The 230,686-nt window shown below is 74.1% G+C and carries 172 protein-coding genes and 1 pseudogene (1 of these 173 cut by a window edge); 83 read left to right on the top strand and 90 right to left on the bottom strand.

The window, feature by feature from the left end; genetic code table 11:
- Together AB0H75_RS26815 and AB0H75_RS26810 are read right to left on the bottom strand one after the other, a co-directional pair.
- Nucleotides 1–2,032 carry the 5' portion of a BTAD domain-containing putative transcriptional regulator gene (locus AB0H75_RS26815; protein ID WP_367800655.1) on the bottom strand. It extends 1,076 nt beyond the left edge of the window, so 2,032 of the gene's 3,108 nt are visible here — the first part of the coding sequence; the start codon lies at nt 2,030–2,032; its stop codon lies off the left edge, out of view.
- 135 nt (nt 2,033–2,167) lie between these two features.
- On the bottom strand, nt 2,168–3,016 hold the full coding sequence (locus tag AB0H75_RS26810; protein ID WP_367800654.1) for an AraC family transcriptional regulator: 849 nt from the start codon (nt 3,014–3,016) through the stop codon (nt 2,168–2,170).
- Nucleotides 3,017–3,287: 271 nt separating this feature from the next.
- On the opposite strand from AB0H75_RS26810, the gene AB0H75_RS26805 reads away from it, so the two are divergent.
- Entirely contained in the window at nt 3,288–4,094 is an 807-nt protein-coding gene (locus AB0H75_RS26805) for a thioesterase family protein (RefSeq protein WP_367800652.1), read from the top strand.
- Between the two features lie 27 nt (nt 4,095–4,121).
- Here the strand turns inward: AB0H75_RS26805 and AB0H75_RS26800 are convergent, their stop codons facing one another.
- Nucleotides 4,122–4,694, bottom strand: coding sequence for a TetR/AcrR family transcriptional regulator (locus AB0H75_RS26800; RefSeq protein ID WP_367800650.1), 573 nt, complete (start codon nt 4,692–4,694; stop codon nt 4,122–4,124).
- A gap of 78 nt (nt 4,695–4,772) precedes the next feature.
- On the opposite strand from AB0H75_RS26800, the gene AB0H75_RS26795 reads away from it, so the two are divergent.
- The gene (locus AB0H75_RS26795) at nt 4,773–5,576 is read left to right on the top strand and encodes an alpha/beta fold hydrolase (protein WP_367800648.1); all 804 of its coding nucleotides are present in this window, start codon (nt 4,773–4,775) and stop codon (nt 5,574–5,576) included.
- A 76-nt stretch (nt 5,577–5,652) separates the two neighbouring features.
- A complete protein-coding gene (locus AB0H75_RS26790) occupies nt 5,653–6,624 on the top strand; it encodes an NAD-dependent epimerase/dehydratase family protein (protein WP_367800646.1) in 972 nt (323 codons plus the stop codon).
- 120 nt (nt 6,625–6,744) lie between these two features.
- On the opposite strand, the gene AB0H75_RS26785 is transcribed toward AB0H75_RS26790, so the two are convergent.
- On the bottom strand, nt 6,745–7,017 hold the full coding sequence (locus tag AB0H75_RS26785; RefSeq protein ID WP_367800644.1) for a hypothetical protein: 273 nt from the start codon (nt 7,015–7,017) through the stop codon (nt 6,745–6,747).
- 198 nt (nt 7,018–7,215) lie between these two features.
- The gene (locus tag AB0H75_RS26780) at nt 7,216–8,157 is read right to left on the bottom strand and encodes an acyl-CoA desaturase (protein ID WP_367800642.1); all 942 of its coding nucleotides are present in this window, start codon (nt 8,155–8,157) and stop codon (nt 7,216–7,218) included.
- Nucleotides 8,158–8,366: 209 nt separating this feature from the next.
- On the opposite strand from AB0H75_RS26780, the gene AB0H75_RS26775 reads away from it, so the two are divergent.
- The 4 genes from AB0H75_RS26775 to AB0H75_RS26760 are packed head-to-tail and all read left to right on the top strand — an operon-like array spanning nt 8,367 to nt 13,678.
- Nucleotides 8,367–9,704: a cytochrome P450 gene (locus AB0H75_RS26775; RefSeq protein ID WP_367800640.1), complete on the top strand. Its 1,338-nt coding sequence runs from the start codon at nt 8,367–8,369 to the stop codon at nt 9,702–9,704.
- Between the two features lie 2 nt (nt 9,705–9,706).
- Nucleotides 9,707–11,287: a peroxidase family protein gene (locus AB0H75_RS26770; protein WP_367800638.1), complete on the top strand. Its 1,581-nt coding sequence runs from the start codon at nt 9,707–9,709 to the stop codon at nt 11,285–11,287.
- On the top strand, nt 11,284–13,425 hold the full coding sequence (locus AB0H75_RS26765; protein WP_367800636.1) for a hypothetical protein: 2,142 nt from the start codon (nt 11,284–11,286) through the stop codon (nt 13,423–13,425). The genes AB0H75_RS26770 and AB0H75_RS26765 overlap by 4 nt, the downstream gene beginning before the upstream one ends.
- Nucleotides 13,426–13,435: 10 nt before the next feature.
- A complete protein-coding gene (locus tag AB0H75_RS26760; RefSeq protein ID WP_367800634.1) occupies nt 13,436–13,678 on the top strand; it encodes a hypothetical protein in 243 nt (80 codons plus the stop codon).
- 202 nt (nt 13,679–13,880) lie between these two features.
- Here AB0H75_RS26760 and AB0H75_RS26755 read toward each other — a convergent pair whose 3' ends face one another.
- Nucleotides 13,881–15,731, bottom strand: coding sequence for a PHB depolymerase family esterase (locus tag AB0H75_RS26755; RefSeq protein ID WP_367800632.1), 1,851 nt, complete (start codon nt 15,729–15,731; stop codon nt 13,881–13,883).
- A 299-nt stretch (nt 15,732–16,030) separates the two neighbouring features.
- On the opposite strand from AB0H75_RS26755, the gene AB0H75_RS26750 reads away from it, so the two are divergent.
- Complete coding sequence (locus tag AB0H75_RS26750; RefSeq protein ID WP_367800630.1) at nt 16,031–16,495, top strand: MarR family winged helix-turn-helix transcriptional regulator; 465 nt, start codon at nt 16,031–16,033, stop codon at nt 16,493–16,495.
- A gap of 118 nt (nt 16,496–16,613) precedes the next feature.
- On the opposite strand, the gene AB0H75_RS26745 is transcribed toward AB0H75_RS26750, so the two are convergent.
- On the bottom strand, nt 16,614–17,057 hold the full coding sequence (locus tag AB0H75_RS26745; protein WP_367800628.1) for a MarR family winged helix-turn-helix transcriptional regulator: 444 nt from the start codon (nt 17,055–17,057) through the stop codon (nt 16,614–16,616).
- An 81-nt stretch (nt 17,058–17,138) separates the two neighbouring features.
- Between AB0H75_RS26745 and AB0H75_RS26740 the strand changes: the two genes are divergently transcribed.
- On the top strand, nt 17,139–18,347 hold the full coding sequence (locus AB0H75_RS26740; RefSeq protein WP_367800626.1) for a multidrug effflux MFS transporter: 1,209 nt from the start codon (nt 17,139–17,141) through the stop codon (nt 18,345–18,347).
- 64 nt (nt 18,348–18,411) lie between these two features.
- Here the strand turns inward: AB0H75_RS26740 and AB0H75_RS26735 are convergent, their stop codons facing one another.
- The 8 genes from AB0H75_RS26735 to AB0H75_RS26700 all read right to left on the bottom strand — a co-directional run bounded on the left by AB0H75_RS26735 (nt 18,412) and on the right by AB0H75_RS26700 (nt 27,843).
- Nucleotides 18,412–19,191 carry a cyclopropane-fatty-acyl-phospholipid synthase family protein gene (locus AB0H75_RS26735; protein ID WP_367800624.1) on the bottom strand — a complete coding sequence of 260 codons (780 nt, stop codon included), beginning with the start codon at nt 19,189–19,191 and terminating at the stop codon, nt 18,412–18,414.
- Nucleotides 19,178–22,522 (bottom strand): lantibiotic dehydratase, encoded by a 3,345-nt coding sequence (locus tag AB0H75_RS26730; protein ID WP_367800622.1) that lies wholly within the window; start codon nt 22,520–22,522, stop codon nt 19,178–19,180. Before AB0H75_RS26730 ends, AB0H75_RS26735 begins: the two co-directional genes overlap by 14 nt.
- Before the next feature lie 78 nt (nt 22,523–22,600).
- A complete protein-coding gene (locus AB0H75_RS26725; protein ID WP_367800620.1) occupies nt 22,601–24,001 on the bottom strand; it encodes a lanthionine synthetase C family protein in 1,401 nt (466 codons plus the stop codon).
- A gap of 8 nt (nt 24,002–24,009) precedes the next feature.
- Nucleotides 24,010–24,972, bottom strand: a complete 963-nt coding sequence (locus AB0H75_RS26720; protein WP_367800618.1) for a hypothetical protein — start codon at nt 24,970–24,972, stop codon at nt 24,010–24,012.
- Between the two features lie 91 nt (nt 24,973–25,063).
- Complete coding sequence (locus tag AB0H75_RS26715) at nt 25,064–25,234, bottom strand: hypothetical protein (protein WP_367800616.1); 171 nt, start codon at nt 25,232–25,234, stop codon at nt 25,064–25,066.
- A gap of 5 nt (nt 25,235–25,239) precedes the next feature.
- On the bottom strand, nt 25,240–26,700 hold the full coding sequence (locus AB0H75_RS26710; RefSeq protein ID WP_367800614.1) for an HEXXH motif-containing putative peptide modification protein: 1,461 nt from the start codon (nt 26,698–26,700) through the stop codon (nt 25,240–25,242).
- A 78-nt stretch (nt 26,701–26,778) separates the two neighbouring features.
- A complete protein-coding gene (locus AB0H75_RS26705) occupies nt 26,779–26,919 on the bottom strand; it encodes a hypothetical protein (protein WP_367800612.1) in 141 nt (46 codons plus the stop codon).
- Between the two features lie 54 nt (nt 26,920–26,973).
- Entirely contained in the window at nt 26,974–27,843 is an 870-nt protein-coding gene (locus AB0H75_RS26700) for a spermidine synthase (protein WP_367800610.1), read from the bottom strand.
- 669 nt (nt 27,844–28,512) lie between these two features.
- Here AB0H75_RS26700 and AB0H75_RS26695 point away from each other — a divergent pair.
- The 8 genes and pseudogenes from AB0H75_RS26695 to AB0H75_RS26660 all read left to right on the top strand — a co-directional run bounded on the left by AB0H75_RS26695 (nt 28,513) and on the right by AB0H75_RS26660 (nt 33,816).
- Nucleotides 28,513–29,046, top strand: coding sequence for a MauE/DoxX family redox-associated membrane protein (locus tag AB0H75_RS26695; protein WP_367800608.1), 534 nt, complete (start codon nt 28,513–28,515; stop codon nt 29,044–29,046).
- Between the two features lie 38 nt (nt 29,047–29,084).
- Nucleotides 29,085–29,663, top strand: coding sequence for a TlpA family protein disulfide reductase (locus tag AB0H75_RS26690; RefSeq protein WP_367800606.1), 579 nt, complete (start codon nt 29,085–29,087; stop codon nt 29,661–29,663).
- On the top strand, nt 29,660–31,534 hold the full coding sequence (locus AB0H75_RS26685; protein WP_367800604.1) for an ABC transporter ATP-binding protein: 1,875 nt from the start codon (nt 29,660–29,662) through the stop codon (nt 31,532–31,534). Before AB0H75_RS26690 ends, AB0H75_RS26685 begins: the two co-directional genes overlap by 4 nt.
- On the top strand, nt 31,531–32,013 hold the full coding sequence (locus AB0H75_RS26680) for a S26 family signal peptidase (RefSeq protein WP_367800602.1): 483 nt from the start codon (nt 31,531–31,533) through the stop codon (nt 32,011–32,013). The genes AB0H75_RS26685 and AB0H75_RS26680 overlap by 4 nt, the downstream gene beginning before the upstream one ends.
- Nucleotides 32,014–32,128: 115 nt before the next feature.
- Nucleotides 32,129–32,521: a 2,4'-dihydroxyacetophenone dioxygenase family protein gene (locus AB0H75_RS26675; protein WP_367800600.1), complete on the top strand. Its 393-nt coding sequence runs from the start codon at nt 32,129–32,131 to the stop codon at nt 32,519–32,521.
- 36 nt (nt 32,522–32,557) lie between these two features.
- Nucleotides 32,558–32,806: pseudogene (locus AB0H75_RS26670) on the top strand (hypothetical protein); the annotation flags it as partial.
- Nucleotides 32,807–32,837: 31 nt separating this feature from the next.
- A complete protein-coding gene (locus AB0H75_RS26665) occupies nt 32,838–33,245 on the top strand; it encodes a hypothetical protein (protein WP_367800821.1) in 408 nt (135 codons plus the stop codon).
- Nucleotides 33,229–33,816, top strand: coding sequence for a hypothetical protein (locus tag AB0H75_RS26660; protein WP_367800598.1), 588 nt, complete (start codon nt 33,229–33,231; stop codon nt 33,814–33,816). The genes AB0H75_RS26665 and AB0H75_RS26660 overlap by 17 nt, the downstream gene beginning before the upstream one ends.
- A 52-nt stretch (nt 33,817–33,868) precedes the next feature.
- Here AB0H75_RS26660 and AB0H75_RS26655 read toward each other — a convergent pair whose 3' ends face one another.
- Genes AB0H75_RS26655 through AB0H75_RS26645 form a run of 3 tightly spaced genes read right to left on the bottom strand, consistent with a single transcriptional unit; the run spans nt 33,869 to nt 40,875 of the window.
- Entirely contained in the window at nt 33,869–35,620 is a 1,752-nt protein-coding gene (locus AB0H75_RS26655; RefSeq protein ID WP_367800597.1) for a ThuA domain-containing protein, read from the bottom strand.
- 11 nt (nt 35,621–35,631) lie between these two features.
- Nucleotides 35,632–38,451 carry a carbohydrate-binding protein gene (locus AB0H75_RS26650; protein WP_367800595.1) on the bottom strand — a complete coding sequence of 940 codons (2,820 nt, stop codon included), beginning with the start codon at nt 38,449–38,451 and terminating at the stop codon, nt 35,632–35,634.
- Between the two features lie 48 nt (nt 38,452–38,499).
- Nucleotides 38,500–40,875: a ricin-type beta-trefoil lectin domain protein gene (locus tag AB0H75_RS26645; protein ID WP_367800593.1), complete on the bottom strand. Its 2,376-nt coding sequence runs from the start codon at nt 40,873–40,875 to the stop codon at nt 38,500–38,502.
- A gap of 287 nt (nt 40,876–41,162) precedes the next feature.
- On the opposite strand from AB0H75_RS26645, the gene AB0H75_RS26640 reads away from it, so the two are divergent.
- Nucleotides 41,163–41,903, top strand: a complete 741-nt coding sequence (locus tag AB0H75_RS26640; RefSeq protein WP_367800591.1) for a FadR/GntR family transcriptional regulator — start codon at nt 41,163–41,165, stop codon at nt 41,901–41,903.
- A 15-nt stretch (nt 41,904–41,918) separates the two neighbouring features.
- Here the strand turns inward: AB0H75_RS26640 and AB0H75_RS26635 are convergent, their stop codons facing one another.
- The 4 genes from AB0H75_RS26635 to AB0H75_RS26620 are packed head-to-tail and all read right to left on the bottom strand — an operon-like array spanning nt 41,919 to nt 46,131.
- A complete protein-coding gene (locus tag AB0H75_RS26635) occupies nt 41,919–43,067 on the bottom strand; it encodes a mandelate racemase/muconate lactonizing enzyme family protein (RefSeq protein ID WP_367800589.1) in 1,149 nt (382 codons plus the stop codon).
- Nucleotides 43,068–43,092: 25 nt separating this feature from the next.
- The gene (locus tag AB0H75_RS26630) at nt 43,093–43,920 is read right to left on the bottom strand and encodes a carbohydrate ABC transporter permease (protein WP_367800587.1); all 828 of its coding nucleotides are present in this window, start codon (nt 43,918–43,920) and stop codon (nt 43,093–43,095) included.
- Complete coding sequence (locus AB0H75_RS26625; protein ID WP_367800585.1) at nt 43,920–44,879, bottom strand: carbohydrate ABC transporter permease; 960 nt, start codon at nt 44,877–44,879, stop codon at nt 43,920–43,922. Before AB0H75_RS26625 ends, AB0H75_RS26630 begins: the two co-directional genes overlap by 1 nt.
- Nucleotides 44,880–44,883: 4 nt before the next feature.
- Nucleotides 44,884–46,131: an ABC transporter substrate-binding protein gene (locus tag AB0H75_RS26620; protein ID WP_367800583.1), complete on the bottom strand. Its 1,248-nt coding sequence runs from the start codon at nt 46,129–46,131 to the stop codon at nt 44,884–44,886.
- A gap of 229 nt (nt 46,132–46,360) precedes the next feature.
- Here AB0H75_RS26620 and AB0H75_RS26615 point away from each other — a divergent pair, with 229 nt between their 5' ends.
- Nucleotides 46,361–47,050, top strand: coding sequence for a FadR/GntR family transcriptional regulator (locus tag AB0H75_RS26615; RefSeq protein WP_367800581.1), 690 nt, complete (start codon nt 46,361–46,363; stop codon nt 47,048–47,050).
- Between the two features lie 60 nt (nt 47,051–47,110).
- Here AB0H75_RS26615 and AB0H75_RS26610 read toward each other — a convergent pair whose 3' ends face one another.
- Genes AB0H75_RS26610 through AB0H75_RS26595 form a run of 4 tightly spaced genes read right to left on the bottom strand, consistent with a single transcriptional unit; the run spans nt 47,111 to nt 51,204 of the window.
- Nucleotides 47,111–48,406 (bottom strand): MFS transporter, encoded by a 1,296-nt coding sequence (locus AB0H75_RS26610; protein WP_367800579.1) that lies wholly within the window; start codon nt 48,404–48,406, stop codon nt 47,111–47,113.
- A 4-nt stretch (nt 48,407–48,410) separates the two neighbouring features.
- Complete coding sequence (locus AB0H75_RS26605; protein ID WP_367800577.1) at nt 48,411–49,388, bottom strand: ABC transporter substrate-binding protein; 978 nt, start codon at nt 49,386–49,388, stop codon at nt 48,411–48,413.
- Nucleotides 49,385–50,182 (bottom strand): ABC transporter ATP-binding protein, encoded by a 798-nt coding sequence (locus AB0H75_RS26600; RefSeq protein WP_367800575.1) that lies wholly within the window; start codon nt 50,180–50,182, stop codon nt 49,385–49,387. Before AB0H75_RS26600 ends, AB0H75_RS26605 begins: the two co-directional genes overlap by 4 nt.
- Entirely contained in the window at nt 50,182–51,204 is a 1,023-nt protein-coding gene (locus AB0H75_RS26595; protein ID WP_367800809.1) for a FecCD family ABC transporter permease, read from the bottom strand. Before AB0H75_RS26595 ends, AB0H75_RS26600 begins: the two co-directional genes overlap by 1 nt.
- Nucleotides 51,205–51,553: 349 nt before the next feature.
- Here AB0H75_RS26595 and AB0H75_RS26590 point away from each other — a divergent pair, with 349 nt between their 5' ends.
- Complete coding sequence (locus tag AB0H75_RS26590) at nt 51,554–52,366, top strand: class I SAM-dependent methyltransferase (RefSeq protein ID WP_367800573.1); 813 nt, start codon at nt 51,554–51,556, stop codon at nt 52,364–52,366.
- A gap of 43 nt (nt 52,367–52,409) precedes the next feature.
- Here the strand turns inward: AB0H75_RS26590 and AB0H75_RS26585 are convergent, their stop codons facing one another.
- Genes AB0H75_RS26585 through AB0H75_RS26575 form a run of 3 tightly spaced genes read right to left on the bottom strand, consistent with a single transcriptional unit; the run spans nt 52,410 to nt 57,075 of the window.
- Nucleotides 52,410–53,639, bottom strand: coding sequence for an MFS transporter (locus AB0H75_RS26585; RefSeq protein ID WP_367800571.1), 1,230 nt, complete (start codon nt 53,637–53,639; stop codon nt 52,410–52,412).
- Nucleotides 53,636–55,363, bottom strand: coding sequence for an ABC transporter ATP-binding protein (locus AB0H75_RS26580; RefSeq protein WP_367800569.1), 1,728 nt, complete (start codon nt 55,361–55,363; stop codon nt 53,636–53,638). The genes AB0H75_RS26585 and AB0H75_RS26580 overlap by 4 nt, the downstream gene beginning before the upstream one ends.
- On the bottom strand, nt 55,360–57,075 hold the full coding sequence (locus AB0H75_RS26575; protein WP_367800567.1) for an ABC transporter ATP-binding protein: 1,716 nt from the start codon (nt 57,073–57,075) through the stop codon (nt 55,360–55,362). The genes AB0H75_RS26580 and AB0H75_RS26575 overlap by 4 nt, the downstream gene beginning before the upstream one ends.
- A gap of 149 nt (nt 57,076–57,224) precedes the next feature.
- Here AB0H75_RS26575 and AB0H75_RS26570 point away from each other — a divergent pair, with 149 nt between their 5' ends.
- Nucleotides 57,225–57,770, top strand: coding sequence for a TetR/AcrR family transcriptional regulator (locus AB0H75_RS26570; protein ID WP_367800565.1), 546 nt, complete (start codon nt 57,225–57,227; stop codon nt 57,768–57,770).
- Nucleotides 57,771–57,809: 39 nt separating this feature from the next.
- Here the strand turns inward: AB0H75_RS26570 and AB0H75_RS26565 are convergent, their stop codons facing one another.
- Complete coding sequence (locus AB0H75_RS26565) at nt 57,810–60,638, bottom strand: glycoside hydrolase N-terminal domain-containing protein (protein ID WP_367800563.1); 2,829 nt, start codon at nt 60,636–60,638, stop codon at nt 57,810–57,812.
- Between the two features lie 714 nt (nt 60,639–61,352).
- On the opposite strand from AB0H75_RS26565, the gene AB0H75_RS26560 reads away from it, so the two are divergent.
- Nucleotides 61,353–62,210 carry an SAM-dependent methyltransferase gene (locus tag AB0H75_RS26560; protein WP_367800561.1) on the top strand — a complete coding sequence of 286 codons (858 nt, stop codon included), beginning with the start codon at nt 61,353–61,355 and terminating at the stop codon, nt 62,208–62,210.
- On the opposite strand, the gene AB0H75_RS26555 is transcribed toward AB0H75_RS26560, so the two are convergent.
- Nucleotides 62,200–62,907: a FadR/GntR family transcriptional regulator gene (locus AB0H75_RS26555; RefSeq protein ID WP_367800559.1), complete on the bottom strand. Its 708-nt coding sequence runs from the start codon at nt 62,905–62,907 to the stop codon at nt 62,200–62,202. The genes AB0H75_RS26560 and AB0H75_RS26555 overlap by 11 nt on opposite strands.
- A 299-nt stretch (nt 62,908–63,206) precedes the next feature.
- On the opposite strand from AB0H75_RS26555, the gene AB0H75_RS26550 reads away from it, so the two are divergent.
- From AB0H75_RS26550 to AB0H75_RS26495, 12 genes are all read left to right on the top strand, one after another.
- Nucleotides 63,207–64,532 carry an enolase C-terminal domain-like protein gene (locus AB0H75_RS26550; protein ID WP_367800522.1) on the top strand — a complete coding sequence of 442 codons (1,326 nt, stop codon included), beginning with the start codon at nt 63,207–63,209 and terminating at the stop codon, nt 64,530–64,532.
- Nucleotides 64,533–64,586: 54 nt separating this feature from the next.
- Nucleotides 64,587–65,657 (top strand): sugar ABC transporter substrate-binding protein, encoded by a 1,071-nt coding sequence (locus AB0H75_RS26545; protein WP_367800520.1) that lies wholly within the window; start codon nt 64,587–64,589, stop codon nt 65,655–65,657.
- A gap of 7 nt (nt 65,658–65,664) precedes the next feature.
- A complete protein-coding gene (locus AB0H75_RS26540) occupies nt 65,665–67,164 on the top strand; it encodes a sugar ABC transporter ATP-binding protein (protein ID WP_367800518.1) in 1,500 nt (499 codons plus the stop codon).
- Nucleotides 67,157–68,179 (top strand): ABC transporter permease, encoded by a 1,023-nt coding sequence (locus tag AB0H75_RS26535; protein WP_367800516.1) that lies wholly within the window; start codon nt 67,157–67,159, stop codon nt 68,177–68,179. The genes AB0H75_RS26540 and AB0H75_RS26535 overlap by 8 nt, the downstream gene beginning before the upstream one ends.
- 319 nt (nt 68,180–68,498) lie before the next feature.
- Nucleotides 68,499–73,484, top strand: a complete 4,986-nt coding sequence (locus tag AB0H75_RS26530) for a ThuA domain-containing protein (protein WP_367800515.1) — start codon at nt 68,499–68,501, stop codon at nt 73,482–73,484.
- A 36-nt stretch (nt 73,485–73,520) separates the two neighbouring features.
- Nucleotides 73,521–74,159, top strand: coding sequence for a hypothetical protein (locus tag AB0H75_RS26525; RefSeq protein ID WP_367800513.1), 639 nt, complete (start codon nt 73,521–73,523; stop codon nt 74,157–74,159).
- A gap of 97 nt (nt 74,160–74,256) precedes the next feature.
- Nucleotides 74,257–75,336: a hypothetical protein gene (locus tag AB0H75_RS26520; protein ID WP_367800511.1), complete on the top strand. Its 1,080-nt coding sequence runs from the start codon at nt 74,257–74,259 to the stop codon at nt 75,334–75,336.
- The gene (locus AB0H75_RS26515; protein ID WP_367800509.1) at nt 75,333–75,944 is read left to right on the top strand and encodes a hypothetical protein; all 612 of its coding nucleotides are present in this window, start codon (nt 75,333–75,335) and stop codon (nt 75,942–75,944) included. Before AB0H75_RS26520 ends, AB0H75_RS26515 begins: the two co-directional genes overlap by 4 nt.
- Before the next feature lie 72 nt (nt 75,945–76,016).
- Nucleotides 76,017–76,580 (top strand): DJ-1/PfpI family protein, encoded by a 564-nt coding sequence (locus AB0H75_RS26510; protein WP_367800507.1) that lies wholly within the window; start codon nt 76,017–76,019, stop codon nt 76,578–76,580.
- 110 nt (nt 76,581–76,690) lie between these two features.
- A complete protein-coding gene (locus AB0H75_RS26505) occupies nt 76,691–77,269 on the top strand; it encodes a PadR family transcriptional regulator (protein WP_367800505.1) in 579 nt (192 codons plus the stop codon).
- A gap of 7 nt (nt 77,270–77,276) precedes the next feature.
- Nucleotides 77,277–78,734 (top strand): MFS transporter, encoded by a 1,458-nt coding sequence (locus AB0H75_RS26500; RefSeq protein ID WP_367800503.1) that lies wholly within the window; start codon nt 77,277–77,279, stop codon nt 78,732–78,734.
- Nucleotides 78,724–79,191 (top strand): hemerythrin domain-containing protein, encoded by a 468-nt coding sequence (locus tag AB0H75_RS26495; RefSeq protein ID WP_367800501.1) that lies wholly within the window; start codon nt 78,724–78,726, stop codon nt 79,189–79,191. Before AB0H75_RS26500 ends, AB0H75_RS26495 begins: the two co-directional genes overlap by 11 nt.
- A 45-nt stretch (nt 79,192–79,236) precedes the next feature.
- On the opposite strand, the gene AB0H75_RS26490 is transcribed toward AB0H75_RS26495, so the two are convergent.
- From AB0H75_RS26490 to AB0H75_RS26480, 3 genes are read right to left on the bottom strand one after another with little or no spacing between them, the layout of a single operon-like run.
- Nucleotides 79,237–80,337, bottom strand: coding sequence for a DUF917 domain-containing protein (locus AB0H75_RS26490; RefSeq protein ID WP_367800499.1), 1,101 nt, complete (start codon nt 80,335–80,337; stop codon nt 79,237–79,239).
- Nucleotides 80,322–81,914 (bottom strand): hydantoinase/oxoprolinase N-terminal domain-containing protein, encoded by a 1,593-nt coding sequence (locus AB0H75_RS26485; RefSeq protein ID WP_367800497.1) that lies wholly within the window; start codon nt 81,912–81,914, stop codon nt 80,322–80,324. The genes AB0H75_RS26490 and AB0H75_RS26485 overlap by 16 nt, the downstream gene beginning before the upstream one ends.
- A gap of 29 nt (nt 81,915–81,943) precedes the next feature.
- Nucleotides 81,944–83,311, bottom strand: coding sequence for a cytosine permease (locus AB0H75_RS26480; RefSeq protein WP_367800495.1), 1,368 nt, complete (start codon nt 83,309–83,311; stop codon nt 81,944–81,946).
- Nucleotides 83,312–83,655: 344 nt separating this feature from the next.
- Between AB0H75_RS26480 and AB0H75_RS26475 the strand changes: the two genes are divergently transcribed.
- From AB0H75_RS26475 to AB0H75_RS26460, 4 genes are all read left to right on the top strand, one after another.
- Nucleotides 83,656–84,420, top strand: a complete 765-nt coding sequence (locus AB0H75_RS26475) for an ABC transporter ATP-binding protein (RefSeq protein WP_367800493.1) — start codon at nt 83,656–83,658, stop codon at nt 84,418–84,420.
- 11 nt (nt 84,421–84,431) lie between these two features.
- A complete protein-coding gene (locus tag AB0H75_RS26470; RefSeq protein ID WP_367800491.1) occupies nt 84,432–85,196 on the top strand; it encodes an ABC transporter permease in 765 nt (254 codons plus the stop codon).
- 12 nt (nt 85,197–85,208) lie between these two features.
- Nucleotides 85,209–86,417, top strand: coding sequence for a cytochrome P450 (locus AB0H75_RS26465; RefSeq protein WP_367800489.1), 1,209 nt, complete (start codon nt 85,209–85,211; stop codon nt 86,415–86,417).
- A gap of 185 nt (nt 86,418–86,602) precedes the next feature.
- Nucleotides 86,603–87,391 carry a hypothetical protein gene (locus AB0H75_RS26460; RefSeq protein WP_367800487.1) on the top strand — a complete coding sequence of 263 codons (789 nt, stop codon included), beginning with the start codon at nt 86,603–86,605 and terminating at the stop codon, nt 87,389–87,391.
- Nucleotides 87,392–87,464: 73 nt separating this feature from the next.
- Here the strand turns inward: AB0H75_RS26460 and AB0H75_RS26455 are convergent, their stop codons facing one another.
- Both AB0H75_RS26455 and AB0H75_RS26450 read right to left on the bottom strand, forming a co-directional pair.
- Nucleotides 87,465–87,851, bottom strand: a complete 387-nt coding sequence (locus AB0H75_RS26455) for a hypothetical protein (protein WP_367800485.1) — start codon at nt 87,849–87,851, stop codon at nt 87,465–87,467.
- A 172-nt stretch (nt 87,852–88,023) separates the two neighbouring features.
- Nucleotides 88,024–88,578, bottom strand: coding sequence for a hypothetical protein (locus tag AB0H75_RS26450; protein ID WP_367800483.1), 555 nt, complete (start codon nt 88,576–88,578; stop codon nt 88,024–88,026).
- 255 nt (nt 88,579–88,833) lie between these two features.
- Here AB0H75_RS26450 and AB0H75_RS26445 point away from each other — a divergent pair, with 255 nt between their 5' ends.
- Nucleotides 88,834–89,376, top strand: a complete 543-nt coding sequence (locus AB0H75_RS26445; protein WP_367800481.1) for a hypothetical protein — start codon at nt 88,834–88,836, stop codon at nt 89,374–89,376.
- 11 nt (nt 89,377–89,387) lie between these two features.
- Here AB0H75_RS26445 and AB0H75_RS26440 read toward each other — a convergent pair whose 3' ends face one another.
- On the bottom strand, nt 89,388–90,755 hold the full coding sequence (locus AB0H75_RS26440; RefSeq protein WP_367800479.1) for a helix-turn-helix domain-containing protein: 1,368 nt from the start codon (nt 90,753–90,755) through the stop codon (nt 89,388–89,390).
- A gap of 206 nt (nt 90,756–90,961) precedes the next feature.
- On the opposite strand from AB0H75_RS26440, the gene AB0H75_RS26435 reads away from it, so the two are divergent.
- Complete coding sequence (locus tag AB0H75_RS26435) at nt 90,962–91,240, top strand: hypothetical protein (RefSeq protein WP_367800478.1); 279 nt, start codon at nt 90,962–90,964, stop codon at nt 91,238–91,240.
- A gap of 31 nt (nt 91,241–91,271) precedes the next feature.
- Here the strand turns inward: AB0H75_RS26435 and AB0H75_RS26430 are convergent, their stop codons facing one another.
- Nucleotides 91,272–92,207 carry a glycosyltransferase gene (locus tag AB0H75_RS26430; protein ID WP_367800476.1) on the bottom strand — a complete coding sequence of 312 codons (936 nt, stop codon included), beginning with the start codon at nt 92,205–92,207 and terminating at the stop codon, nt 91,272–91,274.
- A gap of 294 nt (nt 92,208–92,501) precedes the next feature.
- Here AB0H75_RS26430 and AB0H75_RS26425 point away from each other — a divergent pair, with 294 nt between their 5' ends.
- From AB0H75_RS26425 to AB0H75_RS26415, 3 genes are all read left to right on the top strand, one after another.
- Nucleotides 92,502–93,968: an RICIN domain-containing protein gene (locus AB0H75_RS26425; protein WP_367800474.1), complete on the top strand. Its 1,467-nt coding sequence runs from the start codon at nt 92,502–92,504 to the stop codon at nt 93,966–93,968.
- Between the two features lie 133 nt (nt 93,969–94,101).
- Entirely contained in the window at nt 94,102–94,404 is a 303-nt protein-coding gene (locus AB0H75_RS26420) for a hypothetical protein (protein WP_367800472.1), read from the top strand.
- A 311-nt stretch (nt 94,405–94,715) separates the two neighbouring features.
- Complete coding sequence (locus tag AB0H75_RS26415; protein WP_367800470.1) at nt 94,716–98,051, top strand: chemotaxis protein CheB; 3,336 nt, start codon at nt 94,716–94,718, stop codon at nt 98,049–98,051.
- Between the two features lie 104 nt (nt 98,052–98,155).
- Here AB0H75_RS26415 and AB0H75_RS26410 read toward each other — a convergent pair whose 3' ends face one another.
- On the bottom strand, nt 98,156–99,637 hold the full coding sequence (locus AB0H75_RS26410; RefSeq protein ID WP_367800468.1) for an aldehyde dehydrogenase family protein: 1,482 nt from the start codon (nt 99,635–99,637) through the stop codon (nt 98,156–98,158).
- 65 nt (nt 99,638–99,702) lie between these two features.
- On the opposite strand from AB0H75_RS26410, the gene AB0H75_RS26405 reads away from it, so the two are divergent.
- The 5 genes from AB0H75_RS26405 (at nt 99,703) to AB0H75_RS26385 (ending at nt 105,134) form a co-directional block, all read left to right on the top strand.
- Nucleotides 99,703–100,545 (top strand): IclR family transcriptional regulator, encoded by an 843-nt coding sequence (locus AB0H75_RS26405; RefSeq protein WP_367800466.1) that lies wholly within the window; start codon nt 99,703–99,705, stop codon nt 100,543–100,545.
- Nucleotides 100,546–100,656: 111 nt separating this feature from the next.
- Entirely contained in the window at nt 100,657–102,117 is a 1,461-nt protein-coding gene (locus AB0H75_RS26400; RefSeq protein ID WP_367800464.1) for an aldehyde dehydrogenase family protein, read from the top strand.
- A 227-nt stretch (nt 102,118–102,344) separates the two neighbouring features.
- Complete coding sequence (locus AB0H75_RS26395; protein ID WP_367800462.1) at nt 102,345–104,057, top strand: SpoIIE family protein phosphatase; 1,713 nt, start codon at nt 102,345–102,347, stop codon at nt 104,055–104,057.
- 293 nt (nt 104,058–104,350) lie between these two features.
- Nucleotides 104,351–104,923, top strand: a complete 573-nt coding sequence (locus AB0H75_RS26390; protein WP_367800460.1) for a hypothetical protein — start codon at nt 104,351–104,353, stop codon at nt 104,921–104,923.
- Nucleotides 104,898–105,134: a hypothetical protein gene (locus AB0H75_RS26385; protein ID WP_367800458.1), complete on the top strand. Its 237-nt coding sequence runs from the start codon at nt 104,898–104,900 to the stop codon at nt 105,132–105,134. Before AB0H75_RS26390 ends, AB0H75_RS26385 begins: the two co-directional genes overlap by 26 nt.
- Here the strand turns inward: AB0H75_RS26385 and AB0H75_RS26380 are convergent.
- From AB0H75_RS26380 to AB0H75_RS26355, 6 genes are all read right to left on the bottom strand, one after another.
- Complete coding sequence (locus tag AB0H75_RS26380; protein ID WP_367800456.1) at nt 105,118–106,344, bottom strand: AI-2E family transporter; 1,227 nt, start codon at nt 106,342–106,344, stop codon at nt 105,118–105,120. The two genes, AB0H75_RS26385 and AB0H75_RS26380, sit on opposite strands and share 17 nt — an antisense overlap.
- An 82-nt stretch (nt 106,345–106,426) precedes the next feature.
- Nucleotides 106,427–110,206 (bottom strand): type I polyketide synthase, encoded by a 3,780-nt coding sequence (locus AB0H75_RS26375; RefSeq protein WP_367800454.1) that lies wholly within the window; start codon nt 110,204–110,206, stop codon nt 106,427–106,429.
- 50 nt (nt 110,207–110,256) lie between these two features.
- Nucleotides 110,257–111,297 carry a ketoacyl-ACP synthase III family protein gene (locus tag AB0H75_RS26370; RefSeq protein ID WP_367800452.1) on the bottom strand — a complete coding sequence of 347 codons (1,041 nt, stop codon included), beginning with the start codon at nt 111,295–111,297 and terminating at the stop codon, nt 110,257–110,259.
- Between the two features lie 14 nt (nt 111,298–111,311).
- Nucleotides 111,312–111,563, bottom strand: a complete 252-nt coding sequence (locus AB0H75_RS26365; protein WP_367800450.1) for an acyl carrier protein — start codon at nt 111,561–111,563, stop codon at nt 111,312–111,314.
- A complete protein-coding gene (locus AB0H75_RS26360) occupies nt 111,560–112,597 on the bottom strand; it encodes a ketoacyl-ACP synthase III family protein (RefSeq protein WP_367800448.1) in 1,038 nt (345 codons plus the stop codon). Before AB0H75_RS26360 ends, AB0H75_RS26365 begins: the two co-directional genes overlap by 4 nt.
- Nucleotides 112,598–112,906: 309 nt before the next feature.
- Complete coding sequence (locus AB0H75_RS26355; protein ID WP_367800446.1) at nt 112,907–114,226, bottom strand: cellulose binding domain-containing protein; 1,320 nt, start codon at nt 114,224–114,226, stop codon at nt 112,907–112,909.
- 398 nt (nt 114,227–114,624) lie between these two features.
- Between AB0H75_RS26355 and AB0H75_RS26350 the strand changes: the two genes are divergently transcribed.
- Complete coding sequence (locus tag AB0H75_RS26350; protein WP_367800444.1) at nt 114,625–114,861, top strand: hypothetical protein; 237 nt, start codon at nt 114,625–114,627, stop codon at nt 114,859–114,861.
- Nucleotides 114,862–114,913: 52 nt separating this feature from the next.
- Here AB0H75_RS26350 and AB0H75_RS26345 read toward each other — a convergent pair whose 3' ends face one another.
- The gene (locus tag AB0H75_RS26345) at nt 114,914–115,660 is read right to left on the bottom strand and encodes an SDR family NAD(P)-dependent oxidoreductase (RefSeq protein WP_367800807.1); all 747 of its coding nucleotides are present in this window, start codon (nt 115,658–115,660) and stop codon (nt 114,914–114,916) included.
- A gap of 73 nt (nt 115,661–115,733) precedes the next feature.
- Here AB0H75_RS26345 and AB0H75_RS26340 point away from each other — a divergent pair, with 73 nt between their 5' ends.
- Nucleotides 115,734–116,318 carry a TetR/AcrR family transcriptional regulator gene (locus AB0H75_RS26340; protein ID WP_367800442.1) on the top strand — a complete coding sequence of 195 codons (585 nt, stop codon included), beginning with the start codon at nt 115,734–115,736 and terminating at the stop codon, nt 116,316–116,318.
- A gap of 18 nt (nt 116,319–116,336) precedes the next feature.
- Here AB0H75_RS26340 and AB0H75_RS26335 read toward each other — a convergent pair whose 3' ends face one another.
- Both AB0H75_RS26335 and AB0H75_RS26330 read right to left on the bottom strand, forming a co-directional pair.
- The gene (locus AB0H75_RS26335) at nt 116,337–117,161 is read right to left on the bottom strand and encodes a GDSL-type esterase/lipase family protein (RefSeq protein WP_367800440.1); all 825 of its coding nucleotides are present in this window, start codon (nt 117,159–117,161) and stop codon (nt 116,337–116,339) included.
- 10 nt (nt 117,162–117,171) lie between these two features.
- The gene (locus tag AB0H75_RS26330; RefSeq protein ID WP_367800438.1) at nt 117,172–118,368 is read right to left on the bottom strand and encodes a hypothetical protein; all 1,197 of its coding nucleotides are present in this window, start codon (nt 118,366–118,368) and stop codon (nt 117,172–117,174) included.
- A gap of 441 nt (nt 118,369–118,809) precedes the next feature.
- Between AB0H75_RS26330 and AB0H75_RS26325 the strand changes: the two genes are divergently transcribed.
- A complete protein-coding gene (locus AB0H75_RS26325) occupies nt 118,810–119,385 on the top strand; it encodes a hypothetical protein (RefSeq protein WP_367800436.1) in 576 nt (191 codons plus the stop codon).
- Between the two features lie 55 nt (nt 119,386–119,440).
- On the opposite strand, the gene AB0H75_RS26320 is transcribed toward AB0H75_RS26325, so the two are convergent.
- On the bottom strand, nt 119,441–120,451 hold the full coding sequence (locus AB0H75_RS26320; RefSeq protein ID WP_367800434.1) for a LacI family DNA-binding transcriptional regulator: 1,011 nt from the start codon (nt 120,449–120,451) through the stop codon (nt 119,441–119,443).
- Between the two features lie 121 nt (nt 120,452–120,572).
- On the opposite strand from AB0H75_RS26320, the gene AB0H75_RS26315 reads away from it, so the two are divergent.
- Nucleotides 120,573–122,102, top strand: a complete 1,530-nt coding sequence (locus AB0H75_RS26315; RefSeq protein WP_367800432.1) for an alpha-N-arabinofuranosidase — start codon at nt 120,573–120,575, stop codon at nt 122,100–122,102.
- A 128-nt stretch (nt 122,103–122,230) separates the two neighbouring features.
- Nucleotides 122,231–123,622, top strand: coding sequence for an APC family permease (locus tag AB0H75_RS26310; RefSeq protein ID WP_367800430.1), 1,392 nt, complete (start codon nt 122,231–122,233; stop codon nt 123,620–123,622).
- Between the two features lie 28 nt (nt 123,623–123,650).
- Here the strand turns inward: AB0H75_RS26310 and AB0H75_RS26305 are convergent, their stop codons facing one another.
- Complete coding sequence (locus tag AB0H75_RS26305; protein ID WP_367800428.1) at nt 123,651–124,589, bottom strand: CAP domain-containing protein; 939 nt, start codon at nt 124,587–124,589, stop codon at nt 123,651–123,653.
- Nucleotides 124,590–124,858: 269 nt separating this feature from the next.
- Between AB0H75_RS26305 and AB0H75_RS26300 the strand changes: the two genes are divergently transcribed.
- Together AB0H75_RS26300 and AB0H75_RS26295 are read left to right on the top strand one after the other, a co-directional pair.
- Nucleotides 124,859–126,331 carry an MFS transporter gene (locus AB0H75_RS26300; RefSeq protein ID WP_367800426.1) on the top strand — a complete coding sequence of 491 codons (1,473 nt, stop codon included), beginning with the start codon at nt 124,859–124,861 and terminating at the stop codon, nt 126,329–126,331.
- 27 nt (nt 126,332–126,358) lie between these two features.
- Nucleotides 126,359–126,967 (top strand): hypothetical protein, encoded by a 609-nt coding sequence (locus AB0H75_RS26295; protein ID WP_367800424.1) that lies wholly within the window; start codon nt 126,359–126,361, stop codon nt 126,965–126,967.
- Nucleotides 126,968–126,979: 12 nt separating this feature from the next.
- On the opposite strand, the gene AB0H75_RS26290 is transcribed toward AB0H75_RS26295, so the two are convergent.
- Nucleotides 126,980–127,657: an SDR family NAD(P)-dependent oxidoreductase gene (locus tag AB0H75_RS26290; protein WP_367800422.1), complete on the bottom strand. Its 678-nt coding sequence runs from the start codon at nt 127,655–127,657 to the stop codon at nt 126,980–126,982.
- Nucleotides 127,658–127,667: 10 nt separating this feature from the next.
- Nucleotides 127,668–129,380, bottom strand: coding sequence for an IlvD/Edd family dehydratase (locus AB0H75_RS26285; protein WP_367800420.1), 1,713 nt, complete (start codon nt 129,378–129,380; stop codon nt 127,668–127,670).
- 152 nt (nt 129,381–129,532) lie between these two features.
- Between AB0H75_RS26285 and AB0H75_RS26280 the strand changes: the two genes are divergently transcribed.
- From AB0H75_RS26280 to AB0H75_RS26230, 11 genes are all read left to right on the top strand, one after another.
- Nucleotides 129,533–130,546, top strand: a complete 1,014-nt coding sequence (locus AB0H75_RS26280; RefSeq protein ID WP_367800418.1) for a zinc-binding dehydrogenase — start codon at nt 129,533–129,535, stop codon at nt 130,544–130,546.
- 94 nt (nt 130,547–130,640) lie between these two features.
- A complete protein-coding gene (locus tag AB0H75_RS26275) occupies nt 130,641–131,441 on the top strand; it encodes an SDR family NAD(P)-dependent oxidoreductase (RefSeq protein ID WP_367800416.1) in 801 nt (266 codons plus the stop codon).
- Nucleotides 131,442–131,591: 150 nt separating this feature from the next.
- Nucleotides 131,592–132,575, top strand: a complete 984-nt coding sequence (locus AB0H75_RS26270; RefSeq protein WP_367800414.1) for a linear amide C-N hydrolase — start codon at nt 131,592–131,594, stop codon at nt 132,573–132,575.
- A 938-nt stretch (nt 132,576–133,513) separates the two neighbouring features.
- A complete protein-coding gene (locus AB0H75_RS26265; RefSeq protein ID WP_367800412.1) occupies nt 133,514–134,719 on the top strand; it encodes a thioesterase domain-containing protein in 1,206 nt (401 codons plus the stop codon).
- A 12-nt stretch (nt 134,720–134,731) separates the two neighbouring features.
- Nucleotides 134,732–139,909, top strand: a complete 5,178-nt coding sequence (locus AB0H75_RS26260) for an amino acid adenylation domain-containing protein (RefSeq protein ID WP_367800408.1) — start codon at nt 134,732–134,734, stop codon at nt 139,907–139,909.
- On the top strand, nt 139,906–145,398 hold the full coding sequence (locus tag AB0H75_RS26255) for an SDR family NAD(P)-dependent oxidoreductase (protein WP_367800406.1): 5,493 nt from the start codon (nt 139,906–139,908) through the stop codon (nt 145,396–145,398). The genes AB0H75_RS26260 and AB0H75_RS26255 overlap by 4 nt, the downstream gene beginning before the upstream one ends.
- Nucleotide 145,399: 1 nt before the next feature.
- Nucleotides 145,400–145,591 (top strand): MbtH family protein, encoded by a 192-nt coding sequence (locus tag AB0H75_RS26250; protein WP_367800404.1) that lies wholly within the window; start codon nt 145,400–145,402, stop codon nt 145,589–145,591.
- Between the two features lie 12 nt (nt 145,592–145,603).
- Nucleotides 145,604–148,693 carry an amino acid adenylation domain-containing protein gene (locus AB0H75_RS26245; RefSeq protein ID WP_367800402.1) on the top strand — a complete coding sequence of 1,030 codons (3,090 nt, stop codon included), beginning with the start codon at nt 145,604–145,606 and terminating at the stop codon, nt 148,691–148,693.
- Nucleotides 148,690–155,283, top strand: coding sequence for an amino acid adenylation domain-containing protein (locus AB0H75_RS26240; RefSeq protein WP_367800400.1), 6,594 nt, complete (start codon nt 148,690–148,692; stop codon nt 155,281–155,283). The genes AB0H75_RS26245 and AB0H75_RS26240 overlap by 4 nt, the downstream gene beginning before the upstream one ends.
- A complete protein-coding gene (locus AB0H75_RS26235; RefSeq protein ID WP_367800398.1) occupies nt 155,280–159,248 on the top strand; it encodes an amino acid adenylation domain-containing protein in 3,969 nt (1,322 codons plus the stop codon). The genes AB0H75_RS26240 and AB0H75_RS26235 overlap by 4 nt, the downstream gene beginning before the upstream one ends.
- Entirely contained in the window at nt 159,226–160,494 is a 1,269-nt protein-coding gene (locus AB0H75_RS26230; protein ID WP_367800397.1) for an MFS transporter, read from the top strand. The genes AB0H75_RS26235 and AB0H75_RS26230 overlap by 23 nt, the downstream gene beginning before the upstream one ends.
- A 72-nt stretch (nt 160,495–160,566) precedes the next feature.
- Here the strand turns inward: AB0H75_RS26230 and AB0H75_RS26225 are convergent, their stop codons facing one another.
- From AB0H75_RS26225 to AB0H75_RS26190, 8 genes are all read right to left on the bottom strand, one after another.
- Nucleotides 160,567–161,604, bottom strand: coding sequence for an LLM class flavin-dependent oxidoreductase (locus tag AB0H75_RS26225; RefSeq protein ID WP_367800395.1), 1,038 nt, complete (start codon nt 161,602–161,604; stop codon nt 160,567–160,569).
- Nucleotides 161,605–161,671: 67 nt separating this feature from the next.
- Nucleotides 161,672–163,231 carry an acetyl-CoA acetyltransferase gene (locus tag AB0H75_RS26220; RefSeq protein WP_367800393.1) on the bottom strand — a complete coding sequence of 520 codons (1,560 nt, stop codon included), beginning with the start codon at nt 163,229–163,231 and terminating at the stop codon, nt 161,672–161,674.
- Between the two features lie 117 nt (nt 163,232–163,348).
- Nucleotides 163,349–164,545: a cytochrome P450 gene (locus AB0H75_RS26215; protein WP_367800391.1), complete on the bottom strand. Its 1,197-nt coding sequence runs from the start codon at nt 164,543–164,545 to the stop codon at nt 163,349–163,351.
- A 108-nt stretch (nt 164,546–164,653) separates the two neighbouring features.
- Entirely contained in the window at nt 164,654–165,559 is a 906-nt protein-coding gene (locus tag AB0H75_RS26210) for a dihydrodipicolinate synthase family protein (protein ID WP_367800389.1), read from the bottom strand.
- The gene (locus AB0H75_RS26205) at nt 165,556–166,545 is read right to left on the bottom strand and encodes an oligopeptide/dipeptide ABC transporter ATP-binding protein (RefSeq protein WP_367800387.1); all 990 of its coding nucleotides are present in this window, start codon (nt 166,543–166,545) and stop codon (nt 165,556–165,558) included. Before AB0H75_RS26205 ends, AB0H75_RS26210 begins: the two co-directional genes overlap by 4 nt.
- Nucleotides 166,538–168,511, bottom strand: coding sequence for a dipeptide/oligopeptide/nickel ABC transporter permease/ATP-binding protein (locus tag AB0H75_RS26200; protein ID WP_367800385.1), 1,974 nt, complete (start codon nt 168,509–168,511; stop codon nt 166,538–166,540). The genes AB0H75_RS26205 and AB0H75_RS26200 overlap by 8 nt, the downstream gene beginning before the upstream one ends.
- A complete protein-coding gene (locus AB0H75_RS26195) occupies nt 168,508–169,467 on the bottom strand; it encodes an ABC transporter permease (protein WP_367800383.1) in 960 nt (319 codons plus the stop codon). Before AB0H75_RS26195 ends, AB0H75_RS26200 begins: the two co-directional genes overlap by 4 nt.
- Nucleotides 169,464–171,068 (bottom strand): ABC transporter substrate-binding protein, encoded by a 1,605-nt coding sequence (locus AB0H75_RS26190; protein ID WP_367800381.1) that lies wholly within the window; start codon nt 171,066–171,068, stop codon nt 169,464–169,466. Before AB0H75_RS26190 ends, AB0H75_RS26195 begins: the two co-directional genes overlap by 4 nt.
- A gap of 133 nt (nt 171,069–171,201) precedes the next feature.
- Between AB0H75_RS26190 and AB0H75_RS26185 the strand changes: the two genes are divergently transcribed.
- Nucleotides 171,202–171,912, top strand: coding sequence for a FadR/GntR family transcriptional regulator (locus tag AB0H75_RS26185; protein ID WP_367800379.1), 711 nt, complete (start codon nt 171,202–171,204; stop codon nt 171,910–171,912).
- A gap of 34 nt (nt 171,913–171,946) precedes the next feature.
- Here the strand turns inward: AB0H75_RS26185 and AB0H75_RS26180 are convergent, their stop codons facing one another.
- The 5 genes from AB0H75_RS26180 to AB0H75_RS26160 all read right to left on the bottom strand — a co-directional run bounded on the left by AB0H75_RS26180 (nt 171,947) and on the right by AB0H75_RS26160 (nt 175,970).
- On the bottom strand, nt 171,947–173,260 hold the full coding sequence (locus AB0H75_RS26180; protein ID WP_367800377.1) for a cellulose binding domain-containing protein: 1,314 nt from the start codon (nt 173,258–173,260) through the stop codon (nt 171,947–171,949).
- Nucleotides 173,261–173,499: 239 nt separating this feature from the next.
- Nucleotides 173,500–174,870 (bottom strand): cytochrome P450, encoded by a 1,371-nt coding sequence (locus AB0H75_RS26175; protein WP_367800375.1) that lies wholly within the window; start codon nt 174,868–174,870, stop codon nt 173,500–173,502.
- 35 nt (nt 174,871–174,905) lie between these two features.
- Nucleotides 174,906–175,097: a ferredoxin gene (locus tag AB0H75_RS26170; protein WP_367800373.1), complete on the bottom strand. Its 192-nt coding sequence runs from the start codon at nt 175,095–175,097 to the stop codon at nt 174,906–174,908.
- Nucleotides 175,094–175,411, bottom strand: coding sequence for a hypothetical protein (locus tag AB0H75_RS26165; RefSeq protein WP_367800371.1), 318 nt, complete (start codon nt 175,409–175,411; stop codon nt 175,094–175,096). Before AB0H75_RS26165 ends, AB0H75_RS26170 begins: the two co-directional genes overlap by 4 nt.
- Nucleotides 175,412–175,772: 361 nt before the next feature.
- Nucleotides 175,773–175,970, bottom strand: a complete 198-nt coding sequence (locus AB0H75_RS26160) for a hypothetical protein (RefSeq protein ID WP_367800369.1) — start codon at nt 175,968–175,970, stop codon at nt 175,773–175,775.
- A 249-nt stretch (nt 175,971–176,219) separates the two neighbouring features.
- Here AB0H75_RS26160 and AB0H75_RS26155 point away from each other — a divergent pair, with 249 nt between their 5' ends.
- From AB0H75_RS26155 to AB0H75_RS26145, 3 genes are all read left to right on the top strand, one after another.
- Complete coding sequence (locus AB0H75_RS26155; protein ID WP_367800367.1) at nt 176,220–176,684, top strand: hypothetical protein; 465 nt, start codon at nt 176,220–176,222, stop codon at nt 176,682–176,684.
- A gap of 290 nt (nt 176,685–176,974) precedes the next feature.
- Nucleotides 176,975–177,265: a hypothetical protein gene (locus tag AB0H75_RS26150; RefSeq protein WP_367800365.1), complete on the top strand. Its 291-nt coding sequence runs from the start codon at nt 176,975–176,977 to the stop codon at nt 177,263–177,265.
- 113 nt (nt 177,266–177,378) lie between these two features.
- Nucleotides 177,379–178,863, top strand: coding sequence for an ATP-binding protein (locus AB0H75_RS26145; RefSeq protein WP_367800363.1), 1,485 nt, complete (start codon nt 177,379–177,381; stop codon nt 178,861–178,863).
- A 19-nt stretch (nt 178,864–178,882) separates the two neighbouring features.
- Here AB0H75_RS26145 and AB0H75_RS26140 read toward each other — a convergent pair whose 3' ends face one another.
- Nucleotides 178,883–179,533: a TetR/AcrR family transcriptional regulator gene (locus AB0H75_RS26140; RefSeq protein ID WP_367800361.1), complete on the bottom strand. Its 651-nt coding sequence runs from the start codon at nt 179,531–179,533 to the stop codon at nt 178,883–178,885.
- Between the two features lie 82 nt (nt 179,534–179,615).
- Nucleotides 179,616–180,644, bottom strand: a complete 1,029-nt coding sequence (locus AB0H75_RS26135; protein ID WP_367800359.1) for a trans-acting enoyl reductase family protein — start codon at nt 180,642–180,644, stop codon at nt 179,616–179,618.
- Between the two features lie 101 nt (nt 180,645–180,745).
- On the opposite strand from AB0H75_RS26135, the gene AB0H75_RS26130 reads away from it, so the two are divergent.
- Entirely contained in the window at nt 180,746–181,786 is a 1,041-nt protein-coding gene (locus tag AB0H75_RS26130) for a helix-turn-helix domain-containing protein (protein ID WP_367800357.1), read from the top strand.
- On the opposite strand, the gene AB0H75_RS26125 is transcribed toward AB0H75_RS26130, so the two are convergent.
- The 3 genes from AB0H75_RS26125 to AB0H75_RS26115 form a co-directional block, all read right to left on the bottom strand.
- Entirely contained in the window at nt 181,669–182,013 is a 345-nt protein-coding gene (locus AB0H75_RS26125) for a hypothetical protein (RefSeq protein ID WP_367800355.1), read from the bottom strand. The genes AB0H75_RS26130 and AB0H75_RS26125 overlap by 118 nt on opposite strands.
- A gap of 97 nt (nt 182,014–182,110) precedes the next feature.
- A complete protein-coding gene (locus AB0H75_RS26120) occupies nt 182,111–183,340 on the bottom strand; it encodes an epoxide hydrolase family protein (protein WP_367800353.1) in 1,230 nt (409 codons plus the stop codon).
- 1 nt (nt 183,341) lies between these two features.
- Complete coding sequence (locus AB0H75_RS26115; RefSeq protein WP_367800351.1) at nt 183,342–183,794, bottom strand: MarR family winged helix-turn-helix transcriptional regulator; 453 nt, start codon at nt 183,792–183,794, stop codon at nt 183,342–183,344.
- A gap of 211 nt (nt 183,795–184,005) precedes the next feature.
- On the opposite strand from AB0H75_RS26115, the gene AB0H75_RS26110 reads away from it, so the two are divergent.
- Entirely contained in the window at nt 184,006–184,725 is a 720-nt protein-coding gene (locus AB0H75_RS26110) for a histidine phosphatase family protein (protein ID WP_367800349.1), read from the top strand.
- Nucleotides 184,726–184,832: 107 nt separating this feature from the next.
- Nucleotides 184,833–185,459 (top strand): TetR/AcrR family transcriptional regulator, encoded by a 627-nt coding sequence (locus AB0H75_RS26105; RefSeq protein ID WP_367800347.1) that lies wholly within the window; start codon nt 184,833–184,835, stop codon nt 185,457–185,459.
- Nucleotides 185,460–185,713: 254 nt separating this feature from the next.
- Here AB0H75_RS26105 and AB0H75_RS26100 read toward each other — a convergent pair whose 3' ends face one another.
- A complete protein-coding gene (locus tag AB0H75_RS26100) occupies nt 185,714–186,673 on the bottom strand; it encodes a DUF5937 family protein (RefSeq protein ID WP_367800345.1) in 960 nt (319 codons plus the stop codon).
- 59 nt (nt 186,674–186,732) lie between these two features.
- On the opposite strand from AB0H75_RS26100, the gene AB0H75_RS26095 reads away from it, so the two are divergent.
- The gene (locus AB0H75_RS26095; RefSeq protein ID WP_367800343.1) at nt 186,733–187,956 is read left to right on the top strand and encodes an MFS transporter; all 1,224 of its coding nucleotides are present in this window, start codon (nt 186,733–186,735) and stop codon (nt 187,954–187,956) included.
- Here the strand turns inward: AB0H75_RS26095 and AB0H75_RS26090 are convergent.
- The gene (locus tag AB0H75_RS26090; RefSeq protein WP_367800805.1) at nt 187,892–188,434 is read right to left on the bottom strand and encodes a GNAT family N-acetyltransferase; all 543 of its coding nucleotides are present in this window, start codon (nt 188,432–188,434) and stop codon (nt 187,892–187,894) included. The two genes, AB0H75_RS26095 and AB0H75_RS26090, sit on opposite strands and share 65 nt — an antisense overlap.
- A complete protein-coding gene (locus tag AB0H75_RS26085; protein WP_367800341.1) occupies nt 188,421–189,101 on the bottom strand; it encodes an NUDIX domain-containing protein in 681 nt (226 codons plus the stop codon). Before AB0H75_RS26085 ends, AB0H75_RS26090 begins: the two co-directional genes overlap by 14 nt.
- A gap of 142 nt (nt 189,102–189,243) precedes the next feature.
- Between AB0H75_RS26085 and AB0H75_RS26080 the strand changes: the two genes are divergently transcribed.
- The 3 genes from AB0H75_RS26080 (at nt 189,244) to AB0H75_RS26070 (ending at nt 194,370) form a co-directional block, all read left to right on the top strand.
- Nucleotides 189,244–189,993 carry a DeoR/GlpR family DNA-binding transcription regulator gene (locus AB0H75_RS26080; protein ID WP_367800339.1) on the top strand — a complete coding sequence of 250 codons (750 nt, stop codon included), beginning with the start codon at nt 189,244–189,246 and terminating at the stop codon, nt 189,991–189,993.
- A gap of 149 nt (nt 189,994–190,142) precedes the next feature.
- On the top strand, nt 190,143–190,610 hold the full coding sequence (locus tag AB0H75_RS26075; protein WP_367800337.1) for a hypothetical protein: 468 nt from the start codon (nt 190,143–190,145) through the stop codon (nt 190,608–190,610).
- A 100-nt stretch (nt 190,611–190,710) separates the two neighbouring features.
- Nucleotides 190,711–194,370: a hypothetical protein gene (locus tag AB0H75_RS26070; protein ID WP_367800336.1), complete on the top strand. Its 3,660-nt coding sequence runs from the start codon at nt 190,711–190,713 to the stop codon at nt 194,368–194,370.
- Between the two features lie 99 nt (nt 194,371–194,469).
- On the opposite strand, the gene AB0H75_RS26065 is transcribed toward AB0H75_RS26070, so the two are convergent.
- The gene (locus AB0H75_RS26065; RefSeq protein WP_367800334.1) at nt 194,470–195,291 is read right to left on the bottom strand and encodes a glycerophosphodiester phosphodiesterase; all 822 of its coding nucleotides are present in this window, start codon (nt 195,289–195,291) and stop codon (nt 194,470–194,472) included.
- 184 nt (nt 195,292–195,475) lie between these two features.
- On the opposite strand from AB0H75_RS26065, the gene AB0H75_RS26060 reads away from it, so the two are divergent.
- Complete coding sequence (locus AB0H75_RS26060; RefSeq protein WP_367800332.1) at nt 195,476–197,692, top strand: MMPL family transporter; 2,217 nt, start codon at nt 195,476–195,478, stop codon at nt 197,690–197,692.
- Here the strand turns inward: AB0H75_RS26060 and AB0H75_RS26055 are convergent.
- From AB0H75_RS26055 to AB0H75_RS26045, 3 genes are read right to left on the bottom strand one after another with little or no spacing between them, the layout of a single operon-like run.
- Nucleotides 197,629–198,555 carry an alpha/beta fold hydrolase gene (locus AB0H75_RS26055; RefSeq protein ID WP_367800330.1) on the bottom strand — a complete coding sequence of 309 codons (927 nt, stop codon included), beginning with the start codon at nt 198,553–198,555 and terminating at the stop codon, nt 197,629–197,631. The genes AB0H75_RS26060 and AB0H75_RS26055 overlap by 64 nt on opposite strands.
- Nucleotides 198,556–198,562: 7 nt before the next feature.
- On the bottom strand, nt 198,563–199,561 hold the full coding sequence (locus AB0H75_RS26050) for an NAD-dependent epimerase/dehydratase family protein (RefSeq protein WP_367800328.1): 999 nt from the start codon (nt 199,559–199,561) through the stop codon (nt 198,563–198,565).
- Nucleotides 199,558–201,339 (bottom strand): fatty acid CoA ligase family protein, encoded by a 1,782-nt coding sequence (locus AB0H75_RS26045; protein ID WP_367800326.1) that lies wholly within the window; start codon nt 201,337–201,339, stop codon nt 199,558–199,560. The genes AB0H75_RS26050 and AB0H75_RS26045 overlap by 4 nt, the downstream gene beginning before the upstream one ends.
- Nucleotides 201,340–201,435: 96 nt before the next feature.
- On the opposite strand from AB0H75_RS26045, the gene AB0H75_RS26040 reads away from it, so the two are divergent.
- A complete protein-coding gene (locus tag AB0H75_RS26040) occupies nt 201,436–201,699 on the top strand; it encodes a hypothetical protein (RefSeq protein WP_367800325.1) in 264 nt (87 codons plus the stop codon).
- Nucleotides 201,700–201,737: 38 nt separating this feature from the next.
- On the opposite strand, the gene AB0H75_RS26035 is transcribed toward AB0H75_RS26040, so the two are convergent.
- The 3 genes from AB0H75_RS26035 to AB0H75_RS26025 are packed head-to-tail and all read right to left on the bottom strand — an operon-like array spanning nt 201,738 to nt 203,830.
- The gene (locus tag AB0H75_RS26035; RefSeq protein WP_367800324.1) at nt 201,738–202,322 is read right to left on the bottom strand and encodes a hypothetical protein; all 585 of its coding nucleotides are present in this window, start codon (nt 202,320–202,322) and stop codon (nt 201,738–201,740) included.
- Nucleotides 202,323–202,340: 18 nt separating this feature from the next.
- Nucleotides 202,341–203,582: a beta-ketoacyl synthase gene (locus tag AB0H75_RS26030; RefSeq protein ID WP_367800323.1), complete on the bottom strand. Its 1,242-nt coding sequence runs from the start codon at nt 203,580–203,582 to the stop codon at nt 202,341–202,343.
- Nucleotides 203,579–203,830, bottom strand: coding sequence for an acyl carrier protein (locus tag AB0H75_RS26025; RefSeq protein WP_367800322.1), 252 nt, complete (start codon nt 203,828–203,830; stop codon nt 203,579–203,581). The genes AB0H75_RS26030 and AB0H75_RS26025 overlap by 4 nt, the downstream gene beginning before the upstream one ends.
- Nucleotides 203,831–204,028: 198 nt before the next feature.
- Here AB0H75_RS26025 and AB0H75_RS26020 point away from each other — a divergent pair, with 198 nt between their 5' ends.
- Both AB0H75_RS26020 and AB0H75_RS26015 read left to right on the top strand, forming a co-directional pair.
- Nucleotides 204,029–205,030, top strand: coding sequence for a 3-oxoacyl-ACP synthase III family protein (locus tag AB0H75_RS26020; protein ID WP_367800321.1), 1,002 nt, complete (start codon nt 204,029–204,031; stop codon nt 205,028–205,030).
- A 64-nt stretch (nt 205,031–205,094) separates the two neighbouring features.
- A complete protein-coding gene (locus AB0H75_RS26015) occupies nt 205,095–205,622 on the top strand; it encodes a hypothetical protein (protein ID WP_367800320.1) in 528 nt (175 codons plus the stop codon).
- Nucleotides 205,623–205,642: 20 nt separating this feature from the next.
- Here the strand turns inward: AB0H75_RS26015 and AB0H75_RS26010 are convergent, their stop codons facing one another.
- The 6 genes from AB0H75_RS26010 to AB0H75_RS25985 all read right to left on the bottom strand — a co-directional run bounded on the left by AB0H75_RS26010 (nt 205,643) and on the right by AB0H75_RS25985 (nt 214,714).
- Nucleotides 205,643–207,595 carry an ABC transporter ATP-binding protein gene (locus tag AB0H75_RS26010; RefSeq protein WP_367800318.1) on the bottom strand — a complete coding sequence of 651 codons (1,953 nt, stop codon included), beginning with the start codon at nt 207,593–207,595 and terminating at the stop codon, nt 205,643–205,645.
- Entirely contained in the window at nt 207,592–209,328 is a 1,737-nt protein-coding gene (locus tag AB0H75_RS26005) for an ABC transporter ATP-binding protein (protein ID WP_367800316.1), read from the bottom strand. The genes AB0H75_RS26010 and AB0H75_RS26005 overlap by 4 nt, the downstream gene beginning before the upstream one ends.
- On the bottom strand, nt 209,328–209,951 hold the full coding sequence (locus AB0H75_RS26000; RefSeq protein ID WP_367800314.1) for a TetR/AcrR family transcriptional regulator: 624 nt from the start codon (nt 209,949–209,951) through the stop codon (nt 209,328–209,330). Before AB0H75_RS26000 ends, AB0H75_RS26005 begins: the two co-directional genes overlap by 1 nt.
- Before the next feature lie 96 nt (nt 209,952–210,047).
- Complete coding sequence (locus AB0H75_RS25995) at nt 210,048–211,328, bottom strand: glycoside hydrolase (RefSeq protein ID WP_367800312.1); 1,281 nt, start codon at nt 211,326–211,328, stop codon at nt 210,048–210,050.
- Nucleotides 211,329–211,427: 99 nt separating this feature from the next.
- Nucleotides 211,428–213,992, bottom strand: a complete 2,565-nt coding sequence (locus AB0H75_RS25990; protein WP_367800310.1) for an FtsX-like permease family protein — start codon at nt 213,990–213,992, stop codon at nt 211,428–211,430.
- Complete coding sequence (locus AB0H75_RS25985) at nt 213,986–214,714, bottom strand: ABC transporter ATP-binding protein (protein ID WP_367800308.1); 729 nt, start codon at nt 214,712–214,714, stop codon at nt 213,986–213,988. The genes AB0H75_RS25990 and AB0H75_RS25985 overlap by 7 nt, the downstream gene beginning before the upstream one ends.
- Nucleotides 214,715–214,777: 63 nt before the next feature.
- On the opposite strand from AB0H75_RS25985, the gene AB0H75_RS25980 reads away from it, so the two are divergent.
- On the top strand, nt 214,778–217,594 hold the full coding sequence (locus AB0H75_RS25980; RefSeq protein ID WP_367800306.1) for an AAA family ATPase: 2,817 nt from the start codon (nt 214,778–214,780) through the stop codon (nt 217,592–217,594).
- Nucleotides 217,595–217,647: 53 nt separating this feature from the next.
- Here AB0H75_RS25980 and AB0H75_RS25975 read toward each other — a convergent pair whose 3' ends face one another.
- Nucleotides 217,648–221,067, bottom strand: coding sequence for a S8 family serine peptidase (locus tag AB0H75_RS25975; protein WP_367800304.1), 3,420 nt, complete (start codon nt 221,065–221,067; stop codon nt 217,648–217,650).
- A 284-nt stretch (nt 221,068–221,351) separates the two neighbouring features.
- Here AB0H75_RS25975 and AB0H75_RS25970 point away from each other — a divergent pair, with 284 nt between their 5' ends.
- On the top strand, nt 221,352–223,421 hold the full coding sequence (locus AB0H75_RS25970) for a sensor histidine kinase (protein WP_367800302.1): 2,070 nt from the start codon (nt 221,352–221,354) through the stop codon (nt 223,419–223,421).
- 386 nt (nt 223,422–223,807) lie between these two features.
- Here the strand turns inward: AB0H75_RS25970 and AB0H75_RS25965 are convergent, their stop codons facing one another.
- The 3 genes from AB0H75_RS25965 to AB0H75_RS25955 all read right to left on the bottom strand — a co-directional run.
- A complete protein-coding gene (locus tag AB0H75_RS25965; protein WP_367800300.1) occupies nt 223,808–225,529 on the bottom strand; it encodes a protein kinase in 1,722 nt (573 codons plus the stop codon).
- Between the two features lie 86 nt (nt 225,530–225,615).
- Entirely contained in the window at nt 225,616–227,997 is a 2,382-nt protein-coding gene (locus AB0H75_RS25960) for a SpoIIE family protein phosphatase (RefSeq protein ID WP_367800298.1), read from the bottom strand.
- Nucleotides 227,998–228,079: 82 nt separating this feature from the next.
- On the bottom strand, nt 228,080–230,686 hold a 2,607-nt coding region (locus tag AB0H75_RS25955), incomplete at its 5' end, for a response regulator (RefSeq protein WP_367800297.1).

Genomic DNA, 230,686 nt, shown 5'->3' with positions numbered 1-230,686 from the left:
CGGTGCGGGCGCAGATGACGCGCACCATGTCGGCCAGGCGCCATGCCGCGGGGCCGGGGGCCCGCATCGCGCGCACGGTCGCGGCCATCACATTGGCCGTGTCGGCGGCCGCGTGCGGCGGCTGCCCGACGGCCCCCGCCGGCGGCCGCGAGCCGGCGGGCCGGAACCGGTCGGGCGCGCACCAGGCGGCGATGGCGGCGGCCACGTCCAGGTAATGGCCGAGCAGGCGTTGCCACGCCGGCTCGCGCTCGGGGTCGCGCTCGCCCTCCGCGGCGGCGTAGAGCCGGATCAGGTCGTGGAAGCGGTAGCGTCCGGTGGCGTGCTGTTCGAGCAGGTGCGCGGCCGTCAGCCCCGACAGGCAGGTACGCGCCACGTCCGCGGGGACGTCCGCCAGCGCCGCCGCGCCGGCCACGGTGATCTCCGGGCCGGGCACCAGGCCGAGCAGGCGGAAGACCCGTCGCTCCGCCGGGACGAGCGCCCGGTAGGACGCGGAGAAGGCGGCCGTGATGGCGCTGTGCCCGGCGCCGTCGACGCTCAACCCCGCCAGCCGGTCACCCGCGGCCAGTTCCGCCGCCACCGCCGCGGCGCCGTTCCCGGGCCGGGAGGCGGCGTTCGCGGCGGCGATGCGCAGCGCGAGCGGCAGTCCGCCGCACAGGCGCACCAGGTGGTCGCGCGCCCGCGCTTCCGGCGCCGCCCGCACCGGCCCGAGTACGCCGTCCAGGAGCGCCCGGCCGTCCTGGTCCGGGAGGGGGCCGAGTGAGCGCTGTCCGGCCCCCACCGACGCCACCAGCTCGCCCAGCCGCCGCCTGCTGGTCACCAACGCCGCGCCGGCCGGCGGGAGGAGCTGCTCGACCTGGGCCGCGGAGCGGGCGTTGTCCAGGAACAGCAGGAAGGAGCGCCTTGCCGTCAGCGAGCGGTAGAGGCCGAGCCGGGCCTCGAACCCGTCAGGGACGCGTGACGATTCGACGCCGAGCGAGATGAGCAGCCTGGTCAGCGCGGCGGCCGCGGTCAGCGGCTCGTGGCCCGGGTCGTGACCGCGGAGGTTCACGTAGAGCTGGCCGTCGGGGAAGCGCTCCTTGGCCTGGTGCGCCCAGTGCAGGGCGAGGGCCGTCTTGCCGATGCCGGCCATGCCGCTGAGCACGCACACCCCGTCGCCGTCGGCCAGGCACGCGTCCAGCCATGCCAGCTCCGCCTCGCGGCCGGCGAACCCGCGCACGTCCCTGGGCAACTCGGCCGGCGACGCCACAGGGGGAGACACCGCTCCCGCGGGTTGTGGCGGCGGCGGAGAGTGCCGCTCCGGGTCGTCCTGCAACAGCCGCTGGTGCAACCGGCGCAGTGCCTGGCCGGGCTCGATGCCCAGCTCGTCCACCAGCCGCCGCCTCGCGTCCCGGTACACCGTCAGTGCCTCGGCACGGCACTCGCACCGGTGCAGCGCGAGCATGAGCTGTCCCACCAGCCGCTCGCGCAGCGGGTACTCCCCCACCACCGCGTGCAGCTCGCCGACGATCTCGCCGTGCCGTCCTGACTCCAGCTCCAGGTCGTACAGCTCCTCCAGGGCGCCCACCCGCCGGTCCTCCAGCCCTGGGCGTTCCTGATCGATCAGCACGGCGCCGGCGCCCGCCAGCGCCGAGCCCCGCCACAGCCCCGCCGCGGCGCGTAACGCGGCCACGGCCTCGGTGAGGCGGCCCGCCGAGGCGTGGGCGCGCGCGTCGTTCCGGTACCGCTCGAACGTGTGCAGGTCGAGCTCGTCCTCGCCGACGCGGATCCGGTAGCCGCCGCCGATCCGGCCGATGCGCTCCTTGTCTCCCAGCGCCTCCCTCAGTTCGTGCACGTACACGTACAGACGCGCGACCGCGGTGCGCGGCGGCTCCTCGCCCCAGACCAGGGCGATGAGCCGCTCGTCCGACACCGTGCGGTCGGCGTTCAGCAGGAGGGCGGCCAGCACGGTGCGCTGTTTGGGCGAGCCCAGCGCGATCGGCCCTTCCGGCCCGCGTGCCGAGACCGGCCCGAGAAGGGCGAACTGCGTCTTCATGGGCCTCCTTCACCTCCCCGGTCCTCGCCGTGATGCTACCGACGGCCCCACGCCACCGAACGGCGGAGGAAGAGAAGGGGAAGATTCGCGGAAGGACATCGGAAGCAGCGGGCCCGAAGGCGCGGACGACCTGCCTCAGGTGACGAGACCTTCCCCAGGTGACGCTGCGCCGGCGGGGCGCACGCCTCTTTGGTAGGCCCCGGGTGTCGCCCCGACGATCCGCCGGAAGTGCCGTGACAGGTGCGACTGGTCGCAGAACCCGGTCGCGACCGCCGCCTGGGCGGGCGGTGTCCCGTCTTCGAGCAGCTTGCGGGCCTGGCGTACCCGTAACTGGACGACGTAGGCGTGCGGCGGCAGCCCGTGGACGCGGCGGAACGAGCGCAGCAGCGCGAACGGCGTGGTGCCCGTCGCCGCGGCCAGCTCCTGCAGATCCGGCGGGTCGATCCAGGACGCGTGCAGCATCTCGCGCGCCCTGGCGACGGCACCGGAGCCGGCCCCGGCCGCCCGGGCCGCGGCGCGGCGGTTGCCGTAAGCGCCGATCAGCCGGGCCAGCAGCACCCGCAGCAGGGAGTCGGCCGCCAGCCGCTGCCCCAGGTCCGCCGCGCGGTGGGCGGACAGCAGGAGCCTGGCGGCGCGCTCGTCGGGTGCCGACCTGCGGCTGAAGGACGGCGGCCCGCCCTTGATGCCGGCGTCGTCGGCGATGGCCTGGAGCTGTTCGGGCAGCGGGTAGAGGACGCGGTAGGACCAGCCGTCCGGCGTGCGCGCGTGACCGGTGTGCACCACGCCCGGGTCGATCATGACGATCTCGCCCGCTCCTGTGCACTCCGCTCCCTCCGGGAAAGCGATCTCCTCCACGCCCTCCTCGACGACGCCGATCGCGTACGTGTCGTGCGAGTGCCGGCCGAACCGGTCGCCGGTGAACCGGGCGCGCATGAGGTCTATCCCGCCCCACAGCGGCTCACGCCAGTACCGCACCGCGCTCATGACCACAGGTTACTGAGCGCGGCCTCCTGGGTGATCGGGTGCGGCACCGTGGGCCGAGACCATCGAGACGGGCCCATCGAGACGGGCCCATCGAGACGGGCCCATCGAGACGGGCCCATCGAGACGGGCCCGTCGCCCGGGCGGAGGCGCAGGGGTCTCGTCACGCAATAACGTCCAATCCGGCGGAGATCTTTCCCTCTACCGTGCTGACGTGATCACCCGGCCGAGTGCGGCAGTCCGCTGATCGCGCAGATCGACACCTGGAGTTGACATGGGCAGTTTCCGTGAAGCGACCACTTTGACCGAGCTGAACGAGGACGAGTTCGGCGCCGTGCTGGACGCGGAGTGGAGCGTGGGCGGCCGGATGCACGGCGGCTACCTCCTGGCCGTGCTCGGCCGGGCGGCCTGCCTGCGTACGGAGCCGGAGCACCCGCATGTGACGGCCGTCAGCGCGTCCTTCCTCGAACCGCCCGACGAGGGCCGGGCCGTCGTCCGGGTCCGGCTGCTGCGCCGGGGCAGGACCGTCTCCCAGGTCGGAGCCACGCTGGTGCAGGACGGCAGGCCACGGGTCGAAGCGCACCTGACGCTGGGCAGGCTGGACGACGCCGGCCCCTGGTGGGCCGGTCACGAGCCCGTCGTGCTGCCCGCGGAGCAGGACTGCGTCCTGGCCTCCGTCAACGCTCCCGGAGCCGACTTCCCCGTCCCGCTCATGAACGTGATCGAGGAGCGGATCGACCCCGCGCACCTGGCCTTCGCCTTCGGCGCGCCGTCCAGGGGCGGGGTCATCGCCAGCTGGCAGCGGCTGGCCGACGGCTCCGACTGGGATCCCCTGAGCCTCCTGGTGGCCTGCGACCCGGTTCCGCCCGTCTCGGCCGACCTGGGCCTGCCGGGATGGGTGCCGACGATCCAGTTGTCGGCCTACGTCCGCCGGCTGCCCGCCCCGGGCCCCGTCAGGGTCCGCCTGACGGCCACGGACGTGGGCGGGGACCGCATGGACGAGGTGGCCCAGGTCTGGGACGACAAGGGCCGCCTGGTCGCGCAGTCGACCCAGCTCGTCGCCGTGCGGCTGCCCGCCTGAGAGGCCCGCGCCCGGAGTCCCCGGCGGTCACGGATCGGCGCGCAGCAGGCGGCGCAGGAAGTCCTCCACCGCTTCCAGCGCGGCGCGCTGGTCCCCGCCCCTGGCCACCAGCAGAGCGCTCTCGTTGACGGCCGCGAGCAGCATGTGGGCGTGCAGGTCCACGAACCGCTCCGGCACCAGCCCCGTGCGCCCGAGCGTGGCCTTCAACATCCCGAACGAGTGCCGCTCCTCCAGGGCCCGCCACCGCTCCCATCCCAGCACCGCCGGCGCGTCGATGAGCACGATCTGCCGGATGACCGGGTCGCCGGCCAGCTCGATCCAGGTCAGGACCCCGGCCCGCAGCGCGGCGGCCGGGTCGCCGATGTGGCGCACCGCCCGCAGGAGCTTGTCGCCGATGGCCGCCTCGGTCGCCTCCAGCACGGCCTCGAACAGGGCGTCCTTGCCGGCGTAGTGGTGGTAGAGCGCCCCTCTGCTGAGCCCCGACTCCTGCAGCACCGTCTCGATCGAGGTGTCGTCGTAGCCCTGGGTGGCGAACAGCCGGGTCGCGATCGCCAGGACCCGTTCGCGGGTGGCCGCACCGCGCTCCGCCTTGAGGTTCATGGACCCACGATAGACAAACCGACCGACAGTCGGTAACTTTCTAGACCGACAGTCGGTCTGTAATCGGAAAGGGTCACCATGAGCCACCTCAACCACCTCGACATCGGCCAGGGCCCCACCGCCCTGTTCGTCCACGGCGTCGGCACCAGCTCCCACCTCTGGCGCAACGTCATCGCCGAGCTCCGCGACGAACGCCGCTGCGTCGCCATCGACCTGCCCCTGCACGGCGGCAGCGACCCCCGCGACGACCTGTCCATCCCCGCCCTGGCCCAGGCCGTCGAGGAGCTGTGCGACAAGCTCGGCCTCACCGACATCGACCTCGTCGCCAACGACACCGGCGGCGCCGTCGCCCAGGTCTTCGCCGTCCACCACCGCGAGCGCCTGCGCACCCTCACCCTCACCAACTGCGACGTCCACACCAACACCCCGCCCCCCACCTTCCAGCCCACCGTCGATCTCGCCGCCGCCGGGCAGCTCGCCGAGCTCACCCAGGCCGTGCTCGACCAGCCCGAGCTCGTCGTCCACACCGCACTCGGCCAGGGCTACGAGCACATCGATGACCCCGCCGGGCTGGTGGACGCCTTCCTGCGCCCCATCCTGGCCAAGCCCGGCGGCGGCCGTGCCTTCGAGCGCCTGCTCACCTCCATCCGCGCCGAGGACATGACCGCCATCGAAGCCCAGCTCACCGTCCTCACCGTCCCCACGCTCGTCGTCTGGGGCACCGGCGACCCCTTCTTCGACATCAGCTGGGCCCACTGGCTCCGCGACACCATCCCGGGCGTCAGGGAGATCGTCGAGATCGACGGCGGGCGGCTGTTCTTCCCCGACGAGCGCGCCGCCGAACTGGTGCCCCACCTGCGCCGCTTCTGGGCCCAGCCGTAGGCGGGCACGCGCGGCCGGGGCCGTCACGGCACGCCCCGGCCTTCTCCCCCACGATTTCGAGGTCGAAGTGAGTGTGATGAAACTCTTGGTGCTGGGCGGAACGGAGTTCGTCGGGCGCGCGGTCGTCGACGAGGCGCTCGCCCTCGGCTGGCAGGTGACGACGTTCAACCGGGGCAACCGCGAGCCGCCCGCGGGCGTGACGGCGCTCCGGGGCGACCGGTCCGCCCCCCAGGGGCTGGCGGCGCTCGGGAGCGGCGAGTGGGACGTCGTGGTCGACACCTGGTCGTGGGCGCCCTCAGCGGTCGGGGAGGCCGCTGCGCTGCTGGCGGAGCGGGCGGGTCACTACGTGTACGTGTCGAGCAGGTCCGTCTACGCCCCGCCGGTGCCCTTCGGCGCCGACGAGCACGCGCCCGTGGTTCCCGCCGGCTCCCCCGGCTATCCCGGATACAAGCGGGGCGGGGAGCTCGGGGCGGTCGCCGCCTTCGGCGACCGTGCGCTGCTGGCCAGAGCCGGCCTGATCCTGGGCCCGCACGAGAACATCGGCAGGCTGCCGTGGTGGCTGACCCGGATCGCGCGCGGCGGAGCGGTGCTCGCCCCCGGCCCCGCCGACCTGGGCCTGCAGTACGTCGACGCGCGTGACCTGGCCGTATGGTGCCTCGAGGCGGCCGGGCGCGGCATCGGCGGGGCGTTCAACGTCGTCAGCCCGCCCGGGTTCGTCACCATGCGCGAGCTGCTCGAAACCTGCGTACGGGTGACCGGGGCCGAGGCCGAGCTGCGGTGGACCGAGGCCGGCAGGATCCTGGCCGAGGGCGTGGAGCCGTGGACGGACCTGCCGATATGGCTGCTGGGCGAGACCCACGCCTTCATGCACGGGGCCGAGGTGTCCAAAGCGGTGGGGGCCGGGCTGCGCTTCCGCCCGGTCGCGGAAACCGTGGCCGACACCTGGGCCTGGCTCCGGAGCATCGGCGGCCGGATCCCGACGCGCCCCGACCGCCCGTCCGTGGGGCTCGACCCGGAGGTGGAGGCCCGCCTGCTGGCCTCCACCTGACGCCGGCCTCCACCTGACGCCGGCCTTCACCTGACGCCGGCCTCCACCTGACAGGGAAAGGCCCGCCGTGCGCGCGGCGGGCCTTTCCGGTCAGTGGGGTGCGGGGGACGGGGTGGCCCGTCAGCGGAGAACCATCAACACCCAGAACGGATTGTCGGAATCGCACCTGTAGTCGCTTGCATAGCCGCTACGGACCAGCGCGGCACCTTTGTCCAAGCAGTTCAAATAGGAGGAAAAGGTGTCGTAGTACCGCCATCTGGCCATGACGGATGTCGTGGAGGTGGTGGTCGAGGTCGCGGCCGAAGCCGCGGTGGTGCCGGCTACGCTCACGCCCGCCGCCAGCACCAGGCTTGCCCCCAGCATTGACGCGCGGATCATCGCGCTGCTTCTCATGGCCCTCTCCTAACGTCGTCCTCGTCTCGTCGCCCGGCGGAACCCGTCCGGATCCGCTGCGGGGATCCGGCCCCCGTCGTTCCGGGGTCGGCGGGCGATGCGCCCTGGTTCCGCGGAGCACCGAGCACTCGCCTACAGACGTTAGAAGGAGGTGCTTCCGGATCGCTGCTCGTCGTCTTCCGTGCTCGTCGTCTTCCGTCAGCCGGGATCGCGGTCGGCGCGGAGCGTCGTCAGGCGGTCGGGGCTCGGCCAGCGCACGCCGTGGGCCCAGCCCGCCCGCTCGAACCAGCGGATCAGCCGCGCGCTGGGATCGAGCTGGCCCTTGAGCACGCCGTGCCGGGCGCAGGCCGGCTCCACGTGGTGCCAGTTGTGCCAGCCCTCGCCGAGCGTCAGCACCGCCACCCACCACACGTTGGACGAGCGGTCCCTGGTGCGGAACGGGCGGTCACCGAAGGTGTGGGCGACCGAGTTCACCGACCAGGTGACGTGGTGCACCACCGCGTAGCGGACCAGGCCGCCCCACAGGAGCGCGCTCCACGCGCCCGGCCACGACATCGACCACAGCCCGCCGGCGGCGGCCGGAAGCACGAACGACAGGACGACGACCGCCGGGTAGGCGGCGTCGAAGCGGCGCACGTCCGGGTCGTTGAGCAGGTCCGGCACCCAGTGCCGGCGGCTGGAGCGGCGGCGGGCCGTGTAGAACCAGCCGATGTGGGCGTGCAGCATGCCGCGCAGCAGCGCGAGGCCGCTGTCGCCGTAGCGCCACGGCGAGTGCGGGTCGCCCTCGCGGTCGGCGTACTTGTGGTGACGGCGGTGCTCGGCGGCCCACAGCGTGAGGGGGCCCTCGACGGCCATGCCGCCGGCCAGCATGAGCGCGATCCGCAGCGCCCGGCGGGCCTTGAAGGCGCGGTGGGTGAAGAGGCGGTGGTAGCCGATGGCGATCCCGAAGATGCTCACCAGGTACATCGCGACCGCGATGACCAGGTCGCGGGGGCCGACGCCCCAGCCCCAGGCGGCCGGCACCGCGAGGGCCAGCAGCAGCACGGGCAGGAGCACCAGGACGATCAGGTAGGCGACGCGGCGGCCGGTGGTGACCGTCACCGTCTCCGCCGTGGCCCGCCGCGGCATGGGTGAGGTCACTTTTCCTCCCGAGTGGTTCAGGACGATCGGGCTCCTTATTCAACGGCCAGCCCCCTGGCGTGCGGCTATGCCCTGACAGTAATGGAATGATTACTCTGGGGAAGCAAAATCGTGGATTCGGCCGTCCTGAGGGAAAGGCGCGGCCTAGAGTGTGATCGCACAACGCGATCATCTCTGTACGCTCCGGCATCAGGCGGAAGGTCCACGGAATGGGTGCTGTCGACCAGGCGACCACGGGCGGCCATCTGGAGAGATACGAGGAGGCGCTGGCCAGGGATCCGATGGCCGCGTTCGGCCTCGTCCGCGAGTGGATGCGCACCGACTGGCGGAGCCTGTTCGCCGAGCTGCGCGAGCGGCGCCCCGTCTTCGTCACCCCGGCCTTCACGGTGGTGACCCGCTTCGCCGACGTCGTCGAGGTGCTCTCCCACGAGCAGGTCTTCTCGGTCCGCGCCTTCGGCCCGCGCCTCGACGCCGCCCTGGGCGCCCCGTTCATGCTGGCCAGGGACGCCACGCCGATGAACTGGCGGGAGAAGGGCCTGATGCGGCTCATGCTCGACCCGCGGGACGCGGGCGGCGTGCGCGAGCTGGCCGGCCGTCTCGCCGACGAGCTGCTCGACGCCGCCTGGCCGGACGGGCGCATCGAAGCGGTGGGCGGGCTGTTCCGCCCCGTCGCCCTCGGCGTGTGCGCGCGGTACTTCGGCGTTCCCGGCCCCGATCCGCAGACCCTGGGCCAGTGGACGCGGGCCGTCGTCATCGACGGCTTCGCCAACTTCCACGGCGATCCGCAGCTCCAGGCCGCGTCCGTCAGCGCGGGCGCCGAGCTGGTCGCGCACCTGCGCGACCGCCTCGCCGAGCAGCGGGCCGCGCTGCGGGCCGGGCACGACCTTCCCGACGACGTCTTCTCCCGCCTCGTCCGCTCCTCCCTGCCCGCCGGTGCCGGCGTGACCGACGACCGCATCGTGACCAACATGGCGGGGCTGCCGCTGGGCTTCGTGGAGAGCGCGCCCGGGGCCATGGCCGAGGCGGTCGAGCAGCTCCTGCTGCGCCCGCGGGTGCTCGCGGAGGCCACGGCCGCCGCCGGGGACCCCGAGCGGTTCGATCCGTACGTCTGGGAGGCGCTGCGGTTCAGCCCGTTCTTCAAGCTGCTCCCCCGGCTGTGCGAGCGCGATCACGTGCTGGCCGCCGGCACGCCGCGCAGCACGGTGATCCCCGCCGGCACGTTCGTGCTCGCGGCGCCGGCCTCCGCCATGTTCGACGCGGACGTGGTGCCGGAGCCCGACGAGTTCCGCCTCGACCGCCCCCGCCACCACCAGCTGTTCTTCGGCTCCGGGCATCACGCCTGCCTCGGCGTGCACGTGGCCGGCCCGGTGATCGCCGAGACCGTGCGCCGCCTGCTGCTGCGCCCGGGCGTCCGGCCGCTCCCGCCGCCGGCGGGCCGCGTCGAGCGGACCCTCGGGATCTTCCCCGACTCCTTCGAACTCGGACTCGGCGCCGAGGAGCGGCTCGGCACCGGAGATCGGCTCGGGGCCGAGGGCCGGGAAGGCTGACGATGGCGCCGAGCCGAGCACGCAGCATCGCCACGGACGGCCTCGCCAACCGGCTCAGGTTCCTGGCCCTGACCAACGGCCGGCCGTTGTGGGACCTCCTGCAGGCCAGCCGGCCGCTCCGGAGCCGGATCAACGCCTCGCTGATCGACCACGCGATCCGCGAGATGCCGCCGCGCCCCGAACCGCTGAGCACCCTGGCCGACTACACCTCGTGGGCCTCGCTGACCGATCGCACCTACAGCGGCAGGCACCTGCCCCCGGTCCCCGCCCGCGAGGGGAACCGGCCCACCCCCGAGGCCGCCGGCGACCTGTTCGCGCGCGGCGAGTCCATGATCCCCTGCCCGCGTTCCACGGTGCTCTTCGCGTACTTCGCCCAATGGTTCACCGACGGTTTCCTGCGCGGCGACACCAGCATCCCGCGCGACCCGCGTAAGAACAGCTCCAACCACCACATCGACCTCAACCAGGTGTACGGGCTCGACGAGGCGGCGACGGCCGCGCTGCGGGCGTTCGACGGCGGGCTGCTCAAGAGCCAGCTGATCAACGGCGGCGAGTTCCCGCCCTACCTGTGCGAGAACGGCACGATCAAGCCGGAGTTCGCCCCGCTGAGCGTCATCCGCTTCGACCGGCTCTCCGGCGCGCAGCGCGACACGCTGTTCGCCACCGGCAGCGACCGGGGCAACGGCCAGATCGGCTTCACCCTGCTCACGGTGCTGTTCCTGCGCGAGCACAACCGGGTGGCGCGGCTGCTGGCCGGGGAGCATCCGCGCTGGGACGACGAGCGGCTGTTCCAGACGGCCCGCAACGTCCTCATCGTGCTGCTGATCAAACTGGTCGTCGAGGAGTACATCAACCACATCACCCCCTACCACTTCCGCTTCACCCTGGACCCGGGGCTGCCGGCGCGGCTGGACCGCGCGCCCTGGCACCGCCAGAACTGGGCCTCGGTGGAGTTCAACCTCGTCTACCGCTGGCACAGCCTGATCCCCTCCCACCTGTCGGTGGGCGGGCGCGAGCTGCCGATGGCCGAGACCTTCTTCGGCAGCGCGCTGATCCCCGGCCCCGGCCTCGGGCGGTTGTTCGAGGACGCCTCCCGCCAGCGGGCCGGCCGCATCGGCCTGTTCAACACCGACCCCGTCCTGCGCGAGATCGACGTGGTCAGCATCGCCGACTCGCGGGTGCTCGGCCTGGCGCCGTACAACGACTACCGCGCGCACTGCCGCTTCCCCCGGGTGCGTACCTTCGAGCAGATCTCCGGCGACCGGCGGGTCAGCGGCGCGCTGCGCGAGCTCTACCGCGACGTGGACGACGTCGACCTGTACGTCGGGCTGTTCGCCGAGGAACCCGGGTCCCCCACCGCGATCCTGCCTCCGCTGCTGACCAAGATCATCGCTATCGACGCCTTCTCCCAGGCGCTCACCAACCCGCTGCTGGCTCCCCGGATCTTCAACGCCGCCACGTTCTCCCCGGCGGGCATGCGAGTCATCGCCGCCACCCGCGGGCTGTCGGACGTGCTGCGCCGCAACACGCCGGAGGACCCGAGCCCCCGCCTGGTCAGCATGTCCCGGCGGCCCCGGCCATGACCGGGCGGGACGCCCCGGACGCCGGGCGGCTGCGCGCGGCGGCCCGCGAACTGGTCGACGTCGCGCTCACGATCCAGGACGCGGCGGCTCACGCCACGGCCGCGCTCACCGACGTCGCGCTGCTGCGCGCCCTGCCGCAGGCCCCCTCGGCGGCCTGGCCCGCCTACCGGGCGCTGGCCCGGGCCACGACGAACGGCCGGGGCCTCGGGTGCGCGCTCACCGGCGGCGGCCGGCTGCCCACCGTGGCCGCCAAGGCCGGGGCCGTGCTGGGGGCCGAGAGCCTGGCCGTCCGGGTGCTGGCCACGTCGCTGCGGTTGCGCGTGGCGGCCGTGGCGGTCGCCCACCCCGAGCTGACCGGCGACCCCATGCTCGCCCGGCTCATCGACGCGGCCGCCGCCGACCGGGACCTGGAGGCCGTCCGTGCCCTGCGCGCCCTGCTCAAGGACCGTGGCGCGGTGCGCGCGCTCAGCCAGCTCGCCCCGGTCTTCGGCGAGGTGCTCGCGCTGCGCGCGCTGCTGGACGAGAATCCGCTCAACGACACCACCGCCTGGCTCATCGCGACCGGCAGGGGTTTCGCCACCGCCGATCCGGTCACCGGGATGAGCAACAGGGCCATCGCCGTCCTCGACACCGGCGAAGGCGCCGCGCGCCGGATCGAGCTGGCCCCGTCCGAGTCGGCCCGGCTGTGCACGCGGGGGTCGTTGCTCGGCTTCCTGGGCAACATCAGCACGCTCGGCACCACGGGGCGGGCCCTCGTCCAGAGCGTCGAGGGGCCCGACGGGGTGATCCGCCACGTCCTCCAGGCGCCCGGCATGCGCGTGGGACATCCCGACGGGGAGTCGCCCCAGGACCTGCTCGGCGCGTTCAGCAGCGCCGTCCTGGCCGGCAGCCCCTACAGCCGTGCCCTGGCCGAGGCCGTCGCCGACTACGGGCCGCCGCCGGGGGCCGAGCTGGCGCTCGTCGGGCACAGCGCGGGCGGGGCGGCGATCATGAACCTGGCGCAGGACCCCGCCTTCTGCGCCCGTCACACGGTCACCCACGCCGTCGCCGTCGGCTCGCCCGTCGACTTCAAACGCCCCGCCGACCCGCGCACCTGGGTGGCCAGCGTCACCAACCAGCACGACATCATCCCCACCCTCGACGGGCAGGGCGCCGGCACCTGCTTCGACCTGCACCCCGACTGGTACGTGGTCGACTACGGCGACTCCACCCACCTGTTCCCGCTCTGCCACGGCATCGACCACTACCGCGCCAACCTCGCCGACGACCTGCCCGAGGCCCGTGACCACATCGACGAGCGGCTCACGCCGTTCCGGGGGCGGGTGGTGCGGTCCCAGGCGTACCTGCTGTTCGACCGCGCACCCGACCCGGAGGGGTTCCCCTTCCTGAGCGTGCCCACCCGCGCCGTCGACGGCCCGGAGGGAGCCGTCGAACTGCCGATCAGGTGCCGCGACCGCGCCGCGCTCACGGCGTACTTCGCCGCGCGCCCGGCGGTGGCGGACGGCCTGCTGGAGGGCACCGGGCTCGGGCCCGCCGTGCGGGTGGCGGGCCGCGCGCTGGTCACCGTGCACGTGGCCAGGAACCGGCACACCACCGCGGGCGGCTACGCGGAGCTGCAGGTCGGCGTCGTCGTGCCCGGCCCGTTACGCCGGCGCTCCCGCTTCCCTTCCTGGCCTGACCTGCTGCGGGCGGCGGACCTGCGCCGCTCCGGCGGCTTCCTCGTCGGCTCGGCCGTCGACGCCCCGGCCGTGCGCGCCCTCGGGCCGCGGTTGTGGGGCGGTGAGACGTACCTGGTGCCCCTGGACGTCCGGCTCGGCGCCCGGTCCGCCCACGTCACCGCCGGCCTGATCCTCGCCCTGCGCGGGCGGCTCGGCCCCGGGCTGCCCCTGAACGATCCCGGCCTGGTCGGCTACGCCCGCGAGGCCGGTGCCTTGCTGCGGTCCTGCGTACGTACGCGCGGGCGAGCCCGGCTGCACGTGGCGCCGCCGCTGCGGCTGGCCGTCGGGCCGCGGTCGGCGCACCCGCTGGCCGGCCGGCTCCACGAGCTGGGGCTCGACGGCGCCCACCCGCTGCTGTGCCTGTCCGCCACCACCGGCCAGACGCTCCGGGACGCCGCGGTCCCGGTGCCGCGGGGCTGACGGAGGAGCCATGTCCGCCGGGATCGCCGCGATCATCGCCCACGCCGAAGCCCTGCGCGCGGACGCCCGCGCCCTCGCCGCCTGCGCCGAGCGCCTGCGCGCGATCGAGGCGGAGCTGACGGCCGGCGGCGGGGCGCCGGACTGGCTGCACGCCTCGGTGGCCGCCCACCTCGCGGCCTGCGCGTCGGCCGCCGCCGACCTGGAGACCGCCGCGCGGCACCTGAGCCGCTACGCGGAGGAGGCGAGCCCCTGACGCGCGTACCGCCCGGCAGGGCTCGCCCGGGGGGCCGGCTCGCAGCGGGGACGGCCGGCGCCTTCTCGCGGCGCCCAGCCGGCCGGCCGCCGGGCGGCATGGAACTACCCGGACGCGGTTGTGCCGCGACGTGGCGGAACCCCTGGTCACGGCCCGGTCCCGGCTGCCGGGGACGGGCGTGACCAGGGGGGCGCGCCGGCGGTCAGGCGCAGGTGTAGCCGGACGGCAGGGCGGTGTCGCCGCTCGGCCTGCTCGCCTGGAAGCCGAAGCTGGTGGTGGCTCCCGGCGCGAGCGTGCCGTTGTGGCCGACGCTTCTGGCCGTGACGGTCTGGCCGCTGGTGGTGACGGTGGCGTTCCACGAGCCGGTCAGGGTGTGCCCGGCCGGCAGGGTGAAGGTGACGGTCCAGCCGGTGATCGCCGAGGTGCTGGTGTTGGTGACGGTCAGCGGCTGGATCACGTACCCGTTCCCCCACTGGGACTGCACGGTCGGGGTGGCCGAGCAGGCACCGGCCGTGCCCGCCTGAGTGGTGATCTGGACGGTGTTGGAGACCGGTGAGACGTTGCCGGCGGCGTCGCGCGCCCTGACCTGGTAGCGGTAGGTGGTGTTCGCGGTCAGGCCCGTGTCGGTGAACGAGGTCGTGGCCGAGGTGCCGACCTGGGCGAACGTGCCGCCCGTCGCGCCGGGAGCGCGCAGGACGTCGTAGCCGGTCACGCCGGTGTCGTCGGTGGAGGCCGTCCAGGTCAGGCCGGTGCCGGTCGCGGTGGTGCCCGAGGCGGCGAGCCCGGCCGGGGCGGTCGGCGGCGTGGTGTCGCCGCCGGTGCCGGCCGTGGTGAAGGTGACCGGCGCGGAGTTGCCCGACAGGTTGCCCGCGCCGTCACGCGCCCGTACGTACACCTGGTACTGGGTGTCGGCGCTCAGCCCGGTCAGGGTGATCGAGGTGGTGGCGGACTGGCCGAGCTGCGGGTCGGTGGTGCCCTGCTCCCGGTAGACGTTGTAGCCGGCCAGGCCGGAGCCGCCCTGGTCGGTGGACGCGGTCCAGGTCAGCGTGGCGCTGGTGGCGGTGACGCCGGACACGACCGGGGTGCCCGGCGTGGTCGGCGGCGTGGTGTCGGTCTGGGCGGCGGTCAGGCCGAAGAACTCGATGGCGTAGCGGGCCATGCCGCTCTGCGGAAGGACGTGCCCGGCGCCCTGGATGCTGTACGCCTCCACCCGCACGGTGCCGGACGTGTCGGCGTACCGGCTGCGGCTCCAGCTCGGCTGCGGGGTGTCGGTGCTGGTCGGGGTCTGGCTCAGCCCGAACACATTGGTCCACTGCTCGATCGACTCCCGCAGCAGCGAGTAGGGCACGAGGGTGTCGCTGGTGCCGTGCCACAGCTGCACGCGCGGGCGGGGGCCGGAGTATCCCGGGTACGCCTGGCGCACCGCGTCGCCCCACTGCTGGGGCGTCCGGTCCATGCTCCCGCCGGTGCACCTGCTGCTCCCGGGCGGGTAGTCGGAGGCGCCGGCGAAGCAGGTGAAGGGCACCCCCATGAAGGAGGCCCCGGCCTTGAACACGTCCGGGTAGAGGGCGAGCATGTGCTGGGTCATCATGCCGCCGGACGAGCTCCCGGTGGCGTAGACCCGGTTCGGGTCCCCCTGGTAGGTCCGCTCGACGTAGTCGATCATCGAGATGAGCGAGACCGGATCGCTGCCGCCGCCGCGCCGCTTGGCCGCGTCCGACCAGGTGTCGAAGCAGTTGCCGAACCCCGCCGACTGGGTGGCGGTCGGGTAGATGACGACGAAGCCGTACCGATCCGCCAGGGAGGCGAACTCGCTGCTCTGGTAGAAGCCGGGACCGGAGCCGCCGCAGCCGTGCATCGCGACCACGATCGCCGGCGAGGCCGGGCGCGAGTCCGGCACGTAGACGTGCATCCGCATGTTGCCCGGGTTGGTGCCGAAGCTGGTCACCTCCACCAGGGTGGCGGCGGCGGCCGGCGATCCGAGTACCACGGTCATGACGGCAAAGAGCGCCGCGGCGCAGGCACTGGCCAGCACCGTGGTCAATCGTCTCATTCGCGCTCCTCCTCTCCCTATCCGCGGCGCGCCGCGGATCGGTCCGCCGCGTATCGACCTCGGTCGCTGGAAAATAAAAGGCCCGCGATTCGCCGTCAATGCACGCATGGTGGGCATGTCCGGCGGTTCACCTGGCCGGGAGCCGTTTTCCCTGGTTATCAAGTAACTTGCTATCAAGATCCTTGATAACGGGGTGAGAAACTTACATCGAGGCCCGTTCCCGTGAGGCGCGATATGGTCTTCTGGTGACCGATTCGGGTGTCCCCGCGGCCGCTGCGCCGGATGCACCGCCGCCTCATGTGAGCTATCTGGTGTTCCGGCTGGAACGCCGCATCCGCGCCTGCCTGGATGAGGCGCTCGCCCGGCACGGCATGACGACCACCGAATACATGGCGCTCAGCGAGCTGCGCCTGCGCGACGCCCCGTCCTCGGCCGACCTGGCCCGCATCGCCTTCGTCACCCCGCAGGCGATGAACCTGGTCATCCGCGATCTCGAACAACGCGGCCTGATCCGCCGCGACCCGCATCCCCGGGGCGGCCGCGCCCTGCGCACCCGCCTCACCCCGAAGGGTCTCAGCACCCTGGAGCGGTGCGACCGCTCCCTCGACGGCATCGAAGCCGTCATGCTCGCCGAGATCGACGTCCCCGACCGCGCGACCCTCGCGGAAACGCTCACGCTGTGCGCCCGAGCCCTCCACCAGGACACGCGAGCCCTGGCCCCAGTCCTCCACCCGCAGAAGCCGCCGCCGTCGCCCTGCCCCTGAAGCTGCCCCTGAAGCTGCCTCTGAAGCTGCCCCTGAAGCTGCCCCTGAGGCCGCCCCAGGGCTGCCGTTGACTCCGGACGCGCGGAGTCCCGCCCGTCCGGCCCTCCGGGGGCGGCGGTCAGCCGGTGCGGTCGCGGAGCGCCGCCGCCAGCGCCCGCAGCGCCGGGACGGCCCGGACGAGCGCCTCCCGGTGCTCGGCGGGCAGCGTGGCGAGCGTGTCGGTCAGGAAGCGGGACCTGCTCTCCTCGATCAGCCGGGCGTTGGCCAGAGCCCTGGCCGTGGGCCGCAGCCGGGCGGCCCGCCGGTCGTCCGGATCGCTCTCCCGGCTGACCAGGCCCCGCTCGACGAGGTGCCGCAGGGCCGCGCTCACGTTGCTGGGCTTCATCCCGGCCTCCGAGGCGAGCCGTCCGGGGCTCACGCCGGGCCGGTGGACGATGATCCGCAGCAGCTCCACCTCCGAGGCGGGCAGCGGCTCGACGCCCGGATCGCGCGCGGCGCCGCGCCGTACGGCCCGGCTGACGTCACGCAGGACCGCAGGCAGGTCCCCGAGGTTCGCTTCCACGATCCCAGTGTAATGTATTTATGTATGCATAAATAATCGTCTGGAGATCGATCAGTGTCCACGCCTCCGCGGCGGTCCGGTGTGTCCGGGCCGCTCCTGCTCGTGCTCGCCCTGCTGTCCGCCATGGCCCCGTTCGCCACGGACATGTACCTGCCCGCCTTCACCGACCTGGCCGCCGACCTCGGCACCAGTGCCTCCAGCGTGCAGCTCACGCTGACCACGTTCCTGTTCGGCCTGGCCGCGGGCCAGCTCGTGATCGGCCCGCTGTCCGACCGTTTCGGGCGCCGGGGGCCACTCCTGCTCGCCACCGCCGTGGCCACCGCCGCCGGCGTGTTGTGCGCGCTCACCCCGAACATCTGGTTCCTGGTCGGCGCCCGGTTCCTCCAGGGCTTCTCCGGAGCGGCCGGCATCGTCATCGGCCGCGCCGTGGCCGCCGACCGCGTCAGCGGGGCCGCGGTCGCCCGGATCTTCTCCCTGCTGGCCAGCATCGGCGGCATCGCGCCCGTCGTCGCGCCCCTCGCCGGAGGCGCGCTCGCGCCGCTGGGATGGCGCAGCGAGTTCTGGGCGCTGACGGGCATCTCCGCGCTGATGCTGATCGGCTCCCTGGTGGTGGTGCCCGAGTCGCTGCCGCCCGAACGCCGCCACACCGGCGGCCTGGCCGCCACCGGCCGCACCGTGCGGCGGCTGCTCGCCGACCGCGGCTACGTCGGCCACACCTGCGCCTTCGCCCTCGGGTTCGCCGGCCTCATGGCCTACATCTCCGCCTCGCCCTTCGTCATCCAGAACGTCCTCGGCCTGTCCACGACCGCCTACACCCTCACGTTCGCGGCCAACGCCCTCGGCCTGCTCGGCGCGGGACTGCTCACCGCCCGCCTGGTCACCCGGGTCAGCCCCCGCACGCTGCTGGGACGCGGGCAACTCGCCGTCCTGGTGCTGTCCGCCGTCCTCCTGGCGCTGCTCGCCGCGGGCGCGCCCGCCGTCGTGGTGCTGCCCACGCTGTTCCTGCTGGTCAGCTCGTTCACCTTCATCCTGGGTACGGCCTCCGCCCTGGCCATCGGCCGCGCCCCGGACGCCTCCGGCACCGCCTCCGCCCTGATGGGAGCGCTGCAGTTCACGCTCGGCGCGATCGTCTCGCCCCTGGTTGGCCTCGGCGGCGAGGACACCGCGCTGCCCATGTGCCTCACGCTGGTCGTCGCGACCCTGCTCGGCATCGCCGCCACCCGGCTCGCCCCGCGATCCGCCCCTTCGGCGGCACCCGCCGAAGCCGGGGCGCCGTCCACCGCGAGGTGAGCGCGCGGCCGGGACCGGTCCGGTGCGGACGGGTACGGTGCGGACGGGTACGGCGGCGTGGCCGTCAGTCCTTCCTCGCCACGATCCTCGGCCACCCGATCGTACGGCCGGCGTCCACGGCGAGCCTGCGGGCCCACTCGGCGCAGGCCGGGCGCGCCCGCGGCGGAGCAGCCAGGGCGGCCAGCTCCTGCCAGCGCAGGCAGTGCTTCCACCCGTCGGGCACCAGGTCGGCGTGCTCCACGGTCACGGGGCCCGAGCGCTCCAGGTGGTCGCGCCACCAGCCCGGGCTGTGGAACGCCTTGTGGTCCCAGGTCCACATGTCGGCCAGGTGCCCGGGCGGCCCGCCGTCCAGCTCCTCGGTCACCCCCAGCACCACGATGCCCAGCACGCCGCCGGAGGCGAGGAACTGCTGCAGGTAGCCGAGGTAGAGGTCGTCGGTGCCGAAGTACTGGTAGGCGTCCAGGCTGACGATCGCGTCGAAGTACCCGCGGGCGAACCTCAGGTCGTGCGCCTCGACCCGGACCGGCATGACCTGCGACTCCACGCCGGCCTCGACGATCAGCGGCCAGGTCTCCTGACGCAGCCACATGTCGGCGGCCACCACCTCGACCCCGAACTCCTTGGCCAGGAAGATCGAGCTGATCGCCCAGCCGCAGCCCAGGTCCAGCACGCGCATGCCCGGGGCCAGGTCCATCAGGTCGGTCAGCGACTCGGCCAGCCACAGCGGGTTGGGGCCGTCGGCGTACCGGCCCTGCCAGAGCGGGTCGTACGACGCCGAGCGCGGGAACTGGGGATGGATCAGCTTCTCGGCGGCCAGCTCCGGGTCCGCGTCATCGGCCAGCAATTCGGGTGCTCCGATCCTGTTCGGGGGATGCCGGTGCCGTGCCGGCCGGGCCGGCGGCGGGGCGGTTGCGGATCGCGCGCCGGCTGAGCGACCACAGTGCCCGGCACAGCCGCTCGCGGTCGCGGTCGATCCCGGCGAGCCGGATCGACTGGACGTGCGCCAGGCTCTCGACGACGTTCCGCTCGGTGCCGGTCAGCAGCCGGAGGGAGGCGAGCTCGCGGATGCGCCGGCCCGCGTCGGCGAGCGGCTGCCGCTGCCGGGCGAACACGGGCCGCAGCACGGCCCGGTACTCGGCCGCGCGCGGGTCGGGACGGCGCTCCCCGGGGTCGAGGACCTCGCAGAGCAGCGGCCGGAGCTCGCGGAAGCGCCCGCGGGCCGCGTCGGTCACGTACGCCGCGCCGTCGTGCGGGTGCGGGACGGCGCCCCAGGCCGCGTACAGCTCGTGCAGCGCGGCCACCCGCACCACGTCGGGGTCGAGCCGGCCGCGCCCGGCGTGCAGGAGGCGCACCAGGTCGGCCGCGACCTCGCTGCCGGCCCAGAACGCGGTCTCCACCGTGTCGATCGCGTGCCCGCCGCCGTACCGCTCCACCTCGCGGTCGTAGCTGCAGAACGCGAGATCCGTGGCCTGCCCGGCGCGGACGAGGCCGCGGGCCCAGGCCGCGCACCAGGACACGACCTCGGCGGCCAGGCCCTGGTCGGAGGCGTGGAACCGCAGGCGCAGGTGCGGCAGGGGGTCGGCGTACCGGATGAAGAACCAGCGGTCGGTCAGGCGGCCGAGGTCGGCCAGCAGCGCCCGCAGCGGCCCGGCGATGATCCCGTCGTGCTGGTCCGGCGCCGCGTACAGCTTCAGGTGGACCCATTCGTCGCCGGGCAGCCAGCGGCGCGTGACGGCGGGGGGCGTGGCCGCGCGGGGGAGGCTCGGCTCCGGCATCCGCGTACGGTCGCGCAGCACCAGCGGCACGACGAGCTCGGCGTGGTAGGGGCGCCCCGCCCGGTCGCGCAGCCACAGGTCGCCGGGCCCGGGAAGCGCCTCGAGCAGGCGGATCGGCTCGCCCGGCCGGGTCACCTGGCGGTGCAGCTCGTCCACCCACAGCGGGTGATCCAGGTCGAGCAGCAGCCGGTTGTCGCGATGGGTCAGGTAGACGTGACGGGGCACCCGCCACCGGCGCCGCCACCTCCGGCAGGCGTGGAAGAAGCCGTCCTGGTCCCCGGCGGCCGGGAAGGTGGCGGCGGTGACCGTCCACTGGGCCGGATGCACCACCACGGCGCCCCGGGTCAGCCGCGGCAGGAAGGGCGCGCCGGCCGCGACGCCCCAGTCGAACATGCACGCCGGGGTGTATCCGTCCTCGGAGAACTCCAGCAGGGCGCGGCAGACGTTCGGCGCCTGGGCGACGTTCACCGCGTGGGTCTGGCTGACCGACAGGGGGCGGCCCCGCGAGACGGACCTCAGGAAGAAGTGGTCCGCGGTGGCGCCGAGCACGATGTCGGCCAGGGGGATGCGCCGCACCGGCGGCCCGGTGGGCTCGGCGTTCACGCACACCTCGTGGTCGCGTGTGGGGTGATGGCCGGCCAGGTTGCCGCTGCGGTTGTGCCTGATCCCGTAGTTGAGCTCGGCGAACACCGTGTCCGGGCGCAGCGTTTCCTCCAGCCGCTGCTGGGCGCGGATCCGGGCCACGGCGGCCTCGTCGAGCAGGTCGGAGAACCGCCCGAACGCCTGCCAGCCCCCGTAGCTCCCGATGGTGTTGAGCACCAGCCGCCACCGGCCGTCGCGGATCGCCTCGGGCGAGCCGGCGGCCAGCTCGAAGAAGACGTCCTGAGAGGTACGCGGCCGGCTGTGCGCGTCGTCAGGACGCCAGACGGTGAGCCGGTCGAGCAGCTCGTCGTCGAGCTCCACCGCGAGCAGGCCGTCACGGGAGGCGCGGACCGCCGTCTCCACCAGGGCGCGGTCGCGCTCGGGATGCTCGGGCTCCGGCTGCCGCGGCCACGGGCGCCCGAGGGACGGCTCGCGGTACCTGGCGGGCGGCCCGAGGCCGGTCTCCGGATTGAGCACGTCGAGCAGCGGCAGCTCCGCGTCGACGCCGTAGTGCTCCAGGAAGGCGTGGTGGTAGTCGACGACGTGCGGCCGCCGCTGCCAGGCGCACCCCAGCCTGACCAGCAGCTCGGCCGCCTCGGCCGCCGCCGCGCCGATCTCCGCCGGCAGCGTCGCGGTCTCCAGCGCGAGCGCCGTGTCGAGCTGGAACGTCGGGCCGGTGAAGCCCGGCGTCATCGCGCGCTGGCACGCTTCCAGCCGGGCCACGGCCGCCGGCCCGGCCCGGCCGGCGTGCCGGTCCACCTCGTCGGCGAGCCGCCGCACGCGAGTCAGGCCGTCGAGGACGTCGCCGCGCACGCCCTGGCCGGTCAGGCGCTTGGCCAGGTGGACCTCGGGCAGCGGCTCGGTCGGCGCGGGCAGCAGGTCGGGCAGGAGGATGCCCAGGTCCCAGAGCTGGTCGAGCAGGCGGCCGATCCGCTCGGGGGGCGTGGCGGGAAAGCGGCGGGCCAGCCCGGCCGCCAGCTCGCCGAAGGTCGGCACGTGCTCCGCCAGCTCCAGCGCCGCGGCGAGCGGGCGGCCGGCCGCCAGCTCGATCCGCCGGTACGCGGCCCGGTCCGGGTCGTCGAGGCCGTACAGGACGATCCGCGTGCCGAAGCGGTGCAGCAGCGCGTTCACCCGTACGCCGAGGCTGTCGCGGACGGCCCGGTCGCTCCCGAGCCGGTCGGTCACGCGGGCCAGCCAGACGTTGTCGGCCCGGGTCCGGGTCGCCCGTACCGGGTCGGCGGCCAGCGTCGCGATCTCGCCGGCTCCGGGGGCGCCGCTGAACGTGCCGGTGGCGACCCCGGCGAACAGCCCCATGGGGGTGGGCCGGGTGGACATCCTGGTTAGGTACCGGAGCAGGGCGGCGTGCCGGCGGTTCGCGGCCCTGCCGGCGCCGTCGAGCGCGGACGGCGCGGACAGTGCGGACGGCGCGGACAGTGCGGACAGTGCGGCGGCCAGATCCGGGCTCGCGACCCGGATCGCCTGGGCGACGCGGGGCGAGGCGGCCAGCTCGCGGAGGGCCCGCCGGCCGTGGTCGCGCGCCCGCGCCAGCGCGTCCCTCCCGGCGGGCGGGTCGGCGGGCGGGTCCGTGGGCGGGTCGGTGGGCGGGTCGGCCGACGGGTCGGCCGGCGGGTCGGCCGGCGGGTCGGTGAACGTGTTGACGAGCGTGTCGGCGGGCAGCACGGGTGCGCGGAGCATGAACAGCTCCGATGCCGTGTACAGGCTCGTGCGCTGCGCCTGCCCGCTGCCGGGGTGTGCCATGCGGCTGGTTCTCCTTGCTCTCGGGTTGCCTCCGCGCTCTCGCCGGACGCCGTGCTCGCCGGCCGTTCCGGCCCGGGTTCAGGCGGCCAGCAGGGCGCGGGCCCAGCGGGGCGGCACCCGCCCGGCGACCGACAGCAGCGACAGCGCGACGCCCGCCGCGCCGTCCAGGAGTCCGGGGTGGTCGATCCAGGCGCCGCCGGGGCAGGCTGCGAGCGCCGAGCCCGGCTCGCCGGCCGCCTGCGGCTTGTGGTCCCGCACGATCAGGGGGTGGTTCGGGTCGCAGCCGCCGAGCAGCCGTTCGACCAGGCGTCCCAGCGCCGCGCCGGCCGCCGCGCTGCCGGTCCGCGTGGCGAACTTCCCGCAGATCAGCAGCACTCCCGCCGGCCCGTGGCACAGCCCCGGGCCGGTCCCGCGCGGGCGTGCCTCCATCTGGCGCAGGGCGGCCTCGAAACCCTCGATCGCGACGGCCCGTACGGATGCGTCGCCGAGCGCCTCGGCGGCGTCGAGCAGGGCCGAGGTGACGCCGGGGGCGCCGTAGCAGTACGCGGGATCGGCCGGCCGCCGCGGGTGCGGCGCGATCTCGCCCGCCGCGTCGAACGGCATGACCCGCGACCAGGCGCGGCCGTGCTCGCCCTGCCAGGAGGCCGCGACGAGCTGGCCGGCGAGGGCGCGGATCGCCTCGCGCAGGCCGGGGGCCCGGTGACCGGCGAGCCATGCCCGGCTGAGCGCCGCCAGCGGCCCCGGGACGCCGTGGGCCAGGCCGAGGTCCACGTAGCCGTGGGGGTAGAGCTCCCGCTCCCCTTCCCGTCCGTAGTTCTCCGGCGCGATCCGCCAGGGCGTCCACCGGGAGGTGCTGAGCGCCCCGCCGCCGGGGTCGCCGGTGGCGCAGCGGGCGACGAGGCGCTCGACGCCGAACGCGACGATCCGCTGCACGGTGGCACTCGCGGGCCGGCGGCAGGCGTAGCCGAGGATCCCGGACAGCCCGCTGATCACGTCGTAGTCGTGCACGGTCAGGGCGCGGCCGGCGGAGGGGCCGGACCGGTCGAGCTGTGCGGCCAGCCGGGCGTCCAGGCCGCGCAGCGTCCTGGCGTACCGGTCGTCCTCGTCGCATCCGGCCACGGCGAGCGCGATGCCGGCGGTCCCGAGCGACAGCCCGGGACGCCGCAGCGGGCGCTCGCGGGTGCTCGCGGCGGCCAGCGCGATCCACTGGTGAGCCTGCGCCCACCAGTGGCCGGCGGAGTCCGGGCAGGCGCGGGCGGCGTGCGCGAAGGCGAGCGCGCTGCCGGCGGCGCCCGCGTACAGCGCCGCGCCGGGCTCCCACACGGGGCGGCCGACCGTCGCCGAGGCCGCCCGCGCCGCCTCGACGACCAGCTCCCTGTCGCAGAGGCGGTGCAGGATCTCCACCGCGACCTCGCGGGCCCTCGACGCCGTCGCGGCGGGCAGCAGGGTCGCGGCGGGCAGCAGCTCGGTGTCAGTCATGCTCGGTGTCAGTCATAGTGGAAGATCTCCAGGAGGTGGCCGAACCGGGCGGCGAAGAGCCGATGGTGCTCCGCCGTGAACACCTCCCGCCAGGCGCCGATCCGGCCGCGGTGGAAGCTGTAGGCGTTGCGGTTGAACACCTTCTGGGCGACGACCTCGGGGTCGATGTCCGTCCCGACGTGCTCGGCGACCCGCCGCACCGCGGCGAGCTGGCGTTCCGCGCTGCCGCCGCCCTGCTCGCCGATCAGCTCCTCGAACGACACGGCGCACACGTCCGGATGGTGGAACAGGCTGACGGCGGCGTCGAAGTCGGGCAGCAGCGGGACGGCCGGGTCGCGCAGGAGGTAGGTGATCCGCTCGGACATGGTCGGCAGGCTCCGCAGGATCGGGCGGAACACGGCGGCCTCGGGCTGGCGGCCGAGCGGGTGGCCGCCCTCGCCCGACAGGAACGCCGCCATCGAGACGAGCGTGTCACGCGGGTCGCGGTGGCCCAGGACCAGGCGCGGCCCCGACGGGCCCGCCCACTCCCTGAAGAACGCGGGGTCCATCCGCCAGATGTCGAGCGCGTGGAACGTCCAGCAGATGCCGGGCGGAGTGGTGGCGAAGGGCCGCCCCCATGCCTGCGGATGCATCGGCACGGGCTGGTCCAGCTCGGGGTGGGCCAGCTTGGTGTGGCACACGTTGCCCGCGGCGAGCTTGGCCCGCCACAGCTCGGCGACCTGGAACCACAGGAGGTTGGTGGCCTGGACGAACCCCTCGCGGTCCGCGCGGTGGTCGAGCTTGGCCACCGCGTCGGGATGCATGTACTGCTCGGCCAGCTCGATCCGCTGGCGCAGGCTCAACGCCACCACGGCCTCCCGCGGCGGGACCGCCTCACCGTCGGTGTGGTAGCCGAGCAGGATCATCAGCTCCTGCAGGAGATGTGTTCCGCTCTTTCGCGGGGAGACTGCTATGACCCGCCCTGCGGGCATGGGGACACCTCTCATTCGCTGGTCGCCGGCCGGGGCCGTCCCGTCGCGACCGGCTGGGCGGTGGGGTCGCGACGGGCGGGTCACCTGGTGCTCAGCAGCACTTGTTCGCCCACGAGGTGATCGAGACGCACGGCACGCAGGAGTGCCAGTGGGTGTGCCGTCCGACGGGCTGGGTTCCCTCGGGCAGGATGGAGATCTGGAGATCCAGGTCGAACTCGTCGAGGTCGTCGATCGTGGGTTCGTCGGTCTGCGTGACGGTCACAGCGGTCACCTTTCTTCTGTGTCGTGCCCGGTAGGGCGTGATGGTGTGCGAAGGGAAGCTCGCGGCTCCTCGTGGCGAGCGACGACCATGCCGTCGTCCACGAGCGCCAGGAGGGCGGCGTCCGCCTGGCGCAGCGCCTCGGCGGGCGGGACGGCGCCGGCGACCGACTCGGCGTACTCCGTCCTGATCGCCGCGCCGTCCCGGCCGTCGCAGAGGCTGTACGCCAGCCAGGCGGAGGGGTTGAGCCAGCGCACCCGTGGAGGGTCGGCGAGCGCGACGACGAGCCGTCGCTGCTCCGGCAGCGGCACGGCGGCGACCGGGGCGACGGCCTGGAAGGTCGTGCCCGCCCGGTCGCCGGGAGCGGCCGGCGCGAGCAGGCCGAGAGCCCTGACCAGCCATGCGACGAGCTCGTTGCCGTAGGCGGTGAAGAGCTGCGACCGCCGCGCGAGCTGCTCGGCGAGGTGGCGGGCGCGCAGTTCGGGCGTCGCGTAGCGCGCGCCGCCGAAGGTCGCGCGGCTGAGCGCGGCGTCCGCCGGCGGCTCCCCGAACCGCCGCCGGATCCCGGCGCCTGCCGAGCGGGCCAGGCCGTGGTAGACGGCGAGATGGACGTACACGTGCAGGGCGAACAGCACCCGCATCAGCGACCACGCCTCCCGCCGCCACGGGATCGGCACGACGTCCGAGGTCGGGTCGACGTGGTCCGGCACCACCGCGCCGCACCGGATGATCTCGAAGAGGGTGAGGTGAAGGCCCTCGTGCAGCAGCGCCCCCGCCGCGTCCCAGACGTTCCGGAGCTTCTCCGGCGCGATGAAGACGGTGGACGGGAAGCGGTCCCCGCCGGCCACGGAGTGCAGCGGCCCGTCCGCCCCCTCGTCCCGCGCGAGCCCCACCATGCCGATGTTCGCCAGGACGCCCGGTCCGACGGCCGGCATCAGCGCCGTGAGCAGGTCCGCCGCCTCCTCGATCACGGTGAGCTCGGCGGCGGAGGGCTCGATCGGCACGGTCGCCGACCGGTCGGGGAACTGCTCGCCGAGCAGGAACCACAGGCGCTCGGCGACGGGGTCGCCCCCGCGCCGGCCCACCTCGGTCCACACCCAGGCGGAACCGGGCGAGCGCCAGGCGGGGCCGCCGGCCGCACCGGCCGCCCGGCTCACCGCGTAGCCGCCGTCCGCCGGCAGCAGGGCGGGCAGGAGCGGGTCGGCGTCCGGCTGCGCGGTCACGGCCCGCAGGTCGCTCTCGAACGCGTTCCGCAACACCGGGTCGCGGCTCATCACCCGCAGGTCCGCGTCGGACGAGGCCGCGCACCGCCGCACCGCCCCGGACGTCCGCGGCCCCAGATCGGCCAGCATGGTCAGGCCGACGCGCAGCCGCGCCAGGAGGCGCCGCTCGATCGCGGCGGGGTCGCCGTACTCCGGATCCGTGCCGAGCAGCCGCTCGACCTCCTGCCAGACGTCGCGCCGCGTCATGCGGAACCACCTTCCTTCCCGATGCTCATGGGCTCGTCCGGAAGGTGGCCGGGTGCCCGGCGGCACCCGGCCACCGGATCACGCGCTGGGCCGGTACGGGCCGCGGTCACGCGGGTCCCAGCCGCGCTCGGCCGGGTTGTCCGAGGTCACGGCCGGCGCCTCGATCGGCTCGCCGGAACGGATGAGTTCGCGGGGATCGGGCAGTGATGCCATGGTCACCAGTCTCCTTCGGGATCGTCGGTGTAGCGCAGGCTAGCCACCGGGTCGGGTACTTCAGATCGGCTTCGTGCGCCGCGGGTGCAGGTCGTGGCCGGCTCCGCCGTCGCCGCCCGCGCGGGCCCGAGGCACCGCCGGTGGCGAGTCGACCGCGTCCGCGTCGGTCACCGGCCGGGCGTCGCCGGCGAAGCGGTCCAGCTCGCCGCCGCTGAGCAGCCGTACGGGAGCGGGCGCACGCCCGGCCCACCCGCCCGGCCGCCACGCCGGCGGGCCGCGGTTCGCGCCCGCGAGCAGCACGTTTCCGATCCGCTCGCCGTTCAGCACCTCCGGCTCGCAGAGCAGGCACACCTCGCTGAACACCGCGCGCAAGGTCGCGACCTGGCGGCGCGCGAACGCGAAGGGTGCCGAGTCCAGGATGTTCAGCGCGTAGTGCCCGCCCTGGTCCAGTGCTCCTGCCACCGCGGCGGCGAACTCCAGGCTCGTGAGCCGCGCGGGCACCCCGGTCCGGATCAGCACGTCGGTGACGATGAGGTCGTAGGCTCGCGGGCGCGCGGACCGCATGGCGTCCCGCGCGTCCGCGACGCGGATCTCCACCGCGGCGTCGGACGGCAGCGGCAGCACCCTCCTGACCGTCTCCATCAGCGCGGCGTCCCGATCGACCACCAGCTGAGCCGACCCCGGCCGGGTGGCGGCCACGTACCGCGGGAGCGTGAGACCTCCGCCGCCCAGGTGCAGCGCCCTGATCGGCGCGCCGGGGGCCGCGACCCGGTCCGCGATCGACGCGAGCCACCGCACGTACCTGAACGTCAGGTGACGCGGGTCGGCGAGGTCCACATAGGACTGCGGAAAACCGTCGAGCAACAGCACCCAGAACCCCGGGCGCTCGGGTTTCGGCACCAGATCGACCGTCCCGAAGTCGGTCGGCACGCTTACCGCGTCCCTGGGTGGTTCATGAACAGTCATCAAGCGACGCACCTTCCCGGCACTCGATTTCCGGCGCCCGACGGGCCCGTGCCATGCACAGCCTGGCCGGGCGGGAGTGCTCGATCCAGGCCATCGGCAGGCCATTCACCGGACATTCCGGCCACGCGATCGGCCCCTGAACCGCTCGCCCGCCCGCGGCGCGGCACGACATGAATGCCCGGCAGATGTCCTCCTCGTGTCCTTTGTATGCGCGACCTTCACCTCGATAATTCCGAAGAAGAGCGGACGAGAACGAACACGGAGAGGTGGCACGGCATGAGAACTGCTTTCGCGTCCATCGGCGACAGGCTCCTCACGCTCCTCGCGCCCAAGGCGGTCGCCAGCGCGGGAGGGTGCGAGTACGAGAGATGGTGCAAGGTCCAGAAATGCGGCCCGCCCGGGCAGGTATTTCCCAAAACGCTGATCATCACCTACAGCAACTGCGACTCAGTGGTCTCGGGCTGTTGCGCCTGACCAGCTCGCCGGCGGGCTTTAATTCTTGAGATTCTGCTTGGTCCCGCACCGCCGTGCGCGATCAAGCAGAATTCAAGCCGCGCTCGCCCCTTATCGGGGCCGGCCGATCGCCATGAAATCGAACTCCGACCACCGCGCCCGGCGGAAGGGAACCGGAACATGATTGCCTACATCGGCTTCGCCTGCCGGATACTGCTCGCGGTGGTCTTTCTCGCCGCGGCGGTGAGCAAAGTGCGGGGGCGGCGTGCCCGGGCTGAATTCCGGGCGTCGTTGGGGGCGTTCGGCGTGAGCCCGCGCCGGCGGCCCGCCGTCGCCGCGGCGGTGATCACGGGTGAGCTGGCCACGGCGGTGCTGCTGGTGGCCGATGTCACGGCACTCGCGGGCCTGGCGGCCGGGGCGGCGCTGTTGGCCGCCTTCACGATGGCGATCGGCGCGGCGCTGCGGCGGGGCACGCCGGCGAGCTGCCGGTGTTTCGGGGCCTCGGCGCAGCCGCTGGGCAGGCGGCACCTCGTACGCAACGCGATCTTGTTGTCGGTCGTGGCGCTGGGCGTCACGGGGGCCTCGCCGGCCACCGCGCTGGGTGCCGCGGGGTGGGACCCGGCGGCCCTGCTGCTGTCCGGGTTCGTGGCGGTGCTCCTGGCCGCCTTGGTCATCTCCTATGACGATCTTGTGGCGGCGGTCCTTCCTCGCTGAAGGCGTCGGAGCCGGACCGCCCGGAGGAGGAGGGGTCGATGGACGTGGTGTTGACCGCGGCGGTCGTCGTGGCCGGCGTGCTGGGCGGGCTCAATCTGTTGCTGATGCTGGCCGTCCTGCGCCGGTTGCGGGAGTACGACGAGAAATGGGCAGGCGGGGGCATGGACAACCTCGCGGAGCGCCGGCTGCTCCCTGAGCCGGGGGCGCGGGTCGCCGACTTCACCGCGACCACGCTGGACGGCACCGAGATCGTGCTGCGCGACCCGGCCGGGGTGAGCGGGGTGGAAGGCCCGCTGCTGGTCGCGTTCTTCTCCCCCGACTGCCTGGCCTGCCACGAAGAGCTTCCCCGTTTCGTCGATCACGCCGCGGCCTCTCCGGGCGGGCGGGAACGGAACCTGGTGGTGATCTCCGGATCGGCCGACGACGCCGCGGACATCGTCGAGGCCGTCTCGCCGCTGGCCCGCGTGGTGATCGAACCGCTGGAGGGCCCGCTGGCGACCGCGTTCGGCGTGCGGCGCTGGCCCCTGTACGCCCTGCTCGGACAGGACGGCACGATCCGGGCCGGGGCCGGCGGCATCGCCACGCTGGCCCGCTCGCAGCGGGCCGTCCCGGCGTGACGCGCGCGGCAGGCCGGGCCGCGGGTGACGACGCGGCGGGCGGATCGAGCTGGCGGGAACGGTGCGGGACCGCGCTGCGGCTGGCCTGGCGGGCCGGCCCCGCGCTGCTCGCCGCGCAGCTGGTCGGGGCCCTGGTCATGGGCGCCACGCCGGTCGCGGTCGCGTGGCTGACCAAGCGGATCCTGGATGAGCTGCTCGGGCAGCAGCGGTCCGTCGGCTGGCTGGTCGGGCAGAGCGCGCTGCTGGCCGGGCTCGGGCTGGTCGCCGCGGCCCTGCCGCACCTCTTCCACTACGTCGATGCCGAGATGGGCCGCTCCGTCCGGCTGTGCAGCCGGGACCGGCTGTACGCGGCGTTGTCCCGCCTGGCCGGGCTGTCCAGGTTCGAGGACCCGGTCTTCCACGACCGGATCCGGCTGGCCCAGCAAGCCGGTGAGATGTCGCCCCAGATGATCCTGGAGGCCTCGCTGGGCGGCGTGCGTACCGTGGTCACCATGCTGGGGTTCACCGGCTCGCTGCTGGCGGTCAGCCCCGTCATGGCCGCGGTGGTGCTGGCCTCGGCCGTCCCGGTGGTCGCCGCCGAGCTGAGCCTGAGCGCCAGGCGGGGCCGGACGATGTGGGCCGTCAGCCCGCACGAGCGGCGGCAGGTGTTCTACTCCCAGCTGATGATCGACCGTACGGCCGCCAAGGAGATCCGGCTGTTCGGTCTGGCGGACTTCGTCCGCTCGCGGATGCTGGGCGAGCTGCGCCAGGTCAACGCCGCGCAGCGAGGGCTGGACCGCCGGGTGTTCCGCACCCAGTTCGCGCTGGCCGCGCTGACCGCCGCCGTCTCCGGCGCCGGCCTGGTCTGGGGCGTCCTGCGAGCGCGCGCCGGTCTCCTGACCCCCGGAGACCTGATCGTCTTCGTGGCGGCCGTCGCCGGGGTGCAGACCGGGCTGTCCGGGCTGGTCGCCCAGCTTGCCGGCGCGCATCAGGCGCTGCTGCAGTTCGGCCACTACCTCGCCGTCCTCAACGCCGAGCCGGACCTGGCCACCCCGGCCCACCCGGTGCCCGCGCCGCCGTTGCGGGGCACGGTCGAGCTGCGCGACGTGTGGTTCCGCTACGACCCGGACAAACCCTGGGTGCTGCGCGGGGTGGACCTGCGGATCCCGGCCGGTTCGCTGCTGGCCCTGGTCGGCGTGAACGGCGCCGGCAAGAGCACCCTGGTCAAGCTCCTGTGCCGGTTGTACGAGCCCACCCGGGGCTCGATCAGCTGGGACGGCGTGGACATCCGCCGCATCCCCGTCGCCGACCTGCGCGAGCGCATCGGCACCGTCTTCCAGGACCACATGAACTACGACTTCACGGCCGCGGACAACATCGGCATCGGCGACCTGCCCGCCCTGCACGACCGGGACAGGATCCGCGCCGCCGCGGCCTCCGCCGAGGTGGACGCCACCATCGCCGCCCTCCCCCACGGCTACGACACCCTGCTGAGCCGGATGTTCTTCATGAGCTCCGACTCCGACGGCGCCACCACGGGGATGACCCTGTCGGGCGGCCAGTGGCAGCGGATCGCCCTGGCCCGCGGCCTGATGCGCGGCCGCCGCGACCTGCTCGTCCTGGACGAGCCCAGCTCCGGCCTGGACGCCGAGGCCGAGCACACCATCCACCGGCGGCTGGTCGAACACCGCCACGGCACCACCAGCGTGATCATCTCCCACCGGCTCAACGGGGTGCGGATGGCCGACCGCATCGCCGTCCTCGACGGCGGCCGCATCACCGAGCAGGGCACCCACGACGAGCTGATGGCGTACGACGGCACCTACGCCCGGCTCTTCCGCATGCAGGCGTCGGGCTACGACAGCGGCCACGAGCCGCACCCGATCCCGTGATCGCCCTGGCCGCCGCGCTGGCGGTGACCGCGTCGGCCCTGGTGGCGACCGTCCTCGTACGGCGGCGCGTCGTGGTCGTCACCGTGTCCGGGACCAGCATGACGCCCACCCTCCACCCCGGCGAGAAGCTTCTCGTACGCCGGTGCGGCATCGCCGCGCTGAAGGTCGGCGACATCGTGGTCCTGGAGCCGCCGCGCGTCCCCGTCTCCCCCGAGGTCACGGTCCTCGCCCCGCTGCCGGCGCGGACGCGGTGGCAGGTCAAACGGGTCGCGGCGCTCCCCGGCGACCCGATCCCCCCGCCGGCGCGGGAGGCGGCGGGCACCCTGCGGGCCGTCCCCGACGGCACGTTGATCGTCCTCGGCGACAACGACGCGAGCAACGACTCCCGTCTCAGCGGCCCCTACCCCGCCGACCGGATCCTCGGCGTCGCCCTCAGAAGGCCGGCGGGGGCTCCCTTCCCGGGGCCCGCGATCCGATGACGGCGCGCCGCGGGATGTCCCGAATCTGCAAGCGAAGAGGTCCTCCACGGGAAAGACGGCACCGGCCCCTCCGGGATTCACTTCCGGGAAACACACCACGAAAGGGGTCGTTCACATGCCCGACATGCCCACCGGAGAGTTCTGGAAGGACAACAGCTGGGCCGGCATCCTGCGGGCCAAGGAGGCAGGGCTGGTCAACCGGCACTACCACCCGCACGAGGTGTTCGCGTACACGATCTCCGGCACGTGGGGCTACCTGGAGCGGCCCTGGACGGCGACCGCCGGCGACTTCGTCCACGAGGCGCCGGGCGAGGGCCACACGCTGGTCGCCTACGACAGCGGCGAGCCGATGAAGACGTTCTTCATCGTCAAGGGCCCGCTCATCTGGCTGGACGAGAACGGCGAGCCCGACGGCTTCTTCGACGTGCACGCCTACATCAAGATGTGCCGCGAGCACTACGAGAAGGCCGGGATCGGCGCCGACTACGTCAACTCCCTGTTCCGCTGAGCCCAGGCGCGCCCCCCTTCCCGAAGCGAGATCGTCATGACCGGCGCCCCCTCCATCGCCGCGCCGGACGCCCGCACGGCCGACCGGTACGAGATCCGGCTCCTCGTCATCCTCTTCCTGTCCTTCGGGTTCGTCTTCTTCGACCGCCAGACGCCGGCGTTCCTCGCCCCGTACATGGACGAGGACTTCGGCCTGTCCAACGCCGAGCTCGGCACGCTGTCCGGCGTGCTCGCGCTCACCTGGGCGCTGGCCGGCATGTTCGCCGGCCGCCTGTCGGACGCGCTCGGCCGGCGGCCGAGACCGGTTCGCCGGGCTGATGGGGCACGGCGGGCCGGCCGAGCGGGCCACCGTGCCCGCGTACATGCTGCACCGGCTGCCCGCCGCGGTCTCGCTGGAGCAGGCGGCGGTGTTCGAGCCGGCCGCCGTCGCGCTGCACGCGGTGCGCCGGGCCGGGATCCGTCCCGGCGAGAGCGTCGCCGTCCTCGGGCTGGGCCCGATCGGGCTGCTCGTGGTCCAGCTCGCGGCCCGCCACGGCACCGAGCACGTCGAAGCCGCCGGCCGGACTCGCGCGGTCGCCGGCGGGGTGGACGGCCCGGGGAACGAACCGCCCGGGAATGGCCCACGGGAGATCAAAGTCCGGAGCGGGTGCCGAGGGGGCGCCGATACGCTGCGGACGCGTGATGATCAGGCGCATCGGGGGGCAGGACATGCGCAAGAAGATTGAGCGGGCTCGCGGACGGGTGCCCGCGAGGGCTCTGATGCTGGCAGGGGGAGCCGCCGCCGTCGTGGCCGCCGTCGTGGCCGTGGGCGCGGGGTCGGTCACGTCCGCCGGGCAGCGGCACCCCTCGCCGCAGGTCACGGACGCCCGGCGAGAGGTCGTCCGTGACGGCGCTCCGGCGGCTCCTCAGCCGGGGAGCATGCCGGGCACCTCGATCGCCGCTCCCGGCCCGGCGCCGGCCGCCCAACCCCGGGGCAGGGCGGCCCATCGGGACGACCAGGCCGGCGACACGAAGCCCGTGGGCGCGGCCGGCGACCGGGCGCGCGCCGACGAGCCGGCTGGCCGCCGCGAACTCGTACCGCCACGGCGGCCGGCCGGCGCCGCGAGCGGTCGGCACCCGTCCCGGCCCGCTCCCCGGGCGAGGCGAGGACCGGGCAACCCGTCCCCGCACTCGCCGACGCCCCTCGGGCGCGATCAGGACTCGTCGCTCCTCGGGATGAAGTGCGATGAGCTGTTCCCCCTGCGCAGGTGGGAGTCCCGGGTGCGCAACGTGGCGTGCCACCACCTGCTGGGCTGACAGGCCCGCTGCCGCTCGGGCGCTCGTCAGCCGCCGGGGCCGGGCGGTCGCCTCAGGTGCGGGTCCATTTCTGGCCGGTCGCGCCGTTGCAGGTCCAGATGCGGGCCCTGGTGCCGTTGGCGGTGCCGCCGACGTCCAGGCACTTGTTCGCGCCCACGGCGGTGACGGTGCCGTCGGCGTTCAGGCGCCACTTCTGGTTGTTCTGGCCGTTGCAGTCCCAGATGATCACCGCGGTGCCGTCGGCGGTGCCCGCGCCGTTCACGTCCAGGCACTTGCCGCCGTAGACCCGCAGCTCGCCGGCGCCGGTGGCGGTCCACTGCTGGTTCGCCTGGCCGTGACAGTCCCACAACTGCACCGCCGCCCCGTTGGCCTGCGAGGCGCCGCTGACGTCCAGGCACCTGTTCGACGCCGCGCCGCGCAGCGCGCCCGTGCCGCCCGGGGTGCTGGTCAGCTCCTTGACGCGGATGTTGCGGAAGGACACGACGTCGCCGGTCCCGTGGTTCTGGATGCCGATGTAGCCCTGCTGGAGGGAGCGGGCCGGGTCGGTGTTGGTGAAGTCGTTGACCTTGGTGCCGTTGAGGAACACCTGCAGCCGCTCGCCCTCCACCAGCAGCTCGTAGGTGTTCCACTGGCCTGGCGGGTTGAGCGCCGCGTCGCGGGCGGCGAGGTCGGCGGACTTGAACCCGTAGACGGCGCCGGTCGTCCTGTCCGGGGTGTCGGTCGCGTCGATCTGCACCTCGTACCCGGTGTCGAGCGCCGCGGCCGGGTCGCTGGTGGCCGGGAAGCCGACGATCACACCGGAGTTGGAGTCGCCGGTCAGCCTCCAGTCGAGCTTGAGGGAGTAGGAGCGGAGCTCCTTGGCGCTGTACCACAGCATGCCCATGCCGTCCTGGGAGGTCAGGGTGGCGTCGCTGTTGGCGAACGACCCCGGCCCCGCCTGCGACCAGCCCGCCGTCGAGCCGTTGTACAGCGTCGTGTACCCGGTCTCGGGACGGCAGTCGGCGTTGACGGCCCTGGCCGCGTACCGGATGCCGCCGAGCAGCAGCGTCCGGAAGGCCGGATCGGCGTACGACTCCTGGGTGTGCCCCAGGCCGGTGTAGAACGCGCGGCCGGAGGACTGCGGGTGGCACCAGGTGATCGGGTGGTCGCCCATGCCGCCGCCGCTGTAGCTGCCCTCGTCGAGGCTCTGCAGCACCCGGACGTTCGGGCGGGGGTTGGTGCGGTAGTTGTACCACTCGTCGGTACGCGACCAGGTAGCCCCGAGGTGCGCGGTCGCGGCGTGCGCCCGGTCCTCGTTCCGCACGGTGGCCTGCTGGATCGCCGGGTGGTTGTTGAACCAGGCGCCCATCAGCTGCCCGTAGTAGGGCCAGTTGTACTCGGTGTCCGCGGCCGCGTGCACTCCCACGTAGCCGCCCCCGCCGTCCACGTACGCCTGGAAAGCGGCCTGCTGGGTGTCGTTCAGCACGTCACCGGTCGTGCTGAGGAAGACGACCGCCTTGTACTGGGCCAGGTTGGCCGCGGTGAAGGCGGCGGAGTCCTCGGTGGCGTCGACGGCGAAGTCGCCGGCGCTCCCCAGGTCGCGGATGGCCTGGATGCCGGCGGGGATCGCGTCGTGCCGGAAGCCGGCCGTCTTGGAGAACACCAGCACCTTGAAGGCGGCGGCCTGGGCGGGGACGGCATGGACCGCCGCCGCCGCCGCGAAGGTGATCGCCACCGCCGCCGCGGACAGGCGTCTCAGCACGGGGGCCCTCCGGTCGCTCCCCGCGGCGCGCCCTGGCGCGGCGGGGGTGAGCTGTCGCAGCATGGGTGGTCCTTTCAGACGCGGGTCCAGCGCTGGTTGGATCCTGCGGTGCAGGTCCAGATGCGTGCCTTGGTGCCGTTGGCGGTGCCGCCGACGTCCAGGCACTTGTTCGCGCCTGCGGCGGTGACGGTGCCGTCGGCGTTCAGGCGCCACTTCTGGTTGTTCTGGCCGTTGCAGTCCCAGATGATCACCGCCGTGCCGTCCGCCGTCCCGGCGCCGCTCACGTCCAGGCACTTGCCGCCGTAGACCCGCAGCTCGCCGGCGCTGGTGGCGGTCCACTGCTGGTTGGGCTGCCCGTTGCAGTCCCAGAGCTGCGCCTGCGCGCCGTTGGCCTGCGAGGCGCCGTTCACGTCCAGGCACCGGTTGGACGCCGCGCCGCGCAGCGCGCTCGTGCCGCCCGCGGGCGGGGTGCCGGTGTCGAGGGTGAAGGCGTCCACGTCGAACAGGTAACCCTGTCCGGTCGGTCCGCGGAAGACGAGATACAGCGTCGTCGTGCCGGCCGGCGCGCCGCCGAGGGCCGCCGAGACGTCGGTGAAGGTGTCCCAGCCGCCGGTGCTCGCCACGTTCGCCGTCCCCAGCAGGGTGCCTGTCGCCGAACCCGCCCGCACCTCGATCCGGCCGCCCGCGCCGGCCGAGGACACCCGGGCGGTGATCCTCGTCGCGTCGCCCAGGTGGTACGGGGTGAAGGAGATCCAGTCGCCGTCGTCGATGAAGCCGACCGTCCTGCCGCCTTCGGCGGTGGCGTGGTCGGCCGTCTGGACGCCCTGCTGGGCGCCGAAGTGCTCGGCCTGCCGGTGCCGCGGCTGGAGCGTGCGGACGCTGGTGGAGGTCAGGCCGCCCTGGTCGGTGTAGGAGGCCTCGAAGACGCCGTAGATGTTGGCCGCGGCGTCGTGCTCGCCGTCCACCGGCACCGCGATGGAGCCCGAGCAGCCGGTCCTGGAGGTGATCTGGTGGCGGTGGCTGTCGTGGCCGAGGAAGTAGGCGACGGTGACCTTGCCGCAGTCGATCGTGCCGTCCTCCGGGTCACTGGCGGTGACCTGGAAGGGCACGGTGTCGCCGAAGGAGAAGAGCTGCCCGTCGGCCGGGGCGGTGAGGGTGACCGTGGGCGCGGTGTTGCCGACGGTCACGATCACGCTCGCCGTGCCGGTGAGGCCCTGCGGGTCCCGGACCGTGAGCGTCGCCGTGTAGGCGCCGTTCGCTGTGTAGGTCTTGCTCGGGTTCGCCGCCGTGGAGGTGGTGCCGTCGCCGAAGTTCCACGCGTACGTCAGCGCGCCGCCCTCCGGGTCCGAGCTGCCCGCCGAGGAGAAGGCCACGGTGAGCGGCGCCGGGCCGGACGTCCTGTCGGCGGACGCCCTGGCGATCGGGTTGCGGTTGGCGCCGCCGATGTACTCGATGCGGTAGAGCGCCTGGTTGTTGCTCCCGGTGCCGTAGTCGAGGACGTACAGGGCTCCGTCGGGGCCGAAGGCCATGTCCATCACCTGCGTCCCCGACCAGGGGAACGCCGCGATCTCCCCGTACCCGCCGTCCTGCCTGACCTCGATCGCCTTGATCCAGCGGCGGCCGTACTCGCCGGCGAAGTACCGCCCGTCGAGCGACTGGGGGAACTTGACGGCCGAGTCCAGGTTCGGGTCGTAGCGGTAGACGGGGCCGCCCATCGGCGACTCCGACCCGGAGCCGAACTCCGGCGGGCTCCCGGCGTCCCCCGCGTACCGGATCCACGCCGGCTTCGCCGGGGGCAGCGTGGCCAGGCCGGTGTTGCGGAAGGAGTTGTTGGCCGGCCCGCCCGCGCAGTCGTACTTCGGGCCGGTGGTGTCGGTGGCGAAGTTCCACTCGTTGTAGGTCTCGGCGGTGGTGTTCGTGCCCGTGCAGTACGGCCATCCGTAGTTGCCCGGGCCGGTGATGCGGTCGAACTCCACCTGCCCGCTGGGCCCGCGGCTGGAGCTGGTCACGCCCGCGTCGGGGCCGTAGTCGCCGAGGTAGACGATGCCGGTCGCCCGGTCCACGCTCATCCGGAACGGGTTGCGGAAGCCCATCGCGTAGATCTCCGGCCGGGTGTTCGCCGTGCCCGGCGGGAACAGGTTGCCGCTGGGGATCGTGTAGGTGCCGTCGGGCTGCGGTTTGATCCGCAGGAGCTTGCCGCGCAGGTCGTTGGTGTTGGCGGCCGAGCGCTGGGCGTCGTACTGCGGGTTGCGGTTGGTCCGCTCGTCCAGCGGGGAGTAGCCGCTCGACTCGAACGGGTTGGTGTCGTCGCCGGTGGTCAGGTACAGGTTGCCGGCGGCGTCGAAGTCGAGGTCCCCGCCGACGTGGCAGCACATGCCGCGGTCGTTCGGCACCCGCAGGACCACCTTCTCGCTGGCCAGGTCGAGGGTGTCGTCCGGCTTGAGGGTGAAGCGGGACAGGTACAGCTCGCCCTTCCACTGGTCGAACTGCGACTGCGTGCCGGTGCTCGGCGCGTCACCGGCCGGCGTGCTCAGCCGCGGGGAGTAGTAGAGCCAGAGGTACCGGTTGGAGGCGAAGCCGGGGTCGGCCGCCACGCCCTGCAACCCCTCCTCGTCGTGGGTGTAGACGTTGAGCCGGGCGGCCACCTTCGTGTTGCCGCCGGCGTCGGTGACGCGCAGCGTGCCGTCGCGGGCGGTGTGCACCACCGACCGGTTCGGCAGCACGGCCAGCGACATGGCCTCGCCCAGCTCCGCGCCGCCCGAGGCGAGGGAGACCTGCTGGTAGTCGGACGGCGGGATGTCGAGGGCGCTCGCCGGGGCGGCGCCGAGCGCGAGCGCCCCGGGGATGATCAGCGCCAGCGCGGTCAGCGAGGTGAGCCACGGACGTCGGGTCATGAGGGTTCCCTCCTGCGACAGGAAGACCTGCCGGGCCGGCGGCGGGTGTCAGGCGCGGGTCCATTTCTGGCCGGTCGCGCCGGTGCAGGTCCAGATGCGGGCCCTGGTGCCGTTGGCGGTGCCGCCGACGTCCAGGCACTTGTTCGCGCCCACGGCGGTGACGGTGCCGTCGGCGTTCAGGCGCCACTTCTGGTTGTTCTGGCCGTTGCAGTCCCAGATGATCACCGCCGTGCCGTCCGCCGTCCCGGCGCCGCTCACGTCCAGGCACTTGCCGCCGTAGACCCGCAGCTCGCCGGCGCCGGTGGCGGTCCACTGCTGGTTCGCCTGGCCGTGACAGTCCCACAACTGCACCGCCGCGCCGTTGGCCTGCGAGGCGCCGCTCACGTCCAGGCATCGGTTCGACGCCGCGCCGCGCAGCGCGCCCGTGCCGCCCGAGGGCTGGCCCCCGGGTCCGGCGGCGGCGATCACGGCCTGGGCGCCGGCCGGCCAGGCGCCGTTGGTGACGGTGACGTTGTTGTTCACCACGTTGCCGCGGTCGCCGTTGGTCACGTTGGTGCTGCCGTTGGTGGACCAGTTGCCGGTGACGGTGAAGTTGCCCATGTTCTCGCCGTACCAGTAGTTGGCGGTGGCCCAGGTGCCGGTGTTCGACAGCACGTTGTTCCTGACGGTGTAGTACCTGGAGCCCTCGTCGAAGTAGATGCCGAACCAGCCGTTGGTCCGCAGGCAGTGGTTGTCGCTGATCACCGCGCCCGGGTTCCACGACAGCGTGTAGATGCAGCCGCCGTCGGTCATCTGCTGCATGACGTCGTGCACGTAGTTGCCGACCAGCCGGTTGCCGGAGGCGGTGGTGGCCGTGGTGTAGCGGGGCTGGAAGTCGTACAGGCCGCGGTCGGCGTAGTGGGTGCTGCCGCCCGGCTCGTTGGCGCCCCAGCCGTACCCGATCGACATGCCGGTGTAGGGCAGGTTGTAGACCTCGTTGCGGGACACGTCGGTGCCGGTGACGTAGGTGGTCAGGACCGAGACGATGCCCCGGTGGTCCAGGCCGAGGTCGTGGATGCGGTTGTGGCTGACGGTGATGTTCCGGTTGACCATCCGCTGGTCGCTCGGGTGGTGCGCGTCGGCGCGCACGCCGCCGACCACGACGCCGCCGGCCGAGCTGCGGGCGATCTCCGACCGGGTGACCGTGATGTCGGCGGCGCCCAGGCCGACCCCGCTGGCGTGCGCGTTGGCGTCGTTGCCGATGCCGATGGCGGTCTGCCCGAGGTTGAGGAAGCACGAGTCGGTGAAGGTGATGGTGTTCGCCGCGGAGACCTGCACGGCGGCGGGCATCTGGTACCAGTTCGGCCGGGTGGCCTCGAACTGGCGGCAGCCCTCGTGGCAGGAGGTGAAGGCGGGCCAGCTCCAGTTGCCGGCGATGTAGGCGCCGGTCTGCTGGTCCACGTAGCCCTGGTCGCCGCTGGGGCCGAGCCAGCTCGTGCCGGTGAAGGTGATGCCGCTGAACGTGATGTGGTGCGCGGGCGCGTCATAGGTGCCCCCGACCTGCACCAGCGACTGCTGCACCGGGAGCTCCACGCTGACGTCGCCCATGTTCTGCCCGGCGAGCGGGATGTAGGACAGGACGCCGGTCGCGGGGTCGAGGTACCACTCCCCCGGCGCGTCGAGGAACTCGTAGGCGTTGACCAGGTAGAGCGGCCCCGCCCGGTGCGGGCTGGTGAAGGTGTCGTACCCGAAGTTGTTGTTGTTCCAGGCCGGCTGGCGCATCGTGATGAGGTTCCCGCTGATGCTCTGCACGGGCGCGTACCGGTCGGTGAACGAGCCGACGCTCTCCATCTCGATCCGGCCCTGGTTGGCCAGGTTGTTCAGGTAGCTCAGCGCGCTGCTGGTGAACCTCATCCCGGTGCTGCTCGCGGTGAAGTCGGAGCGGTTGACGGCGGTGCGCGCCCGGGTGGCGAGCGCGCCGTTCACGTACAGCTGCCGGCTGTCGATCCCGGCGCCCACGTCGGCGCGCCAGATGTTCCTGCCGGAGTCGGCCAGTGACCAGCCGGTGACCGCCCTGGCCCCGCTGATGACCGGGACGGCCCCCGCGGCGGCCTGCCACGTGACGGAGTAGCCGTTGGTGCCGGAGTCGGCGGCGGTCAGCCGGAGCGGCGCGGAGAGCCGGTACACCCCGCCGGCCAGCTCCACGACGATGTCACCGGACATCCCGGCGTTCAGCGAGCGGACCGCCGCCTGCGCCGCGGCCAGCGAGCACGGCTGGCCGGCGGTGCAGGCGGTGCCGGTGCCGGCGGGTGCCGCGTAGAGGGTCGTGGTGGCCGCGAGAGCCGGTGGGCCTGGGGCAACGAGGGCGAACGCCGCGGCCAGCACGGCGGTGACGAGGCCGATCAGGACGGGTCTCGGCGTCGTGACGGGCGAGGGTGAGGGCACAGTCGTTCCTTCGGGGGTAGGGGCGCCGGCCTGCGTACCCATTACCTGCGGATCACGGGGGCCCGTCAAGTGATCAAGCTGATCCATTTCATGGAACGTGCAGAAAGAGTACGACTCATGTGAACGAGCTCCGGATTCACCAGCGGGAATGTCGAGGGCTTCACATACCCGTGCCGAGTGCCGCGAATGAACCGTTCATCTGTGTCGTACTCATCGCGAAGAGCGTGCCACGGGGAGGCCCGGCTCATCCGTCATACTCGTGCAGGGAACGGCGAGAAGGGAGCACGGTGAGCGACACCCCGCGCGAGAGCGGATACCGGCCGGGCTACGAGGTGGCGGCCGAGCAGGTGCTGGAGCTGATCGTCCGGCTCGGCCTGCGCCCGGGCGACCGCATGCCGACCGAGAACGAGCTGGCCCGGCAGCTCGGCACCAGCCGCACCATGGTGCGCGAGGCGGTGAAGATCCTCTCCGCGCTCGGCCGGGTGCGCGCCCAGAAGGGCCGCGGTCTCTACGTGGCCGACGACGAGGGGATGTTCGCCACCGGGCGCTGGGGGTCCTTCTTCCTGCCGACCGACCTCGACCACGTCTACATGCTGTTCGAGTTCCGCCGGGCGCAGGAGATGGAGACCAGCCGGCTGGCCGCCCGCCGTGCCACCCCGGCCGAGCTGCGGGCCGTCGAGGAGGCGGCCGGCCTGTGCCGCCGCGGCTTCGAGACCGGGCGCGAGGACCTGTTCAACGAGGGCGACGACGCCTTCCACACCGCCATCGCCACGGCCTCGCACAACATGTTCCTCCAGGTCGCCGTGCGGGAGGCCCGCAGGTTGCAGGCGCAGTCGAGCCTCATCGGCCTGCGCGGCTCGGTGGGAGGGCACGCCGCCAAGGCCGTCGAGGAGCACGACGCCATCCACCAGGCCATTCGCGCCGGCGATCCCGAGGCGGCCGCGCAGGCCGCGGCCACGCACATCGACAACACCCTCGACGACTACCGCAGGGAGATCCAGCAGCGCCTCTTCTTCTCCTCCCACTGACAGGCGGGACCCGGCTCACCCCGGGGACCGCGCCGGGGCGGAGTGGTCGGCGACCGCCAGCAGCCGCCGCCCCGCGTGCTCGGGCCGGACGTTGGGGCTCTCGGCCGCCCTGGCGGCCGGCCGGCGGAACGTGGTGATCGCCTGCTCGTCGAGCGTGACGCCGAGGCCCGGCGAGTCGCCGAGGACGAACGCGCCGTCCTCGACGCGCAGGTCGAGTGACAGCCCGCGGGGCGGTTGCAGGTCCTGCAACTCGCTGGCCAGGTGGTTCGGCACCGACGTGGCGGCGTGCAGCAGCGCCACGGGCGTGGCGCCGATCGGGCTGACCGGCAGGTCGTGGGCGTGCGCCAGCACGGACACCCGCAGGAAGTGGGACACCCCCCAGACGGCGGCCGTCTGGACGACGTCCACGGCCCCCGCGGCCAGCAGCGGGCGGAACTGCTCCAGCCCGGTGAGGTTCTCCCCCGTGGCGACGGAGGCGCGGATCCCGCGGCCGACGGTGGCCAGCCCCTCGGCGTCCCACCGCCGCACCGGCTCCTCGATCCAGGTGAGATCCAGCGTGCGTTCCAGCTCGCAGACGTGCCGGACGGCCTGCTTGCGGGTCCACGCCTCGTTCACGTCGAGCATCAGGCCCGGCCGCGCGCCGCGCCCGGCCTCGGCCAGGACGTCCCGGACCAGCGTCAGGCGGTGCCGGTCGCGTTCGATGTCGAGGCCGCCCTTGATCTTGGCCGCGCGGAGCCCGTGCCGGGCGTAGACCTGGTAGACCGCGACGAGCTCGTCGTCGCTCAGGCCGATGTCGAGGCCGGAGGCGTAGGCGGGCACCCGCCGGTCGCGCCCGCCGAGCAGGCGCCAGAGCGGCTCGCCGGCCGCCTTGGCCTTGATGTCCCACAGGGCGGTGTCGAGCGCGCCGATCGTGCCGAACACGGCGCCGGCGTGGCCCGCCTTGAAGGTCTGCCGCAGCATGCGGTCGTAGAGCGCCGTCACGCCGCGCGGGTCCTCGCCCTCGATCGCGGCGAAGACGGCCTCGATCTCCACGTGCGGCCCGAGGCCGACGCCGGTGATCCCCTCGTCGGTGTCCACCAGGACGAGCGGCACCGGGACGGCCCCGTCGGCGAAGACGCCGTTGACGTCCCCGACGGGACGGCCCCATTCCTGGACCGTCGTCATGGTGCGATACCCCGTGATCCGCATGTCAGCCTTTCGTGGAGCCGGCGGTGACGCCGTCGGCGATCCGCCGCTGGAGGAACAGATAGACCATCAGGACGGGCACCGCGGCGATCAGGACGCCCGAGGCGAAGGTGGGAATATCGTCGGAGTACTGCCCGCGCAGCGCGTTGACCCCGATCATGAGGGTGCGGTGCTCCGGCGACGGCATCATGAGCAGGGCGATCAGCACGTCGTTCCAGCAGAACAGGGCGTCGAGGATGCCGACCGACAGCAGCGCCGGCGCGCCCAGCGGGATCATGATCCGCCGGTACACGCCGTACACCGTGTTGCCGTCGATCCTGGCCGCGTCCACGATCTCGGCCGGGATGGTCCGGTAGTGGCCGGTCATCAGGAAGACGGTGAACGGGAGGTACTGGGCGACGTAGGCCAGGACCAGCCCCGGATAGGTGTCGACGAGCCCGCTGTCGGCCATGACCCGGGTGAGCGGGACCATGATCACCTGGAACGGGATGAACAGCCCCGCGAGACAGCCCAGGAAGATCACCGAGGAGCCGCGGAAGCGCAGCCGGGCCAGCGCGAAGCCCGCCATCGACCCCATCAGGAGCAGCAGCGCCACGGCGCAGGCGACGACGACGAGCGAGTTGGCGAAGTACCGCGCCATCCCGGCGCCGGCCCACGCCTCGGCGAGGTTGTCCCAGCGCGGCGAGCCCGCCGGGGAGAACCGGTCGAGGACGTAGTCGCGGCGGGTCTTCATCGCGACGTTGGCGGTGAACAGCAGCGGGTAGATCGTCGCCAGCGCGAGAGCGGCCATCGGGACGGCGGCCGCCCACCTGGCCAGGCGTGCCCCGGGCATCAGTCCTGCCTCCCCGCGCGGCGGAGCAGCGTGATCTGCAGGAGCCCCACCACGAGCATGACGACGAAGAGCACCGTCGAGGCGGCCGAGGCGAGCGCCGGCCGGTTCATCTGCCCCTGCTGGTGCCAGATGTAGTACTCCGGCAGGTAGGTCGCCCCCTCCGGGCCTCCGCTGGTCATGACGAAGAGCAGGCCGAACATGGACGTCAGCATGCCGATCATCGTCGTCACGAAGACGAACTGGATGGTGCGGGTCAGGCCCGGGACGATCACGTGCCGGATGGCCTGGCCGAGCGACGCGCCGTCCACGCGGGCGGCGTCCAGGAGCGAGGCGTCCAGGGTGCTGAACCCCGCGAGGAACACCACCAGGGCCATCCCGAACGTCGCCCAGACGTGCACGCCGACGACCGTGAACATGGCGAGGTCCGGATCGCCGAGCCAGTCGACGGGGCCGGCGCCGAGCGCCCCCAGGAGGGAGTTCAGCGGGCCGTCGTACCCGAGCATGAGGTTGAAGATCGCGCCGACGATCACCGGCGAGAGCACGGCCGGGAAGAAGTAGACGCCTCGGTAGACCCGGTGGCCCGGCACGCGCAGGTAGATGAAGGTCGCCAGCAGGCCCGGGATCGCCACCGCCACGGGCAGCAGCAGCACCAGCAGCCCGACGTTGCGCAGCGAGACCTGGAACAGCGGGTCGCCGGCCAGCTCCAGGTAGTTGCCCAGCCCGACGGGGGTGCCGTTGAGCTCGCCGTCGCCGGTGAAGGAGAAGTTGACCCCCAGGGCCAGCGGCCAGAGCCGCAGCGCCACGATGACCAGCACGGCCGGGGCGACCAGGACGTAGGGCGCCAGGCGCTCGGCGCGTGCCTGGCGCGAGGCCGGCCGGGCCTGGCCGGCCGGCGGCCGAGTCCGGCCGGCCGGCGTCCGGGCCTGGCGGGCGGACGGCGAGGGCCCTGCTGTCCGCACGCGGTCAGCCCTTCCGGTCGGAGGCGGCGAGCTGCTCCAGGGCCTTGTCCACGGTGACCGACCCGCTCAGGAGCTGCTGGGACAGCCTGCCCATCACGTCGAGGGTCTTGGAGGACAGGGCCACGTGCAGGGCGGGCTTGCCGGTCCTGATCTCGGCGGCGATCGCGGCGACGGCCGGGCCGGCCCGCGAGACGTCGATCGTCGTGTCGGACGCGATCGCGCCGGCCTTGCCGTAGAACGCCGTCAGGGCGCCGGTCGAGGTCAGGGAGCGCACCAGGTCGGCGGCCAGGTCGGGGGCCTTCGTCCACTTCGCGACCGCGTAGCCGATGCCGCCGTCGTACGGGAGGCTCGGGGTGGCCCCGTCGGTGACGACCGGAGCCCGCATGACGCCGATCGTGTCGGGCGGCAGGAACTCCTTGAAGTCGTTCCAGTGCCCGACGTCCGACATGAGGCCGATGATGTGCGCGGCCTTGCCGGTCTCGAAGACCCGGAAGACGTCGGTGAACATCGCGGTGGAGTTGGCGCCGTCGTTGTTGAGCCCCTTGTCGCCGGCGTCCTTCCACAGCTCGAAGATGCGCTTCACGCCGGGGGAGGTCCAGTCGCGCTTGCCGGCGATCCAGTCGTCGTACTCCTGGGGCGTGAGGACGCCGGACCCGAGGCCGGACAGGAAGAACTGGATGCCGAAGCCCTCCTTGTTGCCGAGCGCGAAGCAGGCGGCCCCGGTCGCCTTCTTGATGGCGGCGCAGCCGCTCAGGAACTCGTTCCAGGTCCTGGGCGGGGCGGCCGGGTCGAGGCCGGCCCGCTCGTAGAGTGCCTTGTTGTAGTAGATCGGGTGCCCCTGCAGGGTCACCGGCGCGGCGTAGACCTTGCCGTCCTTGCTGAAGGCGTCCCAGCCCGCCAGCCGGCTCCGGTCCTGGGCCACGTACCGGTCCAGCGGGAGCAGCGCGCCGGCCCGGTCGCGGATCTGCCCTCCCCCGTTGAAGAGCATGACGTCGGGCCCCTTGCCGGCCTGGATCGCCGTGCCGAGCAGGGTGTAGTACTGGTCGAACGGCTGGGCCACGAACTCGACGGCGACCCCCGGGTGCCGCTGGGCGAAGTCCTTCCTGGCCTGCTCGATGTAGGCCGCGGCGGCCGGCTCGCCGGACTTCCAGTCCCACACCACGAGCTTCTGCTGCTTCTGCGGCGCCGCTGCGGACGGGGACTCCGTCCGGGTGGCGCTCCCGCAGCCCGCCACGGCCAGTGCCGCCGCCATCAGAGCCGACCATAACGCTCGCTGCTTCATCGTTGCCCGCTTCCCGCGAGTGGCCGCCGGATCCGGCCGACTGCGCCCAAACGTAATTCGTATGACGTCTTACGGCAAGGGCTCTCGCGTATACTGCTGCCAGGTCACCGGAGGCGAAATGACGGCATCGCAGGAATCAGCCGGCCGTGTCCCGGCGCAACCGGCCTGGGTACGCCGCCCGGCGAGTCTCGCCCGAGCGGTGACGGCGGAGCTGGTGGAGCGCATCGTGCGCGGCGTGCACCCGCCGGGCACCTCACTGCCCCCCGAGCCCGCCCTGTGCGAGGCGTTCTCCGTGAGCCGCACCGTCGTGCGGGAGGCCGTCAAGATCCTCCAGGAGAAGGGGTTGGTGCAGGTCCGCCAGGGCTCCGGCACCATGGTGACCCCGCCGGCGACCTGGGACATGCTCGACGAGCTCGTCCTCACCGCGACCATCGCCGAGGACGAGAGCCTGGCGATCCTCGACGACCTCGTCGTCACGCGGCGCGTGCTGGAGGCCGACATGGCCAACGTCGCCGCCCGCCTGGCCGGGCCCGACACCGTCGAACGGCTGCGCGCCCTGGTGGACCAGATGGACGAGCTGGTGGACGACCCGGTCACGTACGCCGAGGGCGACCGCGCCTTCCACGACACGATCATGCGGGCCTCGGGCAACCGCATCGCGCGCGGCGTCGTGCGGTCGCTGGAGGGCCAGGTCGTCAACACCGCCCGTTACCTGGGCCGCACGGAGCGGCCCCTGTGCGTGGCGTCGAACCTGGGCCACCGCCGCATCTACGAGCGCATCGCCGCCCACGATCCCGAGGGCGCCGCCGAGGCGATGTTCCAGCACATCACCGAGGCCTGGATCGTGCGCCGCAGCGGCACGGCCGACCCCGTCCGCCTGCGGCGTTGACACGATCCCTCCCCGGCTCTCCCTCGGCCCCCGGCCCTCCCCCTGGGCCCGGTGGCGTCCTCAGCGCCGCTCGGGCCGGGTGAACCCGCGGCTGCCCGGGGCCAGGGCCGCGGCGGCGGGCGCGAGGAAGCACACCAGCGCGCAGCCGGCCAGGACCGGCCGCCAGCCGAAGGCGTCGATGGCGGGGGCCAGGAAGGCGAGACCGACGGGGGCCAGGCCGTAGGAGACGAGGAAGTCGAGCGAGGAGACGCGGGCGAGCAGGCGCGGCTCCACCTCGCGCTGGGTGGCGGTGAACCAGGGCACGTTGAACAGCTCGATGCCCAGCCCGGCCAGCGCGTAGGCGGCGAGCACCGCCGCCGGGGGCACCGGGAGCAGCAGGCTGAGCGGCGCGAACCCGTACAGCGCCAGGCCGGCCAGCGCCGCCCAGCCCTGGGCGCGCGGCTGCCACCGGGCCACCAGCAGCGCGCCGGCCAGCGCGCCGAGGGTGTAGGCGGTCAGCGCCCCCGCGAGCACCGCCTCGGTGCCGTAGCGGTCGCGGCCGGCCAGCGGGAGCGCCACGCCGGTGGCCGAGTAGCCGGTGAAGACGACCGCGGCCAGCGCGCCCAGGCCGGCCAGGAACCACGGGTGCCGGCGCGCCTCGCGCACGCCCTCGCCGAACTCCGCGAGGAGCCGCCCGCCGCCCGCCCCGCGCCCCGGGGCGGGCAGTCCCCGCGGCGGCACGGCGGGCAGTGCCCGCGGTGGCAGCACAGCGGGCAGTCCCCGCGGCGGCAGCACAGCGGCGGCCAGCCACAGCAGCCCGGTGCCGGCCAGCAGCCACCCGGTGGTCAGGACGGTGGCCAGCAACGCCGTGCCCGCGGGCGCGACGAGGGTGGTGACGCGCACGGCCAGCGTCATGGCGGCGTTGGCCCGCCGGCGCAGGCCGGCGTCCACGACCTCGGCGGTGAGCGCCTGGAACGCGGGCCGGCACGCCCCCTGCCCGGCGCCGACGACCGCCGCCGCCACGGCCATGAGCGGGACCGACCGGCCGAGCCCGAGCGCGATGAACGGGGTGGCGAGCGCGGCGGCCAGCCCGGCCCACAACACCACGGCGCGGCGCGCGTACCGGTCGGCCAGGACCCCGCTGACCGGCACCGCGAGGAGGAAACCCGCCGTGCGGGCGGCCAGCACGATCCCGAGACCGGCGGCGGAGAGCCCGCGGTCCAGCACGGCGAGCCCCAGCACGAACGGCAGCGCCCAGGTCGCCAGCCCCGAGGCGGTGGTGCCGCACCACAGCAGGAGGAAGCGCCTCTCGCGCAGGACGGCCCGCGCCCCGGGCGGTGAGGTGCCCGGCGGGGCGCCCTTGGCGGCGCCGCTCATCGGGTCACGCCCGCAGCTCGCGCAGGTACGCCGCGAACCCCTCCAGGCCGTCGATGTTGCGCGGCCCGCTGATGCCCTCGTTGTAGTCGAGGACGTAGAAGCGGTCGTTGACCACGGCGGGCAGCTTGCTGGTGGTGGGGAACTCCTTCAGGAACCTGATCTTCCCGGCGGCGGGCTCGTCGCCGTAGTCCAGGATGACGATGACCTCCGGCCTGGCCTCGACCACGGCCTCCCAGGTGACCTCGCCCCAGCGGGCGTCCAGGTCGCCGAAGACGTTGCGGCCGCCGGCGAAGCGGATGATGTCGGTGGGCGGCACCTGGCCGCCCGCGGTGAACGGCTTGTCCGTGCCCGAGTCGTAGAGGAAGACCGGGACCGGGTCGCCCTGGGGCGCCCGCGCCCGGACCGCCGCGACGCGCTCGCGGTAGCCGGCGATCAGCTCCCGGGCCCTGGCCTCGACGCCGAAGATCCTGCCGAGGCGTTCGAGGTCGGTGTAAAGGGCCTCGAACGGCGCCACCCGCTCGGGGTGGCCGGGGTAGTTGAAGCACGATTCGGTGTGCATGAAGCTCTGGATGCCCAGGCCGTCGAGGATCTCGGGGGTGATGCCGCGCTGGTCGCTGAAGCCGGAGCGCCAGCCGGCGACGACGAGGTCGGCCTCGGCGTCCACGACCAGCTCGCGGTTGAGCAGGTCGTCGCTGAGGAACCTCACCTTGGCGTACTCGGCCGCCCAGGGCGACTCGGTGACCGGAGGGTTGGCGGGCGGCATCACGTAGCCGTGCACGTGCTCGGTGAGGCCGAGGGCGAACAGCTTGTCCGCGCTGCCGCCCTCGTAGGCGACGGCCCGGCGGGGCGTGGTGTACCGGACGTCCTCGCCGCACCTCTTGACCGTCACCGTACGCGCGGCGGCGCCGCCCTCCACCTGCGCGCCGCATCCGGCCAGCAGGAGCGTGCCCGCCAGGAGCACGGCGAGGGTGGGTCTCTTCACTCGGGGATTCCTTTCGTATCGGTGGCCGCGCCCAGGTCGTAGAGCACCTGGGGGACCCCGCTGAGCGGATGGGGGACGACGCTCGCCTCGACGCCGAACGCCTCGCGGAGCAGCTCCGCGGTGAGGACCTCGGCGGGCGGGCCGCACGCGACGAGGGCGCCGTGCGACAGCACCGCCAGCCGGTCGCAGGCGGAGGCGGCCAGGTTGAGGTCGTGCAGGGTGACCAGCACGCTCAGCCCGGCGCCCCTGAGCATCGACAACAGCCGGATCTGGTGGTGCAGGTCGAGATGGTTGGTCGGCTCGTCGAGCACCAGCACCCGGGGCTCCTGCACCAGCGCCCGGGCCACCAGCACGCGCTGGCGCTCCCCGCCGGACAGCGCCAGCACGCCGCGCCCGGCCAGGTGCAGCACCTCCATCCGCGCCATCGCCCGGCGGCACAGCTCCCGCTCGCGGGCGCTGAGCGCCTGGTTGCCGCGCAGGTAGGGGGCGCGGCCGAGGGCGACGACCTCCTCGACGGTGAAGTCGAGGTCGGCCCGCCCCTCCTGGGTGAGGGCGGCGACCACGCGGGCGCTGTCGCGCAGCGGCATCCGTGACAGTTCCTCGCCGTCGATCCACACCGCGCCGCCCGCCGGCCGCAGCGCCCGGTACACGCACCGCAGGGCCGTCGTCTTGCCCGAGCCGTTGGGCCCGACCAGCCCCACCACTTCCCCGTCGCCGACGGCGAGCGCCAGCTCCTTGACGACGGTGGCGCCGTCGATGGACACCGAGAGGTCGTCCAGCAGCAGCCGGGCCATCAGCGGCCGCCGAACAGGTAGCCGCGGCGGCGCAGCAGGACGACGAAGACCGGCACGCCCGCCAGCGCGGTGATCACGCCCAGCGGCAGCTCGCGCGGCGCCACCAGGGTCCTGGCCAGCAGGTCGGCCCACACCATGAAGATCGCCCCGGCCAGCGGCGCGATCGTGAGCACGCGCGCGTGCGCCGCCCCCGCCCACAGCCGCACCAGGTGCGGCATCACCAGCCCGACGAAGCCGATCGCGCCGCTGACCGCGACCATCGCCCCGGTCGCCAGGGACGTCAGCACGAACAGGCCCTTGCGGAGCCTGGCGGTGTCCACCCCGAGGCTCGCCGACGTCTCGTCGCCCAGGGCGAGCACGTCCAGGCTCCGCCCGGAACGGCGCAGCACCACGGCGGTGACCACGGTGACGGCCGCCACCACGGGCAGCGCTCCCCAAGTCGCGGCGCCGAAGCCGCCCATCGACCAGAACAGCACCGTGCTCGTCGACTCCCCGTCCGGGACGAAGTACACGATCAGGCTCATCACCGCCTGGAACCCGAACGCCATCGCCACCCCGGTGAGCACCAGCCGCAGCGGCGACAGGCCACCGGCCCCGCGGGAGGCCAGGTAGACCAGGGCGGAGACGAGCAGCGCGCCGAGGAACGCGCCCGCCGACACCGCGTAGACCCCCAGGGCGGCGAGCGCGCCGGTGGCGCCGACCAGCACCGCCCCGGCCGACGCCCCCGACGACACGCCGAGCACGAACGGGTCGGCCAGCGCGTTGCGCACCGTCGCCTGGATCGCCACGCCGACGACGCTGAGCCCGGCCCCGACCAGCACCGCCAGCAGCACACGCGGCGTGCGCACCTGCCAGATGATCTGGTACGCGGTGACCTCCCCTGCCGTGATCGAGCCGCCGGTCACGGCCGCCCACAGGAAGCGCAGCGTCTGCCCCGGCGGCACGGCGGCGGCGCCGAGACCGATCGCCAGCAGCACCGACACCGCGAGGACACCGGCCAGCAGGACGACGGCCGGCGGCATGGCCGGGCCCGCCGCTCCGCCGGTGGGTGGGTCCTCGGCTCCCGGGAGCTCCGGCGAGGCTGCCACGCCGGAGTCCGATGGGCCTGACTCGCACAACGATCTCACGGACACTCCAGGAAATGAGAATCATTTTCAAAAGACCGTACCACCGCGCACGACTCGCGCACCAACGGGGCGGAGGCGAGGCGAGAGGTTACCGAATCTTTCGACAATGATTATCATTTGCCACACTTGCCGGGACATCGACCGCGAAGGGCGAGGCATGCGCACTTCTCCAGCTCCATCGGCGCCGGCGCCCCTCCGGAGATCCCTGAAAGCCCCCGGCCCCTTCGATGAAGAGGAGACTCCCATGACCTCCACCGGCATCGGCGCCGTCTTCGACAGCGCCGCCACCCAGTACGCCGAGGTCTCACCGCTGTTGTGGAACCGCATCGGCGAGGCCACCGCCGCGACCGCCGCGATCAGAGCCGGCGAACGGGTGCTGGACGTGTGCTGCGGCGCGGGCGCCTCCGCCGTCCCGGCCGCGCGGGCCGCCGGACCGCACGGCCACGTGGACGCCGTCGATCTCGCCGCGGGGCTCCTCGCCCACGGCCGGCACCGCGCCGCCGCCGAAGGGCTGCGGAACGTGCGCTTCGTCCAGGCCGACGCGACCACCTGGCAGGACCAGCCCTACGACGTGGTGCAATGCGTCCACGGCGTCTTCTTCCTGCCGGACATGGACGCCTCCGTCACCCGCCTGGCCGGCCTGCTCAGGCCCGGCGGCCGCCTGGTCGTCACCACCTGGGCCCGGGGCGCCCTGGTGGACTTCGGCCGGCTGTTCGTCGAAGCCGTCGAGCACGTACGGCGAGCTCGGGTGGCGCCTCCCGCTAGCGGGCAGGCGGCGTCCAGGATCGACGGCGAGGAGGAGCTGCACGCCTGGCTCGCCGCCCGCGGGCTGGCGGGGGTCACCGTGACGCGCTTCGCCCTGCGCATCCCCCTGGACGCCGCGCTCGCCTGGCGGGTGGTGCTCGGCAGCGGCTTCCGCGGCATGCTCGCCGGCCTGGAGGAGCCCGCCGTCGAGCGGGTACGCGCCGCGTTCGCCCGCCTCCTGCGCGAACGGGACGTGACCGAGCTGGACGCCACGTCCCTCATCGGAGCCGGAACGCGCCCGTGGGCGGGGTGACGACGCGAGACGCCCGGGCGGGCGAGAGCGCCGGGTGTCACGTTCACCCCTTGCGCGAGGGTACGTACGACGAGAGGTGGCCGCCGGCCCACCGCGCGGCGACGGCGGTGCCGGCCAGCGAGAGCACCAGGGAGGCGGCGATGAGCAGCGGGTACCCCGTCACCGCGGCGAGCGCGAGGCCGCCGGCGCCGGCCAGCATGCGCAGCACGCCGAGCACGGAGAGCTGCACGGTGAGATCGGTGGCCGCGGACGCGGGCCGGGCCAGGTCCATCGCGACCGTGGAGATCCACGTGGCCGTCGCCGAGTAGGCGATGGTGACCGCCACGACCGCCGCGCCGGCCGGCGCGGCGGGCCCCGCTCCGCCGGCGAGGGGCAGCAGGCCCGCCAGCGCGGCCGCGGAGCAGCCGCCGAGGGCGATCAGCGGGCGGAGCCTCCCCCACCGGGTGATCAGCGCGCCGGTCGCGAGCCCCGCGGCCGTCCCCGCGAGCGGCGCCAGCGTGTACTGGACGAGGGCGATCCGCGTCGTGTCCCATCCGGCGGCCAGGAGCATCGCCGGCTGCACCGCGGTCGCCAGGTACGGGCCGAGGACCAGGAGCGGGAGCACCAGCAGGATCCACGCGGCCGTCCCGCGCGAGCGGAACGGCCCGGTCAGCACCCGCCACGAGAGGCGCCGATCCGCCGGCGGCGAGGCCGGCTCGGCGAACCGGGCGAGCGTGGCGAGCGGGACGCCGAACACCGCCGCCAGCACGACCAGCGTCACGGCCCACCCGGCGGCCGCGTACAGCAGCAGGGCCCCGCCGGAGCCGATGAGGAGGGACAGGCCGGCGGCGCCGACCTGGATCCCGTTGGCGGAGCCGCGTTCCCCGGCCGGCAGCAGGCGGACGGACAGGCCGTTGACGGCGGTGTCGTGGAAGGCGGAGATCACCAGTGTCACGGTGGTCATGGCCAGGACGGCGGGAAGGTCCGCGACCGGGTCCAGCGTGGCCAGGGCGAGGAAGCAGGCGATCAGCACGAGCTGCGTGCCGATCAGCCAGCCCCGGTAGTGACCCCAGCGGGCCACGCCGTACCGGTCGATCACGGGCCCGACGAGGAAGCGCCCGAAGTAGATCACGCCGAGGAGCTGGATCAGCGCGACGCTCCGCAGGGGGATCCCCTCGCCGAGCAGGATCGTGCCGAGCGCGACGAGGAGGAAGGAGTAGCCGATGTCGGCCACCAGGAACAACGATCCGATCACCGTGAGCCGGTGCCGCCGGGTGCCGCCTTCCGCGGTCACGGCGTCTCCGGTTCGGCGGCGGTCAGGCGGCGGTAGGCCGCCGAGGTCATGAGCAGCTCGTCGTGCGTGCCGGTGGCCACGACGGTGCCCCCGTCGAGCAGGACGACGCGGTCGGCCCGCCGGATGGTGGAGATCCGGTGGGCGATGATGAGCGTGGTCCGGGTCCCGCGCGTGGCCGCCAGGCCGTCGTGCACGGCGCGTTCGGTCTCGGTGTCGAGGCTGGAGACCGCCTCGTCGAGGACGAGGACGGGCGCGCCGGTCAGCAGCGCCCTGGCGATGGCGATGCGCTGGCGCTGCCCGCCGGACAGCGACGCCCCCCGCTCGCCGCAGAGCGTCCGGTAGCCCTGCGGGCGGGCGGTGATGAAGTCGTGCGCGCCGGCGAGCCGGGCGGCCCGCTCGACCTCGGCGTCCGTGGCGCCGGGGCGGCCCAGCCTGATGTTGCCCGCGATCGTGTCGTGGAACAGGTAGATCTCCTGGGGGACGACGGCGACCGTGGCCCGTAACCGGCTGGTGGCGATGGCGCGCACGTCGACGCCGCCGATGGAGACGGCTCCGGCGGAGACGTCCCAGAAGCGCAGCAGCAGGTTGGCGAGGGTCGTCTTGCCGGCGCCCGAGTGCCCGACGAGCGCCACGGTCTCGCCGGGCCGCACCTGGAAGGACACCTCGCGCAGCACCTCGCGCCCGCCGCCGGGGTAACCGAAGCGGACGCGGTCGAAGGTCACGGCCGGGAGGGGGTCGTCCATCGGCTCGGGCGCCTCGGGTTCGCGCACGTGCGGCGGGTAGCCGATGACGGCCAGCACGCGGCCCGCCGCGGCGCGGACGTCGCCGAGCGTGCGGGCGGTCGCGGAGACGGCCGCGATGGGCGCCGGCGCCGACACGCCGAGCACGATCACGACGGGCACCCAGCGCGGCTCCACCGCCCCCGCGACCGCCCTGACCGTGAGGGCGAGCAGGCCGAGCCCCAGCAGCAGCTCGGTGGCGACCAGTTCGAGGCCGGCGCGCCGGGCGTACGCGCGGTGCCGCGCCCGCAGCTCCCGGGTACGGTCCAGCACGCGGGCGGCGGCGTCGTGGCCGCGGCGCGCGAGCGCGAGCTCCCGCAGCCCCTGGACGACGTCCACGGTCTCGCCGGCGACGGCCCCGGCCGCCTCCCGCAGGGCGCGCCCCTGCTCGCCGGCGCGGCGGGACAGGGCCATCGGCACCACGGCGACCAGCAGCATCATGACCGCGACCACCACGGCGCTGGGCACGTCGATCCAGGCGACGACCGCGACCGAGGCCAGCGAGACCGTGACGGCGCCGACGTAGTCGCCGGCCGTGTGGGCGAAGAACATCTCCGTGGCCGACACGTCGTTCTTGGCGATGTCGGCCAGTTCCCCGGTCCTGCGGCCGAGCAGCCGGCCGGGCGTGGCCCTTTCGAGGCCGTCGAACAGCCGCAGCCGCAGCACCTTGAGCAGCCGGTAGGCCCAGTCGTGCCCGATGTGCGTCTGCCACCATCCGGCCGCCCCCGCGACCAGCACGGCGACGGTGATCTGGGCGGCCAGGGACTCCGTGCGGCCGGTGAGCAGCCCGCCGAACTGGTAGGCGGTCAGGGCGGGCAGCAGCGCCACCATGCCGTAGTTGACCAGCCCGGAGGCGATGACCAGGGCGAGCACGAGCGGACGCGAGGCCATGTAGGGCAGCAGCCGCCACAGCGGCCGCTCGACGGTGGTGGAGGGGGAGGTCACAGCGCGGCTCCTGCCTGGACGAGACGGTGATAGGTGCCGGTACGGCCGAGCAGGTGCTCGTGCGTCCCCCGCTCGACGACGCGTCCGCGCTCCAGGACGACGATCTCGTCGGCGTCGCGCACGGTGGCCAGGCGGTGGGCCACGACCAGCACGGCGCGGTCCGCGCGCAGCCGCTCGACGGCGGCGTGCACGGCGCGCTCGGTCCGCCTGTCGAGGGCGGCGGTGGCCTCGTCGAGGACCAGGACCGGGGCGTCCTGCAGCAGGGCCCGCGCGATCGCCACGCGTTGCCGCTGGCCGCCGGAAAGGCGTCCGCCGCGCTCGGACACCCGCGTGTCGTAGCCGTCGGGCATGGCGGCGACGTCGGCCGCCAGCCCGGCGGCCTCGGCGGCGGCGGCGATCTGCTCGGGCGTGGCGTCGGGGCGGGCCAGGGCGATGTTCTCGCCGATGGTGCCGGGGAACAGGTGGGTGTCCTGGCTGACGACCGCGATGGTGCGCCACCACTGTTCGAGCGGCAGCTCCCGCAGGTCGTGCCCGTCCACGGTGATCCGGCCGGTGTCCGGGTCGGCCAGCCTGGCCAGCAGCGAGACGATCGTGCTCTTGCCCGCGCCGGACGGGCCGACGAGCGCGACCGTGCGCCCCGGCCGGAGGGTGAGCCCGACGCGGGAGACCGCGTCCTCGTCATGGCCCGGGTAGCGGAAGGAGACCTCCTCCAGCGTCACCACCGGGGCGGCGCCCAGCGGCACCGGCGGGCGGCCGTCGTCCCGGACCCGCGGCTCCTCCGCGAGGAAGGCGTCCAGCTTCGCCACCGCGGCCTTGGCGGCGAACGCCGCGTGACGGTGCTTGCCGGCCTCCTCGACCGGGAGGAAGGCGACCAGCACGACGAGCAGCACGGTCAGCGCGGCCTCCGCGGGCAGGCGCCCGTCCGCCGCCAGGTACGCGGCCCGCACCACCACGGCCGCGCCGGCTCCGGCACTGGCCCAGCGGCTGGCCAGGAACTGCGTGAACAGCACGCCGAGGGTCCGCATGGTCGCCACGCGCACCTTTTCCGCCTGGTCCGCCAGACGCCGCCGCAGCCTCGGCGTGGCGGCGAAGGACTTGGCCGTGGCCATGCCCTGCACCGCCTCGACGAAGCCGGCGTCCATGGCGTACAGGTCGCTGAACACCCTGTCGTGGCCCTTGCGGCCGATCGTGTTCCAGATCGGCCCCGCGAACTGCATGACCGCCAGCGCCGCCGCGATCAGGACCCCGCCGAGCGGGTCGATCACCGCCACGACGGCCGCGGCCAGCAGCGGGCCGATCCAGGACAGCAGGAGGGCCGGGCGGGCCCTGGCCACCAGGGTCTCGATCGCGCCGGAGCTCTCCACCAGCGTCGCCGCCACCTCGCCGGTCCGCCGGGTCGCCGTGTACGCGGGCCCGAGCGCCAGCACGTGGTCGAGCAGGCGGCGGCGTACGGTCATGGTGACCCGGTGGCCGATCGCCTCGGCGTGCGACTCGCCGGCCCACTGCAGCAGCGAGCGCGCCACCACCGTGCCCGCCGCCACGCCCAGCCCCCACAGCCCCGTCCTCCAGGGCCGGCCGTCGAGCGGCGCCGCCACCAGGACCGCGATCCCGTAAGCCTGGATCAACCGGGTGACCACGACGCCGGCGCCCAGGACGGCGGCGCCCGCCAGCCGGACCCGTACGGCCGAGACGACCTCGTCCAACACGCTCATGTTCCCTCCGAAGACCTAACTGACTGACGGTCAGTCACAATATGGGAAACGATTATCATCGGCAAGGGCGGACGGCCGCCCATCCGCTAAGGTCGTCATCGGCGAAAGCCCGAGAGGGAGGCCGAGAGCGAGGCCGGGAGGGAGGCACGGTGGCCCGGACGAGATCCAGCGAGCAGCGGCGCGGCGACCTGCTCGACGCCGCCGAGAGGCTGGTCCTGGCCAAGGGCGTCGAGCCTCTCAGGATCGACGACGTGGTGGCCGGCGCCGGGGTCGCCAAGGGCACCTTCTACCTGCACTTCGCCAGCAAGGACGACCTGATCGCGGCCCTGCGCGACCGTTACGTCGAGCGCTTCGTGACCCGCCAGCGCCAAGCCGCCGACGCCGAGACCGGCCCCGCCCGCGTGGAGGCGTGGCTGCTGGCCGGCATCGCCGAATACCTGTCCGACGCCCGGCTGCACGACGTCCTGTTCCGGCACGCCCCGGCGGCGCAGGCGGAGCCGGGCCCCAACCCGGCCGTCACCGCGTTGCGGCAGCTCCTGGAGAAGGAGACGAGCCTCCCCGACCCGGGGGCGACCGCCGTCCTGCTCTACCACGCCATGCACGGCGGCGCCGACCACATCCTGCACGCGCCGGAAGACCGCCGGCGCCTGCTGGACGAGGTCACCCGCCTCTGCCGCGCGCTGGTCCGCGCCTGACCGCGCGGGCGCGGTGCCGCGCCGGTGCCCGGCGGCCGGTCAGACCGTGGTGATCGTGTACTGGTTGTTCGTGCTGGTGTTGGGCGCCCACAGGATCGTGGTGGAGCCGGCCGTGGTGTTGCCCCCGCCGTCCAGCGCGGTGCCGGTGCCGCGGTTGATGATCTGGTACCGGCCGTTGCCGACGCTGTTGAGCCGCCACTGCTGGTTGTTACTGCCGCTCCAGGCCGCCTGCCGGGCATTGGCGCCGTTGGCGGCGTTGCCCCAGCTGTCGGCGACCATGCCGTTGGTGCGGTTGACCAGCCGGTACCATCCGCCGCCCAGGTCCACGAGCTGCCACTGCAGGTTGGTGCTGCCGTCCCAGTTCCACTGCTTCAGGTTGGCGCCGGAGGCGACGTTCCCGCCGCTGTCCAGCACCAGGCCGGTGGCCACGTTGGCGATCCGCACGTAGGACGCCGGCACCACGGGGCCGGCGGACCCGGTCATGCGGTAGGTGCGGCCGGCCTGCCCGGTCAGCCCGATGACGTCGGCCTCGGGCTTGGTGACGGCGACGGCGCCGCCGGTCGCGGCGTCGGTCACCTGGTAGGTGCCGGTGAAGATGCGGTTGCGCACGTTGACCTGGCCGTCGCGGTCGAACGTGACGAGGATCTCGACGGCCCCGTCGGCGCCCCACGTCGCGCCCACGGTGTAGCCGCCGCGCCCCCGCAGCCCCTGGACCTTCCCGCTCGGCCAGGCCCCCGGCAGCGCGGGCAGCACGTGCAGCTCGCCGTTGTGGCTCTGCAGCAACATCTCGGCGATGCCGGACGTGGCCCCGAAGTTACCGTCGATCTGGAACGGCGGGTGCAGGTCGAACATGTTGGGCGCCAGCCTGGCCGTCGTCACCAGGAGGCGGAGCAGGGTGTGCGCCCGGGCGCCCTCCTCCATGCGCGCCCAGTAGTTGATCTTCCAGGCGAGCGACCAGCCCGTGCCGTCGTCGCCGCGCAGTTCGAGGGTGCGCCGCGCCGCCGTGTAGAGGGCGGGGGTGCCGCGCTTGGTGATCTGGTTGCTGGGGTGCAGGCCGTACAGGTGCGAGATGTGCCGGTGGTTCTGCTCGGTCTCCACCCAGTCGTACAGCCACTCCTGGATGTTGCCGCGCGAGCCGACCTTCATGGGCGGCAGCCGGTCCCGGGCGGCCAGGACCTGCGTCCTGAAGTCGGCGTCGACGTCGAGCACCTGGCTCGCCCTGGCGCAGCCGTTGAACAGGTCGCGCAGGATCTGGTTGTCCATCGTGGGGCCCGCGCAGACGCTGACGCCCGAGTGGTGGTTCAGCTCCGGGGAGTTGGACGGGTTGGTGACGAGGTATCCCAGGCTCGGCTCCCGGACCAGGCTCTCCAGGAAGAACTGCGCCGCGCCCTTCATCGCCGGATAGTACTGCCGCAGGAAGTCGAGGTCGCCGGTGAAGAGGTAGTGCTCCCAGATCATGGTGGCCAGCCAGGCCCCGCCGGTCTGCCACATGCCGGCCGCGGCGAAGTCGACGACGGACGAGCCGCGCCATCCGTCGGTGTTGTGGTGGGTCACCCAGCCGCCGGCGTTGTACTGCACGCGGGCCGTGCGCGCGCCGGTGACCGTGAGGTCGCCGATCATCCGGAACACCGGCTCGTAGCACTCCGACAGGTTCGTGGTGTCGGCCGGCCAGTAGTTCATCGGCAGGTTGGCGTTGAGGGTGTACTTGGAGTCCCAGGCCGGGGTCAGCGAGTCGTTCCAGATGCCCTGGAGGTTGGCCGGCTGGGTGCCCGGCCGGGAGGAGGAGATGAGCAGGTAGCGGCCGTACTGGAACAGCAGCGCCGAGAACTGCGGGTCGTTGGTGCTCGCGTGCTGCGCGATCCGGACGTCGGTCGGCTGGTCGGCGGCGGCGGTGCGGCCGAGGTCGAGCGTCGTGCGGCCGAACAGCCGCTGGTAGTCGGTGACGTGCCGGGCGCGCAGGTCGTCGTAGGAGCGGCCGGCCGTGTTCTCCAGGTGCCGCCGCGCGATGCCCTGGTAGTCGCCGCCGGCGTCCTTGTAGTTCACGTAGCTGGAGCCGATGGAGATCAGCACCGTCACGCTGTCGGCGCCGTTCACCTGCAACGTGCCGCCGGAGCTGGTGACGCTGCCGCCTTCGGCGCGGGCCCGGGCCAGCGCCAGGAACCTCACCTTGCCCGCCAGGCCCCGCTGGTCGCCGGAGATGCCGTCGAGCGCCACCGTCGTGCCGTCCGGGCTGGAGCGCGTGGTCCGCTGCGGGCTGTCGAACGTCGCCGAGAACGTGATCGAGCCCGGCCGGTCGGCGGTCAGGCGCAGGACGATCACCTGGTCGGGCGCGCTCGCCAGGGCCTCGCGCCGGTACCGCACGCCGTTCCGCAGGTACGACACCGTCGTGGTGGCCGTGGTGAGGTCCAGGACGCGGTTGTACTCCGAGACCCCGGTGGCGCTGCCGAAGGCGAGCCGCAGGTTGCCGACGGTCTGGTAGGCGAGCTGGGCGGAGGGGTTGCCCAGCATGTTCTGGTCGATCAGGGTCTGGGCCTGGCTCCACTGGTTCTGGAAGACGAGCTGCCGGATCTGTGCCAGCGCCGCCGCGCCCTTCGGGTTGCTCTGGTCGTACGGCCCGCCGGCCCAGATGGTGTCCTCGTTGAGCTGCAGCCGCTCGGTGTCGGCGTTGCCGAACACCATCGCGCCGAGGCGGCCGTTGCCGATCGGCAGGGCGCGCAGCCACTCGGTGCCGGCGCTCTCGTCGTACCACAGCGCCAGGTCGCCGGCGGCGCTCACCTGCGCCGGGGGCGCCGACGCGGCCCGCGCGGCCGCCGTCCACGCCGCCGGCACCAGCGCGGCGCCGGCTCCCACGGCGGTGAGCTTGAGCACGTGCCTTCGCGATAAGTCAGACATTGCTGTCCTCCAAGCCCGGACGAGACGCGGAGATGCGCGGCGCGGCCAGGCTACAAACGTGTGATCAATCGAGTCAACGGAGAGCCGAAAACGCGGAAATTCCGGCAAAATCCACTGGATTGACAGCGAGACGTGGGATCTATCCGCTTCACGCCCCGGCTCGACGCCCGCACGGCAGGCTCGCTGGTCCGGGCCCCGGGGAGCCGGGCCGGGCACGGCGCCACCGGGCGTCCGGCGCGGGGCGGGGCGGGGCCGGGAGCGGCGGAACCGGCGTGAAACTTTCACCACCTCGCGCCCCCGAGACATGGGATGTGGCCGCTCCCGCTCCCCGGAGTGACCACGTCAGCCGGAGGCCGCGCGTCCCGGGCGGCTCCCCGTCGAGGGGCGGCGCGGCGGAGGTCCTGGACAACGGCTCCGGCCCGGCCGTAGAAAGACATCCCATGTCCATGCTCGGCAGGGAGCACGTCATCGGCCCCCAGCTCCCGTCCGCCCGCGAGGCGAGCCGCGGCGCGCCGTCATCGCCGAACCCGGCTCCGCCGCGGAGGTGCCCCTTGACTCGCCGGATCGGGCGGACGGGATCCTCCCTGTTCGCGAGCGCCGCCGTCCCGCGCCGTAACGCCGGGCCGGGCTGTCGAGAAGCACGGGGGAAGGCTCGTTCGGCGCTCGCCGCCGATCCGACAGGAAGAGAACATGACTGACAGCGACAGAGGGACGGACGCCCGCGACCCCGAATACGCGGGGGTCCCGGTCTCGAAGATCAACCCCTATATCCCCCACCCGGCCCGGATCTACGACTACCTGCTGGGCGGCAAGGACAACTTCGCCGCCGACCGCGAGGCGGCCGAGGCGCTGGTCAAAGTGTCGCCGGGCACGCGGGAGGGCGTGCGCGCGCACCGCGCCTTCCTGGGGCGGGCGGTGCGGTACCTGGCGGCCGAGGCGGGCGTCACGCAGTTCCTGGACATCGGCACCGGGATCCCCACGCGGGACAACACCCACACGATCGCCCAGGAGGCCGCGCCCGGGGCCCGCGTGGCCTACGTGGACAACGACCCGATCGTCCTGGTGCACGGCCGCGCCCTGCTGACCGGCGACCCCGCGGGCACGACCGACATGATCGAGGCGGACCTGCGGCAGCCGGAGAAGATCCTGTCCGACCCCACGATCCGGCGCGTGATCGACTTCACCCGCCCGGTGGCCGTCATCCTGGCCGGGATCATGCACTTCATCACCGACGAGGAGGATCCGTACGGGCTGGTCGAGCAGCTCAAGGCCGCGGTGCCCAGCGGCAGCCACCTGCTGCTGTCGCACATCACGCTCGACTTCGCCGACGACGTCCGCCGCGAGGACTTCACCAAGCCCTACGACAACAGCTCCGCCGCCATGACACCGCGTACCCGCGAGGAGGTCCTGCGCTTCTTCGCGGGCTGGGAGCTGGTGGACCCGGGCCTCGTCGAGGTGGTGACGTGGCGGCCGGACCCCGACGAGTACCAGGAGCGGATTCCCGGCGACCACGCCTGGGCCTACGGCGGTCTCGCGGTCAAGCCCTGAGGCCTCGGGCGCCCGCCACGTCGCCCAGCACCGAGCGGAGCCAGGTCTCGGTCGTGCTGATGTGCATGAGCGCCGCCGCCTGGGCGAGGGCGGCGTCGCGGGCGGCCAGGGCGTTGTAGATCGCCTCGTGCTCGGCGATGGTCTTGTGGGAGCTGCCGGCCTCGACCGTGCCGCGCCACACCCGCATCCGGAGCGTGCGGCCGGAGATCCCGTCGAGCAGGGTGGACAGCGTCTCGTTGCCGACCGCCCGGACCACGGCGTGGTGGAAGGCGGCGTCGTGGTGGTTCAGCTTCTCCACGTCGTCGCTGGCGGCGCGCATCGCCTCCAGGTGCTCGCCGATCTCCTGGAGCTGCTCGGCGGTGATCGCGGTCGCGGCCAGGCCGGTCGCGGCCGGCTCCAGCATCCGCCGCACCTGCACGGTCTCCAGCAGGGTGTCGTCGCGCAGCAGCTCGACGGCCAGCCCCAGCCCCTCCAGCAGCAGCCGCGGCCCCAGGCTGGTCACGTAGGTGCCGTCGCCGCGCCGCACGTCGAGCACCCGCGCCACGACCAGCGCCTTGACCGCCTCGCGCAACGGGTTGCGCGAGACGCCGAGCTGCGCGGCGAGCTGGGGCTCCGGCGGGAGCCGCGCCCCCGGGGACAGCTCGCCCGACTGGATGAGCGCTCGGATGCGGGAGATCGCCTCGTCGGTCAGGGACATCGGCGCGGCCTCCGGGCGCGGGGACGCTCGATCGGTACGCGGGTCACGCCGGAGAACCTAACAGACATCCTATGTTTTGGCGAGAGCAGGCCCCTGCGTGCCGGAGAGATGGGGTCTTTGCGGGGCCGCTGCCCGCGCCAATCGCCCGACTTTTCAGCGAATTTACGCTATCTCCCGCGAAAGTATGGACACGCGCCTCCAGTCGGGTTACAAAGACATCCCATGTCCAATGGTGAAGGCCCTGGAAACATCCAGCAGAGGGACACCTTCATGCGCGAGCACCCCCCAGGCCGGCCATCGTGACCGAGCTGATCACCGCGGTCGAGGCCCACGACATCCGATTCCCGACCTCCCGTCAGCTCGACGGCTCCGACGCCATGAACCCCCAGCCCGACTACTCGGCCGCGTACGTGATCGTCCGCACCGGCGGCGGGCAGGAGGGGCACGGGCTCGCCTTCACCGTCGGGCGCGGCAACGAGCTCATGGTCGCCGCCGTGGAGTCCCTGGCGCCGCTGGTCTCCGGGCGGCCGGTGGCCGAGGTGCTCGGCGACCTCGGCGGGACGTCGCGCCGGCTCACCGGCGACAGCCAGTTGCGCTGGCTCGGCCCGGAGAAGGGCGTCATCCACATGGCGGCCGGAGCCCTGCTCAACGCGCTGTGGGACCTTCGCGCGCGCCGGGCGGGCAAGCCGCTGTGGCGGCTGCTGTCGGAGCTGGCGCCGGAGGAGATCGTGGACGTCGTCGACTTCCGCTACCTGGAGGACGCGCTCACCCGCGAGGAGGCACTGGCCATCCTGCGGGCCGCCGAGCCCGGGCGCTCCCGGCGCCGCGCCCGCCTGCTCGCCGAGGGCTACCCCGCCTACACCACCACCCCCGGCTGGCTCGGCTACACCGACGACAAGCTGGTCCGGCTGGCCAGGGAGGCGGTCGCCGACGGGTTCCGCCAGATCAAGCTGAAGGTCGGCGCCGACCTCGCCGAGGACGTCCGGCGCGTACGGCTGGCCCGCGAGGCGGTCGGCCCCGGCGTGCGCATCGCCGTGGACGCCAACCAGGCATGGAACGTGGGCCAGGCGATCGAGTGGCTGGCCCCGCTGGCCCGGTTCGACCTGTACTGGATCGAGGAGCCCACCTCCCCCGACGACGTGCTCGGCCACGCCGCCATCCGGGAGCGGGTGGCGCCCATCAAGGTCGCCACCGGCGAGCACACCCACAACCGGGTCATGTTCAAGCAGCTCCTCCAGGCGGGCGCGATCGACATCCTGCAGCTCGACGCCGCCAGGGTCGCCGGGGTCAACGAGAACATCGCCATCCTGCTGCTGGCCGCCAAGTTCGGGGTGCCGGTGTGCCCGCACGCGGGCGGCGTCGGCCTGTGCGAGATGGTCCAGCACCTGTCGATGTTCGACTACGTGGCCGTCAGCGGCACGCGCGAGGACCGCGTCATCGAGTACATCGACCATCTGCACGAGCACTTCACGGACCCGGTCGTGATCCGGGACGGCCGGTACGTCGCCCCCGCCCGGCCGGGCGGAGGCGCCGAGATGCATCCCGCCTCCCGCGCCGAGTACGCCTACCCGCACGGCCCCCGGTGGGCCGCGGACCCCGTCGCCGGCGTGGCGGGTGCGATGTGACGGGTGCGGTGTGACGGGCGCGCCCGGCGGGCGAGCGAGCGGAAAGGAACAGCCATGAAACGAGGACTCGCCCTGGGGGCCGCCGCCGTCCTGTCGGCCGGCCTGGCCACCGCCTGCGGGGGCGGCGGGGGCGGCGGCGGCACGACCGCCCTGGGGGGCGGCAAGCCCGTCGTCGGGGTGGACTACCCCCGCTCCGACACCGACTTCTGGAACTCCTTCATCAAGTACGTCCCCCAGATGGGCGCCGAGAGCGGGCTCGAACTGCGGACCTCGAACTCGCAGAACGACATCGCCAAGCTCACCGCCAACGTGCAGAGCTTCATCAGCCAGGGCGTCAAGGGCGTCGTGCTGGCGCCGCAGGACACGGCCGCCGTGGCGCCCACCCTCCAGCAGCTCAACGCCAAGAAGATCCCCGTCGTCACCGTCGACACCCGTCCCGAGCAGGGCGAGGCGTACATGGTGGTGCGCGCCGACAACCGGGCGTACGGCGAGAAGGCGTGCAAGTTCCTCGGCGAGAAGCTGTCGGGCAAGGGCAAGGTCGTGATGCTCCAGGGCGACCTGGCCTCCATCAACGGGCGCGACCGCACCGAGGCGTTCAACGCCTGCATGAAGGCCGGCTACCCCGGCATCACGGTGTTCGGTGAGGCCACCAACTGGGACGGCGCGATCGCCTCGCAGAAGCTCCAGACGCAGCTCACCGCCCACCCCGACATCAAGGGCGTCTACATGCAGTCGAGCTTCGCCCTGTCGGGCACCCTTCAGGTCCTCCAGCAGCGTGGCCTCCTCGTCCCGCCCGGCGACCCCAAGCACGTCTTCGTCATCTCCAACGACGGCATCCCCCAGGAGCTGAAGGAGATCACCGCCGGCAACATCGACGCCACCGTCTCCCAGCCGGCCGACCAGTACGCCAAGTACGCCCTGCAGTACGTCAAGGCCGCCATCGACGGCAAGACGTTCGCGCCGGGCGCGACCGACCACGACAGCACCATCATCCAGGTGCGTCCCGGCCTGCTGGAGGATCAGCTCTCCGCGCCCCTGGTCACCGCCGACGGCGGCACCTACGGCGGCGTCACGAGCGTCAAGCCGGACGACTCCGCGCTCTGGGGCAACCACCTTGGCGGGTGAGCAGGCGGTGACGCCCCTCGTGGAGGCGGTGGGCGTCACCAAGAGATACGGCGAGACCGTCGCCCTGGACCGCGCCGGGATCCGGATCATGCCCGGCCGGACCCACGCCCTGGTCGGCCGCAACGGCGCGGGGAAGTCGACCCTGGTCACCATCCTGACCGGGCTCCAGCCCCCCGACGAGGGCGAGGTGCGCTTCTCCGGCGAGCCCGCCCCGCGCCTGGCCGACCGCGACGCCTGGCGGCGGCGGGTCGCCTGCGTCTACCAGAAGTCCACGATCATCCCCGAGCTGACCGTGGCGGAGAACCTCTACCTCAACCGCCACGAGCGGAACCGGCTCGGGCTGGTCCGCTGGGGCGCCCTGCGGCGCAAGGCCGCCGCGCTGCTCGCCACCTGGTCGGTGGACGTGGACGTGCGCCTCCCGGCCGGCGAGCTGGACGTCGAGCAGCGGCAGTTCGTGGAGATCGCCCGCGCCCTGTCCTTCGGCTCCCGGTTCATCATCCTCGACGAGCCGACCGCCCAGCTCGACGCCGCCGCCATCGCCCGGCTGTTCGCCCGCATCCGGGCCCTCCAGGAGCAGGGGGTGACCTTCCTGTTCATCAGCCACCACCTCCAGGAGATCTACGAGATCTGCGACACGGTGACGGTCTTCCGCGACGCCCGGCACATCCTGACCACCACCGTGGCCGACCTGCCGCACGCGGAGCTGGTGGCGGCGATGGCCGGAGAGGCCGCCGGCCTGGCCGAGGCGCCCTCCCGGGCGGCCGTGCCCGCGCAGGCCCGCACGGTGCTCCGCGTGCGCGGCCTGTCGTACGGCGACGCCTACCGGGAGATCGGCTTCGAGGTCAGGGCCGGCGAGATCGTCGGCCTGGCGGGCGCGGCGGGCAGCGGCCGGACCGAGCTGGCCGAGACCGTCGCCGGGCTGCGCGCGGCCGATTCCGGCACGGTCGAGATCGCCGGCCGCCGCCCCCGCCCCGGCAGCGTGCCCGACGCGCTCGCCGCGGGCGTCGGCTTCGTCCCCCGCGACCGGCACCAGCAGGGGTTCGTGCCGATGATGTCGATCGCCGACAACGCCACCATGACCGTCCCCGAACGGCTCGGCGGGGCCGGCCTGATCAGCGCCGCGCGGCGCGACCGGCTGGCCACGACCCTGATCGCCAACCTGGCGATCAAGACCCCCGGGCCCGGCCTGCCCGTGATGGGCCTGTCCGGCGGCAACCAGCAGAAGGTCGTCATGGCCAGGGCGCTGGCCTCCGACCCCCGGCTGCTGGTGCTGATCACCCCCACCGCCGGGGTGGACGTGAAGTCCAAGGAGTTCCTGCTCGGCAAGGTCGAGGAGACGGCCGCGCAGGGCACCGGCGTGCTGATCGCCTCCGACGAGCTCGACGACCTGCGGCTGTGCGACCGGCTGCTGGTGATGTTCCAGGGCCGCGTCGTCGCCGAGCTGCCCGCCGGATGGCACGACCACGACGTGGTGGCGGCCATGGAAGGAGTGCGGCTCGATGCCTGAGAAGACCCTCGCGCCCGCCACCGGGAGCGCCGCCCCGCAGCGGGAACGGCCGCGGCTCCGGCTGGCCCGGCTGCGCGACTTCGCGCTGATCCCCGCGATCGTCGCGATCGCCGTCGTCGGCCAGATCGTCAACCCGATCTTCCTGCAGGGCGACAACCTGATCAACATCCTGCAGACCATGTCGGAGATCTCGCTCCTGGTCCTGGCCCAGACCATCGTGCTGATCGCCGGCAAGATGGACCTCTCGCTGGAGTCGACCTTCGGCCTGGCGCCCGGCGTGGCGGCCTGGCTGACCGTCGCCGCCGGCTCCGGCGCCGGGCTCGGGCTGCTGCCGGGCGGCTGGTCGGTCCCGATCACCCTGGCCGTGGGCGTGCTGGCCGGCGCGGTCAACGCGCTGCTGATCGTGCGCTTCGGGCTCAACGGCTTCATCGTCACCCTCGGCATGCTGATCGTGCTGCGCGGCCTGCTCACCGGCATCTCCGGCGGCCAGACCTTCTTCAACCTGCCGCCGTCGATGCTCTACCTCGGCTCGGCGGTGTGGCTGGGCGTGCCCGCCTCGATCTGGCTGTGCCTGACCCTGTTCGCCGCCGGCATCGTGCTCCTGGGATTCACCAGCTACGGCCGCGCCCTGTACGCCATCGGCGGCAACGTGGACGCGGCCAGGGCGGCCGGGATCCGCACCGACCGCGTGTTGTGGACCGCCCTGGTGGGCGCCGGCCTGCTCGCCGCGCTCGGCGGCCTGCTGATGTCGGGCCACCTCGCCTCGGTGGCGGCGGCCCAGGGCGACGGCGCCATCTTCACCGTGTTCGCCGCCGCCGTGATCGGCGGCGTCGGCCTGAGCGGCGGCAAGGGCACGATGTTCGGCGCGTTCACCGGCATCCTCCTCCTCTACATGATCCAGAACGTCCTCACCCTGGCGGGCGTGCCCGCCCAGTGGATCCAGGCGCTCAACGGCGCCATCATCATCGTGGCCCTGGTGCTGTCCCGGCTGACCGGAGGCAAGGTCCAGGAGTAGCCCGCAGGGCGGCCCGGCGACCCCGCCGGTGGCAGAGGAACGGAGGGACATGCTCGTGGGACCGGACAACACCCGCCCGGCGGCGGCTCCGGCCGCCCGCGCGGGGCTCCGCCGGCGGGCCCCGCCGCGCCGCGCCGGGCGGGCCGCTCGCCCGGGTTGCCGCGATCCCGGGTCCCCTCCCGGGCCGGCGGCTCGCTGACGGCCCTCGACGCACCTGGAGACGGCACCCTCCAGCCACCGCACCACCTGCTACATCCCGTGGCAACAAGCGCGGCGGCGCGCGCCTTGCCTGACGTCCCCCCGGTCAGGAAGGGTTTCCATGTCACCACGTCACCGAACGTGGGCTCGGCTGCTCCACGCGGCCCTCGTCGCCTCCCTCGTCGTCCCCCTGGTCGTCCCCCTCGTCACGCTGGTCACGCTCCTCGCGACGCCGGCGAGCGCCGGGGCCGCCACCACGGCGGCGGATCCCGCCTTCAGGGTGCTGGTCTTCTCCAGGACGACCGGCTTCCGGCACGACTCGATCCCCGAGGGCATCGCGGCCGTGCAGAAGCTCGGCCAGGAGAACGGCTTCGCGGTCGACACGACCGAGGACGGCGCCCTGTTCACGGACCAGAACCTGGCGCGGTACCAGGCCGTGATCTTCATGTCCACGACCGGTGACCCGCTGGGCACGCAGGACCAGAAGGACGCCTTCCAGCGTTACATCGAGAAGGGCGGCGGGTTCGTGGGCATCCACGCCGCCGCCGACAGCGGGTACGCCTGGCCCTGGTACGGCAAGCTGGTCGGGGCCTACTTCAAGCAGCACCCGGCGATCCAGCAGGCCACGGTCAAGGTCGAGGACCCCGCGCACCCGTCCACCAGGGACCTGCCGACGACCTGGACCCGTACCGACGAGTGGTACGACTACCAGGCGAACCCGCGCGGCACGGTCCACGTGCTGACGTCGGTGGAGGAGAAGTCCTACACCGGCGCCACGATGGGCGCCGACCACCCCAACACCTGGTGCCAGGACTTCGACGGCGGCCGTTCCTGGTACACCGGGCTCGGTCACCTCAAGGAGAACTACAGCGAGCCGGGCTTCCTGAAGCTGCTCCTCGGCGGCATCCAGACCGCCGCCGGCGCCGTCGAGGCCGACTGCTCGGCCTCGCAGAGCAGCAGCTTCGAGAAGGTCACCCTCGACGACAGCACCTCGAACCCGATGATGGTGGACGTCGCCGGGGACGGCCGGGTCTTCTACATCGACCGGCTCGGCGAAGTGAAGATCATCAAGCCGGCGGGCGGCACGGTGACGGCGGCCGAGCTGAGCGTCTTCACCGCCAACGAGAGCGGCCTGCTCGGGCTGGCGCTCGACCCCGGCTTCGCCTCCAACCACTGGGTGTACCTCTACCACTCGCCCGCCGGGACGGCCGTGGACCGGTTGAGCAGGTTCACCGTGACCGGTGACAGCCTGGACCTGGCGAGCGAGAAGAGGCTGCTCGACGTCCCGGTGCAGCGGGCCGAGTGCTGCCACCACGGCGGCGGCATGGTGATCGATCCCAGGACCGGCGACCTGTGGCTGGGCACGGGCGACAACACCAACCCGTTCGCCTCCGACGGCTACGCGCCGCTCGACGAGCAGCCCGGCCGCGCGAGCTGGGACTCCCAGCGCACCGCGGGCAACACCAACAGCCTGAGCGGCAAGCTGCTGCGGATCCACCCCGAGCCCGACGGCACCTACACCGTCCCGTCGGGCAACCTGTTCGCGCCGGGCACGGCCAGGACCAGGCCGGAGATCTACGGCATGGGGCTGCGCAACCCGTTCCGCATGGGCCTCGACCCCAAGACGGGCGCCGTCATGCTCGGCGAGTACGGCCCCGACGCCAACGCGGCCAGCGCCGCCCGGGGCCCGCAGAACACGGTCGAGTGGAACCTCATCACCAGGCCGGGCAACTTCGGCTGGCCGTACTGCGTCGGCGACAACACCCCGTACGTCGACTACGACTTCGCCACCAGGAAGTCGGGGTCGCCGTTCAACTGCGCCGCGCCGGTCAACGACTCGCCCAACAACGACGGCCTGACCAGCCTGCCGCCGGCGACCCCGGCCACGATCTGGTACCACTACGCGGCCGACCCGCAGCACTTCCCGGAGCTGAGCGGCGGCGCGCCGATGGGCGGCCCGGTCTACCGCGCCGACCCCGGCCTGCGGTCGGAGGTGAAGTGGCCGGCGTACTGGGACGGCAAGGCCGTGTTCGGCGAGTGGAACAACGACCAGGTGTGGTCGTTCCAGCTCGACGAGAGCGGCGGCAAGGTCGTCGAGATGAACCGCATCCTCGGCTCCCTGTCGTTCAAGAAGCCGATGGACATGAAGTTCGGCCCCGACGGCGCGCTGTACATGATCGAATGGGGCTCCGGCTTCGGCGGCGACAACGCCGACTCCGGCGTCTACCGCATCGTGTACACCAAGGGCACCCGCCCGCCGATCGCCCGCGCCACGGCCGACAGGACCGACGGGCCCGTGCCGCTGACAGTCGCGTTCTCCAGCGAGGGCAGCCGGGACCCGGAGGGCAAGGCGCTCACCTACGCCTGGGACCTCGACGGCGACGGCGACACCGACTCCACCGACCCCCGTCCCACCTTCACCTACGACAAGGGGGGCGACTACAGCGTGGTCCTGACCGTCAGCACCCCCGACGGCAGGACCGCCACCGCCAGCGTGCCGATCAGCGCGGGCAACACCCGTCCCGCCGTCACGGTGGACCTCCCGCCGAACGGCGCCTTCTTCGAGTTCGGCGACCAGGTGAAGTTCAAGGTCACCGTCACCGACACCGAGGACGGCACGATCGACTGCGACAAGGTCAAGATCCAGGCGATCCTCGGCCACGACAGCCACGGCCACCCGCTCGACCAGCTCAAGGGCTGCGAGGGCACCCTGCAGACCCAGCAGGCGGGCCACGGCGAGTACGACAACCTCTTCTACGTCATCGAGGCCGCCTACACCGACGGGGGCGCCGGCGGCGCCGGGCCGCTGACCGGGCGGGGCCAGGTCATCCTGGAGCCCAAGCGCAAGCAGGCCGAGCACTTCGCGCGGACCGGCCGGGTGGCCGGCGGCAGGGGCACCGACGCCGCGGGCGTCCAGGCGGAGAGCACCGACGACCCCCAGGGCGGCAACCAGCACATCGCGTTCGTCCAGGACGGCGACTGGTGGTCGTTCGACCCGGTGAGCCTGTCGAACGTCACCGCGATCCGGCTGCGGGCCTCCTCGGGCGGCCCCGGCGCGACGGTGCAGGTCCGGGCGGGCGACCCCGAGACCGGCACACTGGTCGGCTCGGTCGAGGTGCCGCCCACCGGCGGCTGGCAGACGTTCACCGACGTCACCCTCGACCTGACCGGCCCGCCGGCGGGGAGCGGGCCGCTGTACTTCGTGGTGCGCAAGCCCGCGGGCGCGGCCGACGACGCCTACCTGCTCGACGTCAACTGGGTCGACTTCGTCGGCAAGGGCGCCACGGACAACGAGCACCCGGCCGTGACCGCGACGGCGACCCCGGCCACGGGCGTCGCCCCGCTGAAGGTCGACTTCAGGGCGACGGCCACCGACCCCGAAGGCGACCCGATCACCTACAGGTGGAACTTCGGGGTGAACGGCGCGCCGGAGCCCACCACGGCCCAGGCGAGCTACACCTACACCGCGCCCGGCACCTACACGGCCGTGGTGACCGCGACCGACGACAAGGGCGCCTCGGCCACCGCCCAGGTGCCGGTCAAGGTGGACGCAGCGGCCGCGGTGTGCTTCACCGGCCGTTCCGACGACTTCACCGGCAGCGGGCTCGACCGGGACCGCTGGTCGGTCGTCCGGGAGAACCAGGACCTCAGGGTCGCCGGCGGGAGGCTCGTGATCCCGACCTCGACCACCGACATCTACGGCACGGGCGGCAACACGCCGAACATCGTCGTGCAGCCCGCGCCGCCGGGCGCGTGGACCGCCACCGCCAAGCTCACCCTGGACGCGCGCGACGCGTACCAGCAGGCGGGCCTGATCGTCTACGGCGACGACGACAACTACGCCAAGATGGTGCTCCAGGCGCGCTCGACCTCGGGCTCCGACCACGCCAGCCGCATCTTCCAGTTCATCAGGGAGGAGAACGCCGCCCCCAACGAGGTGGCGCAGAGCAACACGGCCAACCTGGGGGACTCCTACCCCGACACGGTGTACGTGCGCTTCGTCAGCGACGGCACCGGTATCACCGCCCACTACTCCCCCGACGGCACCACGTTCACCGCGATGCCGCAGACCAAGGCGCTCGCCGGGATCAGCAACCCGAGGATCGGCCTGATCTCGCTGGCCGGGGCGAACCACCCGGTGGTGGACGCGTCCTTCGACTGGTTCCACCTCACGCCGGACGACCGGGCCACGGCGCCGGACCCGGACGACGAGTTCGACGGCACCGCGCTCGACCCCTGCCGCTGGAACGCGGTCGTGCGCCCCGACGCCACGGCGGCGCGCGTCGGCGACGGGAAGCTGGCGCTCGACACCACGACCGGCGACATCTACGGGACCGACAACAGCGGCCCGAAGAACCTCGTCCTGCAGAGGGCGCCGGCCGGCGACTGGACGCTGGAGACCAAGGTGGACGCCTCGGCGCTCGACGAGCGCTACCAGCAGGGCGGCCTGATGGTGTACGCCGGTGACGACGACTACGTGAAGCTCGACTTCCTCGCCACCAACGCCGCGGGCTCGGCGCCGGCGCGGAGCATCGAGCTGCGCAGCGAGGTCGGCGGCACCGTGCAGAGCCCGCAGCCGCAGGTGAACGACCTCACCACCGGCGTGTGGTGGCTGCGGCTGGAGAAGGAGGGCGACACCTTCACCGGCTCCTACTCCGCCGACGGCACCACCTGGACCGAGCTGCCCGCGACCGTGCGGAACAGCGCGGTGGCCACCGGCGCGAAGGCCGGCGTGTTCGCCATCGGCACCACCCAGTCGGCGGCGAGGACGGTCACGTTCGACTACTTCCACCTGACCACCTCCTCGCCGCCCTCGCGGGTCGAGCTGACGGTCACCGCCTCGTCCCGCTGCATCGGCACCTCGGCGTACGTGGCGGTCACGGCCGTCAACACCGCCGAGGTGGCGGCGGCGGTGACGCTGACCACCCCGTACGGCTCGAAGGCCGTGGCCGCTGTGGCCCCGGGCAAGCAGGCGTACCAGTCCTTCAACAGCCGGGCCGGGCAGATCGGCGCCGGCACGGCGACCGTGAAGGGGACCGCGACGATCGGCGGCGAGCAGGTCACCTCGTCCTACGACGCCGCCTACCCGGCGCTGAGCTGCCGCTGACCGGCCCCACCACCCCACGACGGAGCGGACGAACACATGAACATGAACAGGACCAGGCGGCTGCTCGCCGCGGCGGTGCTCGGTGTCACGCTCGCCGGCGCCGGCGTCGGCGCGGCCGGCCCCGCGACGGCGGACGACGACCCCGACGACGGCATCGACGTGTCGGTGACGATCGAGCCCGGCCCTCCCGGTCAGGTCTCCATGACCGTCGCGGACAACGGCGGAGTGGCCCTGCGGGAGGACGGCTCCGACGCCGCCGCCCGCCAGTTCGTCGGCACCCTGCCGACGGTCACGGTGACCGACACCCGCCGCCCCGAGGACGTCCCCGCCGGCGAGTTCTGGGCGGTCGTCGGCCAGGCCGGCCCGTTCACCGCGACCGGCGGCTCCGGCGCCACCATCGGCCCCGAGTACCTGGGCTGGAAGCCGCGCCTGCTGAGCGGCTCCGGCACCGGGGCGGTGGAGGCCGGCGAGCCCGTCTCCAGCGTGATCCCCGACGGCACCGGGGCGCCCGCCGTCGGCCTGCGGGGCCAGGAGCTGCTGGTCTCGACGGCGAACTCGGCCGACGAGACCGGCACCTGGCAGGTCGACGCCGGCCTCGCCCTGCGGACGCCCGTGGACGTCGCCGCCGGGGAGTACCACTCGACCCTGACGCTCTCGCTGTTCGACCAGTCCTGAGCCGGGAGGCGGGACGCCGCCGCCCGCCGCGGGCGTCCGGGGACGTGCCTTCGCGCCCGTCCCCGGACGCCCACGACGAGACAGGAGAAACCGCACCGTGCCGACCGCAAGCCGTTCCCAGGGCACCCTCGCCCGCCTCGCCTTCCTTCGCGCCTCCGGCCCGGCCCTGCTGATCGCCGTGGCCGTCTTCACCGCCGTGGCCGCCCTGGCCACGGCGGCCACCTTGGCCGCCCGGGCCGCCTTCGCCGCCCCTTCCGGCGCCGACACCACCTGGTCGGTCGTGCCGGCCGGCGCCGGCGGCCCCGACGGCCGCCGCGCCATCGACCTCGAACTCGCCGGCGGCGGGCAGGTGACCGAGCACGTGGCGGTCGTCAACCGCTCCCCCCGCCCGGTCGAGTTCGCGATCGACGCGGGCGACGGCTACCTGACCGCCAAGGGCTACTTCGACATGCGGCCCTCGGACGCCGAGCCGGCCGACGGCGGCGCGTGGCTGGAGGTCCCCGGCAAGGTGACCGTCGCCGCCGGAGCCACCTCCGTCGTGCCGGTCAAGGTGTCGATCCCCCGGAACGCGACGCCGGGCGATCACCCCGCGGCGGTGACCGCGTCCCTGGAGACGGTCTCCGGTCAGGTACGGGTCCAGAACCGGGTGGGCGTGCGCCTGAACATCCGCGTCACCGGCGCCTACGTGGCCAGGGTCGCCGTGACCGGCGTGCGGGCCGCGTACGCCGGATCGTGGAACCCCTTCGCCCCGGGATCCGTCGAGGTGACCTACACCGTGGCCAACACCGGCAACGTCCGGCTGGTCACGGACAACCGGATCCGGACCTCCACCGTCGCGGGCGAGAGCGACCGGAGCGACCCCTCCACCGCCAGGGCCAGGGAGATCATGCCGGGCGGCCGCCGCACGTTCGTCGCGCGGGTGCCCGGCACCTGGCCGCTGGGGCCCGTCGGCGCGACGGTCACGGCGATCCCCTCCCCCGCGGGCGGGCCGCTGCCGGGCGTCACCGCCGAGCGGGTGACGGCCGGCACCACGCTCTGGGCACTGCCGTGGCCGCAGCTCGGCCTCCTCGCCCTCCTCGCCCTCGTCCTCCCCGCCGTCCGGGCGATCGCCGCGTGGCGGCGCAGGCGTATCAAGAAACTGATCATGCTCTACAGCCGGGGGAGTCACGACTCGTGAAAAGGACACTGGCCTACCTCCTCACCGCCCTGCTGGCCGGGCTCGCGCCGGTGCTCGGCGCGCCGGCGGCCGCCGCCCACGGCGGGCCGATCGAGCTGGAGGTGACGGGGGACGGCGCCGACAACGTCAACGTGCTGGTCACGTACAAGAAGGACGGCCATCCCGTCACGGAGGTCGTCGAGGCCACGCTGAGGGCGACCTCGGCCGACGGCCGTTCCTTCGGGCCGGTGCCGCTCAGGTCGGCGCCCGAGGGCCAGAACCTCTACCACTCCGCCGAGCCGCTGCCGAACGGCGAGTGGCGGGTCACCGTGACCGCCACCGAGCCGTCCAAGGCGAGGGCGACGGTGAAGGTGCGGGCGGGCGTCGTCGCCGCCGCCTCACCCACGGCGCCGGCGCCCACCCCGGCGCCCACCCCGGCGCCAGGCCAGACGACAGGCCAGACGACGGCTTCCGCGCGGACCCGGGCCGCCGCACCGGCGACCGCGACGGACGACCGGGACCCGACGGGAACACCCCTCAGGATCGGCGTCATCGTCCTCGCGGCGCTCCTCGCCCTCGCGGCCTGGATCGCCTTGGCCCGGCGGCACCGCGGGGGCGCCCGGCGCTGAATCCGGCCCGCGGGACCTGCCGTTCCCGCCCCTCGCAGATTACGATCTACCGTGGAAGAACAGGAGCGAACCATGGCCCGAGTGCTTGTCCTGACCGGCGACGCGGCGGAGGAGCTTGACTCCATGTACCCCGTCTTCCGGCTCCGGGAAGGGGGTCACGAGGCGGTCGTGGCCGCCCCCACCACGCGTGCGGTGAAGCTGGTGGTCCACGACTTCGAGCCCGGCTGGGACGCCTACACCGAGAAGCCCGGCCACCAGCTCCCGGTGGACCTCGCCTTCGCCGACGTGCGCCCCGAGGACTACCAGGCGCTGGTGATCCCGGGCGGCCGCGCGCCGGAGTACATCCGCACCGATCCCGACGTCGCCCGCATCGTGCGTCACTTCTTCGAGCACGACCTGCCGGTGGGCACGATCTGCCACGGCCCCCAGGTGCCGGCGGCGCTCGGCCTGCTGCGCGGCCGCACCACGGCGGCCTTCCCGCCGCTGAGGGCCGACATGGAGCTGGCGGGCGCGACCTTCGTGGACGCCCCCGACGTGGTGGACGGCGCGATGGTCTCCTGCCGAGGCTGGCCGGACCTGCCCGAATGGTCACGCGCCTTCATGCGCGTGCTGGAGGGCGCGAACGTGCCGCTGTAGAGGAGGTCTCCAGCAGGGGTGGAGTCGCCCGCCGGCGGCCTCACGGGCGTGCTGACATCCGCGGCCCTCGGCCCCTTGTCACGTGAGACTACTCTCGCGAGACTAGTCATGTGTCATCAATACGTATCTTCATCCTCAGCGCGTTGTCGGAACGCGGCCCCATGCACGGGCACCACCTGCGCCTCCTGGCCGAGGAGGAGCACCTCGACCTGTGGACCGACATCACCCCCGGCGGTCTCTACGGAGCCATCAAGCGTCTCGCCGCCGAAGGGCTGATCGAGGAGATACGTACCGAGAAGGTGGGCTCCTACCCGACGCGCAAGGTCTGGCGCATCACCGATGCCGGCTCCAGCACTCTGTCATCGCTGAAGATCAGCGCCCTGCGGGAGATCGTCATCAGGCCCGACCCGTTCGACCTCGCCATCACCCGGCTCGACCCGGACCGGTTCGATGACCTGGAGCCCGTCATCGCGGCCCGCCTCGCCTCGCTGAAGGCGATGCTCACCGACTACGAGACGCACATGCGCACGGTCGCCCGCTACCTGTCCCTGGCCGAGTCCCTCGCCATGCGGCACCGCGTCGTGCGGCTGCAGGCGGAGATCGCCTGGCACGAGGAACTCGCGGCGCGGTCGCCCCAGCTGATCCTCGACGAGAAGACCCGGAGGACCTCGCGTGACCCGGCACCATGAAACACCGGTGACCACCCGTTCCGCCTGGCCGGCGCTGGCGGTCCTGCTGGTCGGCGCCTTCATGGCGTTACTCGACACCACCATCGTCAACGTGGCAGTCCCGACGATCCACACGAGCCTCAAGGCGTCGGAGTCCACACTGTCGTGGGTGCTGTCCGGCTACATGCTCGCCTACGGCCTGGCGCTGGTCCCCGCGGGCCGGCTCGGCGACCGTTACAGCCACAAACCGATCTTCGTCGTCGGCCTGATCCTGTTCACCCTCACCAGCACGGCCTGCGCGTTCGCCCAGAACGACCTGCAGCTCGACCTCGCGCGCGCCGCCCAGGGGCTCTCGGCCGGCATCTTCTCCACCTCCATCACCGCCTTCATCCACCTGATGTTCCCCGGCGACCTCCGCGGCAAGGCCCTGGCGATCATGGGATCGGTCATCGGCGTCTCCAGCGCCGTGGGCCCGCTCGCGGGCGGCCTGATCATCGAGGCGTTCGGCCAGGAGAACGGCTGGCGCTACATCTTCGGCATCAACCTGCCGGTCGGCGCCGTCGCCGTCCTGGCGGCGTTCTGGCTGCTCCCCTCCGGGGGCAGGACCGATGAGGACGACCGGGCGGACCGGACCGGCTTCGTCATCCTCACCCTCGCGCTGATCGTCCTGCTCGTCCCGCTCGTCGAGGGCCACAACCAGGGCTGGCCGCTGTGGTCCTACCTGGTCTCGGCGCTCAGCCTGCCGATGCTGAGCCTGTTCGCCTGGTGGGAGCGCCGCGTGGAGAGGCGCGGCGGCAATCCCCTGATCCCGCCGCACCTGTTCGCCGGCCGGGCCTTCACCGGCGGCGTCGTGCTGGCCCTGGTCTACTTCGCCGCCTTCACCAGCATCTTCTTCACCATCTCGCTGCTGTGGCAGGCCGGGCTCGACGCCACGGCACTCCAGTCGGGCCTGCTGCTGATGACCTTCGCGATCGGCACCGTCATCGGGGCCGCGCGGAGCGACCGGCTCGCGGCCCGCTTCGGCCGTACCGTGCTCGTCATCGGCCTCGTCCTCGTCTCGGTGAGCATGATCTCCGTCCTGGTCGTCCTCGCCGTGGTCCCGCCCAGCGGTCTCCGGGGCTGGACGCTGGTCGCGCCGCTGGTCGTGGGCGGCGTCGGCAGCGGGCTGTTCATCCCGCCCAACATGGACCTCATCGTCGCGACCGTCCCGCGCGACGACGCCGGGGCCGCGAGCGGTGTCATCGGGACCGTGCAGCGGGTCGGCAGCGCCATCGGCATCGCCGTGACCGGACGGATCCTGTTCGACACCCTGGACTTCACCGGCGGCGACTCTCCGGCCGTGGTCTTCACCCGGAGCGCCACGTACGCCACGGGGGCGAGCGTCGTGTTCGTGCTCGTCGCCCTGGCACTCGTCTTCACCCTGCCCCGGCACAGCGACGACGCGCCGGAGCCCGTCGCGCGGAAGGAGCCCCACAATGCTGCGTGACCGCGTCTTCGCCTGGCACCTTGAGCTGCAGAACGTCCACCACCGCCTGGAGAGGGCCCTGGAGGAGGTCCGCAAGGCCCTCCGCGAGGGCAACCGCGCCGCCGCGCTCAAGCCCGAGCTGCGCCAGTTCTGCTACACGTTCTGCTCCGCGCTGGGCAGCCACCACCGCAGCGAGGACGCCGCGTTCTTCCCCGCCCTGCTGGAGCAGATGCCCGAGCTGAAGCCCGTCATCACCGCGCTCACCCGCGAGCACGAGGTCCTGGCGCGGCTCCTGGACGACTTCCGGCGGGCCCTGGACTCCTCCGGCTCCTCCCCGCAGGAGCTCTTCCAGCGGATCAACGAGATCAAGGGCGCCATGAAGGCGCACTTCGGCTTCGAGGAGGGGGCGCTGAAGCGGGCGCTGCGCGGCCTCGACGCCCCCGAGAGCGACAGGCGGCGGATGTTCGGCGACGTCTGAGCCCGGCCGCCCCGCTCGATCCGATGAGCGGGACGGCCGGACGCGTCATGGCCGCAGGAGGTCCTCCAGCGGGACGTAGGGGTCGGTCAGACCGAAGCCCGCGGGGCCGAAGCAGGCCAGCGCCTCCGGGGTGCGCATGATCGGCGGCGTGGAGATGGCGTACACGGTCAGCCGCTGGCCGTAGGCCAGTGACTCGGTGGGGACGGGCGCGCCGGTCTCCGTGGCCAGGGTGCAGATCAGGTCGGGCACGATGGCCAGGACGCGGCCGTCGCGGCGGGCGACGAGATGCTCGTTCTGGAAGGTGATCTCCAGGACGTCGCCGGGGTCGTCGGCCGCCCGGATCCGGGCCCGGCCGCGGGCGAACCCGTCCACGGTGCGGCGCTCGACGTCCACGACCTTGCCGCGGAACAGCACCACGCCCAGGCTGTAGACGGTGCCGGCGAGCATGGCGGTGAGCGCGTCGAAGGGGTCGGCGTGCGCGGCGCGGGCCTCGCGCAGCGTCCGGCCGATGTCCCGGCACAACGACAGTGTCCCGTGGACGGAGGTGCGGCGGACCTCGGCGGTGTCCATCGGGTAGTCGCTGATGTAGGCGGCGCCGCCCATCTGGACGGTCAGCGCCCGGGCGAGCCGCTCCATGCGCCTGTTGTCCCCGGCGGAGATGACACAGACGTCGCCGTGGTCGGAGGCGATGGCCATCGGCGAGCCCGGCACGCCCAGCACGCCGAAGGTCTGCATCTGCAGCTCGGGAAAGGCGCGGCCCATGCCGTCGGCGTCCACCACGGGCAGGCCGAGCTGCGCGCCGAGCATGAGCGGGATCATGCTGTTGAGCCCGCCGCACTCGGTCGGCATGACGGCGTGGGCGCGGCGGCCCAGGTGCTCCTCCAGCGCGCGGAAGGCGGCCACGTTGCCGCCGCCCGACGGCAGCTTCTCCACGAACACGGTCGGGGCGCCCATCATCGACGACGGCAGCACCAGCGCGCCGTCGGGCAGCTCGTCGGCGCCGATGACGCGCACCCGGCGGCCGGCGGCCATCTCCCGCTCCACCAGGAGCCGGCCGATGTACGGGTCGCCGCCCCCTCCGGTGCCCAGCACCGCGGCGCCCTCGGCCAGGTCGTGCAGCCCCTGCGGGGTCAGGTCGTAGCCCACTGCGGAGCCTCCTCGGGGGTACGGGCACGGCCGAGGTCCAGGTCCCCGACGGCGCGCACGACGACGCGGACGGCGTTGCCCGGCAGGTAGTTGACGTGGATCTCGTCGACGTGGACGACCTCGACGCCGCCCGGCGCCGCCCCGGCGGCGACGGCCAGCTCGATCGCCTCGGCGCGGGCCTGGTCCAGCACGTCGTCGCGGGTGAGGTGGGGGCCGATGAGGAACAGCCGGTCCACCTCGCCGCCGATCTGCCCGATGGCGGCGCCGATGGCGTTGGCGACGCCGTGGTGGCCGGGGATGCGGACCTCGGGCACGCCGGGCAGCTCGGCGGGCATGAGGACGGCGCCGCCGCCGACGATGACCACGGGCAGCGGCTCGGCGCTCAGCCGCATCCGGTCGGCCAGGCCGGCCACCCGGCCGGCCATCCAGGCGGTGCCGCGGCGGACGAGGTCACGGTCGAGGTGGCGGACCAGCGAGCGGTCGCCGACGTCGGCCAGCCCGGCGGCGACGGCCAGGTCGGTGGCGGTCAGGGTGCCGCCGCCGAAGACGAGCGCCTCCTCGGTCAGCCGGTAGCCGACCGAGTCGGGGCCGACCCGTACCTCGGGCCCGCCGGTGACGCGGCTGCCGCCGCCCAGGCCGACGGAGACCACGTCCGGCATGCGGAAGTTGGTGCGCACCCCGGCGAGGTCCACGTCGGTGCCGGCCTGGCGGGGGTAGCCGCCGCTCAGCACGCCGACGTCGGTGGTGGTGCCGCCGATGTCGGCCACCACGGCGTCGGCCAGCCCGGCCAGGAACGCGGCGCCGCGCATGCTGTTGGTGGGGCCGCTGGCGAACGTCCGCACCGGGTAGCCGCGGGTGTACTCGGCGTCCATGAGGGTGCCGTCGTTCTGCGACAGGAACAGCGGGGCGCGTACCCCGACGGCGGCCAGCGCGGCGGTGAACGCGTCCACGATCTCGTCGGCCAGGTCCAGCAGGCAGGCGTTGACGATGGTGGCGTTCTCCCGCTCCAGCATGCGGATGCGGCCGATCTGGTGGGAGAGGCTGACGCGCAGGTGGGGCAGCTCGGCGCGCAGGATGCCGGCGGCGGCCAGCTCGGCCTCGGCGGTGACCGGGGAGAAGACGGAGCTGATGGCCACGGTGGTGATGTCGTGGGCGGCCAGGTCGGCGGCGACGCGCTTGAGCTCGTCGGCGTCGAGCGGGGAGATGGGCCGGCCGTCGAACTCGTGGCCGCCGTGGCACAGGTGCACGACCGGGCGGACGGCGTCGATCAGCTCGGCCGGCCAGGCGGAGGTGGGTGGCAGCGCCGCGGTGGAGGGCAGCGCGAGCCGTACCACGCCGGTGCGGGCCAGTCCGCGGCGGGTGACGAGGGCGTTGGTGAAATGAGTGGTGCCGATCATGACCGCGGAGATCCGCCCGCGGTCGAGCCGGCTGCCCTCCAGCAGCGTCGTCAGCGCGGTGACGACGCCTCCGGTGACGTCGGCCGTCGTGGCGGTCTTGACGCCGGCCACGACGTTCATGTCGTGGCCGAGCAGGACCGCGTCGGTGTGGGTGCCGCCCACGTCGATCCCGATGCGCACGGTGGGGTGCTCCTTGCCTGGGGTCCGGGTCATGAGGCCGGGGGCCGGGCGGTGCCGGTCAGGCCGAGCCTGCCCGCGGCCGCGTACAGGACGAAGGCCGCCAGCAGGGCGTTGAGCGCCGGGACTCCGGCGGTGACGAAGTGGCCGATCAGCGCGGCGGCCACCCAGACGACCAGCGCGGCCGGGACCCAGAGCGGCGCGCGGGCGGGCAGCTCGCCGCGCTCGCGCGAGCCGTCCAGCTCGGCCCGCCAGGTGCGCACCACGTAGTACTCGGCGACCATGATCCCGGCGATGGGCGGGATGGCGACCCCCAGCAGCACGAGGAAGCCCACCAGGTGGTCGGCCATGCCGAGCGCGGCCAGCGCGGTGCCGGCCACGCCGAGCGCCACGGTGACGGCGGCGCGGCCGGAGCGCGCCCCGAACGCGGTGTGCAGGGTGTTGGTGACCCCCAGGCTGGCGGCGTACAGGTTCCAGTCGTTGACCTTGGCGGTGGCGGTGACCAGCACGAGCACGCCGAGGGTGCCGGAGGTGGTGGTGACGATGGTGACCACGTCACCGGTACGCAACGCGTGCGCGAGCAGGACGCCGACCAGGGCGAGCACGTACTCGCCGAGCGAGATGCCCAGCACCGTCTGCTTGACCACGTCGGCGGCGTTGCGGTTGAAGCGGCACATGTCGGGCGAGATGACGGCACCGACGATGAACCCGCCGGCGACCAGGGTCGCGCCCTGGGCCAGGTCCATCGCGGGCCCCGCGGGCGCGGAGGCGATCAGCTCGCCGAGCGGCCGTTGCGTCAGCTCCACGCCGATGGCCCAGCCGGCCAGCGCCAGGAAGGCCGGGACGGTGATCCACGCCGTCCAGGCCATGCCGGCGAAGCCGTGCACCACGATCGCGGTGATCGCCAGGCCGCCGGCGATCGCCCAGATCCACGCGGGCAAGCCGCCGAGCAGGGAGGAGACGCCCCGGGCGAGCACGGCGGTCTGCACGCCGAACCAGCCGAGCAGGCTGACCGCGATCACCAGGCCGACCAGGCCGGAGCCGTGGCGGCCGAACCCGGCCCAGCGGGCCAGCAGGCTGGTGGACAGGCCCTCGCGCATGCCGGCGATGCCCAGCGCGATGGCGACGGCCTCAAGGATGACGGCGCCGAGGGTGACGGCCAGGACGGCCCGCCAGAAGGTCATGCCCATGCCGAGGGTGGCGCCGAGCAGGAACTGCGACAGTGCCGACAGCAGGCCGAAGCGCTGGACGGCGATGGTGGCCCAGCCGTAGCGGGCGGAGGCGGGGACGCGTTCGAGGGCGTAGTCGTCGCGGGCCAGGCCCGTGCCGGTGCCGGTGCTGTTGTCGGCGTCGGTGCCGGTGTCGGTGGGTAAGTCGGCGGGGACGGAGGGTTGCGCCATCGCGGGTCCTTCTCAGCCGTGATCCATCCGGGGACACCCGTGACGGTAAATAAAGCAGGCGCGCCTGAGAAGAGGCCCGGCCCCACGAACCACCGCCTGTCGCGTGCCGGGCACGCGAGCCGTGTCAGCGCGGTGACGGCCCCGTGTCAGCGCTTCCGGCGAGGGTCGAGGTCATGAACGGATCGGCGGTCGCCTTCTCCTGGTCGCTCGCGACCGGCGGCCTCCCCCCGTCAGCTATTCGGTGTTGCTCAGTACCAGTAGTCAGTGTTACTTTATACCGGTAGTCAGCGGCACCGAGTAGCCGGCGCCGTCGAGCGTGCCGCGCGACAAGACAGGACGAAGTGATGACGACCCAGCAATCCCCCGCCATCCAGGTGCACGGCCTGGAGAAGTCCTACAAAGACCTGCACGTGCTGCGCGGCGTGAGCTTCGAGGTGGCGCGCGGCAGCATCTTCGCCCTGCTCGGCTCCAACGGGGCCGGCAAGACCACCGCCGTGAAGATCCTGTCCACGCTGCTCAAGCCCGACGCGGGCACCGCCCGCGTCAACGGCTTCGACGTCGCCACGCAGGCCGCCGACGTGCGCGAGTCGATCAGCCTGACCGGCCAGTTCGCCGCCGTGGACGAGATCCTCAGCGGCCGGGAGAACCTGGTGCTGGTCGCCCGCCTGCGCCACCTCAAGGATCCGGGCGGGGTCGCCGACGACCTGCTGCGCCGGTTCTCGCTGACGGAGGCGGGCGGGCGGAAGGTGGCCACCTACTCCGGTGGCATGCGCCGCCGCCTCGACATCGCGATGAGCCTGATCGGCGACCCGCCGGTCATCTTCCTCGACGAGCCGACGACCGGGCTCGACCCGCAGGCCCGCATCGAGGTGTGGCAGGCCGTCAAGGAGCTGGCCGCGGGCGGCACCACGGTGCTGCTCACCACCCAGTACCTGGACGAGGCCGAGCAGCTCGCCGACCGGATCGCGATCCTGCACGAGGGCCGGATCCTGGTCAACGGCACCCTGGCCGAGCTCAAGCAGCTCCTGCCGCCCGCCAAGGTCGAGTACGTCGAGAAGCAGCCGACCCTCGAGGACGTCTTCCTCTCCCTCGTCGCCGCGAAAGCTTAAGGAACCCCGCCATGAACAAGCACTTCCTCGGTGACACCACCGTCCTGCTGGGACGGTCCCTGCGCCACATCACCCGCAGCCCCGACACCATCATCACCACCGCGATCATGCCGATCGCCATGATGCTCATGTTCGTCTACGTCTTCGGCGGCGCGATCAGGACCGGGTCCGGCACGTCGTACGTGAACTACATGCTGCCCGGCATCCTGCTCATCACGGTCGCCTCCGGCATCGCCTACACCGCCTACCGGCTGTTCATGGACATGAAGGGCGGCATCTTCGAGCGCTTCCAGTCGATGCCGACCGCCCGCTCGTCGGTGTTGTGGGCGCACGTGCTGACCTCGCTGGTCGCCAACCTGGTCTCGCTCGTGGTCGTGACGCTGGTGGCCCTGCTCATGGGCTTCCGCTCCAGCGCCGGAGTGCCGGCCTGGCTGGCGGTGGCGGGCATCCTGGTGTTGTTCACCCTGGCGCTGACCTGGATCGCCGTCATCCCCGGCCTGTCGGCCAAGACCATGGAGGGCGCGAGCGCGTTCTCCTACCCGCTCATCTTCCTGCCCTTCCTCAGCTCGGCGTTCGTGCCCACCGACACCATGCCCACCATCCTGCGCGTCTTCGCCGAGAACCAGCCGGTGACCTCCATCGTCAACGCCATCCGCGCCCTGTTCGCCGGCCGGCCGGTGGGCGACGACATCTGGATCGCCCTGGCCTGGTGCGCCGGCATCCTCGCCGTCGCCTACGCCTTCGCCATGACCACCTACCGCCGCAAGATCTCCTAGAAGGAAACCATCATGACCGACTCCCTCCACACCCTCGCGACGATGCCGGCCGAGCGCCGGCCGGGCTGCCCCTTCGACCCGCCGAAGGAGCTGGTCGAGGCCCGCGAGCACGGCCCGATCAGCCGCTTCACCTTCCCCGACGGCCACCAGGGCTGGGTGGTCACCGGCTACGACCTGGCCCGCTCGATCCTGGCCGACCCGCGCTTCAGCTCCCGCAGGGAGCTCATGAAGCACCACCCGCTCATCGACTACGGCGACATCGAGGTCCCGCCGGCGCCGCCCGGCGAGTTCCTGCTCATGGACGAGCCCCAGCACGGCCGCTACCGCAAGCCGCTGGTCGGCAAGTTCACCGTGCGCCGGATGCGGCTGCTCACCGAGCGGGTCGAGCAGGTCACCGCCGAGCACCTGGACGCGATGGAGCGGGCCGGTTCCCCGGCCGACCTGGTGACCGCCTTCGCCAAGCCCATCCCGGCCGTCGTGATCTGCGAGCTGCTCGGGGTGCCGTACGAGGACCGCGACCGCTTCCAGCACAACATCGACCTCTTCCTCGGCGGCGAGGCCAGCGACGAGGAAGTGGGCGCCGCCTACGTCGAGACCCAGCAGTACCTCGCCGAGCTGGTCGCCGCCAAGCGCGCCGACCCCACCGACGACGTGCTCAGCGACCTGCTCGACAGCGACCTGACCGACGAGGAACTGCAGGGCATGGCCCTGATCCTGCTGTCGGCCGGCTTCGACACCACCGCCAACATGCTGGCGCTGGGCACCTACGCGCTGCTGCGCAACCCCGACCAGCTCGCCGCGCTGCGCGGCGACCCGTCGCTCGCCGACCAGGCGGTGGAGGAGCTGCTGCGCTACCTGTCGGTCGCCAAGCAGTTCCAGCGGGTCGCGCTGGAGGACGTCGAGCTGGCCGGCCACACCGTCGAGGCGGGCACGACGGTCATCCTGTCCCTCAGCACCGCCAACCGCGACCCCGAGCGCTTCCCCGACCCGCACGCCCTCGACCTGCGCCGGCAGGACGGCGGCCACCTGGCCTTCAGCCACGGCATCCACCAGTGCCTGGGCCAGCAGCTCGCCCGCGTCGAGCTGCGGGTCGCCCTCCCCGCGCTGTTCGACCGCTTCCCCACGCTGCGCCTGGCCGTGCCGGACGACGAGGTGGCCCTGCGGCCGGAGACCGCCGACATCCACGGGGTCAAGAGCCTCCCGGTCGCCTGGGACGCCTGACGGGGCGGGGTCCCGGCCCGCCGCCCTTCGCCCCGCCCCGTCCCGCCTCGCCTCGGTGAAAGTTTCCCCGGTCACGTCTCCTCCACCAGCGCCGTTACCGGCGGCGGTCGTCGCGCGTGTCCCCCGGCGCGGCGAATGGCGTACCTTACTCCCGCTCACCCACATCCGCGGCAAAAGGAGTCGTCGTGCGTGCATGGTTGGCCGGTGTCGTCGCGTCCTTTCTGGTGGTGCCGCTGACGGCCGTCCCAGCGGCCCGCTCCGCGCCGGCCCGGCCGGACGCGCGGACGTGCGCGCAGGCCGGCCTGCTGTTCTGCGAGGACTTCCAGGCCATGCCCGTCGGCGGCGCGAGCAGCCTGCGCTGGGGGATCGACACCAAGCACGGCACGCTCACCGTCGAGCGCGGCGGGCGGCCGGGGCAGAAGGTGCTGCGCGTGCACACCGAGGGCAACGGCCGCGCGTTCCTGAAGGTGGACGACTTCGCCGCGCCGGGCAACAGTTTCTACGGCCGCGTGCGGCTGCGGGCCGGCGCGTTCCCGACCGCGCCGGACTGGGCGCACTACACGCTGGTCGAGGCGACCGGCGACGGACCCGAGGTCGTCCGCCCGCTCGGCGGCCAGTACGCCCCGCCGCCCCACGGCGGAGCCGCGTACTGGGGTGTCGGCGCGGACGGCGGCCCCACCGGCGACTGGACGAACTGGCGGACCAGCGCCCCCTCCGTCACCGGGAGGTGGACCTGCGTGGAGTGGCACATGGACGCCACCGACAACCGGATCTCGTTGTGGTTCGACGGGGTGGCCAAGCCGGAGCTCACCGTGTCCACCCGCGAGCACGGCGGCGACCCGGTGGACTTCGTCTTTCCGCGCTTCGACACGATCAAGCTGGGCTGGCAGCTCTACCAGGCGAATCCGACCCCGGCCGGCTACGACGTGTGGATGGACGACATCGCGTTGAGCAGCCGGCGGGTGGGCTGCTGACCGTACGGGAGTCAGGGGGCGGGAGTCAGGGCCGCGAGCCCCTGACTCCCGCCGTCTCACGCGTGCTCGCCGGTCACGGGTTGCCGGAGCGGCAGATGGGCGACGTGCTGAACTCGACGGACGCCCCGGTGGCGTCGCTGACCACGGCGCGGATGTCGTACCTGAAGGAGGGCTGGCAGCCGATCCCCACGAAGGTCCGGTTGTCGTACGAGGGCACGGGGGAGCCGTTGACGAACCAGCGGACGGCGACCGGCGCGACGCCGCCGCTGAAGGAGACCGAGCAGAGGAACCGCCGCGCGAGCGGCTCGCAGTCGCCGCCGGTCAGGGTCAGGGCCAGGCTCGACGCCGACGCCGCCGTGGCGGCCGGTGCCGCCCAGGCGGAGGACGAGAGCGTGCCCGGGGCGGCGAGCAAGCCTGCCGCGAGCACGGCAGGTAAGGCCATTCTGTACGACTTGCGCATTCCTGTCTCCTTTGAGTGACGACGGGATGGGACGTCGCGTCTCGCGGAAGCCCGGCGTGACGGACTCCCCCTCACTCTCCGCTTCGCTCCCGCCGCCGTCACGGATGATGCGCGGATCCACGGATGAGGCACCAGGGCGCGGCGCGGGTCCCGCGGCGCCCGCGCTCGCCGGTCAGCGGCAGGCCGGCCCCCGGTCCACGCCCCGGGTGATCGAGGTCGCCGGCTTGTCGGGAAGCCCGAAGGGCAGCGTCCTGGCGGAGAAGTAGCCGGGCCTGCCGTCGTTCCCGAAGCCCGCCAGGCCGTCGATGAACCGCGACTCCGGCTCGGAGAGGTAGAAGGCGTACAGGTCGAACCTGTCCGGGGCCTTCGGTTCCGCCGTGCCCAGCGTGACCGAGAGCCGCCAGGTGCGCGGGTCGGCGGCGTCGCGCACCGGCTTGGCGAAGTAGAACTCGCCGGTGTCGACGCTGCGCAGCGCGAGCCAGGGCACGTAACCGTCGATCTGCTTGGCGGAGCCGGCCAGCTGGGCGCAGTGCGGCACGGTGGCGCTCGCGAGGTGATCGACGCTGATGTTGTCCATGCGGTCAGCCAGAGGGATGGGCTCGGGAGGGGAGATGACCGCCTTGCCGAAATATCCGCTGCCGAGGCCCAGCAGGCCGGCGACCAGAGCGGCGACGATCGGTGGACCCCATGTCCGGGCGGTCGATGGCGAGAGTGCGGGCGGAGTCATGGCGTACACCTCCTTGAGGGATTCTCCTGTCGGCTCGCACCGGGCCGCGCTCGCTTGCCTGGATCGTTGTACGTGACCGCCTTTCGCGTTGGAGCCGGTCAGGGCCGGGCGCCGGCGCGGAGATCACACAGCGTGGCGACAAGGTACGAATCTGCCACCCTTAAGGGCATATCGCGGAACCGGTGATGAAGCTGTCATGTCTACGTAACTCCAGTGGTCCCGTTCGACGGACGTCGCCCGACAAGGAGCATCCCGGTGACCTCTCGTTCCTCCCGGCAGAGCAGGGGACTGCGCGCCCTCACCGCCCTCGCGACCGTGGCCCTCCTCGGTGTGCTCGTCGTGGCCACGGGTCCCACCGCCCGTGCGGCCACGCTCGTCCAGTGCCAGGGGACCGAGACCGTCACGTACGACCCGGGGGTCACCTTCACGCCGCAGGACATCGAGGTCACGGTGCGCGGCCGGTTCACCTCCTGCGTAGACGGCGCGGGCCAGGTGACGAGCGGGACGTACGGGGAGCAGTTCACGATCCTGGCCGGCTGCAACGACCTCTTCGACGACTTCCAGGGCCGGCGGACCGTCGCGTGGAACACCGGCGACAGCAGCGTCATCGAGGGCAACGGCAGCAGCACCGCCGTGGCGGGCCAGGTCGTCACCACGTTCACCGGCACCGTCGTCCAGGGCCGTTTCCAGGGCCGCTCCGCCGTGCAGACCATCACGCTCGTCCAGCCGGGGGCGCTGCAGTGCCTCACCACGGGGTTCACCAGGGCGATCGGGGTGACGACGCTCACCATCGCCTGAGCCGCCACGGCTCAGGAGGCGAGCTGCTGGTGCAGGTAAGCGCGGAACTCCCGCACCTGGACGGTCTTCTCGTACGGCCGCAGCCGCCTGTCGAAGCGCCGGATGCGCTCGACGAGCCGGGAGGAGGCCAGCGACCGCGCGGCGGGCACGGCGGCCCGCACGGTCTCCACCGCCTGCTCCACCTCCCCCATGCCCAGATAGGCGTGGCCGGCGGCGACCCGGTTGAGCTGGGCCGAGCGGGGACGGCGGACCTCGAACGCGCGAACGGCCCGCTCCGCGTAGTCGGCCGCCAGGTCGTTCCTTCCGAGCAGGCGCCAGGCCACGCTGAGCTGCGCCCCCACCTCCGGCTCGTCATAGTCCATGACCCAGGCGGGGTCGCGATCGTCGGCGCCCCGCGCGCACGCGAGCCTCGACTCCTCGATGAGCCGTTCGATCCGCTTGCCGCTGTGACGATCCCCCGTCCTGTCGGGCCGCGTCCGGAAACCGGTGGCGCGCGCCTCCTTGGCCGTCACGACCGCCATCACGCTCGCCGGCGCCTCTGATCGGCGGGCCGTCTCGGTGGCCGCGCGCGCGAGCAACAACTCGTACTCGGGCTTGTTGAGGTGAAAGGCCTGCTGCGCCATGCACACCAGGACATGGATGCCGGTCAGCGGATCATCGGCGGTCTTGGCCAGCTTGAGCGCCTGGCCGAAGTAGTGCTGGGCCTGCCCGTGCCGGGCCAGGTCGAAGGCCGTCCAGCCGGCGAGGGTGGTCATCCCCGCGGCGGCGGACATCAGCGCCGAGCCGATGTCATCGGTGTAGCTGCCACGCAGCAGCGGGGCGACCACGGTGTTCAGGCAGTCCACCACGGCCGGGCGGATCACTCCGCCGCCGTACTGGAGCTCGATGGCGTTGAAGGTGCGCAGCATCTCCTCGATGCGGGCGACGTCGGAGAGCCCCACCACGCCCCTGCCCGTCTCGCGCGCCGCCGTTCCGACGGGAACGCTGTAGCTCCAGGCGGAGAGCCAGCCGTCCAGGGCGGCGGGAACGAAGGGCAGCGTGGCCAGCAGGTGGCGTCGGTCGAGATCCAATTCGCCCCTCCACAGCTTCTCCGCAGAGCCGACGGTAGCCGTGACCGACAAATCGCTGAAGTCCGGCAGTGGCCACAGCTCCGTGGCGACCGGTTCCGTGCCGTGCAGCCACCGCTCCACCTCGGCCCCGCTCACCCCGAAGACCTGCGCGATCCGCGCCCGGTACACCGGCCGGACGTCCTGCGTCCCCCGCTCCCACCGGCTCAGCGTCCCCGGCGCGACCAGCAACGCCTCGGCCGCCTCGTCCTGGTTCATCCCCAGCCGCTTGCGGGCCCTCACCAGCTCCGGCCGTCCCCCGCACTCTCCCATGAACCCTCCCGACACGCTCTGTGACCGACAGAGCACCCATGGTCGAGAATGACGCCCGCGCAAGGGAAGGCGCCAGCGGAAACGACCAGAAAACGACCACTCGCGGCTCCGAGCTTCCCCGGCACGCGGTCAGCGGCGAACCGACCTGCCCCGCCACTCCCGGGTCACGTTTCCTTGCTGGCACCGTCACCCAGCGCGATCGGAGCGTGCCCCATGCGATCGACCGGCGACAACCCGCCGCCGGCGAGATCCCCGCCCTCCTGGCGCGGGGCGCGCCGCTCCCGCTCGCCGAGCGAGGACGCGGCCTGGCGCTGGTCCGGGAGCTGTCGCAAGGGCACTGCCGCGCCTACCCGACCGTGATCACCACCTGCGCCGCCCCCGGCAAGGCCGTCGCCTTCGCCCTGCCCACCCGGACGGGCGCCCGGCTGACCTGCCCGTCCCCGCTCGACCTCGGCCGCCGCCCGGTACGCCCGTGGTCCTGGTGAGCGGAGGCCGTACGGGCCTGCGGCGGGCGCGCTACCGCGCGGGATCGTCCAGCCGGGACAGCGCGTGGCGCAGGAGGTCCTGCTCGAACTCCTGGGGGTCGTCCTCGCCGGGGCGGTAGCGGCTCATGAAGTCGTGCACCTCGTCGAACCAGCGTCGCAGGCCGGGCACCTGGCGGACCGCCAGCCGCCCGCGCCGGACGGCGTGTGTGGTCAGCAGGGCGAACTCCCGCCGCATCAGGTCCGGCTTGGGGCGTTGCGGGTTGGTCCAGTCGTCGGCCAGGACGGGGCGCACGCGGGCGCGCAGGTCGTTCCAGTGCAGCAGGATCGCCAGGTCCGCGGTGAAGCCCTCGGGGAGCCGGTCCGGCCACAGCTCGCGCAGGGCGGCGCGCTGCCCCGACCACGGGGTGTTGCCCACCTTGGGAAGGATCTCGGGGAACAGGCGCCCGGCGAGCGGAGCGAAGAAACCGTGCAGCCACAGCTGGGGGTAGACCGGCCTCCAGTACAGGTCGGCGACGGTCGCGTCGGCGAGGTCGTCCAGGATGGGCGCGACCAGGGCGGCGGCCAGCGGCGTGTTGCCGTAGTAGCGGAGGTCGCCGTCGATGAGGGCCACGATGTCGGCCGTCGTGGCGCGGAGCCCGGCGGTGATGGCGTTGCCCTTGCCGAGCGGGGCCGTCACCACGGTGGCGCCGGCCTTGGCGGCGTACCTGGCCGTGTCGTCGTCGCAGCCGCTGGCCGCGACGACGACCTCGCCCTCGACCTGGAGGAAGCGCAGCGCCGCCAGGCATTCCCCGACCACCGCGGCGATCGTCTCCTGCTCGTTGTGGGCGGGGATGACGATCGCCACCGATCCGGTACGGGAGGCGAGCGTCCGCGACGGCGTGAGATCGAGGCCGAGCGCGGGGTCGATGGTGCGGCGACTCACGTGGGCGAGCCCGCCCGGCGGGCAGAACGGCCTCTCACGCGCCACCTACCTACCGAACAGATATGTAAACGCATAAGTCAGATTAGATCAGAGGAGCTAAAAACGCCGCAAGATCAATGACGCTCGCCGGGTGCGTGGAGGCGCCGCCGCTGGTGAAACTTTCACCGGCGGGCACCGGCTCACCAGGGGCGATCGCCCGTCGCCGCCGTGCCGCCCGGCACCGGCCTTGACGGTGCCCGACCCGCTTCCTACGGTTAAACCGTTTTAATCAGCGGGGCCGGCCCCCTCCCACCGCCTGCGGCACGTTGGCGGCACGGCATCACGAGATGGGCCTCCACCATGACAGAACGCTCCCGCTCCTTACGCCGCACCCTGCTCGGCGTCCTCGGCACGCTGGCCCTGGCACCGGTGGTCGCCCTCGCGGCCGCCCCGCCGGCCGGCGCGGACACCAACCAGTTCAGAGGGGTGAACTGGGCCGTGCCGGGCGACAACTTCGTCAGGGGCCCGCTCGTCCTGGACGGGCTGGCCGCCTCCGACAGCTACGCGACCGTCCGGACCAAGGCCGACGCCGTCTACAACGGGTTCGCCGACCGGCTCGGCGCCAACACCGTCCGGCTGCCGGTCAACACCCACACCGTCGGCTCGTCGTGGTGGAACGCCTACCGCGGCACGATCGACGCAGCGACCGACCGCGGGTTCAAGGTCGTCCTCGCCTACTGGGAGGACGCGGCGGCCTCCGGCGGCCGGATCACCGACACAGCCGCCTTCACCTCCATGTGGAACACCGTGACCGCCCAGTACGGCTCCAACGACCTGGTGTACTTCGAGCCGATGAACGAGCCGCACGGCTACAGCGCGGCCGAGTGGGCGGACCTCGCCGCCTCGTGGCTCAGCGCCCGCCCGTCGATCCCGAAGGGCCGCGTCCTCGTGGGCGGCACCGGCTACAGCCAGGACCTCCGGCCGGTCTGCGCCGACAGCCGCCTGGCCGGGACGTTGTTGTCCTACCACCACTACACCTTCTTCTACGGCGAGAAGGACTACGCCGGCTGGGTCCAGAGCTTCCGCGAGCGGCTGGGCTCCTGCGCCTCGCGCGCGGTCACCACCGAGTTCGGCGCCCAGATGGACTTCGGCCTGAACTACGACGACCCCGCGAGCACCAACAACTTCGTCCGGTACTTCCGGGCCGTCACCGACTCCCTGCGCGAGCTGCGCATGGGCTCGATCTACTGGCCCGCGCTCGGCGGGAAGATCAGCGAGTACGGCTACGACCGGTACTCCATGTTCGCGCTCCAGGGCAGCGGCACCAACCTGACCCTGAGCGTCCGTAACCCCACCGGCGCCGCCCGCCTCAGGTACGGCTGGGGCGACGGCAGCGCCCCCGCCACGGTCACCCTCACCGCCCGGCACTCGGGCAAGTGCGTGGACGTGATCAGCGCGTCCGTGGCGGACGGCGCCGAGGTCGCCCAGTACGCCTGCAACGGCGCCGGCAACCAGCGCTGGGAGTTCCGCGACCTCGGCACCGGCTACTACCAGCTCGTCGCCGCGCACTCCGGCAAGTGCCTCGACGTGAACGGCGCCTCGACCGCCGACAACGCCAGGATCATCCAGTGGACCTGCGGCGGCGGGCAGAACCAGCAGTGGCAGGTCCAGGACGCCGGCAGCGGCCGGGTGCGGCTGGCCGCGCGCCACTCGGGCAAGTGCCTCGACGTCCCGGGAGGCTCCACCGCCGACGGCACCCGCCTGATCCAGTACACCTGCGGCACCGGGCAGAACCAGCAGTTCACCAGAGGCGCGTCCCAGCCGTAGCCCGTGCCCGGCGCGATCGGCGGGCTTCGTTTTGTGGCGACGGCGCGGGCGAGAGTTTCGCCTGCGGTGCTATCCGGCGGCCGGGCCGGGGCGGAGAGTGGAGGGCCAGGATGACTCAGGCAGGCGGCCCGACATGCGTACCGATGCCCAGCACCCGCCGGCACCGCCCGCGGCGGCGGGCCCGGCGGACAGTGGTGATCGCGCGGCCCGGCTGGAGGAGCTGCGTGCCACGGCGGCCAGGCTCAAGGAACGGGCGCGGTCGATCCGATCCGACAGCCGGCGGATCGGCGACCTGAGCCAGGAGATCCACGACAGCCTGCGCGAGCAGCGCGAACGCCTGCGGGCGAGCGGGGCGGCACGGCGAGGGACCGGCGCGGGGCAGGCCCGGGACCACCCGGGCACCGGCCCTCCCCCGGCCCCGGGCGCTCCTGGGTAGCGGCTCCGGCACTGGGTGGAGCGGGCGCACCGGCGTACAGTCGTCCGTGGGCGGGCAGCGGCGGCAGGAGATGATCGCCCTGACCGCCGCCGCGCCCCTGACCTGTTCCCGGCACAACGGTGCGTCCGGAACTCGCGCGCGGCGCTCCGCTGGGGGAGACTGGCGGGTACACCCGTGCTGCGGGGTCAGCGCGCACCGGTTCGGAGGCAGGGTGATCGGGCCCGCTCCGGCCGGGGGCCGGAAGGCGGAGTCGGACTCGCTCTGAGCGGTGTGACGTCGTCGTGTGCTGCCGTCGGTCGAGGTGATCCATCATGGACGATCAGAAGCGGGCCGACCGGAAACAGGCCGACCGCAAACGGGCCGGCCAGGAGGGAGCCGGCCAGGAGCGCGCCGAACCTCAGCGGGCCGGCCGGGAAGCGGCCGTCGACGTGGTCGCGCTGGTGACCTCGGCGGGCGGGCTCGACGCGTTGACCACGGTGCTGCGCGACCTCCCGGCCGACCTGCCGTCGGCGGTGGTGGTGCAGCAGCACCTGGGCAGCGGCAGCGGCCTGGCCCTGGTCCTGCGGCGGCGGACCGGGCAACCCGCGGTGTGGGCGGCCGACGGCGCGCGCCTGGCGCCCGGCGTGGTGATGGTCTGCCCGCCGCGCATGCGACTGGAGATCTTCCCGGACGGCAGGTGCACGCTCGTCGCGTCGAGCGGAGCCCTCGACTCCCCTCATGACGCCCTGCTGCGGTCGCTGGCGGACGCGTTCGGCCCGAGGGCGCTGGCCGTGGTCCTGACCGGCATGGGCCGCGACGGCGCGGCGGGCGCCGCGGCGGTCAAGGCGGCCGGCGGGATCGTGCTCGCGCAGGACGAGGACACCGCCGAGTACCCCTCGATGCCGAAGGCCGCCACCGAGGCCGGCGCCGACCTGGTGCTGCCGTTGCACGAGATCGGCGGCGTCATCACCGCCGTGGTGCGCGGCGCTCCGCTCCCGCTCCCGCAGAGCGAGGTCGAAGCGGTCCGTAAGGTCTTCGGCGGCCCCTCGGTCATGGAGGGCATCGCCCGCGACATCGACTGGGCGCGCACGCCCCTGGGCCCGGTGACCGCCTGGGGGCCCGCGCTGCGGACGGTGGTGCGGCTGGTCATGGCCTCGCCCCTGCCGCTGGTGCTGCTGTGGGGCGAGCAGCACATCATGCTGTACAACGACGCCGGTATGGAGCAGGGCGGGACGCGGCACCCCGAGCATTTCGCGCGCCCCGACTTCGAGACGTGGCCCGAGGCCCGCCCGGAGACGGAGCCGCTGTACGACCGCGTGATGGGCGGGGAGCCGGTGCACCTGCGCGAGAGCCGCCGGCTCCTCGAACGGCTCGGCAGGCCGAGGTACGCGTGGTTCGACGACACCTTCTCGCCCGTACGGGACGAGCACGGCGACGTCGCCGGGATCCTCCGGTCGTCCCACGAGCGTACCGCCGAGGTGCTGTCGGCCCGCAGGCTGCGGACGCTCAACCGCCTCGCTGCGGCACCGGCCTCGCGCGAGCGCCGGGACGCGCTGAAGGGAGCGCTGGCGGTGCTCGGGGAGGCCGCCGACGTCCCGTTCGCCGCGGCGTACCTGCTCGACGCGTCCGGGAAGCGGGCGAGCCTGGCCGGCGCCTCCGGGACCGAGGAGGGCGGCGGGCTGGTGCCGTGGGAGCTGCGGCTGGCGCCCGGCATCGCCTGGCCGCTGCAGCAGGTCGCCGAGACGCGCCGTCCGGTGCTGGTCGAGGACGTGGGCACGCGTTTCCGCGGGCACCTCGTCGGGCCCGAGCGGCTCATGCCGGAGTGCGCGATGTTGTACCCGCTGCCCGACCAGGCCGGGGACGAGGTCGCCGGGGTGCTGGTGCTCGGCGCGCACCCGTTCCTGCCGCTGGACGAGCGCTACCGCGAGTTCCTGGCGCTGACCGGCGAGACGATCGCGGCGAAGGTCGCCGAGTCGCACGCCCGCCGGCGCGAGCGGCAGCGGCTGGACCGGCTGGCCGAGCTGGACCGGGCCAAGTCGGCGTTCTTCTCCAACGTCAGCCACGAGTTCCGCACCCCGCTGACGCTGATGCTGGCCCCGCTGGAGGAGCTGCTCCAGCAGCCCGGGGATCCCGTCCTGGCCCGCCGGTCGGACGTGGAGCTGGTGCAGCGCAACGCCCGGCGGCTGCTGCGGCTGGTCGGCGCGCTGCTGGACTTCTCGCAGGTCGAGGCCGGCCTGTTGCGGGCGCGGTTCGCCCCCGTCGATCTGGCGGCGCTGACCACGCAGGTCGCCTCGATGTTCCGCGGCGCCGCGGAGCGCGCGGGGCTGACGCTGACCGTGGAGGCGCCGCCGCTGCCCCAGCCCGTGTGGGTGGACGCGGAGATGTGGGAGAAGGTCGTCTCCAACCTGGTGTCCAACGCGCTGAAGTTCACCTGGAAGGGATCGGTCGAGATCGGGTTGCGGGCGCTGCCCAACCACGCGGAGCTGTCCGTACGCGACACCGGCGTGGGCATCCCCGCCGCCCAGCTTCCGTACGTCTTCAAGCGTTTCCACCGGGTGCCGGAGACCCACGGGCGCACGCACGAGGGAGCGGGGATCGGGCTGGCCCTCGTGGACGAGCTCGTCCGCCGCCACCACGGCCGGATCCGGGTCACCAGCGAGGAGGGCGTCGGCACCACGTTCACCGTCTGGCTGCCGCTGGGCCGCCGGCCCGGCGCGGCGGACGCGCCGGCCCCGGCCGCGCGGATCGGGCAGGTGGTGGCGGCGATGGCCGAGGAGGCCGTGCACTGGAATCCCGTCCGCGAGCGCAACCACGCCGCGATGGGGCTGGACGGCGGGACCCCGCTCCGCGGCCTGGGCGACGGGCAGGTCATCGGGGCCCGGGTGCTCGTCGCCTACGACAACGCCGACATGCGCGGCTACCTGGTCCGCCTGCTCGGCACGGCGTGGCAGGTGATCGAGGCGCGGGACGGCGCCGACGCGTTCGAGCTGGCCCGGCGCGAGCGGCCCGACCTCATCCTGGCGGACGCGATGATGCCGGGCACGAACGGCTTCGCGCTGCTGCAGCGGGTCCGCTCCCACGAGGCGCTGGCGCAGACGCCGTTCATCCTGGTCACCGCCCGCGCCGGGGAGCAGGACGCGATCGAGGGGATGCTCGCCGGCGCCGACGACTACATCATCAAGCCGTTCTCGGCCCGCGAGCTCATGGCCCGGATCGGGGCCCAGCTGGAGCTGTCCCGGATGCGCAGCACCACCGAGCGGGCCCTGCGCGTCAGCGAGGAGCGGCTGCGGCGCATCCTGGAGACCGAGAACGTCGGGGTCCTGCACTTCGACGAGACCGGCACCCTGATCGACGCCAACGACGCCTTCCTGCGGATCAGCGGCTACACCCGGGCCGACATCGAGGGCGGCGGGCTGACCTGGATGCGGATGACCCCGCCGGAGTGGGCCGAGGTCAGCGAGCAGCAGATGGAGCAGCTCGCCGCCACCGGCTACATCGGTCCCTACCAGAAGGAGTACATCTGCAAGGACGGCAGGCGGCTGTGGATGTTGTTCGCCGGCCGCGACCTCGGCGACGGGACGATCTCCGAGTTCTGCATCGACATCAGCGACCTCAAGCAGCCGCAGGGCGCGGCGGCGGCGCCCCGCGGCCCCGCCGCCTCCGGCTGACCCGGGCCCCGGCCGGACGCCCCGCCACGCCCGGCACGACGGGACGGCGAGACGGCGAGGCGGCGAGGCGGCGGGACGGCGAGGCGGCGGAACGGCGGGACGGCTCAGAAGGGGAAGCCGCGGTCCTGCTCCCGCACGGTCACCCACTGCACCTCGCTGAACTCCTCGGCGGCGAACCCGAGCCCGAACCGCCCCCAGCCGCTGTCCTTGACGCCGCCGAACGGCATCTGCGGCTCGTCGTTGACCGGCTGGTCGTTGACGTGCACGATGCCGACCTCCAGCCGGGACGCCAGCTCCAGCCCGCGCCGGGGGTCGCCGGTGATGACCGACGCGGCCAGGCCCAGGTCGGAGGCGTTGGCGCGGGCCACCGCCGCGTCGGCCGAGTCGACGGCCTCCACCACCACGACCGGCCCGAACGTCTCCCCCTGCGCGATCTCGGCCTCGTCCGGCACGTCGGTCAGCACGGTGGCCGGGTAGCACGGCGGCCGGGGCACGCCGCCGGCCAGGACGCGGGAGCCGAGCGCGACGGCCTCCTTGACCCGGCGGTCCAGCAACGCCAGCGCCCACTCGTTGATCACGGGGCCGACGACGGTGGCGGGGTCGTGCGGGTCGCCGGTGGGCAGCGCCGCCGCCCTGGCCGCGAACCGCTCGGTGAACGCGGCGGCCAGCGGGCGTTCCACGTAGATCCGCCGCGCGCACATGCACACCTGGCCCTGGTGGACGAAGGCGCCGTAGGTGGCGGCGGCGACCGCGTAGCCGAGGTCGGCGTCGCGGGTGACGATGAGCGGGTTCTGGCCGCTGAGCTGGAGCACGACCCGCTTGAGGTGGCGGCCCGCCTTCTCGGCCAGGCGGCGGCCGGTCGGCGTGGAGCCGGTGAAGCCGACGCGCTTGACCAGCGGGCCGGCCAGCATCGCGTCGGCCACCCCGCCGGCCTCGCCGGGGGCGTGGGTGACCACGTTGAGCGCGCCGGCCGGCAGCCCGGCCTCGTGCAGCACCTCCGCCCACAGGGCGCCGCCGGTGTAGGGAGCCTCCTCGGAGGGTTTCAGCACCACGGTGTTGCCGAGGGCGAGCGGCCCGACGATCCCCCGCCCGGACAGGGTGAGCGAGGCGTTCCACGGCACGATCGCGCCGACCACGCCCACCGGCCGGCGGACCGCCATCGCCCGCGTGCCCTCGACGTCGGACGGCAGCAGGCTGCCAGTGGGCTGGTAGGCGAGCTGGGCGGCCTGGCGCAGCAGCCTGAGCGCGAAGTCCGCCTGGACCTCGCCGAAGTGCCGGCCGCACCCGGTCTCGGCGGCCAGGGCGTCCAGGACCTCCTCGCGCCGGCCCTCCAGGACGTCGGCCGCGCGCAGGAAGACCTGCTGGCGCCGCCAGGGCGGCAGCGCGGACCAGCCGGGGAACGCCTCGTGCGCGGCGGCGATCGCCCGCCGCGCGTCGTCGGCGTCGCCGGCCGCCACCTCGGCCAGCACCTCGCCGGACCACGGCGCGTGGTCGGGATACGTGCGGCCGGAGCCGGCGGCCACCCACTCGCCGCCGAGGAAGTGCCCGATCCGCGGCCTGCGCCAGCCGCTCCCCGCTCGGGCCATGTGCGTCGGTCCTCTCGGCCGGTGTGTTCGGACAGCTAGAACTGTAGGACCATATGCTGACCGCTGTGACCGACACCCCGGCGCCCCACCCGGCGTCCCCTTCGGCGTCCCCTTCGGTGTCCCTGGAGCGGGGGCTGAGCATCCTGGACGCGTTCACCGGCGACCGCTCGGTGCTGGGGATCGCCGACCTGGCCAGGGCGGTGGGCCTCAACAAGAGCACCACGCACCGGTACGTCGCCACGCTGACCGCGCTGCGCTACCTGGAGCAGGACCCGGAGACCAGGAAGTACTTCCTCGGCCCGCGCGCCGTGGACCTGGGGTTCGCCGCGATCGACTCGATGGAGCTCGCCCGCGTCACCGGGCCGCCGCTCCAGGCGCTGGCCGACGAGACCGGCTGCACGGCCAGCGCCGCCGTGGGCGACGGGCCGGACGTCGTCTACGTGGACCGGCGGCGCAGCAGCAGGCGCGGCACCCTGGCCCTGGACCTCAACCTGCACGTCGGCTCCCGCCTGCCGGCCTACTGCACCTCGATGGGCAAGGTGCTGCTGGCCCACCGCGACCCGGCGGCGCTGCGGCAGATCCTGGACCGCACCGACCTGGCCCGGCGCGGGCCCAGGACGATCACCAACCGGGAGCAGCTGCTGGCCGCGCTGGCCAGGGTGCGCCAGAGCGGCGTGGCGGTCAACGACGAGGAGCTGGCGCCGGGCCTGCGGTCGTTCTCCGCGCCGGTGCGCGACCGCTCCGGCGAGGTGGTGGCCGCGATCAACGTCGCGGTGTACCTGACGCTGGTCCCGGCCACCCTCGACGCGCTGGCCGGGCGGCTGGAGCCGCCGCTGCGGCGCGCCGCCGCGGAGATCTCCCGGCGCCTCGGTCACCGGCCCTCGCCGGAGACGTGTTCGACTGAGTGAATTCGCGTTCTACTGCTCGGAACGAATTGTTGCGCGGGGTTCGGCGGGGTCATACGGTCCGGGTCACCGGAGCGAGGTGCCCGAGCCCGTCCTCCCCCTGAAGGATCGTTCATGACCATCACCCGCGAGCTGCTCATCGGCGGCAAGTCCGTGCCCGCGCGGTCCGGCCGGACCACCGACGACCTCAACCCCTACACCGGGCAGGCGTACGCCACCGTGGCCGCCGCCGGGCCCGAGGACGTGACCCTCGCGGTGGACGCCGCGCGGGCCGCCTTCGACGACTGGGCGGCGCTGAGCCCGTTCGCCCGCCGCGCCGTCTTCCTCAAGGCCGCCGACCTGCTCCAGGAGCGCGGCGAGCAGGCGGTGGCCCTCATGGCGGGCGAGGTCGGCGGCACCCGGCCGTGGGCCCTGTTCAACGTCGGCCTGGCCGCGAACATCCTGCGCGAGAGCGCCGCCGCGATCACCGCCCCGCGCGGGGACGTGCTCGCCGCGCAGGAGGAGGGCGCGCTCGGCCTGGCCGTGCGCGAGCCCGTCGGCGTCGTCGCCGCCTTCTCCCCGTGGAACGCGCCTCTCATCCTCGGCGTGCGCTCGGTGGCCGCCGCGCTGGCCGCCGGGAACACGATCGTGATGAAGCCCAGCGAGGACGCCCCGCTCGCCTGCGGCCTGTTCATCGCCGACCTCCTGGCCGAGGCCGGGCTCCCCGCCGGCGTGCTCAACGTGGTCACCAACGACCCCGCCGACGCCCCGCTGATCGCCGAGACGCTGATCGCCGACCCGCGGGTACGCGCGGTCAACTTCACCGGCTCCACCGAGGTCGGCCGCATCATCGGCACCCACGCGGCCAGGTACCTCAAGCCCGCCATGCTGGAGCTGGGCGGCAAGAACGCGATCATCGTGCTCGACGACGCCGACCTGGACCACGCGGTGGACGCGGCCACGTTCGGCGTGTTCATGAACGCCGGGCAGATCTGCATGTCCGGCGACCGCGTCCTCGTCCACGAATCGCTGGCCGAGGAGTTCACGGCCAGGTTCGCCGCCAAGGTCGCCGCCCTGCCCGCCGGCGACCCGGCCGAGCCCACCACGGTCATCGGGCCGCTGGTCTCCGCCGCCGCGGCGCGGCGGGTCGCCGCCCTGGTCAGCGACGCCGTCGCCAAGGGCGCCACGGTCGTGACCGGCGGCGGCGAACCGGAGGGCGCCGTCCACCCGGCGACCGTCCTGACCGGCGTGCCCGGCGACGCCGACCTGTACTACGGCGAGGCGTTCGGCCCGCTCTGCGTCATCGACACCTTCGCCACCGACGACGAGGCCGTCGCCCAGGCCAACGACACCGACCACGGCCTGACCGCGGGCGTCATCACCGAGAACGGCACCCACGGCCTGCGCGTGGCCCGCCGGTTGCAGACCGGCATCGTGCACGTCAACGACCAGTCGGTGGCCGACGAGCCGCAGGCCCCCTTCGGCGGCTTCAAGTCCTCCGGCTACGGCCGGTTCGGCGGCCGCTGGGGCATCGAGGCGTTCACCAACACCCGCTGGATCACGCTGGCGACCCAGCACGCCCACTACCCCTTCTGAGGCCCTGCTGAGGCCCTGCTGAGGCCCTTCTGAGGCCCTTCTGAGGCCCTTCTGAGGGACGGCCGGGTCCCGGCCGCCGCCGAGCCGGCCGGGATCACTGCCCTGGTTCCCCCGGCTGATCCCCTTTCCATCACGGATGTGCGCTTCCGCGCGGCGCGATGTGCATCCGGTGGCCGTGGATGATAAGCAGGCCACGGTTGCAGGTGGGAGAAAAGGAAGTGCCGTCCATGAACGTGCCCGGCGGCGAGCCGACGTACCCGGTGGTGGAGCGCGAGCGCCTCCGCAGGCTGGCCGACCTCAGCCAGGCGGGCACCTACGTGGTCGACGACGGCGGCCGGATCCTCGAGGTCAGCCCGCAGGCCCAGCGCCTGCTGGGGCGTACGGCCGCCGAGATGCTCGACCGCGACGCCCACGACCTGCTGCACCGGGGCAGGCACGGCGCGACCCTGCCGCGCAGCCAGTGCACGATGCGGCAGCCCCTCATCACCGGCGAGACCGGGCAGGGCGAGCTGGAGTGGTTCGAGCGCGGCGACGGCACGCTGCTGCCGGTCTCCTGGCTGGTCACCCCGTGCCGCATCGGCGCGGGACGCACCGGCGCCCTGGTGATCTTCTACGAGGCCGCGGAGGCGGGGCCCGCCCAGCCGGAGCCGACGAGCGCGTCGTCCACGATGTCGGAGCTCGACCGGCTGGCCCTGCTCGCGGAGACGACCACCACCCTCACCGCCAGCCTGGAGGTGGAGGAGACGCTGACCCAGCTCACCCGGCTCACGGTGCCGCTGCTCGCGGACTGGGCGGTGGTCGACCTGCTCACCGAGGAGCGCGGCGTGTCGCGGGCCCTGGTGGTGCACCACGAGGACGGCGCCCTGGTCCACCGGGAGGAGCTGGAGGGGCCGATGCCCGCGGTGCCCGAGGAGTCGCCGATGCCGCTGTCGCGGGCGCTGCGCGGCGTCACCTCGACGCTGGCCGGCCCCGACACCTACCGGGGCGACCCCGACTCCGGCATCGCGGTCGTCCAGCGGGAGCTGTTCGAGGCGACCGGCATGCACTCGGCGTGCATCGCGCCGATCCGCGGCGTGCGCGAGGTGCTCGGGGCGCTCACCCTGGGCAGGGCCGAGCAGCCGTGGCCGTTCACCCCGACCGACCTGCTGCTGGTCGAGGACATCGCCCGCCGCGCGGGGCTGGCCCTCGACAACGCCCGCCTGTACGAGCGGCAGCGCCGCGTGGCCGAGACCATGCAGCGCCACCTGCTGCCGCACCTGCCGGCCGTGCCGGGCGTGCAGATGACCGCCCGCTACGTGCCCGCCCCGCACGCCTCGCAGGTCGGCGGCGACTGGTACGACGCCTTCACCCTGCCCGACGACGGCGGCACCGCCCTGGTGATCGGCGACGTGGTGGGCCACGACCTCGACGCCGCGGCGGGCATGGCCCAGGTCTGCAACATGCTGCGCGCCTACGCCGCCATCCAGCAGGAGCCGCCCAGCGTGATCATCGACCGCCTGGACCGGGCGGTCAACCGCATGGCCCAGGCCACCATGGCCACCGTCGTCCTCGCCCACCTCCAGCACACCGACGACGGCCGCTGGCTGCTGCGCTGGACCAACGCCGGTCATCCCCCGCCGCTCCTGATCGAGCACAACGGGCGCACCCGCTTCCTGGAGGACGGGCACGGCCCGGTCCTGGGCACCGGGCTGCGCCCCGAGCGCACCGACGCCGTGGCCGAGCTGCCGCCCCGCTCCGTGCTGCTGTTCTACACCGACGGGCTCATCGAGTCCCGCGCCCACATCCTCGACAAGGGCATGACCCGGCTGCGCCGGCACGCCGCCTCCCTCGTGCACCGCCCGCTGGAAGTCCTCTGCGACGTGCTCCTCGACCGCGTACGCCCGGCCGACAACGACGACGACGTCGCCCTGCTGGCCCTGCGCGTCCCCGCCACCCCCTGACCCGCGGCGCGCCGGGCCCCGGCCCGCGCCGGGCACCCGCCGGCCGGCCGCGCCGGCGACCGCGGGACGACCGCCGCGTCGCGCTCGGGCTGGCCGCGCTGATGCACCGGCTGACCCGCTCGGTCGTCCTGCGCGCGACGCTGCTGGTGCCCTGGCTGGTGCCGAACGTGACGATCGGCCTGCTGTAACTGGACCTTCACCGGCTGCACCGCGCTGCTGCTCTACGCGGGGATGTCGCAGATCCCGCAGAGCCTGTACGAGGGCGCGGCGATCGACGGCGCCGGCGAGTGGCCATGTTCCGCTCGATCACGCCGCCGCTCCTGCGGCCGATCCTGGCGCTGGCGCTGGTGCTGGTGGTCGTCCTCGGCGTGCTGACGACCCTGCAGATCGGCAGGAGGGCCGCCTGGCTCGCCCTCGTCGTCGCGGTCGTGCTCGCCGGCTCCGAGCCTCCCACGCCCGTCGCCGGCGCCGTCCCCGGCGTCCGCCACTCCGGGGCGCACCGGGAGCGGGCCTACCGGGACGCGCTCGCCCTGGTCCGGCGGGTGGCGGGCCCGGAGGTCTACCTGTCCGAGCGGCCGGACATCGTCAGGACGGGCCGGTACAGTTTCGCCATCGGCGGCCGCGCCGTCGATTTCGCCGCCGCGCTGGACCCGGGGCAGCAGTATCCGATCTCGTGCCCGGCGGCCACCATTTCGCTACAACGAAGCATAACCGGGGGATTGTGGTGGCCGAGGTGGCCGGGGCCGACGTCAGCAGGCTCCGCGAGCTCAACTCGCTCAGCATCGTACGGGCGCGGTCCGCTGGTTGTCGGCCCCCTCCCCCATCGAGAGCTGCCCGGGGGTGCCCGACGACATCCACCCCAATGACAAGGCCGCCTGGGTCTTCGAGCGCGCCCGCGAGGGCGACCGCCACGCCCGCACCGCGCTGCGCCGCCTGTGCCTGCGGGTGCCCGAGATCCGGGCGTCGGTGCTCGGCGCCGGCAGCGTGGCGCTCGGCGCGCTGCGCGTCGCCCTCGACCAGGTCGACGCGCGGCTGTTCACCGACGGGATGCCCGCCCCGCTCACCCTTCGCGCCTGACCGCACGCTCCTCGCCCTTCTCCTCGCCCTTCTCCTCCTCCTTGCCGCCGCCGTCCTCGTCGTCGTCCTCGGTGAGGTACGCCTCCGGCACCTCGGGCGGGATCGGCACCAGCTCCTGGCGGGACCCGAACGTGTCCAGCAGCGACAGCAGCATGGCCAGCACCGGCACCGCCAGCAGCGCGCCCACCGCCCCGAAGAGCTGCGCCCCCAGGATCACGCCCGCGAACGCGACGCCCGGGTGCATGTCCACCGCCCGCCCGCTGATGCGCGGCTCCAGCGTCAGGTTCTCCACCTGCTGGTACAGGATCGCCCAGGCCAGCGCGGCCACCCCGATCCACGGCTTGGGCGAGACCAGGCCCACGACGGTGGGCAGCGCGATCGCGATGTACGTGCCGATCGTGGGCACGAACTGCGCGACGATGCCCGTCCACACGCCCAGCGCCAGCCACGACGGCATGCCGATCAGCAGGAACACAACGGCCGAGGTGGCGCCGTTGATCGTGGCCAGGATGAGCCGGGCCGAGACGTAACCGCCGGTCTTGACCAGCGACACGTCCCACACGGTGAGGAAGACCTGCTGGAAGCGGCCGGGCAGGAGCTGGGCCAGCCAGCGCCGCAGCCGGGGGCCGTCGGCCGAGAAGTAGAAGGTCAGCAGCAGCAGGGTGAAGGTGTTGAACACCGCCGCGGTGATCGTGCCGAGCAGCCCCAGCACGCCGCCGACCAGGTCCTGGGCGTAGGTGGCGGCCTGCTGCGGGGTCAGGTTGATGGAGCTGAGGATGGTGGAGATCTCGTACTTCGTCCCGAATCGGGCGTTGATCCAGTCGATGGCGCCGGTGACCACCTCGGGCAGCGCCTTCACCAGTAACGCGGCCTGCTCGACGAACAGGTTGCCGAACAGGTAGAGGAAGACGCCCGTGAGGACGGCGATCCCCGTCATCACCAGGACGGCCGCCGCGCCGCGGCGCATGTGCCGCGACAGCCGGCCCACCGCGGGCTCCATCGCCAGTGACAGGAACCAGGACATCACCACGAGCACGACCAGCGAGCCCGCGTCCGCGAGGACGAAGCGGGCCAGGGACACCACGACGACGACGGCGACGATGACGAACCCGATCCGCCACACGTTCGAGGCCGACAGGAGCACCTGGACCTGGGGGACGGTCCCGGGGCGGCGCTCCCGGGGCTCGATCGGCTCGATCGGCTTGATCACGGCACTCTCCTGACGGGCCACCCTGCGACATTTCTCATCGGCATCCCTTTCCCCGTCCGGAGCCGGTCGAGCATGGCGAGGGTCAACCGCCGCCCGCGAGCAGCCCGGCCAGATGCTCCGCGATGGCGGAGATCGTCGGCTGCTGCCACAGCAGGGTCGCGGGCAGCCGGCGGCCGAAGCGCTTCTCCAGGCGCCGCCGGACCATGACGGTCATCACCGAGTCCAGCCCCTGCTCGACGAGGGGGCGCCGGAGCGCCAGGTCCTCGGGGGCCAGCCGCATCACGGCCGCGATCTCCGCGCGCACCTCGGGCTGGAGGCGCCCGCGCAGCTCCTCCGGCGGCAGCCCGGCGAACGACTCCGCGGGCTCCTGGAGGTCGTCCTCGGCGGGGGCGGGCGCGTCGATCACCGGGTAGCGCAGGCCCGTCAGGTGCCCGAGCACCCGGCCGTCCACGTCGGCCAGGAGCGCCCGCACGGTGTCGGGGGCGGCCGGGTCCACGGCCGCGTCCACGATCACCGTCGCGGGCGGCGCGCCGGTCAGCACCACCTCGTCGATGCGTACCACCATGCGCAGCACCGGATCGCCGGGGAACACGCAGGGCGCCACGGACATCGCCGCGTCCAGCGCCGGCGCCCAGCCTCCCTGCTCCCCGGTGCTGTCCCCGGTGTTGTCCCCGGTGCGGACGGTGGCCCGCAGCGCGCCGTCCCCGCCGAGCAGCGTCTCGATGGTCCAGCCGAATCCCGTCGAGGGCACGCCGACGGCGGCCAGCCGCCGGTGCACGAAGCCGGGGTCGATCGGGGCGAGCGCGCCGGCGTCCGGCAGCACGTCGGGCTTCACCTGGCCGGGCGCGGCCACCTCCGCGGTGACGTGGACCAGCCAGGCGGGCTCGGGCTCGCCAGGGGCGGCCGGGGTGCGGGCGGCCAGCCGCAGCGCCGGCGGCTCGTGCACGACCTGGATCTGCCGGCGCTGCGCGGTCATCAGCGGGTGCAGCATCTCCACGCCGGTGAGCGTGACGTCCTCGTCCCCGGTCGTGTCCCTGGCGGCGTGCAGGAACGTGTTGACCAGCACGGCGGCGGGCACGATCTCGACCCCGTTGAGCGCGTGGCTGCCCGGGTAGGGCCGGTTGGCGTCCTCCAGGGCGGTCCGCCACATCCGGGTCCGGCTGCCCGCCAGGCCGGTCGCGGCGCCGAGCAGGGTGTGGGAGCCCACGTCGTGCCCCCGGTTGTCGTCCCCGGCGTACGCCTCACGCCAGTGGCGGCGGTGCTGCCAGGCGTACGGCGGCAGGTCGGCCAGGCCGCCGGACGGCTGGAGCCGGCCCCAGTCCACCTCGACGCCGTGGCAGTGCGCCGCGCCTGCCGCGAGGAGGAAGGCGAGCCGCTCCGGCTGGCCGCGGCGCAGCGTCGTGCCGACGAACACGTCCTCGTGGCCGCTCTCCGCGAGCGTCTCGGTGACGGAGTGCGCGACCACGGGGTGCGGGGAGATCTCCAGGAACACGCGGTGGCCGTCCTGCGCCGCGGCCGTCACCGCCGCGGCCAGCCGCACGGGGTCCCGGAGGTTGGCCGCCCAGTACGCGCCGTCCAGGACGGGCGTCGCGCGGGGGTCGGCCAGCGCGGTCGTGTACATCGGGACGCGGGGCGCGCCGAGCGCGAGATCGGCGGTGGCGGCGGCCAGCTCGGCGGCCAGCGGCTCCATCTGCGGGCTGTGGAAGGCGACGTCCGACGCCACCCGCCGCATCACGATGCCCTCGGCCGGCCACTCGTCCAGCACCGCCTCGACCGCGGCGACCTCGCCGGACAGCACGGTGGAGCCGGGCGCCGAGGCGATCGCCGCCACCAGGTCGGTACGTCCGGCCAGCCGCTCGGCCGCCTCCTCGAAGGGCAGGCCGGCCATCACCATCGCGCCCTTGCCCGCGGCGCGGCGCAGCAGCCGGGAGCGGCGGCAGATCAGGCGGGCGCCGTCGGCGACGCTCATCGCGCCGGCCGTCACCGCCGCCGCCAGCTCGCCGACGGAGTGGCCGATGACGGCCCTCGGCACCACCCCGTGCGCGTTCCAGAGCCTGGCCAGGCCGAGCTGCATCACGAAGATCATGGTCTGCACGCGGTCGATCGTGTCAAGGTCGCCCTCGGCCAGGACCCGCCGGGGGGAGAAGCCGATCTCCTCGGCGAAGACCGGCTCCACCTCGTCCACCAGGGACGCGAACTCCGGCACGGCGAGCAGCTCCCGCCCCATCCCGCGCCACTGGCAGCCCTGCCCGGAGAAGACCCAGACCGGCCCGGGGCCGGGGTCGGGCAGCACGTCCCCGGTGAGGACGGATTCGGCCGGCACGTCCCCGGCGAGCCTGCGCAGGCCGGCCGCCAGCTCGTCCCGGTCCGCCGCGACCACGACGGCGCGGCGGGGCAGGTGGGTGCGCCGCAGCGCCAGCGTGTGCCCCGCCGACGCCAGGTCGGCCCCGCCGGGGTGGGCGTCGAGGTGGCCGGCGAGCCTGCCCGCGTACTCCCGCAGGGCCCGTTCCGACGCGGCCGACAGGGGGAACAGCCGCTCCCCCTCGACCGGGGACGTCCCGGCCCCGGTCGCGGCGGGGGCGGGGGCCTGTTCGAGCACGATGTGCGCGACGGTGCCGCCGTACCCGAAGCTGGAGACGCCCGCCCGGCGGGGGTGGCCGCGCTCCGGCCAGGCCGTCCGCTCGGTCACCACGCGCAGGCCCGAGCCCTCCCACGGGATGGCCGGGTTGAGGGTTCTCAGCACGCTCGGCGGGATCTCGCCGCGGTGCAGGGCGAGCACCGCCTTGATGACGCCGGCGATGCCGGCCGCGCCTTCGAGGTGGCCGATGTTGGACTTGACCGAGCCGATCAGGCACGGGTCGCCGGGGGCGCGCCCGGCGCCGTACACCGACGACAGCGCGCCCGCCTCCAGCGGGTCGCCGAGCCGGGTGCCGGTGCCGTGCGCCTCGACGTAGTCCACGGTGGACGGCTCGACGCCGGCCTGCCGGCAGGCGCGGGCCATCACGTGCTCCTGGGCCTCCCCGCACGGCGCCATGATGCCGTTGGTGTGGCCGTCCTGGTTCACGGCGCTGCCGATGACCAGCGCGAGGATCCGGTCGCCGGCGCGCCGGGCGTCCGACAGCCGCTTGAGCACGACCACGCCGCAGCCCTCGCCGCGCCCGTAGCCGTCGGCCGAGGCGTCGAACGACTTGGACCGCCCGTCGGGGGCCAGGGCTCCGGCGCTGCCGAGCGTGAGGGTCTGGCCCGGGGTGACCAGCAGGTTGACGCCGCCGGCCAGGGCGACGTCGCTCTCGCCGAGCCGCAGGCTCTGCGCGGCCAGGTGCAGCGCGACCAGCGACGCCGAGCAGGCGGTGTCGATCGCCATGCTGGGGCCGCGCAGGTCCAGGGAGTAGGAGATGCGGTTGGCGACGGCGCAGGTGGCGGCACCGATCCCGGTCCACGCCTCGATCTGGGGCAGGTCCTCCAGCAGCCGGCCGCCGTAGTCGGCCGTGCAGACCCCGACGAAGACCCCGGCGTCGGTGCCGGCCAGCTCGTGCGGCGGCAGGCCGGCGTGCTCCAGGGCCTCCCACGCGGTCTCCATGAGGATGCGCTGCTGCGGGTCCATCAGCTCGGCCTCGCGGGGCGACAGGCCGAAGAACTCCGCGTCGAAGCCCTCGATGTCGTCCAGGAAGCTGCCGTGCCGGACGGCGCCGCGCAGCGCGGCGGCGTGCTCGGGGCCGCGGCTCTCGTAGCGGTGCCAGCGTTCGGCGGGCAGCGGGCCGGTGGTGTTCCGGCCGGCGCACAGCAGGTCCCAGAACTGATCGGGCGAGCCGGTGCCGCCGGGCAGGCGGCATCCGATCCCGACCACCGCCACGGGTTCCACCCGGGCTCCGCGCGGGCTGTCGACCATCAGCTTTCGTTTCCCTTCGGTTCTCAGGCCCACGGAGGAGTGTCGATGATCTCGATGACGGCGCCGGAGACGGTCACTCCCGGCCCGGTGCCGAGCATCAGCAGGTGGTCGCCGGGGCCGAGCTGCCCGGTCCCGAGCAGGTGGTCCAGGGAGAGGACCTGGTCGCTGGCCCCGCAGTGACCGATGGTGCGGCCGTAGCCCCAGGTCGAGCGGGACATGGGCAGGTCCAGCACGGCCATGCACCGCTGCTCGACGATCTCCTCGGAGTAGTTCATGAACGCCACCCTGGCCAGGTCGCCGGCCTCGATGCCGCTCTCGTCCAGGACGCCCTCGACGATCTCCATGAGCGCCCGCTGGATGTGGAACAGCGCCGCGGTGGCCTCGCCCCTGGGCATGACCTGCTGCCGGAACTGCTCGTTGCGGGCCGCGAAGCTCATCCGGCGCCCGACCGTGACGCCCGGCGGGAACAGCGGCTCGCTGCCCCGGTGCAGCTCCTCGGCCTCGGCGACCGTCGTCGTGCGGACCGACGTCAGGCGCGCGAAGCCCTCCTTGGCGAGCACGAGCGCGCTGGCGGCGTCCCCGCCGATGTAGCCGGGGCCCATCCGCCACCGGTCCATCAGCGGGGTGCCGTAGTTGTCGGCGGCGACCAGCAGGGCGGCCTGCCGGCCGGGGGCGGCGTGCAGGTAGCCGGCCGCCAGCTCCAGGGCGATGAACATCCCGTTGCAGCCCTGCCGGATCTCGGTGGCCAGGACGTCCCCGCCGACGAGGTGGCGTTGCAGGTAGGAGTGCGGGGGCCAGCCGTCCGGCCCCTGGTGCCAGGTCGAGGCGTACAGGAGGAGGTCCAGGTCGGCCGGTGCCCGCCCGCTGCGCTTGAGCGCGCTGCGCGCGGCGTGCAGGGCCATCTCCGGTGCCGGCAGGTCACCGGCCACCGCGGTGCCGGCCAGGTTGTGCAGCTCGGCCTCCTCGGCCGGGTACCAGCCCTTGGCGACGGCCTTCTCGACGCTGACGACGGTCCGCGGGAGGAACGCTCCCACTCCGCTGATGTACGTGTCCGCCAACCGCATGACTTCCGCTCCCGCTAGACGGATTCGAGCTCTTCGACCATCGCCACGATGGCCGCCACGTCCCGGAAGTTGCCGGGGTCGAGCTTGGCTGCGGGGATCGCGACGCCGAGGTCCCTGCGCAGGAAGTTCAGCAGCCGCGCCGTGCGCAGGGAGTCCAGGAGGCCCGACACCAGGAGCGGGGTGGTCTCGTCGATCTCGATGTCGTCGCCGTCCTGGACCAGGTTGTCCTGGATGAAGGCGATCAGCCGCTGGGTGGTCGCGGTCATGCGCGTGCTCCTGCCGTGACGGGAGAGGTGGACAGGATCCGGAACGCCGCCGCGGCGACGGACGTCCCCGAGCCGAACCCGACCATGAGCAGGTGGTCGCCGGCGACGAGCCCGCCGGTGGCGAGCAGGTGCTCGAAGGCGATGAACTGGTCCACCGCGCCGCAGTGGCCGACGCGCCGCCCGTAGTCCCAGGTGGTCTGGTCCTCGTCGATGCCGAGCCAGGACATCTGCCCGTCCAGGTCCTCGCGGCGGCCGTGCGGGAACGCCACCCGGGTGATGTCGGCGAGCCCGATCCCGGCCTCGTCCAGGGTCTGCTCGACCTGCTGCATCATCGTCTTCTGGATCGTCAGGTGGATGCCGGTGCCCTGCGCCTTGAGCAGCCGCTGGCGGAACTCCTCGTGCCGGTCGCCGAAGCTCAGCCCCCTGCCGACGGTGGCGTCCGGCGGGAACAGCGGGTAGGCGCCGTCGTTGACCGCGTCGGCCTCCGGGATCACCGTCGCGTTCACCGACAGCAACTCGGCCATGCCGTGGTCCTTGCCCAGGACGAGCGCGGCCGCGGCGTCGCCGATCAGCGCCCCGGGGGTCATCCGCCAGCGGTCCACCAGCGGCGTGCCGTGGTTGTCCGCGGAGACGACCATCGCCGTCCGCCGGTCCGGGTCGGCCCGCAGGTAGCTGGCCGCCAGTTCGAGCGAGCTGATCATCCCCACGCAGCCGCTGCGGATCTCGAACGCCGGCACGCCGCCGCCCAGGAGGTGCATCTGCAGGTAGTGCTGGGGCTGCCAGCCGTTCGGGCCCTGGTGCCAGACCGACGGGTAGAGCAGGAGGTCGAGCTCGCGCGGGGACGACTCGCCCCAGCGGTCGTAGGCGTCCAGGACCGCCAGGCGCGCCATCTCGGGCGCGGGCAGGTCACCGGCCACCGCCGCGCCGAGCTGCTGGAACCTCTCCGCCTCCGCCGCCGGGTACCAGCCCTCGCGGACCGCCTGCTCGACGCTCACGCTGTCGGGCACGTAGACGCCGAGGCTCCTGATGAACATGTTGGAAGTACGCACACGTCCCCTAACTCATCGACGATGCCGGGCCACGGCCCTCGACGTGGGCGGGCGGCTGACCCGAAATATTTCGGGCCCCGGGATATCACGCGACCCGGCCGCGAAAACAAAAGGAAGGATAGGGGCGGCTCATCCGGCGAGGCAATATGCGCGTCCGAAACCCGGACGGCGACTTTTCGTGACCGGAGCCGGACGGAACGTATTGCGTTCAGGGAATGGGCCTTTCCGCACCCGCCGCGTTTTCTCCGCATGCAATGACCCGGAATCCACGCGGCGGGTGACGCGGCGTCGCGGTCAGGGCACCCGCGTGCAGACGAGGTTGTTGAGTTTGAACTGAGCCGGAATCTCGTTCGTCCCGGTGGCGGTGGCGGAGAAGCCGAGGCTCTGGCTGGAGCCGGGGCCGATGTAGGAGTTGTGGCCGGCGTCGCGCGCGGTCACCTGGGCGCCGGTCTGGGTCACCGTGGCGTTCCAGGCGTTCGTGATCTGCTGGTTGCCCGACCAGGTCCACGTCACGGTCCAGCCGGAGACGGGGGTGGTGCCGGTGTTCCTGATGGTCACGCTGCCGTTGAAGGCGCCGTTCCAGGTGCCGGTGGCGTAGGTGACCTCGCAGGAGGTGCCCAGCTTGAGCCCGCCGCGCAGGAAGGTCGCGAAGTTGGCCCAGGTGGGGTCGAACGTGCCGGTGCGCACGGTCTCCCCGCAGTCGGTGGTGGTGCGGACGGTCTGCCTCCCGTACTGGGCGGGGTCCATGACCTCGGCCATCATGTGGTCCGCGGCGGGCACCGAGACGAACGTGGCGTCACCGCACTGGGCCTTGATCCGGTTGTAGAGCAGGACGCTCTGCCCGTGCGGCACCAGGAAGTCGGCCTGGCCGTGCAGGAACAGCAGCGGCGGGTCGTCGGCGTCGACGTAGGTCATCGGGTTGGCCTGGGCCACCTTGGCGGGGCAGGTCTGGATCGGGCAGCCGACCAGCAGGGACTCCGGGGAGGCGGGCGAGTCGTGGTCCAGGCCGCCGGTCGGCAGGTTCTGCGCGTTCATCTGCAGGAAGTCGGTCGGGCTGTAGAAGGCGAGCCCCGCCTGCACGGCGCTGGAGACGCCGGTCGTGCCGAGGGTCCCCTCCAGCGACGCCACGCCGCCGGACAGGGTGGCCATCTCCGTCAGCCAGCCGCCCGAGGAGTCGCCCATCATCGCGAAGCGGTTGGGGTCGAGCTGGTACGTGGCGGCGTTCGCGCGCAGCCAGCGGATGGCCGCCTTGATGTCGTGGACCTGGGCGGGGAAGACCGCCTGGGAGCTGGAGCGGACGCTGACGCCGGCCACAGCGAAGCCGAGCGGGTTGAAGATCTCCGCGATCGCCTCCGCGCCGGCCTTGCCGTCGTCGCTGGTCCAGGCCGAGCCAGTGTGCCAGATCAGCAGCGGCCTGGGCGTGATGCCGGTGGACGGCAGGTAGAGGTCCAGCAGGTGGCCCCTGCTGCCGGCCGGCTGGGCGGGTGCGTAGGCGATGTCGGTGATCACCTGGGCGGCTTGGGCGGGCGGCGCGAAGGCCGCCGGCACCCCGACGGCGGCCAGCACGGCCAGCGCCATGCCGACGATCGTGGCCGTGCGGATCCGAACGTGCATGGTACGACTCCGGTTGTTCGGATGGGCGCCGCTCCCCCGGGGCCGTCCCCCGTCCCCCTCCGCGTGGCGGCGCACATCGATATGGGCGGGGAGACGATATGACACGTAAGTGAGCGAGGTCAAAGTTTTCATCGTTCGTTCCAAAACGAACGGAAGAAGCGGCGTAAACCGTACTTTATGGTCGTAAGACGCGAAAAAGTCTCAGACCATCCACGCGGCGCCCAGGCGGCCGGAAAGGGACAGCAACGGGAACTCCGGAAAGAAATTCGGTAACGCCGGCCGCGTTAACGCCGATGAAACGTTCAGCGCCTTCCGCGACCGCACCGGGCCTGACAAACTCTCTGGCGCCCGGTAAGTGATAATGTCCACCGGCATACCCCCCAGTCGCAGGAGGACGAATGCGAAAGGCACGCGCTGTTCTCGTCTCGGCCGTCATGGTCCTCGGATTGTCGGTGACGGCGGGCGCCGCCGCTCCGGCGCAGGCCACCACGGCTCAGGCCGCCAGGCTGGCCGGCGTCTTCAAGGACTACTCCGAATGCCAGCGGATCGGCAGCCACGGCGTCGCCCAGGGATGGTGGGACAGCTACTCCTGCCAGTGGGAGGGCCGTTACCGCTACTACTTCCTCTACGCCTGACGGTGACCGGCCGCCCGCGCCCCGTTCCCGAGGGGCGCGGGCGGGCCGGCGCTCAGGCCGCGGACCAGCCGCCGTCCACCGGGATGATCGCGCCGTTGACGAACGAGGCCGCCTCGGAGGCCAGGTAGAGCGCGGCGTCGGCCATCTGCTCGGGCTGGGCCAGGCGCTCGCCGAGGGCGAGCACGGGGCCGAGCCGGGCCGCGCCCGCCGGGTCGAAGGTGGCGCCGTTGGCGATGTTGGTCATGGTGGGGCCGGGCAGGATGGCGTTGCAGCGGATGCCGTCCTTGGCGTACGCCCAGGCGACGCTCTTGGTCAGGCCGACCACGCCGTGCTTGGACGCGGTGTAGGCGGCCCCGGCCACGCCGCCCCTGATCCCCGCCTCCGAGGCGGTGTTGACGATCGCGCCGCCGCCCTGGCTCAGCATGTGCGGCAGCACCGCGTGGGTGACCAGGAACGTGCCGGTCAGGTTGACGCGCAGCACGCGCTCCCACTGGGCCAGGGGGATGTCGGCGGGCAACGCCATCGTGTCCATGATCCCGGCGTTGTTGCACAGCACGTCGATGCGCCCGTACGCGCCGATCGCGGCCTCCACCAGCGCGGCGACCGAGGATTCTTCGCCGATGTCGGCGGTCACCGCGAGGGCGGCGTCGCCGAGGTCGGCGGCCGTGCGCCCGGCGCCGCCGGCGTCGAGGTCACAGACCACCACGCGGGCGCCGGCCTTGGCGAAGGCGAGCGCCATCGCCCTGCCGATGCCGGAGCCCGCGCCGGTCACGAGGGCGACACGGTCGTCGAAGGTCATGCTCAAGGGGGCGTCCTTTCCCTGCCTACGCCAGCCAACCGGACTTATACGTCCGGTTGGTACCGTAACCGTCGTGACCGCCACCCGTCGACCCAACCGAGGCCCCAAAGCCGCGGCACGCAACCGGGCCGCGCTGATCGCCGCGGCCCGTGACGCCTTCGCCGCCTCCGGCTACGACGCCTCGCTCACCGACGTCGCGCGGGCGGCCGGGGTCGGGCAGGGCAGCCTTTACCGGCACTTCCCCGACCGCCTCAGCCTCGCCCTGGCCGTCTTCGAGGACAGCATCGCCGAGCTGGAGGCCCTGGCGGCCAGGCCCGGCACCACCCTGGAGGAGGTGCTGGCCCTCGTCACCGAGCAGACCATCGCCTCGACCACGTTCATCCGGCTGCTCAGCATGCCGCCGCAGCCCGACCCCCGCATCCTCGGCCTGCGCGAGCGGGTCGGGCGGCTGCTGGAGGCCGGGCTCGCCGAGGCGCAGCGCACCGGCCGGGTGCGCCCGGAGGTGACCACCGGCGACCTGCTGCTGGCCATCGGCATGCTGGCCCTGCTGCTCACCGAGCTGCCCACCGAGGCCGAGCGCACGCGGGCCGCCGGGCGGATCTGGCGCATGCTCCGCCAGGGCATCGAGACCCCGCCGCGCGCCGGCCCCTCGGCCTGACCGGCCCGGCGCTCCTCGTCAGAGCAGGGACCCGGCGAGCGGGATCTTCTGGGCCCGGAGCGCGCCGGTGACCAGCCGGGCGATGCGCCGGGCGCCGTACGCCTCGAAGTGGGTGTGGTCGTTGCAGAAGAACTGGCCGAGCGCCCCGGAGGTGTAGTCGCCGTTGTTGGGGCACAGGCCGAGGGAGTTGTAGTAGTCGACGCTGAGGGCCTGCAGATCGATGACCGGGGCGCCGGTGGCGGCGCCGGCGGCGGCGGTCTGGGCGACGTAACCGCGGTTCCTGACCGCGGTGCCGCCCGAGCAGGTGATGGCCGCGACGGCGGTGAGCAGCACGGGGTGGGCGCCGCGCTCCAGCGCCGCCCGCGCCATCATCGTCATCAGCTCCTGGTAGCGGGCGGTGCCGACGTGGCGCGGGCAGGTCGCCGAGCCGTCGTTGATGCCGAACTGGATGAACAGGTAGTCGCCGGCCCTCATGCCGGTGAGCGCCCGCTGCCAGCGGGAGGAGGGGGCGGTGGAGCTGAGCACGCACTCGCCGTCCGAGCCGACGGCCGAGGTCACGCCGCCCTCGTAGAGCCAGGTCTGGATGCTGCGCCCGGCGACGGCGAGGTTGTCGACCACGATGTTGCTGTGGAACAGCGCGTCGAACTCGGCGCCCCAGCCCACGGGGCAGGTGGCGCCGGGGCCGGCCACGGTCGAGTCGCCGGCCAGCCAGACGGTGGTCGTCGCGGCGGTGGCCGCCGCCGTGCCGGTGCGGGTGGCGCACGCGGCCGAGGCGGCGCCCTGGGCGACCGGCGTCAGGGACGCCACCAGGGCGGCGACGACCAGCAGGGGGAGCTTGCGCATGGTTCCTCCCTCAGCACCAGGTGAGCGTGGAGTTGATCCGGGTCACGTTGCTGATCGTGTTGTTGCTGCCGGTGCAGGGGCTCCACCGGATGCCGGTGTTGGAGACCGTCAGGTTCTGGAGCCTGATGCCCGAGGACGGGGCGAACTCCGTGCGGGCCGCGATGCGTACCTCGCCGCCGCCGCTGATCGTGCCCGAGATCCCGGCCAGGACGACGTTGTAACAGTTCTCCACCAGCACCGCGTTGTTGCCGGTGTTGGCGATGTCCACCCGGTCGATGGTGGCGCCGCCGCTCTCCGAAACGCAGAAGACGCCCCGGCCGCCGCCGCGGGCCTTGACGGTGCCCACCCGGATGTTGTTCGGGTAGGAGCTGCCGATCCGGCCGTTGCGGTTGGCCATGCGGAAGGCGGCGTACCCGGTGCCGGCGCCGGCGTTGTCGGCGTCCACGGTGCCGATCGTCGCGTTGACGGTCTGGTTGAGCAGCAGGCCGGACTCGCCGACGTCGCGCGCGGTCACGGTGCCGACGGTGAGGCCGTCCACGCCGTAGGTCTCCATCGCGTGCGAGCCGGCGCCCTGCACGTACACGTTGTCCACCCGGACGTCGCGGGTCCACTGACTGGTGTCGCCGCGGTTGTCGATGCGCACGCCGAGGCCCGAGCCGAGCCGCAGGTCGATCTGGCCGAGCCGGACGCCGGTGACGTTGCGCAGGAAGACGCCGTAGACCGGGGTGCCGGTGACGTTGAGATACAGGACCTCGATGTCCGTGGTGCCGCGCGAGTAGACCGGGGCGTAGTCGCCGGAGCCGGAGCCGGTGACGTTGATCGTCCCGCAGACCGACAGCGAGGTGTGGCTCGGCAGCGAGATGCGGCTGCCTGCGCTCATCGTGCCGTTGCCGCGCACGACGACCCGCTGGACGGAGGTGCGCCCGGCGGTGAGGCTGCCGATGCCGGCCTGGGCGGCGGCCCGGAAGTCGGTGCCGCTGTAGACGCTGCCTCCCGCGCTGTTGCGGGCGGTCCAGGTGCCGCCGCTGAGCGTGACCTGCGACTGGAAGGTGCCCTCCCCGCAGGCGGCGGCGGAGGCCGGGGGCGGGCCGAGCACGACGCCGGCCCCGGCGCCGGCGACCAGGGCGGCCAGCGCGGCGACGGCCCGGGCGGGCCGGCGGCGCCGTCCCCCGGGCGCGGGTGGGGCGGTGGCGGTGGATGTCCTCATGGGGTCCTCCGTGGGGGTGGTGGCGGAAGGAGTGCCCTCGGCCCGCTTTGAACGTTTCAGCGGAAAGCGGTGCGGGACGCGGGGCGCACCGGCGCTCTTCTGGTACGCGTGGAGCTCTCCCGGGCAGGGAGCGGGGAGTTGGGGGCCGCGCTTCGCCGTTGAGTGCGCGTACTGCCATAAAAACGTTTCAGGCCGCCTTGCCACCGAGACCTTAAGGAGCGGCGACGACCGTGTCAAGCGACCTGTCAGCGTCTGCAACGGCGGTGCACCTCGCGCCGGAGCGAGGCGGGAAACCGGGGTCATCCCTAGGGCCGTCCCTGAATCGGACCCTGAGCAGGACCTGCTGCCCCGGCGGATGGACGACGGCACCACCGTGGACGTGGTCCGCGTCGGCCATGTCGTCGCCCAGCAGCTCACGGGCGCGCCGGCACCCTGGGCAGCGTGGTCTACGACCTCCTGCCCGGCGCCACCATCGACCCGCCCGCGCCGGGGCTCGGCACCCCCTCGAAGTTCTACGTGCTCAGCAACAACCACGTCCTGGCCGACTCCAACCGCGCCCCGGTGGGCAGCCCGATCGTGCAGCCCGGCACCTTCGACGGCGGCGTGGACCCGCAGGACCGCATCTCCACGCTCTCCCGGTTCATCCCCCTCGACCTCACCCCGGCCGTGCCGCTGGCCAACCACAACAACCTGGTGGACGCGGCCATCGGCGAGGTGCAGTTCCAGGACGCCACCCGGGAGTGCTACTTCATCGACGGCCCCAGGGGCTGGCGCCGCAAGGCCAACGTGTCCGTCGGGGACCTGGTCAAGAAGGTCGGGCGGACGACGAACCTGACCACGGGCCGCATCATCGCCGTGGACGCCACCAGGAAGGGCCAGGGCGGCTGCGCCGACGCCGTCACCGTGGTGGGCGAGCAGCAGGACCCGCTGTCGTGGCGGGGGACGTACGGGTTCGACGGGACCGCCTCGTCCTTTCGGCACACCACCATCTTCCACACCTGGTCGCTCAGCCCGTGACGGCCGCGGGACCGGCGGCGGGACCGGCGGCGGGCCCCGCCCGGAGCGGGGCCCGCTAACCGCCGGTCGACTCGCGGGCGACGACGGAGAAGCGGCTGACGAACTCGCGGGGGGCCTGCCTGCCCGGCCCCTTCTCCGCGATCCGCCTGGCGAGGAAGCCGACGGCCGTGCTCGCCATGAGCGCGTGGTCGGGGTCGATCGACGACAGCGACGGCACGCTGTAGGCGCACTCGGCGATGTTGTCGAAGCCGATCACCTTGACGTCGTGGGGGACGCGGAGCCCGCGGTCGGCCAGGCCGCGCAGCACCCCCATCGCGACCGTGTCGGTCACGCAGAACACGCCGTCGAACGCGACGCCGGAGCCGGCCAGCCGGCGGGCCGCAGCGGCGCCCGTCTCCATCGTGAGCGCGTCGACGGACGCCACCAGGCCGGGGTCGAAGGGCAGGCCCGCCTCCCGCAGCGCCTCGCGGTAGCCGTCGTGGCGCAGGCTGGAGACGTCGACCTCGCCGCGCTGCGGGCCGTCCACGACGGCGACGCGGCGGCAGCCACGCTCGATGAGGTGCGCGGTCGCGGCGCGGGCGCCCTCGACGTTGGGCATCGCGACGTGGTCCACCGGCCCGTCGAAGATGCGCTCCCCCAGGATCACCACCGGGAAGTCGACCTTGAGCAGGTCGGTGTCGGCCGGGCCGAGCCCGACCGTGCTGAGGATGAGGCCGTCGTAGAGGCGGTTGCGGGACAGGGCCAGCGCGGCCAGCTCGCCCTCGCGCGAGGCGCCGGTCTGCTCGATGGCGACCCTGAGGCCGTGCCCGGCCGCCGCCTCGATGATGCGCGCGGCGAGCTGCCCGTAGTAGGGGCGGTCGATCTCGGGGACGGCGAGCCCGATCGTCCCGGTACGCCCGGTGCGCAGGTTGCGGGCCGCCACGTTGACCCGGTAGTCGAGCTCGTCGATGGCCCGCAGCACGCGCTCGCGCGTCTCGGCCCTGACGTGCGGGTGGTCGTTGATGACGTGGGAGACGGTCATCGGCGAGACCCCGGCGGCCCTCGCCACGTCCTGAATCGTCGCCACCTCGGCATCCTTTCACGACCCGCTCTCCCGGGCGGCCCGCCGGGTGGATCTGGCACCACCCGGCGCTCGGCATGTAACGTTACAAATCCCGTTTTCCGCGAAGAACGGAATGTGAGCGCACATGACCGACCTCGTCGTCCCCGCCGTCATCAACCTCGACGTGACCGGCCCGGTGATCAGCCGGCACCTGTACGGCCACTTCGCCGAGCACCTGGGCCGCTGCATCTACGGCGGCTTCTACGTGGGCGAGGACAGCGACCTGCCGAACGAGGGCGGCATCCGCCTCGACGTGGTGGCCGCGCTGCGCGCGCTGGACATCCCGAACCTGCGCTGGCCCGGCGGCTGCTTCGCCGACGAGTACCACTGGATGGACGGCATCGGCCCCAAGTCCGAGCGGCCGGTGATGGTCAACACCCACTGGGGCAACGTCGAGGAGAACAACCACTTCGGCACCCACGAGTTCATGGCGCTGTGCGAGCTGCTCGGCGCGGAGCCGTACATCAGCGGCAACGTCGGCTCGGGCACCGTGAAGGAGATGAGCGACTGGGTGGAGTACCTCACCCGCGCCGGCGACTCCCCCATGGTGCGGCTGCGCAAGGCCAACGGCCGCGAGGAGCCCTGGCGGGTGCGCTTCTGGGGGCTCGGCAACGAGGCGTGGGGCTGCGGCGGCAACATGTCCGCCCAGCAGTACGCCGCCGAGGCCCGCCGCTTCGGCACGTACTGCCGCGACCACGGCGACAACAAGCTCTACCGCATCGCCGCCGGCGCCAACGCCGCCGACTACGCCTGGACCGAGACGCTGATGAAGCAGGCCGGTGAGCTGGGCTGCGCCTACCGGCCCACCGGCTTCATGCAGGCGCTGTCGTTCCACTACTACACGATCCCCGGCACCTGGCAGGACAAGGGCGACGCCACCGCGTTCGACACCGACGACTACTACCGCACGATGGTCAAGGCGGCGTACGTGGACGAGCTGATCAGCCGTCACTCCGCCGTCATGGACTGCTACGACCCCGGCAGGACCGTCGGCCTGGCGCTGGACGAGTGGGGCACCTGGTGGAACGTCGAGCCCGGCACCGAGCCCGGCTTCCTCCACCAGCAGAACACGCTCAGGGACGCCCTGGTCGCCGGCCTGCACTTCGACGTCTTCCACCGCCACGCCGGCCGCCTGGTGATGGCCAACATCGCCCAGACCGTCAACGTGCTCCAGGCCATGATCCTGACCGACCCCGACACGCAGGCGCTCGTGCTGACCCCCACCTACCACGTGTTCGAGATGAACAAGGGCCACCACGACGCCGCCTCGCTGCGCGTGGACCCGCTCGCCGAGCTGCCCGCCCGCCGGGTCGGGACCGACACGCTGGCCACCGTCTCGCTGTCGGCCAGCCGCAAGGACGGCCGGGTGCTGGTCTCCCTGTCCAACCTGGACGCCGACCGCCCGGCCGACGTCGAGCTGGACCTGCGTGGCGGCGCGGTGGCCGACGTGCGCGCCCGCATCCTCACCGCCGCGAAGCTCCAGGACCACAACACCCCCGACCGTCCGGACGCGGTCGCGCCGCGCGCCCACGACGGGGTCACGGCCACGGCGTCCGGGCTGCGGGTCCACCTGCCCGCCCACTCCTTCGTCACCGTGGAGGGCCGCCTCGCCTGACGGGCGCCGCCCGGAGCGACGGTTCAGCGGGCGGAGGGCCGGGCAGTGATCGTGGTGCACCGCACACGGGTGCGGGGGGCCGCCCGTTCCCCCGGGTGGTCCAGGACCGACGCAGGACAAGGACCTCCATGACGCAGATCGTTCCCCCCGGCCCCGCCGAGGCCGGCGACGATGACCGGCCCAGCCTGAAGCGGGTGATGGGCCCGGGTCTGTTGCTGCTGTTCATCGTCGGCGACATCCTCGGCACCGGCATCTACGCGCTGACCGGCGAGGTCGCCGGCGAGGTGGGCGGCGCCGCGTGGCTGCCCTTCGCCGTCGCCTTCGGGGTCGCGCTGATCACGGCGTGCTCCTATCTGGAACTGGTCACGAAATATCCCGAGGCCGCCGGAGCCGCCCTCTACGTGCACAAGGCGTTCGGCAAGCACGCCCTGAGCTTCCTGGTGTGCTTCACCGTCATGTGCTCGGGCATCACCTCGGCCTCGGCGGCGGCGCGCGCCTTCGCGAGCAACCTCGCCAAGGGCTTCGGCCTGGACGCGGGCAACGGCGTCCTGCTCCTGATCGCCCTCGGCTTCATGCTGCTGATCCTGGCCGTCAACCTGCGCGGCGTGGGCGAGAGCGTCAAGGCCAACGTGGTGCTCACCCTGATCGAGCTGTCCGGCCTACTCCTCGTCATCGTGCTCAGCATGTACTTCATCCTCGGCGGGAACGCGGACTTCTCCCGCGTCGTCGCCTTCGAGACCCCCGCCGACAAGAACGTGTTCCTGGCGATCAGCGCCGCCACCTCGCTGGCCTTCTTCGCCATGGTGGGGTTCGAGGACTCCGTCAACATGGCCGAGGAGACCAGGGAGCCGGCGCGGATCTTCCCGCGCATCATGCTGACCGGGCTCGGCATCACCGGGCTGATCTACGTGCTGGTGTCGGTCTGCGCCGTCGCGGTGGTGCCGGTCGGCCGCCTCGCCGACAGCGAGACGCCCCTGGTGACCGTGGTGCAGACCGCGGCCCCCGGCTTCCCGATCGCCGACCTGCTGCCGTTCATCTCGATGTTCGCCGTCGCGAACTCCGCGCTGATCAACATGCTGATGGCCAGCCGGCTCCTGTACGGGATGGGCAAGCGGGGCGTGCTGCCGCCGTTCCTGGCCAAGGTGCACCCCACGCGGCGCACGCCGCAGGCGGCGATCCTGTTCACCACCGTGATCGCCCTGGGGCTGATCACGTTCGTGTCGCTGGTGCCCGACAGCCCCGTGGTGGCGCTGCTGGGCGGGACGACGTCGCTGCTCCTGCTCGCCGTCTTCGCGGCCGTCAACGTGTCCGTCCTCGTGCTGCGCCGGGAGGAGACGGGGGGCGAGCACTTCAACGCGGGCCGCGTCCTGCCCGTGCTGGGCACGCTGACCTGCCTCTACCTGGTGCTGCCGTGGTCCTCGGGGCGTCCGGCCGGCCAGTACGAGATCGCGGGCGTGCTGCTGCTGGTCGGCGCGGTCCTCTGGGCGGTGACCTGGTGGTCCGCCAGGCGGCGGGCCTGAGCGGCGGGGGCGCGCGGGGCCGGCGGGGTCAGCGGGCGGCGAAGTCCTGCGTCCAGTAGATCTGGCCGCGCGCGTCCTTGGCCGCGCCCACCCCGATGTGGGTGTAGGAGCAGTTCATGATGTTGCGCCGGTGGCCCGGGCTGTCCATCCAGCCCCGGACCACCTCGGCCGCCGACCGCTGCCCCTTGGCGATGTTCTCGGCCCAGGCCGAGCCGGCGAAGCCGGTCGCGCGGATGCGGTCCGCCATGTCGCGGCCGTCCTGGGAGTCGTGCTCGAAGTAGTCGTTCTTCGCCATGTCGGCCGAGTGCCCGAACGCGGCCCTGCGCAGCCTGGCGTCGTGCGTGAGCGGGTCGCAGCCGCCCTTGGCCCGCTCGGCGTTGGTCAGCCGGACGACCTCGTTCTCCACCGCCGTGCCCGCGGACGTGGCCGGCCGCTTCGCCGGGGACGGCGCCCGCGTCGCGGGGGCGGCCGCGCGGGTCGAGGCGGGAGTGGAGGTCGGGGTCGGGGTCGGGGTCGGGGCCGCGCAGGTCAGCCGGACGGCCTTGGAGGTGGCGGTCCTGCCCCGGTAGTCGGTGGCGACCGCGTAGTACGTGCCCGGCTCACAGGGCAGGCTCAGGGCGATGCGGCCCTCGCGGGTGGCGCCGCTCTTGACGACCGGGTCGGCGCCCGGGGCGGCGCGCTTGACGCGGATGCGCAGCAGCGCCGGCCGGACGCAGCTCCGGCGGGCCGCCGAGGCCCGGATCGTCAGCGCGGAGACGCCGGGGCGGGTCACGCTGACGCGGCACCCGTCGGCTTCGCGGGCCGGATCCGCGGTTCGGGACGGGGCGGGAACCCGGGTCGCGCCGTCGGCCGGCGCGGTCGTCGCCGGGCTCGCCGCGGCCGCCGCCCCGCTCGGCGGCTCGTCGGCGGACGGGGCGCAGGCGGCGAGGCAGGCGGCGGCGGCGAGCATCCCCAGGGGCTTGCGCATGGGCTTCCTCCGGTGTCGGGAGACGCGCACGGCTCCGCATTCTTTCACAAAAGGGACATTTCTCCTGCGCTTATGCGTAAACAGGTCCGTCCATCGGGGCGGCCGGGACCCGGTGGCCCCGTCCGCGCCGGCGGTGCCATCGGCACTGCGGGGCTCTGGCGCACCACAGTGTGATGTACGACACTCCCTCTAGAACTCTGTTTTAGAACCGTGTTCTGGCCGCTTCCGGCACCCCGCACGGCGAGCGGCCTCCCGCGGAGGAGAAGTCCATGGTGAAGACCGTCGCCCGCGAACGCCGCAGACTCGGATCCCCGCCGCCCGGCGGCATCAGCCCCGCCGACCCCAACCCCTACGGATGGGGACCGTTCGTCGTCCTGTTCGTCGTCGGCATGGTCGATCGCATCGAGGCCAACCTGATGTCCGGCGTGCTCCCGCTGATCCAGGCCGAATGGGGCTTCAGCGACACCGTGGCCGGGTCCATCCCCACCGCCGCCGCGCTGGCCGCCGCCGCCGTCGCGCTGCCCGCCGGCTACCTCGCCGACCGGCACAGCCGGACCAGGATCATCACGGTCGTGGTGCTCTGCTGGGCCCTGGCCACCCTCGGCTCCGGCCTGGCCACCGGGCTGGCCGCCTTCTACCTCATGCGTGTGCTGCTCGCCGTCGCCGAGAACGTCGACAACCCCGCCGTCGGCAGCCTGCTCGCCGACTTCTACCCCGCCGCGACCCGCATGCAGGTGTACGGCTGGACCCGGATGACCACCTACCTCGGCGGCGTCGGCACCCTGCTGGGCGGCGTCATCGGGCAGGCGCTCGGCTGGCGGGCCGCCTTCCTGGTGACGGCGGTCCCGGGAGCGCTGGCCGCCCTCCTCGTCTGGCGCCTGCGCGAGCCGCCGCGCGGCCAGATGGACAGGATCATGGCCAACGCCGCCACCGTACCCCGGCAGTCCCCGCCACCCGGCGCCGCGGAACCGCCGCAGGCCCCGCCACCCGGCGCCGCGGAACCGCCGCAGGCCCTGCCGCCCGGCGCCCTGGAACCGCCGCAGGCCGGGCCGCCCCAGGGCGATCCCGCGCCCCTTCCCGGCGCCACCGTGAAACCGCCCTTCCGGGCCGAGGTCCGGCAGGTCCTGGCCATCCGCACCCTGCGGCTGGTCGCCCTCGGCGTGATGATCCTGACCCTCGGCCTCGGCGGCGTCTACTACTGGCTGCCGTCGCTCATGGTCCGCGTCCTCGGCATGGGGACCGGCGTCGCCGGCGGCGTCAGCGGCGGCATCGGCGTCGTGGGCGTGCTGGCCGGCACCGTGATCGGCTCCTCCCTCGGCAAGCGGCTGCACGGCCGGGTCGAGGGCGGCCGGCTGCTCGTCGGCGGCTCCGGCATCACCGTCGGCTCGATCGTCCTCGGCGTCGCCCTGCTGACGGACTCCCCCGCCCTGCTGGTGACCCTCGTGCTGCTGGCCGTCACGATCTCCGCCACCGCCATCCCCACGTGCACGGCTTGCGTCGCCGACGTGGTGGCGGCCGGGTCGCGCGGCGTCGGTTTCGCCGTCCTGCAGGTCCTGCTGACGGTCGGCGTCGCCTTCGGCCCCCTCGTCGTCGGCGTGGCCTCCGACGCCACCGGCTCCCTCCTCGTCGCCATGTACGCGCTGATCGTGCCCATGGTCCTCGGCGGGCTGGTGGTCCTGGCCGCGCGCGGCTCGTACGAACGCGAGGCGGCCCGCGTCCTCGCCGCCGCCCGCGACTCCTGACCCCGCCCGCGCCCTACGATCGCCTCCATGCCGGAAATCGTGCGAACGGAACGCGCGGACAACGTCTTCGTCTCCCACCACCTGCTCGTGGTGAGCGACCGTGACTTCGACAAGGGCCTCCCGGCCCCCTCGCCCGCCTGCTGGGCCACCTCCCGCCCGGGGGCCACGGTGATCCGGACCGGCGTGCACACGGGCTTCCTCGACGTGACGATCCGGCTGGCGACGGCGCCCCCGCCTCCGCCGGCCCCCGGCGAGTGGGAGGAGGAAACCGAGACCGACCTCATCACGCTGACCGGCGAGACGATGCTGTACGGGTTGATGGGCGAGCCTCCCCCGCACTTCCCCACCCTCACCCCGCAGGGACCCGGCCGCTACCGGATGAGGGTGCACGTCCGCGGCAGGGGCCTCAACGACACGGCGTACGCGCAGCTCTGCCCGGAGGTGTACGTGATCACCGTCTGGCCGGTCGAGGTCGGGCCCGGCGCCGCCGCCGAGTGCCGGAGGTCGGCCGGTGAGGAGCCGCCGAGCAGATCCGATCGGCTCCGGGCGTCGGCCAGGGCGCGGGCGAGGAACGAGCCGGGCCGGCCGGCCGCCGCACCGGGGTTCCCCGGGGGCGGACGAGGGACGGGCGGGTAGCGGGGTGGGTGGTCAGTAGGTGGCGCGGCCGCCGCTGATGTCGTAGACGGCGCCGGTGGAGAAGCTGACCCTGTCGGAGGCCAGCCAGGCGATCAGCTCGGCGACCTCCTCGGGGCGGCCCAGGCGCTTCATCGGAATGAGGCCGGTGATGTGGGCCAGCGCCTCGGGGCCGGTGGCGGCGTTCATCGGGGTCTCGATGACGGCCGGGGCGACGGCGTTGACCAGCACGCCGCTGGTGGCCAGCTCCTTGCCCAGGGACTTGGTCAGGGCGATGACGGCGGCCTTGGAGGCGGAGTACGGCGACATGTTCGGGTTGCCGTCCTTGCCGGCCATGCTGGCGAGGTTGACGACACGGCCCCAGCCGCGCTCGCGCATGCCGGGCACGAAGGCGCGGCAGGTGTGGAAGGTGCCGTTGACGTTGACGTCGAAGGTGTGCCGCCAGCCGTCCGTCGGGACCTCCCACAGCGGGACGTTGGGGCCGATGACGCCGGCGGAGTTGACCAGGATGTCCACCGGCCCGAGCTCGTCGGCGGCGGCCTGGACGGCGGCGGCGTCGGTGACGTCCACCACCAGGTCCGCCCCGCCGGAGATGTCCAGGGTGACCACTTTCACGCCGTCGGCCGCCAGACGGACCGCGGCGGCCTCGCCGAGGCCGCTGACGCCGCCGGTGATCAGGGCGGTGCGGGGCATGAGAGTCCTCTCAGTGGGATTCGCGCGGCACGTGGTCGCCGCTGGAGCCGATGAGGAAGTCGAGGTCGGCGCCGGTGTCGGCCTGCCGCACGGTCTCGACGTAGAGGCGCTGCCAGCCGCGCGACGGGCGGGCGAACGCGGCGGTCATCTCCGGGGACGGCTCGCGGGCGGCCAGCTCCTCGGCCGGGACGTCGAGGTCGAGGCGGCGGTTCCCGACGTCCAGGACGATCATGTCGCCGGTGCGGACCAGGCCGAGCGGCCCGCCGGCGGCGGCCTCGGGCGCGACGTGCAGCACGACGGTGCCGTACGCGGTGCCGCTCATCCGGCCGTCGCAGACGCGGACCATGTCGCGCACGCCCTGGGCGAGCAGCTTGGGCGGTAGCGGCATGTTGGACACCTCCGGCATGCCGGGGTAGCCCTTGGGGCCGCAGCCGCGCAGGACCAGCACCGAGTCGGCGGTGACCTCCAGGTCGGGGTCGTCGATGCGGGCGTGCAGGTCCTCGATCGAGTCGAACACGACCGCCGGGCCGCGGTGGCGGAGCAGATGGGGCGAGGCGGCGGCGGGCTTGATGACGGCGCCGTCGGGGGCGAGGTTGCCGTACAGGACGGCGATCCCGGCGTCCTGCTGCAACGGCTCCCTGCGCGGGCGGATGACCGCCCGGTCGTGGACCCTCGCCTCGCCCAGGTACTCGACCAGGGGGCGGCCGGTGACGGTGAGCGCGGCCGGGTCGAGCAGGTCGCGCACCTCGGCGAGGACGGCGCGCAGCCCGCCCGCCCGGTGCAGGTCCTCCATCAGGTGGCGGCCGGCCGGTTGCAGGTCCACCAGCAGCGGGACGCCGGATCCCGTGCGGTCGAAGTCGTCCTGGGTCAGCTCGACGCCGAGCCGGCCGGCGATGGCCAGCAGGTGCACGACGGCGTTGGTGGAGCCGCCGAGCGCGGCCAGCGCGACGACGGCGTTGAGGAACGAGCCCCGCGTCATCACGTCCGAGGGGCGGCGCCCGGCGGCGACCATCTCGACGATCAGGCGGCCGGTCTCGTGCGCGCCTTCCAGCAGGCGGCTGTCGGGGGCGGGGGTGCCGGCCAGGCCGGGCAGCGTCATGCCGAGCACCTCGGCGAGCAGGCCCATGGTGGAGGCGGTGCCCATCGTGTTGCAGTGGCCCTTGCTGCGGATCATGGACGACTCCGAGCGCAGGAACTGCTCCTGGCTGAGCGTGCCGGCCCGGACCTCCTCGCTGAGCTTCCACACGTCGGTGCCGCAGCCTAGCGGCACGCCGCGGAAGGTGCCGGTGAGCATGGGCCCGCCGGGGACGACGACCGCGGGCAGATCGACGGAGGAGGCGGCCATGAGCAGCGCGGGGATGGTCTTGTCGCAGCCGCCGAGCAGCACCACGCCGTCGATCGGGTTGGCGCGCAGCATCTCCTCGGTGGCCATCGCCGCCATGTTGCGCCAGAGCATCGCGGTGGGCCGCACGTTCGTCTCGCCGAGGGAGACCACCGGCAGGTTCAGCGGGACGCCGCCGGCCTCCCAGACGCCGTGCTTGACGTGCTCGGCGACCTCGTCCAGGTGCAGGTTGCACGGGGTGAGGTCGGAGGCGCTGTTGGCGATCGCGATGTGCGGGCGGCCGTCGAAGGCGTCGGACGGCAGCCCGCGCCGCATCCAGGCGCGGTGGATGTAGGCGTTGCGGTCGGTGCCGCCGTACCACTGGCTACTACGATTCATCATATTCCGATAGTTGGAACGCATGCCGGAAAGGCGGAACTTTTGCGAGATTAACCCATCTCCCAGGGCGGGGAAAGCCCGTACCCGTCCCTCTTCTGTTTTCCGGAACGATGGTCTATTTTCCGGAACATGTGTGAGATCTTGGGCCTCCGGCCGTGCGCGCACTCGTCCTGACCGGCCCGGGGAAGGCCGAGGTCCAGGAGGTCGAGCCGCCCGCCGCCGCGCCCGGCGAGGTCGTCGTGGACGTCGAGCGGGTGGGCGTCTGCGGCACCGACGTGGAGCTGTTCACCGGCGAGATGAGCTACCTGCGCACCGGCCGCTCCTGGTATCCCCTGCGTCCCGGCCACGAGTGGTGCGGCCGGGTGAGCGCGGCCGGCGCCGGCGTCGATCCGTCGTGGCTGGGCCGCGCCGTCACCGCCGACACCATGCTCGCCTGCGGCCGCTGCGACCGCTGCCGCTCGGGCCGGCACCACGTCTGCGCCGACCTGGCCGAGATCGGCATCAGCCTCGGGCGTCCCGGCGCGCTGGCCGAGCGGCTCGCGGTGCCGGTCACCGCCCTGCACCCGCTGCCCGCCACGATGGACCCGGCCCTGGGCGCCCTCGTCGAGCCGGGCGGCAACGCCCTGCGCGCGGCCCGCGCCGCCGGACTGGCGGCCGGCGAGCGGCTGCTCGTCCTGGGCACCGGCACGATCGGGCTGCTGACCGCGCTGTTCGCGCGGGCCGCCGGGGCCGAGGTCCACCTCATGGGCCGCGACGAGGCGGGCCTGCGCCTGGCCGCCGGCCTGGGCTTCGAGCACGCCTGGACCCGGGCGACGCTGCCCGCCTCGCGCTGGGACGCCGTCGTGGACGCCTCCAACGCCGCCGAGCTGCCCGCGCTCGCGCTGGAGCTCGTCGAGCCGGCCAGGCGCGTGGTCTACATCGGCCTGGCCGGCGGCCCGTCCGCCCTGGACACCCGCGACCTGGTGCTGAAGGACGTGACCGCCGTCGGCATCCTCGGCGGCTCGGCCGGCATGGCGGAGGCCATCGCCGCCTTCGCCGACGGGTCGGTGGACGCCCGGCCGCTGGTGGCCGCCACCGTGGGCCTGGCCGACGCCGCCGCCGTCCTGGCCGGTCACCGGCCGCCCGCCGCCGGGCCGGGGCCGAAGATCCACATCGACCCGCGGAGGTGACCGCGCTCCCCAGGGTGGCGGCCGCGGCCCGGGGGACGCTTGAGCGCCCCCCTCCCGGGCAGCCGGTCGTCGAACCCTGATGAGAGGAGTCATCATGAGCAACGACGCAGGCCGGCCGCTCGCGCTGGTCACAGGGGCGTCCAGCGGGATCGGCCACGAGCTGGCGAAGCAGTTCGCCGAGCACGGCTTCGACCTGATCGTCAACGCCGAGGACCCGGGCATCGCCGAGACGGCCCGCGAGCTGGGGAGGTCCGGCGCGTCGGTCGAGGCGGTGCAGGCCGACCTGGCCACTCCCGACGGCGTCGAACGCCTCCACGCGCGGGTCGTGGCCACCGGCCGCCCCCTCCAGGCGGTGGCGATCAACGCCGGCGTCGGCGCCGGCGGCCCGTTCGCCGAGACGGACCTGGCCGACGACCTGCGGGTCGTGGACCTGAACGTACGCTCGTCGGTGCACCTGGCCAAGCTGTGCGTCCGCGACATGGTGGCGCGCCGGCAGGGGCGGGTGCTGTTCACCTCGTCGATCGCCGCCACCCAGCCGGGGCCGTTCGAGGCCACGTACGCCGCGTCGAAGGCGTTCCTGCTGTCGTTCTCCGAGGCGCTGCGCAACGAGCTCAAGGACACCGGCGTGACGGTGACCGCGCTCATGCCGGGGCCGACCGACACCGAGTTCTTCGAGCGGGCGGGGATGGAGGACACCAGGATCGGCAGCGGCAAGAAGGACGATCCGGCGCAGGTGGCCGCGCAGGCGTACGAGGCGCTCATGAGCGGGAAGGACCACGTGGTGGCCGGGTCGTTCAAGAACAAGGCGATGGCCGGCGCCGCGAAGGTCATGCCGGAGGCGGCCAAGGCGCAGATGCACCGCCGGATGGCCGAGCCGGGCTCCGGCGACGGCTGAACCGCCACCCAGGCCCGGCCCGAGCCGTCGGCCGGCCCGGCCCGCCGCCCCGGCCCGCCGCCTCCTCCGCCTCGGCCCGCCGCCTCCTCCGCCCCGGCCCGAGCCGGGTTCGCGGGTGACACGCCGGGCGGCGGGCGGCACACTACAGGCATGCGGACCCCTGCCGTGGCGGTGTTGTCGGCTCTGACCCTGGTGGCGTCCGTGGCGTGCGCGCCCTCGGCACCGTCACCGGCGCCCTCCCCCGCGGGCTCGCAGGGGGTCCTGCGGCAGACGGAGGACCAGATCGCCCGTACGGCGGCCGGCCTGCGCCTGCTGGACGACCTGCCGCTGTACGAGATGACCTACCACGGCGGCTACGACGCCGAGGCGCCGCTCACCGAGGCGGAGCTGGCCAGGAAGGGGGACGGCTGGGCGTGCTCGTTGTTCCACCGCGCCGGCGAGTTCGGCAGGAACTTCGACTGGGACCCCAACCCGGCCATGGTCGTCCACGCCCGCCCGCCGGACGGCTACGCCTCGCTGTCGCTGGCCGACGTCTCCTACCTGTTCCCGCCGGGGGCCCGCCCTGACCTGAGCGCCGCCCAGGACCGGCGGCGGCTGGCGCACGCGGTGCTGACCCCGTTCGACGGCATGAACGAGAAGGGGCTCGCCGTCGGCCTGGCCCAGGCGCCCGACGCGCGGCTGCCCGCCCCCGCCCCCGGGCGCCGCACCGTGGGCGGCGTGCGGATCATCCGGCTGATGCTCGACCGGGCCGCGACCGTGCCCGAGGCGATCGCCCTGATGCGCCGCTACGACCTCGACTTCACCGGCGGCCCGCAGCTCCACTACCTGATCGCGGACCGGTCGGGCAGGTCCGCGGTCGTCGAGTACGGCGACGGCCGCATGAACGTCATCGACGACCGTTACCTGACCAACATCACGATGAGCGGCGCCGACCGGGCCGCCAAGCTGGCCGACCGCCGCTACCGGCTGCTCGCCGAGGGCGGCGGCACGGACGCGATGGAGCTGCTGAGAAGGGTCGCCCAGCATCACACCCGGTGGTCGGTGGTCTACGACCTGGAGAGCCTGACCGCCGAGATCGTCACGGGGCAGCGGTGGAGCCGCGTTCACGAGGTGCGCCTTTCCACGGGCGGTTGATTCCGCCGATTCCGCGCGCGCGGGCGACGGCGGGCCAATGAGCCGCCCGTCCCCGGGATTTCCCTTTTCCGAACGAACGACATTGTCCGCGAAATCGCCTTACCTGATCACCGGGAAAGAGATTCGGCAATTCATTTACCGGTGAATCCCCGGGCGATCTCCGCGCGGCGATCGGGCCGTGCGCGGGCGCCGTCCTGACCTCGCACGTCCAGCCGGAGTTTCGGGGCGGTCCGAGCCGGAATGAGACGGCCCGGGAATCGGCCCGGCCCATACTTGAAAGTTTCACCGTCGCTTGACAGGTGAGGTGACATACGAGTCGGGAGGCGAGTGGTCCCGCGGGGGCGCCCTCGACACCGGAGGAGCGAGAGGCCCTTCTTACTTCGCCGCGCCGTGCTTGTCACAGGTGTTTGTCAGGGCCGGAGCCGGCCGCCGCCGCACTTCGGCCGGCCCTGCCGGCCCCTGCCGCGCTCGTGACGAACGCCGCATAGCAGGGAGAAGCCGACATGCTGTCCGGAACTCGCCGACCGGTTTTCGGCTGCCCGAATCCGATTTACGGTCCCCCGGGATTCGGTCCGCAGCTATCATCGCCTCTCCAGGGACGCAAGAGGCTTTCCCGATCGAATTTCCTTGAACTCATCGGTAGCAAGCGTGCAAGTCAACGCCGTTGACTCCGCCCGACAACATCGATATAAGAGTTGATGTCTGCAACAGCGTGAGATCACACGCTATGACGTGACTGTTCGCGCAGCTCCCTATTCGAGTTGTTTCGAGGCAATTGTCGAGGAGCGCCGTAACATGGCGGTTGACGACCTTTGTAGCCAGCGACGAATCCCCCGACCGGCACCGGTTCCCCGCAGGGGAGGTGCTGGGCGATCAGCGGCCAGCTAGCCGCGGCGGCACGGGATCCCCACCCCACGGATCCGTCCTCCGCCCGCACGATGTTCTGCCTGCCCTACGCCGGAGGAGGCGCCAGCGCCTACGCCGGGCTCCTCCGCGAACTCACCCGCCCCGCCGTCGTCCCCCTCCAGCTCCCCGGCCGGGAGAGCCGCATCGGCGAGCCGCCGGCCTTCACGGTCGCCGGGATCGCCGACGAGGTGGCGCCCGCCACGCGCGAGCCGTACGCCCTGTACGGCCACAGCATGGGCGCCCGGCTGGCCTTCGAGGTGGTACGCGAGCTGCGCAGGCGCGGCCTGCCCCAGCCGTCCGCGCTCTACGTCGGCGGCGCGCACCCGCCGGACCGCCGGGTGCCGCTGGCGGCCGCCGCCGACCTGCCCGACGACGCCTTCATCGACCAGCTCGTCCGCAGGTCGGGCGCGCTGCCCGAGCTGAAGCACGTACCGGAGCTGCGGGAGCTGATGATGCCGGTGCTGCGGTCGGACTTCGCCTGGATCAAGAGCTACGCCTTCGCCCCCGAGCCGCCGATCGGCTGCCCCGTCGTCGCCTTCACCGGGACGGACGACGAGGAGGTCGGCGCGGCCGACATGCTCGGCTGGGCCCGGCACACCACCGGCGGCTTCCACCTGCGCACGCTGCGCGGCGGCCACCTGTTCGTCAAGGACCGCCCCGCCGAGCTGGCCGCGCTCATCGCCGCCGGCCCGGCGGCCGGGCCCGCCACGCCCGAGCCGGACGAGCTGCACCTGTGGGCCGGCCCGCCCGCCGGCCACGCCGCGGTCCTGCGCCGCTACGCCGGCCGGGCCGCGACCGCCGCGAGCCACACCGGCGGCCTGTCCCTGGTGGCCGCGGGCCACCCGGACGGGCCGGGGGTCGGGGTGTGCGTGCTGCGCCCGGCGGACCTCGGCGGGCCGCACCACCGGCCGGCCGAGCTGAGCGAGGACGAGCGCGAGCAGATCGAGGACGCCGCCGAGGAGGACCGGCGGTGGCTGGCGCTGCGCGCCGTCACCGCGAAGCGGGCGCTGGTGGCCGCCGAGGGCCGGGGCGCCGACCCCGCGGCGGCCTGCTTCCCCGACCTGGCCGACTCTGGCCCGTGGCGGGCCGAGGAGGGGCCGGGACTGGACCGGCCGGCCCGGTGGCAGGTCCTGCACCTGCCCCTGCACACCTCGCGGGGGGAAGCGTTGGCAGCAGTCGCCGTGCCGCACGGCAGGGTGCGGCTCAGGTTCGACATGCCGGCCGGACAGGCCGGGTGACGGGGGCACAGGGTGACCGACAGGGCGCTTCTCCATGACCTCGTCCTGGCGCGGGCCGAGCGCGTCCCGGACGCGACGGCCGTGCGGCAGGGGGAGCACGGCCTGACCTACCGCGAGCTGGTCTCCGCCGCGGCGGCGCTGGCGCACCGGCTGCGCGGGCTCGGCGCCGGGCCGGAGGTCCGGATCGGCATCTGCCATCGCCGTACGCCCGACCTGCTGGTCTGCGTGCTCGGCGTGCTCATGTCCGGGAGCGCGTACGTGCCGCTGGACCCCTCGCACCCGCGCCGGCGGCTCGCCACGATCATCGAGGACGCCGGGATCACCGTCGCCGTCACGGACGGGACGGGCGCCGGCCTGCTGTCCGGGCTCCCCGTCCGGCCGGTGCCGGTACGCGGACCACACGGCCCCGCCCACGGCGGGCCGCCCGCGCCCGGCACGCCCCCGCAGGCGGCGGCCTACGTGCTCTACACCTCGGGCTCGACCGGGCGGCCCAAGGGCGTGGTGGTGAGCCACGCCTCGGCGGTGGCCTTCGTGCGGATGGCCGGCGAGGTGTTCGGGCTCGACGCCGGATGCCGGTCCATCGGGTTCGCCGCGCTCGGGTTCGACGTGTCGGTGCTGGACGTCTTCGCCCCGCTGGCGCGCGGCGGGTCCGTGATGCTCGTCCCCGATGAGGACCGCCTCGACGCCGCCCGCCTCCAGCGTTTCCTGGAACGGCACCAGGTGACCTGGGGCACCATCCCGCCCGCCCTGCTGCCGCTGCTGGAGCCGGGGCGGCTGCCCTGGCTGCGCGACCTGCTCACCGCGGGCGAGCCGGCCGGGCCCGAGCAGGTGGCCCGCTGGACGGCGGGCGGGCGGCGCTTCCACAACTGGTACGGGCCCACCGAGACCACCGTGTGCGTGGTCGGCACCGAGCTGGCGGGCTCCTGGGACCGGCCGCTGCCGATCGGGCACGCGCTGCCGGGCTGCCGGGCGTACATCCTCGACGACCTGCTGCGGCCCTGCCCGCCCGGCACGCCGGGAGAGCTGTGCATCGGCGGCCCGCAACTGGCGCGCGGCTACCTGGGGCGGCCGGGGTTGTCGGCCGAGCGGTTCGTGCCCGACCCGTACGGCGGGCCGGGGGCGCGCATGTACCGCACCGGGGACCAGGTCGTGCTGGAGGACGACGGCCGCATCGGCTTCATCGGGCGGCTGGACCGGCAGGTGAAGGTGCAGGGCCAGCGCGTCGAGATCGGCGAGGTCGAGGCGGTGCTGCGCGCGCATCCCGGGGTGCGGCAGGCGGTGGTGGACGTGACCGCCGGCCCGGCGGGGCTCAAGGAGCTGACCGCCTACCTGACCCCGGAGGACGCGCCCGGCCTCGACGGCGTGCGGGCCCACTGCCTGGAGAGCGTGCCCGCGTACATGGTGCCCACCAGGGTGGTGCGGCTGGCCGCGCTGCCGCTGACGGTGGCCGGCAAGATCGACCTGGCGGCCCTGCGCGCCCACCGGCCCGCACCCCCGGCGGCGGCGGGCCGGGACGGGGCGAGCGGGAGCGGGCGGGGTGACGCGGCGGGCCGGGCCGGGGCCGAGCGGGAGGTCGCGGCGGCCTGGACCGGGATCGAGCGGGAGGTCGCGGCCTGGGCCGGGATCGAGCGGGAGGTCGCGGCCTGGGCCGGGATCGAGCGGGAGGTCGCGGCGGCCTGGGCCGAGGTGTTCGGGGCCGGGGAGCCGGGGCCGGACGACGACTTCCTGGCCTGCGGCGGCCACTCCCTGCTGGCCATGCGCCTGGCCGCGCGGCTGCGCGCCGGCCTCGGCAGGGAGGTCGGGGCCGGCGACGTGCTCGCGGGCCGTACCGTGTCCGGCATCGCCCGCCTGGCCGAGCCGGCCCCGCCGGTGCGCGACGAGCCGCCGGCCGCGGCGCCCGCCGCGCTGTCGGCGGTGCAGCGGCGCATGTGGTTCGTGGAGCGGCTGGCTCCCGGCACGCCCGCGCACAACATCGCGATGGCGCAGCGCCTGTCCGGGCCGCTGGACGTGGCCGCGCTGCGCGCCGCCCTGGCGGCCGTGGCCGAGCGGCACGAGGTGCTGCGGTGGCGCGTCCCGCAGTCGGGCGGGGTGCCGGCCGTCGCCGTGTCACCGCCGGGCCCGGTCCCGCTGCCGGTGGAGGACGTGACCGAGGAGCGGGTGGGCGAGCGGCTGGAGGCCGAGGCCCGGCTCCCGTTCGACCTGGCGGCGGGGCCGCTGTGGCGGGCCCGGCTGCTGCGCCTGTCCGGCGAGGAGCACGTGCTGGCCGTCACCGCGCACCACCTGGTGTTCGACGGCTGGTCGCAGCAGGTGCTCTACGACGACCTCGGGCGCGCCTACCGCGGCGCCGCGCCGCCGCCGCTGCGCACGTCGTTCGCCGGGTACGTGGCCTACCTCGACGGGCGCGACAAGGAAGCCGACCTGGAGTGGTGGCGGGAGCACCTGGAGGGCGCGCCCGCCGTGCTCGACCTGCCCCGCGACCATCCGCGCCCGGCCGTGCAGACGTTCGAGGGGGCCGGCGCCGCCGCCGAGGCCGACGCCGACGTCAGCGCCGGGGTGCGCGCGCTGGCCGCGCGCCTGGGCGGCACGCCGTACGCGGTGATGCTGGCGGCGTTCGCGCAGGTGCTGCGGCGGCTCACCGGGCAGCGCGACCTGATCGTCGGGGCGCCGGTCGCCGACCGGCGCGATCCGGCCTTCCACCCGTTGGCCGGATGCCTGGTGCAGGTGCTGCCGGTGCGGCTGCGGGTCGAGGACGGCGACGGCTTCGAGGCGCACGTGCGGCGCTGCCAGGAGACGCTGTCCGGCGCGCTGGCACATCTCGACGTGCACCTGGAGCGGCTGGTCGACCGGCTCGGCCCCGGCCGCGACCTGTCCAGGAACCCGCTGGTCCAGGTGCTGTTCAACATGTACGACTTCACCGAGCCGCGGCTGGAGCTGCCCGGCGTCACGGCCGTCCCGCTGCCGCCCGGGCTGCCGGGGGCGCTGTTCGACCTGACCCTGTACGTCGGGGAACGGGACGGGCGGTACGTGTTGCAGGCCGCGTACAACCCGCGGCTGTTCCGGGCGGAGCGGATCGAGGAGCTGCTCGCCGGTTACCTGCGGATCCTCGGCGACCTGGTGGCGGCCCCCGGGCGGCCGGTGCGGAGCGCGTCCCTGCGCCCCGCCCGCCCGCCGGGGCACGGGGACGGGCCGCGCCGTACGCGGCTGCCCGACGGGACCGGGCCGCTGCCCGCCTGGGACGGGCCCGGCGTGGTGGAACGCGTCCTCGCCCGGGCCGAGCGGGCCGGCGGCGACCGGGTGGCGATCGCCGCCGAGGACAGCCGGCTGACCTACGCCGAGCTGGCCCGCCTCATGAGGGCGATCGGCCACACCGTGTCAGCGGCCCTGCGCCAGAACGATCCCCCCACCCCGTCCGGACCCACCGGGACCCCCACCCCCGAGGGGACGCCCACTCCCGAGGGGGCCGCCGCTCTCCACGGGGTGGTGGCGGTTCTGGGTGGGCGGGTGGGTGAGTTGCCCGCGTTGATGCTCGGGGTCCTCGGGGCCGGGGCGCGGTGGGCGGTGCTGGATCCCGCGTTGCCGCCCGCCCGCCTGGCGGCACAGGCGCGCGCCGCGGGGGCCCGCGTCCTGGTCGCCTGTCCCGGCGTCCCCGTCCCCGCCGAGCTGGCCTGGCTCCCCCGCCTGGACTGGCCGTCCGAGGGGGCGGCGGCCGGAGCGGCGGGGTTCCCGGTGCCCTGGCCGTCCGAGGGGGCGGCGGCCGGGGCGGCGGGGTTCCCGGTGCCGTCCGGGGAGCGCGGGTACCTGGCGTTCACGTCCGGCACCACCGGGGAGCCGAAGCCGGTGCGGGCCGCCGAGCGCCCGCTGGCCCGCTTCCTGTCCTGGTACGCGGCCGAGTTCAGGCTGACCGCCGATGACCGGTTCGCGCTGCTGGCCGGGCTGGCGCACGACCCGCTGCTGCGCGATGCCTTCGTCCCGCTGACCCTGGGCGCGACGCTGCACGTGCCGCGCCAGGACCGCGTCCGCGACCCGGCCCGGCTGGCGGCGTGGCTGCGCGAGCGGGCCGTCACGGTCGCGCACCTGACGCCCCAGCTCGCCTCGCTGATCGCCGCGGCCGGTACGGAGCTGCCCGACCTGCGGCTGGTGCTGTTCGGCGGGGACCGGCTCACCTACGCGGAGGCGGCCGGGTTCGCGGCGGTGGCGCCGCGGGCCCGCCTGGTCAACTCCTACGGCACCACCGAGACGCCCCAGGCGCAGGCCGTGTACGAGATCACCGCCCCGGTGCCGGTCACCGGCGACCCGGTGCCGCTCGGGCACGGCGTGGACGGGGCCGAGCTGCTGGTGCTGGACGCCGCCGGCGCCCCGGCCGCCGTCGGGGAGCTGGGCGAGGTGGTGGTCAGGAGCCGGCGGCTGGCGGAGGCGTACCTGGACGAGGAGCTGACCCGGCGGCGCTTCACCCGCGAGCCGGACGGCGAGACGGCCCGCTACCGCACCGGCGACCTCGGCCGCCACGACCCGGACGGCCGGGTGGTGCCGGCCGGGCGGGCCGACGGGCAGGTGAAGATCCGGGGGCACCGGGTGGAGCTCGGCGAGGTCGAGGCGGCGCTGGCCGCGCACCCCGGCGTCCGGGCCGCCGCCGCGAAGGTGGCCGAGCAGCCCGGCGGGCGGGTGCTGCACGCCTACGCGGTGCCGGCGAGCGCGGCCGTCCAGGCCGGGGAGCTGCGCCGTCATCTCGCGGCGACCCTGCCGGGCCACGCCGTCCCGGCCGAGCTGGTGCTCCTGCCGGCGCTGCCGCTGACGCCGAACGGCAAGGTGGACCGGGCCGCGCTGCCCGCCCCTCCCCCGCCGGTCGCGGCCGGGCCCGGCCAGGAGCCCGCCACGGCGACCGAGCGCCTGGTCGCCGGGGTCTGGCGGGAGGTCCTCGGCCTGCCGCGGGTCTCCGCGGGCGCGAACTTCTTCGAGATCGGCGGGCACTCGCTCGCCACCGCTCAGGTCCAGGCCCGCCTCGCCGCCTCACTCGGGCGCGAGGTGCCGATCGTGGACCTGTTCCGCTTCCCGACCGTACGCGCGCTCGCGGCCCACCTCGACGGCGAGCGGCGCACGGCGGGGACGGAGCGCGCCGCCCGGCGGGTCGCGGCGCGCCGGGCACGGCCCTCAACTCGGCCCCACCGGGCCAGACGGGAGAGTGACGGATGACCGCTGAGCTGAACCACGACGACGAGGGGCCGGGGGTCGAGCCGATCGCGGTCGTCGGCCTGGCCTGCCGCCTGCCCGGCGCGGCGGACGTGACCGCCTACTGGCGCAACCTGACCGGGGGCGTGGAGTCGGTGCGCTTCTACACGCGTGCCGAGCAGGAGGCGCTCGGCGTGCCCGATTACCTGCTGGACGATCCGACGTTCGTCCCGGCGTGCTCGATCGCGGACGGCTACGGCGCTCTCGACGCCGCCTTCTTCGGCATGTCGCCGCGCGAGGCGGAGCTGCGCGACCCGCAGCAGCGCATGTTCCTGGAGCTGGCCAGCACGGCCCTGGACGACGCGGGCTACGATCCGGCCCGGTATCCCGGCGAGATCGGGGTTTACGGGGCGATCGGTTCGGACGAGTACCAATGGCTGTATATCCGGCCGAACAAGAAGGTGTTCGCCTCCGTCGGGAACCTCGCGGTCTACACCGGCAACCACCCCGACTACCTGGCCACGATGGTGTCGTACAAGCTCGACCTGCGCGGCCCCAGCCTGACCCTGCACACCGCCTGCTCCTCCTCGCTGGTCGCCCTGCACGTGGCGTGCGAGGCGCTGCGCAGCGGCGAGTGCGACATGGCGCTCACCGGCGGCGCCTCCCTGGAGCTGCCCGCCGAGTGGGGGTACCAGTTCCACCAGGACGGCATCTACTCCCCCGACGGGCACTGCCGCGCGTTCGACGCCGCGGCGGCGGGCACGATCTGGGGCGGGGGCGGCGGCATGGCCGTGCTGAAGCGGCTGTCCGACGCCGTCGCCGACGGCGACCACATCCGCGCCGTGGTGATCGGCAACGCGATCAACAACGACGGCGCCACCAAGATGGGCTTCTCCGCGCCGAGCGCCGAGGGCCAGGCGGCGGCGGTCGCCCAGGCGCTGGGCGTGGCCAGGATCGACCCGCGTACCGTCACCTACGTCGAGGCGCACGGCACCGGCACCGCGCTGGGCGACCCGATCGAGGTGGCGGCCCTGTCCAGCGTGCTCGGCGCCGGCACGGACGAGGCGGGCTGGTGCGGCATCGGCTCGGTCAAGACCAACATCGGCCATCTCGGCCCCGCCGCGGGCATCGCGGGGTTCATCAAGACCGTGCTCGCGCTGGAGCACGGGCTGATCCCGCCGAGCCTCAACTTCGAGAAGCCGAACCCGCGCATCGACTTCGGCACCAACCCCTTCCACGTCGTGTCGGCGCTGACCAAGTGGGAGACGAACGGCTTCCCGCGCCGGGCGGGCGTCAGCTCCTTCGGCATCGGCGGCACCAACGCGCACGTGATCGTCGAGCAGGCGCCGCCCGCGCCGCTGCCCACCGCCCCGCCGCGCCCCGCCCACCTGCTGCTGCTGTCGGCCCGCACCCCGTCCGCGCTGGACGCCGCCGTGAGCGGGCTGGCCGACCACCTCAAGGGCCGGGAGAGCGACCTGGCCGACGTGGCCCACACGCTGCGCGCGGGCCGGCGCCGCTACGCGCACCGCGCCGCCGTGGTGGCGGCCGACGCCGCCGACGCGGTGACGGCGCTGTCCACCCCGCGCCGGGTGGTCAAGGGCAGGGCGGGCACGCCCAGGGTGGCCTGGCTGTTCTCCGGCCAGGGCGCGCAGTACGCGGGGATGGGCGCCGGGCTGTACCGCACCGAGCCGGTCTTCGCCGCCGCGGTGGACGAGTGCGCCGCGCTCCTGCGCGAGGAGCTGGGCCTGGACCTGCGTACCCTGCTGTTCCCTCCGGAGGACGGGCGGGAGGCCGCCGACGAGCGGCTGCGGCAGACGGCGCTCACCCAGCCCGCGCTGTTCACCGTGGAGTGGGCGCTGGCCCGGCTGTGGCGCTCGTGGGGCGTGGAGCCGGCCGCGATGATCGGGCACAGCATCGGCGAGTACGTGGCCGCGACCGTCGCCGGCGTCTTCGCCCTGCCCGACGCGCTGCGCCTGGTGGCCGCCCGGGGCCGGCTCATGCAGAGCATGCCGCCCGGCGCGATGCTCGCCGTGCGCCGCGACCACGAGGAGGTGCGCGGGGACCTGCCGGAGGGCCTGTCGGTCGCCACCGTCAACGGCCCCGGCACGTGCGTCGTCGCCGGCCCCGTCGAGCTGGTCGCCGCCTACGCCGCGCGGCTGGACGGGAGCGGCGTCCAGCACACCGCGCTGCGTACCTCGCACGCCTTCCACTCGGCGATGATGGACCCGATCCTCGGCGACTTCCACGAGGCCGTCGCCGCCGCGGCCCGGCACGCGCCGGCCCTGCCCTTCCTGTCGAACGTCACCGGCACCTGGATCACCGCCGAGCAGGCCACCGACCCCGCCTACTGGACGCGCCACCTGCGCGAGACGGTCCGCTTCGGCGACTGCGTGGCGACGCTGGCCGCCGAGGGCGAGTGGCGGCTGGTGGAGTGCGGCCCGGGCCGCCAGCTCGCCGGCCTGGCCAGGACCCAGCTCCCCCGCACCGCGCCGCGCCCGCTGGCCAGCCTGCCCGGCCCCGCCGACGGCAAGGCCGACCTGGAGGTCCTGTACGCGACGGCCGGCGCCCTGTGGACGGCGGGCGTGGCGCTGGACACCGACGCCCTGGCCGAGCCCGCCCGCCGGGTCCCGCTGCCGGCCTACCCGTACGAGCGGTCCGAGCACTGGGTGCGGACCGCGTTCGACCCGGAGCTGATCTTCACCCGGCCGCAGCGGGCGGGCGCGCTGCCGCTGGAGGAGTGGTTCTCGGTGCCGGCCTGGCGGCAGGCGCCCGCCGGCCCGGCCGGGACGGCGGCGCTGGCCGGGCTGCGCTGCCTGGTGTTCGCAGGGCCCGCCGCCGAGCCCCTGCTGGAGGGGTTGCGGGCGGCCGGCGCGGACCCGGTGCGGGTGGTGCCTGGCGAGGCGTACGGCGTCGCCCCCGACGGCACGGTCACCGTCCGCCCGGCCGAGCGCGACGACTACGAGGCGCTGCTGGCCGCCACCGGGACGCCGGGCCGCGTCATCCACGCCTGGGCGCTGGACGACGTCCCGGCCGCCGGCCCCGCCCGGATCGCCGCCGCGCAGGACCTCGGCTTCCACAGCCTGCTGGCGCTGGTGCAGGCGCTGGCCGGCGCCGAGCGTGAGGCGGGCGTCCACCTCGACGTGCTGACCGCCGGCACGCAGGCCGTCACCGGCGGGGACGTCCGGCGGCCCGAGCACGCCACCGTGGCCGGCGTGGTCGGCGTCGTCCCGCTGGAGGCGCGCTGGCTGACCGCCCGCCACCTCGACCTGGAGGCGGGCCCGTACGACCCGGCGAAGGTGCTGGCCGAGCTGGCCGCCGAGCCGGCCGAGCCGGAGGAGGGCGTGCCGCCGTCCCCGGTCGCGCTGCGCGCCGGCCGCCGCTGGCTGCGCGGCTTCGAGCCGGTGCCGCTGCCGCCCCAGGAGGCCGACCCGCTGCGCCGGCACGGCGTGTACGTCATCACCGGCGGGCTCGGCGGCATCGGCCTGACCCTGGCCGAGGACCTGGCCCGGCGCGTCCAGGCCAGGCTGGTGCTGCTGGGCCGCTCCGGGTTGCCGCCCCGGGCGGAGTGGGACGCGCTCGGCGGGGCGCCGGAGCGGGTGCGGCGGGCCGTCGCCGCCGTCCGCCGCATGGAGGAGGCGGGCGCCGAGGTGCTGGTGCTGCCGGCCGACGTGACCGACCCCGGGTCGCTGCGCCGGGCCAGGGACGAGGCGCTGGCCAGGTTCGGCCGGATCGAAGGTCTCGTCCACGCGGCCGGGGTGCCCGGCGGCGGCATGGCCGAGGTCAAGGAGCGCCGGGCCGCCGACGACGTCATGGCGCCCAAGCTCGCCGGCACGGCGGCGCTGCGCGAGGTGTTCGGCGGGCCGCTCGACTTCGTGCTGCTGTGCTCCTCGGTGACGGCCGTCGCGGGCGGGTTCGGCCAGGTCGACTACTGCGCGGCCAACGCCTTCATGGACGCCTACGCGCACGTCTGGCCCGGCCGGGTCCTGTCGGTGAACTGGGGGGCCTGGCTGGAGGTCGGCATGGCCGCCGAGGTGGCCGCGCCGGTGGCCTTCCGCGCGTTGCAGCGCGGCGACCGGGTGAGCCGCCTGGAGCACCCGCTGCTCGGACACCGGCACGAGAGCGCGGGCCGCCGCCCCTGGTACGCCGCGACCCTGTCGGCCCGGACGCACTGGGTGCTGGACGAGCACCGGGTGGCCGGGGTGCCGGTGCTGCCCGGCACCGGCTACCTGGAGATCATCCGGGCCGCGTTCGAGGCGGCCGTGCCCTCCCCCGGGCCCGGCCACGCGATCGAGCTGCGCGACGTCGCCTTCGTCGCGCCGCTGCCGGTCGCCGAGGACTCCGGCGCCGAGCTGCGGGTGCTGCTCACCCCCTCCGGCGACGGCATGGACGTCGAGGTGGTCAGCGTCACCGGCGGCGACCACGTCCAGCACGCGCGGGGCTCGGCGGCCTGGGTGGCGGCCGGGGAGCCGCCCGCCGGGGGCCTGGCCGAGGCGCGGGCGCGCTGCGTCCACGGCGCCGGCGAGGCCGGCCTGTTCGCCTCGGCGTCGGGGCTGGTCACGTTCGGGCCGCGGTGGAGCAGCCTGCGCGCCGTGCGGCTCGGCAGCAACGAGCAGCTCGCCCACCTGGTGGCCGGTCCGGACGTCGCCGCCGAGCTGGGCGCCCTGCCGCTGCACCCGGCGCTGCTGGACGAGGCCACCGCGTTCGTCGCCGTCTCCGGCGAGCACAGCTACCTGCCGCTCGGCTACGGCCGCCTCACCGTGCACGCCCCGCTGCCGGCCACGCTGTGGAGCCACGCCCGGCTGCGCGACACCGGCGGCGGCGAGGTGCTGGCCGCCGACCTCACCCTGTACGACGACGCCGGCGAGCGGGTGGTGGACATCACCGACTTCGTCCTCAGGCGCGTGGACCCGCAGGCGATGACCCGTACCGTCAACGAGGGCGCCAGGGACGCGGCCGGGGAGGCGCGGGTGAAGGAGGAGTCCGCGACCGCCGGCGTCGCCCTGGACCTCGACGGGGCCCGGCGCGGCATCCCGCCGGCCGGCGGCGCCGAGGCCTTCCGCCGCCTGCTCGCCGCGGACCTGGGCCCCCAGGTCGTGGTCAACGCCACCGCGCTGCCCGAGTTCGTGGCCGGGGTACGCGAGCTGACCCAGGACACCGTGGCCGACGAGCTGGCCGCCGCCTCCGCCGCCGGCGAGGCGGGGGAGGCCGGCGACGACCACGTCGCGCCCCGCAACGACCTGGAGAGCCTGCTCGCCGGGCTGTGGGGCGAGGTGCTCGGCGCCCGCCGCGTCAGCGTCGAGCAGGACTTCTTCGAGCTGGGCGGCAACTCGCTGGTGGCGGTCCAGCTCATCGCCCTCATCAGGAAGAAGATCGGCGTCCGGCTGCCCATGCGCAGCCTCTTCCAGGTCCCCACCGTGGCCGGCATGGCCGCGCTGGTGGAGGAGCTGCGCGGCCAGGACGTCCAGGAGAAGCCGACGACGATCACCCGGCTCCCCCGGGAGGAAAGGCGCTGACATGCGGGACGGCCAGTACAAGGTCGTGGTCAACGACGAGGAGCAGTACTCCATCTGGTTCGCCGATCGCCCCCTGCCGCAGGGCTGGCGGGAGACCGGCTTCGAAGGGCCGAAGCAGAGCTGTCTCGACCACATCGAGCAGGTCTGGACCGACATGCGCCCGCGCAGCCTGCGCGAGGCCACAGGGCAGTAGAGGGGCGGCCCGGTGACCGGCACGTACGTCTTTCCCGCCTCGTTCGCCCAGGAGCGGCTGTGGTTCCTGTCCCGGCTCGACCCCGGCGCGCCCGCGTACCACGTCAACGCCGTGATCGAGCTGCCCGAGCGGGGCGATCCCGACCGGTGCGAGCGGATGCTGGGCGAGCTGGTCCGGCGGCACGAGGCGCTGCGCACCGCCCTGGCGGTCGAGGACGGCGCGCTCGTCCAGCTCGTCCAGGTCGAGCTGCCGGTCACCCTGCCGCGCACCGACCTGCGCGACCTGCCGCCGGAGCGGGCCGAGCGCGAGTTCCGCGCGCTGGCCGTGGAGCTGGCGCGGCGGCCGTTCGCGCTGGACCGGGCGCCGCTGTGGCGGGCGCACCTGGTGCGGATGCCGGGCGCGGAGCAGCGGCTGGTGCTCGTGGTCCACCACGCCGTGTTCGACGCCCGCTCCGCCACGAACCTCGCCGCGGAGCTGCGGGAGCTGGACGCCGCCCACGCCGAGGGCCGACCGGCGCGGCTGCCCGACCTGCCCGTCCAGTACGCCGACTACGCCGCCTGGCAGCGCGAGCACCTGAACAGGGGCGTGCTCGCCGCCCAGCTCGGCCACTGGCGGGAGCGGCTGGCCGGGCTGCCGCCCGATCTCGGGCTGCCCACCGACCGGCCCAGGCCGGCGGTGCGCGGGCACGCCGGGGCCGAGCACCACCTGGCGCTGCCCGCCGGCCTGGTCGGCGAGCTGGAGGCGCTGGGCAGGCGACGCGGCGCGACGTTGTTCATGGTGCTGCTGGCCGGGCTGAAGGCGCTGCTGTCCCGGTACGCGGGCCAGGAGGACGTCGTGGTGGGCACGCCGGTGGCCGGGCGCGACCTGCCCGAGTTCGAGCCGCTGGTCGGCATGTTCGTCAACACCCTGGTGCTGCGGACCGACCTGGGCGGCGACCCGCCGTTCCGCGAGCTGCTGGACCGGGTGCGGGAGACCGTGCTGGACGCGCTGGACCACGCCGAGGTGCCGTTCGACCGGCTGGTCGAGGCGCTCCAGCCGGTGCGCGACACCAGCCGCACGCCGCTCTACCAGGTGGGCTTCAACCTGCTGCCGATGTCCTCACGCGGGCAGTTCCCGAACGGCACCGCCCAGCTCGACCTGAACGTGGACGTCGTCAGGACGGCCGACGGCGCCGGCGTCTACCTGGAGTACAGCACCGACCTGTTCGACGCCGGCACCGTGGCCCGGCTGGCGGACGCCTACCGGCTGGTCCTGGAGGCCGCCGCCGCCGACCCGGGGACGCGGCTGTCGGAGCTGCCGCTGATGACGGCGGAGCGGCGGCGCGAGCTGCTGGTGGACTGGAACGACACCGCCGCGCCCTACCCGGAGCGGCCCCTGCACGAGCTGGTCGCCGCCCAGCCGCCGGAAGCGGTGGCGCTGCGCGGCCCGGACGGCACCGAGCTGACCTACGCCGAGCTGGACGCCCGCAGCGCGGCGCTGGCCGGGCGGCTGGTGGCCGCGGGGGTGCGGCCCGAGTCGTGCGTGGCGGTGTGCCTGCCGCGCGGCGTGCCGCAGGTCGTGGCGCTGCTCGCGGTGCTGCGGGCGGGGGCGTGCTACCTGCCGCTGGACGCGGCGTACCCGGCGGAGCGGCTGGCGTACCTGCTGGCCGACTCCGGGGCCGTGCTGCTGCTCACGGACTCCGCGCACCGCGACCTGCTGCCACCGGAACGGCCCGCCGAGCTGCTGCTGGACCGGCTGCCCGAGCCGGAGCCCGGCGGCGGCGGGCCGCTGCCGGCCGTGGGGCCGGACCGGCTGGCGTACCTGATCTACACCTCCGGCTCCACCGGCCAGCCCAAGGGGGTGCAGGTGCCGCACCGGGGCGTGGTCAACCTGGTCACGGATGTGATCCGGCGGCTGGGCGGCGGTGACACGCTGTTCATGACCTCGTTGTCGTTCGACATCGCGGCTCTGGAGATCTTCACGCCGCTGCTGTCCGGCCGCACGCTGGTGATCGCGCCCGAGGACGCGCCGCGCGCGCCGAAGGAGCTGCGCCGGGCCGCGGAGGGCGTGGACCTGGTGCAGCTCACGCCGTCGGTGGCGAGCGTGGCGGCCGAGCACCTGCCGCCCGGGCTGCCGCGCGTGATCCTCGGCGGCGAGCCGCTGCCGCTCGACCTGGCCGGCCGGCTGCTCGGGGTCACCGACGAGCTGTGGAACTTCTACGGGCCCACGGAGACGACGATCTGGTCGACCGCGTACCGGGTGCCGCCTTCCCCCGACGCGATGCGCATCGGCCGGCCGGTGGCGAACACCACCTGCTACGTGGTGGACCGGAATCTGCGTCCGGTCCCGGTCGGCGTACCCGGCGAGCTGCTGATCGGCGGCACCGGCCTCACCCGCGGCTACCACCACCAACCCGCCCTCACCGCCGAACGCTTCGTCCCCGACCCCTACGGCCCACCCGGCAGCCGCCTCTACCGCACCGGCGACCTGACCCGCCTCCACCCCGACGGCACCCTGGAATACCTCGGCCGCCTCGACCACCAAGTCAAAATCCGCGGCGTCCGCATCGAACCCGACGAAATCGCCACCGTCCTCACCCAACACCCCCACGTCCACCGCGCCGTCGTCACCCTCCGCCACGACGCCCCCGGCGGACCCGGCCTCGTCGCCTACACCACCGGCACCGCCACCGAACCCGACCTCCGCACCCACCTCCGCACCCGCCTGCCCGACACCATGATCCCCGCCGCCTTCGTCCCCCTCACCCACCTGCCCACCCTCCCCAGCGGCAAGCTCGACCGCGCAGCCCTGCCCCCACCCCGCACCGACCCGGCCGACACCGCATCCGTGCCGCCACGCACGCCCATGGAGGAGACGATCGCCGCCGTCTGGGCCGAGCTGCTGGGCCGGGATCGCGTCGGGGTGACCGACGACTTCTTCGCGCTGGGCGGCCACTCGTTGCTGGTGGTCCGCCTCGTCGGGCGGATCGCCGACGAGTTCGGCGTGGAGCTGCCGCTGCGCCGCTGCTTCGACGCCACGACGGTCGAGGAGCAGGCGCTGGCGGTGCTGGAGGAAGGGCTGGCGGACGCCGGCCTGCTGGAGCTGCTGGAGGAGGAGCGGTGAGCGACGGCAACGGGGTACGCGCGCGGCTGGCCGGCCTCAGCCCGGAGCAGCGCGCCGCGCTGGAGGCCCGGCTCGCCCGCGCCCGCGCGGCCCGGCCCGACACCACGCCGGAGACCACGACGGACGCGGGCTCGCCCTCGCCGAGCGAAGCCCCCGGTGGGGTGGCCGGCGGGGCGGCCGGTGGGGCGGCCGGTGGGCCGCTGTCCGATGCGCAGCGGCGGCTCTGGATCGTGGACCAGCTCGACCCCGGCAACCCCGCCTACACGTTGTCGTGGGCGTACCGGATCGTGGGCGACCTGGACGCCGCCGCGCTGGCCGCGGCCTTCGACGCGCTGGTGGACCGGCACCCGATCCTCGGCTACGTGATCGAGACCCGCGACGGCGAGCCCCGCCAGGGCCCCGGCCCGGTCCGCCCGGTGCTGCGCGTCGAGACGATGTCCGCCGCCGAGGCCGACGCCGCCGCCCTCGATGAGGCCCGCTTCGCCTTCGACCTGAGCACCGGCCCGCTGACCAGGGCCCTCCTGGTACGCGTGACGCCCGAGCCGGACGGGCCGGGCGAGCAGGGTGATCCGGGCGAGCCGGGCGAGCACCGGCTGATCCTGACCCTGCACCACATCCTGGCCGACCGCTGGTCGGTGGCGATCCTGTTCGGCGACCTCTTCCGGCTCTACGCCGGCGAGCCGCTGCCCCCGGTGCCGGTGGCGTACGCCGACCACGTGGCCCGGCGGCAGGACGGCCCGTCCAGGAAACGCGACCTGGACTACTGGCGCGAGGCCCTGGACGGCCTGCCCGACGTGCTCGACCTGCCCGCCGACCGGCCGCGCCCGCCCGTGCCGTCGAACCGGGGCCACCGCCTGCTGTTCGAGCTGGACGCCGGCCTCGCCGCCGGGCTGCGCGAGCTGGCCGCCGCCCGGCGCGCCACGCCCTTCATGGTCCTCGTCGCCGCCGTGCAGGCGCTGCTCGCCCGCTACACCGGCCAGAGCGACATCCCGGTCGGCACGCCGATCTCCGCCCGGCCGCACCCCTCCCTGGACCGGACCGTCGGGCTGTTCCTCAACACGGTGGTGCTGCGCGGCGACCTGTCCGGCGACCCGTCCTTCGCCGAGCTGGTACGGCGCACCAGGGAGCGGGCGCTGGCCGCGTTCGACCACGCGGACCTGCCGTTCGAGACGCTGGTGGAGGAGCTGACCAGCGGCCGGGACCTGTCCCGCAACCCGCTCTTCCAGGTCATGGTCGCCTACCAGAGCACCCCGGAGCTGCCCGGCGGCCCTGGCGGCCCGGGCGGCCTGCGCCTGGAGCGCCTGGACGTGCGCCCCGGCACCGCCATGTTCGACCTGGACCTCATCGTGGAGGAGCGCCGGGACGGCTCGCTGCTGTGCGTGCTCGACCACGCCACCGACCTGTTCGACGACGACCGCGTACGGCGGCTGGCCGGGCACCTGCGGACGCTGCTGGCCGCCGCCGTCGCCGATCCGGAGCTGCGGCTGTCGGAGCTGCCGCTCATGGACCCGGCCGAGCTGCGCGACACCCTGGACGCCGGGCACGGCGCGGCGCTCCCTTACCCGGAGCGCGGCGTCCACCACCTGGTGGCCGAGCAGGCCGCCCGCTCGCCCGGGGCGACGGCCGTGGAGGGCGCGGACGGCACGTCCCTGACCTACGCCGAGCTGGAGTCCCGCGCGAACGGCCTGGCCGCCGAGCTGCGCGCCCTCGGCGTCGGCAGGGAGAGCAGGGTCGCCGTCTGCCTGCCCCGGAGCCCGGACCTGGTGGCGGCGCTGCTGGCCGTGCTCAAGGCCGGCGGCTGCTACGTCCCCCTGGATCCCGCCTACCCGCCCGACCGGCTCGGCCAGATCGTCGCCGACTCCGGCGCCGCCCTGGCCGTCACCACCGGCTCCCTCCGGGACCGCCTGCCGGCGACCGCCCGCCTGCTCCTCCTGGACGAGACCGCCGCCACGGCCACCGAGCCCGTGGCCGAGCCCGCCTTCCACCCCGGCCAGACCGCGTACCTGATCTACACCTCCGGCTCCACCGGCCGGCCCAAAGGCGTGGTGGTGCCGCACCGGGGGCTGGTCAGCCTGCTGTGCGAAGTACGCGAGCGGCCGGGGCTGGCGGCCGGCGCGCGGTTCCTGTTCCTGACGTCGGTGTCGTTCGACATCGCGATGGTCGAGATCTTCGGGCCGCTGGTCAGCGGCGGCACGGTCGTGCTCGCCTCGGCCGCGAGCGTCGAGCGCGTCCACGACCTGCTGCGGCGCGGCGACCTGCACACCGTGCAGGCCACCCCGTCCGTGCTGGAGGGGCTGCTGCCCGCGCTGGCCCACGGGGTCCCCCGGGTGATCAGCACGGGTGAGGCGCTGCCCGGCCCGCTCGCCGCCCGCCTGCTCGCCGTCACCGGCGAGCTGTGGGACCTGTACGGCCCGACCGAGACCACGGTGTGGTCCACCCGCCGCCGCGTCACCGACGGCCGGGGCGGCTCGATCGGCCGGCCGGTGGCGAACACCACCTGCTACGTGATGGACCCCGACCTGCGGCCGGTCCCGGTCGGCGTACCCGGCGAGCTGCTGATCGGCGGCACCGGCCTCACCCGCGGCTACCACCGGCAACCCGCCCTGACCGCCGAACGCTTCGTCCCCGACCCCTACGGCCCACCCGGCAGCCGCCTCTACCGCACCGGCGACCTGACCCGCCTCCACCCCGACGGCACCCTGGAATACCTCGGCCGCCTCGACCACCAAGTCAAAATCCGCGGCGTCCGCATCGAACCCGACGAAATCGCCACCATCCTCACCCAACACCCCCACGTCCACCGCGCCGTCGTCACCCTCCGCCACGACGCCCCCGGCGGACCCGGCCTCGTCGCCTACACCACCGGCACCGCCACCGAACCCGACCTCCGCACCCACCTGCGCACCCGCCTGCCCGACACCATGATCCCCGCCGCCTTCGTCCCCCTCACCCACCTGCCCACCCTCCCCAGCGGCAAGCTCGACCGCACCGCCCTGCCCCCACCCCCCACCGACCCGGCCGACACCGCATCCGTGCCGCCACGCACCCCTGCCGAGCAGGCCCTGCACGCCGTATGGACCGAACTGCTCGACCGCGACGACTTCGGCGTCGAGGACGACTTCTTCGCCCTGGGCGGCCACTCCCTGCTGGCCATGCGCCTGGTGGTCAGGCTCAGGGAGACCCACGGCGCCGAGGTGACGCTGCGCCGCTGCTTCGAGACGCCGACCATCGCGGGCCTGGCGCCGCTCCTCCCCGGCGGGGCGGAGACCGTACGGCCGGTCCCGACTGTGCCCACCGGGCCGATCCCGCCCGTGCCCACCGGGCCGATCCCGACTGTGTCCACCGGGCCGATCCCGCCCGTGCCCACCGGGCCGGTCCGGCCCACCCACGCGCAGGTCCGGCTCTGGTTCCTCGACCGGCTCGACCCCGGCAACCCCGCCTACAACGTCGCGTGGGCGGAGCGGCTGGCGGGGCCGCTCGACGTGGCCGCGCTGGCCGCCGCGTTCGACGACCTCGTGGACCGGCACGAGGCGCTGCGCCTGGTCGTCGGGGAGGACGGCGACGGCGAGCCCGTCCTGCGGGAGGGCGCCGCCAGGCCGCGGCTGGCGGTCCGGGAGGGCCCGGACGTCGGCCTGGAGGAGGCGCGGCACCGGTTCGACCTGGCGGCCGGGCCGCTGGCGCGGGCCGCCCTGGTCCGGCGCGGCGCGGCGGAGCACGAGCTGTTCCTCACCCTGCACCACGTCGTCGCCGACCGGTGGAGCCTGTCGATCCTGCTGCGCGACCTGATGGAGCTCTACCGGGCCCGGGTCACCGGCACCCCTGCGGAGCTGCCCGCGCTCACCGCCGGCTACCGGGACTTCGCCGCCTGGCACCGGGCGCGGGTGTCCGGGCGGGCGGCCGACCTGGCGTACTGGAAGGACGCCCTCGCCGGCCTGCCGCCCGCCCTGGACCTGCCCGCGGACCGGCGCCGGCAGGGGACGGCGAGCATGGCGGGGCGGCGGCTGACGTTCCCGATCGACGCCGGAACGGTGGCGGCGGTGCACGCCCTCGCGCGGGAGCGGCAGGTGACGCCGTTCATGGTGCTGCTGGCCGCGCTCCAGGCGGTGCTGGCCCGGTACACCGGGCGCACCGACATCCCCGTCGGCACGCCCGTCTCCGGCCGGTCCCACCCGGACGTGGAGGAGATGGCCGGGCTCTTCCTCAACACGCTCGTGCTGCGCGGCGACCTGTCCGGCGACCCGTCCTTCGCCGAGCTGCTGTCGCGCACCCGCGAGCGCGTGCTGGACGGGCACGAGCACGCCGAGCTGCCGTTCGAGGTGCTGGTGCAGGAGCTGGCCGGGGAGCGCGACCTGGCCCGCAACCCGCTGTTCCAGGTGCTGCTCGCCTACCAGAACGTGCCGCCCGCGCCGCCGGACGTGGCCGGGATCGCCCTGCGCACCCTCGACCTCGACCCGGGGGTCACGCAGGCCGACCTGCACCTGATGATCGAGGAGGCGGCCGGCGGCCGGCTCGCCGGGGTGCTGCACTACGCGAAGGACCTGTTCGACCACGACCGGATGGAGCGCTTCGCCGGCCACTTCCTGACGCTGCTGACGGCGGCGGTGGCCGAGCCGGAGCGGCCGGTCGCCGACCTGCCGCTGCTCACCCCGGCCGAGCTGGACGTCATCCGCCGGGCCAACGACACCGGCGGGCCGGTCGCGGACGCCACCCTGCCGGAGCTGCTGGCCGAGCAGGCCGCCCGCACCCCCGACGCGACCGCCCTCGGGTTCGAGGGGGGCCGGCTGAGCTACGCGGAGCTGGCCGGCCGGGTCAACCGGCTGGCCAGGCGGCTGCGGGCGCTCGGGGCCGGGCCAGGACAGGTCGTCGGGGTGTGCCTGGAACGGGGGCCGGACCTGGTGGTCGCGGTGCACGCGGTCGTCGCCGCCGGGGCGGCGTACCTGCCGCTGGAGCCCGACCACCCGGCCGAGCGCCTGGCCGGCATGCTGGCCGACGCGGGCGCCCGCCTGGCCGTCTCGACCGTCCCCCTCGCCCACCGCCTCCCGGGCCCGCCCGCCTCACCCGGACCCTCCGGGGGCGCGGAGCCGGGGGCCGGGGTGGTGACGGTGTTGCTGGATCGCGACGCCGAGGCCGTCGCCGCCGAGGACGGCGGGCCGCTCGGGGTCCGTCCGCACCCCGACTCCCTCGCGTACGTCATCTTCACCTCGGGCTCCACCGGCCGCCCCAAGGGCGTCGGCGTCTCGCACCGGGCCATCGTCAACCGGCTGCGCTGGATGCAGGACGCCTTCCGGCTGACCGGCGAGGACCGGGTGCTGCACAAGACGCCGTTCTCGTTCGACGTGTCGGTGTGGGAGCTGTTCTGGCCGCTCATGACCGGCGCCGCGCTGGTCGTCGCCCGGCCCGGCGGGCACGCCGACCCCGCCTACCTGGCCGGGCTGATGGAGAGCGAGGCGATCACCACCGTGCACTTCGTGCCGTCCGTGCTCGACGCCTTCCTGGCCGAGCCCGGACTGGCCGCGCGGCTCGGCGCGCTGCGCACCGTGGTCTGCTCGGGCGAGGCGCTCGGCGCCGACCTGGCCGACCGCTTCGCCGCCACGCTCCCCCGGGCGGCCCTGCACAACCTGTACGGGCCGACCGAGGCCGCCGTGGACGTCTCCTGGCACGCCTGCCGGCCGGGCGAGGGCACGGTCCCGATCGGGCGGCCGGTGGCCGGCACCCGGCTGGAGATCCTGGACGACCGCATGAACCGCGTCCCCGTCGGCGTGCCGGGCGGCCTGTGGATCGGCGGCGTGCAGCTCGCCCGCGGCTACGTGAGCCGGCCGGCGCTCACCGCCGAGCGGTTCGTGCCCGACCCGTACGGCCCGCCGGGCGCCCGGCTCTACGACACCGGCGACCTGGCCCGCTGGCGGCCGGACGGCGAGATCGAGTACCTGGGCCGCTCCGACCACCAGGTCAAGATCCGCGGCATGCGGGTCGAGCCGGGCGAGATCGAGGCGGCCCTGGCGGCGCTGCCGGGCGTCCGCGCCGCGGCCGTCCGCGCCATCGAGGACGGCGCCGGCCTGCGGCTGGCCGGCTATGTCGTCCCCGACGGGCCTGAGGGGGACGACGGCGGGGACGCCGCGCCGGCCGAGTGGGAGCGGCTGCTGCGCGACACGCTGCCCGACCACCTGATCCCCAGGACCTGGGCCGTCCTCGACGCGCTGCCGCTCAACCGCAGCGGCAAGCTCGACAGGAACGCCCTGCCCGACCCGCGCGCCCCCGAGTCCGCCGGGCACGCCGAGCCCGAGGGCGCGGCCGAGCTGGCCGTCGCCGCCGCCTGGCGCGGGGTGCTCGGGCTGGAGCGGGTCTCGGCCCACGACAACTTCTTCGCCGTCGGCGGCGACTCCATCCGCAGCCTCAAGGTGGTCGCCCGCCTGCGCGAGGCCGGTTACGCGGTCCGGCTGGAGCAGCTCTTCCGGCACCAGACCGTCAGGGAGCTGGCCGACCGGCTCCTGCCCGCGCAGGAGGCCGGGCCCGCGGAGGCCCCGGAGACGCCATTCGGCCTGCTCAACCCCGAGGACCTGGCACGACTGCTGGAAGGTGAGGCGCGATGACCGTGACGACGGCGGCCGCGCGCGGCCTGGAGGACGCCTATCCTCTGGCCGCGTTGCAGGCGGGCATGCTCTACCACAGCGCGTACGAGCCGGACGCCGCCACCTACCACGACCTGACCACGATCACCCTGCGCGGCCGGTTCGACGCCGGGGCGTTCGGCGCGGCGCTGGCCGAGGTGACCGCCCGGCATCCGGTCCTGCGTACCTCGTTCGACCTGACCGGGTTCAGCGAGCCGCTGCAGCTCGTCCACCGGGCGGCCACGCTGCCGCTGGAGGTGACGGACCTGTCCGGCGATCCCGGCGGGGCGGCCGGGCGGCTGGCCGCCTGGTCGGAGGCGGAGAAGCGGCGGCCGTTCGACTGGGCGTCGCCGCCGCTGGCCCGCGCGCACGTGCACGTGCTGCCCGGGGAGCTGTTCGCGTTCAGCCTGAGCTTCCACCACGCCATCCTGGACGGGTGGAGCGTGGCGACCCTGGTCACCGAGCTGCTGGGGCGCTACCACGGGCACCTGACCGGCGATCCGCTGCCGGTCACGCCGCCCGGCGCGGCCTTCCGCGAGCTGGTGGCCGCCGAGCGCGCCGCGGTGGCCACGCCAGGGACGCGCGACTTCTGGCACGCCCAGGTGGCCGACGCCCCCGACACCCGCCTCCCCCGCCTCCCGGGCCGGCGCGGCGATCCGGAACGGCCCAGCTCCCCCGAACGGCCCAGCTCCCCCGAACGGCCCGGCGCCCCGGATCGGCGCGGCGAGCCGGGGGCCGAGGTGCTGCGGCTGCCGCTGCCGGTGGAGCTGACCGACCGGCTCGGCGCGGCGGCCAGGCGGCTGGCGGTGCCGCTGCGCACCCTGCCGCTCGCCGCCCACCTGCGCGTGCTCGCCCTGCTCACCGGCGAGAGCGAGGTGATGACCGGCCTGGTCACGCACAGCCGCCCGGAGAGCGAGGCCGGCGAGGAGGTGCTCGGCCTGTTCCTGAACACCGTGCCGCTGCGCCTGGACGTGACCGCCCCGACCTGGGCCGAGCTGGCGCGCCGGGTGTTCGAGGCGGAGGTGGCGCTGCTGCCGCACCGGCGCTACCCGCTGTTCGAGATCCAGCGGGCGGCCGGCCGGTCGCCGCTGCTGGACGTGCTGTTCGACTTCCGCGACTTCCACGTCTACCGCGGCCTGCCCGGCGTCGAGATCGTCGGCCAGGACTTCTTCGAGCAGACCGACGTGCCGTTCGCCGCCGCGTTCGGCCGCTCGCGCGAGCACGGCGGTTTCGACCTGACCCTCACCTACGACCGGGCCCAGTTCGGCGCCGCGCAGGTCGAGCGGATCGGCGAGCTGTACCTGACCGCGCTGGGCCAGGCCGCCGACCCGGACGGCGATCCGCGCCCCGCCGAGCCGTACCTGGGCCGCGACGCCGCCGCGATCGACGGCTGGAACGCCACGGCCCGCCCCCTCCCGGACGCCACGCTGCACGAGCTGATCGGCGCGCAGGCCGCCCGCACGCCCGAGGCGCCCGCCGTCTGCTACGACGGCTCCTGGATCAGCTACCGCGAGCTGGCCGGGCGGGCCGCCGCCGTCACCGCCCGGCTGGTGGACGCCGGCGTCCGGCCGGGTGACGTCGTGGGCGTCTGCCTCGACCGCGGTCCCGGCCTGCTGCCGGCGCTGCTCGGCGTGCTCGGCGCCGGGGCCGCGTACCTGCCGCTGGAGCCGGGGCTGCCGCCGGAGCGGCTGGCGTACATGATCGAGGACGCGCGGGCGCGCACGGTGCTGACCGGCCCCGAGGGGGCGGCGGTGCTGCCGGACGGCGTCGCCCTGCCCCTCGACACCTCCCCCGGCCCGGCCGCCGCCCCGGTACGCGTGCACCCGGACGCGCTCGCGTACGTGATCTTCACCTCGGGCTCCACCGGCCGCCCCAAGGGCGTCGGCGTCTCGCACCGGGCCATCGTCAACCGGCTGGCGTGGATGCAGGAGGCGTTCGGGCTGGCCCCGGACGAGCGCGTGCTGCACAAGACGCCGCTGTCGTTCGACGTGTCGGTGTGGGAGCTGTTCTGGCCGCTCATGACCGGCGCCGGGCTGGTGGTCGCCGAGCCGGGCGCGCACCGCGACGGCGCCCGCCTGGCCGCCCTCGTCGCCGCGCACGACGTCACCACCCTGCACTTCGTGCCGTCCATGCTGGAGCTGTTCCTGGACGAGCCCGCCCTGCCGGCGCCTCGCCGGATCATCTGCTCCGGCGAGGCGCTGAGCCCCGAGCTGGCCGCCCGCTGCCACGACCGGCTGCCGCGTACCGAGCTGCACAACCTGTACGGCCCGACCGAGGCCGCCGTGGACGTCACCTGGCACCCCTGCGTGCCGGGCGAGGAGCTGGTGCCCATCGGCCGGCCCGTCGCCAACACCCGCCTGGAGGTGCTCGGCGCCGACGGCCGGCGGGTCCCCGTCGGCACGCCGGGCGAGCTGTGCCTGGGCGGCGTGCAGCTCGCCCGCGGGTACGTGAGCCGGCCCGGGCTCACCGCCGAGCGGTTCGTGCCCGACCCGTACGGCCCGCCGGGCGCCCGCCTCTACCGCACCGGCGACGTGGCCCGCTGGCTGCCCGGCGGCGAGGTCCAGTACCTCGGCAGGACCGACTTCCAGGTCAAGATCCGCGGGCAGCGGGTGGAGCTGGGCGAGATCGAGGCGCTGCTGGCCGCCGAGCCCGGCATCCGCGCCGCCGTCGTCGTGCTGCGCGGCGACCGGCTCGTCGGCTACGTCGTCCAGGAAGGGGGGCCCGGGGACGGCGGGGATCTGCCCGGCCTGGCGGCGGCGCTGCGCAGGCGGCTGCCCGAGCACATGGTCCCCTCCGCCTGGGTACGGCTGGACGCGCTGCCCGTCACCGCCAACGGCAAGCTCGACCGCGCCGCCCTGCCCGAGCCCGGCGACGGCGCCGGCCGCGCGCCGTACCTGCCGCCCCGGGACCCGTTCGAGGCCCGGCTGGGCGCGCTGTGGGAGGAGACGCTGGGCGTCGGCGCCGTCGGCGTCCACGACGACTTCTTCGCCCTCGGCGGCCACTCCCTGCTGGCCCTGCGCCTCACCATGCGGCTGCGCAAGGAGCTGGGCCGCGACGTGCCGCTGTCGGCCGTGCTCACCGCGCCGACCGTCGCCCGGCTCGCCGCCGAGCTGCGCCGCCCCCAGGACAACGACGGCGCCCCGCGGCGGATCGTGCCGCTGCGGCCCACCGGCGAGCGCGTGCCGATCTTCCTGTTCCACGCGCTCGGCGGCCAGGTCTTCCGCTACCTGCCGCTGACCCGCCACCTCGGCGACGACCAGCCCGTCTACGCCGTGCAGGCGGCCGGGCTGGCCCCCGGCGAGCGGCCGCACGCCACGCTGGCGGAGATGGTGGACGACTACACCGCCCACCTGCTCCAGGTCCGCCCGCACGGCCCGTACGTGCTGGGCGGCTACTGCATCGGCGGCAACATCGCCCTGGAGACCGCCCGCCGGCTGCGCGAGCTGGGCGAGCGGGTGCCGCTCGTCGTGCTGTTCTACTCCGACGCCGACGAGCCGGTGCTGCGTGCCTCGCTGGAGGACGACGCCGTCCTGCTCACCCACGCCCTGGCCGGCGGCAGGGTCCAGGTCGACCTGGACGCGCTGCACCGGATGAGCCCGGACGAGCGGCTGCTGGCCGTCATCGACGCCGCGGCCCGCGCCGACACCCTGCAACCCGACACCGCCGACCTGCGCCAGGCCCGCCGCTTCGTCGAGGTCTTCCGCGCCAACGCGCACGCCGTCGGCCACTACCGGCACGCCCCCTACGACGGGGACGTCCTGCTGTTCTCGCCCGCCGCCGAGGGCGTCCCGCCCGACGACATGGGCTGGCGCGGCGTCGTCACCGGCCGCCTGCGCATCTCGCCCATCCACGGCGAGCGTTTCACCGTCATGTACGAGCCCCGGGTCGCCCTGGCGGCCGCCGAGCTGAGGAGCAGCATCGACCATGGCCTCACCCCCCACGACTGAACCGGCCTCGCTCTGGAGGAACCGCGACTTCCTCAAGCTGTGGAGCGGCGAGAGCCTGTCGCTGGTCGGCTCCCAGGTGACCGTGCTCGCCATGCCGGTCGTCGCCTACCTGTGGCTGCACGCCTCCGTCGCCGAGATGGGTGTGCTCGGCGCGCTGGCCAGGCTGCCCATGGTGCTGTTCTTCGTCGTGGGCGTGTGGGTGGACCGGATGCGGCGCCGGCCCGTGCTCGTCTGGAGCGACGTGGTGCGCGCGCTCATGCTGGCCACGGTGCCGCTGCTGTTCGTCATGGACCTGCTGACGCTGTGGTGGCTGTACGTGGTCGTGTTCGTGATGGGCGTCTTCGGGGTGCTGTTCGAGATCGCCTACCGGTCGTACCTGCCGGTGCTGGTGGCCCCCGAGCACCTGGGCGACGGCAACAGCAAGCTCCAGCTCAGCGACTCGGTGTCCAAGGCGGTCGGGCCCAGCCTGGCCGGGTTCCTCATCGCCACCCGCTCGGCGCCGCTGGTCATCCTGGTGGACGCGGTCAGCTACGCCCTGTCGGCGCTCTTCCTGGTCTCGATCCGCAAGCGCGAGGACCCGCCGCCGGCCGACGAGGCCGGCACCATGATCGCGGCCATCCGGGCGGGTTTCGGCTGGGTGATGGGGCATCCGGTCGTGCGCCCGCTGGCCATCGCCAGCGCCGTCTACTCCTTCTTCGACATCGGCATCCTGCAGACCCTGCTCATCCCGTACGTGATCGAGGGCCCCGGCGTGCCGGCCGGCTGGGTCGGGGGCGTGCTCGCGGTCGGCGGGGTCGGCGCCGTGGCCGGGGCGTGGCTGTCGGTGCGGCTGATGAAGGGGGTGGGGCCTGGGCCCACCATGTTCTGGTCCACGGTGATCGGCAACAGCGCGCTCGTCCTGGTGCCGCTGGCGGGCGGGCCGCTCTGGCTGGCGGTCGGCGTGCTGGCCCTGTCGCAGCTGCTGGTCGGGCTGTGCACGCAGGTGTTCGTGGTCAACAACATCACCGTGCTGCAGTCGGCGACGCCGCGCGAGCTGGTCGGCCGGGTCATCGCCACGATCTGGGCGATGGGGCTGGTGCCCGCGCCGCTCGGCGCCCTGCTGGCCGGGCTGCTCGGCGAGGCCGTGGGCATGCGGCCGGTGGTCCTGGTCGCGGCGGTGGTCGGCGCGGTCGTGCCGATGATCGTGCTGGCGCTGTCGCCGATCCCCCGGATGCGCGAGCTGCCGCAGGCGCCCGCCACGGCCTGAGCCCGCGTCACGCGCTCAGCCCGTCACGCGCTCAGCCCGTCACGCGTCCGGCCCGTCACGCGTCCGGCCCGCTCACGCGTTCAGCTCGGCCAGCCAGGCGAGCTGTTCGGCGCGGTCCTCGACGGTGGGCGCGTTCAGGCCGACGATCACCCTGGTCGCGCCCGCCTTGCGGTAGTCGGCCAGCCGCTCGCGCACCCGCGCCGGGGTGCCGCACAGGGCCAGGGCGTCCACCAGGTCGTCGGTGACCTCCTCCATCGCCTCGCCCAGGTCGCCGTCGAAGTAGGCGTCCCGCACGCGCGCCGCCGCCGGGCCGAAGCCGAGGCGGTGCGCGAGCCGGTTGTAGAAGTTGACGCCCCGGGTGCCCATGCCGCCCAGGTAGAGCGCCAGCATCGGGCGGATCAGGTCGCGGGCGTAGTCGGCGTCGTCGTCCACCATGGCCATGACCATCGGCGAGACCTCCACCCGGGACACGTCCCGCCCGGCGCGGGCCGCCCCCGCCCGCAGGTGCTCCATCGTCTCGGCGAGGTGCTCGGGCGGGAAGTGGATCGGCAGCCATCCGTCGGCGATCTCCCCGGCCAGCGCCACCGCCTTCGGCCCCATGGCCGCCAGGTGGACGGGCAGCGGCTGCCGCACCGGTGCGACCGTCATGCTCAGCGCCTTGCCGCGGCTGCCGGGCAGCGGCAGCACGAGCTCCGGCCCGGCGTGCTCGACCGGCCGGCCCTCCAGCGCGGTGCGGACCACGGCCACGTAGTCGCGCAGGTGGGCCAGCGGCCGCTCGTACCTCTGGCCGTGCCAGCCCTCGGCCACCTGCGGGCCGGACGCGCCCAGCCCGAGCAGGAACCGGCCGCCCGACAGCCGGTCGATCGTGGTGGCGGCCATCGCCGCCGCGATCGCGGTGCGGCCGGTCACCTGGATGACGCCGCTGCCCAGGCCGATCCGCTCGGTGCCGGCCGCCAGCCAGGCCAGCGTGGTCGCCGGGTCGACGCCGTACCCCTCCGACGCCCACGCCGAGTCGTAGCCGAGCCGCTCCGCCTCGCGTACCAGCGTGAGCTGGGCCTCGTGGCCGGCCGCCACCGGGCCGAGGGTGCCGATGCTGAATCCGAGCCGCACTGCCGCCTCCTCAGGGCCGATCTTGCTCCACTGTCTCGCACAAGCCGCCCCGGGGCCAGAGGCCGGATCAGCCCCGCGGCGGCCCCGCCGTGGTCACCGCGACCCGGTTGCCGGAGTCGGCGGAGCGGGCGTGGACCCGCTGCCCGAACGGCTCGCCGGTGCTGAGCAGGTCGAGGGTGCGGTCGTCGTCGGCCGTGGCCAGGAAGCGGCGGCCGTCGGCCTCCAGGCGGCCGATCACGATCCCGGTGCGCCGCCCGCCCCTGCCGTGCTTGACGGTGCAGGTCTCGATCGTGGCCCGGCCGTCGGCGCGGACCGTGTGCGGGACGGCGGGCCAGGAGTCGATCTCCGCCTGCAGGGCCGCGCAGCGGTCCGGCCGCCACGGGGCCGGGGCCGTCGAGTAGACGCCGGCGGAGTACTTGCTGAGCATGCCGCCGTTCGCGCCGACCAGCCCGTACGTGCCGGGCGCGGCCCGCAGCCGCCCCACGACCTCGGCGATGGCGTGCATCGAGTAGTTGTTGCCCGCGCCGCCGAAGAACGGCAGGCCGCCGGTCACCGTCAGCTCGCGCGAGCCGTCGGCGGGCAGGCCGAGGCCGTCGCAGACGTGGGACACGGCGATCGGGAAGCAGGAGTAGAGGTCGATGGCCGTCAGGTCGGCGACGCCGATCCCGGCCAGCTCCAGCGCGTGCCGGACGGCCATCACCGAGGCCGGGCCGCGGCTGAGGTCGGCGCGGTCGAGCAGGTCGCGCTCGCGCAGGTCGGCGTGGCCGTGCAGGAACACCCACCGGTCCTCGGGGACGCCCAGCCGCCGGGCCCGCCCGGCCGACATGAGCAGCACGGCCGCGCCCTGGTTGACCTTCTCGCGGGCCACGAGGTAGCGGGTGTACGGCTCGGCGATCAGCCGGTTGCGCTCGCTCGGCGTGACCAGCTCCTCGGCGGTGCGCTCGACGGGGGCGGCGGCGTGCGGGTTGGCCGCGGCGACCTTCGTGAACGGCGCGAACAGCGCGCCCATCCCGGCGGCGTACTCCTCCCGGCTCTGCCCGAGGCGGGCGCGGCGGGCGTTGTCGAACAGGGCGTACTGGCTGGGCGCGTCGGTCAGCCCGTGGGCCACCTGGTAGCGCGACACCAGGCCCTTGAGCCCGTACCCCCGGTCCTCCAGGTCGCCCTCGACGCTCTCGCTGAAGTCCGGCCTGTCCTCGGCCGCGGCGAAGTGCTGGACGGTCGAGATGGCCTCGGAGCCGAAGACCAGCGCCACGTCCGCCCCGCCGGCCGCGATGGTGGCGGCCAGCTCGTTGACCAGGTGCTGCGGCCCCTGCCCGCCGACGACCTCCAGGATCGCCCGCCGGGGCGCGGCGCCGACGCGGACGGCCACGGACCTGGGGTAGTTCGTGGAACGGCCGAGCGGGGACGGCAGGCCGGGGCCCGAGATCTCGAACTGGCGCACGCCGGCCACGGTGTCGACGGCGGCGGCCACCGCCCCGGCGTCCGCGCCGGTGTCGGCCAGGGCCTCGCGCGCCGCTTCCGCGGCCAGCTCGACGGGCGACAGCCGCCGGTAGCCGGGCTCGCCGATCCGCTCCGACGCCTGTCCCACGCCCACGAGCACCGGCGTGCGGGGATCAAGGTCAGGCACGCTCATCCTCACGCTCCAAGCCGGGCACGCCCCCCGGCTCGGCCAGGGACGATTTATAGCCGAATTTCGTCTCAAACATTACCGAGGCTATCCCCGGCGGGCAGCGCGCGGAACCCTCTACCAGGTGACCTCGAAAGCGGTCAGGCCGTACACGACGTTGAAGGAGCGGAACACCGGCGCGGTGCCGGTCTCGCGCAGCCCAGGGAACCGCTCGAACAGCGCCGGGAAGGCGATGCGCATCTCCATCCTGGCCAGCGGCGCCCCCAGGCAGTGGTGCACGCCGTGGCCGAACGCGACGTGGCCCAGGTCGCCGCGGGTGATGTCGAGGCGGTCGGGGTCGGAGATGAACGCCGGATCGCGGTTGGCCGCGGGCAGCGCGCACATCACGAGCGCGCCGGCCGGGACGCGGACGCCGGACAGCTCGACCTCGGTCGTGGTGACCTTGCCCGTGCCGGAGTGCACGATGCTGAGCCAGCGCAGCAGCTCCTCCACGGTGGCGCCGATCCGCTCGGGCTCCTTCCTGAGCAGGTCGAGCTGGTCGGGATGGCGCAGCAGGGCCAGCGTGCCGAGGCCGAGCATGTTGGAGGTGGTCTCGTGCCCGGCCAGCAGCAGCAGCCCGGCGATGCCCACCAGCTCGTCGGTGGACAGGTCGTCGCCGTGCTCGCGTACGAGCATGCCGAGCATGTCCTCGCCCGGCTCGGCCTGGGCGCGGGCGACGAGCCCGGTCATGTAGGCGCGCTGCTCGGCGCTGGCCGCCGTGCGCTCCTCGACCGGCAGCGAGATGTCCAGCACCTTCCCGGTACGCCGCTGGAAGCCGTCGCGGTCACCGTACGGGACGCCCAGCAGCTCGCAGATGACCAGCGACGGGATCGGCAGGGCGAAGGCGGTGACCAGGTCGGCGGGCGGCCCGGTGCGCTCCATCGCGTCCAGGTGCTCCGCGACGATCTCGTGGACGCGCGGCTCCAGGCGGCGTATCCGGCGCATGGTGAACTCCGGCGTCAGGATGCGGCGCAGCCGGGTGTGCTCGGGCGGGTCGAAGGCGAGCAGGTTGCCCGCCAGCATCCTCCTGGTCTGCTCCTCGCTGTACTGCGGCCGGCCGGCCCCGCGGAACACCATGCTCTGGGCGTTGCTGAAACGCGTGGGGTCGCCCAGCACCTCGCGCACGTCGGCGTAGCGGCTGACCACCCACGCCTCGACCCCGAACGGGGTGGGCACCCGGCGCACGCCCTCCCCCTCGCGCAGCGCCGACAGCTCGGGGGCGGGGTCGAACCCGTCGCGCCGCATGTGCAGGGGAACCACCGTGGTATCGCTCATGTCATCTCCCGAGGAGGGGGATCGGCCCCGGACGGATCCGGCTGACTGCGCGCGCTCACCTCGACAGTAGCCCCTGGCCCCGCCGGGCGCGCGGCCCGGGGGCGACCGTCAGAGCAGCCCGGCGGCGGCCAGCAGCTTGCCGACGCGGCCGACCTCGTCCTCGTTCAGCGGGGTCTGCGGGAGCGCGGTGAGCGGGCAGTCGATGATGCCGCGCAGGTGCAGCGCGGCCTTGAACGCCCCGAGGCCCGACGAGCTGCCGCCCATGCGCGCGCCGCCGACGTGGACCATCGCGAACAGCCGGGCCAGGCGCTCCTGCTCCGCGCGCGCCGCCTGCCAGTCGCCGCGCGCCGCGTCGCGGTACAGCTTCACGTACCCGTGGGGGTCCACGTTGCCCAGCCCCGGCACGACGCCGTCGGCCCCCATCCACAACGCCGCGTCCACGGTCACCTCGGAGCCGGTCAGCACGCTGAAGGGCGCCTCGCGGCCCAGGATGACGGCGCGCAGGCCGCCGTCGTCGCCGCTGGAGTCCTTGACCCCGGCCAGCGTGCCCTCGGCGGCCAGGTCGAGCAGCAGGTCGGCGCCCAGCTTGGTGTGGACGGAGACCGGCAGGTCGTAGGCGTAGACGGGCAGCCCGGTCCGCGCGGCCACGGTGCGGAAGTGGGTGCGGATCTCGCCCGGGTGCGTCCGGGTGTAGAACGGCGCGGTCACCACCAGCCCCGACGCCCCCGCCGCGGCCGCGACGCGCGCGTGGTCGAGCACCCGCGGCGTCGTCATGTCGATCGCCCCGGCCAGCACCGGCACCTGCCCGCCCACGTGCCCGATGACGGTCTCCAGCACGGTGCGCCGCTGCGCGTCCGTCAGGTAGGCCACCTCCGACGAGGACCCCAGCACGAACAGCGCGTCCACGCCGCCGCCGATCAGGTGGTCGGCCAGCCGGACCAGCGAGGCCGTGTCCACCTCGCCCTCCGGGGTCAGCGGGGTGCAGACGGGCGGGATCACACCGGACAGGCTCATGCGCGCTCCTGGATCAGTTCGAGGTCGGTCGCCCCCGCCGCCACCGGGTGGTGGCAGTGGAAGAGGTGGTCGTCGTCGGCCCGCGCGGCCGGCCACGCGGCGGCGCACACGTCGTCGGCCCGCCAGCACCGGGTGCGGAACGGGCACCCGCTCGGCGGCCTGGTGGCCGAGGGCACGGCCCCCACCAGCGGGATCGGGTTGATCGGCGAGATCAGCCCGGGAGTGGCCGAGAACAGCGCCCGCGTGTACGGGTGCCGCGCCCCCAGCGGCACCGCCTGGGCCGGCGTCTGCTCCACGATCCTGCCCAGGTACATGGTGACCACCCGGTCGCTCATCCGGCGCACGGTCTGGATGTCGTGCGAGATGAACACCAGGGCCAGCCCGAGCCGCTCCTTCAGGTCGAGCAGCAGGTTGAGGATCTGGGCGCGGACGGACACGTCGAGGGCGCTGGTCGGCTCGTCGGCCACGACCAGGCCGGGTTCGAGGGCGAGCGCCCTGGCCACGGCCACGCGCTGGCGCTGCCCGCCGGAGAGCTGGCCCGGCAGGGCGCCGGCCGCGCTGGAGGGCAGGCCGACCAGGTCGAGCAGCTCCCGTACGCGGGCGTCGCGCTCGGCGGGGGTGCCGCGCCGGTGCACGTCCAGCGGGTCGCGCAGCACCTGGCTCACGGGCAGGCGGCGGTTGAGCGCGGTGGACGGGTCCTGGAAGATCATCCCGACGTTCGACCCGACCAGCGCGCGCCGCTCCGCCTCCTTCAGCGCCCACAGGTCCTGGCCGCGGAAGCGCACGGTGCCGGAGGCCGGCCGCTGCAACCCGACCAGCACCCTGGCCAGGGTGGACTTGCCGCAGCCCGACTCCCCCACGACGCCGACGGTCTCGCCCGGGGCGACCGTGAGGCTCGCCGCCGTCAGCGCGTACACGCGCTCCCGCGAGAACAGCCCGCCGGAGCGGGCCCGGTGCACGACGTGCACGTCCTGCAGCTCAAGCACGCTGCTCACTCCTCACTCGCGGGCCGCCCGCCTCGGCGGGGGCCGGGTGGTGGCAGGCCACCGCGTGGGTGGCGTCGCCTTCCAGCGCCGGCGTCTCGGTACGGCACACGTCCGTGGCCATCGGGCACCGGTCGGCGAACCGGCAGCCGGGCGGGAAGTCCGCCGGGGCGGGCACCACGCCGCGGATCTGCGTCAGCCGCTCGGCCCCCGACTCCAGCGACAGCACCGAGCCGAGCAGGCCGCGCGCGTAGTGGTGGGCGGGCGAGCCGACCAGGGCCGCGGTGACGCCGGTCTCGACGATCTGGCCGCCGTACATGACGACGACGCGGTCGGTCACGTCGGCGACCAGCGCGAGGTCGTGCGAGACGAGGATCAGCGCGAACCCCAGCTCCTCGCGCAGCCGCAGCAGCAGCTCGATGACCTGTGCCTGGACGGTCACGTCGAGCGCGGTGGTGGGCTCGTCGGCGACGATCAATTTGGGGTCGCGCGACAGCGCCATCGCGATCAGCACCCGCTGCCGCTGCCCGCCCGACAGCTCGTGCGGGTACGACGACAGCGTCCGCCGCGCGTCGAGCCCGACGAGCTCCAGCAGCTCGGCGGGGCTGCGCCGGCCGCCCCTGCGGGTGAGCTGCTTGAGCTGGGCCTTGATGGTCATGGCCGGGTTCAGGGAGGACAGGGCGTCCTGGTAGATCATGGCCATCTCGTGGCCGAGCAGCCGGCGGCGGGTGTGCCGCGACTCGGCCAGCAGTTCCCGCCCGTCGAAGCGGATGTGGCCGCTGACGCGGGCGTCGCGGGGCTGCAGGCCCATGACGGTCAGCGCGGTCAGCGACTTGCCGCAGCCGGACTCGCCCACCAGGCCCAGCACCTCGCCGGGGCGTACCTCGAAGCCGATGCCGTCCACGATGTCCACGCCCTCGGCGAACCCGATCCGCAGCCGCTCCACCGACAGGATCGGCGTCCCCTGCGGCAGCGGGCGGGCCCGCTCGGCCAGCCGGCGCGCGGCCTCGGCCAGCCCGGGCAGCTCGACGGGCTCGCCGGAGCCCGGCCGGACCCGCTCGAAGGCGTCGTCGTCCCGCCTCACCGGCGCCCTGCGGGCGGCGGGGGCCGCCCAGGCGTCCGAGATGCCCTCGGACAGGACGTTCAGGGCGAGCACGGTCAGGAGGATCAGCAGGCCGGGGAAGACCGTGGCCCACCAGCCGCCGAGCAGCACCAGGTTCTTGCCGTCGGCGATGACGCTGCCCCACGACGGGTCGGGCGGGCGCACCCCGGCGCCGATGAACGACAGCGACGCCTCGAACACGATCGCGTCGGCCACCATGACCGTGCAGAAGACCAGCACGGGCGCGGCGCAGTTGATCGCGACGTGCTTGACGACGATGTGCGGCGTGCGCGCGCCGATGATGCGCTCGGCCGCCACGTAGTCCTCGCCGTACTGGGCGATCACGTTGGCCCGCACGACCCGCGCCACGGACGGCATGTAGAGGAAGGCCATCGCCATGACCAGCACCGGGATGCTGCCGCCGAACACCGCCACGAGGACGGCCGCCAGCGCGATGCCGGGGAAGGCCATGATCACGTCCAGGACGCGCATGACGGTCTCGTCCACGGCCCTGCGCGAGGTGGCCGCGACCGCGCCGACGATCGCCCCGGCCAGCAGGGCCAGGCCGGTCGCGCCGAGGCCGATGACGAGCGACCAGCGGGCGCCGTACAGGAGCCTGGACAGGATGTCGCGGTTGGCGCTGTCGAGCCCCATCCAGTGCCCGGCGGACGGGCCGCCGCCGGCGGCCTCCTGGAAGTACGGCGAGTGCGGCGCGATCCACGGCGCCAGCAGCGCGGCCAGCACGACCACCACGAGGATGCCGACCGACACCCACGACATCGGCCTCAGCCGGCGGAAGGCGACGCCGGGGCGGGAGCCGGGGCGGGAGCCGGGGCGGGACAGGCGCTCGGTCAGGTCACGTCTCATGCGGCGCTCCTGAGGCGGGGGTTGACCAGCAGGTACAGGATGTCGACGGCCAGGTTGACGACCATGAAGCCGACGGCGATGGTCAGCACCACGCCCTGCACGACGGCCGGGTCGCCGTCACGCACGGCGTTGATCATGAGCTGGCCCATGCCGGGCAGGCCGTAGATGGTCTCGATCACGACCGTGCCGCCGATCAGGTAGCCGATGCGCAGGCCCAGCACGGTCAGGGGGTTGATCAGGGCGTTGCGCAGCACGTTGCGGCCGACGACCACGACCATCGGCAGGCCGCTGCCGACGGCCGTGCGCACGTAGTCGCGGTCCAGCTCCTCCACCATCGAGGTGCGGATGATGCGGGTGAGCTGGGCGGCGATCGGCAGCGACAACGACAGGGCGGGCAGCGTCATCGACCGCAGCCAGCCGGTGAGGGAGTCGGCCGGGTTGATGTAGCCGCCGGTCGGGAACAGCCCCTCGCCGACCGCCAGCCACTGGATCATCAGCAGCGCCAGCCAGAACGCCGGGGCCGCCACCCCGATCAGCGACACCATGCGGATCACCTGGTCGGGCCAGCGGTCGCGGAACAGCGCCGCCGTCACGCCGAACACCAGCGACAGCACCACCGCCACCGCCAGGCCCAGGAACGTGAGCTGGAGCGTCAGCGGCAGCGCGGTCGTCACGGACTCGACGACCGGCTTCTTCGTCAGCACGCTGGTGCCCATGTCGCCCCGCGCCAGGTCCGCGACGAAGCGGACGTAGCGGAGGGGCAGCGGGTCCAGCAGGCCGTTCTCGATCTGGAACTGGCGGATCTGCTCGGGGGTCGGGTTCGCGCCCTGGAAGTAGGCGTACTCCGGCTTGGCGCTGGAGAAGCGCATCACGATGAAGACGAACGCGACCACGCCGAGCACGAGCGGGATCAGGATGAGGAGCCGCCGCAGCAGCATCCTGGCGACGAGCGTCATGTCCTCTTGGCCTGCAGCAGGTTGATGCCCGGGTAGGGCTGGGCGCGGACGCCGGAGAGCTTCTTCGGGTCGTAGGCGGTCATCAGCTCGTTGTGGACGACCGGGTAGAGCACGGCCTGCTCGGCGACGAAGTCCAGGTACGCGTGGATCAGCTCGGTCCGCCGGGCCTTGTCCGTCTCCTTGGCGGCCTTGTCCATCATCGCGAACAGCTTCTCGGCGTCCTCGGTGCCGTCCCAGTGGGCGTACTTCATCCACAGGCCGCCGGGCACGTAGTTGTAGTGCAGGATCAGGTCGGCGTCCATGCCGAACTGGTTGGGGTTCGAGGCCGCCGCGACGACCTGGTACTCCTGGAACTGGTCCATCTTGGTGAACAGCGCGGCCGTGTCCTGCGGCTCCAGCGTGGTCCTGATCCCGATCGCCTCCCAGGAGGCGGCGATGGTGGGCAGGCAGTCGGCGATCCAGCTCACGTTGACGGCCATGAGGTTGACCGCCAGGTCGCGGACGCCGGCCGCCTTCAGCAGCGCCTTGGCCTTCTCGGGGTCGTGGTCGTAGACGACCGAGGCGCGCTTGTGGTCGGGGTGGCCCTCGTTGAGGAAGGAGCTGGAGGCCGTGCCGTGGCCCTTGAGCGCCACGTCGATCATCTTCTGCTTGTCGATGGCGTAGTGCAGCGCCTGGCGCACGCGTACGTCGTCGAAGGGCTTGGTGCCGGTGTTGAACATCAGGAACAGGTGGTTCATGCCCTTGCCGCCCTCGACCGTCAGGCCCTGTTTCCTGAGCTGCTCGACGTTGGCGTACGGGATGTTGTCGGCGATCTGCGCCTCGGCCGAGCCGCCGGAGATCTTGGCGACGCGCGCCGCGGCGTCCACGATCGTCAGCCAGTTCATCTCCTTGACCGTGGCGGGGCGCGGGCCGTTGTAGCCGTCGAACGCCTGGAAGGAGGTGTTGGACTTGGGGTTGTGCGCGGCCAGCTTGTACGGCCCCGACCCGACGGCCTTGCCGCTCTTGGCCTGGTCCCAGGCACCCGCCTGACCGAACACGTGCTTCGGCATGATCTTGGCGATGGTGAGCCGGGGCGCGGCGTCGGGGAACGGGAACCTGAACACCAGCTCCACGCTCCGCTCGTCCGTCTTCCTCACCTCCTTCAGCCAGGTCTTGAAGAAGTTGCCGGTCAGGACGTTGTCCGGGCCGAGGATGCGCTCGAAGGTGAAGACCACGTCGTCGGCGGTGACCGGCTGCCCGTCGTGCCATCTGGCGCCGTCCCTGAGGGTGAACCGCCACGAGGTGGCGTTCAGGTCGGCGGGCAGCGCGGTGGCGAGGGCCGGGTAGGGCTCGCGGGTGATCGGGTCGGTGTCGAGCAACCCCTCGTAGACGTGGTTGATGCCGGCCATGGCGAAGGCCGAGGCGGTCTGCGTCGGGTCCCAGCTCTGGTCGTTGCCGTAGCCGATGACGGCGGTGATCAGGTCCTTGTTGGAGCCGGCTCCCACGGAGCCGGTCGAGGCCGGGCCGCCGGAGCAGGCGGCGAGGGTGCTCGCGATGAACGCCGCCGCACCCGTCGCTCCGCTGTAACGCAGGAAGTCACGGCGGCTGAACTCAGAGCTCACGGATGCCTCCTGATACGTAGAACGTAGGACATCCCACGTCCTATGTTGTGCGATAACCTGGACGCTAAATGCTGCCCCCGCTTGAGGTCAACGGAAGATTTCCGGATTGTTACCTACGACGAAAGGATTCTTCATGACCACCGTCCCGCGCCGGGCACGCCCGAGCCGTGCCGTCGAAGCCCAGGAGGGCGTCAAAGATTTGATCGTCCGGCGCGGTCTGGTGGCCGGGGATCCCCTGCCCACCGAGTCCGAGCTGATGGAGGAGCTCCAGGTCAGCCGCAACTCGATCCGCGAGGCGCTGAAGGCCCTCCAGGCGGTGGGCATCGTCGACATCCGGCACGGCTTCGGCATGTTCGTCGGCCGCATGTCCCTGTCCGGCCTGGTGGACGAGCTGACCTTCCACAGCCGCATCACCCTGCAGAACGGCGCCCACCACCTGTCCCACCTGGTCGAGATCCGCGAGATCCTGGAGAGCGGCCTGGTCCAGCGCCTGATCGAGCTGGGCCCCGAGATCGACCTGACCCCGGCCGGCGACGTCATGGCCAGGATGGAGCGCGAGGCGGAGGCCGGCCTCGTCAGCCCCGAGACCGACCGCCTCTTCCACGACCTGCTCTACCGCCCGCTCGGCAACCCCCTGGTCAGCCAGCTCCTCGGCGCCTTCTGGGACGTCTACTACCAGCTCCGCGACGCGCTGGGCACACCCGACGAGCCGCCGGGCGACGTGGCCAGGCGGCACCGCGACATCTACACGGCGGTGCTGAGGGGCGACAGGGCCGCCGCCGTCTCCGCCGTCCACGCGCACTTCGAGGGCGTCCGCAACCGGGTGGCCAGGATCGGCGGCTGACGACCCGGCCCCCGGCCGGGCGGGGTGATCGGTTTCAGGAGCAGGTGAAGGTGGCCGGGGCGGGGGTGGAGGGGCCGGTGGCCTGGAAGCCGAAGGTGGCCGAGGCGCCCGGCGCGAGGCCCGGCGCCCAGGAGGGGCCCCTGGCGGTCCACGTGCCGCCCGACGGGGTGATGGTGGAGCTCCACGCGCTCACCAGGGTCACGCCCGGCGGCGCGGTCCAGGTCAGCGTCCAGTCGTTCCAGCTCGTGACGGCCGTGTTCCGTACGGTGACGCCGGCCGTGAAGCCGCCCTGCCAGGCGTTGGTCACCTGGTAGCTCACGGCGCAGGCGGCACCGGTGCCGCCCGTGGGAGTGGACGTGGGAGTGGGGGTCGGGGTCGGGGTGGCGGTCGGCCCTTGAGAGGTGGTGTAGGCGACCTTGGTGTACGGCGCCGCGCACCGCGAGGCGCAGGCCGCCGGCAGGCCGAAGCTGTAGACGCGCCCGCCGTTGATCAGTGTGTCCGTGGCGTCCCGCACCCGGATCTGGAACTGGTCGCCGCCCGAGGTGGTGGCGCCGATGACGTACGACTGGCCCATGTCGCCGTTCATCCGCGCCGCCCGCCAGGCCCCGTCGGCGAAGTACTCGACGCCGTGGATGCCGTCGGCCAGGTGCGAGACGGCGATGGCCGGCCACCAGATCTGGGCGCCCTGGAGGAACCCGATGGCGAGGTCGCCGCTGTAACCGGGCGCGGGGACGAACGACCAGGTGACGTGCCGGTTGTTCCAGTGACCCGGATACAGGTCGCCGACCGCGGCGCCGTTCTTCACGAACCGGTTGAGCGAGCCCTTGGCCAGGTCCAGGTGGTAGGGGTCGTCGCGGCACCAGGCGTTGGAGTCGCCGCAGCTGTCGGCGACGATCATGGTCAGCTTCGCCCCGCTGTAGGCGTCGGACACCCAGGAGCCGCCGCGGCAGAACGGCTGGTTCTGGGCGCCGTCGTTGACGCCCGTGCAGTAGTCGCCGATCTCGACCTGGACGTAGCGGCCGCAGTTGAGGCCGTTGTCCCACAGCCCGGCCTTGTCGAGGTCGGCCCCCGTCAGCGGCCGGGGGTAGAAGGAGTAGTCGCCGGGCGTGTCGTAGACGTTGAGCGCGACGAAGTCCTGCGCGTCGAGGTTCTCCTGGGGCAGCCCGCAGCCGCCGTACGGGGAGCCGAGGGCGTCGAAGTAGGTGGCGTTGCCCGTCACCGGGCCGGGCGGGTCGCCGGGCGCGCCGGCCGCGCCGGCCGATCGCTGCGTCAGGGGCAGCAGGGCGCACAGCGCGATCAGCACGCCGGGAAGCACGAGGGCGAGCAACCGGCGACGGCCTTGACTCATCGGACTCCCCAGCCTGGAGGGTGCTGCCGGACACCTCCCTCATCCCGCGCCGCGCCGATCCGGTCAAGCCCGGACCGTCGCGAGCTGGGCGAACGCCCCGCAAGGCGTGTAACTTTCACGCGCGACCGCGCCCTGCCACCGGCCGATGCCACCGATCGATGCCGCCGATCGATGCCGCCGATCGATGCCGCCGATCGATGTCACCGGCCGATGCCGCCGGCCGCTGTCACCGGCCGCTGTCACCGGTCGATCCGCGCCGCCGTCCCGCGGACCGTGACCGGCTCGGCGAGCCGCTGCTCGTCGCAGATCCGCTGCAACTCGCCCAGGGTCTCGTCGAGCCCGGGGCCGAGGCGGCGCCCGGGGGTGAAGGCGGCCGGCAGGTGGCGCATGCCGTTGATGACGCCGACGGTGTCGTAGTGCACCGCGCCCCCGGGATCGCACCGGTAGCCGGGCATGCGGTCGAGCACCTGCAGCAGCATGCGCTTGAACACCGCGCGGGCCACGTTCGAGCCGATGCAGCGGTGGACGCCCAGCCCGAAGCTGCTGTGCCGGTTGCCCGTACGGGCCAGGTCGAGGGTGTCGGGGTCGGGGAAGACCGACGCGTCGCGGTTGGCCATCGCCCACGACAGCCAGATGCGCTCGCCCTCCCTGAACCGGGTGCCGGCGATCTCGCAGTCGGCGGAGAACGTGCGCCCGTCGCCCGGCGCCGGGGTGTAGAACCGCAGGAACTCCTCGGTGGCCGGATCGAGCAGGGTGTCGCGGTCGCGGCTGAGCCGCTCGCGCTCGTCCGGGTGCTCCGACAGCCATTCCAGCGCGTGCGCGGTGAGCGCGGTCGTCGTGTCGAAGCCGCCGCCGATGATCAGGACCAGCGACCCCACCAGGTCCTCGAAGGCCGGGGCCGCGCCGCCGATGTCGGCCCGCAGCAGCGCGTCGATCAGCCCGGGACGCGGCTCGGCGCGGACCCGCTCCAGCTCGGTGGTCAGGTCCAGCACCATCTCCAGGAACATCCGGGTGACGCGCGGCGCGTCGGGCGAGTCCGGCGGGGTGTAGACCACGGCGTGCATGGGCTCGTTGTAGAGCGTCCACTTCTCCAGGGGGATGCCCGTCATGGCCAGCGTGAGGACGGCGGGCACGATGTTGGCCAGGTCGTCCACGAAGTCGATGCGCCCCTCCTCGATCCTGTCGTCCAGGCAGGCGCGTACCACCTCGTCCACGAACGGCAGCCAGCGGGCGACCGCCGCCGGCGACAGGTACGGGTTGAGCGCCTGCCGGTAGTGACGCTGCTCCGGCGGGTCCATCTCCAGGAAACCGGCCCTGGTCGCCCCCTCGGGCGTCGGGATCGTGACGCCCTGGTAGCCGCGCCGCTCGCCCTTGACGTCATGGTCGTTCGACAACACGTCGGCGCGGCGGGCCAGCTCGAACACCTCCTGGTGCCCCGCCGCCACCCAATGGCCGCCGTAGGTGTCGCTCCAGGCGACGGGGCACCTGGCGTGCATCTCCCGCGTGATGGACGCGAACCGGTCGCGGTACCCGGGAGCGTGCCGGTCGAAGCGGTACCGGTGACGCCCGTCCTCGTGCTCGTGCCCGTCCTCGTGCCCGTCCTCGTGCACGGTGCCGCCCTCCTTGGTCGCCGAGGATCATCTGGTCAGAAGGTGGAGATCGCCCGTTCCGGGCAGGACCTGACGGCCTCGGCCACCCGCGCCCGCTCGCCGGCGGGGACGTCCTCGTCCACGACGCGGGAGTGCCCATCGATCTCGTCGAGCTCGAACACCTGGGGAGCGATCATGTTGCAGAGCGTGTGCCCCTGGCACAACTCCGGATCCACCCGTACTTTCACGCCGCCTCCCTCACCTCGCGATGACGGCCGTCCGGCCGGTGCCGTGGCGCGGCGGGGAGAACGCGTCCGAGCGGGACGGGGCCGGGCCACGGCGGACGTGCTCGGGCTGCCCGCGCGCAGCTTAACCCCCACCGGCCCCCGGCGTCGAAGGCCAGCCCTGTCGCGGGCGGCCTCTTGCGCGGGTTGGAGGCGAGCGCCTTGATGCCGAGCGCCTTGACGCCGAGGTCCAGCTCGCGCGGCGCCGCCGTCCGCCCCCGGCACCCGGCCGTAGCCGCAACTCGCAGGTCGTCCAGGTCGGCGGCGGCGATGGCCATGATCCGGAACTCCTCTCCGGGTCCACGGGGGCTGGAACGATCCATATGCGAGCCTCCACGAAGGGTGCGAGCATCACCGGACGACCCGAAAGGCGGAATGACAGGACGGAAATCGCGATTCGGCCGAACGAGACGGACGACGTTCCACCGGGTCCGCAGGGTGATCGGCCGGCCGTGGTCCCGATCGGGTTCCGCGCGGTTGCCGCGTACTGGTCGTCGGCGGTTCCTCCCGCCACGCCTCCTCCCGCCACGCCGTCGCTGCGGGCGGCCGCCCCGTGACGCGGGCCGGAACGCCGGCCGCCCCGGCCTCGCACGAGGCCGGGGCGGCCGGCCGGCTCGTCGCCCGGCCGTGTCGGCGTTACTAGAGGATGGCGTGGAAGAGGGTCGCGACGGCGACGGCGGCGACCACACCGCCGGCCGGTCCGGTCAGGCCACCCACCAGCACGCCGGTGCCGAGAGCCGCCAGCAGGATGACGGCCCAGCGGAGGGGAAGCCGGTGCTCATCCCCGGGATTCTGGCCGTCTCCCTTCGGAGGACGCCGGAAGGACGATAGTCTCACAATGAGTTCTCTTTTCTCGTGGTTGAAAAGGGCACCGCAGAACGGCCTCCCGCGCTATCGGGGGGCCGTTCGCGTATGGCGCCCACACGCCAAGGCTCCCACAAGATAACCGCGTATGCCCCAGTATTCTCATCTTTTGATTTCCCTCTCTGGGGAACCATCCTCCACCTCGGTATCCCGATATCCCGGTTTTCACCCCACTTCTCGTGCAAGTATGTGCACGAACCGCAAAAGACCAGCGAGAAGCGCATGCATGAGATCATCAAGGACATCGTCCAACTGCTCTATCCGGCGCCGGAAAGGTCGAGGTACCCCGACCGGATCGAGCTCCAGCAGGTGAGGAAGGAGCTGAAGGCACGACGTGCCACCGCGATGGCGGCGGCGCACCAAAAAGCCGCTGAAACGGACCCTCTTGAGGACAAGCTACGTGAACTATCCGCCCTCAAGGCCGAAATAGAGAACCAAATAGCACTATTAGTGGCCTACGGCCGCCATTTCGTACGACCACGCCCCTACCAGCTGTCAACCCTGGCAGACGCCACTCAACTCTCCATATCCGGCGTTCGCGGCATAAGTAACAGAAGGAGCACATGCGAAAGAGTGGCCGAAATCCTCGGGCGAAGCGATGTCAAAGGAAACATCAGACCCCCGGTGAAGCCCGACCTCGCCCGATCCCTCGCCAACCTCGCCCGCCTCGACCCCAAACCCCCGTAGCCGGCGCTCCAGGACGGCCCGGACCGTCACGTCGCACCGTGCCCGGGACGGCCACTCTCCAGCAGCCGGGGAATCGAGTGACGCAGTGCGGTGATGTGATCACCCGGAGCGAAGTACTTCTACCCGGAGCGAAGTACTTCAACACCACCGGCCCCTGCGATCCCGGGCACCACTCCATGGTGCCGTTCACACCGGGAAGACGACGGCGCTGCACGCGCTGTCGTCCGAGCTGGACGCCGAGGGCGACATCGCCACCCTGATGTTCTCCTGCGAAACCGCCAGGACAACCGGTGACGACCACGTGGCCACGGATGATCCAGTCGGTCATGGCGGGAACGCCGCCGGACCCGGACGCCTCCTTCGACCGCGACATCTCCGACATTCGCGATCTGGGTCTCATCCGGGAAACCGGAGTACCGGAGATCACCAACCCGCTCTGCCGGGAGTTCCTGCTGCGGCACTGGTTCCTGCACGCCGACCTGCTGAACCGGGAACAGTACGGACCTTTCACCGACGAGGAGCTGACCGAGGCCTACCTGAGGATCTTCGGAACGCCACATCAGAATGATGACAGAATGTAATCGTGCCACCGCCTAGAGCAAGATATTTCAATACCACCGGTCCCTGTGATCCGCAGCTCCACTACATGCTTCCACCCGCGCCACGGCTTCCGGAAGCGCGGACCCTCATCGACGTGGACCGCTACTTCGTTCTGCACGCCCCTCGGCAGACCGGGAAAACCACCGTCCTGGACGCTCTGGCTTCCGACCTGACCGCCAAAGGCGACACGGTCGCCCTGACGTTCTCCTGTGAGCGCGCCAAAGCGGCCGGTGACGACGTCGATTGGGCGGAGTCGCTTCTGCTGGACTCCCTCCGCGAGGCCGCCGATCTGTCGGGCTGGCCGAAGAAACTGCTGCCGCCACGGTCCTGGCCGCGGATCACGCCGGGCAGCCGGTTCGGTGCGGCGCTGCGGGCGTGGTGCCGGCGCTGTCCGCGCCGGGTGGTGCTGTTCCTGGACGAGATCGACGCTCTGCGGGGCGAGAGTCTGGCCAGCATTCTCAGCCAGCTACGCGACGGCCACAACAGGCGATCGAAGGGCTATCCGTTCCCCGCGTCGGTGGTGTTGTGCGGGTTGCGTGACCTGCGTGACTACAAGGTCGCCTCTGGGGGTGTCGCCGAGCGGTTCAACGCGGCCAGCCCGTTCAACATCCTCGCCGACTCGCTGCGCCTGGGCGACTTCACCGCCGACCAGATCGCCGAGCTGTACGACCAGCACACCCGGGCGACCGGCCAGGAGTTCACCAAGGACGCCGTGGACCGCGTCTTCGAGCTGACCCAGGGACAACCCTGGCTGGTCAACGCCCTCGCCCATGAGATCACCTTCAAGATGGGAGTGACAGGGACGATCGGCGTCGCGCAGGTGGAGGACGCGAAGGAGCGGCTGATCCGGGCCCGCGCCACCCACCTGGACTCCCTGGCGGCCCGTCTGTACGAGCCCCGGGTCAAGCGGGTGGTCGAGCCGATCGTGGCCGGCCGCCCCTACGTCGACCGCCACAACACCGAGGACCTGTCCTACGCCCGCGACCTGGGGCTGATCACGCAGAAACCCCCGCCGCAGGTGGCCAACCCGATCTACCGGGAGGTCATCCTGCGCGTGCTGGGCGACCTGACGGAGCAGAACATCCACGCCGACCCGCGCAGCTTCGTGCTCCCCGACGGGCGCTTCGACCTGCCGCGCCTGCTGGAGGAGTTCGTCGTGTTCTGGCGCGAGCACGGCGAGGTCCTCATCCAGCAGGAGGGCTACCACGAGGCCGCGTGCCAGATCGTCCTCATGGCCTTCCTGCACCGCCTGGTCAACGGCGGCGGCTACCTCGACCGCGAGTACGCCGCCGGCACCAAACGCCTGGACGTGCTGATCCGCTGGCCGTACGACGGCCCCGACGGCGAGCGTCTTGTGCAGCGCGAGGCCATGGAGCTGAAGGTGTGGCGGCCCGGCGCGGACGACCCGGAGCCCGAGGGGCTGGCCCAGCTCGACCGCTACCTCGACCGGCTGACCCTGCCCACCGGTGTCCTGGTCGTCTTCGACCGCCGCCCCGAGGCCCCGCCGTGGAAGGAGCGCGGCGGTTTCGGGCAGGCGATCACACCGTCCGGCCGCCAGGTGACCGTCCTGCGGGTGTGAGGGGCTGCCGGGGCGGGGGTCAGGTGGCGGGGCCGCGCAGGTAGGCCACGACCGCGTCCCCCACCATCCGGCGCAGGCGCTCGCGGTGCTCGGGTGCGGTCATGTCGCGTCCGAACAGCGCGCCGAAGGTGTGCTGGTTGGCCACCCGGAAGAAGCAGAACGAGCTGATCAGCATGTGCACGTCGATGGCGTCGGCCCCGGTGACGAAGTCGCCCGACTCCTGCCCGGCGTCGAGGATGCGGGAGATGAGGTCGAGCACGGGCGTGCCCAGCCCGGCCAGCACCGCCGACTTGCGGATGTGCTCGGCCTGGTGGATGTTCTCGATGGCGACCAGCTTGATGAAGTCGCGGTGGGCGTCGTGGTGGTCGAAGGTCAGCTCGGCCAGCGTGCGGATGGCCTCCACCGGCGCCAGGTGCTCCACCTCGATCGCCTGCTCCATCTCGCGGACCTCGGCGTAGGCCTTCTCCAGCACCGCGACGTAGAGCCGCTCCTTGCTGCCGAAGTAGTAGTAGATCATGCGCTTGGTGGTGCGCATGCGGGCGGCGATCTCGTCCACCCGCGCCCCCGCGTAGCCGTGCCGGGCGAACTCCTGCTGCGCGACTTCGAGGATCTCCGCCTTGGTGCGCTCGGCGTCCCGCTGGCGTTCGGGGGCGGCGGGCTGAGAGGTCATCCAGCCATCCTAGTGACCCCTCACGTGCCGCACCGCGAGCCGGACCCGGGGCGTCGGCGGCCCCGTGGCCCGGCTCCCGCCGTCACCGGGGCAGGTCCACCGAGACGTGCGGGGACAGCGCGCGCAGGAAGTCCGGCGCGTCGAAGATCTCGCCCGCCGAGGCGACGCCGGCGGTCCTGGTCCGCCCGGTGAGGATGCGGTCCACCGCCTCCACCGCGAGCGGGGCGGTCACGGCGTAGATGTCCTGGCCGCTCGCCACGGCGCGCCGCTCCTCGCCGCCGGAGCGCACCACGACCTCGACGAGGAAGGTCTGCGCCGAGCGGCCCAGCTCGTCGGTCGCGGCCGGGGCGGGGGTGCCGGGGTCGGCGATGTCGCGGGCCGCCTCGACCGTCATGTAGGTACGCACCTCGGGGATGGGCAGGTGGCTGGGGACGGTGACCACGTCGGCCATCGAGAACTCCCCGATGACGGTCCTGGGGCCCACCGGCTCGGGGAAGGTCCACTCCAGGGTGGGCGGCGCGTCGTCGCGGTACTCCAGCCGCCCGTTCGCGTAGCGGACCCGCCGGCCGTCGCGCCGCTCCCGGGAGACCACGCCCGCGGCGCGCGTCCCGGCCGTGGGGTGCCAGCCGCTCAGCCCGTACGCGACGTGCGCCTCGTCGGCCGCGCTCCAGTCGCCCATCGCGGCGGTGACCAGCAGGTCGCCGAGGCCGCCGTAGAAGGCCATCGCCGGGACGATCACCGCCTGCTCGGCGCGGGCACGCTCGGCGAAGTGCGCGAAGGTGTCGGCGTTGGCCTCGATCTCGGCCGCCACGTCCACGTACGGGACGCCGGCCCGCAGCGCCGCCTCGATCACGGGGGCGGCCGTCGTGGCGAAGGGCCCGGCACAGTTGATCACGGCCGCCGCGCCGGCCAGCGCCCGGTCGAGCGCGGCCGGGTCGTCCACCGCCGCCGGGCGGTCCTCCAGCCCCGTCTCGGCCGCCAGTTCCTTCAGCCTGCCGGCGTCACGACCCGACAGCACCGGGACGAACCCGCGCTCCCGCAGTCGCGCCACCACGAAACGGCCGGTGTGCCCGTACGCGCCGTACACCACCACGGTCTGCTCCGATGCCATGATCTCTCCCTGTGCTTCATCGGCTTGCCGGGAACCATCCTGGCGAGGAACGGCAGCCCACCGTGAGTGTCTGGAACGCCATCACCCGTACAATTCCGGACATGGAGTCAGACCGGAGCGCCGTCGCGCTCGCCGTCACCGACGGGATGTTGCACTTCGAGCTGTCGCTGGCGTACGAGGTCTTCGGCACCGTGCCGGACGGCATGGCCGGCCGCTGGTACGACTTCGCCGTCTGCGGCCCCGGCCCGGTGCGGGCCGGCCGGTTCCTGCTGGAGCCCGACCACGGCCTCGACCGGCTCCGGGACGCCGGCACGGTGATCGTCCCCGGATGGGCCGACGTCGAGGTCGAGCCGCCCGCCGGCCTGGTCGAGGCGGTCCGCGCGGCCCACGACGCCGGCGCCCGGGTGGCCTCGTTGTGCACGGGCGCGTTCGTGCTGGCCGCCGCCGGCCTGCTGGACGGCAGGCGTGCCACCACGCACTGGGCGCACACCGGCGACCTGGCCGCCCGCCACCCCCGGGTGGAGGTGGACCCGGACGTCCTGTACGTGGACAGCGGCAGCGTGCTCACCTCCGCGGGCAAGGCCGCGGCCATGGACCTGTGCCTGCACCTGGTGCGCCTCGACCACGGCTCCTCGGTCGCCAACACCGTGGCCCGCCGCCTGGTCGTGCCGCCGCACCGGGACGGCGGCCAGTCCCAGTTCGTCACCACCCCGGTGCCCGCCCCGGGCAACCACCCGCTCGCCGGGCTGATGCCCTGGGTGATCGAGCGGCTGGACCGCCCGCTGACCGTCGAGGACCTGGCCCGGCAGGCGAACATGAGCTCGCGCAACCTGGGCCGCCACTTCAGGACGGTGACCGGCACCACCCCGCTGCAATGGCTGCTGGTCCAGCGCATCCGCCGCGCCCAGGAGTTGCTGGAGACGACCGACGACAGCGTGGACGCCATCGCGGCGGCCACCGGCATGGGCACCGCCACGACGCTGCGCCGGCACTTCAACCGCACGGTCGGCGTGCCGCCGGACACCTACCGCCGCACGTTCCGCTCGTCGCCGGCCGGCCGCCCGGCGAGCGCTTCGAGCTCGGCGACCGCCCGGTCGGTGGCCGTCTCGGCGGCGATGGCGGCCGCCAGCCGCTCCGCCTGACGCCGGTACGAGGGCTCGCCGAGGACCCGGGCGACCGCCCGGGCGATCGTGCGGGGCGAGGCGTTCCTGCTCACGGTGACCCCGGCGCCGGCGAGCCCGACGTGCCGGGCCACCTCACCCTGGTCGCGCCCGAGCGGCACGGCTCCGCCTCCGGCCCAGGTGGCGAGCAGGAAGCTCTTAGGCATGGTGCCCTTCCGGGAGTCGATGGCGGTCAGCAGGTCGCGCATGGCGCGGGCAGGCGATCGGCGATGTCCTGCAGCGTGACGTCGTCGTACCAGCACCACGACCACAGCGTGGCCGCCGCCCCCAGCACGCGCGCGGGGGTCAGCGGCGGCCGTGGAAGGTGCGGCGCAGGTCGTCCACCCACTCCTCCGGGATCTCCCACGGGATGAAGTGGCCGCCGCGGTCGTGGGCGGTGAGGTTGACGTGGTTGTACCAGGCGGCCCGGTCGCTTTCGAGGAAGTGCCGCACCCGCCCGTCGGTGGTGACGCCGGGCGGGTTCTCGTGCGCGACGAACGTGATGCCGGTCGGCGCCTCCACGACCGGCCACCGGTCGTGGGACGGGGTCCACGGGTAGCGGTTGTTGTTGGCGTAGGTGCGGATGGAGGTGCCGATGGAGTTGGTCACCCAGTAGATCATGGCGTGGGTGAGCAGGTCGTCCTTGGTGAAGACGGTCTCGATGTCGCCGCCGTGGTCGCTCCACTTGACCCAGCGCTCCAGGATCCAGGCCAGCAGCCCGGCGGGCGAGTCGGACAGCCCGTAGGCGAGCGTGCTCGGCGCCAGCAGGTGCGCGGCCAGGTGCACGGCGAAGCGGCGGTCCATTTCGAGGACGCGGGCGTGGACGTCGGCCGGCAGCCCTTCGGGGATGGGCCGGCCGCCGCTGAAGTCCCAGGCCCGGTCGCCGTTGAACAGGGTGAGCTTCTGGCCCGAGCCGATGTGGATGCCGTACAGCTCGGCGGCGTACTTGTGGCCGAGCTGCCCGCACACCATCGCGCCGACGTCGCAGCCCGCCGCGGCGTAGCGCTCGTGGCCGAGGACGCCGGTCATGAGCGTGTGCCAGAGGTCGGCGACCTTCCAGTAGTTCATGTCCGGGTGGTCGGGCAGCGGGCCGGAGAAGCCGAAGCCGGGGAAGGACGGCACGATCACGTCGAAGGCGTCGGCCGGGTCGCCGCCGTGCGCGGCCGGGTCGGCGAGCGGGTCCACGACCTTGGACCAGTGCCAGAACGTCCACGGCCAGCCGTGGGTGAGGATCAGCGGCGTCGGGTCCTGGCCGGCGCCGGGCCGTCGCATGAAGTGCACCGGCACGCCCTCGACGGTGACCCGGTAGTGCTCGTAGGCGTTCATGGCGGCCTCGGCCTTGCGCCAGTCGTAGCCGGTGCGCCAGTAGTCGACCAGCTCGCGCAGGTAGGCGCCGTTGACGCCGTAGTACCAGTCCTCGTTGCCGGCGTCGGCGGGCCAGCGGGTCAGCTCCAGGCGGCGGCGCAGGTCGTCCAGGACGTCGTCGGGGACGTGGAGCGGCACGGGCTCCAGCGGGAACGGGCGGGCGGGGGACATGTCATCTCCTCGGGTGCTCGTGCAGCTCGCTCATCCGGGCCAGCGCCGGCAGGGCGGCCGCGATGGCCGCCCGCTCGGCGGGGGTGAGCGCGCCGGTCAGGTCGGCGAGGTGCGCCATGCGGTCGGCGCGCCGCGCGTGCACGATCGCGGCTCCCGCCTCGGTGAGGCGGACGAGCACGGCACGGCGGTCGGACGGGTCCGGCAGGCGCTCGACCAGGCCGTCGCGCTCCAGCTTGGTGACCATCTGGGTGATGGCCGGCTGGGTGACCTGCTCGCCGGCGGCCAGCTCGGTGAGCCTCTTGGGGCCCCGCCCGGCCAGCGTGTGGAGCACCGACAACGTCGTGAAGCTCAGCCGCTGCACGGCGGGCAGCCGGATGAACATCCGGGTGAAGTCCTCCAGGACGGCGGTCAGGTCGGCGACGTTGAGCTCGTCAGGCTGCGGCGTGGGCGGCACCCGAGGAAAGTATCATGATTTTATATAAGTTACCTATCTTTTTTGGGGTCGACGCGTCGGGGCCGGTGAACGAGACGTGTCCGGCACTCCGGGGTCACGGCGCGGGCCGGGTCGTCGTCCACGCCGGTGAGGTGGACCGGGGTCGCGACGGCACGTGCGGGCGCGGCCCTGTGGCCGTCCCGGCGGGTGGATGGCGTACTGTTCGGTGCTTGTGAAAGATGAGCCGGAATCCGACAGCCGGCGGCCGGAGGAGTACCGGCAGGGCCGGTTCCGCACGCCGCCCGGCGCGACCGAGATCCTGCTGGTGCGGCACGGCGAGTCCGAGCCCGCCCGCGCCGACCGGCCGTTCCCCCTGGTGGACGGCCAGGGCGACCCCGGCCTGGCGCCCGAGGGCCGGGAGCAGGCCGAGCGGGTCGCGCTGCGGCTCGGCGCCGAGCGGATCGACGCGATCTACGTGAGCACGCTGCGGCGCACGTCCGAGACGGCCGCGCCGCTCGCCGCCCGGCTCGGGCTGGCGCCCGTGGTGGAGCCCGCGCTGCGCGAGGTGCACCTCGGCGAGTGGGAGGGCGGCCTGTTCCGGCGCATGGTGGCCGAGGGGCACCCGATCGCGCGGCGGATGTCGGCCGAGGAGCGCTGGGACGTGATCCCCGGCGCGGAGCCGGCGGCGGACTTCTCCGTACGGGTGCGCGAGGTGCTGGGCAGGCTGGCCGCCGCCCATCCCGACCAGCGGATCGCCGTGGTGACCCACGGCGGCGTGATCGCCGAGGCGCTGGCGGCGGCCACCGGCTCGCGGCCGTTCGCGTTCCTCGGGGCCGACAACGCGTCGGTGTCGCACCTGGTGGTGGCCGGCGAGCGGTGGATCCTGCGTCGCTTCAACGACACCGCCCACCTGACGGCGACCTTCACCACGACGGCGGCCCCGCCCACCTGAGCCCGCCTGCCCGGGACCGCCCGCTCGGGACCGCCCGGCCGGCGTACGTGGCCCGGCCGGGGCGGCGCCACTACAGTCTCGGCAGAGGGCCCGACAGGAGGTGCGCCGTGCGCGAACCCGTGACCGCGGCCGCCGGGCCGGGGCGCCCCCGCGACGCGGAGGTCGGCCGCAAGGCCCTGCGGGCGGCCGTCGAGCTGTACGCCGAGCTGGGCTGGGCGAAGTTCACCGTGGACGCGGTGGTCCGCCGGGCCGGCATCGGCAAGGCCGCCGTCTACCGCCGCTGGCCCACCCGCGAGAAGCTGGTCGCCGACGCCCTGGAGTGGGCGCTGGTGCTGCCCGCCATCGCCATCGACACCGGAAACGTGGACGACGACCTGCGCGAGCTGGCCCGCGCGCTGATGGCCCACTACCTCGGCCCGTACGGGCTGGCCGGGCTGCGCCTGCACGTCGAGGCGCGCGCCTATCCTGAGCTGTTCGGCGAGCTGGCGGCCACCCTGCGCCGCACCCGGGCCCTGGAGGCCAGGGCGATCGTCCGCCGCGCCATCGCGCGGGGCGAGCTGGGCGAGCACGCCTCGCCCACCCTCATCCTGGACACCCTGCTCGGCGGGGTGCTCAACCACGTCCTGGCCACCCCCGAGGAGCTGCGCCCGGAGATGACCGCGCGCAGCGCCCGCTACATCGAGGACATCACCGCCTTCGTCCTCACCGCCGCCAAGGCGATCGGCCCGCCCTGAAGGCCGCCCTGAAGGCCGCCCCAAAGGCCGCCCCGGAGGCCGCAGGAGGCCGGCCGCCGGGGCGGGGACGTTGGCGCTCCAGGCCGTTCACCTGGAGCGATGCCAGGCTAGCGGCTCTATGTCCGGTTTGTATAGGTTTCGGACAAGCGAACGTCCCGACCTCCATGAAGGCCGGGACGCCGCCAGGGCACTCGATCCCACTACTCCTCTACCCATCGAGCCAGCCTTATACACATTTGTCCGTTTTGTGCGGGTTACTGCTGCGCCTGGATCAGGGCCTCGCCCGCCTCCGTCCGGTAGTACAGCACGGACCGGCCCGCGCGGCGGCGCCCTACCAGGCGGGCGTCGAGGAGCACCTTCAGATGGCGGCCGACCGAGCCCAGGCCCTGCCCGGTGAGCGCCACGAGCTGGGTGGTGCTCTTCGGCGCGTCGAGCAGGACGAGCACCCTCGCCCGGCCGGCGCCCAGCAGCCTGTCCAGGGGGCCGGGCTCCGCAGCGCGGCGGTCCGGCTCGGCCAGCACGCCGGAGCACGGGTAGACCACGGCGTAGCGGCGCGGCTCGTCCCAGGTGACCCAGGCGTGGTCGGGAGTGACCGGGACGAACAGCAGGCGGGCGCCGGAGATCTCCCGGGGCGGGTAGTCGTTGGCGTTCATCCGCAGGCGGCCGCCGCCCAGCCAGCGCATGCCGGGGCGCAGCCCGTCCAGCACCGCGGCCCAGCCGCCCTGGCCGAGCCGGGCCGTACGGGCCACGATGTCGGCCTCGATCACCCGGCGGCGGCGCGGCCACTCGGGCAGCACCGTGTGCGTCCACACCCACTCCAGCAGGCCGGCGAGGCGCTCGGGGAGGTCGGGACGGTCGAGGCCGGCGGGCAGCGTGCCGCGCATGGACACGGCCACGTCCGCGAGGGCCCGCTCCCCCGGCGTGCGGCGGACGACCTCCAGCTCCTCGGCGAAGGTGCGCTCCTCCTCGGCGGGTGGGGGCGTACAGAAGTCGGCGAGCCATTCCTGCCCCAGCGCGGCGTGGACGAGCAGCGCGGTGACGGGGTCGAGCCGGGCGCGGTAGGCGGGCAGGTGGGCGTCGAGCCACCGCTGCCCGGCCGGGTGCGCGGCCGTCCCCTTGGCCAGGGCGAGCAGGCTCGCGGTGGTCTCGGCCAGCGGTGAGACGACGAACCTGCCGCCCGCCAGCGTGTCGGCGCCGATCAGCCACCAGCCCATGCTTTCGCCTCCCCGCGAAACTCTAACGCCCGCGCGGGCGCGGCCCGCAGGCTCGCGGCATGCGTACCTACGGACAACTCCTGCGGACCGCCGGCTTCACCCCGCTCTTCGTGGCGACCTCCGTGCAGGTGACCGCCTCGACGACGAGCGGCCTGGCGCTGGGCGTGCTCGTCTACGCGACCACCCGATCGCCGCTGCTCGCCGCGCTGAGCATGTTCGGGCCCTCCCTGGCCCAGGTGGCGGGGGCGACGGTGCTGCTGTCGGCCGCCGACCGGCTGCCGCCCCGGGCCGCGCTGGCGGGCATCGCCGCCGTTCTCGGCCTGGGGACCGCCGTGCTGGCCGTGCCCGGGCTGCCGGTCTGGGCGCTCTTCGCCGTGCTGCTGGGGCTCGGGCCGGTCGCCTCGCTGGGCGGCGGGGTGCGGTGGGGGCTGCTCAACGAGCTGCTGCCGCGCGAGGGCTACCTGCTGGGCCGCTCGGTGATGAACATGGCCATGGGGGTGGTGCAGATCGCCGGGTTCGCGGGCGGCGGCGCCCTGGTGGCCGCGCTGAGCCCGCGCGGCGCTCTGCTCGCGGCCGCCGCGCTCCACCTGGCCGAGGCGGCCGTCCTCCGGTACGGGCTCGGCCACCGGCCGCCGCGGGCCGCCGGGCGGCCGTCGGTCGCGGCGACCTGGCGGGCGAACGTGCTGCTGTGGTCGTCGGCCCCCCGCCGTCACGTGTACCTCGCGCTGTGGGTGCCCAACGGGCTGATCGTCGGCTGCGAGTCGCTGTTCGTCCCCTACGCGCCGGAGCACGCGGGGGTGCTGTTCGCGGCGGGGGCGGCGGGCATGCTGGCTGGGGACGTGGTGGTGGGCCGGTTCGTCCCGGCGTCCTGGCGGGAGCGGCTGGGCTCGCCGCTCCGCCTCCTGCTGGCCGTGCCGTACCTGGCCTTCGCGCTGGAACCGGGGCTGCCGGTGGCGGTGGCGGTCGTGGCGTCGGCGTCCACCGGGTACGCGGCGAGCCTGCTGCTCCAGGAGCGGCTGATGGCGCTGACGCCGGAGGAGATGGGCGGGCACGCCCTGGGGCTGCACTCGGCCGGCATGCTCACCCTGCAGGGCGTGGGCGCCGCGCTCGCCGGAGCGCTCGCTCAGCTCACCTCGGCGGCGACCGCCATGACGGCGATGGCGGCGGCGTCCGTCGCGGTCACGCTGGCGCTGGCGCGTGGGCTGCGGCCGGGCCCGGTCACGGCCGCTCCCGCGGGGGGCCCGGCGAGGGCCGGTGCTCGCGGCGCCAGTCCTCGGCCGTGATGCGGTACAGCACGTGGCGGCGGAGCCGGTGGCCGGGCGGCAGGACGGGGTGGTCGAAGTCGCCGGCGGCGTCGTGGGTCATGCCGAGGCGTTTCATGACCGCGCTGGAGCGGGTGTTGACCGTCGCGGTGAAGGAGACCACCTCGTCCAGGCCGAGGCGGTCGAAGGCGAAGCCGAGCGCGGCGGTGGCCGCCTCGGTGGCGTAGCCGTGCCCCCACGCCTGGCGGGCCAGCCGCCAGGCGATCTCGACGGCCGGCAGGAACGGGGCCTCGAACGTGGGCCGGTGCAGCCCGGTGAAGCCGATGAACTCGCCGGTCGCGACCACCTCCAGCGCCCAGCGCCCCCAGCCCTGGCGGGTGATGGCGTCGTCGCCGGCGGCGGCGAACGCGTAGCTCTCCGCGCGGCTGAGCGTGGCCGGGAAGTGCGCAGCTCGGCGGGGGACGAGGGCTGGGGTGTCCGGGTCGTCACTGGAGGAGATCGTACGGGGCGTTCCGGGCGAACGGGCCGTGCAGGGCGGCCCACTGGAGCAGCATGATCGTCTTGGCGTCGGCGATGGCGCCGCCGCGCACCAGGTCGAGGGCGTGGTCGAAGCCCAGCTCGACCACCTCGATGTCCTCGCCCTCCGCGGCGACCCCGCCACCGCCGGTGGCGCGGGTGGCGGGGCTGTAGGGGGCGGCGTAGAAGTGCAGGCGCTCGGTGACCGAGCCGGGGCTCATGTAGACGGTGAAGACGTGCTCGACCTCGCCGATGGCGTGGCCGGTCTCCTCGGCGGCCTCGCGCCGGACGGCCGCCTCCGGGGCCTCGTCGTCGAGCAGCCCGGCGGCGGTCTCCAGCAGCATGCCGTCCGGGTGGCCGTTGACGTAGGCGGGGTAGCGGAACTGCCGGGTCAGCAGGACGGTACGGCGGGCGGCGTCGTACAGCAGGACCGTGGCGCCGTTGCCGCGGTCGTAGGTCTCCCGCTCCTGCGTGCTCCAGCGGCCGTCGGCGTGCCGGTAGTCGAAGGTGGTGGTGCGCAGCACGTACCAGTGGCAGGCCAGGAGCCGCACGTCGCGCACCCGGACCCGGGGGTTGCCGGCGAGGTCGCGCCCCACCTGGTCCAGGCCGGTGCGGCCACGGCGGTCGGGCTCGTCGATCCCGGCGGTCACGGGGCCTCCTCCAGGCGGGCCAGGTCGCGTGCCGTCAGTTCGGGGTCGTCGCCCGTACCGGAACGGTAGGGACCCGCGATAAGAATCATCACGGGACGGAACTATAATACGAAGAAATCGGAAGAAACAAGGAGAAACGTGCATGCTGGCTGCGCAACGCCGTGACCTGCTCCTGGAACGCCTGCGCCGGGACGGCCGGGTCATCGCCAAGGACCTGGCCGCCGAGCTCGGCCTGTCGGAGGACAGCATCCGCCGCGACCTGCGCGACCTCGCGGCGGCCGGCCTGTGCCAGCGGGTGTACGGCGGCGCGCTGCCCGTCTCCCCCGCGATCGCCGACTACGCCACCCGCCAGGGCGTCGAGGTCACCGGCAAGCAGCGGGTGGCCGCCGCGGCGGCGGCGCTGATCGGGCCCGGCAGCACCGCGATCCTCGACGGCGGCACCACGGCCCTGGCGGTCGCCCGCGCCCTCCCGCCCGACCTGCGCGCCACCGTCGTCACCCACAGCCCGACGGTGGCCGGCGCCCTGGCCGGGCACCAGGACGTGGAGGTCTACCTGATCGGCGGGCGGCTGTTCAAGCACTCGATGGTCGCCTGCGGCGCGGCGGCGGTGGAGGCGGCCCGCGGCGTCAACGCCGACCTGTTCCTGCTGGGCGTGACAGGCGTGCACCCGGAGACGGGGCTGACCACGGACGACGCCGACGAGGCCGCGATGAAACGCGCCCTGGCCCGGCAGGCCGCCGACACCTACGTGCTGGGCAGCTCGGAGAAGATCGGCGCGGCGTCCCGGTTCGCCGTCCTGCCGCTGGCGGAGGTCGCCGGCCTCGTCACCGACGCCGACGCCGACAACGCCACGGTCCGGGCGCTGGACGTGCCGGTGATCCACGCGCCCTGACCGCGTGCACGTTTCTGCACGTTCTCGTGATCCGGCTCCCCTGCACGCGGGGCCGTCAGCGCGTTGAAAGGGGGTGCAAGCGCGGTGCAGGCGGCCCGTCGCTCAATGGTGACACACCGTACAGGACGGACCATCACCCGGGAGAAGCGATGAACCATCACCTCCGCACCCTGCTCGGCGTCACCGCCGCGATCGCCGCTCTGGGCGCTCCGGCGGCTCTCGGCACCGCCACGGCCGGCGCGGCCACGGCACCCGCCGCCTCCGCGGCCTCCGCGGCCTCCACGGCCTCCGCCGCCTCCGTCGCTGACGTCTCGCGGCAGAACCAGCCCTTCCTGTTCACCTACACCTTCGCCGGCCACCTCAAGGTCGCCGGCGGCTACTTCACGACCGGCGGCCGCGTCTTCGTGACCGTCAAGTACACCACCGGCCGCTCCGCGTTCTCCACGTGGACGACCGCCCGCCCGCACCCGATCACGCCGGGCGGCGCCGTCTACGTGGACACGACGATCGCCGCCCCGTGCGCCGGCGGCCCCAACGGGTACGCGCGGGCGTACGACGCCGTCACCCGGACCTGGTCGCCCCGCCTGCCCGTGACCATCTGCCAGCGCATCGACTGAGCACCCGCCACAGCCCCCGCGCCCGGAGTTGCGCGACGGGGGCATGATCGGTCACCATCGTCGGCATGACGAGTGGAAAGGGCGGTCCCCGCCCAGGCCGTTGAGGCCCCTGGAGTCGGCCGAGGAGCCGGCCCACGAGATCGGCATCTCCGGAGAGGCGCTGCTCGCGCGCCTCGCACCCCTCCCCTACCCGCGCCGCATGCGGGCCCTGGCGCTGCACGCCCGCCGCCTGGCCGGCACCCCGCGCCTGCGCGCCCTGCTGGACGAGCTGTCGGCGGGCGGCCGGGACGCCCGCCGCGCGGCGCTGCACCTGGCCATGGCGGGCCGCGATCTCGGCTTCGTCGAGCACGTGCTCGCCGGGCCGGACCTGGCGCTGCGGCGCGCCGCCCTGCGCGCCGTGCGCACCCTCCCGGTGCCCGACGCCGCGGTGGCCGCCGCGCTCCGGGACGCGCCCGCCGAGCTGCGGCTCGCCGTCCACCGCACGCTGGTACAGACCCGCAGGCAGGCGCTGGCCGAGTCCCTGCTGCCGGACGTCCACGCCCGGTGGGGGCCGCGCGAGGCCGCCGTGCTGCTGCCGGCCTGCGGCGCCGGGACCGTCGCCCGGTGGCTGCCCGAGGTCGCGCACGCGGTGACGTCCTGGACGGCGCTGGCCGCGCGGCATCCGGGCGCGGTCATGGCGGCGGCCGGGCAGGAGCTGTCGGCTGGCGCGGACCCGTGGAGCTGGTGGCGCCGCCGGGGCGCGGGCGTGCTGCTCGCCGCGCCGGCCGAGCCGGTCCGCATGCTGGAGCTGCTGGAGCGGCACGACCTGCGGCACGTCGTCCCCCTGCTGCCCGCCTCCGTCCTGAACGCGCTGTTCAGGACGGACACCGCGCGGGCCGCGCGGGCGTTGTTCGGCGACCCCCGGCCCGGATGGAGAGGGCTGTCGGGAGCGCTGCTCCGCCATCTGCGCTCGGCCACGAACGAGGAGATCGTCGCGCTGGCCGCGACCCGGCACCGGCCCGGCAGGGTGCTGCGGTGGCTGCCGCCCGCCCGCCGGACCGCGGTCTTCGAGGCGATGGCCGCGCGGCGGGGCGGCTCCGCCCGGCTGTGGGCGATGGAGTTCCTGGAATGGCTGCCTCCCGAGCGGGCGGCGCGGGAGGCCAGGCGCATGCTCGACTGGCACGCCTCGGTGTGGCACTCGGCCCGCGGCCGGCTGGACGACCCCGCCTTGCCGCTGAAGCTCACCTCCTACCTGCCGTACGAGGAGGCGGCCGGCGTGCTGCGCGAGGCCGCGCTGAGCGGGGACCCGCGGCGGCGCGGGCTCGCCAGGACGCTGCTGGTGCGCGCCGCCGCCCGCACCCGGGACCGGGAGGCGCTGCGCGCGGTCCTGGACGAGCTGGCCCTGCGCACCGCCGGCGAGCAGGACCCGCTGCGCGGGGAGCTGCTGGCCGCGGTGCGGGACGACGTGCCGCCCGCGCTGCTCGACGACGCCTGCGCCGGAGCGCTGGAACGCCTGGCCCGGGCGGCGGCCGGGGCGCCGGACTCCTCGCCGGCGACCAGGGAGGCGCTGCGGGGGCTGGCGCGGCGGGTCCTGCGGCACGCCGATCCGGCCGCCGCGCCCGGGCTGGTCTCGTGGGCGATGGGCGTGTACGGGAAGCTGGTGGCCCGCCACGGCGCGGACGGCCTCGGTCCGGTGCCCGCCGGTGCGCCCGCCCAGAACCGCCACCGCCGCCGGGGGTTCCCCCCCGGGGGCGGGGAGGCGTACCGGCTGGACCGGGTGCTGCGGGCGGGCCAGGAGCACGACCTGCTCGCGGTGTTGCGGCCGTACCTGCGGGCGGCGCGCGAGCGGGAGGACTTCGCCCTGGCCGTGCGGCTCGCCCGGGCGCTCGGCCGGCGCGCGGGCGGGTCCGTCGAGCTCCAGGGCGACCTGCGCGCCGCCGTGCGTACCGCGCCGGTGCCGCTGGCCCGCGAGGCGGCCGCCCTGTGGCTGGCTCCCGTACCCGCCCGCCGCCGGGCCGCCCCGGGCGGGGGTCACACCGCCACGGCGGGCGAGCGGGAGGCGCGGATCGTCGAGCTGGTCCAGGAGGACCCGTCCGCCGTACGGCTCCCCGCCGTCTGGCGCACGGTGGCACGCCGGCGCACGGATCTCCTGCCGGCAGCCCTGGACGGGGAGCGGCCCGGCCGGGCCGCCGAGGACGCGCCGGGGCGGGCCAGGCGGTTCGCCGAGGACACGCCGGAGCAGGCCGGGCGATTCGCCGAAGACGCGCCGGAGCAGGCCGGGCGATTCGCCGAGGACACGCCGGGGCGGGGCGGGCGGTTCGCCGAGGGGGTGTGGGTGCCGCCGGTCGCTCGCGGGGACGCCGGGCGGTGGACGCCCGGCCAGCGGGAGCGGGTCCGCGGGCGGCTCGTCGCGGTGGTGCGTGACGAGCGGCTGCCCGTCGCCGTGCGGGCGGCGGCCGTCCAGGCGGCCGGGCGGACCGGAGGGACGCTGGACCTGCTCGCCGCCTGGGCCGCCGGCCGGGAGGAGAGCATGGTCCTGGCCGAGACGGCCGTCACCGCGATGGCGGAGGCCGGCGCGCCCGGCCGCGCCGTCCCCCTGCTCCTCCGGCACGCCGGCGGCCCGGCCTCGCACGTGGCGGTGGCCGCCCTGGCGCGCTGCTGCCGGGCCGTCGCCCCGTCGCTGCTGGGGCCGTTGCTGGAGGCGGCGCTGACCGGCCCCGGCGGCAAGGTCACGCTGCGCAAGCTCGCCGCGCGGCAGCTCGGCCGCAACCGCCCGCCCGGCGCGGTGGACGTGCTGCTGCGGGCGTGGGCGGACCCCGGGCTGCACCGGGACGTGCGGGTGGCCGTGGCCTCGGTCCTGCGCGACCTGCCCGAGGACCCCAGGACCCTGGAGGCGCTCGGGGAGGCCGCCGGCCGGTACGCGGGCGAGCTGATGTCCAGGACGTTGTTCCAGGCCCATCCGCTGGACCTCCCCCCGGGCCTCCGGCCCCGGTACGCGGAGCTGGTGCGGCGGCTGCTCATGGCCGCCGGCCTGCCGGGAGTGCGTTTCCGCGGGGCGAAGGCGTTCGGGGAGTGGGCGCGCTGGTACCGCGGCGACCTCGGGGAGGTCGTCGAGGCGGCGGCGGACCCGCGGGCGCCGGAGGAGGCCACGGACGTGTTCCTGGCCCTGCTGCGCGGCGGGATGATCGGTGACCAGGTGCTCGGCGTGCTCGCCCGGCTGGCCGACGCGGTGCCCGGCGAGGGCCTGGAGACGCCGGCGCGGGCGCGCCTCGAGGTCGTCGTCGAACGGCTCGCCGGGTGGCAGGACGAGGGCGGGCCGTGGCCGCGGCTCGCCCGCGAGGCCATGCGGCTGCTCGCCGACCGCCCGCTCCTGCTCCCCCAGGCCGTCCACCTCGCCCTCGCCCTCCTCCCGGCCGCAGCGGCCGACTGCGGGGGCCCGGCCGACTGCGGGGGCGCGGAGTGGGGGGAGGCGTTGTCGGAGGTGGTCGAGCTGGTCCGGGGGCGGCCGGTGCTGGCGGCTCATGCGGCCGGGCGGGCCGCGCACGAGCTGCTCGGCGAGTACGCCGACCGCCCGGTGCCCCCGGACGCCGTGCCGCCGGTCGTCCGGCGCCTGGTGGCCCGGGGCGACCTGGCCGGGGCGTGGTTCGCGGTCGAGCTGACCAGGGCGGGCGGGAAGCGCACCGGCTGGGCGGACCCGTGGCCGGCGCTCCTCCGCGACCTGCGGGACTCCCCGCACCTGGAGGTCCGCCAGGAGGCCTGGGACACCCGGGCGGCCACCTGACCCGGCGCGGCGGGCTCAGGGGACGGGCTCAGGGGACGGGCTCAGGGGACGGGCTCAGGGGACGGGCTCAGGGGCGGGCGCGGGTCCGGCCGCGCCCGGTCAGCCGCACTTGCCCGTGAGCCAGGCCCGGTACTCCCTGGTGTAGTTGGTCATCACGCTCGGCGGGGCCTGGCCGAGGACGCTCTGCCAGCGGGCCGCGTTGCCGCTCCACGCGGGCGGCGGCTCCTCCCAGGCCACGCTGTCGGTCCAGCGGGCGTGGGCGCCCTTCAGCAGCGTGGGGTGGCGCCTGGCCAGCTCGGCCTGGATCCAGGAGTCCGTGGAGTAGACCATGATGCGCTGCGACGCCTGCCGTTCCTTGATCGGGTCGGAGATCTCCTTCCAGGCGGCCGCCGCGTACGTGGCGTTCGACAGGACGGGCCTGGCCTCGGGCTTGATCTCCAGCAGGGCGACCAGGCCGCGGGAGCGCACCTGGTCGAGCCATTCCCGCAGGGTGTGGACCCGCTCCCCCGTGTACGGGCCGCGCGCGACGGTCCGGCCCTGGAGCCTGTCGCTGCCGGTGGCCCACCAGATGTCGGTGATGTTGCGCTTGACGCCGGTCAGGCCGTTGGTGGAGGTGTTGTGCCACATGACGGCCTTGGTGCCCTGCTTGGTGAGCTGGACGTCGCCCTCCACGCCGTCGGCGCCCCAGCTCTTCTGGTCGTCGAGCGCCTTGGGGTTGTTGGGCTGGCGGACCTGGTCGCGTTCCCAGGGGTTCGCGCCGGTCGGGTAGCCGCCGTGGCCGAAGAGCAGCGGGCAGACGACGGCGGCGCCGGACGCGGCGCGGGCGGGCGCGGCGTGGGCGGGCGGCGCGGTCGTCATCGCGGCCGCCGTCAACGCCGCCGTCATCGCGGCCGCCACCGTTGCCCTCGTTCTCGTGATCATGAACGTGCGGCTCCCGTCTGTGGACTGATCCGGACGGCAGGGTATGCGCGGCGGCCCGGATGATCAAGAGCCGCGTTCCGTGCCGCGAGCCGCCGCGCCGCCGCCCGCGCGCTCGTTGAATTCCCCCGCCTTATCGCGTAGTAGTGGATCATTCACTTACGGTGACAATCGGGGGTTGGTGCTCATGAGCGGCACCAAAGCGACAGACGTCGCCGCGACGGGCAGCGCGGTCACCGAGGAGGCCGGCGCCGGCCCGCGCGCGGCGGGCGGCTCGGCGCTGCTCGGCCGGTGGGGGCGATGGGCGGCCCGGCACGGGCGGCTCGTCACCGCCCTGTGGCTCGCTCTCGCCGCGGGCTCGGCGCTGCTGCTGCCCGGCCTGACCGGGCGGCTGACCCCGCCCTCGCTGGAGGTGCCCGGCTCGGAGTCCGCGACGGCCGCGGCCATGATCGCGCGCGCGTTCCCCGAGCAGGGCACCGAGCAGGTGATGCTGGCCTTCGACTCGCCGACGCTCGCCGCGCGGGAGCCGGCCTTCCAGCGGACGGTGGCCGCGGTGACGCGCGCGCTGGACGCCCGGCCGGACGTCGGCGCGCTCCTGCCGCTGCCCCCGATCGCCGGCCAGCAGCCCGGGCACGCGTACGTGCTGGCCGGCGTGCACGGCGACGAGCTCGCCCGGCAGCGCAACCTGCCCGCCCAGCTCGCGCAGGCGCGGCAGGCCGCCAGGGAGGCGTCCGGCGGGTCGGTCGGCGTCACGATCCTCGGCGTCAGCCGCGCCTTCGCCCAGCTCGCCCACACCGACCTGGCCGACCTGCGGGCGATGGAGACCAGGACCCTCCCGCCGGCCGTGCTGCTGCTCGTGCTCGGGCTGGGCGCGGCCGGCGCGGCCGTCGTGCCGCTGCTGGTGGGCGGCGCGGCGATCCTGACCGCCACTGGCGTGCTCGCCCTGGCCTCCCGGTTCTGGCACGTGGACTCGACCGTCCTGACCTACACCGTCACGATGGCGCTCGGGCTGGGGCTGGACTACACGCTGCTGGTCCTGCTGCGCTACCGCCAGGCGCGCCGCGCCGGCCGGCCGCCCCGGGCCGCCGCCGCGCACGCCGCCGCCACGGCGGGCGGCACGGTGGCGTGGTGCGCGCTCGCCATCCTCGTCACCTCCTGCGCGCTGCTGATCGTCGGCGTGCCGTGGGCGCACTCCATGGCGGTGGCGGGCATGCTGGCCGCGTCCGTCACCGGGCTCGCCGCGCTGACCCTGGCCCCGGCGCTGCTGCCCCGCCTGGACCGGTGGCTGGAGTGGGGCACGCTGCCCTGGCGGCGGCCCGGCCGGGACGCCGACCGGCCGCCCGCCTGGCTGCGCTGCGCCGGGCACCTGATGCGCCACCCCGCCCGGTACGCGGCCGCGGCCACCGCACTGTTGCTCCTGGCCGCCGTACCGGTGCTGCACCTGCGGGTGGGCCTGCACTACGACCGCGACACGCTGACCGGCACCGACATCGGTGCCGGGCTGGCCCGGCTGGAGAAGGACGGCGTGGCGGGCGTGACCGACCTGGCCCTGCCGCACCCGCCCGGCGCGCCCCCGGTGGACACCACCGCGCTGGCCGCCGCGCTGCGGGCGGACCCCAGGGTGTCGCTGGTGACCGCGTTCGACAACGGCCGTGACCTCACCCTCATGCTGGTCGCCGACCGCTGCGCCCCGGACGGTGACGCGGCGGTCGCCGTCCAGCGGGACGTGCACGCCCTGGCCGCCCGCCTGCTGCCGGAGGGGCAGCGGGTCCTGGCCACCGGCCCGGCGGCGCGGCTGGCCGACCTGGCCGCGGCCTCGCTGGCCGGGCTGTGGCAGGTGCTCCTGGTGGTCCTGCTGGCCTCGTTCGCGCTGCTGCTGGTCACCTTCCGCAGCCTGCTGATCCCGCTCAAGGCCGTCGCGATGAACCTGCTGTGCGTCTGCGCCGCCTTCGGCCTGCTCACCCTCGCCTTCCAGGACACCGGCCGCTCGCCGGACGTCAACGCCCTGCTGCCGCTGATCATCTTCACCGTCGTCTTCGGCCTGTCGCTGGACTACGAGGTCTTCCTCGTCCACCGCATCCACGAGCACTACCGCCGCACCGGCGACAACACGGCCGCGGTGCTGCACGGGCTGCGGCACACGGCGCGTCCCATCACGCTGGCGGCGGCGATCATGGCCGTCACGTTCTCCGGGCTGCTGTTCACCCGGCGGCTGGACTTCCAGCAGGGCGGCTTCGCCGTGGCCGTCGCGATCGTCCTGGACGCCACCGTGATCCGCATGGTGCTCGTCCCGGCCCTGATGCGGCTGCTCGGGCACCGCAACTGGTGGCTGCCGGGCGATCAGCGGCGCAGGAAGGCGGCGATCGCCGGGACGAGCCGGTCGTGTACGTCCTCCAGCACGTAGTGGCCGGCGTCGCGGAAGGCGTGCACCTCGGCGTGCGGCAGGCGGCGGCGCCACTCGCGCAGCACGGCGGGGTCGAAGACCGGGTCGCGCAGCCCCCAGCCGATCAGCGCCGGCCGATCGGCGAACGCGCCGAGGCCGTCCCCGGCCTGCCGCAGCAGCGGCCAGGCGCGGTCGGCCGGGCCGAGCGGGATGTCCTGGACGAAGCGCCGGACGGCCACCCGGTGCCCCGGATCGCCGCCGGGGGCCAGGAAGGCGGCGCGCACGTCCCTGGGCAGCCGGCGGCGCACCCCGAACGGCGGCAGCGTCGCCAGCCGCGCGAAGGCGTGGTGGCGCAGGAACAGCCGCTCGCCCACCCCGGTCTCGCGCAGCAGCCAGAACGGCAGCCGCAGCGCCGGTCTGACCCGCTCGCCGTGCGGGTTGGGGAAGGCGGCGGTGTTGAGTACGACCAGGCGGGCCACCCGCCCGGGATGGCGGGCGGCCCAGGCCATGCCGATCGGGCCGCCCCAGTCGTGCATCACCAGCGTCCAGCCGCGGTCCTGGACGCCCCGGTCGGCGACGAGGTGGGCGGTCAGCGCGTCCAGGTCGGCGACGCGGGAGGCGAGGGTGTAGGCGTAGCGGTCCTCGCCGGGCTTGTCCGACAGGCCCATGCCGAGGTGGTCCGGCGCGACGCAGCGGTGCTCGCCGCGCAGCGCCAGGATCAGCCGCCGGTACAGGTAGCTCCACGACGGGTTGCCGTGCAGCATGAGCACCGGCGCGCCCTCGCCCTCGTCCACGTAGTGCTGGCGCAGGCCGGCGCGGCCGAAGTAGCGGGAGGCGAACGGGTAGCCGGGCAGGGCGGGCGTCGTCGCGCGCGGGTCGGGCACGGTGGCCTCAGCTCTCGTCCAGCGGGGCGGCCGACAGGTGGGCGGCCAGCCTCGACAGGCCCTCGGCCATGGTGACGCGCGGCACGTAGCCGAGGTCGCGGCGGGCGGCCGACAGGTCGAACCAATGGGACGTGGTGGCCTGCACCGCCGCGAGCCGGGTGAGCGGCGGACGCGCCCGGACGAGCCGGCAGGCGTGCTCGACCGCTCCGGCCGCCAGCCGGGCCAGCCCGGCGGGCACCCGCGGCCGGACCGGGCCGAGGCCCGCGGCGGCCAGGAGGCCGTTGATCCACTGCACGATCGGGACCGGCTCGTCCTGGGCGACGAAGTAGGCGCGGCCGGCGGCCGGGCCGCCGGGGGCCAGCGCGTCCAGCGCCAGGAGGCACGCCTCGGCCGCGTTGTCGATGTAGACGGTGTCCACGAGCTTGCCGGGGGCGCGGGGCAGCAGCAGCCGGCCGCGCCGCGCCTGCCCGGCGAACCTCGGCAGGAAGTGCGGGTCGCCGGGACCCCAGATGAGGTGCGGCCGCACCGCGACGGTGGCCAGCCGCTCGCCGTCGGCGGCCAGCACCAGGCGCTCGGCCGCCGCCTTGGACGCGGGGTAGGGGGCGAGGAAGCGGCGGGCGTACGGGGCGGACTCGTCCACGCCCTCCAGGTCGTCGCCGTCGTGGACGACGCTGGGCGAGGAGACGTGGACCAGGCGGGTGACCCCGGCGCGCAGGCAGGCGTCGATCACGTTCGCCGTGCCGTTGACGTTGACGGCGCGGAAGTCGCGGGCGGCGCCCCACAGGCCGGCCAGGGCGGCGCAGTGGACGACGGCGTCGTGCCCGGCCACGGCGGCGCGCACGCGGCCGGGGTCGCGGACGTCCCCGGCGCGCTGGCGGACGCCGTACGCGTCCAGGACGGGGTGCGGGCGGCGCTGGAACGCGGTCACCTGGTCGCCGCGCTCGGCGAGCATCCGGCACACGGCCGCCCCCAGGAACCCGCCGCCCCCGGTCACGAGCACCCTCACCGCCCGCCCTCCTCCGGCTCGCGGGCGGCCCGGGGTCTCTCCAGCTTCCGCGTGGCCCAGCGGGACAGCAGGGAGCGGCGGATCTTGCTGGCGTGGCGGACGTCCATCGGGAAGCCGGGGTGCGGGAGGACCTCGGCGACGGTGGCCGGGGCGTGCGCGCGGACCCGCTCGACGGTCTCGCGGCGCTCGCGCCGGGAGGCGCCGGGCTCGCACTCCACGCAGAGCACCGCCCGCTGGCGGCCCGCCGGCCCCACCCCCACGAGGGCGGTGCGGCGCACCCCGGGCAGGCCGTTGAGCACCGGCTCGATCCGGTCGGTGTACAGGTCGCCGCCGGCGGTGCGGACCCGCTCGCTCTTGCGCCCGGCGAACCACAGGCGGCCCTGGTCGTCCTGCCAGCCCAGGTCGCCCATCCGGTGCACGGGCGTGCCGGCGTCGTCGATGCGGGCCAGGCCCGTGTCGTCCGGGCGGCCGAGGTACGGGTCGCTGACCGCCGGCCCGGCCACGGTGATCTCCCCGACGGTCCCCGGCGGCACCAGCAGGTCGTCCGACCAGCGCGGGACGGGCTCGTCGGTGACGGTGACGAGGCGGACCCGGTTGCCCGGCAGCGGCGAGCCCAGGCAGGTGCCCGCGCCGCCGGCGGTGGCGGCGGCGGTCGCGGCGAGCTCGGCCGCGTCCGCCGCGCTGACCAGCAGGCACTCGGTGGCCCCGTACACCGACAGCACCCGGGCGTGCTCGGGCAGGCACCGCAGGGCCCGCCGCAGCACCTCGTGGGGCAGCGGCGCGCCCGCCGTGAGCACCGTCTCGACGGTGTCCAGCCGCAGGCCGCGGGCCGCGCAGTGGCGGGCGAGCCGGTCCAGCAGGGCGGGCGCGGCGAACAGGGCGGTGACGCGGTGCGCGCGGATCGACTCGGCCATGACGGCGGGGTCGGCCCGATCGGGGCGGCGCGGGTCCAGGCGGGGGATGACGGAGACGCAGCCGAGCGAGGGCGCGGCGATCGCGAACGGCAGGAACGTGGAGTAGACGGTGGCGCCGGGCGCCAGGCCGCCCAGGTGCGCCAGCAGCCCGGTCTGCCCGGCCAGGTGCCGGTGCCGGAAGGGCACCCCCTTGGGGGCGCCGGTGGAGCCGGAGGTGAAGGCGACGAGCGCCAGGTCCTCACCGCCCGGAGCGGGGTGAGCGGCGGGGTGAGCGGCGGGGTGAGCGGCGGGGTGAGCGGCGGGGTGAGCGGCGGGGTGAGCGGCGGGGTGAGCGGCGGAACGGGCGGCGGAACGGGGGGCGGGGCGGGGGGCGGGGCGGCCCGGTGCCGTGCGGGCGTGCCACAGGGGGGCCGGGCGGCTGGTGGCGCGGGCCAGCCACAGCGGGCGGGTGCCGACCGTGATCGTGGTACGCACGCTGCCGCGGGCCCAGCCCAGCAGCACCCGCGCGAGATGGGCGCGGGGCACCCCGATGAACGCCTGCGGGGCGGCCTCCGCGAGGCACGCTCCGATGGCACGCGCGTCGAGCCCCGGATCGACCAGCACGGGCACGGCCCGCAGCCGGAGCAGGGCCATGATCAGCGCGACCAGCTCCCGCCCCGGCGGCACCATGACCGCGGCCGTCGTCCCGGCACCCACTCCCGCGCGCTCCAGGGCCGCCGCGGTGCGGCCGATGAGGTCCTCCAGGCCCGCGTACGTGAGCGTCTCGGCGCCGCGGCGGCCGTCGATGCGGCAGGCGGCGGCGTCGGGCCGGGCGTGCGCCCAGCGGCCGGTCATCGCCACGACGTCGAAGAGCTGGGCGCGCATCGACCTCACTCCCTCTCGGTGTGCTGCGTTTTGGGTGATCCGCCGCACGGTAGCTATATGTAGTGATAACTAACTGTAAGTGACTGGAGCCGAGACATGAGCCGAATCACCACCGTCATCGCCGTCATCGCCGCGGGAGCGGCCACGGCCGTGCTACCGCTCGCCGTGGCCGGGCCGGCCCAGGCCGAGCCCGTGCCCGCCGCCGGCCCCTTGCCTCCGGGCCCGATGCCCGGAGGTACCGTGTCCGCGGCGACCTGTGCGGTGGGCACCGGCGTCCCGCTGCCCAGCCCCAGCAGCCCCACGCTGCTGACCTGCTTCGGCGGCACCTACCACGGCAGGCCGGTGGCCGGCCTCGGCTGACCGCCCTGGGCCCGGCGGGCCCGTCGGCGGGGCCCCGCTCAGCAGGGCGCGGCCTCGAAGACGGGCACGTCGTCCGGCAGGCTCGCGCCGAGGAACGGCAGCCCGAACGGGACGTTCCCGGCCTGCTGAGCCCCGGCCGCGCCGCCGCTCGCCGTAGCGGCGCCCGCGCCCGCGCCGCCGCTCGCCGTAGCGGCGCCCGCGCCCGCGCCGCCGCTCGCCGTAGCAGCATCCGCGCCCGGGCCCCGGCCCGACTCCGTGGCCGACTCCGTGGCCGACTCCGGGCCCGACCCCGTCGCCGACTCCGGGCCCGGCTCCGTGGCCGGATCCGCGACCGCGTCCTCCGCGTCGCCCTCCACATCGCCCTCCGCCGCGCCCGTGGCGGTCACGTCCGTGCCCGCCGTCCCCGGCGCGGCGGCCGTGGCCTGGGCCGAGGCGATCGCCGCCCGGCCGCTCGCGGCGGCCGCGCCGAGGAAGGCGGCGAAGACCTGGGCGATGGTGTGCACGGGGACGCGGATGCAGAACTTGCCCATCGTGTCGGCCGGCGACGGCCCGGCGTCGGCGACGGCGGGCGGGCCGGCGAGCACGGCGGTGCAGAAGGCGGCGGCGAGAACGCGGGTGCGCACGGTGGCTCCTTGGTCGGGTCAGAGTGGCGAGAAGATCAGGGTGGCGTTGTGGCCGCCGAAGCCGAAGGAGTTGGACATCACCGGCCCCGGCGGCATGGGCCGCACCTCGGCGACGACGTCGATGTCGCAGCGCGGGTCCGGCTCGCCCAGGTTGGCGGTGGGCGGGACGGCCAGCTCGTTCAGCGCCAGCACGGCGGCCACGGCCTCGATGGCCCCGGCGGCCCCGATGGCGTGACCGGTCACCCCCTTGGTGGAGGTCACCGGCACCCGTACCGGCCCGAACACTTCCTTGATCGCCCTGGCCTCGGCCAGGTCGTTGAGCGGGGTGCTGCTGCCGTGCGCGTTGACGTGCGCGATCTCGCCCGGCGTGAGCGCGGCGTCGGCGAGGGCGGCGCGCATGCAGCGGGCGGCTCCCTCGCCGTCCTCCGGCGGCGCGGTGATGTGGTGGGCGTCGGAGGAGAACCCGAGGCCGGACAGCTCGCCGTAGACGCGGGCGTCGCGGGCCAGCGCGTGCTCCAGGTTCTCCAGGACGACGAACGCGGCCCCCTCGGCCAGCACGAACCCGTCGCGGTCGCGGTCGAAGGGCCGGCTGGCGGTCTCCGGCGCGTCGTTGCGCTGCGACAGGGCGCCGCAGCGGTGGAAGGCCAGCAGCACGGTCGGCGTGATGGACGCCTCGGCGCCGCCCGCGACGACCAGGTCGGCGGTGCCGTCCCGGACCAGCCGGGCGGCCTCGGCGATGGCGTGCGCGCCCGACGCGCACGCGGTGGCCACCGACAGGCTGGGGCCCAGGATCCGGTGGCGGATGCTGATCGCGGCCGCGAGCGCGTTGTGCATGATCATCGGTACGTGCAGCGGGCCGGGGTTGCCGCGGCCCGTGCGCGCGTCGCGGAACACACCCTCGTAGGTGAGGACGCCGCCGAAGCCGCTGCCGGTCACCACCGCCTGCCGCTCGGCCGGCGCCCGCACCGGCCCGGCGTCGTCCAGCGCGTCGGCGGCCGCGCACACCCCGAGCTGGGACACGCGGTCCAGGCGGGCGGCCTGCTTGGGCGTCAGGTACGCCTCGACGTCCAGCTCGGGCACCTCGCAGGCGAACCCGACGCCCAGCCCTTCGGTGTCGAAGGAGGTGATGCGGCGCGCGGTGGAGCGGCCGGCCAGCAGCGCGTTCCACAGCTCCTTGGGGTGCCCGCCGGCCGGCGTGCGCACGCCCAGCCCGGTCACGGCGACCCGCGCCCGCGCCTCCCGGGACGCCCGCGCGCTCATCCCAGCCGCTCCGCGGCCAGCTCGCGGGCCTTGGCCAGCACGTCGCCCACGGTGCGGACGTCGGCGAGGGCCTCGCGCGGCAGCGGCCCCCACTCGTCCTCCAGCGTGACGTGCAGTTCGGCCAGGTCCAGGCTGTCGGCCTCCAGGTCCTCGCGCAGCCGCGCGTCCTCGGTCACCCTGCTCGGGTCGACCTTCAGGATGCTCGCGCAGTGCTCGCGCACCACCGCCAGGATCTCTTCGTCGCTCACGCCCGGGTCCTCTCACGCAGGTCGTCATGGTGGTCGTGCCGCCTAGCCTCGCTGATGGCAGGAAAGATGATCACTTGTGACGCGACGTCCGCCGTTAAGGAATTGACCAAACTTGCCCGTCCGCCGGTTCGCCGCCGGGGCGGGTGCCCGCCGGCTCTCTAGGGTGGGCGGCACAGGGGATCTTGAGGGGGGATGGGCATGCGCTATGCCCAGGTGGCCGGAGTGGCCGTGCATCTGCCGGAGCGGAGCCTGACGAGCGCCGAGCTGGAGGAGGAGCTGGCCACTCGCAATCCCGGCGTGCGCGTCCCGCGCGGCCTGATCGAGCACTCCACCGGGGTGCGGCGGCGGCACCTGGCCGAGCCGGAGCAGACGGTCGCCGACCTGGCCGTGCTGGCCGCCCGCGAGCTGCTGGAGGAGACCGGCATCGCGCCACCGGCCCTCGATCTGATCATCTTCGCCGGGGTGAGCAGCGACGCCATGGAGCCCGCCACGGCGCACATGGTCGCCGCGGGGCTGGGCGCCGGCTGCCCGGTGTTCGACGTCCGCAACGCCTGCACCAGCGCGCTGAACGCGATCGAGCTGGCCGAGACGCTGATCACGGCCGGCCGCTACCACACGGTCCTGGTCGCCTGCGGCGAGCGGGCGACCGCGATGACCGGGTGGCGGCTGGGCTCGGAGGACGACTTCACCGCCGCCCTGCCCTCCTACACCGTCTCCGACTCGGGCGCGGCGCTGCTGCTGCGGCGCGCGAGCACGCCGGGCGTCCTCGGGCACCGCTTCTGCGCGCACTCCCCCGCCTGGCCCGCCGCGATCGTCCCGCTCGCGGTCCGCCCCGAGGGCGGCGTGGAGGTGCGTCCCTTCGCCGTCGACTTCAGGGAGCTGGCCATCGGCGTCTGCAAGCTCGACCTGGACGTGCTGCGGCAGCCGCTGGCCGAGCGCGGGCTGGGCTGGGAGGACATGGCCGCGATCTGCGTCCACCAGGCGTCGCTGCCGTCCCTGCACCATTTCTGCGAGCTGACCGGGATCCCGGTCGGCAAGGTCGAGGTGACGGTCGAGGAGCACGGCAACCTCGTCTCCTCGACCCTGCTCGTCCAGCTCCACCGGGCGGTCGAGGCCGGCCGCGTGCGGCGCGGCGACCTGGTCGCGCTGGTCGGGGTGGGCAGCGGGGTGAGCGCGGGCACCGTGCTCCTGCGCTGGTGAGGGTCCCGCCCTGCCGGCCGGCCCCGCCGGCCGGTCCCGTCAACGGTTCGAGGAGAGCACGACGATGCCCGTTCCCGCGTTCCTGATCGCCGCGGCGCTCGCCGCCGCCGCCCTGCCGGGGGCCGCCCCGCAGGACACGCTGACCTGCCAGGTCGGCACGGCCCCCGGGCAGCCGGTGACCTTCACCCCGGCCGTGGGGTTCCTGCCGCGCGCGGTCACCGCCAAGGCCACCCTCGTCCTCACCGGCTGCGCCGGCACGGGCGCGGCGGCGGGCCTGCGCTCGGGCCGGATGACCGTCCGGGGCACCGGGCGCGCCTTCTGCACCGGTGCCCAGGACATCCACGGCAAGGGCCGCATCACCTGGTACGGCCCCGACGGCCGGCCGGCGGGCGTGTCCACCCTGCGGCCGGCCGCCAACCGGGTGCAGAGCTACAACCCGGGCGACATGCTGCTCGGCGGCAGCATCACCAAGGGCCCGCTGGCCGGCGCCCGGGTCAGCGGCACCGCGACCCCGACCAGCGACGTCAGCGGCTGCGTCGCCAGGGGCCTGACCTCCGTCCAGGGCACCGGCACGATCACGTTCGCGACCTGACCCGGCGGCCCGGCGGCCCGCTAGTCCACCTCCACGACCGCCTGGGCGAACTGGGCGGAGTACAGCCGGGCGTAGGCGCCGCCGGCCGCCAGCAGCGACTCGTGCGTGCCCTGCTCGACGATCCGGCCGTCCTCCATGACCAGGATGAGGCTGGCGTCGCGGATCGTGGACAGCCGGTGGGCGATGACGAAGCTGGTGCGGCCCTCGCGCAGCGTGCTCATCGCCCGCTGGATGAGGACCTCGGTGCGGGTGTCGACCGAGCTGGTGGCCTCGTCCAGGATGAGGATCGCCGGGTCGGACAGGAACGCCCGCGCGATGGTGATGAGCTGCTTCTCGCCCGCGCTGACCGTCCCGCCCTCCTCGTCGATCACGGTGTCGTAGCCGTCGGGCAGGGTGAGCGCGATGCGGTCCACGTGGGCGGCCCGCGCGGCGGCCTCGATGCGCTCGCGGGTGGCGTCCCCGGCGCCGTAGCCGATGTTCTCCGCGATGGTGCCGCCGAACAGCCAGGTGTCCTGCAGCACCATGCCGATGCCGGCGCGCAGCTCCTCCCGCGACATCCGGGCGATGTCCACGCCGTCGAGCGTGATGCGCCCGCCGGTCACCTCGTAGAAGCGCATGATGAGGTTGACCAGCGTGGTCTTGCCCGCTCCCGTGGGGCCCACGATGGCCACCGTCTGGCCGGGCTCGACGGTGAGCGACAGGTTCTCGATGAGCGGCCGGTCCTCGGCGTAGCGGAAGGACACGTTCTCGAACGCCACCCGCCCCCTGAGCCGCGCGGGCCGCTCGGGCTCGGCGGGCTCCGGCGACTGCTCGGCGGCGTCCAGCAGCTCGAAGACGCGCTCGGCCGAGGCGATGCCCGACTGCACCAGGTTCGCCATGCCGGCCACCTGGGTCAGCGGCTGGCTGAACTGCCGGGAGTACTGGACGAACGCCTGCACGTCGCCCAGCGAGATCGAGCCGGAGGCCACCTTGAGCCCGCCGACCACGGCGACCAGCACGTAGTTGAGGTTGCCGATGAACATCATCGCCGGCTGGATGGCGCCGGAGATGAACTGGGCGCGGAAGCTGGAGGCGAACAGGGCCTCGTTGTGCCGGTCGAAGGTCTCGGCGGCCTCCTTCTGCCGGCCGAACACGCTGACCAGCGTGTGCCCGCCGTACATCTCCTCGATGTGGCCGTTGAGCCGGCCGGTCGAGGCCCACTGCTTGATGAACTGCGGCTGCGACCGCTTGCCGATCGCCGCGGTGACCCACACCGAGACCGGCACGGTGACCAGCGCGATGAGGGCCAGCACCGGCGAGATCCAGAACATCATCGCCAGCACCCCGACCACGGTCAGCACCGACGAGATGAGCTGGCTCATCGTCTGCTGGAGCGTCTGGGCGATGTTGTCGGTGTCGTTGGTGGCGCGGCTGAGGATCTCGCCGCGCGGCTGACCGTCGAAGTAGCTGAGCGGCAGCCGCGACAGCTTCGCCTCGATCTGCTCGCGCAGCCGGTACGCGGCCCGCTGCACGATCACCGTGGTCAGCCGGAACTGGACGATGCCGAGCAGCGCCGCCAGCACGTAGACCGCCAGCACCCAGGCCAGGATCTGGGCGAGCGCGGTGAAGTCGATGCCGTGGCCGGGCACGACGTGCATGGCGGCGACCATGTCGGCGAAGGTGTCCTGGCCGCGGGCGCGCAGCCCCGCCACGACCTGCTCCTTGGTGGCCCCGGCGGGGAGCTGGGCGCCGATGATGCCGGAGAAGATCAGGTCGGTGGCCTGGCCGAGGATCTTGGGTCCTGCCACGGTCAGCGCGACGCTGGCCGTGCCGAGCGCCAGGACGACGGCCAGCAGCAGGCGCTCCGGCCGCAGCAGCCGCAGCACGCGGCGCAGCGTGCCGCCGAAGTCGAGGGCCTTCTCCGCGGGCCCGCTCATCATCCGGCCGGGGCCGAACGCGGGTTGCGGGCGGCGCGCGGGCGTCTGGGTCGTCACGCTGCTGCCTCCTGTTCGGTGAGCTGGGACAGCACGATCTCCCGGTACGTCGGGCAGCCGTCCATCAGCTCGGCGTGGGTGCCGCTGCCGACCAGGCGGCCGTCGTCGAGCACGAGGATGCGGTCGGCGTCGCGGATGGTGCTCACCCGCTGGGCCACGATGACGATCGTGGCGTCGGCGATCTCCTCGGCCAGCGCGGCCCGCAGCCGGGCGTCGGTGGCGTAGTCGAGGGCGGAGAAAGAGTCGTCGAACAGGTAGATCTCGGGCCGGTGCACGAGGGTCCTGGCGATGGCCAGGCGCTGGCGCTGGCCGCCGGAGACGTTGGTGCCGCCCTGGGCGATGGGCTCCTCCAGGCCGCCGGGCATGGCCTCGACGAAGTCGCGGGCCTGGGCGATCTCCAGGGCGCGCCACAGCTCCTCGTCGGTGGCGTCCGGCCGGCCGTAGCGCAGGTTGGAGGCGACGGTGCCGGAGAACAGGTAGGGCGACTGCGGCACCAGGCCGACCGTGCGGGACAGCGCGGCCGGGTTGAGGCGGCGCACGTCCACGCCGTCCACCAGCACCTCGCCGGCGCTCGCGTCGAACAGCCGCGGGATGAGGTTGAGCAGCGTGGTCTTGCCGCTGCCGGTGCTGCCGATGATCGCGGTGGTGCGGCCGGGCCGGGCGGCGAAGCTGATGCCGCTCAGCACCGGCTCCTCGGCGCCGGGGTAGCGGAAGTCGACCGAGCGCAGCTCCAGCTCGCCGATGCGGCGCTCGGGGGTGACGGGCTCGGCCGGCGGGTGGACGGTCGGCTCGGTGCCGAGCACCTCCTCGATGCGCTCGGCGCAGACCTCGGCGCGCGGGATCATCATGAACATGAACATCGCCATCATCACCGACATGAGGATCTGCATGAGGTAGGAGATCACCGCGGTCAGCGCGCCGACCTCCATGCTGCCGTCGGCGATGCGGTGGCCGCCGAACCACACGACGGCCACGCTGGAGAGGTTGACCACCAGCATGACGGTGGGGAACATCAGCGCCATGAGCTGCCCGACCCGCAGCGACACGTCGGTGAGCTGCTCGTTGGCCACGCCGAAGCGCTCGCGCTCGTGCTGGTCGCGGACGAAGGCCCGGATGACCCGGATGCCGGTGATCTGCTCGCGCAGCACCTGGTTGATGCGGTCGATCCGGTCCTGCATGATCTTGAACAGCGGCCGCATCCGCGCCACGACCAGCGCGACGATGAGGATCATCAGCGGCAGCACGACCAGCAGCAGCGACGACAGCGCCACGTCCTGGTTCAGCGCCAGCACGATGCCGCCGACGCACATGATCGGCGCCGCCACCATCATGGTGAAGGTCATGAGGACGAGCAGCTGGATCTGCTGCACGTCGTTGGTGGTCCGGGTGATCAGGGACGGCGCCCCGAACCTGTTGACCTCCTGGACGGAGAAGTCCTGCACCCGGTGGAAGATCGCGGCCCGCAGGTCGCGGCCGAGCGCCATCGAGGTGCGGGCGCCGTAGTAGACGGCCACCACCGAACAGACGATCTGGACGAGCGTCACGCCGAGCATCACCAGCCCGACGCGCACGATGTAAGCGGTGTCGCCCTTGACGACGCCGTCGTCGATGATGTCGGCGTTGAGCGTGGGCAGGTAGAGCGTGGCCAGCGTCTGCACGAACTGGAAGAGGACGACGAGCGTGATCTCTTTCCCGTACGGCCTGAGCTGGCCCCGCAGAAGACGGAGCAGCATCAAGGGGCGCTTTCTTTCGCAGGGGTGGGTAAGGGCCGCACGAGCAGCCCGTCGAGCAGGATGGAGACGGTCTCGGCGTCGTCCATGCCGCCGAAGTCGCCGCCCAGGCCGAAGCCGTGGTGCACGCGTGCCGCGATCAGCATGAGCAGCAGGTTCGCCGCGGCCTCGGGCGAGCGGCGCAGCCGGTCGCGGTCGGGCTCCATGAGGGTGACCAGCGCGTCGGCGACGCGCTTCCTGCCGTCGAGCATGTGCTGCTGGAACTCGGCGTCGTCGGCCAGCAGCTCCTTGGGCACGGTCATGAGCTTGGCGTTGGCGGTCATGCCGGTGCGCAGCAGCGTGACCGCCTCGCACAGCCGGGCCCGCAGCTCCAGCCCGGGGTCGATGGCCGCGAGCGCGTCGATCGCGGCCACCGGGTCGAACGCGCTCATGACCGCCGCCCGCAGCAGCGACGCCTTGTCGGGGAAGACGCCGAAGATCGTGCCCTCGGCCACGCCCGCCGCCTCGGCGATCTGGCGGGTGCTGACCGCGGTGCCATGCTCGCGCAGCAGCGGGATCGTGGCGGCGATGAGCGCGGCACGACGGGCTTCCGGCGCCAGGGCCGGCACTCTGCGCCGTTTGGTCATGGAGGAGAGTGTAATGAGCGAGTACTCACTCGTTCAAACCATTTTGTCGCCGGGCGCCCGGCCGGGCCTTCAGCCGCCCGGCCGGGCGCCCGGCCTTCAGGGGAGGACGACCGTCGTCAGGGCACGGGGCGGCAGCGTCACGGCGCCGTCCACGACCGGCACCGGGTCGAGGGAGGCGTGCTCGCCGGTCAGGTACGCCACCGCCCCCTCCTCCAGCCCCGCCCAGGTGACGGCCGCCATGCCGGTGTTGAGGACCACCACGACGCGCGAGCCGCCGGGGTTGCGGAAGGCCGACACCCTCAGCGCCGGCTCGGCCGACACCGCCCCGACGCGGACCGCCCCGGGCCGTACGAACCTGCTCCAGGCCGCCAGCGCCCACAGCCGCTTGGACACCCGGTACGTCCCGGCCGCCTCGTCGATCAGCAGCAGCGCCCTGGTGGTGCCCGTCGAGGCACCCAGCCAGTACAGGTAGGCCGACACGCCGCCCAGGGTGAGCGCGTCGTGCACGGCCGAGGCGACGGTGTAGCCGTCGGAGCCGCTGTCGTCGTACCAGCCCTCGGTCCAGGCGGTGCCGCTCGGGTTCCACTCCGACATCCACGTCGGCCTCTTGGTCGGCAGCGGGAAGTCCACCGGGGTGGCGTAGCCGTGCCCGCTGTGCGCCCGCACCCACCGGCGGGCCTGCGGGTCGGCCTCGACGGCGGCCGTGTACGCCGCCGCCTCGGTCCAGCCCAGCGACTCGCAGCACACCAGCCCCACGCCCTCGTCCCCGGCCACCGGGCCGAGCACCTTGACGAACTCGGCGGCCTCCGCCGGGGTGAAGCGCATGGAGGCGTGCGGGGCCGTCCAGTCGGGCTCGTTGGCGAAGGCCAGGTCGGTGATCCGGACGCCCTCGGCGGCGTAGAACCTGGTGTACTGCACCAGGTAGTCCGCGTACGCCCGCCGCCACTCGGGCTTGAGCCGGCCGCCGTGCCGGTCCTGGCCGGTGTCCTTCATGTAGCCGGGGGCGCTCCAGGCGACGGCGAAGAAGCGGCGCACGCCGTACTCCTGGGCGGCCCTGGCCAGCCAGACCTGGCCGTGGTCGTCGCCGTCCCACACGTACGCGGGCGGGGCGTCCGGGCCGCCGGGGTCCTCGGGCTGGATCGAGGCCATCTCGTCGTACGGGCCGCCCGCCGGGGCCGAGCCGACGCCGAGCCGCAGGATGCTGAGCCCGGCGCCCTTCTCCGTGCTGAACAGCAGGTCGAGGACCTCCCGCCGGGGGCCTTCCGGCAGGGCCCTGATCAGCTCGCCGCGCCGGAACGCCGCGGAGATCCCGAACCCGTCGATCGTCTGGTGCCGCACGCGATCGTCGATCTCGATCACCGATGGTTCGTTCGTCACGGGCGCTCCGGAGCGGGTGGGTCCTCAGGCGGACGGCGGGGCCGGTCGTTGCGCGGATGATAGTGCGATCACCCGGCCGGACGGGAGCCTCCGGCCGCCTCAGCGGGGAATCGCCGCCGCCCGGACCCGGGTCGCGGGCACGACGACCGCCGCCACCGCGAGCACGCCGCACAGGACGATCACCCCGGCGACCGGCTCCCAGGGCACGTCGAACGGGACCGGCCCGGACAGCTGGAGCAGCGCCGCGTACAGGCCGAGCAGCCCGAGCGCGGTGGCCACGGCGGAGAGCAGTACGCCCACCGCCACGACCAGCAGCGCCTCGCCCACGACGTACCGCAGGAGCTGCGGCCTGGTCGCGCCGAGCAGGCGCAGCGCGCCGTGCTCCCCCGCCCGGTCGGGCGCCGCCATCAGCAACGTGTTGACCATCGCGATCACCGTGTAGCCCAGCATGATGGCGAGCACGGCCAGCGCGCCGAGACGGCCGGCGGACGCGCCGCCGTCCGCGACCTCCGTCGCCCAGGCGGCCCTGGTCACGGCGCGGGCGTTGTGCCCCTCGGCGGCCCGTTCCAGGGCCTCGCCCAGGCCGGCCGCCGGGGCGCCGGGGCGCGGCGTCACGTAGGCGGCCGACGGCAGGGCGGCGCCCGCGTGCGCCGGGGTGACGTAGGAGTCGGCGGGGGCGTCCGCGCCGAGCAGCGCGACGACCGTCAGCGCCACCGGGCTGCCGTCGGCCCGCCACAACCTCACCCGCTCCCCCAGGCCCAGCTCCCAGGTGGGCGAGACGGCGATCGTGTCGTCCCGCAACCCCGCCAGCGAGCCGGCGCTCACCGGTATCGACAGAACCGTGGTGAGCCCGGCCGGGTCCACGGCCTCGGCCGGGCGCCGGATGAGCTGGGTGCCCTCCCCTTCGAGGGTGTAGAGGCTCGTCCGCGTCGTGGTGGTGACCTCGGCCCCGGGAACGGCGCGCAGGCGCTCGACGAGCTGCCGGTCCAGACCGGCCGCGCCGGTGGGCAGCACCAGGTGATCGGCGCGCACGGGCGCGGTGCGCATCGCGGCCTTCGTGGCGTCGGTCAGCGCGGCGCCGCCCAGCAGCGTGGCCGCCAGGGCGACGGTGACCAGGACCGGCGCGGCCGTGGCGGCGGTGCGCCGGGTCGAGGCCATCGCCCCGGCGGTGACCACCAGGCCGCCCGCGCCGCGCGCGCGGCCCAGCGGGACGGCCAGCAGCCGCGCGGCCGGGCCGACGAAGACCGGCGCGAGCAGCCCGACCCCGGCGATGAGCAGCATGACGACCGGCATGAACGTCTTGTTGTTGGTCGCCCCCGCCGGATCGGTGACGGCGTTGACCAGCATGCTGCCGACCGCCGCGGCGAGCAGGCCGCCGCCGGCGAGCCAGCGGCCCGGGGTCATGACCCGGGGCTCGACGGCCGCCTCGCGCAGCGCCTCGGCGGGGCGTACCCGGCCGGCGCGGCGGGCGGCCAGGGCCACGCCGAGCACCGCCACCAGCACACCGGCGCCGAAGGCGACGAGGGCGGGCGCGGCGCCGGTGGCGGGCCTCAGCCAGGCGGGCGCCATGCCGAGCGAGGCCAGCAGGCGCAGGATCGGGCCGGTGGCGAGCGGGCCGGTCAGCGCGCCGAGCGCGGCGGCGGTGACCGCCACCAGCAGGGCCTCGCCGTACACCATGCGCCTGATCTGGCGGGCGGTCGCGCCGAGGGTGCGGAGCAGGGCGAACTCGCGGCGGCGCTGGCCGACCGCGAAAGCGAAGGTGGACGAGACCACGAAGACGGCAACGAAAGCGGCGAAACCGGCGGCGATGCCGGCGATCGTGCTCGCGTTGTCGCGTGCCTCCTCATCGGCCTCGTGGAACGGGTCCAGCAGCGCCCGCTCCGCCCCGGTCAGCACCCGTACCCGCTCCGAGACCACCGGCCCGCCCGCTCCGCCGTCCCGCACCGGCCCGTTCGCGGCGGCGTGCGACGCCCCGCCGGCCGGAGCGGTGTCCGGTGGGGTGCCGGACCAGCCGGTGCCCTCGGTCGCGGCGCCGGTGGCCGCCGCCTCGCCCAGGACGGCGCGGACCTCGGCGACCGGCCGCCAGAGGGCCAGGGCGTCGATGCGCGGCGACAGGCGGGCGGCCCGCTCGTCGGTGAAGAACACCGTCGGCTGCGGCCCCGGCGCGGCGAGCCCCACCACCCGGTACGCCCGCGCCCCGGCCGCGGTCACCACCCGGGCCCGCGCTCCCACCCGCGCGCCCCCGGTCACGACGATCTCGCTGTCCGCGGCGGGCGCCCGGCCCGCGACCAGCGGCTGCGGCGCCGTGCGCGCCGCCGACCAGGGCCGCCCGACGGCCGGCGGGCCGCCGGCGAGCCGCGCGGGGAAGACCCGGTCCACCACCGCGCCGGGCAGCCGCGCGACCAGCCCGGCGGCCAGCCCCCGCGGCTCGGCCAGCGGCGCGGTGCTCTCGCCGAGCCGGCTCCGCACGGCCATCCGCTCGTCGGGGGCGACCACGACGGGAACGGCGGCGTACCGCTGCGGCGCCCGTCCCGGCGAGGAGACGCTGGAGACCAGCACCTGCCCGAGCGCGGCCGTCAACGCCGCGCCGAGCGCGAGGGCGACGAACGTGCCCGCGAACGACGGCCACCGCACGCGCAGCGTGGACCAGGCGATCCTCAGCACGACGCCTCCAGGTGCAACATCCGGGTGGCGATCTCCTCGGCGGAGGGGTCGCGCAACTCGCCGTAGATCCGGCCGTCGGCCAGGAACACCACGCGGTCGGCGTACGAGGCCGCCACGGGATCGTGGGTGACCATGACGACGGTCTGCGCCTGCCCGTCCACCAGGTCGCGCAGCAGGCGCAGCACCTCCCGGCTGGTGCCGGCGTCGAGCGCGCCGGTGGGCTCGTCGGCGAACAACACGGCCGGCCGGGTGATCAGCGCGCGGGCGATGGCCACCCGCTGCTGCTGGCCGCCGGACATCTCGGCGGGCCGGTGGCCGGCCCGCTCGGCCAAACCCACCGCGGCCAGGCTCTGGCGCACCTGCCGGGCGTCGGGACGCCGGCCCGCCAGCCGCAGCGGCAGCGCGACGTTCTGGGCGGCGGTGAGCGACGGCAGCAGGTTGAAGGACTGGAAGACGAACCCGATGCGGTCGCGCCGCAGCAGCGTCAGCCTCCGGTCGCCGAGCTCCGCCAGGTCCCGCCCGTCCACGACGACCCGTCCGGCGCTGGGCCGGTCGAGCCCGGCCGCGCACTGCAGCAGCGTGGACTTGCCCGATCCCGACGGGCCCATCACGGCCGTGAACGTGCCGGCGCCGAAGCCGATCGACACGTCGTCGAGCGCCGTGACGCCGTGTGCGTAATGTCTGGTCACCGAGATCAGGTCGACCACGTGCGGGGGTTTCATGGACGACGACGCTAGGGAACGCCGTGGACGGGCGGTACCGGACGAGTGACTAGGATTCCTTCCGTGCTGCGGGGGCGGGAGTCGGAACAACGTGCCGTCGGCGCGCTCCTCGACCGGGCCCGGGAGGGCCGCTCCGGCGTGCTGGTGATCAGCGGCGAGCCGGGCATCGGCAAGACGGCGTTGCTGGCCTACGCCGAGGAGCGCGCGGCCGGGTTCCAGGTGCTGCGCGGCCTGGGCGTCGAGACGGAGGCCGATCTTCCGTACGCCTCGCTCCACCTGCTCCTGCGCGGCGGGCTGGACCGCCTGGACGCGCTGCCGGGGCCGCAGGCGGCGGCGCTGGCGGGCGCGCTGGGCCTGGCCGCGGCGCGGCCCGACGACCGTTTCCACGTCGGCGTGGCCGTGTTGTCGCTGCTGGCCGAGCTGGCCGAGGACCGGCCGCTGCTGTGTCTGGTGGACGACGCGCACTGGCTGGACCAGGCGTCGGCGCGCGCCCTGCGCTTCGCCGCGCGCCGGCTGCACGCGGAGGGCGTGGTGCTGTTGTTCGCCGCCCGCGACGGCTTCGGCACGAGCGGACCGGACCTGGGCGACGGGCTCGGCCCCGGGAGCGGGTTCGGCGGCGGGTTCGGTGGCGGGTTCGACGCGGCCGGGCTGCCGGAGCTGCGGCTCGGCGGGCTTGACGACGACAGCGCCGCGCGGCTGCTCGCCGAGGCCGCTCCCGGGCTGGCCGCCACGGCCCGGGCCCGGATCATCGAGGAGAGCGCCGGCAACCCGCTCGCCCTGCTCGAACTGCCCCGCCTGCCCGGCCCGTCCTCCGCCCAGCCCTCCGCCCAGCCCTACGACCCGGCCTACGACCCGCCCTTCGACCGCGGCGCGCCGCCGCTGCCGGAGCGCCTGCGCCGGGCCTACGCCGCCCGCATCGGCCGCCTGCCCGCCGACGCCCGTACCGCGCTGCTGGTCACGGCACTGGCCGACGACGGCGACCTGGCCGTCGTCACCGGCGCGTGCGCCGCGCTCGGCGCCGGCCCCGCCGCGCTCGGCGCGGCCGAGCAGTCCGGGCTGGTCGCCGTCACCGGACGGCAGGTACGCTTCGCCCACCCGCTGATGCGGGCCGCGGCCGTCCGGCTCAGCACGTACGACCTGCGGCTGAAGGCGCACGCGGCCCTGGCCGGCCTCTTGCGCGACCAGCCGGACCGCCGGGCCTGGCACCTGGCCGCCGCCGCGACCGGCCCGGACGAGAGCGCCGCGCGGGCGCTGGAGGACCTGGCCGCCCGGGCCGAGCGGCGCGGCGCGGCCGTCAGCGCCTGCGCCGCCCTCGAACGGGCCGCCGAGCTGAGCGAGGACGGCCCGGCCAAGGGCCGCCGCCTGCTGTCGGCCGCCGAGCGGGCCACCGAGACCGGCCAGCTGCGCCGCGCCCAGCGGCTCATCGAGGCCGCCGTCGCGCTCGCCCCCGAGCAGGGGGCCCGTGGCACGCTCCCCCGCCTGCGGGCCAGGATCGCCTTCGGTCAGGGCTCTCCCCACCTGGCCCACGACCTGCTGCTGGAAGGGGCCGCGCAGATCGCGGCCGAGGACCGCGGCACCGCCGGCCAGATGCTGGTGGAGGCGGCGAGCAACGCCAACCGGCTCGGCGACGCGGGCCGGCTGATCGAGGCCGCCGCCCGCCTGCGCGAGCTGGACCTGCGCCCGGAGGACGACCTCGACCTGGCCCGGCAGTCCGCCCACAGCATGGCGATGCTGCTCACCGACGGGCCCGCCGCCGCCCTGCCGGTCATGCGCGAGGTGGTGGCCGGCGGCAGCCGCGTCGCCTCGGTGATGAACACGCGCCGGATCAACGCCTCCTACTTCGCCCTCCGGACCGGCGACTTCCCGGCGGCGTGGGAGATCGCCCGCGCCGCCGCCGACGAGTGCCGGGCCGGCGGCGAGGTCGGCAAGCTCGTCATCCTGCACATCACGCTCGCCACCGCCGAGATCTTCCTGGGCCGGTTCGCGGACGCCGCCGCCACCGCCGAGGAGGGCCTGCTGCTGTCCGCCGAGAGCGGCGGGCCGAGCCGGGCCGGCTGCATGCGGGGCATCCTGGCCTGGCTGGCCGCCGCGCGCGGCGAGGCGGAGCGGTGCGCCGCGCACGCCGCGGCCGCCCGCGAGCACCACGACGCCAACGGCATCGTCAACGGCCTGGCCTGGGCGCAGTGGGCGCAGGCCCTGCTCGACCTGGGCCGGGGCCGGGCCGCGGAGGCGCTGGAGCGGCTGGAGGCGGCGCTGGCCGGCCCCGTGCGCCTCCAGTTCCAGGCGGTGCACCTGGCGCCCGACCAGATCGAGGCCGCCGCCCGGCTGGGCCGGCCCGCCGGGGAGGCGCTGGACCGCTACGCGCGCTGGGCCGAGGCCGCGGATCTGCCGTGGGCGCGGGCCGTCCTGGAGCGCTGCCGGGCGCTGCTGGAGCCCGACGGAGAGCGGGCGCTCGGCCACTTCGCCGCCGCCGCCCGGCTGCACGCGCGCGGCGGCCACCCCTGGGAGGCGGCGCGCACCGCGCTGCTGCACGGCGAGCGCCTGCGCAGGGAGCGGCGCAAGCGCGAGGCCCGCACCCATCTGCGGGCCGCGCTGGAGACGTTCCGGCGGCTGGAGGCCCGCCCGTGGGCCGAGCGGGCCGCGAACGAGCTGCGTGCCGCGGGCGACGGCGACCTGCCCGCCGCCGGCACGGACGCCACGTCCGCGCTGTCACCGCAGGAGCTGCAGATCGTCCGCCTGGCCGCGGCCGGCCGCACGAACAAGGAGATCGGCGCGCGGCTCTTCCTCAGCCCCAAGACCGTCAGCTACCACCTGTACCGGGCCTTCCCCAAGCTGGGCGTGACCAGCCGGGCCCAGCTCGCCGGGCTCGACCTGCCCTGACGACGAGGGTGCTCCGGGCCGCGGGCGGCCTGCCCGCGGCCCGGAGATCCGGGTCACTGGACGTTGATCGTGTCCACCTCCACGGTGACGCCCTTCACCTGCGGCGTCGAGGTGGCCGTGGTGACCTTCCCGGCGCCCGCGCTGACGCCCTTGATCTTCATCGAGTACGTGAGCGTCCCGCCGGGCGCGCCGGGGGTGCTCCGCACGACGAGGTCGCCGGTGGGCGGGCCGGATATCTGGTCACCGGCCGTGCCCTCGGCGTTCTCGGCGCCCACCGTCAGGCCGAAGCCGGCCGGCGGTTCCCCGGGCAGGCGCTCGGGGTCGTAGGCGTAGCTGATGTCCTCGGTGCCGTTCAGCCCGATCCACTGCTGGAACACCTTGAGCGCGCTGGTGCCGTAGGCGTTGACCCGCCACTCGACGACCACCCAGTCGTTGACCCCGTCGGTGAGGATGGTGGCGTAGACGCCGGGGGCGCCGGTGCCGTCGAGGTCGGTCCAGTAGGAGGCGAGCACGCCGTTCGGCCGCTCCGGGTCGGGCAGCGTCTGCGGCTCGAACGCGATGTCCTCCGCGCCGTTGGTGCCGCCCGCGACGGTGTAGCCGTTGGAGACCACGCCGAGCCTGGTGTAGGTGCGGCCGGCGAAGGTGAACGCCGGCACGGTGAGGTTCAGCGCCTGCTCGTCGCCGATCGGCGTCGGGGTGACGCCGAACGCGTCGAGCGGCAGGTACCCGGCCGGGCCGGCGCCGGGCGCGACGGTCGGCCGGTCGGGCTGCCGCCCGGCCAGCGTCGCCTTGGCCGTGGCGATCTGGGTGCCGACCTTGGTGGCCCCGGTGACGCTGTTCAGGCGCAGCCGCGCGTCGAGCGTGCTCAGCGCGGTGACCTCGGCGCTCTCCAGGCTGGTGTTCTGGACCGTGACCGTGCAGGTGGACTCGCCGGTGTTCCTGGCGATGGTGTCCGGCACGCAGGTCTGGTCCACCGGGACGACGCCCTCCTGGCGGTAGAACGCGACCGGCAGGTGCAGCGCGCGCGAGCCGCCCACCTGCTTGAGGTCCACCTGGCCGAAGTACTGGCCGTCGGGCAGCTCGGGCGCGGTGATCACCACGCTGAGCCGGGCGGTCTTGCCGGGCGCCACCGACAGCAGCGGCGGCACCACGGCGATGGCGGCGCCGCTGACCGTCCGGCCCGTGGCGGTGAAGGTGAGCGTGCGGTCGGTGACGTTGGTGACCCTGCGCTCGGCGGTGATGGCGCCCGGCATGACGGGCGCGTTCACCGACGGCAGGTTGAGGTCGATGCGGTCGCGCGGGTCGGTCGCGGAGGCGGCGAAGTTCGCGGCGCTCTCGTCCAGGGTCAGGCCGGGGTCGCCGGCCTTGGTCAGGTCGATGCGCCCGCCGCCCATGTCGAACGGGTCGGCCGGGGTGGTGCCGTCCGGCTTGGTGACCGCGGTCCTGCCGGTGGTCTCCAGCGCGGACTTCACCTGTCCCGGCGTCCAGCCGGGGTGCAGGGCGAACACCAGCGCCGCCGCGCCGGTCACGTGCGGGGCCGACATCGAGGTGCCCGAGATGACCTGGAAGCGGTTGCCGGGCGGCCCTTCGAGCGGCGACTCCGGCGTCGGCGTCATGCCGGCCATGATGTGCAGGCCGGGCGCGGTCACGTCCGGCTTGAGGAAGTCGCCGCCGGGGCCGCGCGAGGAGAAGTACGTCATCCGGTCGCCCTGCCAGGTGGTCTTCGTGCCCTGGGTGAACGACGCGGTGGTGCCCGGGTGGGCGGCCAGGAAGGCCAGCAGCGTGTCGGCCTCCGGCTTGTCGAGGTGCACCGTCGGGATCCAGTGGTTGTCGGTGAAGACGTCGAACGGGAAGGTGTTGTAGAGGATCATCCCGGCCGCGCCGCCCTGCCGGACGTTGAAGCCCTTCAGCACCCGGTTGGGGGTGCGCTCGCAGGCGACGATCTTCCCGGTGAAGATCCCGGCCGGGGCCGGGGTGTCGCAGTCCGCGTTGTTGTACGGCGGCGCCGAGGCGAGCACCACGGGCAGCGGCGAGGAGATGCCCGCCGTGATGGAGGCGCCCTTGACCGTCGCCGTCGCGCCGCCGCCGCTCAGCGTGAGCGTCGACTGGAACGTGCGGTTCTGCGTGGACGCGGCGACCGTGGTGACCCACGGCCCCCGGTGGTCGGTGGTGGCGGCGCCGGGCCCGGAGTTGCCGGCCGAGGCCGAGACGAGCACGCCGGCCGCGTACGCGTCCAGGAACGCCAGCTCGACCGGGTCGCTGTAGGGGTCGCTGCCGCCGGAGATGGAGAAGTTGATGACCCGGACGCCGTCCAGGATGGCCCGCGCCACCGCCTGCGCCGAGTCGGAGGGGAAGCAGCCCTCCGCGCCGCAGACCTTGTAGACCGACACGGCCGCGCCGGGCGCGATGCCGTGGATCGGGCCGCGGCTGATGCCGAGCGGGTCGGCGTCGGCCACCGGCCCGCCGGCCGAGGTGGTGGCGGTGTGGGTGCCGTGGCCGTTGGAGTCGCGGGCGCTGTCGGGGTAGACCTCGCCGCCGAAGACCTCATTGTAGGTGTCGAGGAACGGCCGCCCGCCGATGAGCTTGTTGGTGCAGGTGAACGGGTCGTTCGCGGGCGTCAGCGGGTTGTCGCCGAAGTCGCACTCGCGCGGCGTGCCGTCCTTGGTGGGCGGCGCGGCGGGCAGCCCCGGCCGGTCGGCGAAGGACGGGTGCTCGGGCCAGGCGCCGCTGTCCAGCACGCCCACGATCACGCCCTTGCCGGCGGTGGCGCTGCCGCCGAGCTTCGGGTAGACGGCGTCGGCGCCGATGAAGGCCGGGCTGGAGTCGGTGAGCAGCCGCTCGGGCTTGTCCTCCTGGACGGCGGCCACGCCGGGCAGCTTGAGCACCTCGGCCGCCTTGTCGCCGGGGATGCGCAGCGCGATGCCGCCGTAGACGGTCCTGATGCGCTGGCCGACGTCGGCGCCGGGGACCTTCCTGGACAGCTCGGCGAGGAAGGCGTTCTCGACGTCCTCGATGTGCCCGGCGTACTTCCTGGCGTCGGCGCTCCTCGGGTCGAGCGCCTTGCCGGTGACGGCGGGGCTGGTGCCCGGCAGGCCGGGCAGGCCGCCGCGGTAGGCGGCCAGGGAGTCGTAGTCGAGCTTGACCACGACGTTGACCGGCTTCGGCGAGGTGCCGCGGAGCAGGGCGGCGTCGCTCCTGGCGAGCTTGCCCGACGCGGACTTGGCGCCGTCCACCAGCTCGCCGCCGCTCAGCGGGACGGCCTTCCACTTGCCGGTCGCCGGCGGGGACGGGACGGGGCTCGCGAACGCCGCCGCCGGGCTCAGGGCCAGGACGACGCCCAGGCCCGCGGCGGCCGCGGCGAGCCTGCGCAGGCGCGACGGCCGGGCGCGGGAAGCACGGGCGCGGAACGAAGAGGAGCGGGATAACCAGGAACGGGACGGCCGGGAGCGGGGCGACAGGGAGCTGGATGACACGGGACCTCCTCGCCGAGGGGCTGCGTGGGCCTCGTCGGCCGCTCGCGGAGGCGTCGGGTCACCCGGCGTCGGGGCACGCCGGAGAGAGAGCAGACCCCTCCCCGGCGGGTGACGAGCTGGAGCCGCCGTCCTGGCGGGGCGGCCGGGCTCCGGACTGGAGTGTAACCAGTGGGGACGTCCCAGGCACGGGGCTGATCGCGTCCGTTTGCGGACGTCGTACGATGAGGCATCGCAGGACCGGGGATGACGTGCGGCTTCCCCAGCAGGAACGGGACGGGCACCGCGTGAACGTTGAGACGGGCACCCCGGCGGGCATCCCGGCGGGCGCCCCAGCGGGCGCCCCGGCGGACACCCCGGCGGGCGCCCCGGCGGGCACGGCCGACGGGCGGGCGCGGTGGGTCTCCGGGCTGCTGGCCGCGCTGTCGGTGACGCTGACCCTCGCCGGCACCGCGATCCAGTGGTCGGTGCCGCCGGAGTGGGCGCCGTGGCCGCCGTTCGTGCCCGACCACGCGGCCGGGGTGGCGTTCCCGCTGACGGGAGCGTTCCTGATCCGGCACCGCCCGCGGCTGCGGCTGGCCTGGCTGATGTGCGCCGGCGGGCTCGGCTCGGCGGTCAACGTCATGGCCACCGGGTTGCAGCTCGCCCTGGCCGCGGGCGGCGACCTGGAGGGCGCGGGCCGGCTGCGGATCGCGGCCCTGGCGGGCTGGGTGGTGGCCGCGTGCGCGTTGTCGGCGCTGCTGCCGCTGCTGTCCCCCGACGACCGGCTGCCGTCGCGGCGCTGGCTGCCGGTGGCGGTCGTGGGTGTGGCGGCGACGGTCGCCGAGGGGCTGCGCGGCGTGCTGCGGCCCGCGCCGCCCGCGGCCGCCTACCGCTATCCCGAGGTCATCCCCAACCCGCTGGCCGTCGAGGCGCTGGCCCCCTACAACGCGGGCGCGCAGGCCGTCCTGACGACGGTGATCAACGCCTGCGTGGTGCTCGGCGTGCTGTCGCTGCTGGCACGCCTGCGGCGGGCGGCGCCGGCCGGGCGGCGGCAGATCGCCTGGCCGCTGTCGGCGTTCGTCGTCTACACCGCGTTCCTGCTGCTGGGGCAGGACTCCTGGCCGCTGGCCACCGTCTGGGCCGCGCTGATCCCGGTGGCCATCGCGTTCGCGGTGCTGCGGCACCGCCTGTACGGCATCGACACCGTCATCAGCCGCACGGTGATCGCGACCGGCCTGGTCGTCACCGTCGGCGCGGTGTACTTCGGCGTCAGCGCCCTGGCCGGGCTGCTGCTGTCGGGCTACGACCGGCTCGCCGGGCTGGCGGCCACGCTGGCGGCCGGCGCGCTGTTCCAGCCGCTGCGCGCCCGGCTGGGCCGCATGACCGACACCCTGCTGTACGGCCGGCACGGCCGCCCCGAGGAGCTGGCCCGCCGGCTCACGACCGAGGTGGGCGCGCGGGAGCCGGCGAACGCGCTGGCCGCGGTCACCTCCGTGGTGCGCGACGGGCTCGGCGTGACCGGTGTCGTGGTCGAGGCCGGCCCGCCGGGGACGCGGCCGGAGCTGCGGGTGGAGCTGGGCGCGGCCGGGACGTGGCCCCGGGTGGTGCCGCTGGTGTGGCACGGCGAGCCGGTCGGCCGCATGCTGGTCGGGCCGCCGGGGCCGCGCCGCTTCTCGGCCGCCTACACCGAGCGGCTCGTCGGGGTGGCGGTCCCGTTCGTCGCGGACGTCGCGCACGCCGTGCTGATGGCCGCCGACCTGCAACGCTCCCGCGAGCGCATCCTGACCGCCCGCGAGGAGGAGCGGCGCCGGCTCCGCCGCGACCTGCACGACGGGCTCGGCACGGCGCTGGCCGGCATGGCGATGTCACTGAACCTGGCCCGCCTCAGCCTGCGCGAGGCGCCCGGCGCGGCCGAGGCGCTGCTGCTGGACCTGCGCAGCGGCATGGACTCGGTCAGCCAGGAGGTACGCGAGCTGGTGTACGGCCTGCGCCCGCCCACCCTCGACGACCTGGGCCTGGCCGGCGCGGTCCGCGCCCTGGCCGCCGAGCCGGGGCCGCCGGTGGAGGTCGAGGTGACGGGCGGGACGGGTGACCTGCCCGCGGCCATCGAGGTGGCCGCGTACCGCATCGCGCAGGAGGCGCTGACGAACGCGCGCAAGCACGCCGCCGCCGGCCGGGTCACCGTGACGCTGGCCCGCTCGGCACGCGCGCTCGTGGTGCGGGTCCGCGACGACGGCAGGGGGCTGCCGCGACGGCGGCGGTCCGGCGTGGGCTTCGCCTCGATGCGCGAGCGGGCCGCCGAGCTGGGCGGCACCTGCCTGATCACCTCGCCCGCGGCGGGCGGCACGCAGGTGGAGGCCACGCTGCCGCTGTGAGGCCCCTCCCCCGGCCCCCTCCCCCGGCCCCCGGCCCCCGCCCCCGCTGCCGGGGCCGTCCGGACGGACCGAAGCCGCGGCGCGCACCTCGGGCTTGATCGCGGGGACGACGGTTGCCATGGAATGGTACGCGCCGCGGCTCGGCGTTCGTGGTGTCGTGGGTCGGTCGGGGATCAGTGGGGATCGGTGGGGATCGGCCGGGGCCGGTCAGCCGTTGCAGCCGCAGCCGCAACCGGAGGCGCATGAGCAGGACGAGCCGTGGCCGCAGGAGCAGTTCGCCTTGTTCGAGTCCATGTCTCGTATGTTCCTTGGCCGGCCGCTCCTCGACCTCACCTGGAGAGCACACATTCCCGCCGCCGAGGGCAGGTGAACCGAACCCGGGCTCCCTACTTGTTGTGCCCCCTGGCGCGGCCGTTGCCGGGGTGCAGCGGCTTGACCTGCCGCGGGGTGTGGCCGCCCCGCGCGGCGGTCTTCTTGGCCTGGCCCGGCGGCACGAACGACCGGCCCTGCCGGGGCGGGGCCTGCCTGGGCGTGACCCCGGCGGCGTGCTCGCCGCCGAGGTCCCTGGCCTGCCTGCCGGCGGTGCGCTTGACGGTGACCGACGTGCGCTCGACGGAGACGGGGCGTACCTGAAGGGCGGCCGGCTCCTCGGGAACGGCGGGCTGCTGCTCGGGGAGGGCCCGCCGCTGGGGGACGGTGGCCGTGCCCGCCTCGGGGCGGGGCTCCTGGGCGGTCGCGCCGCCCGCCGGCTCGTTCCCCGGCCAGGACGTGACGGCCAGGATGCTGACGATCAGCGCGGCCATCGCGGCGACCTGCCGGCCTGGCACGTTCCGCGGCCCGGCCACCGCGCCCGCTCCAGGGGCCGCTCCCGCGTCCGCCGCGGGTGCTTCCAGCGCTCCGGACGGCAGGGGCGCGACGGCCCCCGTGCGCGGCATGCCGCCCGCGCGGGAGACGCTTCCCGTGCGCGGCATGCCGCCCGTCCAGGAGACGCTTCCCGTACGCGGCATGCCGCCCATGCGGGGGCCGAAGGAGGCGGCGAGCAACGCGCGCGTCCCGGACCGTACGCCCGCCGGCGCCCGGCCCCGCGCCCAGGCGCGTATCCCCGGCCAGGCCCGTGCCACCGCCCGCCGGGACGCGCCCGATCCGCCGGACCCGCCGGACCCGCCGGACCGGGCAGGCCCGGCGGATCGGGGGGACGCGGCACGCCGGCCGGGCTCCGCGGGCTCCCCGGGCTCCGCGGGCTCTCCGGGCTCCGCGGGCCCGCCTGGCGCCGCGGCCTCCAGGGCGAGGATGCGGCGCAGGTGGCGGCGGGCGGCGGCGAGGCTCCAGCGGCGCTGCGGATCCTTGTCCAGCAGGCCCATGAGGAGCGGCGCGAGCGGCCCGGCCCGCTCGAACGGCGCCGGGTCGGCGACGAGCACGGCGCTGATCGTGGCCAGCGCGCTGCCCTGCTCGAACGGCGAACGCCCCTCCACCGCCGTGTACAGGGTCACGCCCAGCGACCACAGGTCGGCCTCCGGCGTCGGCGGCCCGCCGCGCGCGCGTTCCGGCGCGATGTAGGCGGGCGTGCCGACGACGATGCCCGCCTGGGTGAGGCCCACCGGTTGCTCCAGGCTGGTGGCCAGCCCGAAGTCGGTGAGCACGGCGTGCGTCCCACCGGCGTCCAGGAGGATGTTGGCGGGCTTGACGTCGCGGTGCACGATGCCGGCCTGGTGCGCGGCCTCCAGGGCGTCCAGCACCTGGAGGCCGAGGGCGGCCACGGCGGCGGGCGGCAGCGGGCCGCGCTCGGTGAGCACGTCGGCCAGGGTGGGCGCGGGGACGAGCTGGAGCACGATCCACGGCCGCTCGTCGAACACCACCACGTCGTAGACGGTGGCGATGTGCGGGTGGCTGAGCCGGGCGGCCAGGCGGGCCTCGCTCATGGTCCGGCTCAGCAGCGCCTCGCGCTCGGACGGCGGCCGCTGGTCGAGGGTGACCTCCTTGACCGCGACGGGCCGGTCCAGCAGCTCGTCATGGCCGCGCCAGACGCGGCCCATGCCACCCCGGCCCAGCTCTGCCTGCAACCGGTAGCGGCCCGCCAGTACCAGACCATCGTCACGCGAAACGGACATAGCGCCCGGCCTACCCGATCAACATCCAGTCATGCACGAACTGACGTAACGGCCCGGCGTCGAATCCGCGACCCGCGGCCGGGCGCTCAGTCATCGGCCGGCGCGGTGAGCTGGATGCCGACCAGGCAGGTGTCGTCGTCCGTGTCGGAGTTGCTGTGGGTGAGCAGGTGGTCCAGGCGGTGCTCCAGGGAGGCCGCCGGATGGCCGGCCGTCCGCAGGAGCTGCTGCTGGGAGTGGTGCAGGGTGCGGTCGCGCCGTTCGATCAGGCCGTCGGTGTACATGAGGAGCGTGTCGCCGGGCAGGAGCTGGATCCGGCTCTCCTCGTAGGTGACCTCCGACAGGGCGCCCAGCAGGACGCCGTTGATGAGGTCCAGCTCCGACGCCTCGCCCTTGCGGATGAGGATGGGCGGCAGGTGGCCGCCGCGCGCCCAGCGCAGCACGCCGGTCTCCGGGTCGTACAGGCCGCAGATCGCGGTGGCCGTGACGTTCTCGGTCAGGTGGTGGGCCACCATGTTGAGCCAGGTCAGGAGCTGGGCGGGGCCGGCGCCCGTGGCGGCCAGGCCGCGCAGCGCGTTGCGCAGCACGACCATGCCGGTGGCCGCCTCGATGCCGTGCCCGGCGACGTCCCCGACCGACAGCAGGATCTGCTTGGACGGCAGCACCACGGCGTCGTACCAGTCGCCGCCGACCAGGTGCTCCTTCTCGGCGGGGCGGTAGCGGACCGCGATGTTGAGGTCGAAGGCCTCCATCGGGCCCCGGGTGGGCGGCATGATGGCCTGCTGGAGCTGGAGCGCCAGCCGGTTGCGCTCGGCGGCCTGCTGCTCGGTGTGGGCGAGCTGGTCGCGGGTGGCGGCCAGCGCCACTTCCGTCCAGTGCTGGGAGGAGATGTCCTGGTACGCGCCGCGCACCGCGAGCAGCCGCCCGTCCGGCGACAGGACGGGCTCGGCCACCACCCGGATGTGCCGGGAGATGCCGTCGGAGCGCTGCAACCGGAACGCGGTCGAGGCCGCCCGGCGGTGGTGCGTCAGCGTGCGCAGGAAGCGGCCGATGAGCACGGCCTCGTCGGGATGGGCGTGGTCGGCCAGCTGTTCGAGCGGGATGGGCGGCTCGCCGGGCTTCATGCCGTACAGGTCGTAGAGCTGGCGGTTCCAGGTGATCTCGCCGGTCAGCGTGTTCTCCTCGAACCCGCCGATGCGGCCCAGGCGCTGGGCGTGCTGGAGCAGGCTCGCCAGGCGGGTGGCCTCGTCCTCCAGGCGCCAGATGAGCAGCACGCCGTCGCCGTGCCGGGTGATGCTGACGCCGGCGATGCTCTGCAGCGGCACGTCGTCCACCAGCGCGGTGAGCGGCATGCTCTCCGCCCGGAACGGCTCGCCGGTGGCGTGCACGTGCTCGACCACGGAGAACAGGCCGCCCTCGTCGGCCGCCAGCGGGTACGCCTCCAGCAGCAGCGCCCCGGCCACCGCGCCCTTGGGCCGGCCCGCCGGGTCCACGAAGTGCTGGTTGGCGTGGGTGATGCGGAAGTCGGTGAGCCGGCCGGCCGGGTCGAGGTGCGGCTGGAGCACCAGGGCGGCGTCCGGCAGCGCGTCGGCCAGTCCGATCAGCTCCGACTGCCCGGCGCCGCCGCCGGGCTCGACCGGCCGTTCGAGGGTGTGGGAGCACAGCTCGGCCAGGGCCTCGACCTGCTTGCGCACCTGCGGCGGCTGCGGCCCGACGGGGCCCGGCCAGCCGATCTCCAGCACGCCCATGATGCGGCCGCCGGTGCCGGCGGGCACCGCCACCCGGCCGCCGTCGGGGGTGAGGCTCATCCCGATCGACGGCAGCCCGACCTCGCCCAGCGAGCGGATCCACACGGACTGCCGCTCGACGAGCGCGCTGCGCGCGGGGGTCTTCACGCCGGGCGGGACGTAGCGCCACCGGTCGGCCTCGGCGGTGCTGAAACCCGCGTAGGCGGCCAGGCTGAGCGAGCCGTCGGAGCCGACCGTCCAGACGGCGACGTTCGTCGCGCCGAGCGGCTTCAGCGCGTGCTCCAGCAGCGAGGTGGCGACCGCCTGCGCGTCCTGGGCCTCCAGCATGCCGTTCTCGGCCGAGCGCAGCCGCACCGCCACGTCGGCCGCCCGGCGGTGGGCGTTGGCGGCGCGGGTGGCGTCCAGGAACTCGCGGGTGGCCTCGCTGATGCGGTCCTGGGAAGCCTGGTTGATGATCTCGGCGGCGAGTTCGAGCTGCGTCACCCCGGCCTGCTCGGCGAGGAGTTCGAGCTGCTGCGCGGCCCCCGCCAGGCCGCACTGCAGCCGCTCGATGAGGATGCCCTTGGCCACCTCGATCAGCGCCCGGCCCTCGGCCGCGCGCTGGGCCTCCTGGATCTGCCGGCGCAGCCGCTCGATGGTGGCGGCCAGCCGCCCGAGGTTGCTCACCGCCGCGACCTCGGCGCGGGCGGGCACCGGGAGGTCCGGCTCCTGAGGGCTGTGCACTGTCGGTTACTCCTCGCCGTTCAGGCCGGGTGGGGGAAGGTGCCGGGCTTTCCTACACGTCGCTCCGCTGGACGCCGCTCTCCTAGACGTCGAGCCAGTGCCTGATCCGCCTCAGCAGGTGGTCGGAGTCCACCGGCTTGGTGACGTAGTCGCTGGCCCCCGCGCCCAGCGCCTTCTCCTGGTCGCCCGGCATGGCCTTGGCGGTCACCGCGATGATCGGCAGGTCGGCGTACTGCGGCATCTCGCGGATCTTGGCGGTGGCGACGTAGCCGTCCATCTCCGGCATCATCACGTCCATCAGCACGATGTCGATGTCGGGGTGGTTGGTCAGCGTCTCGATGCCCTGGCGGCCGTTCTCGGCGTGCAGGACGGTCATGCCGTGGATCTCCAGGATGCTGGTGATCGCGTACAGGTTGCGCGTGTCGTCGTCCACCACCAGCACGGTGCGGCCGGCGAGCATGCCGTCCACCTCCTGGCGGGACAGCGTGCCCACCGCGTCGGTCCGGATCAGCGGCAGCACGTCGCCGGGCTGCTCGGCGGTGAGGTGCAGGGCGATGCGCTCGCGCAGCTCGTCCAGGCTGGACAGCAGCTCCAGGGCCTGGTTCTCGGCGCGCTCGCGCAGCCGGGCCTTCTGCTGGGAGGTGGTCCGCCAGTTGCTGTAGGCCAGCACGGGCACGACCGCCAGGGCCGGGTCGCCGTCCATGGCCTCCAGGAGCTGGAACGCCGCCAGGTCGGGCATGTCCAGGTCGAGCACCATGCAGTGGCAGGGCTGGGCGGCCAGCGTCGCGGCGGCCTCCTCGGCGCCCGCGGCCCTGATGATCTCGACGGTGTCGTCCCTGCCGTCGGTCAGCTCGCGGACCACGCTCTCGGCGACCAGCGACAGCAGGCCGCCCGCGCGCTGCTCGATCACCAGCAGCCGCCGGTGCTGCGAGGAGCCGTCCTCCGGCGTGCCGGGGCCGGACGCGGTGTCCTGCCCGGCCTCCTCCGCGCCCTCCTGGACGGCCGTCGTGGCCGCGGCGCGCGCGGAGCCGTCGGCGAAGGCGGGGTGGGCGATCGGCAGGTACAACGTGAACACGCTGCCCTGGCCCGGCGTGCTCTGCACGGCGATCGCGCCGCCGAGCAGGTAGGCGATCTCGCGGGAGATCGACAGGCCGAGCCCGGTGCCGCCGTACTTGCGGCTGGTGGTGCCGTCGGCCTGCTGGAACGCCCCGAAGATCACTTCGAGCTGCTGCTCGGGGATGCCGATGCCGGTGTCCACCACGCGCAGTGCGAGGGCCGGGCCGTTGGCCCGCACGGTGGCGGGCAGCTCGGCCGGGGCGGCGGGCTCGATGCGCAGCTCGACCTTGCCGGTCTCGGTGAACTTGACCGCGTTGGACAGCAGGTTGCGCAGCACCTGGCGCAGTCGGGAGTCGTCGGTCAGCAGCTCGTTGGGGATGCCGGGGGCGGTGACGATGTTGAAGTCGAGGCTCTTCTCGCTGGTCATGGGCTGGAAGGTGGCCTCGACGTAGTCGAGCAGGCGGCGTAGCTGGACCCACTCGGGGTTGACGTCCATCTTGCCCGCCTCGACCTTCGACAGGTCGAGGATGTCGTTGATGAGCTGCAGCAGGTCCGAGCCGGCCGAGTGGATGATCTCCGCGTACTCGACCTGCTTCGGGGTCAGGTTGCGCGTGTGGTTCTGGGCCAGGAGCTGGGCCAGGATGAGCAGCGAGTTGAGCGGCGTGCGCAGCTCGTGGCTCATGTTGGCCAGGAACTCGCTCTTGTACTTCGAGGCGAGCGCGAGCTGCTGGGCGCGGTCCTCCAGCTCCTGCCTGGCCTGCTCGATCTCCAGGTTCTTGGCCTCGATGTCCTGGTTCTGGCTGACCAGGAGGTCGGCCTTCTCCTCCAGCTCGGCGTTGGAGCGCTGCAGCTCCTCCTGCTGGCTCTGCAGCTCCTCCGAGCGGGCCTGCAGCTCGGCGGCCAGCCGCTGGGACTCCTTCAGCAGCTCATCGGTACGCGCGTTGGCCACGATCGTGTTGAGGTTGACCCCGATCGTCTCCATGAGCTGCTCCAGGAACGCCCGGTGCACGGGCGTGAACTCCTGCACCGAGGCCAGCTCGATCACGCCGAGCACCTGCTCCTCGACCACGATCGGCAGCACGACGAGCGAGGCGGGCTCGATCCGGCCCAGGCCGGAGTCGATGGTGATGACGCCTGAGGGGATGTTCTCGGTCAGCGCGATCGTGCGGCGGCTGCGGGCGGCCTGCCCGATGAGGCCGTCGCCGAGGCGGAAGCGGGGGGCGCGCTCGGCCTCCACCGGGTAGCCGTAGGCGCTGATCAGCTTCAGCTCGCTCTCCTCGGCCAGGAAGAACGCGCCGTACTGGGCCGACACCAGCGGCGCCAGCTCGTTCATCACCAGCTCGGCCACCGTCGCCAGATCCCGGTGCCCCTGCATGAGGCCGGACATGCGGGCCAGGTTGGACTTCAGCCAGTCCTGCTGCTCGTTGGCCGTGGTGGTCTCGCGCAGCGACTTGACCATCGAGTTGATGTTGTCCTTGAGGTCGGCCAGCTCGCCCTCGGCGTCCACGGTGATGCTGCGGGTCAGGTCGCCGGAGGTGACCGCGCTGGTCACCTCCGCGATCGCGCGCACCTGCCGGGTCAGGTTGCCGGCCAGCTCGTTGACGTTCTCGGTCAGCCGCTTCCAGGTGCCCGA

Source organism: Nonomuraea sp. NPDC050783 (assembly GCF_040802095.1).
Lineage (GTDB): Bacteria > Actinomycetota > Actinomycetes > Streptosporangiales > Streptosporangiaceae > Nonomuraea.
The sequence above is the reverse complement of the archived record's forward strand: the minus strand, read 5'-3'. Positions and strand labels throughout refer to the sequence as shown.

Excerpts from the sequence above, each read along its gene's own strand:
- AB0H75_RS26810 (WP_367800654.1), bottom strand. The coding sequence starts at position 3,016 with ATGAGCGCGGTGCGGTACTGGCGTGAGCCGCTGTGGGGCGGGATAGAC.
- AB0H75_RS26805 (WP_367800652.1), top strand. The coding sequence starts at position 3,288 with ATGGGCAGTTTCCGTGAAGCGACCACTTTGACCGAGCTGAACGAGGAC.
- AB0H75_RS26800 (WP_367800650.1), bottom strand. The coding sequence starts at position 4,694 with ATGAACCTCAAGGCGGAGCGCGGTGCGGCCACCCGCGAACGGGTCCTG.
- AB0H75_RS26795 (WP_367800648.1), top strand. The coding sequence starts at position 4,773 with ATGAGCCACCTCAACCACCTCGACATCGGCCAGGGCCCCACCGCCCTG.
- AB0H75_RS26790 (WP_367800646.1), top strand. The coding sequence starts at position 5,653 with ATGAAACTCTTGGTGCTGGGCGGAACGGAGTTCGTCGGGCGCGCGGTC.
- AB0H75_RS26785 (WP_367800644.1), bottom strand. The coding sequence starts at position 7,017 with ATGAGAAGCAGCGCGATGATCCGCGCGTCAATGCTGGGGGCAAGCCTG.
- AB0H75_RS26775 (WP_367800640.1), top strand. The coding sequence starts at position 8,367 with ATGGGTGCTGTCGACCAGGCGACCACGGGCGGCCATCTGGAGAGATAC.
- AB0H75_RS26770 (WP_367800638.1), top strand. The coding sequence starts at position 9,707 with ATGGCGCCGAGCCGAGCACGCAGCATCGCCACGGACGGCCTCGCCAAC.
- AB0H75_RS26765 (WP_367800636.1), top strand. The coding sequence starts at position 11,284 with ATGACCGGGCGGGACGCCCCGGACGCCGGGCGGCTGCGCGCGGCGGCC.
- AB0H75_RS26760 (WP_367800634.1), top strand. The coding sequence starts at position 13,436 with ATGTCCGCCGGGATCGCCGCGATCATCGCCCACGCCGAAGCCCTGCGC.
- AB0H75_RS26755 (WP_367800632.1), bottom strand. The coding sequence starts at position 15,731 with ATGAGACGATTGACCACGGTGCTGGCCAGTGCCTGCGCCGCGGCGCTC.
- AB0H75_RS26730 (WP_367800622.1), bottom strand. The coding sequence starts at position 22,522 with ATGGCACACCCCGGCAGCGGGCAGGCGCAGCGCACGAGCCTGTACACG.
- AB0H75_RS26725 (WP_367800620.1), bottom strand. The coding sequence starts at position 24,001 with ATGACTGACACCGAGCTGCTGCCCGCCGCGACCCTGCTGCCCGCCGCG.
- AB0H75_RS26720 (WP_367800618.1), bottom strand. The coding sequence starts at position 24,972 with ATGCCCGCAGGGCGGGTCATAGCAGTCTCCCCGCGAAAGAGCGGAACA.
- AB0H75_RS26710 (WP_367800614.1), bottom strand. The coding sequence starts at position 26,700 with ATGACGCGGCGCGACGTCTGGCAGGAGGTCGAGCGGCTGCTCGGCACG.
- AB0H75_RS26695 (WP_367800608.1), top strand. The coding sequence starts at position 28,513 with ATGATTGCCTACATCGGCTTCGCCTGCCGGATACTGCTCGCGGTGGTC.
- AB0H75_RS26690 (WP_367800606.1), top strand. The coding sequence starts at position 29,085 with ATGGACGTGGTGTTGACCGCGGCGGTCGTCGTGGCCGGCGTGCTGGGC.
- AB0H75_RS26675 (WP_367800600.1), top strand. The coding sequence starts at position 32,129 with ATGCCCGACATGCCCACCGGAGAGTTCTGGAAGGACAACAGCTGGGCC.
- AB0H75_RS26665 (WP_367800821.1), top strand. The coding sequence starts at position 32,838 with ATGGGGCACGGCGGGCCGGCCGAGCGGGCCACCGTGCCCGCGTACATG.
- AB0H75_RS26660 (WP_367800598.1), top strand. The coding sequence starts at position 33,229 with ATGCGCAAGAAGATTGAGCGGGCTCGCGGACGGGTGCCCGCGAGGGCT.
- AB0H75_RS26655 (WP_367800597.1), bottom strand. The coding sequence starts at position 35,620 with ATGCTGCGACAGCTCACCCCCGCCGCGCCAGGGCGCGCCGCGGGGAGC.
- AB0H75_RS26650 (WP_367800595.1), bottom strand. The coding sequence starts at position 38,451 with ATGACCCGACGTCCGTGGCTCACCTCGCTGACCGCGCTGGCGCTGATC.
- AB0H75_RS26635 (WP_367800589.1), bottom strand. The coding sequence starts at position 43,067 with ATGACGACGGTCCAGGAATGGGGCCGTCCCGTCGGGGACGTCAACGGC.
- AB0H75_RS26630 (WP_367800587.1), bottom strand. The coding sequence starts at position 43,920 with ATGCCCGGGGCACGCCTGGCCAGGTGGGCGGCCGCCGTCCCGATGGCC.
- AB0H75_RS26620 (WP_367800583.1), bottom strand. The coding sequence starts at position 46,131 with ATGGCGGCGGCACTGGCCGTGGCGGGCTGCGGGAGCGCCACCCGGACG.
- AB0H75_RS26610 (WP_367800579.1), bottom strand. The coding sequence starts at position 48,406 with ATGAGCGGCGCCGCCAAGGGCGCCCCGCCGGGCACCTCACCGCCCGGG.
- AB0H75_RS26600 (WP_367800575.1), bottom strand. The coding sequence starts at position 50,182 with ATGGCCCGGCTGCTGCTGGACGACCTCTCGGTGTCCATCGACGGCGCC.
- AB0H75_RS26595 (WP_367800809.1), bottom strand. The coding sequence starts at position 51,204 with ATGCCGCCGGCCGTCGTCCTGCTGGCCGGTGTCCTCGCGGTGTCGGTG.
- AB0H75_RS26590 (WP_367800573.1), top strand. The coding sequence starts at position 51,554 with ATGACCTCCACCGGCATCGGCGCCGTCTTCGACAGCGCCGCCACCCAG.
- AB0H75_RS26575 (WP_367800567.1), bottom strand. The coding sequence starts at position 57,075 with ATGAGCGTGTTGGACGAGGTCGTCTCGGCCGTACGGGTCCGGCTGGCG.
- AB0H75_RS26560 (WP_367800561.1), top strand. The coding sequence starts at position 61,353 with ATGACTGACAGCGACAGAGGGACGGACGCCCGCGACCCCGAATACGCG.
- AB0H75_RS26555 (WP_367800559.1), bottom strand. The coding sequence starts at position 62,907 with ATGTCCCTGACCGACGAGGCGATCTCCCGCATCCGAGCGCTCATCCAG.
- AB0H75_RS26545 (WP_367800520.1), top strand. The coding sequence starts at position 64,587 with ATGAAACGAGGACTCGCCCTGGGGGCCGCCGCCGTCCTGTCGGCCGGC.
- AB0H75_RS26535 (WP_367800516.1), top strand. The coding sequence starts at position 67,157 with ATGCCTGAGAAGACCCTCGCGCCCGCCACCGGGAGCGCCGCCCCGCAG.
- AB0H75_RS26530 (WP_367800515.1), top strand. The coding sequence starts at position 68,499 with ATGTCACCACGTCACCGAACGTGGGCTCGGCTGCTCCACGCGGCCCTC.
- AB0H75_RS26525 (WP_367800513.1), top strand. The coding sequence starts at position 73,521 with ATGAACATGAACAGGACCAGGCGGCTGCTCGCCGCGGCGGTGCTCGGT.
- AB0H75_RS26510 (WP_367800507.1), top strand. The coding sequence starts at position 76,017 with ATGGCCCGAGTGCTTGTCCTGACCGGCGACGCGGCGGAGGAGCTTGAC.
- AB0H75_RS26495 (WP_367800501.1), top strand. The coding sequence starts at position 78,724 with ATGCTGCGTGACCGCGTCTTCGCCTGGCACCTTGAGCTGCAGAACGTC.
- AB0H75_RS26480 (WP_367800495.1), bottom strand. The coding sequence starts at position 83,311 with ATGGCGCAACCCTCCGTCCCCGCCGACTTACCCACCGACACCGGCACC.
- AB0H75_RS26475 (WP_367800493.1), top strand. The coding sequence starts at position 83,656 with ATGACGACCCAGCAATCCCCCGCCATCCAGGTGCACGGCCTGGAGAAG.
- AB0H75_RS26470 (WP_367800491.1), top strand. The coding sequence starts at position 84,432 with ATGAACAAGCACTTCCTCGGTGACACCACCGTCCTGCTGGGACGGTCC.
- AB0H75_RS26465 (WP_367800489.1), top strand. The coding sequence starts at position 85,209 with ATGACCGACTCCCTCCACACCCTCGCGACGATGCCGGCCGAGCGCCGG.
- AB0H75_RS26455 (WP_367800485.1), bottom strand. The coding sequence starts at position 87,851 with ATGCGCAAGTCGTACAGAATGGCCTTACCTGCCGTGCTCGCGGCAGGC.
- AB0H75_RS26450 (WP_367800483.1), bottom strand. The coding sequence starts at position 88,578 with ATGACTCCGCCCGCACTCTCGCCATCGACCGCCCGGACATGGGGTCCA.
- AB0H75_RS26440 (WP_367800479.1), bottom strand. The coding sequence starts at position 90,755 with ATGGGAGAGTGCGGGGGACGGCCGGAGCTGGTGAGGGCCCGCAAGCGG.
- AB0H75_RS26425 (WP_367800474.1), top strand. The coding sequence starts at position 92,502 with ATGACAGAACGCTCCCGCTCCTTACGCCGCACCCTGCTCGGCGTCCTC.
- AB0H75_RS26420 (WP_367800472.1), top strand. The coding sequence starts at position 94,102 with ATGCGTACCGATGCCCAGCACCCGCCGGCACCGCCCGCGGCGGCGGGC.
- AB0H75_RS26415 (WP_367800470.1), top strand. The coding sequence starts at position 94,716 with ATGGACGATCAGAAGCGGGCCGACCGGAAACAGGCCGACCGCAAACGG.
- AB0H75_RS26410 (WP_367800468.1), bottom strand. The coding sequence starts at position 99,637 with ATGGCCCGAGCGGGGAGCGGCTGGCGCAGGCCGCGGATCGGGCACTTC.
- AB0H75_RS26400 (WP_367800464.1), top strand. The coding sequence starts at position 100,657 with ATGACCATCACCCGCGAGCTGCTCATCGGCGGCAAGTCCGTGCCCGCG.
- AB0H75_RS26395 (WP_367800462.1), top strand. The coding sequence starts at position 102,345 with ATGAACGTGCCCGGCGGCGAGCCGACGTACCCGGTGGTGGAGCGCGAG.
- AB0H75_RS26390 (WP_367800460.1), top strand. The coding sequence starts at position 104,351 with ATGTTCCGCTCGATCACGCCGCCGCTCCTGCGGCCGATCCTGGCGCTG.
- AB0H75_RS26370 (WP_367800452.1), bottom strand. The coding sequence starts at position 111,297 with ATGCGGTTGGCGGACACGTACATCAGCGGAGTGGGAGCGTTCCTCCCG.
- AB0H75_RS26365 (WP_367800450.1), bottom strand. The coding sequence starts at position 111,563 with ATGACCGCGACCACCCAGCGGCTGATCGCCTTCATCCAGGACAACCTG.
- AB0H75_RS26360 (WP_367800448.1), bottom strand. The coding sequence starts at position 112,597 with ATGTTCATCAGGAGCCTCGGCGTCTACGTGCCCGACAGCGTGAGCGTC.
- AB0H75_RS26355 (WP_367800446.1), bottom strand. The coding sequence starts at position 114,226 with ATGCACGTTCGGATCCGCACGGCCACGATCGTCGGCATGGCGCTGGCC.
- AB0H75_RS26350 (WP_367800444.1), top strand. The coding sequence starts at position 114,625 with ATGCGAAAGGCACGCGCTGTTCTCGTCTCGGCCGTCATGGTCCTCGGA.
- AB0H75_RS26345 (WP_367800807.1), bottom strand. The coding sequence starts at position 115,660 with ATGACCTTCGACGACCGTGTCGCCCTCGTGACCGGCGCGGGCTCCGGC.
- AB0H75_RS26335 (WP_367800440.1), bottom strand. The coding sequence starts at position 117,161 with ATGCGCAAGCTCCCCCTGCTGGTCGTCGCCGCCCTGGTGGCGTCCCTG.
- AB0H75_RS26330 (WP_367800438.1), bottom strand. The coding sequence starts at position 118,368 with ATGAGGACATCCACCGCCACCGCCCCACCCGCGCCCGGGGGACGGCGC.
- AB0H75_RS26315 (WP_367800432.1), top strand. The coding sequence starts at position 120,573 with ATGACCGACCTCGTCGTCCCCGCCGTCATCAACCTCGACGTGACCGGC.
- AB0H75_RS26310 (WP_367800430.1), top strand. The coding sequence starts at position 122,231 with ATGACGCAGATCGTTCCCCCCGGCCCCGCCGAGGCCGGCGACGATGAC.
- AB0H75_RS26305 (WP_367800428.1), bottom strand. The coding sequence starts at position 124,589 with ATGCGCAAGCCCCTGGGGATGCTCGCCGCCGCCGCCTGCCTCGCCGCC.
- AB0H75_RS26300 (WP_367800426.1), top strand. The coding sequence starts at position 124,859 with ATGGTGAAGACCGTCGCCCGCGAACGCCGCAGACTCGGATCCCCGCCG.
- AB0H75_RS26295 (WP_367800424.1), top strand. The coding sequence starts at position 126,359 with ATGCCGGAAATCGTGCGAACGGAACGCGCGGACAACGTCTTCGTCTCC.
- AB0H75_RS26290 (WP_367800422.1), bottom strand. The coding sequence starts at position 127,657 with ATGCCCCGCACCGCCCTGATCACCGGCGGCGTCAGCGGCCTCGGCGAG.
- AB0H75_RS26285 (WP_367800420.1), bottom strand. The coding sequence starts at position 129,380 with ATGATGAATCGTAGTAGCCAGTGGTACGGCGGCACCGACCGCAACGCC.
- AB0H75_RS26275 (WP_367800416.1), top strand. The coding sequence starts at position 130,641 with ATGAGCAACGACGCAGGCCGGCCGCTCGCGCTGGTCACAGGGGCGTCC.
- AB0H75_RS26270 (WP_367800414.1), top strand. The coding sequence starts at position 131,592 with ATGCGGACCCCTGCCGTGGCGGTGTTGTCGGCTCTGACCCTGGTGGCG.
- AB0H75_RS26265 (WP_367800412.1), top strand. The coding sequence starts at position 133,514 with ATGTTCTGCCTGCCCTACGCCGGAGGAGGCGCCAGCGCCTACGCCGGG.
- AB0H75_RS26255 (WP_367800406.1), top strand. The coding sequence starts at position 139,906 with ATGACCGCTGAGCTGAACCACGACGACGAGGGGCCGGGGGTCGAGCCG.
- AB0H75_RS26250 (WP_367800404.1), top strand. The coding sequence starts at position 145,400 with ATGCGGGACGGCCAGTACAAGGTCGTGGTCAACGACGAGGAGCAGTAC.
- AB0H75_RS26235 (WP_367800398.1), top strand. The coding sequence starts at position 155,280 with ATGACCGTGACGACGGCGGCCGCGCGCGGCCTGGAGGACGCCTATCCT.
- AB0H75_RS26230 (WP_367800397.1), top strand. The coding sequence starts at position 159,226 with ATGGCCTCACCCCCCACGACTGAACCGGCCTCGCTCTGGAGGAACCGC.
- AB0H75_RS26215 (WP_367800391.1), bottom strand. The coding sequence starts at position 164,545 with ATGAGCGATACCACGGTGGTTCCCCTGCACATGCGGCGCGACGGGTTC.
- AB0H75_RS26210 (WP_367800389.1), bottom strand. The coding sequence starts at position 165,559 with ATGAGCCTGTCCGGTGTGATCCCGCCCGTCTGCACCCCGCTGACCCCG.
- AB0H75_RS26200 (WP_367800385.1), bottom strand. The coding sequence starts at position 168,511 with ATGAGACGTGACCTGACCGAGCGCCTGTCCCGCCCCGGCTCCCGCCCC.
- AB0H75_RS26195 (WP_367800383.1), bottom strand. The coding sequence starts at position 169,467 with ATGACGCTCGTCGCCAGGATGCTGCTGCGGCGGCTCCTCATCCTGATC.
- AB0H75_RS26185 (WP_367800379.1), top strand. The coding sequence starts at position 171,202 with ATGACCACCGTCCCGCGCCGGGCACGCCCGAGCCGTGCCGTCGAAGCC.
- AB0H75_RS26180 (WP_367800377.1), bottom strand. The coding sequence starts at position 173,260 with ATGAGTCAAGGCCGTCGCCGGTTGCTCGCCCTCGTGCTTCCCGGCGTG.
- AB0H75_RS26165 (WP_367800371.1), bottom strand. The coding sequence starts at position 175,411 with ATGGCCATCGCCGCCGCCGACCTGGACGACCTGCGAGTTGCGGCTACG.
- AB0H75_RS26155 (WP_367800367.1), top strand. The coding sequence starts at position 176,220 with ATGCATGAGATCATCAAGGACATCGTCCAACTGCTCTATCCGGCGCCG.
- AB0H75_RS26140 (WP_367800361.1), bottom strand. The coding sequence starts at position 179,533 with ATGACCTCTCAGCCCGCCGCCCCCGAACGCCAGCGGGACGCCGAGCGC.
- AB0H75_RS26135 (WP_367800359.1), bottom strand. The coding sequence starts at position 180,644 with ATGGCATCGGAGCAGACCGTGGTGGTGTACGGCGCGTACGGGCACACC.
- AB0H75_RS26130 (WP_367800357.1), top strand. The coding sequence starts at position 180,746 with ATGGAGTCAGACCGGAGCGCCGTCGCGCTCGCCGTCACCGACGGGATG.
- AB0H75_RS26125 (WP_367800355.1), bottom strand. The coding sequence starts at position 182,013 with ATGCGCGACCTGCTGACCGCCATCGACTCCCGGAAGGGCACCATGCCT.
- AB0H75_RS26120 (WP_367800353.1), bottom strand. The coding sequence starts at position 183,340 with ATGTCCCCCGCCCGCCCGTTCCCGCTGGAGCCCGTGCCGCTCCACGTC.
- AB0H75_RS26100 (WP_367800345.1), bottom strand. The coding sequence starts at position 186,673 with ATGGGCTGGTGGCTGATCGGCGCCGACACGCTGGCGGGCGGCAGGTTC.
- AB0H75_RS26095 (WP_367800343.1), top strand. The coding sequence starts at position 186,733 with ATGCGTACCTACGGACAACTCCTGCGGACCGCCGGCTTCACCCCGCTC.
- AB0H75_RS26080 (WP_367800339.1), top strand. The coding sequence starts at position 189,244 with ATGCTGGCTGCGCAACGCCGTGACCTGCTCCTGGAACGCCTGCGCCGG.
- AB0H75_RS26075 (WP_367800337.1), top strand. The coding sequence starts at position 190,143 with ATGAACCATCACCTCCGCACCCTGCTCGGCGTCACCGCCGCGATCGCC.
- AB0H75_RS26065 (WP_367800334.1), bottom strand. The coding sequence starts at position 195,291 with ATGATCACGAGAACGAGGGCAACGGTGGCGGCCGCGATGACGGCGGCG.
- AB0H75_RS26060 (WP_367800332.1), top strand. The coding sequence starts at position 195,476 with ATGAGCGGCACCAAAGCGACAGACGTCGCCGCGACGGGCAGCGCGGTC.
- AB0H75_RS26045 (WP_367800326.1), bottom strand. The coding sequence starts at position 201,339 with ATGCGCGCCCAGCTCTTCGACGTCGTGGCGATGACCGGCCGCTGGGCG.
- AB0H75_RS26040 (WP_367800325.1), top strand. The coding sequence starts at position 201,436 with ATGAGCCGAATCACCACCGTCATCGCCGTCATCGCCGCGGGAGCGGCC.
- AB0H75_RS26030 (WP_367800323.1), bottom strand. The coding sequence starts at position 203,582 with ATGAGCGCGCGGGCGTCCCGGGAGGCGCGGGCGCGGGTCGCCGTGACC.
- AB0H75_RS26020 (WP_367800321.1), top strand. The coding sequence starts at position 204,029 with ATGCGCTATGCCCAGGTGGCCGGAGTGGCCGTGCATCTGCCGGAGCGG.
- AB0H75_RS26015 (WP_367800320.1), top strand. The coding sequence starts at position 205,095 with ATGCCCGTTCCCGCGTTCCTGATCGCCGCGGCGCTCGCCGCCGCCGCC.
- AB0H75_RS26005 (WP_367800316.1), bottom strand. The coding sequence starts at position 209,328 with ATGCTGCTCCGTCTTCTGCGGGGCCAGCTCAGGCCGTACGGGAAAGAG.
- AB0H75_RS26000 (WP_367800314.1), bottom strand. The coding sequence starts at position 209,951 with ATGACCAAACGGCGCAGAGTGCCGGCCCTGGCGCCGGAAGCCCGTCGT.
- AB0H75_RS25985 (WP_367800308.1), bottom strand. The coding sequence starts at position 214,714 with ATGAAACCCCCGCACGTGGTCGACCTGATCTCGGTGACCAGACATTAC.
- AB0H75_RS25965 (WP_367800300.1), bottom strand. The coding sequence starts at position 225,529 with ATGTCCGTTTCGCGTGACGATGGTCTGGTACTGGCGGGCCGCTACCGG.